Genomic DNA, 219,283 nt, shown 5'->3' with positions numbered 1-219,283 from the left:
AGCAGATCGACCGGCTCGCACTCGGAGCGAACGAATTGGTCCACCCAGTCGAGTTGGGCCGCCCATTCCGGATCGGTCGAAAAGTCCCATGCCACAAGCTGATCCTCTCTACCGCTGGGACCACTTCTGGCGAAGCGCCGCGGCCTCGTCGGTGGCGTGGCTCAGCACTTGGTTGCGGTTCTCCAGCTCGATCGCCGAGGCGAAGCCCGCGGCATCGGTATTCACTTGCAGCGCAGTCTTTGTCAGTCGGACGCCTAAGGGTGCGAGGTCGCTGATGCGCCCCGCCAGCTCGACTGCGTGGTCGAAAAGCCGGTCAGGCTCGACCACTTGACTCACCAGGCCCCGACGGTCGGCTTCGTCGGCGGATACGGTGCGTCCGGTGAGCATCCAGTCCGCGGCGACGCTGGTGCCCACGATGCGGGGCAGGTGGTAGCTCATGCCCATCTCCGCACCCGATAGACCGAGCAGAATCGCCGCATTGCCGAATGTTGCAGTGGCAGAACCGATCCGGATATCGGCGGCCAGGCATAAGGCCAATCCAGCACCGACGCACACGCCGTTGACGGCGGCGATCACCGGTTGCGGGAGGTTGCGGATCGCCTGGGGAATGGAGGCCATGGCTTCCTGAAAGCGCAACCTGTCGATGGCGGGATCGGTGGCCTCTGGGGCATTCCCCCCGAAGTCGCGTACGTCGATGCCCGAACAGAATCCGCGTCCCGTCCCGGTGATGACGACGGCGTTGACGGAAGCTTCGGCATCGGCGAGGCCGGCGAACGCCTGCATGAACTCCGCCAGCATCGCGTCGTTGATCGCGTTCAACCGCTCCGGGCGATTGAGCCGGAGCACCACGACACCGTCGCGCGGCGCCTCCTGAACCAGCGTCTCTGTCACATCAGTCCCGCTCGAAAGGTATCGTTCTGGCCCTGCCGAAGATGATAACGTAATTCTCGTATTCGCATAACGTGCCTACCATATTCGGCTGGGCCGTTCAGCCTGCGGAGGTGACGTGTCAGCAGCCCCGGGACGCCCGCTGCCCCAAATCACTGCTCAGAACGAGTTTTTCTGGACCGCCGGCGCCGACGGCTCGCTCCGGTTCCAGGAATGCAAAGCCTGTGAGTCGCTGATCCACCCGCCCGCTCCGGTATGCCGCTACTGCCGCTCGCGCGACATCGGTGTGCGGACCGTCTCGGGCAAGGCGACGCTGGCCGGATTCACCGTGAACCACCGATTCAGTGTCCCCGGCATGCCGGCGCCCTACGTCATCGCGCAGGTCGCGATCGTCGAGGACCCGCGGGTGCGGCTGACCACGAACATCGTGGACGCCGATCCCGAGCATTTGGAGCTGGGTCAGGCCGTCGAGGTGGTGTTCGAACAGATCGAGGACGTGTGGCTGCCGCTGTTTCGCCCGCTCCCCGACTCCGAGCCAGCCGCGCTGCCCGACGACGAGATCGCGCCGGAACGTTTCGGCGAATACGTCCGGCCGATGCTGACCAGCGAGAAGTTCGAAGACAAGGTCGCGCTCACCGGCATCGGCATGTCACCGATCGGGCGGCGGCAAATGGTCCCGCCGCTCTCGCTGACCGTACAAGCCTGCGAGGCCGCGATCGCCGACGCCGGGCTGACCTTCGATGACATCGACGGGCTGTCCACCTATCCGGGCGGCGGCAATATGGGTGGGTTCGGCGAGGGCGGGGTGACCGCGCTCGAAGCCGCGCTGGGCATCCGGCCCACCTGGCACAACGGCGGCATCGAGACATTCGGGCCGGGCGGTTCGGTGATCGCGGCCATGCTCGCCGTCTCGGCCGGACTGGCCCGCCACGTGCTCTGCTATCGGACGCTATGGGAAGCCACCTTCAACGAGCTGATGAAGCAGGGCAGGATCATCCCGTCCGGCGGCCGGACGGACAGTTGGCAGTGGCCATTCGGTGCCATGTCGGCCGCGCACACGCTGGCGATCAACGCGCAACGCCACTTTCACCGGTATGGCACCACCAAGGAGACCCTGGGCTGGATCGCAATGAACCAGCGCGCCAACGCCGAACTCAACGAGACGGCGATCTACCGCGACCCGATGACGATGGAGGACTATCTCAACGCCCGGCCCATCACCACGCCGTTCGGGCTCTACGACTGCGACGTGCCCTGCGACGGTGCGATCGCCGTCATCGTTTCGGCCGTCGACGCGGCCCGCGACCTGCCCAAGCCGCCGGTCCTGGTGGAGGCGGTCGGGACACAGATCATCGAGCGTATCGACTGGGACCAGAGCACGCTCACCCACGAACCCCAGGTCCTGGGCCAAGCCGCGCATCTGTGGACGCGCACGTCGCTGCGCCCCGCCGACGTCGATGTCGCCGAACTGTACGACGGGTTCACCATGAACTGCCTGTCCTGGATCGAAGCCCTGGGCTTTTGCGGAATAGGTGAAGCCCGGGAGTTCTTGGACGGCGGCAAGAACATCGCCCGCGACGGCCTGATTCCGCTCAACACCCACGGCGGCCAGCTCTCCCACGGCCGCACCCACGGGATGGGTCTGCTGCATGAGGCCGTCACCCAATTGCGCGGCGAGGCTGGCGCGCGCCAAGTCGCCGGTGCCCGCGTTGGCGTGGTGAGCAGCGGCGGCCTGACGCCCAGCGGGGTGATGCTGTTGAGGAGCGACGAATGAACCCACGCCCGCGGGTGGTCATCGTCGACGGCGTGCCCATGTCCGGCGTCATCGCAGAAGCACCGGAGCCCAAGGCCGTCGTCGTGGCTATTCATGGCGGCGGCACTACCGCCGTGTATTTCGACTGCCCCGGACACCCCGAATTGTCGTTGCTGCGACTGGGTCCCACCCTGGGCTTCACCGTGATCGCACTCGACCGACCGGGCCACGGCAGTTCGGCGCCGTACCCCGAGGCGGTGCAAACCCCGCAGCAGCGCGTCGACCTCGCTTATGGCGCGGTGGAACGCATTCTGGGCCCACAACCACGCGGCGCGGGCCTGTTCGTGCTGGGCCACTCGGGTGGCTGCGAGCTTGCGACGCGGATGGCAGCCGATGAACGCGGCACCGGCTTGCTGGGCATGGAACTGGGCGGCACCGGCCGTCGCTACCACGACGCCGCCAAGGAAATCATGAAGGCGGCCGTCGTCAAGGAGCGTCCACCCGGCACCCGCGAACTGCTGTGGGAACCTTTGCACCTGTACCCGCCGGACATCCTGCGCGGCGTCACAAACTCCGCTGCGTCCCCGCCTTACGAGCGGGACGTGGCGCAGAACTGGCCACACCGCTACTTCCCGGAACTGGCGCCGATGGTGCGGGTGCCGGTGCGGTTCACCCTCGGCGAGCACGACCGGGTTTATCGGGGCGACGACAGCAACCTCGCCGAAATCGCCGAAATGTTCTCGCAAGCAACACTTTTCACCAGCAATAGGCAGCCCGATGCCGGCCACAATCTCAGCCTCGGCCACTGCGCCGCCGAGTATCACCGCAAGGTGTTCGCGTTCGTGGACGAATGCATCGCCACCCGTTCGTCGGACAACTCGGTCGACCGAGAGGCCGGTTGATTGCCCCGCCCAGAAACAGCTACCGTTAGGTTTACAGTCAGGCGTTCAGCTGTAACGAATCCAGCCCGCAGTTCATCAGCAAGGAGCGTTCAATGACCACATCGACGGTCAGCTTCGACCCGTTCTCCGAGGACTTCTTCAACGGTGCCTGGGATACCTACCGGCGCATGCAAGAAGAGGCTCCGGTGTATTACAGCGAGGAGTACGACTTCTACGCGCTGACCCGGCATGCCGATGTGGCGGCGGGCCTGAAAAACTTCGAGACGTACTCCTCGGCCTTCGGTATCGACCTGTCGATGGTGCGCACCGGGAAGCCGCCGGAGCAGAAGTCGATCATCTTCATGGACCCACCCGACCACCGGCACATGCGCAGCCTGCTCAACAAGGTCTTCACTCCACGCGCCATTCAGGCCCAGCAGCCAATGGTCCGCGAAAAGATCGACAAGTATCTGAGCAACGTCGATCCCGTCCGCTTCGATGTGGTCCAAGACTTCTCCGGACCGTTCCCGGTCGAGGTGATCACCACCATGCTCGGGGTGCCCGAGGAAAATGCGCAGCGGATCCGCCACCTGATCGACGAGGGGCTGCACCGCGAACCCGGACAGGTCGAGGTCGGCGAGCGCGGCATGCAGGCCAACATCGAAACCGGGATGTTGTACTACGAGATCCTGCAGCAACGTCGCGTCGAGCCGCAGAACGATCTGTTCACCAAGCTGATCAACGCCGAAATCACGCGTGAAGACGGCCAGACCACCAGCCTGGACGACATCGAAATAGCCGGATTCGCAACCCTATTGGGGGGCGCCGGCGCGGAGACCGTGACCAAACTGGTCGGCAATGCCCCGGTCGTGTTCGCGCGGTTCCCCGGCGAGTGGCAAAAGCTGCTAGACGATCGCAGCAAGATCCCGGCTGCCGTCGAGGAGTTGCTCCGCTACGAGGCGCCGTCCCAGTACCAGGTCCGTTGCTCACTCAAAGATGTTGAGCTGCACGGCGTCACGATCCCGGCCATGAAACCGGTATTCCTGATCAACGGTGCGGCAAACCGGGATCCGCGGGCCTGGACCGACCCCGACACATTCAACATCGACCGCAACGGGCACGAAGCGCTCAACCTGAGCTTCGGCTACGGAATTCACAGTTGCCTGGGCGCGGCGCTGGCCCGCATGGAAAGCGCGATCGCGCTGGAAAAGCTGCTCGACTTCATGCCACGCTATGAGGTGGATTGGGACAACTGCAACCGCGTGCAAATGCAGAATGTCGCGGGCTGGAAGAACGTTCCGGTAAGGGTGATGCGATGAAGATCGAAGTCGACTGGGACCTGTGTGAGAGCAACGGCGTGTGCATGGGAATCATCCCCGAGGTATTCGAACTCGGGGACGACGACATGCTGACGGTGCACCAGACTGAGGTCACGCCGGACATCGAAGAGCCGGTGCGCGAAGCGGTCCGACAGTGTCCGCGACAAGCGATCTCGCTCACCGAATAGGCGCGGCTAAGTCTCCTTGATCGCCTGCTCGGGACAGCAAGCGATCGCCTCGCGGGTAGCTTCCTCGAATTCCGTTGGAACCTCAGAACTTATCGCTTCGGCATACCCATCGTCGGTGAGGCTGAACACCTCCGGGCACAGCGTCAGACACATGCCGTGTCCACGGCAACTCCCGTCGTCGACCCAGACTTTCATCCCGCAGTGAATTCCAGGTGCAGCTCGGTCAACCCACGCAGAATGTAGGTCGGGACATAGTGGTAGCGGCGATCATTCGCCGGACCGTGCACCTCTTCGTTGAGCCTGATGTCCGACGTCCGGTCGAGCAGCCGCTCGAGGGCCACCCGGGTTTCCGCGCGCGCTAGCGGAGCGCCGGGACAGCTGTGTATTCCGCGTCCGAACGAGATGTGCTGCCGGGCATTCTTGCGGGCCGGATCGAACGTGCTCGGGTCTTCGAACCGGCGCGGGTCACGGTTGGCGGCCGCCTGCACCACCATCACCGTCGTGCCGGCGGGCAGGTCCACCCCGCCGACGTTGACCGGCACCCGGTTCATCCGGAAGTCCCCCTTCACCGGGCTCTCGATACGCAGCGACTCCTCGATGAAGTTGGGGATCATGCTGCGGTCGCGACGCAGTTGCTGCTGAATCTCGGGACATTCGGCCAGGATCTGCAACGAGGCCCCGAGCAGACGCACGGTGGTTTCCTGCCCGGCTGAAAAGACGTTGCTGGCAACGCGGGCCACGTCCTCGACTTCGGGTATCGAGCCGTCCGGGTAGGTGGCCGTCGCCAGCCCGGTCAACACGTCGTCGCGGGGCTCGCGACGACGGTCCCGGACGTAATCGGAGAACAGACCGTAGAGGAATTCCAGCGGACTGTGCGCCAACGCTTCTTTGCCGGTGCCACCGACGCCGCCACCGGAGTGCTCGCGGATGCCTTTGACGAACTTGTCGCGATCTTCCATCGGCACACCCAACAAATCGGCGATGACCAATAGGGTGAACGGGCTCGCGAAGCCCTTGATGAACTCGCCCTGTCCAGGCGCCAGAAAATCGTCGAGCACCTGGTCGGCGAGGTCCCACATGGCATCCTCGTTTTCCTTGAGGCGCTTGGGGGTGATCAGCCGCATCAGCAGTGACCGGTGATTGGTGTGAGTGGGCGGATCCAGGGTCGGTAGCTGGTCGCTGAACGGCAACTCGTCACGATGCTGCTCGATGAGCTCGGTGATGTCGTCACCTTCGATCGGTACCGGAAATCCCGGGAACGGACCGGTCACCGAGTTGCAAGAGGACCAGGTCGCAGCGTCGTTGAGCACGGCGCAGGCTTCTTCCCAGCCGGTCACCATGGTGACGTCGTGGTGTTCCTCTTTGGTGACCGGGCACCGCTGGCGCAGCGCCTCGTAATAGGGGTAGGGATCTGCGACGAGCCGCTTATCGCGGAAGAAGTCCATCTCGGTGACGTCGGCCATTATGTCTTGAGCTCCATTCGAATCTCAGCTAGCGAGAATCCGCCTCTCACAGATGAGTATTACATTTCCATATGGTCAGCCCGACCGCAACGTCGTGCTCCGACCGCCGTACGGCGAGTGTGAATACCACGACGCGACACGCCGGTTCGGTGTCGCAGGACTCACGGTCGGCGGCGGGGGCAGGGGTCAGGCGGGCACCAGGTCGGCTGCCACGGAACGGCCGGCCATCAGACCACTGCGAAACGATTCGAGCGGGCCGATCTGGCCGAGCGGGGATCCCGCCGACGCCAGCGCCCGAGCCTTGAATATCTGCGCGGCGCTACTCAACCGGTGCTGCACGAGTCCGACGCTGGCATCCAGCTCAGCCGGCCAGGTGGTACCCCACAGGGTCACTTCGGTGACGCCGTGGTCGAGCGCCTGCAGCACCCCGGTGCGTACTCGCGGGTCTGAGCCGAGCAGGTCCGCGGCGGCCGCCAAAGCCTGTGGTCGAGGACGGGTGTCCAGCGACGCCAGTGCGCTTTCCAAGTCGAGGGTCTTGGCGCCGAGGATGTGCAGCGGCCGGTCGTCGGGGTGGTCGGTCAACAGCACCGTGACGTCCCAACCGGCCATCGCCCGGTCGAAGAGCCAACCGCCGGCGAACCTCACCACGTCGACGACGCTGGACGCCACCACGTCGAGCCGGTATCGCATGTCCGGTACCGGGTCTAGTTGGGTGGCGAGAAGTCGCGCGCCAGCGTCTCGGCGTACTCCTTGAACACCTCGGCCAGCGGTATCGAAGGATCCAGCAACCATGTCATTTCCATTCCGTGGATGAAGGCGAGAATTTCTACTGCCTTGACGGCGGGGTCTATGTCAGCGCGGTACCGACCAGCAGCCTGGCCGCGGCGGATGCCCTCGGCGACGATCTCGGTGGCATCCCGTTGGCGTCGCACCAGGCGGTCGTGCAGGGGCGCGTCGGCGGCGATGTTCTCCACTAGCAGCACGGTGAACGTGCCCACCAATTCTGGCGCACGGTTGAACCGGTCGGCGACCTGGGCGATCTCGCCGAGCAGATCGCCACCGCGATCGGAATGCTGCTCGTCGTCGGAGTCGCGCACGTCCAGAACCGCGTGCAGTAGCTGTTCTTTCGACTCGAAGTGGTGCAGCAGACCAGCGGGGCTAACCCCCGCTTCCCGGGCGATCTGGGCGAGCGTCGTAGTGCGCCAACCGTTGCGCGAGAGCAACCGGTGGGCCACTTCGAGGATCCGCTGCTTGCGGTCTTCGCCTTTGGCGAGGAGCGTCTCGTAGGGCCGTACGTCTGGCACCGCACTCCTCACGATCGGCCGGTTCGCAAAACCTACTGAACACACAGTAGGTTGGTTTACCCCGACCTGACAAGGGCCGGTTCGCGGTTGAGTTCAGCTCACCAATTCGACCAAGGTGGCGTTGGCCGTGCCGCCGCCCTCGCACATGGTCTGCAGCCCGAAGCGAATTCCGTTGGCACGCATGTGGTGCACCATGCGCGTCATCAATACCGCTCCGGATGCGCCCAACGGATGACCCAGCGCGATGGCACCACCCAGCGGATTCAACCGCTGCGGGTCGGCTCCGGTTTCGGCAAGCCAGGCCAGCGGCACCGGCGCGAATGCCTCGTTCACCTCGAACACACCGACGTCGTCGATGCGAACGCCGGACTTGCCCAGCACCTTTTCGGTGGCCGGGATGGGTCCGGTGAGCATCAGCACCGGATCCGCTCCGGTGACCGCACCGGCTCGGTAACGCACGATTGGAGTGAGACCCAGTTCCAGTGCCAACTCCGAGGTGGTGACCAACAGCGCGGCCGCTCCGTCGGAGATCTGCGACGAGTTGCCCGCGTGGATCACGCCGTCGTCGACGAACGCCGGCTTCAATCCGCCCAGCTTCTCGACAGTGGTGCCGCGCCTGATGCCCTCGTCCTGATGCACCAGCCCGGCCTCGTCATCGGTGAACACCGCAACGATCTGCTCGGTGAATGCGCCGCTGTCCTGTGCCGCGGCGGCCCGTTCGTGCGACAGCGCGGAGTATTCGTCGAGCCGGCCCCGAGACAACCCCCACTTCTTGGCGATCAGCTCCGCCGACAGTCCCTGGTTGAACGAGAAACCGTCATAGCGGGCAAGCACTTTCGGCCCGTACGGCATTCCGGTGGCCCGCGCCGAGCCGAGCGGCACTCGGCTCATCACCTCGACACCGCCGGCCACCACCACGTCCTGCTGGCCCGACATCACCGCCTGGACCGCGAAGTCGAGGGCCTGCTGGCTGGAGCCGCAGGCGCGGTTGACCGTGGTCCCCGGGATGCTTTCCGGCCAGCCCGCCGCGAGCACGGCGTAGCGGGCGATGTTGCTGGACTGGTCGCCCACCTGAGACACGCAGCCCCAGATCACGTCGTCGATGCGCTCCGGGCTGACGCCCGCGCGTTCCAGCAGTTCGTTGAGGACGACGGCGGACAGGTCCGCGGCATGCATGCCCGACAACCCACCGTTGCGCTTGCCGACCGCGGTGCGCACCGCCTCGACGATGACCGTCTCACGCATTTGTTCGCTCCGATCGTGGTTCGACGAACAACAAACTACCTAGTAGCTGCGCGGCAGTTTCAACACGTGTGAACCGAGGAAATTGAGGATCATTTCTTGGCTGACCGGAGCGATCTTCATCAGTCGGGCTTCGCGGAAGTACCGGGTGACGTGATACTCCTCCGCGTAACCCATGCCGCCGTGCGTCTGCAATGCACGGTCCGCGGCGGTGAATCCGGCGTCGGCACACAGGTACTTGGCCGTATTCGCTTCGCGCCCACAGGGTTTCCCGTTGTCGTAGAGCCAGGTAGCTTTGCGCAACATCAGCTCGGCGGCATCCAGGCGGGCCAATGAATCCGCGAGCGGGAACTGCAGTCCCTGGTTCATCCCGATGGGTCGCCCGAACACCTCGCGCTCGTTGCCGTATTTGACCGCCTTGTCCAGGGCCACCCGGCCGATGCCGAGCGCCTCGGCCGCAATCAGCATCCGTTCCGGATTCAGCCCGTCGAGGATGTATTGAAATCCCTTGCCTTCCTCGCCAACTCGGTCCTCGACGGGGACTTCGAGATTGTCGATGAAGAGCTCGTTGGAGCTGACGGCATTGCGACCCATCTTCTTGATCGGCCGGATGTCGACCCGGCTGCGGTCGAGGTCGGTCAAGAACAGCGTCATGCCGTCGGTTTTCTTGGTGACCTCTTCGTAGCTCTGCGTGCGGGTCAGCAGCAGTATCTTGTCGGACTCCAGCGCTTTGGAGATCCACACCTTGCGGCCGTTGACGACGTAGCGGTCACCGTCCCGCTTGGCGAATGTCGTGATCCGTGAAGTATCGAGGCCGGCGCCCGGTTCGGTGACCCCGAAACAGACGTGCGTCTCCCCCGTCGCCACCTGCGGCAGGGTGCGCTGCTTGAGCTCGTCGGAGCCGTGCACCACCACGGGCTGCATGCCGAAGATCGTCAGGTGGATCGAGCTGGCCGCGTTCATGGCGCCACCGGACTTGGCCACTTCCTCGAGGAGGATGGTCGCTTCGGTGATGCCCAGGCCGTGGCCGCCGTATTCGGTGGGGATCGTCATACCGAGCCAGCCGCCGTCGGCGATGGCGCGGTAGAACTCTGTGGGAAACTCGTGCGCCTGGTCTTTTTCCATCCAGTAGTGGTCGTCGAACTTCGACGCCAACTCGGCGACCGACCGGCGGATTAGTTCCTGATCTTCGGTGAGCTCAAACTCCATGCCCGGCCGTCCCCTTTCACCCGCGAGCAGACGCAGAATCGCACGTTCGCCGCCCGAACGATGCGATTCTGCGTCTGCTCGGCGGGACGGTGGTGCCGCCTAGTCCTTATTGCCGCTCAGCGCCTTCGCGTTGGCCGCGAAGTCCGCAAAGGACGAGCCGCTACGGCTGTCCTTGGCGTTGCCCGCCGCTTTGATGGACACGTCGTGACCCTCGGCGGCCTTGCGCAGCGCCCCGACCGTCGCCTGCTCCGGCGTGATGTGGGTGAACGGGTCAAAGGAGTACCACCGCATGGCGTTCTGGTAGGTCATCTTGTTGATCTCGTCGTCGGGAACGTTGTTGATGGACAACACGTCCCACAATTCTTCCGGCGCACCCGGCCACATCGAGTCGCTGTGCGGATAGTCCGCCTCCCAGGCGATGTTGTCGATGCCGATGTCGTGACGCAGCCTGACCCCGGTCTTGTCGCTGATGAAGCAGGTCAGGAAGTGCTCGCGGAACACCTCGCTGGGCAGCTTGCCGCCGAAGTTCTGGTGGGTCCAGGTGGAGTGCATCTCGAACGTGCGGTCCACCCGTTCCAGGAAGTAGGGAATCCAACCGGTCCCACCTTCTGAGAGCGCGATCTTGAGGTCCGGGTACTCCTTGATCGGCCGCGACCACAGCAGGTCCGCCGCGGCCTGCACGATGTTCATCGGCTGCAACGTGATCATCACGTCCATCGGCGCGTCCGGCGCGGTGATCGCCAGCCGACCCGAGGAGCCGATGTGCACATTCATCACGGTGTTGGTGTCGCACAACGCTTTCCACAGCGGGTTCCAGTATTCGTTGTGGAAGCTCGGATAGCCCATCGCGGCCGGGTTCTCGGTGAACGTGAGCGCGTGCACGCCCTTCTTGGCCACCCGGCGCACCTCGGCAGCGCACGCCTCGGCGTCCCAGATCACCGGAATCGCCATTGGGATGAACCGCGCCGGGTAGGCGCCGCACCACTCTTCGATGTGCCAGTCGTTGTAGGCCTGGACTAAGGCGATGGAGAAGTCGTGGTCGTCGGTCGCGAACAACCGCGCGGCAAACCCCGGGAAGGACGGAAAGCAGATCGAGGCCAGAATGCCGCCCGCATTCATGTCCTTGATGCGTTCGTCGACGTTGTAACAACCCGGCCGGATCTCGTCGAGGCCGGTCGGCTCGATCCCGTATTCCTCCTTGGGCCGGCCGGCTACCGCGTTGAGCGCCACGTTCGGGATGACCGTGTCGCGAAACTTCCACATGTCCGAACCGTCGGGGTTGTGTACCAGCCGCGGCGCGTCGTCCAGATACTTGGCCGGCAGGTGGTTCTTGAACATGTTCGGCGGTTCGACGGTGTGGTCGTCCACGCTGATCAGGATCATGTCCTCTTTGTTCACGGGTCTTCCCTTCTCATCCGAGCCAGCTGAATTCCCCGGCCCCAAGACAGCAGAGGCGAGCCGCAGTGCGCTGGCTCTCTATATGTTGAAAACTATCTTCTCGTGAAGCGAGAATCAACATCCAGCATAGGCTGCACGCTCGCTGCGGGTGCTTTCCTGCCTGCGACAACTAGGCAGTTTGGCGGTTTTGGCGGCCCACTACAAAGTGCGCACCGACACCGTCGCGGGCACCTCCGACGGAGCCCGTCGCGCCAGGATTGACCAGCCGACCGTTTCATGCAAGTCTGTTAGTTGGAAATGAGAATATGATTCTCTTTGACCGAGAGGACACCCGCGCGATGCGCTTGCCGCCGCTGCCCGCCGACCGGTGGGACGAGTCTGTCGAGCAGGCACTGGCCGTGATGCTGCCCCCGGAACGGCGCAACCCGCGCGACGCTTCCAACATCCTGTCGACGTTGGTAAACCACCCCGCCCTGACCAAGGCGTTCCTCAAGTTCAACGTGCACCTTCTCTTCAGCTCCACCCTGCCGCCACGCATCCGCGAACTGGCGATCCTGCGCGTCGCGCACCGGCGCAAGTGCGCCTACGAGTGGACGCACCACGTCGACCTGGCCAAGCGCGAGGGCGTCACCGACGCCGAAATCGAGGCGTCGCGCGCGCCCATCGTGGCCGGCGATTTCGACGAATTCGAGCGCGCGGTACTCGCCGGCGTCGACGAGCTTGACGAGCAGTCCGAGTTGTCCGACGAAACCTGGGCAGCACTTGGCGAGCGCTTCGACGACCGCCAGCGCATGGACTACGTGTTCACCGTCGGCTCCTACATGATGCTGGCGATGGCGCTCAACACTTTTGGCGTAGAGGTCGAGAATCACAAAGCACTTCAAGAGGAGAGGTAGCAGTGGCCCACTTCCCCAAGCCAGCCGCCGGAAGCTGGACAGAGAACTATCCCGAACTGGGCACCGATCCGGTCGACTACACCGACTCGATCGACCCGGCGTTCTTCGAAGCCGAACGCGAGGCTGTCTTCAGGAAGCAGTGGCTCAACGTCGGCCGGGTCAATCGCCTACCGCGCACCGGCAGCTACTTCACCCGAGAACTGCCGTCGGCCGGCAAGGGCACCTCGGTGATCATCACCAAGACCAAGGACGGGACCGTCAAGGCGTACCACAACGTCTGCCGCCACCGCGGAAACAAGTTGGTGTGGAACGACTTTCCGAACGAGGAAACGTCCGGCACCTGCCGGCAGTTCACTTGCAAATATCACGCCTGGCGCTACAGCCTCGACGGCGAACTGACCTTCGTCCAACAGCCGGACGAGTTCTTCGACCTCGACATGTCCAGCTACGGCCTGGCATCGGTGCGCTGCGAGGTGTGGGAAGGCTTCATCTTCATCAACTTCGACGACAACGCGGCGCCACTCACCGACTACCTCGGGCCGCTGGCCAAAAGCATCGAGGGCTACCCCTTCGGCGAAATGACCGAGACCTACTCCTACCGGGCCGAGGTCGGCAGCAACTGGAAGCTGTTCATCGACGCGTTCGTCGAGTTCTACCACGCGCCGATCCTGCACCAGGGGCAGTACACCAAAGAAGAAGCCGCCAAGATCCAGAAGTTCGGCTACGAGGCGCTGCACTACGAGTTGGCCGGCCCGCACAACCTGCAGTCGACGTGGGGCGGGCAGGCGCCGCCGTCGGACATGTCGATGGTCAAGCCGATGGACCAGGTGTTGCGCAGCGGATTGTTCGGCCCGTGGGACAAGCCGGAAATCATCGAAAACCTGGAATTGCCACCGGGTGTCAACGTCAAGCGCGTGCCGCAGTGGGGCATCGACTCGTGGCTGTTCTACCCGAACTTCATGCTGCTGATCTGGGAGCCGGGCTGGTACCTGACCTACCACTACTGGCCAACCGCGGTGGACAAGCACATCTTCGAGTGCTCCCTGTATTTCGTGCCGCCGCGCAATGCGCGCGAACGCCTGGCGCAGGAACTGGCCGCCGTGACGTTCAAGGAGTACGCGCTGCAGGACGCCAACACCCTGGAGGCCACCCAGACCATGATCGGCACCCGGGCCGTCAAGGAGTTCCTGTTGTGCGACCAGGAGGTGCTGATCCGGCACCTGCACAAGACGACGAGTGACTACGTGAAGGAGCACCAGCGCAATGTCGCTACCGTCTGAATTCGCAGCCCTGGAGCCATATTTGGGCTGGGCCCTGGCCACCGAGCCGGAACGCTACGCCAAGCGGCTGGCCTCGTCGATGGCCGAGATGCAGGAGTTCTACGACGCCGCGTTCCCGTTATTGAACGACGTCATCGCCTACTGCGACCAGTACCCGCTCGACGATCTGCCCGAAGACGCGCGCACACTGATGCACGTGATGCAGTCACTGGTGATGGTGTCGTTTCCGATCGAGGCGTGGAAACAACCGCGCGTCCCCGACAGCGGTGCGGCATGGGTGGAGTGCATCCGCGAGCCGGTGATTTAACAGGTGCTGACGCTCAAAGCGGCAGGACTGCTCGACGTCGACGCCGGGGAGATCGTCCGGCCCGGCATCTTGCGCATCGACGGTGACCGCATCGTCGGCGTCGGCGGCTCGGGCCCTCAGGGCCCAGAAGACACTGTGATCGACCTGGGCGACCAGATCCTGCTGCCCGGATTGATGGACATGGAGGTCAACCTGCTGATGGGCGGCCGAGGCGAGAAGCCGGGACTGTCCCAGGTGCAGGACGACCCGCCGACCCGGGTACTGCGTGCGGTAGGCAACGCCCGCCGCACCTTGCGCGCCGGCTTCACCACGGTGCGCAACCTCGGGCTGTTCGTCAAGACCGGCGGATACCTGCTCGACGTGGCCCTGGGCAAGGCAATTAACGCGGGTTGGATCGACGGCCCGCGCATTGTGCCTGCCGGGCATGCGATTACGCCCACCGGCGGGCACTTGGACCCCACGATGTTTGCCGCCTTCGCCCCGCATGCGCTCGAGTTGACCGTCGAGGAAGGCATCGCCAACGGTGTCGACGAGATCCGCAAGGCGGTGCGCTACCAGATCAAACACGGCGCCCAGCTGATCAAGGTCTGCTGCTCCGGTGGTGTGATGTCGCTAACCGGACCACCTGGCGCACAACACTATTCGGACGAGGAGCTGCGCGCGATAGTCGACGAGGCACACCGGCGCGGGCTGCGGGTCGCCGCCCACACGCACGGGGCCGAAGCGGTCAAACACGCGGTAGCGGCCGGCATCGACTGCATCGAACACGGCTTCCTGATCGACGACGAGGCGATCTCATCGATGGTCGAGCATCAGACATTTCTGGTCAGCACGCGGCGCCTGGCCGAGGGCATGGACGTCTCGCACGCGCCACCCGAACTGCAGGCCAAAGCGGCTGAGATGTTCCCGAAGTCGCGCACCTCGATACTGGCCGCGTACGAGGCCGGGGTGAAGATCGCCGTCGGCACCGACGCCCCCGCGATACCGCACGGCCGCAACGCCGATGAGCTTGTCACCCTGGTGGATTGGGGCCTTCCGCCATTGGCGGTGTTGCGGGCTGCCACCGTAACCGCCGCCGAGTTGATCAACTCTGATGACCTCGGCCGGCTTGCCGAGGGCAAGCTCGCCGATGTGATCGCGGTGCCCGGCAACCCGTTGGAAGACATCACCGTCACCCGCAACGTCAGCTTTGTCATGAAAGGCGGCAAGGTTTATGCCCACCAGAACTGACGACCTCGTCGAGATACAACAACTGCTGGCCCGGTACGCCGTCACCATCACCCAGGGCGACATCGACGGACTGGTCGGTGTTTTCACACCGGACGGCACCTACAGCGCGTTCGGCGACACCTACACCCTGGACCGGTTTCCCGAACTGGTAGACGCCGCCCCCAAGGGACTGTTCATGACCGGTACCGCGCTGGTCGACCTCGACGGCGACGCGGCCAGCGGCACCCAACCGCTGTGCTTCATCGAGCACTCCGCGCACGACATGCGGATCGGCTACTACCGCGACACCTACGTTCGGACCGCTGACGGTTGGCGACTGAAAACCCGTGCCATGACCTTCATTCGGCGCAGCGGGGTACACGACTCGGGGCGGCCGCACGCCGTGGGCCGTCCCGCGCCGTGAACGTCGAGGAGTTTCGGGCCGGGCTGCGCTCGTGGCTCGACGAGCACGACCTGAGCCCAGGCTCCGACCATTCTCTGCAAGGCCACATGCAACAGTTCGCACGGGTCAGCGAGGCGCTCTACGACGCGGGTTGGATGCGCTACGGGTGGCCGATCGAGGTCGGCGGATTGGGCGGACCCGCGCTGCTGCGCGCGATCGTCGGCGAAGAGGTGGTGGGGCGTCGGTTGGCCGAGCCCGGCCCCTATTCGATGGTCGAGGTGCTCGCCCCGACGATGATCGATTACGCACCACCAGAACTCGCCGCGGAGATGGTGCCGCGACTGCTCAGCGGACGTGAGCAATGGTGTCAAGGGTTTTCCGAGCCTGGCTCGGGAAGCGACCTCGCCTCGCTGTCCACCCGTGCGGTTGAAGACGGCGACAACTGGATTGTCAACGGGCAGAAGGTATGGACCAGCTTCGCGCAGTTCTCCACCCGGTGCGTCCTACTGACCCGCACCGCGCCGGGACATGACGGCATCACCGCGTTCTTCGTCGACATGGACACTCCGGGTATTACGGTCCGACCATTGCGCACCATGCACGGCGTCGACGAGTTTTGTGAGGTGTACTACGACGACGTGGTGATCCCGTCCAGCCGCATGCTCGGCCAACCCGGTGACGGTTGGCGCTTGGCGATGGACCTGTTGCCCTACGAGCGCTCGACCTGTTTCTGGCAGCGGATCGCCTATCTCTACGCGCGCTTCGACGCGCTCATCGCAGAGGCGGGCGACGAAACTGACGAATCCGGCTTGGGCACAGCTTATCTCGCGTTGCACACGCTCCGTTGTCGGTCTCGCGCCACCCAGCACCGATTGGCCGACGGCGCGAGGCTAGGCCCGGACACCTCGATCGACAAGGTGCTGCTGGCCGGTGCCGAACAACGTTTGTACGACACCGTCCGTGACCTGCTACCTGGCGCGCTCGAACTCGACGACACGCCTTGGCGATCCGAGTATCTGTACTCGCGCGCGGCGACCATCTACGGCGGAACCGCTGAGATCCAACGCAATATCATCGCGCGCCGGTTACTTGATCTGGGGAAAGAGCTATGACTTTCGACCCCGAGCTGCAACTGCTGGCTGATTCGCTGCGCACCACGATGACGGGAGCGTCCGGCGCCAAACTCGACGCGGCGTTGGCCGATCTTGGTTGGCTCGACATGCTCGACGAAATCCCCGATACCGCAATTCCTTTGGTGTTCCGGTTGCTCGGCGAGACGGGCGCGCAGGCACCGGTGCTCAACGACGTGGTGTTGCGGGAGGCCGGAGCACCGGGCGGCGGCACGGTGCCGCTCCCCTATGCGGGCGGGTCATGGGTGGTTTGGGAACGTACCGACGCCGAGACATCGGCATTGGACGACGATCTCCCGCTGCGGCGGGTGGCCGCTGGTGAACCCGTTGCGGTCGACGCGGCCCGCCAGGCGTTGGGTTGGTGGCTGGTCGGCACCAGTCGAGCGATGCTATCGCTGGCCCGCCAACACGCCTTGGACCGCGTTCAATTCGGCCGTCCCATCGCATCTTTCCAAGCGGTGCGACACCGGCTCGCCGAGACACTGGTTGCCATCGAAGGCGCCGAAGCCACGCTGCAGGCCGCCACGGATCAACCCGACGACCTGGCCAGCCTGCTGGCCAAAGCCGCGGCCGGCCAGGCGGCGTTGACCACGGCCCGGCACTGCCAGCAGGTGCTGGGCGGCATCGGGTTCACCGCTGAACACGAGCTGCATCGTCACGTCAAGCGTGCGCTGGTGCTGGACGGTCTCTTCGGCAGTGCGCGCGAATTGACCTGCGAGGCGGGCGCGCGCATTCGTGACGTGGGCTCGGCACCGCGGCTCGTCGATCTCTAAGGCCGAGTGTGCATTTCGCGACGGGACACGCCTGAATTCAAGGCCGGGGCGCCGTCGCCAATCTCACACTCGCGGGTGCAGTTCGAGACTCATGCTCATTAATTGCGCGGCAGCCCGAGTATTCGCTCGGCAATGATGTTGCGCTGGATTTCTGAGGTTCCGCCGGCAATGGTGCCGGCGAAGCTACGCGCGTACCGGTCGAACCAACTACCGAAGTGGCTGTCCAGGTTCAGCGGGGCATACGGCGCGGTGATGGCGGGGTGCACGAGTCCGTCCGCGCCCGCGCAATTGAGCGCGTCCTCGGATGCCCGCTGCACCGCCTCCGAACCGAAAAGCTTCAGCACCGACTGGGCCGGAACATCTTCTTCGCCTCGAGCCGCTTGGGCCAGCGTGGCAGAGCCCAACAGCCGCATCGCGTGAGCATCCATCACCAGGGTGGCGTAGCGATCCTTTTCGAGTGCTCCGGTTGGCTTGAAATCGATTGTCAGATGGTCCAACAGGGTCGCGTAGTCCATCCACAACATCGCGCGTTCGTGCCCAAGGGAACCGGTGGCTACTCGCCACCCCTGGTCGACTTGACCTACGAGATTCTCGGCCGGCACTCGCGCGTCGGTGAAGAACACCTCGTTGAAGTCGACATCGTCGTGGTCGCACACCGACGCGAATGGCCGCCGGACCACGCCGGGGGTATCAGTCGGAATCAGCAATGCGCTGATGCCCTTGTGTTTTGGCGCATCGGGGTTGGTGCGTACAAAGGTCAGCAACACGTCGGCATCGTGGGCGCCCGACGTCCACACCTTCTGCCCGTTGACGACGAAGTCGTCGCCGTCTCGTACCGCTCGCGTCTTCAGCGACGCCAGATCCGAACCCGCCCCGGGCTCGCTCATCCCCAGTGACGCCGTGATTTCGGCGCGCAGGATCGGTACCGCCCACCGCTGTTTCTGCTCGTCGGTTCCGAATGACAGCAACGATGCCGCGATGATGCCGACGCCCTGCGGGTTAAAGGTGCGATAGATCCGTCGCCGGGCCAATTCATCGGCGTGCACATATTGCTGCAGCAGCGAGGCGTTGCGGCCGCCGAATTCGGGTGGATTGCCAGGCAGCAGCCAGCCGTTGTCGAACAACAGCCGCTGCCACCGCGCGGCCCACGGGGGCACGTCCGAACACGACTGCGGTCGCGGCTTCATCTCTGCGGCGTCGGGCAGATGCTCGTCGAGAAACGCGATGAATTCGGTGCGGAATGCCTCGACGTCGGCGTCAAAAGTCAGCTGCACACAATCTCCTTGCGGCCCCAAAGCGCTCGGCGGGACTGCGCTCTCGCGGATGTTCTTCCCAAACACATGTCTAGGAGAATAGTATTCTCGCCGTGAGGAAGTTACAATCTCTAAGACATCGTCCCTGAGGAGGTCGAGCGCAGCGATGGCACGACGTTCTCCGGTACAGTCCAACCATGTTCTCTCCTCGCGGCAATCCGCTGAGCAGCCCGTGACCAGCCCGGGCGAAGAGCCAGCCTGGAAACAACGGGCCGTCGAACGATCCATCAAGACCGCGAAACTTCGTGCGGCGCAGCGTGTCCAGCGTTTCCTGGATGCGGCGCAGGCCATCATCATCGAGAAGGGCAGTACGGACTTTACCGTCCAGGAAGTCGTTGACCGGTCCCGGCAATCGCTGCGCAGCTTCTATCTGCAGTTCGACGGCAAGCACGAGCTGTTGCTCGCCCTGTTCGAGGACGCGCTGAGCCGGTCCGCCGATCAGATCCGCGCCGCTACGGAGAGTCACAGCGATCCGCTCGAGCGGCTCAAGGTTGCCGTGGAGCTGTTGTACGAGGCGTCCCGCCCCGACCCGACTGCCAAACGCCCGCTCTTCACTGACTTCGCCCCACGTTTGCTAGTAACGCATCCGGCCGAGGTCAAGATCGCTACTGCACCGCTGTTAGCGTTGCTGACCGAGTTGATGGAGGCCGCTGGCGCCGCCGGCAAGTTGCGCGAGGACGTCAATCCCAAGCGGATCGCAGCCATGACTATGCAGACGGTGATGTTCATCGCGCAATCCAGCGGCGGGTCCGACGACGCGACGATGCACCCGATCAGCGCCGACGAAGCGTGGGACTTCTGCTCACGGGGATTCGCGGGCGAATAGCTCCGGTCAGTGAAATTCGCGACGAGCGATTATCGCACTCCGTTTCAGTGATGAGAACGCTATTCTCTGATACTAAGAACCGTAAATAGCCAAAATGGATTCCACGTTGACACTCGTTGGTGGGTGATGACAGAGTTCTACAGGCGGCATGATCGCGCATGCCTCGGAATCGGGACGGCGCGTTACCGGCGAGAGGGCAATTACCCGTGACAATCAGCGCAGCCAACGACGTCTATTTCGACCCGTATGACATCGAACTCAACGCCGACCCGTATCCCATGTTTCGGCGGCTCCGCGAAGAGGCTCCGCTCTACTACAACGAGCAGCACGATTTCTACGCGCTGAGCCGGTTCGCTGACGTCAACAACGCGATCGTCGACTACCAGACCTTCAGCTCCGCCAGGGGCGCAATCCTCGAGCTGATCCGGGCCAACATCGAGATGCCGCCGGGCGTGCTGATCTTCGAGGACCCGCCCGTCCACGACATCCACCGCAAGTTGTTGTCCCGCATGTTCACTCCGCGCAAGATCAACGACTTGGAACCCAAGATCCGCGAATTCTGCGCGCGCAGTTTGGATCCGCTGATCGGCACCGGCCGCTTCGACTTCGTCGGCGACCTCGGAGCGCAGATGCCGATGCGGGTTATCGGCATGCTGCTGGGCGTGCCTGAGGAAGATCAGGAAGCCGCACGCGATTTCGCCAATGCGCAGATGCGCACCGAGGCCGGCAAGCCGATGGAGTTCTCGGCCGAAGCCATGCTCAGCGGCGAGTTCTTCGGGCAGTACATCGACTGGCGAGCCAAGCACCCCTCCGACGACCTGACGACCGAACTGCTCAACGCCGAATTCGAGGACGAGAACGGCGTAGTCCGACGGATGCGCCGCGACGAACTGCTGACGTACATCACCGTGGTGTCCGGCGCCGGCAACGAGACGACCACCCGGCTGATCGGCTGGGCGGGCAAGGTGCTCGCCGAGCATCCGGAACAACGCCGTGCGCTTGTCGAGAATCCGGCACTGATACCGGCCGCCATCGAGGAATTGCTGCGCTTCGAGCCCCCCGCTCCGCACGTGGCCCGCTACGTCACGCGGGACGTGGAGTACTACGGACAGCAGGTGCCCGAGGGCAGCGTGATGATGATGCTGATCGGCGCGGCCAACCGCGACCATCGCCAATTCCCGCCGGACGGAGACGTTTTCGATATCCGCCGCGAGATACGTCAGCATCTGACGTTCAGCGTGGGCACTCACTACTGTCTGGGGTCCGCGCTCGCTCGACTCGAGGGGCGGATCGCGCTGGAAGAGATTCTGAAGCGCTTCCCCGAATGGGACGTCGACCTTACCGACGCCAAGCTTTCCCCGACATCCACCGTCCGGGGTTGGGAATTTATGCCGGCTGTTGTCGGCTGAGCTGTCTGAGAAGGGAAATCATGACTGGACGCGTTGAAGGGAAGGTCGCTTTCGTCACCGGGGCGGCGCTTGGTCAGGGCCGCAGCCATGCGGTGCGATTGGCGCAGGAAGGTGCCGACATCATCGCCGTCGATGTCTGCAAGCGAGTCGTGAAGACCAGCCCAATCCCGGCGGCCACCCCCGAGGACCTGGCCGAGACCGCGGATCTGGTCAAGAGCCACAATCGGCAAATCTTCACCGCCGAGGTCGACGTTCGTGACTACGACGGGCTGAAGGCCGCGGTCGACGCCGGGGTCGAGCAGCTGGGCCGGTTGGACATCATCGTCGCCAACGCCGGCATCGGCAACGGCGGCGACACCTTGGATAAATGCAGCGAACACGACTGGCAAGAGATGATCGACGTCAACCTCTCCGGGGTGTGGAAGACGGTGAAAGCCGGTGTGCCGCACATACTTGCCGGCGGCAGGGGCGGATCGATCATCTTGACGAGTTCGGTCGGCGGAATGAAGGCATATCCGCATTGCGGCAACTACGTCGCGGCCAAACACGGTGTCGTCGGGCTGATGCGCTCGTTCGCAGTCGAGTTGGGGCAGAAGATGATTCGGGTCAATTCGGTGCATCCCACGCACGTAAGCACCGGCATGATCATGAACGAGGGCACGTGGAAGCTGTTTCGGCCGGACCTGGAGAACCCGGGCCCCGACGACATGGCGCCGATCTGTCAGATGTTCCACACGCTCCCGGTTCCGTGGGTGGACGCACAGGACATCAGCAATGCGGTGCTGTTCCTCGCCTCCGACGAGGCCCGCTACATCACCGGGGTCACCCTGCCCGTCGACGCGGGGAGCTGCCTCAAATAGGGTTTCGTCAGTATGGACGGAATTTCTAGTTTCTCAGGCCGCGGTGCGGTCATCACCGGCGGCGCGAGCGGAATCGGGTTGGCCACGGCGGCCGAACTGGCCCGCCGAGGGGCCCGACTGGTGCTTGCCGACGTCGACGGGCCAGGCTTGGAACAGGCCGTGATGCACTTGCAAAACGAGGGCTTCGAAGCGCACGGAGTGCTGTGCGACGTCCGGCACCTCGAAGAGGTTGTCAACCTGGCCGACGAGGCCTTTGGACTGCTCGGCAACGTCGATGTCCTGTTCAGCAACGCCGGCATTGTGGTAGCCGGTCCGATCGCGGAGATGACCCACGAGGACTGGCGCTGGGTAATAGACATCGACCTGTGGGGCAACATCCACGCTGTCGAGGCATTTCTGCCGAGGTTGATCGAACAGGGCAGCGGCAGCCACATCGCATTCACCGCGTCCTTCGCGGGCCTGGTACCCAACGCCGGGCTCGGCGCATATGGCGTGGCGAAGTACGGCGTCGTCGCCCTGGCGGAGACGCTGTCGCGTGAACTCAAGAGCAACGGCATCGGGGTCTCGGTGCTGTGCCCGATGGTGGTGGAAACCAAGCTGGTGTCCAACTCCGAACGCATCCGCGGCGCGGACTACGGCCTGGCGTCGGCACCGCAGGTGACGGGTTCGTTCGGCACGCTGCCCCAGCAGGACGACACGCTTGGTGTCGGCGACCTCGCCCGGCTGACGGTCGACGCGATTCTGGCCAACCGGCTCTACGTGCTTCCGCACGAGGCGGCCCGCGCATCGGTGCGGCGCCGCTTCGAACGCATCGACCGCACCTTCGACGACCAAGCCGCCGAAGGCTGGCGCCACTAGGGTTGCGCGAGAGGCGAGAACGATTGCGCTCGAGGCGATTTCATCTCGGCACTCGGCCGATCACGCCGTCGTCTTCCAGGTCGGCGATCTCGGCATCGCTCAGTCCCAACGCGGTCAGCACCTCATGGTTGTGTTGCCCCAGCATCGGGGCGGGCGCAGTGTGAAACCGGCACGGGCCGCCGGACAACCGCATTGGCACGGTGCTGAGCCGTGCCGAGCCACACACCGGATGATCGACGAGTTCGAAGAAGCCGCGCGCGCTCAGCTGGGCCAATTCGGTCTGCCGGTGGGGCTGCATGACCTTGGCCACCGGCACACCGGCATCCCACAAGGTGGCGACGATCTCATCACCGGTCCGCTGCGCACACCACCGTGCCAGCCGCTCATCGATGCGATCTTCGTGCGTACGCCGACCGGTCGCGGTCGCCAAGGCCGGTTCGGCAGGCCATGAAAGCGCGGTGCACAGCCGACTCCACTGGTCGTCGGTGGCCACCGCAATCGCGACCCAGCAGTCGAGGCGACCGAACTCGTCGATTTCGACAGTGCGGTAAAGGTTTTGCGGGACGGCCGCCGGACCGCGATTGCCGGCTCGTTCCAGCAGGGCACCGTACGCCGAGTACTCGATGAGCTGTTCGGCAGCGATGTTGAGGGCCGCGTCCACCATGGCCGCCTCCACCAGCACGCCTTGCCCGGTGCGGCGGCGGTGTTCCAGGGCCAGCAGCAGCGCGTTGAGCGCGTGCACGCCTGCGTTGGGGTCGCCGACTGAGTACGGCTCGAACGGCGTGCGGTCCGGATAGCCGGTCAGCCAACTCACCCCCGACGCGGACTCGATGACGTACGCAAACGCCGGGTTGTCCCGCCACGGCCCGTCCAGCCCGAAGCCGGGCATCCGCAGCATGACGGCATCGGACCGAAGCGCTTGCACCGCTTCGAAATCCAGGCCAATCTGATCGAGCACGCGGGGCGTGAAGTTCTCCGCAATCACGTCGCAGCTCACGATGAGCCGGTGCAGCACTTCCCTGCCCCGTGCACTCTGCAGGTCCAGCGTGATGCCCTTTTTGTTCGTGTTCAGGGCCGCGAAGATCGGCGACTTTTCCCACCATTGGTCCTCGGTGGCCGGGATGCCGGCAATCATCCGGGTGCCGTCCGGCCGCCGGGTCGACTCCACGTGAATCACCTCGGCGCCCAGCATGGCCAGAAAGTGCGTGCAACATGGCCCAGCCCAGAATGTCGTCAGATCCAGCACCCGAATCCCGTTGAGCGGCAGCTTGTTTTCCCGGGACTGCGGTGCGCGACGCGGGGCCGGTGCGGTGGCTCGGTACTGCGCGGTGTGCTCTCCGAGTCGGGGTGCGACTCCTGGCGCGCGTAACTGCGCCGGCCGCATCCGATAGGGGTGGCCCGGCTGCTGGAACCCGTCGCGGGGATTGCGCATGAACGAGCCCCGGTCCCGGAAGTGTTCCAGGTCAGTGACATTGGCGCCGTTGGCCACCGGCGCGTTCGGTATCCGGAAGGCAGTGGCCAACTCCCGGATCTCGTCGGCAGGCTGGTTGCTCACCCATTCATAGATCTGATCGGCATAGACGTTTGCCAGTTCGGTGATCGATAGCGGCGAGTTTTCGTCGATCCACTCCGGGTGCCCGACCATTGCGCACATATCGAACCACTGTTGCGCGGTGCCGCACCCGAGGTCCACCAGACCGTCACGTGCCGCGGCCACGCCCGGGACGGTCGGCCGGCGCGCGTCGCGCCACGGCCGGCCGAGCATCTCGAAGTACGTCACCGGATAGTAAGTGAGCCCGAGGATCTGGGTCTCCAGCATCGACAGGTCGATGAGTTCTCCACCGCCGCGGTACCGTGCGGCCAAGGTCGCGGCGCTGGCGTAGGCACCGGCCAGGTACTCGCCGACCTGCCCGCCGACGAAGACGGGCGCCCGATCGGCCACCCCGCGGCCCAGCCCGATAATTCCACCGGACCAGGCCTGCAAGGTGAACTCGGTCGCCGCCCGATCACGCCATGGCCCATGCCGGCCGAACGGGGTGATCGATGTGACGATCAAGTGCGGATGGCGAGCGTGCACCACCTCGGGTGAAAAGACCTCGGCCACCGCTGATCCCGCCGACCAAACCACCGCATCGGCGGCGCCCAGCAGTCGCTCGACCAACTCGAGGTCGTCATCGCTGGCCGGGTCGGCGACCACGCTGTGTTTAGACCCGCCCAGAAAGACGAACAGCGCGCCGTCCTCCCCCACGGCCGAGCCCGACGCCGACCACGTCCGCAACGAATCACCCTCGGGCGATTCAATTTTGACGACGTGCGCTCCGCCGTCGGCAAGCAACTTAGTGCAGTAGGCGCCCGCGATACCGCTGGACAGATCGACCACGGTGAAACCGGACAGCGGTGGTTGCGCCGCCAATGGACTAGCCCCGCCAGGCGGGACTGGTGGTCAGCACTTCGGGCCCGTCGGCGGTGATCAACACCGCTTCGCGACCGAACACCGCGCCGACCCCAGGTTCCCAGACGTAACCCGTAACGGCAAGAACCATACCCGGATTCAGTCGCTCCGCCCGGGCAGTTTCCGGTAGGCGGGCGGAGACGACCGGTGGGTCGAAGCCCATGCCCAACCCGCGGGCCACCGGCATCGGCGGCGCCGGTTCTCCCGACGCGTCGTAGGCGGCGAGCAGTTCTGCCGCCCCGGCCCCTGCACGACACACCGCAATCAGGTTCGCCCACAACCGATCCCAGCGATCAAAGAGCGCGGCAGCCCCAGGAGCGTCTCCCACTGGCCAGGTACGACCCACCTCCCCGGTATACCCACCGGCCACCACTCCAGAAGACAGCGCCACCAGGTCCCCGGCCTGAACACGTCCGTCTCCGCGCGGGCGACGCCACGGGTGCTCGCGCGAGGTTACCCACGCCACATCCTGATTCGCCGGCGTGCTCACCCCGCCGGCGGCGAGCGCTTCGAGCAGCACTCCGGCCAGTTCCTGTTCGCTCACCCCCACCCGCAATTCCGAAACCGCCGCGGTTAAGCCTGACTCGGCCACCGCGATCGACTCCCGCAGCGCGTCGATTTCGTCGTTCGTCTTGATCCTGCGGGCAGCCCGCATAGCGAGTTCCCCGTCGACCAATTCGGCGTTCGGGAACGCGGTCGGCAACAGTTGGGCGAAAACGGGTGACAACGCGTCGGTTCCGACCCGCCTGGCGGTAGCCGCACCCTCGATGCGCTTCAGCGCCGCGATGGTGTTGACCGGATTCCACGAGATCCCGTACAGGTTCTCGTGGGGAATGTCCTCAGGCACCCCCTCATCCCAGGTACTGAGCAGGTGGACGGCACCGGTCGAGCGCACCAGCACACAGGTGGGACCAAACGGGCGCGTCCCGGCCACCCAGAGTTGCGGTGCCCCAGTGACATACCGGACGTTGGCCTGTCGACCCAAGACGAGAACGTCAAGGTCGTGCTCGGCCATCTGTGCCAGCGCGCGCTCGCGCCGACCGCAGCGCAGCGCCTTTTCGTCGGGCAGGACTTCAGTCGACATAGGGGTCATAGGGGTAGTCGGTCAATCGAGTCGAACCTTCCTCGGTGATCACCAGCACCTCTTCACTGCGGTAGCCGCCCGTACCGTCTTCCCACACAACGGGTTCCAACACCAGCACCATGCCCGGTTGCAGCACAAAGCCCTCATCGAACTCGTTGCCGAGATCGGTTCCAATCATTGGCATTTCGGCGGCGTTGACGCCGATGCCGTGGCCCAGGTAGAAGTGCGGCAGCCACGGCCGGGTGCCGCCGTTTGCCGCGATGGCGGCCCGGCCCAGGTCGGCTGCGGTCGCGCCGGCGCGGGCCACCTCCAGCACGGCGTCCATAATCGAACGCCACTTGTGGAACTGGGCCTGCTGGCGCGGCGAAGGATCCTGCCCGACGATCCAGGTCCGCCCGAAGTCCGAACAATAGCCCTGATAGGTGATGCTGACGTCGGTCCACAGCACATCACCTCTACCGAGTTCACGTTCGGTACTCAGCAGGGGAAGGGCGAGGTCTCCGTGTGTGGTCCACACGCCGTCGGCCTTGCTGGGCGGCATCACCTGCCAGATCGGTTCCAACATGCTCGCCATCGCGCCCAGTTCGAAGGCACGGCGCAGAAACCTTGCCGAGAGGTCGGTTTGGCGGATCCCGGGGGCCAGCGACCGGTGCACTTCGACCATCGCCTCATCGGTGATTCGGACCGCAGTGCGTATGCAGGCCAGTTCGTCGGGGGTTTTGATCACCTTTGCCGCGCTGACCACCGCGGTTGCGTCTACGGGAACACCGTTGGGGAACAACACTTTCCGTGCCCGCGACATCGCCCCGGTGAATTCGTCGACAGCCACGGTGGACCCGGCCGGAACCAGCTCGGTCAGCAGGCGGGCGAAATCAGCTACGCCTTCGTCGAATTCGAGGTAGACCGGACCGTGCAGATGATCGGCCGGCAACTCCGACTCCTGGGATGCCCCTTCGCGAAACGGCAGGAACAGGTGTGGCCACTCGTCGTCGACCAGTACCACGGCAACTGGCCGTTCGACATAGGACAATCCCGCATCGCCAAGCGGCCAACTTGTCCCGGTGGCGTACACCACGGCGTTGTTGCCCAGCAGGACCAGCGCGTCCACGCCCCGCTCGGTCATCGCTGCGCGCAGCCGCGCCCCGGTTTCCCGTCGCATCCTGGACAGATCAGGTGCCTCCGGGATAGTCAGTCCGCCAGCCGCAAAGGTGGTCATAGCCCCAGGAATTCGCTGATGTTGCCGCTGACGACCCGGACCGCGTTCTCTGGACCGACCGCGTCGACAACGGCGGCCAGTGACTTCTCGGAATAGCCGTAGGTGCTTTCGTTGTGCGGGTAGTCACTGGACCACATGACCTTGTTGACACCGATCCGGTCGATCAGTTCCAAGCCCAACGGATCGACCATGAACGAAGCGCTCATGTGGGTGTCCCAGTAGTAGCGGATGTCGTGCTCCAGCGGCCGGTTGAACATGTGCTGATAGGACGCCACCAAGTGCTCCGCGTCTTGCAAAGCCCAAGGCACCCAGGCGATTCCGCCTTCAAACCAGCCGATCCGCAGACTGGGATGATCGTCGAGGATTCCGGAGAAGAGGTACTTCGCGAACTGCTCACGGAAGCCGTCGATATTGATCATCATTCCGACCACGACACTGTTGAACTGACACGGGGTTTTCGGCGGGGTCTCACCGATGTGATGCGTGACCGGCAGCCCGGCGGCTTCGATCTCGTCCCACACCGGCTTCATCGCGGTGCTGCCGTAATCGATGATGTTTCCGTCGTCGTCCTTGCCTGGGTTCAGCGGCAGCAGGAATGTCTTGAGCCCCAGCGACTTCAATTCGGCAAGCGTCCGGCGCGCGCCTTCAGGGTCCCACCAGTTAATCAGCCCGGCGCCGTAGAAATGGCCGTTGGAGCGTTCCTGCAACTCCGCGATGTACTCGTTGTAGATGCGGAAGGTGATCTCGCGGAGTTTCTTGTCCGGGTAGTGGAACAGTGCCAGCACGGCGTTGGGAAACGCGAGTTCCTTGTCGACACCGTCTTCACGCAACTCCTGGATGCGCGCTTCGATGTTGGTGCTGGCCGCCCCGGGCAAGTCGTCGTATTGCATCAGCACGGCACTGAAGTCACCGGGCAAAAACGACTGGCCCTTGCGACCCACTTGATACGCGCCGTCTTCGTACCAAATTCGGGGTGCCTTGTCCTTCAGGTCTTCCGGGAAGCGCTCGTAGAAGATGTCTGCGGCCAGCGAGATGTGGTTGTCGGCGGAGAAGACCTCGGTGCCGGCGGGCAGGCCGACATTGCTTCCGAGGGCATGGCCTTTGCGATCCTTCGGTGCGCCAAAGCCTTTCGGCGGGTAGAGCGTGCTTGTCATCATTGACCTCTCTTGGGCTGTGAAAGGGCTTACCAGGTGATCGGCAGTTCGTGCACGCCGTAGGTGAGCCGGTCGTGTTTGAACGGGATCTCCTCGAACGGGACGGCCAACGCCATGGTGGGAATCCGCTGGAACAGGCTGCGGAAGACGATCTGCAGTTCCGCGCGCGCCAACTGTTGTCCCACGCACTGGTGTCGGCCGTAACCGAAGGCCACATGGCGGTCCGCGTTCGAGCGGTGCAAGTACAGGCGATCCGGATCGGTGAACGCGTCGACATCCCAGTTGGCCGGAGCCAGATCGATGATGATGCCCTCGCCGGCGCGGATGACTTCGCCGGCGATCGGGATGTCCTCGACGGCGACGCGGCGCTGACCGTTTTGGATGATGCTGAGGTAGCGCAGCAATTCCTCTACCGCATTGGCGACGATCTTCGGGTCCTCGGCATCCCGGATGGCCGGCAGCTGGTCGGGATTTTCCAGCAGCGCAAGCACACCGATCCCAATCATGTTGGCGGTGGTCTCGTGGCCGGCCATCAGCAAGCCACTACTCAACTGCGTGGCCTCTTTGAGGCTGAGATCGCCGGCCTTGACCCGTTCGGCCAGATCGGAAACTGCGTCCTCAGCGGGGTTGTCCATCTTGGCCTCGACCAGTTTGGACAGGTACTTGTACAGGCTCATCGCACCCTTGACGGTGTCCTCGCTGGTCGCGTAGCGAGCAAGTCCGACGTTGGCGTGCTCCTGGAACATCTCGGCATCCTCGTAGGGCACCCCCAGCAACTGACTGATCACCAGCGACGGGATCGGCAGCGCGATCGCGGAGACGAGGTCGGCCGGCTGCGGTCCGGCCAGCATCTTGTCGATGTGGTCGTCAGTGATCTGCTGAATTGCCGTGCGAAGACCTTCTACCCGCCGAAAGGTGAAGGGCTTGGACAACATTCGCCGGAAGCGGGTGTGTTCTTCGCCGTCGGAGGTGAAGACCGACCGCGGCCGCTTGTGCACGGTGGACAGCATGCGTTCGTTCCAGTGCGGAAAGCCAGGCACCCGGTCGTCCACGCTGACACGCGAATCCGAGAAAAGCTCTCGGCACTGTTCGTAACCGGTGATGAGCCAAGGCGTGCTGCCATCCCAGATCCGCACCCGGGAAAGCGGTTTCGCGTCCGCCAACGACATCACATCCGGCGGCGGGGCGAACGGGCACCGGGCCGCGCGTGCCATCGGATATTCGGGGATACCGGTGTCAGTGCTGCTATTCGTGAGTGTGTCGGACACGGTCACTCCTCGATATGGATTGCCAGAGCCGGGCAGAACGCGGCGGCTTTGCGGACGCCCTCGGCCTGCTCGGCGGATGGATTGGGGTTGAGCAGGACGACGACGCCGTCCTCGTCGCGCTGGTCGAAAACCTCGGGTGAGTTCATCACGCAGTTACCCGATGATGCGCAGATGTCTTGATTGACAGTAACTTTCATATTCTTGGCTCTTCGCTGGCAGAGGTTACCGGAGCCAGCCACAACCCGACGATCGCGTCGATGAGCCCGGTCGCGGCGGCTCGCCAGGACGGGCGCGGCGCCGAGATGCCGTCGGCCAATGCCCGTTCCAGATCCGCGCAGGTATGCATCAACAGGTTGCGCGCCATGATGTTTCGCTCGAACCGGACGGCAACCGAAAGGTCGGGCAGGCAACTGCTGATCCCGTCGACAACCTGCACCAGCGATGAAGAGCTCAGGGCGTCCTTGACGACGATGTTCTGATAAGCGGGGTCGGTCATCGCTTGCGCGGCGAACCGCGCGTACCAGGTGGGATTGCCGAGGGCCTCTAGGTGTTCGGTCAGCGGACAGACCAGGCAGGCCACCCAGTCCCGCATCCCGGCCGAGTCGGGCAGGGCGGCCACCATCTGCTCGCGCAACTGCTCTATCGGCCCGCGATGTTTCTGCTCGATTGCGCGTACGAGGTCTGCCTTGGTGCCGAAGTGGTAGCCGACCGCGGCGTTGTTGCCCTGCCCGGCGGCCTCGCTCACCTGTCGGTTGGACACCGCGAACACCCCGTGCTCGGCAAACAACCGCTCGGCGGCAACCAGGATCGCCTCCTGGGTTGAGCTGGCCCGCTCGCTGCGGACGGCCCGACCGACTGTGGTCATACCGCCTAGTCAACCGCGCCCGGACGCATTAAGTCAAGCGACTGCTTTAATTCACGACCTGGGCTGCTGGACGTCATCCGTCGTGCTTGCGGGACCGGATAACCTTGCCCGCCGATGTGCCCCCGTCCACCGGGAGGATGGTGCCGGTGACGTATCGAGATCGGTCGGTGGCCAGATACAGCGCGGCTTCGGCGACGTCCTCGGGTGTGCCTTCGCGCTTGAGGGGCCGGTCGTCGCGCATCCCCTGCCGAATCCGCGCCTCGAACCGCTCGAGTTCCTCGGGCTCCATGCCTCGAGCAGACGACGCCAGGATCGGCGTGGGTATGTTGCCCGGCGCGATAGCGTTCACCCGAATGTCGTGGTAGGCCAACTCAATTGCGGCCGACTTGGTGAATTGAATGACTGCCGCTTTGGATGCGCGGTAGATCATCACCCCGCCGCCGGCCTGGATCCCACCGATGGAGGTCAGGTTGATGATCGACCCCCCGCCGTTGGCGGCCATGTGTCGCGCGGCATCGCGGGTACCAGCCATCACCCCCAGGACGTTGACCGCCATGACGCGATGGAAATCGTTGAAATCCTCGTCCAACAACCGGCGCAGCGGACCCGAGACCCCGGCATTGTTGACCATGACGTGCAAGCCGCCGAACTTCTCGACCGCCGTTGCCACCAGCGCGGTGACCTGTTCGGGGTCGGAGACATCGGTCCGCTGAAAGAAGGCGTTAGGGCCCAGGGCGGCCGACAGTGCTTCGCCGCCGTCGATCTCGACATCGCCGATGACCACCCTGGCGCCCTCAGCGACGAAACGCTGGACCAGTCCGCGACCAATACCGGAAGACCCCCCGGTAATCACGGCGACCTTGTCCGCTAATTCGTTGACCACCCGTCGAGTTAATCGGCGTAGCCCGGGTTAAGTCAAGCAGTTGATTTAACAAGGCGGTGAGGCGTGGCCGGTAAAGTCAACCGCCAAGTGATCAACTCCGATCGGGCACTGGAACTGCGGGGTCGGCGCGCGGAATGCGCGACCCTGGAACGTTTGACGTCCGTGGCCCGGTCCGGCCAAAGTCAGGTGCTCGTCCTTCGCGGCGAGGCTGGTATCGGCAAGACCGCGCTACTGCGATACCTGGCCACGCGCACTTCAGGGTTTCGCACGGCGCGTGTGTCGGGCGTGGAGTCCGAGATGGAACTCGCCTACGCAGCGTTGCACCAACTCTGTGTCCCATTGCTGGATTACGTTGACGCCCTGCCTATCCCGCAGCGCGACGCATTGGAGATCGCCTTCGGCCGCAAGGTCGGCCCACCTCCGGATCGTTTCCTGGTCGGCCTGGCGGTGCTGAGCCTGATCGGCACCGCGACCGAGCGACAGCCGCTCCTGCTGCTTGCCGATGACGCGCAATGGATCGACCGGGTTTCGGCCCAGACCCTGGCATTCGTCGCCCGACGCCTGGTCGCCGAACCCGTCGTCATGGTCTTCGCGGCCCGCGACTCCAGGAGCGAGGAACTGGCCGGGTTACCCGAACTGACGCTGCAAGGACTCAATGCCGGTGATGCGCGGGCGCTGCTCGACTCGGTCATCCTGGGCCGGATCGACGATCAGGTCCGCGACCGCATCGTGGCCGAAACCCGTGGCAACCCACTGGCCCTGCTGGAACTGCCCAAAGGCCTGACGGCCGAGGAATTGGCGGGTGGCTTCGGTCCGCCGGACGCTCGAGCGCTGATCGGGCAGATCGAGCAGACGTTCTTGCGCCGCATCGAGAAATTGTCGGGCCACACGCAGCAACTGCTGCTGACCGCCGCCGCCGAGCCGATCGGCGATGCGGCCTTGTTACTGCGCGCCGCCCAAAACTTGGGACTGCCACACGACGCCGCGGCCGGAGCGGAGGCTGCGGGGCTGATCGACGTCGGGACCCGGGTGCGGTTCCGGCATCCGCTGGTGCGTTCAGCCGCCTACCGGGCTGCGGGGCTGGTCGAGCGTCGGCGCGCGCACCGCGCGTTGGCGGAAGCCACCGACGGCAACGCCGATCCCGATCGTCGCGCCTGGCACCTTGCCATCGCCGCGACCGGCCCGGACGAAAGCGTTGCCGGTCAGCTGGAGCTGTCCGCCGAACGCGCCCAAGCCAGAGGCGGCATCGCGGCCGCCGCAGCATTTCTGGAGCGGGCAACCCAGTTGACCGCCGACCCGGCACGCCGGGCTGCTCGGGCGTTGGCCGCCGCCCAGGCCAAGCGTGATGCCGCCGCGTTCGACGCCGCCGACGAGTTGCTGAGGATCGCGGACTCCGGCGGTCCGGCGTCACTGGACCCTCTGCAGCGGGCCGGGCTCAGCCGACTCCGCGCCCAGATCGCGTTCGCCAGGAGCCGCAGTGGCGACAACGATGCCCCGACGGTCAGCGATGCCGCGGTCGGACTGCTCGAAGCCGCCCGCCAGCTGGCCACCCTTGACGTCACGCAATCCCGTGAGACGTATCTGGAAGCCGTGGGGGCGGCGCTGTTCGGTGGCCGACTGTGCCCGCACGGCGGTATACGCATGACGGCAGCCGCCGCGCGCCAGGCACCGCCCGGACCCCGTCCGGTGCGACCCGTCGACCTGCTTCTCGATGGCATCGCCATCCGGGCCACCGATGGTCATGCCGCCAGTCTCCCGACTCTGCGCGACGCGCTGACCTTGATCCACACCGAAGCCGAGCGCGGCAACGACGCCGTGATGCGTTGGTTCTGGCAGGCCTTCCCGATCGTGCAGGAATCGGCGGCACACGAACTCTGGGACGACGAAATCTGGCATCGGCTGGCCACTCATGCGGTGCGGCTGGCCCGCGACTCCGGCGCGCTCGCCGTCCTGCCACTTGCCCTGGTCTACCGCGCCGGCGTGCATGTTCAGGCGGGCGAATTTTCGGCGGCCTCGGCGTTGATCGAAGAAGCCGATGCCATCACGTCCGCCACCGGCTATGCGCCCGTGAAGTACCACTCGGTGTTGTTGGCTGCGCTGCGCGGCGACGAGTCCGAGGCGCTACGCCTCATCGAAGGGGCGCGTGCCGACGGCGTCGGCCGTGGCGAGGGTCGCGTGGTCGGCCTGACGAATTTCGCCACCGCCGTCCTGTACAACGGCCTGGGCCGCTACGAGGACGCGTGCACGGCCGCCCGCGAGGCCTGCCAGGACGAAGACCTCGGCTTGTTCGGCTGGTCCCTGATCGAACTCGTCGAGGCCGGCGCCCGTAGCGGCCGGCGAGAAACCGCGGCCGACGCACTGACCCAACTGGAAGAACGCACGACAAGCAGCGGAACCGATTGGGCCGCAGGAGTTTTGGCCCGATCCAGAGCGCTGCTCGTGGACGACGCCAAAGCCGAGACCTACTACCGCGAAGCGATTGACAAGCTCGGCAACACCAGGATCGCCGTCCATCTAGCCCGCGCGCATCTGCTGTACGGCGAATGGCTACGCCGCTGCAATCGGCGCGTCGACGCCCGCACCCAGCTGCACACCGCCCACGAGATGTTCGCCCGGATGGGAGCTGACGGGTTTGCCGAGCGCGCGCGGCGCGAGCTCCTTGTCACCGGTCGGAAGGTGGCAAAGCGCTCGGCCCCGGCCGGTGAGCTGACCGCGCAGGAGGCGCAGATCGCGAAGCTGGCCGGCGACGGCCTGACCAACCCCGAGATCGCCGCGCAGTTGTTCATCAGCACCCACACTGTCGAGTGGCATCTGCGCAAGGTGTTCGCCAAGCTCGGCATCAAGTCACGACGGCAACTGCGCGGGCAAGTCGACAGGCGTGGTGATGCCTGCGACTAAATACGCCGTGCCGTTCAATGGAGGGATCACGCGGTATTTAGGGGCGGTAGATTGCGCCTTTCGATGTGGCACCGACGCACGAGGGTGGTCACCGGCTACATCTACGGGAAAGCTGATTGATCGACGGGTGAACTGCCGACGAAGAATGTGCGTTGTGCGTGGCATATGCACCCACGTAGAATTGCGGCCACTGAGCTGGGTCCATTGCGCCGCCCCGGGGGGATCCTAATGAGCAACGCCACATCGGCCGCTCTGGATGGACGCTGCATATCAGAAGATCACCCATGGAGCATCATCGATTTCTCGGTGCCTAACGCGCAACTGGCGGGTGTTTTTGCAGGCTTTACAATACTAGCGATAACCACGATTTTGACCATGTCTATGCAGAATGGAGTGAGGAGCCGCATCAAAGAGGCGATTATCCTGCTCGGTTTGGCCATCGTCGTCCTTGGACAAGATGCTTATTTCTTCGGATTAGTTGCCGCTACGAAACCACCAGAATCTGACATAAATTTATCTACTTCTCCCGCCTCAGCGACAGGCAACGCTTTAACAACTGTTACGCCAGATGCGGCAATACATGCCCAACAGATTACGCAACAGGTTTGCGAAAGAGCGTGGTTGCAGTTTATGCCTGCAGCAGGAATGCTTGCGCTCGGCGTGGTAATTCTTGTCGCCGGCACTACTTGGATGATCGCTTGGCACCAACAGCCGGCAGACGGAACTCCACTTAGTGATCTGACGCGCTACGCCAATCGAGCCACCGCAGTTGTCATGCTCGGGGCGATGGCTTTTCTCATTTCCGACGCACTCAGTTTTATGGAGGAGATGAATGGCGAGCTGAATCAACTACATTCTTCAACACTGACCGAAGAACAGATAGCGGTCGCTGTCGCCGGGATTACTCTTTGCATTCTTGCTTTTTGGATAATCTACGATAAGAGTCGCAACAGGCAGCCTGGAGCCGTCGGTTCCAGCGATACTCGACACTGTCTCGAGCCCGAACCGGAATCAATATACAGAGCCGCGAAATGGACGATTATCTATCTTGCCTTGGCATTTATAATGGTCTTACTAGCGACTAGTCCACGGATACATACTTTCCCCAGTTATCTGATGTGGTGCGGAGTTGGCCTGTGCCTGCTGGGTCCAGGGATGGTTTTTACTATAATCGCGGTCTCAATGCCAGGCACGAATGGCAAATTGACCCAACGCATAATCGGTGCAGCGCGCCCAGGCGCCATCGTCCTCGCTATCGCACTCGGTGCGTTATTCTTTCTATCCGCAGATGAAACGTCCGGCCTCGTCTTTGACGATATCCAAAGCGTCTTAAGCAAATAACTTTCCGCCGGTCCTGAGTCATCGTTCGCGACCAGTATACCGTGCTACCCGAAACCGGGCATGAGCAATTCCTGAATTATTCTACGCAGAACATATACAACCGTCATACCGTCGCCGCTGTCACCGGGAAGGGACATGTGTCTAGATGCCCGCCTCTCAGCGACAGCGCTCTAACCGCCTCGCACCGACTTGACGCATCATTGCGCCGCCGCTGTGACCGGGAAGGGGCATATGTCTAGATGCCCGCCTCTCAGCGACAGCGCTCTGACCGCCTCGCACCGACTTGACGCATCATTGCGTCGCAGCTGTCACCGGGAAGGGGCATGTGCCTGTATGCCCGCCTCTCAGCGACACCGCCCCGACCGCCTCGCACCGACTTGACGCAGTCGCTGAGAGGCGGGCATACATACACATGATCTGACCCGAGTTGGGAGAACTTCGCGCGTTTCTCGAAGAGTGCTCAATGGACTGGATGCTCGCGCACATACCCGACACCGCTACGGACTGACTACGGACTCTCAAGGGTTCACCCCGACCATCGACCGGACCATGCTGAAGGTGCCAAGTAATCGGGAACTGGAAAGGCGTGCAATGAAGATTCTGGTCGTCGGCGGTACCGGGCTCATCGGATCGCAAGTGGTAGCCAACCTCACCGAGCAGGGACACGAGGCCGTTGCGGCGTCACCGAGTTCCGGTGTCAACAGCCTCACCGGCGAGGGCGTCGCCGACGCCATGGCCGGCGTCGACGCCGTCGTCGACGTGTCGAACTCGCCTTCCTGGTCCGACGAGGATGTGTTGAACTTCTTCACCACCTCTAGTCGCAACCTCCTGGAAGCGGAGCACGCAGCCGGTGTGCGCAACCACGTCGCGCTCTCGATCGTGGGCGCCGAGCGGGCCGGCGACAGCGGCTACATGCGGGGCAAGATCGCGCAGGAGAAGGTAATCGCGGAGTCGGGACGTCCGTACACGATCGTGCGAGCGACCCAGTTCTTCGAGTTCGTTGACGGCATCGCCGATTCGCTGGCCGACGGTGACACCGTCCGCGCGCCGAGCGGGGCGTTTCAGCCGATTGCCGCCGCGGATGTCGCCACAGCAGTGACCCGCGCGGCGACCAGCGAACCGGTCAACGGGGTCATCAACATAGCCGGCCCGGAGAAGGCCGGCATGGACGATTTCATCCGGAACCGGTTTGCCGCAACTGGTGACCCGCGGGAGGTAGTGACCGACCCGGCGGCGCAGTATTACGGCGCGGAGCTGGGCGAGGGCACCATCGTCCCGATCGAGGGCGAAGAAGTGACTATCTACGAGACCCGATTCGCCGACTGGATGGCCTCACAGGTGTCCAGCGGCGCTCGTTAGCCATGGAACTGAATCAGCCATGGAACTGATCGATCACACTGCCGTCGTCACCGGCGGAACGGCGGGCATCGGGCTGGAATCGGCCCGACTGCTCGCCAGCGAGGGCGCCGCCGTCATCATCTCGGGCCGTGACCCGGTCCGCGGCGAGCGGGCCGTCGAGGCCATTGGTGCAAACGCTCGGTTCGTCCAAACCGACATGGCCGACGCCGACTCGGTGACCGCGCTGGTTCAGCAGTGCGGCGAGGTAGACATCATCGTCAACAACGCCGCGAGTTTTCCCTCGGCGCTGACGGTCGATCAGGACCTGGGCTCATTCGAGACGATGTTCGACACGAACGTTCGGGGCGCATATTTCCTGGTAGCCGGGCTGGTGCCGGCCATGCTGCAGCGCGGCAAGGGCAGCATTGTCAACGTCACCACCATGGTCGCTTCCAAAGGAGTACCGGGGGCCTCCGGTTACAGCGCTTCCAAAGCGGCCCTGGAATCCCTCACCCGGACATGGGCCGCCGAGTTCGGAGCCAGTGGGGTGCGGGTGAACAGTGTGGCACCCGGCCCGACCCGTACGGCCGGCGTCGAAGCCGCATGGGGTGACGTCAACGAGGAACTGGGCAAGGCGCTGCCGCTGGGCCGAACCGCGTATGCGGCCGAGATTGCCGAAGCGGTGCTGTTCCTGAGTTCCCCTCGGGCCAGCTTCATCACCGGTTCGACATTGCACGTGGATGGCGGTGGCTCCGCGGTCTGATCAGGCTATGCAAGCTGTGCCGATTAAGCGATGGCGCGCACGACGCCCATCGCCACCGCACCCCAACTCGGTGGCACCACCAATCGGCCGACCACCACACCCTGGCCGACCGCCAGCTTCATGTCGGGCTGCGCCGGCAGCTTAGGCCGCGCCGAGGCACCGGAGGAGGTCATGCTCCGCGAGGAGCTGATCGCGGAGGCAAACAGACTCATCGGTGACACGAACTTGCACTGGCGTAGCAACCTGGTGATACCGGAGGTGACCGCGGCCGATCGGACCGGTCCCGCCAGGCTTCGTAGGGCCTGGGGCACCGCGGGCATTCCCGGGGCCAGCATCGCCGGCATGCCGTCGTCCTCGTCGGAACCCATCAGCGCGGGCATGTTGTAGCCCAGCGCTGGTGGGGCCAGCGTCGGCAGGGTGGCAGCCACAGCCGAGGCCGCCGCGTAGCGGTACATCGCCGCGGCGTCCTGTGCCCACATCTCGCCGTAGTCGGCTTCCAGCGCTGCGATCTCCGGGGTGGATTGCCCCGTGGAATTCGTGGCACTCAGCAGCGCCACGCGGGCCCGGTTGGCATCGATGACCGAGGGTGCCACCGTGGCCGCGAGCGCGTCGTCGAAGGCGCCGGCTGCGGCCCTGGCCTGCCCGGCGATCTCCTCAGCCTGGGTGGCGGTGCGGGTCAACCAGCGCAGATAGGGAGCGGCGGCATCCGACATCGCATCTGCCGCGCAGCCTTGCCAGCCGTCGGCGGCCAGTGCTGCGACGGTCGACCGGTAGGCGTTGACGGTGCCAAAGAGTTCGTCAGCCAGCCGGTCCCACGCGTGCGCGGCCTCGAGCATCGACCGCGATCGGGAGCCGGCGTGCATCCGGCCGGAATTGACCTCTGGGGGAAGCGCGCCGAAATCCATCCTGGGTCACCTCCCCCTGACCAGCCGTTCTAGACCTTGTTTACCTTCCGTTCACTTTAGGTTAATGCATTGTTGTGCCGATATCTCGAAAGCTGACGAAATTCACACCAAAGGCCTACCGAAACGTGACCTCACCGCTAGGGGGAGCGCCTCAAGCGAGCTGGTCTCGGCGCACCGCTTCCTGGGCCAGTTGCACGCGGGAGGTGTAGCCCAACTTGGTGTACATGTGCGTCAGGTGCGCTTGGACCGTGCGCGGCGAGATGAACAGACGTTCGGCGATGTCCTTGTTCGCCAGCCCCTCGCTCACCAGGCGCGCGACCTCGAGTTCGGTCGGAGTCAGTGCCGCCCATCCGGCGCCCGGCCGCTTGCGTTCACCACGCCCGCGCAGCGCATAGCTGATCGCCTCATCGCTCGACAGCTTCGCACCCTCCGACCATGCGACTTGAAAGTCGTTGTCTCCCATACTGTCACGACAGAAATCCACGGCAACCCGGTAGGCCTCGCGGTACATCGGGAAGCGGAATTCGCCGGTGCGGGCGCGGATCGCATCGGCGGCACCGAACAGCCGGGCCGCGTCCGCTTGGCTATTGCCGTCAGCCGCCAGCCTGCCGAGGATCTCCAAGGCAGTCGGCACCCCGAGCCGACCAGCGGCCTCCGACAGCGCGTGCCGGGCATCTCGGCGAGCTTGGTCGTAGTTACCGCGGTCCATCGCGACGTATGCGCGAATGATCAGCGCCCACATCCTGTGCCAGCCGGCCAGGGTGGCGACGCCTTCGTCCGCGAATTCCTGCGCCTTGGCCAGGTCACCGTAAAGATGCGCACACAGAGTCACAGCACTGATCGCCACCGTCCCACGGTGGACGCCAGGATGCGCCCAGACTTTCGTGGCGACTTCGTGGGCGGTGGCACGATCACTGTCGGCTACGGCAGCCATGGCCACCACGGTCGCCGCCGCGAGTTCCAACATGTCGTCGAGTTCTGCCCCAGCCGTCATCGCCGCGCGGCCGACGTCGTGCGCTTCGGCAATATCGCCGCGGTAGAACAGCGTGCAACCGAGGCTGACCAAGCACAACATCATGCCGACCATGTCGCCGTCGGATTCACAGTCGGTTACGACGGCGCGGAAGGTTTCGACGGCGCCGTCCAGATCCGCGCAAAACATCTGAGACATGCCTAGGCTCCAACGGCACAGGTGCTCGCTCAGCCAGTCGCCGAGAGCACCAGCCAACTCGGCCCCTTCGCCACCTAGTGCGTTGGCGGCTACCGGGTCACCGGCCATGGCCGCGAAATAGGCTTGCCGACCCAGGATTTGACACAGCCTCCAGTCGTCGCCCGCCAGGCGGACCAATTCGCTCGCTTCGGCCAGATAACCTGCGGCCGAATCGAAGTCGAGGATGGCGATGCATCCGCAGGCAGTCAGAATCCTGGCCAGTAGTGCCGAATCATCTAGCCCGCGGGCGATTTCGAGCGCATGATGCACCTGCTCGACGTTTTCCGCTGTTGCGGTCAATGATTTCAGCATCGCGTAGTCGGCTATCGCGCGTACTCGTATTGCCGGGTCAACTGCGTCAAGATCCGGTTGGGCGAGGATCGAATCGAACCAAGCCAGCCCCTCCCGCAGCCGTCCGCGACCTTCCCAGAGCGGTTGCAGCGACGATGCCAGCTGCAAAGCCTTTGTCACGTCCCGGTTTTCACTGCTGTAATTGAACGCGGCGCGCAGGTTGTCGATGTCGGCTTCGAGTCGCGCGGCGTGATGCCGAAAGTCGTTGCGCGTCGGCGCATCCAGCGCGGCGGCCAGACCGGTGTAATGGTCGCGATGCCTGGCGCGCACCACCTTGGCTTCACCGGACTCGTTCAGCTTCTCCAGCGCATAGGCGCGTATGGTTTCCAGCAAGCGGTAGCGGGTCCGGTCGGCGACGTCATCGGCCTGGACCAGTGATTTGTCTACCAACAGGGTCAACTGGTCGAGCACTTGATAGCGCTGCACACCCTCCCCACCGCATATCGTCACGGCGGAATCCAGGTCGAAGCTCCCGGCGAACACACCCAGCCGGCGGAACAGGGCGCACTCGGCGTCGGTGAGCATTGAGTGCGACCAGTCCACTGAGGCGCGCAAGGTCTGCTGGCGCCGTACGGCGGTCTGCGCGCCGCCGGTGAGCAGCAAGAAACGATCTTGCAGGCTGTCGCGGATGTCGGCCGCCGACATCGCGCGCATCCGGGCGGCAGCGAGTTCGATGGCTAGCGGCATGCCATCGAGGCGGCTACAGATCTCGGCAACCGCCTGCGCATTGCTCTCGCTGACGAGGAAGTCAGGGCGCACCAGTCGGGCCCGATCGCTGAACAGCTCGACGGCCTCGTCGGCCAGCGGTAGCGAGGGCACCTGCCAGTTCACCTCTGCGGCCGTGTGCAGCGGCTCGCGGCTGGTAGCCAACAGCCGCAGGGCGGGGCAACGGCTCAACAAGACGGCAACCAGCGTCGCGGCCGCCTCCAGGAGGTGCTCGCAGTTGTCCAGCACGATCAGCACGGCACGGTCGGCGATGCGTGCGGCCAGCACGTCGACGATCGCGCGGCCCGCCTGATCATGCAATCCCATTGCTTTGGCAACCGCCGCCTCGACGAGACCGGGGTCGGCTGTGGAGGCCAGGGGGGCCAGGTCGACGTAGTGGACCCCGGCGTCCGCCTCCTCGGCCATTCGCGCTGCCAGCTCAATGGCCAGGCGGGTCTTGCCCACGCCGCCCGCGCCGGTCAATGTGACCAACCGGTGCAGGCCGAAAAGTCGCCGTAGCTCCGCGATTTCGTCGCCACGCCCGACGAATCTCGTCAGCGGTGTCGGAAGCAGCGGTGTTACAGCGCTATTCGAGGACCGCAGCGGCGGGAAATCGGTGCGCAGGTCGGGGTGGCACAGCTGCAGGATGCGTTCGGGCCTGGTCAAGTCGCGCAGCTGATGGCTGCCCAGATCAGTAAGCCAGGCCCCAGGCGGTAGGTGGTCGACCACCAACTGCTCGGTGGCGGCGGTCAGCACCGTCTGCCCGCCGTGGGCCAGGTCGCGCACCCTGGCGGTCCGGTTGATGGTGGGCCCGACGTAGTTGGCATCATCACGCAGCTGAACCTCGCCGGAATGCAAGCCAATTCGCAGCCGAAGCGGCGCCAGCGGCGCGCGTTGCAACGCCAACGCACACGCTGCGGCGTCGCTGGCGCGGCTGAAGGCGATGACAAAGCTATCGCCCTCCCCTTGCTCCACCGGACGCACGCCGTCGTGAGCCCCCACCAGTCGCGACAACGTCGCGTCCAGGCGGGCCACCGCTGCCGTCATCTCGGTAGGGCGGCTCTGCCACAGACTGGTGGACCCTTCGACGTCAGCCAGCAGCAACGTCACGGTTCCGGTCGGCAGTTCGCTCACGCCCAGCTCGCTCCAGTCCATCGGCGGCGTGTCCGCGCGGGGATCAGATTCACCCATGCTAGCCAGACTGCCTACTGCCGGCCCCGTTCAACATCAGCGCAAATGCGTATAAATCCGCTAGCCGAGCGCGCCTGGCGAATTACGCGATCTGACCAATGCTCTTCGACCATTCCCGCCCGCATTCTCGGTTGACCGGACAAACAAAGGGAGACCGATGACTCAACAGTTTTGCGAAGCCGCGGTAGGCGCCGTCCTAGCCGGACACCACGACCCTCGCTTTACCGATCTGGCGGCCGCGCTTGCCGACGAGATCGAGACCGGCGGCGAACTCGGCGCGGCGATCGCGGTGGACATCGACGGCGAGCTGGTCGTCGACGTGTGGGGTGGATACGTCGACCGCGCCAAGACCCGCCAGTGGAACCACGACACCATCGTCAACGTCTTCTCCAGCACCAAAAACATCACCTCGCTCGCCGCGCTGCTGCTGATCGACCGCGGCGACCTCGACCCCTACGCTCCCGTCGCCGCCTACTGGCCCGAGTTCGCCGCGAACGGAAAGCACGATATCCAGGTGCGCCACGTGTTGAGCCACACCTCGGGAGTATCGGGTTGGGAACTGCCATTCACCATCGAGGAGGTCTACGACTGGGACAAGGCCGCCGCGCACCTGGCCGCGCAAGCGCCCTGGTGGGCACCGGGCACCGCTTCCGGTTACCACGTCATGACGAGCGGCCACCTCATCGGAGAGATCGTCCGCCGCATCACCGGCCAGACGTTGAAAGAATTCGTGCGGCAAGAGATTGCGGCACCACTGGGTGCCGACATTCAGATCGGAGCGCGGCCCGAGGACGATAGCCGTATCGCCGAGCTGATCCCCCCGCCTTCGTTGGACGTACCGCTGGACGCGGTGCCGGAAGACCATCCGATGCGCAAGACGTTCGGAATGCTGGCGCCGAATTCCGAAGCCGCACTGACGGCCCAGACCACCGCCTGGCGACGCGCGGACATCGGCGCGGCCAACGGCCACGGCAACGCCCGCTCACTGGTACGGGCCTTGTCGGCAATCTCGCTGAACGGCAGGGCAAATGGGGTTCAGCTGCTCAGACCCGAAACCGTCGAGTTGATTTTCGCCGAGCAGGCCGATGGCATCGATCTGGTACTGGGGATGCCTGCCCGATGGGGAATCGGCTTTGCGTTGCCCAAACCCGAAGCGGTACCCGACATTCCGAATGGGCGGATCTGCTACTGGGGCGGCTGGGGCGGCTCGGTGGTAGTCATGGACGTTGAGCGCCGGATGACGTTTGCCTATGTGATGAACAAGATGGGTCAGGTCACCTCTGCTGGATCGGAGCGGACCCAGAAGTACACCCGGCTGCTCTACCAAGCCCTCGCGCGGACCTGTCCAGCCGATGCAGACCCACGACGGTGACGATACCGACCAAAATCAAACCGTCCCAGACCAATCCGTCGACGTTCAAACGGTGCGCGAGACTCATCAAAGCACCGACGGCGAGGTTGCCGAGCAGTATTCCGACGCCGACGATCGTGCTGTAGAACCCGTAGTGCGTGGCCACCAGGCGGTTCTCCGAAAGGGTTACCACCGTTCGCATTTCGAAGGGAAACACCGCCGCCGAAGCGGCCGCGAGCAGGCTGGCCGATAGCAGCAACGCGGCTATCCCAGTTGCCGTGCCAGCCGCCACGCCGAACCGCTGTCCGTTCGAAACCAATGCCAGCGGCGCGAAGGAACACGTCAGAAGTACCGCTCCGACAACCAGGCTGCGTCCGGCTTCCCAGCGCTCGGCAAACCACCCGGTGATCCGCAGCTGGCCGGCAATCGCGACCAGTCCGGACACCGCGAACATCGCTGCCACCAGCACCGATTGCCGGCCCGGCACTAACCGCGCGGCCTGCAGCGGAAGTGCTAGATAGATCTGGAACGTCAGGACATAGGCACCGGTCATCGCCGCGGCGAAACCCAGGAACCGTCGGTTGCCCAGCACCGTGCGCCAGTCATGGGAGATGGAGCTGCGTTCGGCATCGGCGTCGATCTCGTGCTGCGGCAACGCCAACAGCTGCGCGACGGTCAGCACGGCGAACACCGCGGCCGCGCCCAGCACCGTCGCCCGGAAGTCCAGGGTCAATAGCGCCAGCCCGAGCATCGGACCCAACAGGATCCCGGCCTGATAGAAGATATTGAATACCGCGAACGCCTCGACTTCGCGGTCGCCGGCTTCCGCGGCCACGTAGGCGCGTACCGCGGGATTGAACAGCGCACCGGCGAAACCCGTTGCCGCCGAGGCGATTATCAGGCTGGGCAAGGACTGCGCGACCGCCAGCAGCACGAAGCCGCCGGTGCGCAACAGACATCCCGCCACGATCAGCGGTTTGTAGCCGAACCGATCCGCAAACGTGCCGCCGACAAAGAACATGCCCTGCTGAGCAAAGTTGCGCACCCCCAATACCAGGCCGACCGCCCACGCCGCCAAGCCAAGCGGGCCGGCGAGATAGTCGGCGAGGTAGGGCATCAGCATGTAGAAACCGACGTTGATGCCGAATTGGTTGACCATCAGCACCCGGCTGGGATGGTTGAAACTGCGGAACTGAGCCAGAAAGCTCATCACGCCACCGCCCGGATCGGGTTGACCACCGAGGTGGTGCGCGTCCAGTGGCTGACGACCGCATCGCTCGGCGAAGCGATCTCGTCGGGGTCGGTGGGCGGTGGCCCACCTAACAGGCCGTTTTCGTTGCAGTAATCGTCGTTGTAGATGGTGTCGAAGTACCGTTGCGGGCCGTCCGGGAACACCGCGGCAATGGTGGTGTCGACGGGTAGGGTGCGCGCCGCCCAGCCGGCAACGAGTGCCACTGCCCCGACACTCCACCCGCCACTGGCGTAGTGGGTGATCGCCATGTTGCGTGCCGCCCACACGGCCTCTTCCGGAGCCACCCAGTGCACTTCGTCAAACGCGTCGTAGTCGACGTTGCCGGGATAGATGCTCGAACCAAGTCCGCGCATCAGCCGACTCGACGCGGGCTGACCGAAGATGGTGGATCCGATGGTGTCCACGCCGATCAGCCGCATCTGCGGGTTGAATTCCCGCAGCACGCGCGCTACACCGGCCGAATGGCCGCCGGTACCCACCGAGCACACCAGGACGTCGACACGTCCGAGCTGGACCGCGAGCTCCAGCGCCAGCGAACCGTAGGCGTCAACATTGTCGGGATTGCCGTACTGGTTGGGGTTCCACGCGCCGGGCTCGGCGGCCAGTAACTGCGCGACCCGATCCTTGCGCGCCTGCTGCCAACCACCTACCGGATGTGGCTTGGTGACCACGTCGACGCGGGCACCGTAGGCGGTCAGCATGCGCGCAATAATCGGCTCCAACCCGGGGTCGGTAACCAGGGTGACGGGATGCCGATACACGTTGCCCGCCAGGGCCAACCCCAAACCCAGAGTGCCGCTAGTCGATTCGATGATCGCGGCACCGGGCGTGAGGTCGCCGCGGGCGCGGGCGCGTTCGACCATGTGCAGCCCGGGACGGTCTTTCATACCGCCGGGATTGAATCCTTCCAATTTCGCCCAGAATCCGCGATCGGCAGCGCCAACCGGGCTGGTACGTCCCGACACCCACAGCACCGGCGTATTGCCGACCATGGTGCCGGGATGGCGGTTTCGGCTGGGAACGAGTTGAAATGGCTCTTCGACGCCACGGTAACGGTTCCGGCGGGGACGCACCGAGGCGAGGTGTGATCGGCTGGGGACGGACAGGTCATAATTCATTTCTTCTCATCGCTTCTGCTTCGAGGCCGGCGCTGTGCGCGGCATGAAAGTGGGTCAGCGGTCACCGAACGCGTGGCGAATCGCCACTACGACCTGACGCTGACCAGTCAGCGACGAGCCAGGCAGTAACGCGTCAATAGATCCTGGCCGGAGCGCGGTAAGCCCAGCACACCCGGTGGGCCGCGCCCGGCCGCCGGCCCGGAACCGGTGTCGAGATGCGGGCCGGCGGGGACCGTGTCGACCGCGTTAGGAGCGAAAAGCGTTGCGTCCGAACGTGGCAGGGGCAGGGCCGCGATGTCCAGCGGGCACGAAGCTTTCAAGTCGTTGGCGAAGTGCGCGTGATCGGCGTTGACGGCGAACTCGCCACCTACCACCGCGGCCAGCGGATGATCCGGATGAGCGGTCTGCCGATGCGGTTGGTGGTGCCAGCATTGGTTCAGCACCAGGACGACCAGGAATGTCGCGGCGATCACGAACCGTAGCCAGGTCGCCCGCTGGTCAGTCATGCGGCCACTGTATACCCCCTATGGGTATCTGGCAACGGCTGCGGCGCTCGAAACGGCGCTCTTAGCCAAGTTGCGATATGCCCGATACCTGAGCAGTCTGGAAGACGGCTTTTGACCGATGGACTCGAGACAAGGAGCGATTTATGCCGGTAGGGCCGACGAGCGGTAACCACGCCGACGGGCCACTTCTGGACCGGCGCGGCTTCATCGCCGCCGGAGTTGCAGGTGCCTTCGCACTGGCCGCATGCGGTAAATCCAAGAACCCGTCATCGCCGATGTCCGCCGCGATCAACGCAGCAGAGGCCACCCGTCCACACAGTGGCCGCACCGTGACCGCCAGCTTGGCTCCACAGCCCGCAAAGGTCGATATCGGCGGGCCGATCGTGGACACGCTGGCTTACGGTGACACCATCCCGGGCCCGCTGATCAGGGCCACCATCGGCGACGAGGTCGTCGTCTCGGTTACCAACAAACTCGACCATCCGACGTCGGTGCACTGGCACGGAATCGCGCTGCGCAACAACATGGACGGTGCCGAACCAGCCACCCCCAATATTGCGGCCGGCCAAGACTTCACCTACCGGTTCTCGGTCCCGGACTCCGGCACCTACTGGGCCCATCCGCACACCGGCCTGGACGGCGACAAAGGCCTCTATCTTCCATTCATCGTCGACGATCCGACCGAGCGAGGTCACTATGATGCCGAATGGATTGTCGTCCTTGATGATTGGACCGACGGCGTGGGGAAATCCCCACAACAGCTTTACGACGCGCTGACCAACCCCAATAAGCCACCTATGCAAGCGCCGCCCAGCACCACTGCACCCCCGCCATCTTCTTCGCCGACCAGCACGAGCCGACCCTCCCCGAATGGCAGCACCACCACGACCACCACGACTACCGGGCCGAGTCCGATGCCCGGGATGCCCGGGATGTCGGGTGGTGCCGTCGGTACCAGCGATCTGCTGGGCGGGGACGCCGGAGACATCGCCTATCCCTACTACCTGATCAACGGACGAATTCCCGAGGCGGCCACCACCTTCAACGCAAAGCCGCGCCAGCGGATCCGCATCCGCATCATCAATACCGCTTCAGACACCGCGTTCCGCGTCGCGTTGGCGGGGCACTCGATGACCGTGACACACACCGACGGTTATCCGGTTGTTCCGACCCAGGTCGACGCGTTGCTGATCGGCATGGCCGAGCGTTACGACGTGATCGTGACCGCGGCCGACGGTGTCTTCCCGCTGGTCGCGTCGGCCGAAGGTAAGAACGCCGTGGCCCGCGCCTTGCTGTCGACCGGCAAGGGCAACCCGCCGGACCCGCAGTTCCGACCAAACGAACTCACCAAACGAGTCGGCACCGTCGATATGTTCACCGCCGTGACCACAGCCAATTTGGGTCGTCCCGATCCGAACCTCGACCTGCCGGTGGTGCTCGGCGGCACGATGGCGAAATACGACTGGACGATCAACGGCGAGCCCTACAGCAGAACCAAGCCGCTGCACGTGCGGGAGGGCCAGCACCCGACCCTGACCTTCGACAACGCCACCATGATGTGGCACCCAATTCACCTGCACGGCCACACGTTTCAGGTGATCAACTCCGACGGTGCACTCGGCGCCCGTAAGGACACCGTCATCGTGCTGCCCAAGAAGAAGCTACGCGCGGTGCTGCTCGCCGATAACCCGGGGACATGGGTTATGCACTGCCACAACACTTATCATCAGGAAGCCGGCATGATGACGCTACTTGACTACGTGTTCTGACCGCTGAAGAACTCCAACAGCAAGTCGTTGACCGTCGCTGACTGTTCGATCTGCGGGCAGTGACCCGCGTCGTCGACGACAACCGAGCGTGCGTCGCGGATTTGGCCGGCGATCTCGGCCGCCCACCCGGGCGGCAGCAATTTGTCACCACGGCCCTCGACGACCAGTGTCGGCACGCGGATCCGTTCGTAGGCCCGTGTACTCGACGGCACCGGCACCGATGGGGCGTTGGGGCGGCGAAAACGCGCCGCTGCCACCGCTTCCCACGCCCCCGGCGCGGTGCTCGACTTGTAGCGACGCCACACAAAGTCCTCGTCGGCGGGGTACCGGGGGTCGTGGAACAGCGCCGTGACGATGTTTCGCATCGCCGGCAGGGTGGCGTCGTACTGCTGCAGCGCGTCGAAGTGGTGATTCTGCTGGATCTCCCCGCCTCCGCAGATGATCGCAAGGCTACGTACCGGGAGCAGCGGCGCATCCGACGTCGCATCGGTGAGCAAGTTGATGGCGCCCATTGAGTTTCCGGCGAAGTGCGCCAACCCGACCCCGAGAGCCTCGCAGAATCGCGCCACGTGACGGATCCGCATCGCCCGGCTGTTGACGAAATCGATGACCTTGGCGGACTGGCCGAAGCCCAGTTGATCCGGTGCGAGCACCCGGTAGCGGGCAGCCAGTGCGGCGATGTTGCGCTCCCAGCCCAGTTCGGCGCTGGCTCCGAACTCGCCACCGTGCAGCAGCACCACCGCATCACCCTGGCCGGCTTCCAGATAACTCGTTACCAGACCGTCGATTTCGATGGTTCTGCGGTGCACCTCCATCACTTGATCGCGATCGGATTCACCGGGGACCCCACGGCGCCGGTAAATCTCAGCGGTGGCGCGATGAGCTGGAATTCGTAGACGCCGTCGGCGGCGCAGTCTTCGGCCAGGGCGGTGAGGTCCCAGTACTCACCCAGCATCAGGCCCATATCGCGCAGACAAAGTAGGTGAAACGGCAGGAACAGGCCCTCGACGCCGGACACCGGATCCTCGACCTGCAGGTTATCGGCAGCCACCGCGGCCACCTCGTTGTCGTGCAACCACTGCGCGCAGCGCCAGTCCAAGCCGGAGTACGGCTCGACCTTGTCGCCGGTCGCGAGAAACCTTGTCCACCAACCGGTCCGGACCAGCACGATATCGCCACGTTCGACCGTGACCCCCTGCGCCCGCGCCACATCGTCGAGTTCTGCTGGTGTGATCGGGTTTCCGTGCTCGAGGAACACTTCCGCGCCCCGGTGGCGCACCAGGTCGAGCAGCACGCCGCGGGAGGTGATCCCCTTGACGTCGACCTTGTCGATGCCGCAGTGGAAGGCACCCAGGCTGGTCACCGAGTCCGCCGGAAAACCGTTGTACAGCTGATCTTCGTAATACACGTGGGACAGCGCGTCCCACTGTGTTGCCGCCTGGAGCGGCATGATGACCATGTCGTCGTTGAAGCGGAACGGGTTGTCGGTGAGGTAACCGCTCAGTTGTGCCGCCGTCGGGTTCTTTTCCCACCCCGGTCCGTACCGCGTCAGCGAGCTGGCATCGCCACCGTCGACGGTCATCACATGAATGGGATTGTGCCGGAAACCGAAGGCGCCCTGCGGTCCTGACGAGCCGAAGTCGACCCCCAGCGGGAAGACCTTGCCGTGCCGGACCAAACCCGCGGCCTGCCGCACCTTCTGCGGGGTGATGAAGTTCAGGGTGCCGAGTTCGTCGTCGTCACCCCACCGGCCCCAATTGCTGAGATCTCGAGCGACCCGGCGAAAGTCGGTCATGTTGGCCATCAGGGCCGCCCTTCCTCAGTCAGGTCGAGGAGGTCACGGGCGATGGCAGCACCCACGTTTCCGCCGTCGACCCAAAGCACCTGGCCCGAAATATAGCTTGCTGCCTTGCTGTTCAGGAACAGCAGTACCGCGGCCTGCTCCGCGGGGTCGGAAACCCGGCCGAGTGGCTTGGAAATGCCTTCGAGGTACTCGGGTCCGTATGCGGTGCGCAACTGGTCAAGGATCGGGGTCTCCGTGACCCCGGGACCGGTGCAGTTGATCCGGATGCCGCGCGCGCCCAGCTCGATAGTGCTGCGCATCGTGTAGAGGATGATCGCTTCCTTGGCGAGTTGGTAGCCGGCTCCCAACGTATCCCGGTGCCGCTCACACCATTCGATGCCCTCGGCCATCGTCGTGGTGTGCAGCAACGGCGCGACCTCCCGCTGATGCTCGCGGTAGCCCGCGGCCGCGAGCGAGGAAACGCTCACGATCGACGATCCCGCAGGCATCGCCGGAATCAGCGCCTCGGTGAGGTGGCGTAGGCCCAGGAAGTTGATCGTGACGACCAGCAGCGGATCGCCGATTCCCGAGGAGACGCCCGCGACGTTGAACAGCACGTCGACGGGCCCGGCTATAGACGCGACGGCCTGATCGATCGATGCCGGATCGGCCAGGTCGACCTCGCGAAAGTCGTTGATATCCAGCGCTGGCCGGCGTTTGTCCAGCCCGATGACTTCGGCACCGAGTTCGGTGAGCTGGTGCACCACGTGTGCGCCGATGCCGGATGCGCATCCGGTCACCACCGCCCGGCGACCGTCGTAGCGCCACAGCTCGTCGATAAACGCCAATGCCTAGCCCTCGGCCTGATCTTTCAACCGTTGCGCCGCCTGGACACGGCCCTCGTTGATCTCGGCCATCGCTTCGGGAATCTCGCTTGCGGTGAACTTTCCGCCACGTCCGGTCGGCAGGCCGCCGAACGAGTAATGCTCGTCGAACGGCGGGATGGTCGATTCGGGCCGCCGCGCTTCCACCTTCTCGATCACCGGCGCCAACCGAACAGCCTTGTCGGCCACCGCCTTTGCGTCGCGTTCGATGAACTCCGGCAGCACCTCTTTGCCCATCAGCTCGATGGACTCCATGGTGCCCTCGTGGCTGCGCGGGTTGAGTAGCAGGATGATCTCGTCCACTCCGCTTTCCTCGTAGCCGCGCAAAAACTCCCGCACGGTGGCCGGCGAGCCGATCGCGCCGCGGCCGGGACCGTAAGCCAGGGTGGGATCCTTCTCGACCTCCTCCAGGTAGCGGTCCCAGACTCCGGTGCGCCCCGGCGTGTGCACCCCGGTCATGTAGTAGTGCATGATCCCGAACGAGAAGAACCCGCCGCCCTTACCAAGGCGTTCGAGCGCCAGATCGTCAGTCTTGGCGACCATCATCGACAGGTCACCGCCGATGGCCAGGATGTTCGGGTTGATCTGCGGAGTGACCGGGACCCCATTCTCCTCGAACTCTTTGTAGTAGCCGTTGACCCGTTCGGTCAGCGGGCCGGGGCCGGTATAGGCGAAACTCAAGGCGCCGATGCACTTTTGGGCCGCCATCTGCACGCTGGCGGGCCTGGTGCAGGCCACCCAGACCGGCGGGTGCGGCTTCTGCAGCGGCTTGGGAATGACGTTGCGGGCCGGCATCTCGATGTGTTCACCCTTGAAGCCGGAGAAGGGTTCCTCGACCATGCAGCGGATGGAGACCTCGAGGGCTTCCTCCCACTGCGCGCGCTTGTCGGCAGGGTCGATGTTGAAACCGCCGAGTTCACCGACGGAGGAGGACTCACCGGTGCCGAATTCGACTCTGCCATTGGACATCAGGTCCAGGGTGGCGATGCGCTCGGCAACTCGGGCGGGGTGGTTGACCGCGGGTGGCAGGTGCATGATGCCGAACCCCAACCGGATGTCCTTGGTGCGCTGGCTGGCTGCGGCCAGGAACATCTCCGGTGCGGTGGAGTGACAGTATTCCTCGAGGAAGTGGTGCTCGGTGAGCCACACGGTGGAAAACCCGGCCTTGTCGGCGGCCTCGACCTCGTCGAGGCAGTCCTGCAACATCTGTCGCTCGTCGTCGGGCACCCATGGTCGTGGCAGGGCGAACTCGTAGAACAGCGAAATCTTCATCTGCTACCTCCTATGGGAATTAAGGGTCTGGATGGCTTTTTGTTCGGCAATGGATTTCGCGGCGACGAAGCCGAAGGTCATGGCGGGACCGATGGTCGCACCGGCGCCGGCATAGCTGCGGCCCATCACCGGCGCCGATGTATTGCCCACCGCGTACAGGCCCGGCACCAGCGTGTCGTCCGGCCGCAGCACGCGGGCGAACTCGTCGGTGCGCAGACCTCCGGAGGTACCCAGGTCACCGAGCACGATGCGAAACGCGTAGTACGGCGGCTCCCCCAGCGGGTAGAGGTTGGGATTGGGCAGCGTCGGGTCACCGTAGTAGTTGTCGTAAACGCTGTCGCCCCGGTTGAAGTCGTCGTCGTGGCCGTTGCGGGCCAATTCGTTGAATCGGCCGGCGGTGGCCCGAAGGTGCTGCGCCGGTACGCCGATCTTGGTGGCCATCTCGTCCCACGTCTGGGCGGCCTTGACGACGCCGGATTCCAGCCAGGCCTTGGGAACCTTGCGCCCGGTGGGCACCGGCGCACCCGGGATCTTCGGTATCGGCAGATGCCCCCCGACGACATAGCGATTGAAGGACCGGTGGTCGGTGATCAGCCAGCACGGGATGTGCGTGACACCGGTCTTTTGGCCCTCGATCATGGCGTGACCGAAGTCCATGTAGGGCGCGGCTTCGTTGATGAACCGCTTGCCGTCGCCGTTGACGATGAACTGCGCCGGCATCATCCGTTCGTTGAGCATGAATTGCATTCGCCCGTCGGGCCATTGGATGGCCGGGAACCACCATGCCTCATCCAGGAGGTCGGCGGCGGCTCCCACTTGCTGGCCGGCCCGGATACCGTCCCCCATCGCGGCCGGGTTGCCGAAGCTCCAGTCCTGATCGATCGCCGGTTGAAACTCCTTGCGCCAGGTCATGTCATGGTCGAAGCCACCGGAGGCCAGAATTACCCCGTGCCGGGCGCCGACCCGTTGCTGTCTGCCACCTCGGTCGACGAGCGCGCCGCTGACCGATCCGTCGGCGTCGGTCAGCAATTCGACCATCGGCGTGTCCAGCCAGAGCGGAATCCCACAGTCTTTCACAGCAAGTCGCAGCCGTGCGGCCAGCGACTGACCGATCGCGGCCATCCGCTCGCCGAATACCCTGGCACGCACCATCCGCGAAACCAGTTTCACCAGTACGCCTTTGCCGGCCCAAGACTGCCGGATGCGGTAAAACGAGCGCAACTCCTTGGGGCCCAGCCAGCTTCCCTTCGGCGCCAGCGCCAGCGGTTGCAGCAGTTTCTGCTCGTCGTCGCCGAGCACGCGCAGGTCAATGGGCGGCACGTTGATCGTGCTGCCGAGCTCAGAACCGCCGGGCAGTTCCGGGTAGTAGTCGGCATACCCTGGCTTCCAAACGAATTCGAGCCACGGGCTGAGCCCTTCCAGGAACTCCAGCATCTGGGGCGCCGAGTCGACATATTGGCGCAGCCGTGCGTCGCTGACCAGACCGTCGGTGATCTGCCGCAGGTACTCGAACACGCCGTCGCTGGACGGCGCGTAGCCCGCTCTACGTTGCGCGGGCGCATTCGGGACCCAGATGCCCCCGCCGGACAGCGCGGTGGAACCACCATAGTGTGACGACTTTTCGATGATCAGCGTGTCCAAGTCGGACGCCTTCGCCGTCAACGCGGCGGTCATGCCGCCGCCGCCGGACCCAACCACGAGCACGTCAACCACGTGGTCGAAATCGCCAGTAGCCGAACTCATGCCGGCACCGCCGTACGGATGGCGAAGCCGGCGATCAGATCGGCGGCCTGCTTGTAGTAACGCACGGTGGTCCGGTACGGGCCCGCCGTCGCCATCGCCGCGAAAGCCGCTACCCAGGTACGGATTTCATGCGCGGAGCTGCCGCCTTCGTGCGTGATGAACGAATTCGACCACTGGTCGAGGTCGGTGAGGTGGCCGCCGTCGACGACGTCCAGGAAGCGCTGGTCCCAGGCCGGGTTCAGCGCCTGCAGGCCACTGCTGCCGTCGGCGAAGCTTTTGGCGGCCTCGATCACCTGGGTCTGACGGGCTTGGCGCTGTTCGGTGGTCATGGGTTGGCCGTGCACGATCCGGTCCAGCTGCGCCGGTGCGGCCGTCGCCAGGGTCGGCACCGGTGGGCTGTGCGAAAGTCCGCCCGATCCGAGCAGCAACACCCTGCGGTCCAGGGTGGCCACGAATTCACCCACGGCGGTACCCAATGCCCGGCAGCGGTGCAGCGGCCCCAGCGGCACCGCGACGGCGTTGACGAAGATCGGCAGCACCGGCCGATCGGTCGCGGAACCGAACAGTTTCTCCAGCGGTTGCACGGTGCCGTGGTCGACGTCCATGCTGGCCGAGACCGCGACGTCGACACCCGCGGCCAAGACGGCCTTCGCGCATTGCTCGGCGATCTCCGCGGCGACGTTGAGTGGACCGGCGTGGGTGCCGTAGTCGCCAACCCCGTTGGCCTGCATGCCGATACAGAACGGCGGCATGACCTTGTAAAAGAAGCCGTTGTAGTGGTCCGGGGCGAACGTAACGACGAGTTCCGGGTCGTAGTCGGTGACGAAGTCGCGCGCCTGCGCGATAGCGGCCTCGACCTGGTCAAGCAGATCCCGCGGCGGCCCCGGAAGATTCAGAAGCGGGCTGTGGGACATACAGCAAAGAGCCAGTGGCATCGACGAATTCACCCCCTCCCGGTGTGAGGGTAAGGGCCTCTATCAAAGCGGCGCTCAGCTCGGGTGACCGCTGGGCGATGCAGGCTCCGGCGATGCAACGGTCGGGGCGCAGGAACACCACCGATTCCTGATGCGTGTCGAACCAGGCTTTGAGGCCGCCGGTGCAGTCGCCGACGATGATGACGTCGGGGTCATCCTGCCCGCTCCAGTCGAGCTGGGTCGAGGGCCGCAACGCGACAAAGCGGGCGCCCAAGGCCTTCCAGGCCTGGAATGCCGTTTCACCGAGGATCTTTCGCGGGTTGTTGTTCCAGCACAGCACGGCAAACCAAGGGCCCAACACCTCGTCGAGCAGAATGTTGCGCTGAGTCCGGGTGTCGACTCGCGGTTGGACGAACAGCGTCCCGGCCGGCGCGGCGCCCCAATGGACCACCGCACCCTGCTCGTAGCGCGGCATCGGCTTGAACCGCATCTCCAACACATATCGCTTGAGCGAGGGCACAATTGACGCCGATCGGATCAGAGCATCCCGAGCACCGGCCACTCTACGGTTGGTGGGGGAAATCACCCGACCGACCATGGTGGACAGGTCGATCATCGCGCGGGCATGCTTGCGCCGCTCCATATCGTAAGTGTCCAGCAGCGCCTCGCCGGCCAGTCCGCGCACCACCGCGGCCAGCTTCCAACCGAGGTTGGCGGCATCTCGGATGCCGCTGTTGTAGCCCTGTCCCTGCCATACCGGCATCAGGTGCGCCGCGTCCCCGGCCAGCAGCATCCGGCCGCTGCGGAAGGCCCCCGCGATACGCGAGTGATGGGTGTAGACCCGACGCCGGATCACCTCCACCCGCTCGGGATAGGGAACCATCCGCGCCAGCATCCGGGTCAGGAATGCCGGATCCTCGGCCTGTTCGTCGGACTCGTGCGCGTGAATCATGAACTCGAACCGACGAATTCCGTGCGCGATCGATATCGAGGCGTACGGACGTTCCGGGTCGGCCCCGACCTCGCTATTGGGGTGGCCCAAGGGGTCGTTCGCGATGTCGACCACCAACCATCTGGTCGCCGACGTGGTGCCGTCAAAGGAGACGCCCATCATGGCGCGGGTCATGCTGCGGCCGCCGTCGCAACCGACAACGTAGCGGGCCCGCACTGACTGCGGCGTGTCCCCGCCGAGTTCGACCGTTACCCCGTCGGAGTTTTGTGCGCACGAGAGCATCGGACGGTTCCACCGGACCTGCACGTGGTCGAATCTGTCCAGCCCGCGCAGCAATTCGGCATCGACGAGCGGCTGCACAAAGCCGTTGCGCTTGGGCCAGCCGAATCGTGCGTCCGGAGGCGCCATTTCGGCCAGCACCCGGCGCTTGGCGTCGTAAAACCGCAGGATCTGGTTTGGAACGGTGTGCGGCAGCACGCGGTCCACCAGACCGATCGACTGAAAGGTACGCAGCGCCTCGTCGTCGAGTCCCACCCCGCGCGGATAGTCGATGAGCGACGACCGCTCCTCGGCGATCAATGTCCGCACACCTTGCAGGCCAAGGATATTGGCCAGGGTCAGTCCAACCGGACCGGCTCCGACCACCAGCACATCGACGGTGTCCGGCGCATCGCCGTCGGTGCTAGTCATCAGCGTCCCAGCAGGAAGTCGAGATGCAGACGGTTGAACGTCTTGGCGTCCTCGTACTGCGGCCAGTGACCACAACCCGGCATCACCTCGAAACGGGCGCCGGGAATCATCGACGCGATGCGACGACCCTCGGGCACGTCGGCGGTCGGGTCGTCGCTGGTCCACAACACCAATGTGGGTGCGGTGATAGACCCGTACTCGTTCGGCCCCAACAGGTTTCGGGACCGGATCTCCGGGTCCTGCAGCGCCATGATGTCGCGCATCGCCGCGACGAATCCCGGCTGCCGGTAGATGCGCTGGCGGCTGGCAACGAGGTCGTCGTAATCTCTCGTTTTGTCCGCCATCAACCACTTGATGCGCGCCTGCACGGTCTGCCAGGTCGGGTCTTCGGCAGCGGCCATCGACAGGGTGACGATCCGCTTCATCACCACGGGGTCGGCCTGAGAGCCGCCGGCAGTGTTGAGCACCAACCGGTCGATGACGTCGGGGTGGTCGATCGCGGCGCGCGCGGCGACCCAGCCACCGAGCGACTCCCCGCTCAGCTTGATGCGGTCGGCTCCGATGCTGCGCACCACGGCCATCAGATGTTCGACGTAGTGGCGGATCTCGAGGGGATGGCCCGGCTTGTCGGTGTAACCGTGCCCGAGCATGTCGATGGACCAGGTCCAAAAGTGTTCGGCATGCGCGGCCAGGTTGCGGACGTAGGCTTCGGCGTGACCGCCGGATCCGTGCAACAGGATCAGCACCGGCTGGGTCGAGTCCCCCGCCCGTAGGTAGCGGGTGCGCACCCCTTCGGCGTCGAGGTATCCCTGCTCGAAAGGCACGCCTTGCAGGTCACTCCAGACGCTTTCGAATTCGGCCACGGTCCCTTCCCGGGGAAATCTCGTTCTCGTTTTTCGACTATTCTGTGTGCTAATATCGCACACTGATGTGCGTTATATATAGAGCTTCGCTCTCGGTTGGGGGTCTGTCAAGAGCGTGACGGGTTCCCAGACGCTGGCCAGAGGACTGACCGCCCTGCAACTGGTGGCGGCTTCCACGGGCGGGCTCACCATGCAGGAGGTTGCCGATCAGGTCGGCGTGCACCGCACCATCGCGTACCGACTGCTGGCCACCTTGGCCCAGTTTCGCCTGGTTACCAAAGGGGAAGACGGGCGCTTCCGCCCGGCCGCCGGGCTGGCAACGCTGGGCGCCTCCTTCGACCACAACGTGCGCCAACTCTGCCTACCGACGCTGCGCTCGCTCGCCGACGAGTTGGGCACCACGGTTTCCCTGCTGGTTGCCGAGGGCGAGGAGCAGGTGGCGCTCGCCGTGATCGTGCCCACCGCGGTGGCATATCAACTCGCCTTCCGCGAGGGCAGCCGCTACCCACTGGACCGGGGTGCCGCCGGAATCGCGTTGCTGGCGTGCATGCCGCCCCGTCCGAGCGAACGCGAACTGGTCACCGCGGTACGTCAGCGCGGCTGGGTAACTACCCATGGGGAGATCGAACCCAACACCTACGGCCTGGCGGTGCCGGTCCACCGCCCAGCGCCGTCGCCGCCGACGTGTATCAATCTGATCTCGCACCGCGAGGACGTGGTGATGCGCGGCAAGGACGCCGTTGTCAGGGCCGCGGAACAGCTGTCTGCGCTGCTGAGCTGAAGGGACGCCGAAAATGGCACGGGGCAAGAAGGACGAATACGACCACGAATACGACCACGAATACGACCACGAATACGACGTCGTGGTGCTCGGCAGCGGGGGCGCCGGCCTAACCGCGGCGCTGTCGGCAGCCGCCGCCGGTGCCACGGTGCAGGTGTTCGAAAAGGCCGAAACCGTCGGTGGGACCACCGCCGTCTCCGGTGGAATTGCCTGGATTCCCGCCCACAACCGTTGTTCCGAAAGGGAATTGACGGTGGCCGACGCGATGCGGTACCTGCGCGCGCAGTCGTTCGGTTCGATGGACGACGAGCTGGTGGAAACGTTCGTGCGCACCGGTCCGTCGATGCTCGACTTCGTCGAAAAGCACAGCAGCCTGCGCTTCGAGATCGCGGCCGGCTTCCCCGACTACCAGCCCGAACTGCCCGGCGGACAACCCGCCGGTGGACGCTCGCTGAGCGCGGCGCCGTTCGATCTCAGCCAGATCGGCGACTGGGCCACCCGGATCACCGCCTTCCCGGCCGACTGGTCCAATGTCGGATTCGACGCCGAGACCCGAGCCCGACTGCACGCCGCGCATGCCGATGCGGAAAACCTTTGCGTGGCCGGTACCGCGTTGATCGCCGGACTACTCAAAGGTCTGCTGGACATCGGAGTCGCGCCGTGCACCAACGCCCGGGCCACCGAACTCATCGTCGATGCCGCCGGCGTCGCGGGCGTGCGGATCGCCGGACCAGAACGCAGCATCGACGTGCGGGCCCGTCGCGGCGTCATCTTGGGCACCGGCGGATTCGAGTGGGATCCGTTGCTGGTACAGGCTTTTCTGCGCGGACCCATGCACGGCGCCGTCTCACCACCGAACAACACCGGCGACGGGCTGCGCATGGCGATGGCGCTCGGCGCGGACCTGGCGAACATGGGCGAGGCATGGTGGGTACCAATCGTCCAGATACCCGACGACACCATCCGGGGCCACCAACGCAGCCGCAGCGTACGACTGGAACGCACCCGACCCCGCAGCATCATCGTCAACCAGGCGGGACGCCGATTCGTCAACGAGGCGGGCGAATACAACTCGATGGCCGGCGCGTTCCATTACCTCGCCCCGCGCGGGGGTTACGTCAACGATCGCGCGTGGATGGTCTTCGACTCAGATCACCTGAACCGCTACGGATTTCTCGGTATCGCACCGGGGGCGCCGGTGCCGGACTGGTTCTGCGAATCGGCCGACCTGACCGAACTCGGCGCCAAGACCGGCATCGACGCGGCGGGACTGGCCCGAACCATCGAGCAGTGGAACCGCAACGTCGCCGCGGGCGCCGACCCCGATTTCGGGCGCGGTTCCAGTGCCTACGACGGTTATTGGGGTGACGAGCGTGCTACCACGCTGGCCGGAAAGACGTTGGGGCCCATCGAGACTGCCCCCTACTACGCGGTGCCCATCTGCGTAGGTTCGATGGGCACCAAGGGCGGACCGCGAACCGACCAGGACGGCCGCGTCCTGCATGTCAACGGGCAGCCGATACCCGGGCTGTTCGCCGCCGGCAACGCGATGGGCGGGGTCACCGGACGCGCCTACGGCGGTGCGGGCGGAACCATCGGTCCGGCAATGGTTTTCGGGTATCGCGCCGGCTACGCGGCCGCGACGAAAAAATCGGTCAGGGTTTGAGGGGTACCTCTACGCGCACGTGCGTGCCGGTGGGGGCATCCAGAAAGACGAAGGTCCCACCGGCGGCGTCGACGCGGGCCCGGTGCGAAGCCAGCCCGATATGTCCTTCCCCCAACCGCCGCGCCATCGTGTCACCATTGACTCCCACACCGTCGTCGGACACATTCAGCGTGCACTTGCCATCGGCGACAGCCAGGGTGACTACGGCGTTCTCGGCCTGCGAATGGCGCACCACATTCGACAACAACTCCCGCACCACCCCGAACACGATCGGATCGATCTCGTTGCGCAGCGCATAGTCGACTTCGGTGGCCACCGTGATGGCGGACCGCTGGGCGGTGAACCCCGCCAGCTGCTGCACCGCAGCCCCCAGTCCGACCTCACCGAGCACCGCGGGGTGCAGCTCGAAAGTGGCTTGCCGCAACCGTTCCGATGCACTCTGCAACCCGAGCAGCGCGCGATTCACCCGATCGTCGTCGGGATCGTCGAGCTGCAACTCGATCAGTTCCTGGCGTGCGGCCAACACATCCTGCAACGCTCCGTCGTGAATGGACTCAGAGATGCGCCGCTGCAGCACCTCCGACGCCGTCATGGTCTGGGCCAACAACTCCTCCCGCAACGCGCTGAGTCCGGCAATGGAACGTGCGTGACGCTCCTCGATACGCACCACCACCAACGCCGTACCGCACAGGAACGCATACAGAGCAAACCGGAACACAGCTTCGGGCCAACCGATCGCCGCCACCATCACGGGGTCTTGCACGACGGCCAGCGCGAAACCGACCAGCGTGAAGGCCAACACCGCCGCGGCCCGTCGAGTCGACACGTCCAGGCCCACCAGCACCGGCAGCAGCGTCATGATCAGCAGCGGATAAATCCCGTCGCTGGACAGCAACTGATAACCGGTGAGCGCCACCACATCGATCGCGGTGAAGACGAACGGCTCCCACCGACGCATCCCGGTCAGCGCTCCCATGCCGACCCTGGCGCGTAAGGCCCCGTGCGCCAACACCAGTGCGCACACCGCGGTAACCGCGTAGAGGCCGATCAAGACGCTTTGCTGAGCCCACTCCGAACGCTTGGTGCCGATGAGCATCGCCGAGATCATCAGGACCACGACGCCCATTCGCAGCACCGAGGCGATTCGATAGGAGCGCATCCGGTGCACGCTGCGCACCCGTTCCAGTTCTACGTCGCTGATCGCCACCCGCCCACCGTACCCATGCCGGCCCGAAGAGACGGGCGCGTCGAATTGCCAAGGAGTTTGCGGACAGCCGCTACACTTTCGCCATGGTCGGCGCTGTGACGCCCGAGAAAGTGCGCGTGGTGGTCGCCGATGATCACCCGTTGTTCCGCGAAGGCGTGGTGCGCGCGCTCTCCTTAAGCGGCACGGTCAACGTCGTCGGCGAAGCAGACGACGGGGCGGCCGCCCTCGATCTGATCAAGGCGCACCGACCCGATGTCGCGTTGCTGGATTACCGGATGCCCGGGATGGACGGCGCGCAGGTCGCCGCGGCGGTTCGCGGCCAAGACCTGCCCACCCGGGTGCTGCTGATCTCCGCGCACGACGAACCGGCGATCGTGTATCAGGCGCTACAACAGGGCGCCGCCGGCTTCCTGCTCAAGGACTCGACGCGTACCGAGATCGTCAAAGCCGTGCTCGATTGCGCCAAGGGCCGTGATGTGGTGGCGCCGTCGTTGGCCGGCGGCCTGGCTGGGGAGATTCGTCAGCGCGCCGCCCCGAACGCGCCGGTGCTCAGTGCGCGCGAGCGCGAGGTGCTCAATCGCATCTCCCGCGGCCTGAGCATTCCAGCGATCGCGGCCGAACTGTATGTGGCGCCCTCGACCGTCAAAACGCACGTGCAGCGGCTGTACGAAAAGCTCGGCGTCAGCGATCGCGCTGCAGCCGTCGCCGAAGCCATGCGCCAGGGGCTGTTGGACTAATCGTCAGGTGGCTGTGGTGACAGCAGTCGTTCGGCGGCGCTATAAGGGTCGCCGTGTCCGTCGACGACCGACTCGGCAAGTCGATCCAGATCGGTTCGACCACGCAACCGGGATTGCGCCAGCGACAAGATCTGCGCCCGGGCCCGGGCCAATCGGCGGGCGCGATTGTCCGCGCGATGGTGCGCCTCGATCGCGTCGACCAGTTCCGTGAGGCCCTCGCCGCGGACCGCGACCAGGCTGACTATCGGGGCTTTGGTTTCCGCGCGCAGATCCCGCACAGTCTGTTCGGCGCCGTCCCGGTCGGCCTTGTTGACCGCCACGATGTCGGCGACCTCCAACAGACCCGCCTTTGCGGCCTGTACCGCGTCGCCCGCACCGGGGTTGAGGATGACGACGGTGGGATCGGCGACTGCGGCGATTTCGATCTCGGACTGCCCAACGCCGACTGTCTCCAGCAGCACTACGTCATAGCCGATGGCACCCAGCAGTCGGATGGCAGCAGGAACGGCGGCAGCCAGGCCGCCGAGATGGCCACGGCTGGCCACCGAACGGATCAGCACGTCGGAGTCGTTGATATGCGCGGTCATTCGAATTCGATCGCCCAACAGTGCACCACCGCTGAACGGCGAGGACGGGTCCACCGCCAACACCGCGACCCGCCGACCTTGCTTGCGATAGGCGCCCACGAGCGCTGCGACCGTCGTCGACTTGCCGGCACCGGGCGGGCCGGTGATACCGATGACGCGGACCGTGGCGCCAGGCCCGATTTCACTCAGTACCTCGTCGCGCCGATCGCTTTCGACCAGACTCAGCAGCCGGCCGGCCGCGCGCGGAGAACCGTTGCGCGCGTTGGTGATCAACTCGGCGACATCCATGACGGTGCTAGCGGTTGGTCATATCGACGGGCACGGCTCCATACTTTTCCAGTTTGCGCGAGCAGACGCAAAAGCACCCTTTTCGTGCCGAGAAGGGGTGCTTTTGCGCCTGCTCGCGCGGGGAGGGAAGGTAGCTAGATGGACAGGATCGAGGTTCCCGGTGGCACGGTGTGGTTCAAGCGCGTCGGCGGCGGCCCCGGGCTGCCGCTTGTTGTGGTGCACGGCGGCCCCGGATTGCCGCACTACTACCTCAGTTCGCTGCAGCGGCTGGCCGACGAGCGCGAAGTAATCTTCTGGGATCAGCTCGGCTGCGGAAATTCTGACCGCCCGTCCGACACCAATCTGTGGACCATGGAGCGCTCGGTGGCCGAAATGGCGGCCGTCATCCAGGCGTTGGGGCTCAACGCCTTCCACCTCTTCGGCAACTCCTGGGGCGCCATGCTGGCCCAGCAGTTCGTGCTTGACGTGCCATCGGGAGCCGTCACCTTCACCATCTCCAACAGCGCCGCATCCATACCCCTGTTCGCGCAAAACGTCATCCGGTTGAAGGCCGAGTTGGACCCGGCGACCCAGGACGCCATCGATCGACACGAAGCCGCCGGGACCACCAATTCCCCCGAGTACCAGGCCGCGATCACCACCTGGAACGAGACATACCTGTGTCGATCGCTGCCCTGGCCGCGAGATCTCTACGAGGCGTTCCAGAACATGGGCACGGAGATTTTCGAAACGATGTTCGGCCCCAGCGACTTTCATATCGTCGGGACCATCCGGGACTGGGATGTCGTCGACCGGTTGGACGAGATCACGTTGCCCACCCTGCTGCTCGCCGGCCGGTTCGACGAGTGCTCACCCGAGCACATGCGGGACATGCACGAACGCATCGCCGGATCGCGCTTCGAATTCTTCGAAAACAGCGCACATTTGCCGTTCATCGAAGAACCCGACCGTTTCGACGCGGTGATGCGCGACTTTCTGCGCCAACACGACCTCTGATGTCGCGAGCCGAACCGCACGGCGAGATTCCCAGCGATAACTCGCAGTGCGGTTCGATTCGCGGCCGGTTCAATTGTTGAGCTTGCGGACGATCGTGCGGAAGTCCTCGGTCACGAACGACTGACTCTCGGCCGACAAGGCGTAGTCCAGACTGGCCAGCACGGCACGTTCCAGATGGATATTGAGCACCCGCTTGGTGCTTTCCACAGCTTGCTGAGGCAACTCCATGATGCGCTTCGCGCAGTTCACCGCCTCGGCGAACGGGTCGTCGACCACATGGTTGGCCAGCCCGAGTTCGACTGCCCGCTGAGCCCGAATCCTGGTGCCGGTCAACGCATATTCCTTGGCCAGCAGCAGGCTGATGTGCAGCGGCCAGGTCAGCGGACCGCCGTCGGCCGCCACCAAACCCACCTGCACGTGCGGGTCGGCGAGGAAGGCGTCCGGCGCGATGTAGACGATGTCACTCAGCGCGACCAGACTGCATCCCAACCCGACCGCCGGGCCGTTCACGGCCGCTATCACCGGAATCCGGCAGCGGGCCATTCCCAGCACGATCTCACGGCCGTCGCGAATCGTCTTGGCGCGCAAGTCCGCATCTTCGGCCAATTCGGCCAGATACGCGAAATCCCCACCGGCGGAAAACGCTTTGCCGCTACCGGTGATCACCGCGGCCCGCGCGGACGCATCATCGGTCAGCCGCTGCCAGAGCCGCGCCAGGCCCACATGCAGATTGTCGTTGACCGCGTTGAGGTCATCGGGGCGATTCAACGTGATGATCCGCAACGGCCCTTCGGCGCGGACGTCGATTTCTCTTGGCATGTCGTACATGTCAGACTCCCAATCCCAGGATTCGCGAGGCAATGATGTTCTTCTGTATCTGCGACGTTCCACCCATCACGCTTTGCGCGCGGCTGTACAGATAGGCGCTGAGCAGATCCGAGTCACGTGTACCGCCGACGGCCAACGCGGCATGGCCGACGGACTGTTCCACCCACGTCATCAGCAATTTGTCCAACGAGCCTTCCGGACCGTGGGATACGCCGTCGAGTTGTTCGGACAACCGACGCCGCACATGGTGGGTCAACATCTCCGCCTGGACCGAAGCCCAGGCCAGGTCGTCGTGCACCGGGCCGTCGGTGCGGTCCACCAGTTCGGCGACGAGTTTGTTGTACCGGGCCGCGTAACCCAGTGTGGAGGGTTCGCGTTCGTGTCCGACGACAGTCATCGCTACCGCCCAGCCATCACCGGGAGCCCCGACCATCCGATCCGCCGGGACCGTCGCACCGTCGAAGAACACCTGGCCGAACTCGTTGGTGACTCCGTTGATCATCTGTAGCGGGCGCTGTTGCACGCCAGGCTGTTTCATCGACAGGACGAATGCCGACAGACCACGGTGCCGTTTGGCCTCGGGGTCGGTGCGGGCGAGCAACAGACACCAGTCCGCGACATCGGAGTAGCTGGTCCAGATCTTGTGACCGTGGATGACATAGTCGTCGCCATCACGGGTAGCGGTAGTGGTCAGCGACGCCAGGTCCGATCCAGCGCCGGGCTCACTGAAACCCTGACACCAGCGTTCGGTGCCGTTGATGATGCCGGGCAGAAAGCGCTGTCGCAGTTCGTCGCTGCCGTGACGGCCGATCCCCATCACCAGGTAACCGACGCTGGGGCGTGGCGGAGCGCCCGCGCGCGCGAGTTCCTCGTCGACGATGACGTCATACACCGGTGGCAGCTCCCAGCCGCCGTAGTCACGCGGCCAGGACAGCCCGAAGAATCCCTCTTGATAGAGGGCGCGATGCCAATCCGCCTGGCGCGCCCAATACTCGTCTCCGGATCCGCCGAACTCTTTGGCGTGCAATGCAAGCCAGCTACGCAGCCGGTTCCGGAACTCGGCCTCCGGCGCGGAGTCACGAAAGTCCACGGCCCACCTCCTTCAAGCTGACCGGCCACAGCTCGGTCGACGTCAAGGCCCGGCGCAGATACACGTGCACCAGACACTCCCAGGTGTTACCGATGCCGCCATGCACCTGTATGGCGGTTTCACACACGGTTCGGGTGGCTCTGGCGCAGTAGACTTTCGCGACCCGGGCGGCCCGGACGGCCTCGGCCGGATCGAGTTCGTCGACCCCCCAAGCGGCGTGACGCAGTATGCTCACCGAGCCCTCGATCAGTGCCAGGCTTTCGGCGAGCAGATGCGCGATGGCCTGATATGAACCGATCGGTTTGCCGTACTGCTCACGGATTTTCGCGTAGTCACAGGCGACGGCATGCGCGCCGCGTGCGGTACCCACCAGGTCTGCCGTGGTGACCACCAGTGCCAGCGCCCGCCATCGCTCGGCGACATCACCGCCCACCTCACCCAGCGGCGCCGGGGCTCCCTGGATCTGTGAGCACGATCTGGTCAGGTCCGCACCCGTGCTGGCATCCCCGACCTCGGCCGTGAGCACGCTTGTGCCCGAAAGCATAAGGGCGCGTTGATAACCGCGGACGTCGACGGCCAAGTCATCCACGGCGACTGTCGCTTTGCCGATCGGCGAGTCTGCTAGATGCCGACCAAGATCGTCGGCAAGCACGGGCCCGAGGAAAGGCGCGTCAACCAGTCGCCGTCCGAATTCCTCGGCGACTATTGCCACTTCGACACCCGAGGCGCCGTCCGAACGCAGCGACCGCCAGCCCGTCAGCTGAATCTGGCGGTCCAGGCGGGAAATTCGGCTCTGGTCACTCAGATCCTGGACCGCAGCCGGACCGAGGTCGTCGGCCATCTTGGCGGCGGCGTCACGTAGTTGCTGTTGTTCAGCTGTCAGACGTACATCCATAGCTCTCCTTGAGCACTCTACGCAGCACCTTGCCGGAAGGCAGGCGCGGAATTTCGGCCACGAACACGACTCGCCGCAAGCGCTTGTAGGACGCAAGTTTCGCGTCCACGCGGGTTTCCAATTCGCCGGCAAGATCGCTAGCGACGACCTCGGTGTGGGTCGCGACAGCGGCGACGATGGCCTCGCCGTTGGCGCCGTCGGGAACGCCGAAGACCGCGCAGTCGCGCACCGCAGGATGGCCGTGCAGCACGGTTTCGATTTCGGCAGGCGCGACCTGAAATCCGCGCACCTTGATCATTTCCTTGCGGCGGTCCGTGATGCGCAGCCAGCCGTCGGAATCCAGCCATCCGACGTCCCCGGTCCGATACCAGCCGTCGCACAACGCTTCTGGGGTTGCCTCGGCCGGCAGATAGCCCGCCATCAGCGACGCTGAACGCGCCTGGATCTCGCCGACCTCCCCCGGGCCGACCCGCTCGCCGGTTTGCAGCGAGACGACCCGCAGTTCTACGCCGGGTACCGCGCGCCCCACCGAATCCAGTCGCGCATCACCGGGCGGGTTGCACGCGATGACGGGCAACTCCGTGGTGCCGTAGGCCGGGACCCAGCCGATGCCGGTACGCCTGGTCACCGTCTCGGCGATGCTGGCCGTCACCGGTGTCGCACCCCACATGATGTAGCGCAACGACGTCAGGTCGTAGGACTCGAGGTCCGGATGAGAGGCGATGGCCAGCGCGATCGGCGCGACGGCCATTTCGATTGTGATGCGGTCGGTTTGGATGTGCTCGAGCATCCGGCCCACGTCGAAGCGGGGGTGCAGACGCAACCATGCGCCGGTGCGCAACGCGGTGAGGATGTTGAGCAGACCGAGAATGTGCGACGGCGGCGTGGCGACCTGGATGCGGTCGCGCTCGGTCAGCGCCAGTGCCTCACGCCACTGCCGGACGGCCGTGTCGAGCGAGGCGTGGGTGTGCCGAACCGCCTTCGGCAGACCGGTGGTCCCGGAACTGAACACCAGCACCGCATCGCGGTCCGGTGCCGGCTTTCCGGGCGTCGACCTACCGGCAGCGAACGGTTCGTCCAAGTGCAGCATCGGCATCAACCCGGCCAGCACCGGATGGTCGCCGACGGCGTCGGTCGGATCCGTCAGACCCAGCGCATGCTCCACTTCGTCGCGTTTCCAGGCCGGGCTGATCAGGACAGCGGTCGCCCCCAGCCACCAGAGCGCCTGCACGGCGGCGATGAATTCCGGTCGGTTGGACGCCATGACCGCGACCCGTTGTCCCGCGCGGACCCCGCGCGCACGCAGGGTCGTGGCCAACCCGCCGGTCAGCGCGTCGAGCTGAGGCCGGCTGAAGTGCCGATCCTCGAACACGAGCGCGGCCGGTTGGGTCACGTCTCGTCCTTCCACCATTCGTGAGAAGATCCTATCGTCTGGTGAGAATAGTATTCTCTATAGTGAAGAACGCAAAGTGCACGACTCAGTCTTGGATAGGCGGTCATGAGCGAGCCCGGCACGATAACCATTCACCTCGCCCGCAAAAAGGTCACGGTGCCGGTGGTGGCCGGTGAGACGCTGCTGCAGAGCGCGCGCCGGGCCGGACTGGACCCACCGTTCAACTGTGAAGCCGGCAACTGCGGCACCTGCATGGCCAGGCTCACCGAAGGCACCGCGACCATGCGGATCAATGACGCGCTGGACGACGACGAGGTGGCCGACGGCTACATTCTGACGTGCCAGGGCATACCGGACGCAACACCGATCACCGTGCAGTACGAGTAGCCACTGGAGGGGCAGCGAGCATGGCCAAAGGCATCATCTACGTCGAGACCTACCCCAGCTCGCCGGACCGCGAAGAGGAGTACAACACCTGGTACGACGGGGTCCACCTGGCGGAACTGGTGGCTTTGGACGGAATCGTCTCGGCACGCCGGTTGCGGCCAGTCAACGGTGAAGGACCCTACGTTGCGCTCTACGAAATCGAAGGAGACGACCTGCAGGCGGTATTGCAGGGCATGCGCGGCGCCAAGCTGACCATGTCCAGTGCGCTGCAACTCGATCCCCCGCCGATACCTCGGCTGCTCGAAGTGATCACCGACTACCACCCCGAGGACTAGAACGCCTGCTGCACAGGCACTTCCGATTGCCGGAAGTAATGACCTGCATCAAGGTCCTCGATCAGCCCGGGTCCTTGCGGGCTCCAATCAAGCTCCTTGCGCATCAACGCATTTGAAGTTGGGTTGTCGGCTGACACGAACGGGCCGAGGAAGCCGAAATGATCGGCCTGGTCGTCGGGCACCAGACGGTCCGTTCATCGAAGCGCTCGAGGACAAGTTCGAAGCCATTGCGGCAGGGCAGGCGGTCGCAATCTCGGTCGGTATTTCCGGGAACACACTGCGGCCCGACATCACCACTGTCCCCCTCGAAGGTGTGGAACCCAGCCATGTGGTCTTAGCCACCCGCGCCGGCGACCGGAGTCGATTGGTGTTGGCCTTCCGCAAGCTTGCCGAAGCACACCTGACCGGGGCGACGGTGGCTTGACCCGCACCCGCCGCGCCGCCAAACCTAGTGGCAAGCGCCTCGTCAGCGTGGGGAGGCGTCGTCCAAAGCGGGCGCGGGGCGGTAGTCAGGCTGGTAATCGCTGACCCTGATCGGGCTGCCTACAAGTCGCATATCCCCAGCGCTGACAACAACTTCCGGGGTCGCCTCCAGCGCTTCGGGCAGGCTTCGAACCGCCGCCGCCGGCACCCCCAATGGACGCAGCCGCTGCTCCCAGCTGACGGCGCTGTCGGTCGCCAGCATCGCCGTGACGATGGCCAGCACCTCGTCTCGCCTGGCCACCCGCTCGGCCATCGTCTCGAAGCCACCGATACCCGCTTCGGTGGCAAAGGATTTCCAGAACCCGTCGTGCGTGACGAACAACGCCAGGTAACCTTCAGCCGTTGGGAAGAGCTGCGCGGGAACGTAATACGAATGTGCGCCGTATGGCCGGCGTTGCGGTTCGATGCCGTCGTTGAGGTATGCGGCGGCGTGGTAGTTGAGCTGGGAGAACATCACGTCGCGTAGCGAAACGTCCACCTGCCCACCGGTACCTGAGACGATTTTGGCCAAAAGCCCTAGCGCGGCGCACATTCCGGTGGAGTTGTCGGCTGAGGAGTAGCCGGGCAGTGTCGGCGGGCCGTCCGGGTCACCGGTCAACGCGGCGATACCGACGCCGGCCTGCACGACGTAGTCGAACGCCGGATCGTCACCGCCGTCCAGCCCGAAGCCGGTGATGGCCACGCAGACGATCTTCTCGTTGTGCCGACGCAGTTCCTGGTAGGTCAGTCCGAGCCGGCGGATAGCCGACGGCTTCAGGTTCACCAGCAGCGCGTGCGACTCCGCGACAAGCTCACCCAGCCGTTGTTGTCCCGCTTGGCTTTTCAGGTCCAGACACAGGCTCGACTTGTTGCGGTTGAGGCTGCCGAAATAGCTATCGGAGACCTCGCGGGAGATTTCGCCGCCGGCCGGTTCGATCTTGGTGACCTCAGCGCCGAGATCGGCGAGCAGCATGGTGGCGTACGGACCGGCCAGCATGGTGCCGACTTCCAGGATCCGGATGCCGGCCAACGGCGCGCGTCTGCTCACCGCAACTCCGCGGCCAGCCCGGCGATCATCTCCCGCGTCCGGCGCTTGGAGGCGATCAGCTCATCGCGATTGTCGCCAATGGGCAACAGCCGCACCGAAAGATCCGTCACACCGGCGTCGGCGAAGCGTCGCATCCGGGCCAAAATCTGCTCCGGACTACCGGCGGCGCACAGATCGCCGACATCTCGGGCGTCACCGCGTTCCAGCAGGCGCTGGTAGTTGGGCGACACCTCAGCCTCACCCAGGATACGATTGGCCCGCTCTTTGGCCTGCTCGACTTCATCAGGCGCACAAAGGCATACCGGTATACCCGCGACGATGCGCGGGGCGGGACGGCCGGCGTCCGCGGCGGCTTTGGTGATCTTCGGTGCGATGTGATCACCGATCGCGCGTTCGTCGGCCATCCATAACACGGTGCCGTCGGCCAGCTCTCCCGCGAGTTGCAGCATCACCGGCCCTAGCGCGGCGACCAGCACTGGCATCGGCGTTTCGGCCCCGAGCACCGTCGGATTGTGCACCGTGAACGAATCGTTCTGCACGTCAACCGGTCCCGGCCCGGCGATGGCCGCGTTGAGCACCTCCAGGTAGTCGCGGGTGTATGCGGCGGGCTTCTCATACGGCAGGCCGAGCATGTCACGGATGATCCAGTGGTGCGACGGTCCGATGCCCAGCGCCAGCCTGCCACCGGCTACCGCATGAGTCGAAAGCGCTTGACGAGCAAGAGCAATCGGGTGCTGAGCCTGCAGCGGCACCACTGCGGTGCCCAGCTCGATACGTGAGCTGTGCGCCGCCATCAACGAAACCATGGTCAGGCAGTCGAAGTCGTCGGGCACCTGCGGCATCCACGCGGTATCCAGTCCCGCGGATTCGGCCCATTCGATATCAGCAGCGAGCTTGCTTACCTTGCGGGTCATATCGCCGCGCTCGGCGCCGATCATCACTCCGACGCGCACGGTTCCTCCACTACTGCTTGGGTGGGCTCGGGTGTGCCCGTGAGCGAACGGATTTCGCGCACCAGGACATCAAGCGCCGTCCCGGTAGGGAATACCGCCGCGGCACCGGCGGCGAGCAACTTGGGTACGTCGGCATGCGGGATGGTCCCGCCGACGACGACGGCAATATCGGCGGCGTCGGCGCGGCGCAGCGCCTCGATGGTGCGGGCGGTCAAGGTCAGGTGCGCTCCGGACAGGATGCTCAAGCCCACCACGGCGACGTCTTCCTGGACCGCGATGGAAGCGATGTCTTCGATGCGCTGCCGGATACCGGTGTAGATGACTTCGAAGCCGGCGTCGCGCAGCGTGCGCGCGACGATCTTGGCGCCGCGATCATGCCCGTCCAGACCCGGCTTGGCCACCAGAATTCGGGCGGCCATCTAGAACACCACCGGCTGCTGAAATTCGCCCCAGACGGCCTTGAGCGCCGAGACCATTTCGCCGACCGTGCAGTACGCGTTGGCGCAGTCGATCAGCTTGTGCATCAAGTTGTCGGTCCCCTCGGCGCTGCGCGACAATGCGGCCAAAGCGGATTCTACTGCGCCGCTGTCCCTTTCGGCCTTTACCTTTGCCAGCCGTTTGAGCTGCAGATCACGGCCCTCGGCGTCGAGTTCGTAGGTGACGACGTCTGGTTCGGGCTCTTGGGAGACAAACCTGTTGACCCCGACCACCGGACGCGTACCCCCTTCGATGTCCTGATGGATTCGATATGCCTCGTCGGCGATCAGACCCTGCAGGTAGCCATCCTCGATCGCGCTGACCATGCCGCCGTGCTGCTCGAGGTCGGCCATGATTTCGATGATGCGTTCTTCGGTGGCATCGGTGAGCGCCTCGACGAAGTAGGACCCGCCCAGCGGGTCCGCGACCTGGGTGACACCGGTTTCATAGGCCAGGATCTGCTGGGTGCGCAACGCCAGCGTGGTGGACTCCTCGCTGGGCAGCGCGAACGGCTCGTCCCAGGCCGCGGTGAACATCGACTGAACCCCACCGAGTACCGCCGCCATCGCTTCGTAAGCGACTCGCACCACGTTGTTCTGCGCCTGCGGCCCATACAGCGATGCGCCGCCACACACGCAACCGAACCGGAACATCGACGCCTTGTCTTTGCTGGACCCGTAGCGTTCCCGCACGATCGTGGCCCAACGGCGCCGTCCCGCACGGTATTTGGCGACCTCCTCGAAGAAGTCGCCGTGCGTGTAGAAGAAGAACGAGATCTGCGGCGCGAACTCGTCGATCGTCATCCGGCCACGTTCCACGACGGTGTCGCAATAGGTGACGCCGTCGGCCAGGGTGAACGCCATCTCCTGGACCGCGGTGGCTCCGGCATCCCGAAAGTGCGCTCCTGCCACCGAGATTGCGTTGAATCGCGGCACCTCGGCCGCGCAGAACTCGATGGTGTCGGCGATCAGTCGCAGCGACGGCTCCGGCGGCCAGATCCAGGTGCCGCGCGAGGCGTACTCCTTGAGGATGTCGTTCTGAATGGTCCCGGTGAGTTTGGCCCGCGGAATTCCTTTGCGTTCCGCCGCGGCAACGTAGAACGCCAGCAGGATGGCCGCCGTGCCGTTGATGGTCATGCTGGTGCTGAGTTTGTCCAGCGGGATGCCGTCGAACAGGATCTCGAAGTCGGCCAGCGTGTCGACCGCGACGCCGACCCGACCGACCTCTTCACCGAAGTCGGGATCGTCGGAGTCGTATCCGCACTGGGTGGGTAGGTCCAGGGCCACCGACAGCCCGGTGCCGCCCTGCTCGAGCAGGTAGCGGTAGCGACGATTGGACTCCTCGGCGGTGCCGAAGCCGGAGTACTGGCGGAAGGTCCACAGCTTGCCGCGGTATCCGGACGCGAAGTTACCCCGGGTGAAGGGGAACTCCCCCGGCGGCGGAGGCTCGGTGGGCCGATCCGTTGGGCCGTATACCGGCGCCAGCGGGATGCCCGATGGGGTCTGGGCTGCGTTATCCATCGGTGAATAACGTACTTGCAAAAAAAGAGAATGCCAATACCACTAAGTTGACCTGGCCAGATGCTTGGTTACGCCGGTAACTGCGGCCAGGCAGGACTTCGTTTACGGCGGCATTTGGCGCAGAATGCCGCTATGGCCGACGAGTCTGATCAGACCCACCGAACCTTGCCCGTGGTCGGCGGGTTGCTTCGCCGGCAGCGAAAGGAGGCCGAGCGGGCTCTGCACGGGCTCGTCGATGCCGTGGTGCGCGACGCCAAGAGCCTCGACAGATTGGTGCGGCGAATCAACATCGACGCCATCATGGCCAGGCTGGACATCGCTGCGATCGTCGCGCGCATCGATCTTGACGCCTTCCTGGCCCGCCTTGATATCAACGCCATTGTGGCGCAACTCGACATCGATGCCCTGGTGGCCAGGATCGACTTGAATGCGATCATTGCCCGCCTGGACGTGCAAGAGTTGGCGTCCCGGCTAGACCTCGCGCAGCTCGCCCAAGACGCGGACGTGCAGCACGTGCTGCAACAAACCGAGGCGCGTGGCGACTGATCCGCGAGCTGTGTTGCGCAGCAGCGGATTTACTCCGGTGCCGCAGCTGCAGCCATGTGACGATGAGCACAGCCTTGGTGGCGCGATAACCGGCTCATCCGCCGCGTACCGGCTCCGTTACCTGCACAAATACCGCAAGAACGCACTCGCGCGACCCCGTTCTCCCGCCCTGCGCCTGCGCCACAGTTGAATTACCCTCACTGCAGCAGCCGGCGAGAAGCTGGCGGGGAACAAACGGTCCCTGCCGCAGGTTCGTATCGGCGAAGTCCCCCTCGTCGACGAAAAGAGCCGACCTTGCGCACCATCGGATCCTGTTGCCTATCGAGCCTGCGCACGACGACCTGGCTGGTCGCGGTCGTCGCATCCATCGCCGCGTTGGCGGGATCGCCCGGCGCGCTAGCGCGTGCCGGCGCCGATCCGGGCTGTCCTGATGTCAATGTTGTCTTCGCCCGCGGGACCTTTGAGGCGCCCGGTGTCGGCGCGACCGGGCAGGCATTCATCGATGCGCTGAACGCCCGCCTACCCGGTAAGACGATCGCCGTGGATCCCGTCAACTACCCGGCATCACTGGACTTTGCGACGGCGGTGGACGGCGTCGCCGATGCCAGCACGAAGATCGAGGGCAGCGCCGCGAACTGCCCGAACACCAAAATCGTGCTCGGCGGCTACTCCCAAGGCGCGGCCGTGGCCGCCTACACCACCTCCGATTCCGTTCCAGACGGCGTTGCTCTGCCCCCGGGGGTAAGCGGGCCGATGCCCGCGACTGTTGCCCCCAAGGTCGCCGCGGTAGTGCTGTTCGCCGCCCCGTCGGAATGGTTCTTGCATCTGGTCGACCGCAGCGCGCCCCCGATCAACATCGGCCCGCTGTATGCCGCCAAGACCCTGCAACTGTGCGCTGATGGAGATCCCGTGTGCTTCCCGGGCGGGCGCGACCGCGCCGCGCACAGCACCTACCGGGACAACGGGATGGCCAACCAAGCCGCCGACTTCACCCGCAACGCCCTCAACTCCCGCTGACGCCCGGCAACTTTCAAGCGCGGCAAAGGATTTCACCGTTCGGGATGGCAAACCACCCGCCCGGGTCGGTCGCCCACTCTCGCCACGCCGCCGAGATCTCTTCAAGTTCGGCGCCGGTCGCCAAACCGGCGTCCAGCAACTGCCCTGCCAGTTTCGACTGCAGGATCCGGTCGGCCCACATGTCACCCCACCACGTTCGGTCTTCTTGAGTCGCGTAGCACCACAGGCTGCCCGTCGGCGTGATCTCGGTGACCCCGGCCTGCCGGGCCCACGACAGCAACCGTCGCCCAGCGTCCGGTTCGCCGCCGTTGGCGCGGGCCGCGCGCTGGTAGAGCTCTAGCCACCGGTCCAGTGGAGCGAGCCGCGGGTACCAGATGAACCCGCCGTAGTCGGCGTCGCGCACCGCGACGAGACCACCCGGCACACATACCCGTCGCATTTCGCGCAGCGCCTGTACCGGGTCGGCGACATGTTGCAGCACCTGATGGGCATGCACGACATCGAAACTGCCGTCTTGAAATTCGAGTGCGTGCACGTCGGAAGCGACGAACGAGACGTTGGTCGCATTGCGCCGGGTGGCTTCTTCGCGCGCAAGGTCCAAAGCATCTTCGGTGGGTTCGACGGCGGTCACCGACCCCGGCGCGATCCGCTCAGCCAGGTCGACGGTAATTGTCCCTGGGCCACAACCGATATCGAGCAGCCTGAACCCACTTTGCAGGTGCGGCAACAGATAGCCGGCCGAATCCTGTGCGGTGCGCCGGCGGTGGCCGCGCAGCACCGACTCGTGATGTCCGTGGGTGTAGACGGCTCGATGTTGCTGGCTCACCGGATCAGCATAGCTTGACCACTCACAATACGAGACCATCATCTCATATATTGAGATCAGTCAACCTTCACATTCAGGATGGGACGGCCGACACCGGCCCCGGGACCGTCGAAATGCCACCACTCGCCGGAATAGACGGTCAAGCCCCCGTAGCTCATCGCATCGCGCAGCCGCTTGCGGTTGGCCTGGGCGGCGGGGCTGACATCCTGTGTCGCGTAAGCGTTTGCACGCGAGGAGAACTCGTCGAAGTCGGTACCCATCTCGGCCGTGCAGATGCCGCTGACGAGTCGCTCCCACGGGCATGGCGCGGCGGCACCGGCATACGTCACGTCGACGGAGCGGCCCGCTTCGTGACTGGTGGCGTACTGGGTAGGGCGCGCCACCCAGTTGGGATCCGGCACCAGTTGGAACATCTTGACCTGAACGTCATGCGGGCGATAACAGTCCCAGAAGACCAATACCTGGCCCTGCGGCCGCAGCGCGTTCGCGGCGGCAACCAGGCCGGGCGCCATCGACTGGTGCACCAGGCACCGTGCGTCGGCGGGGTATAGCTGCACCTTGGTGAAGTTGTTCGTGGTCGCGTAGCGCAGGTCGATGAGGGCGTCCGGTACCACTGTGCGCACATCGACGAAGCCGGCGGCATGGGCCTCGTCGCTCAGAGGCGGCACGCCCGGGCCCGACGCAGTGGTGGTGTGGGCTGGCCGGACCGGCAGCGCCGCACCGGAATCGGCTCGACCAGCGGGGGAAGCCACATGTGCGGCTTGGCAGCCAGCGGAGATCACAACCAAACCCGCCGCCACCATCAGCCGAGAAGTTGCAAACCGCTTCCAATCACGCACCCTGCCATTGTCCGGTGCCGTCGCACTCGAAGTCGGTAGCGCCACGGCCTTTTTCAGTTTGGGACCAGGGATCCGATGGCTTGCCAGGCTGGGATGGAGACCAGCACGCAAAGCGGTAGGGACAAGCTGCCGAAGAACATTCCTCGACCGATCTGGGCAATCACGCCGGGCCCCTTGGCAATGACGGCGCAGATTGCCACGTAGAGCAGCCACAGCGGGACGGAGAAGACAACCAGGTAGAGGATCGCGGGCAGGTAGACGATCGTAAAGACTTCCAAGACAAGGATGTTCACCATTGCCACGACGAAGCTGACCGGCCCGTACCGCTCCGTTGTCATGCCACTCATCGCGCTACCACCGCAGCGAAAAACGCACCACCGATCAGAACGACCAGAGCCGACCCGGCCACGCTCAACGAAAGACCGCGCTAGCGCCAGGATTCCGACCTGGCCAACGCGGCGCTGACCGCCAACGACAGCAACACCGTGACAACCGTCGCACTCAACAACCACGCTCGCTCGCCCTGACCCGGACCGTGCGTGGCGAACGGCCACGTCCCCAACAGCCACATGACCAGAAACAAAAGCCCCACCACACCCTGCACCACTAAGGGTGCCCAGCGGGTGGCCGTGCGCCAAGCAGCGGTGTCCAGATGTCCCGGCTTGGCGAGGCTTCGCATCTGCCTAGCCGAGTCGATCCGACGCCGTCTGCAGAATCGTCTTGGCGATCTGGTCGGCCGGTTGCAGCCCCAACACACCGATGCTGATCAGAACCGAGGACTTTTCCCGGTACATGTGGCTCCACGCATCGGCGCTGATTCTGACTGTGGCTGGATCGGGCCGGTCGAGCGTGAAATCGTAACTGGGGTCGTGTAAATCGGCGCAGGCCTGCAACGACGACTCCAGCTGATGCAGGACACCACGCGCCGTACTCTCATCCGGGTAGATCGCCACCGCCTGACTGACCGTTTGAATCATGGCGGGACCGCCCGGTTTCAGGTCGTCGGTGATGCCGTGATAGCCCGCACTGCGAAATTCCGTCCAACCGGCTCCGAAGGTGACGTCGCTGATTCCGGCCGCCCGGCACGGAGCCGGAGCGTTCAAATCACCCGGCGGCGGCTTCCGCCGATCGGCGTGGGAATGCGCGGTCAGCTCCTCGTAGTTCGCGATGCGGCGGACGTCTTCGAGGCTGACGATCAATGCGTCAGCGCGCGACCCCGGCGCGGGGCTCGACTTGGCGGCCGAGTCGCCGTGCGAGCACGCGCTGGCCGCGACCATTGCCAGCGCAGCGCAGGCGAGGGGAAAACGTCGCCAAATTTTGCGGGTTGAGCCGTTCACGCTCATCGATAAAAAGCCATTTTCTGCGGACTGCCCCATCCGCGGTCGGTGACACCTCTGCGCACATCTTACGGGCGGGCGGGCGACGTATGCAGCACATATACCGGACGTCATAGAAACGTCAACGCCGCTGTTCGGCCAGCGGTCGCGTGCCGTCGCGTGAATCCGTAACTGGCGTCCGATGATTCGTCGACTTGCACCGGTGCACGGGGTTAGAGTCGCGACGTGCCCAAAATCAGCGCCGCGTCGGTGGAGGAGCATCGCGAGCAGGTCCAGCGGCGGGTCTTCGAAGCCTTCGCCATGCTGATGGCCGAGCACAGCTTCGATGCGATCACCATGGCGAAATTGGCAGCGGCGGCCGACATCGGGCGCACCGCGATCTACCACCACTTTGCCGACAAGGAGGCGGTGGTCGTCGCGTTCGCGTCGCACGAGACCAGCCGTTACATCGATGGGCTGCGGGCCGATCTGGCCGACGTCGACGATCCGGTCGAGCGCCTGGCCATTTACATCAGACATCAACTCAACGCCAGCGAGCAGTTTCACATGGGTTTGGGTCCGCAACTCTACGGCGCCCTGTCGCAGGACACGATGCGCGCAATCCGCGAGCACGTGGTCGCGATCGAGGACGTGCTACGGCAGATCCTGACCGACGGCGTGGCCGGCGGACAGTTCGTCATCGAAGATGAAGCCGCCACGATGTCGTTGATCCACGCCTGCCTCGGACCGCGCGAGTTACCGACGGCGGCGATCGAACGATTTGTGCTGCGCGCGCTGGGTGCACGTGTGTAAGGCACCTCTTGGCAAGACATCAGCGCGAGACTGTGCTACGTTTCCTGACAGATTGTCAGTATCGTTTTGACATGTTGTCAGTCTTGTTGACGCACTAGCTGATTGCAGGGAGTAGAGATGCCAGTGAGCACCGCCGAGGCGGTCCGACCCTTCTCCGTCGCGATGAAGGAGGGTTCGGCAGCCGAACACGATGCCGCCGAGCACTCGCCGTACGTTTCCGAACTCATGGGCGGACGGGTGAACCGTCAGGGGTACGCCGACTATCTGCTGCGGCTGCGCGTGGTCTACGACGCGTTGGAGACCACCGTGCGCGACCGTCGCGACGACCCGCTGGTGGCCGCGGTGTACGACCCGGCGCTGGAGCGGTTGGCGGCACTCGATGCCGACCTGGACTACTGGGCACCCGGCGCGTCGCGTGAGGTCGACTCCCCCGCGGCTGCCGCCTACCGCGACAGAATCGCCGGCAGCTCCTGGGGCGGCGCGCTGGTGGCCCATCACTACACCCGCTACCTCGGCGATCTATCCGGCGGCCAGGTCATCGGCAGGTTCCTCGAGCGCACGTTCGACCTCGACGGAGCCGGGCTGAAGTTCTACGAGTTCCCGATGCGGGCCAAGCCCTACAAGGACGCCTACCGAAGCCGACTGGACAACCTCGGCCTCGACGCCGACGAGGTCGACCGTGCGGTGGACGAGGTGCGGATCGCATTCAACCTGAACCAGGCTTTGTTCCAGGAGCTCGGCGAGAACCTGAGCGCCTACCAACGCTGACCGCGGAACCTGTTGTTGGACAGTGCTTTTCTCGCCTATCGCAGGTCGGCCGGGATGGGCATGGGCGTCATGAGACCGACCCAGGTGCGCCCGGTGTTGCCCTCGGGATAGCGTCCGGTCCAGGACCCCGGCGCGGCCAACATGATCCGCAGCACCTGCCCGAACGTTTCTCGCCGACCACGTTGGCGCACAGCCAATGTCAGCATCGCCGCATGGTTGCGGGTGTGCAGCCAAGCGGCGGGCTGAGCCGGTCATCCTCGGCCGCAGTCCTTTTGGGGTGGCCGGCACCTGCAAGAGGCGAGCCCGGCAAGTATATGCACACATACTAATATGACTATCCGCTTGGGATCGAGAGCTACGTCACGCGTTTAGACCCATACAGGTTGGGTAAATCGAGAGAAGCGTTCAACACACATCCAACACATGTTCACTGGGAGAGGGACCGTGACCACAAATGTCTGCCCTGCCTGCGGCTATCCCACGTTGAGTCCCGCCTTGTGCGCATACTGCCGCCCCGGCGAAGCGTTCAATTTCAACCAGACATTTTCAGCGATGCCCTCGACGATGGCACCCGGACCCGCGCCCGGGAGCACCTGGTCAGGTTCCCTGGCCAGCTGACGTGCGTGGCGGTGCGCCCCGCTGAGGTGAACTTAGCGAAGCACCGACTTTACGACGGGATCGTCGTCGTCCTCGTCGCCGGGGCCCGAATCCACTTCAATCGCAGGAGATGTGGGGCGCAGGCTGGCAATCGAGTTGTGGAGGAAGCTCAGCACCTCACGCGGTAATTCGTGCTTCCGCTCGTACTCGGCAAGGACGTCGGCGAGGCGCTCGATACGGTTATCAAACGCTCTGCCGCAAACCGTAGCGATGGCTTCGCCGAGTTGATCGGCGTCAATCCCGCTCAGCTTCGAATCAAGGGAGATCTCTCGAACGCGGCCTCTGCTGTCAATCCTGACCGTGACCAGGCCGCCGTCGGATTGCGCTTGCCCCTCCACTGCATCGAAAAGGTCCGCAAGCTCAAATCTGTCGAAGTAGTCGTTTGGATCCATCACATATTCCTGGCTAGAGAATCATTCAATAAGGTTCAACCGGCACAAAGCATTCGCAGGTACCGTGATCAGTCGTCGAGCAGCGAGCCGAAGGCTGTGCGGCGCCCAAACTTATCGTCGCCTCTTTTGGCCAATGATAATGGCGTGTTGCCATTGCTATTTGGAATATTCGGATCGGCCCCGTGATCGAGCAGGTAGCGGATGATTTCTGCACCACGCGTGCCGTGGTATCCCGGCGATGCCGTTGCAATGAACAACGGCGTTTGCCCCTTGCTGTTCGTTAGATTTACGTTAGCTCCGGCTTGCACGAGGGCTTTGACGACGTCTATGTTGTCGTCATTCTGCGCGGCGAACATCAGCGGGGTAAATTGCCCTGTATCTTCGCGGGCGTCGATCTCGGCGCCGGCGGCGATCAACGCGTTGACATCGTCGACCTTGTTGTCGACGGCGGCGTAATGAAGCGGAGTTCGCCCAGCTTGGTCACGTTGATGCACGTCCATGGCTACATATTTCCTTTATCAATCAATCCCGTTGTGTCACAGATCATCTCGCGCGGGGCACCTCGAAGCGGTGGCTTTGATTGCCCGGTGCATCTTCGATCTGGAAATGCTTTGGTTGGTTGAACTCGTCAATGAATTGTTTTCTTGTCCAGCCCTCTCCTATGGCTTGGTCGCGTAATCGCCAATATTCTTGGCCGGGGCGGTGGCCGAATTGTGCGGTTGGGTTCACGGGATACTTGAAGCCCGTTGCGGCATCAACGTAGTATTCTGGCTTGCCGCTCTTCGGGTTGCTTTGGATTGGCAGTTTAGATACCGATTCCGGATATGCCCCCGATACCGGTATGAGGACATTTTCGTCGGTGGCCGAGACGTAGTACTTGACGCCGCCGTGCTCCTCCACCCGTGTTGCGCCTCGGACTATCTGCTTGGTGGACTCACGAAGGGTCGGCCGCGTGTACTGATTTCTCGACGCCGCTGCCATTGCCTCGCGAATGGAGGCCATCTTTCCTTCGAAGGTCGCGAGCAGGACCGGTGCCTCCATGAGTGCGCGCATCCGAGTTCCGCCGGCTGCCACGCGCATCATCGCTGGACCAATCGTGCCCATGGATTCCACTGCTGCGGCTAGCGCGCGGATGATTTCCAGGATCCTGCTGGCCGTGGCTACGACGCGCGCGACTTCAATTACTTGGCCCGGAATTTCGGCGATCCCCACGGTGAAAAACGCGGCTATGCCGGCGACGGCTTCGATGGCGATTGTCCACGCCAACAGCTCTTTGAGGGCGTCGATGATCTGTTTGTGCGCGTCGTCGATCTTCTGCGCGTAGCTGTCGCACGCGTTGGCCAAATCGGTCATCGTGGCGCCGACGTCGGCCAACTGACCTTTCATTTCGCCGATCTTGTCGGCGGCAACAGCCAAATCCGGTGAAGTGTGCGCGCGGAACGCGCCAACGGCCGTGTCTACCAGTGACTGGCGCGAGTTGAACGCGTGCGCACAGCCGCGCAGCGCGGCTGCGGCCTGCCGCAACTTTCCTGGATTGCCGTTTGGCCACACCTCGCCCTCGAGGTAGTTGACGACCAGGCTCCACCCGGTCGGCGGATTGCTGTCGTCACCGCCGTACGCCTTCGGAACATTTGGGCACAGAAACGTCGCCTTACCCAATGGTCCGAAAGCGAGATCAGAATCTTGGGGTTCAAAAGCAGATTGGGCATCACCTTGTGCGTGGTTGACGACAGTCGCACTGATCAGGTCGATTATTGCTGCCGAGCCGTTGATGGTGTCGGTCGCGGACTCCATTCCGCCGTATTCGCCGCCGCGGCCGCCTAGCGCGGGGTCGAAGCCTTGTGAGAACTTGCGGCCGGGCTTGTCCGAGCCGGCCATGCCGCCCAAGCCCGACAGGACTCCGGCCAGTGCGTTGACGTCAGCGGCCAGCCCGTCATATAGCTGGATGAATGGCCCCGCGCCCGCGGCCTTGATCTCTTCGGGATCAACCGTGCGTGGCGCCACGAGCTACCAGTTCCACATCCGCTGGTTCGTCGCCACGATCGTCTCGTAGTTCTTATGCGCCCTCGCGGCCCGCTGTTGGATTTCAGCCACCGCCTCGCGCATGGTCTTGAGATCGGCTACCCACTGCTCATGGTTCTGCTGCTGGGCGATTGCTGCCTGCCCCTCCCAGTCGAGTTGCAGCTTGGCGACTAGCGCGTCCACGTCGGCGAGAACGTGTTCAGCTCTAGCGTCGAAATTCCTTAGCTGGTCAGCCCAGTCTGCGAGCTCTTCGGTGTCGACCGTGTATTTCATGCCTGATCCGATTCGATGAATGAGGTGTTGGCGTCGGAGATCAGCGCCGCGGCGGCTTTGAGTCGTTCGACGACATCATTGGCCCCCGTTTTCCACTCGTCGAAGGGTTCGACGAACGTCGGCCCGGCCCGCCCTTTCCACGTTTCAAGAAGCGCATCGCCCCGAGACGACAACTGCACAATTTCGTCATGGAAGGCATCCGCCGTCTGCTCGAGCGAACGGGCGACTTCCGTGAGCGTCGCGGGGACCACACGCAGCGGCGGCCTACCCCCCTGAGTTCCCACACCCATCACGTGATCCTCACAGAAAATACAGACGACGTGCAATACCGCGGTACGTCCAGCCGCAGCGTCACCATATGGCGGCGGTTATATGGTGAGTTCGGGTGCGCTAAGTCGTGGGGAAGCGGGTCCCGGATCAGGGGCGTCGGAGCCGGGAGGGGAGTCCGTTGAACATTTACGCTAATCCCGTGAGGTCGACGTAATGGGCAAGTACCGAATCGATCCGCGAAACATTGTTGCCGGTCTGGCCGATGACGCGGAATGCTTTGCCACAGACCGGATTACTGTCGACGGCCGACCGGTCGGATACATGTACCGCGACGACTCCGGCTGGAACTTCTTCGCCGGCGACGAAGACCAAGCCTACGTAGACAACCCAGACAACATCGGTCTGTTCACTCTCAACGACATCGCCAATTACGACCACACGGTCCGCCCCTACCTACACGCCCCGCCCGGCACCGCCTGGCTTCGCGAAGGCAACCAATTCGTCAAAGACTCCCAAGGCGCGCCAACCGAACCCGCGCAGCCAGCCACCGGATTGCAACCCGAATTCCCGGTAGCGCAGGGCGTTTTCAAGATCACTGACGACTGGTCCATTGACCTGCCCCAGCCCATGAACCGCCGCTTCGAAGACGACGCCCTCGTCCTGTGGCGCCCCGGCCTGACCGCATGGATCACCGTCTGGGGCAACCCCAAACTCGACTCGCCGACAATTCGGCTCAGCAAGATCAAACAGATGAGCTCACCACGCCGCTACGACGAAAAAGAGTGGACCAACGGCGGCCTCATCTACTACACCTACCGCCTTAACGAGAACCCCGACCAAAGCAAGCCTGCCGCGCTGTACGGCGACGTCATTGGCATCGCCGGCCACATCCAGATCGCCGCGTTCTTCGACCACGAAGCCAGCCTCGCCCCAGCAACCGTGCTTGTCGGCCGCATCTCGTCCCACGGGCCTTCGCGGCGCAGCGCGCTCACTAGCGACAACTGACCGATTTCACGGACGCTCCCCGAGGCATTGAGAGCGCATAGCTACACCCGCAGGCTGGGTGAAGTGACCGCAGCTTGCGCTTAGGACTTGCGGGTCGGCGGGGAGATGCGCCGGGTGTGACTGACGGGTCGAACCAACCACCGAAATGTCTACGCAGGTAGAGACGGTGGCCAGGGGCGGGATCGAACCGCCGACCTTCCGCTTTTCAGGCGGGCAGAATAGCCACTGACCTGCGGTTTATCTGAGTCTGTGCGTCTTATGCGCCGCGTTGAGCAGGGCTGACGCTTTCAGCCTGTCCGGCGAACGGACATAAACCGGACACGGTGCTTGCACTCCCAACCAGGAGCTTCCGCACTGCCGCTTGCGTTGTGGGCAGCGTCGTGGGCTCCGGGGAGCAGGCATCCCGATGCCCAACGTCGCATCATCAGTCACCGGGTCGACCCTATCGGCGACTGAGACGACATCCGCATTTGACCACCCGCCATTCCAGCTCGGTTCTGCCGGGGCCTCGGTTGACGGGAGGTCGCGAGCGCCCGAGGCCGCCAGGCCGCAGGGCGGGAGAGCGACAGCGGTCGGCCGGACGTCTTCCGAGGCATCCGGCCTCAACCGGGATACGGCCGGCGGGCTTGTTATATGTGCCGAAAATGTCCGCGACTGGCTTGACGACGGGATCGCGACCAATGAGCTGCGGGCCGTCGACGCGCTGGGGCTGCGCTTCCCGAGTCCCGAGATGGTCGCCGCCGCTGCAGCGCTGTTCGAACCGGCGGCACCATGGGCTTGCGGCCGTGGTCGTCGCGGCACCGAACCTGAATCCGGACGGTTTCGCATCACTGTGGGCCCCGGCGTAGTGCGGCTCGGGTGGACCAATCCCGTCCGCGCCAAGAAAGCCGCCGAGCGGGCCGTCGGTCATCACCAACGTGACGTCGAGGATGCCAAGCTGCAAATCAGAGACGACCTCACTCGCACAGGCTGGAACGATGATCAGGCCGTCGTGTCTTCGACACGACGGAGCGCTACGGCAACCGACCAGCGCTATACCGGTGGTGTCATCACCGAGTGGTCCCGCAAATCACGCTCGGCGATGTGCCGCACCTTCGCTGAACTCGACTACAGCCCCCTTGTGGAGTCCGGCCGTGTCCCGGCCATGGTCACTCTGACCTATCCCGGCGACTGGGAAGTCGTCGCCCCGGACGGCGCCAGCGTGAAGCGACATATGGTGTTATGGCGCAAACGCTTTCAGCGAGAGTATGGCGAACCGGCCCGCTACATCTGGAAGCTGGAGTTCCAACGGCGTGGCGCACCGCACGTTCATCTGTGGATGGCACCGCCCATGTCGCCGGGCCGCTCGGGTCGCACCTTCGCCCAATGGCTGTCCGAAACATGGGCTCAGATCGTCGACCATCCCGATGCGGAGCAGAAAGCGCGGCACCACCTGGCCGGCACCGCCATCAATGTCCGCGGCGGACTGAAGGCCTGCGACCCCAAACGGCTCGCCATCTACTTCACCAAGCACTCATCGCCAAACCTGCACAGCGACAAGGAATACCAACACATCGTGCCCGATCTGTGGCGGCAGGCCGGCCGCGGACCTGGCCGGTTCTGGGGCGTGTACGGACTTAAGAAGGCCATCGCGGTAGTCGAGATCGCGCAGGATGCATACCTGGCGGCTCGCCGAATCGTGCGGCGCTGGTCACGCAACCAAGCGATCTACGGCAATCCCGACAGCAGCTTCCCGACTGCCGTCGTGCCGCGAACGGCTACTCGGCTGGTCTCCCGTGTTGGTCAGAACACCGGTGCCATCACGCATCGGCGGGTACGACGACGGCGAGCCCTCTGCGATCAGGGCGGCCTCGCGGGCGGGTACGCGCTAGTGAATAACGGCCCAGCCTTCACCACCAAGCTAGCCGCAGCATTGTCGCTACGTAGCGCGCGGAGCGAGACGCATTCATCTTAAGCATGTTCCACCATCCGCAATTGCGGCTCGGTGGCCGATAAAATTTTTGGTTCGGATGTCGCGCCGGCCGATTTCGCCGCTTAGGGTCAGAACATGGTCACTCCTCCCGCTCTTCTCCGGACGTCTTCAGGGCGTCCATCTTTCTGGCACCGCTGGGTCCTCAACGCGTTGTACAACTTTGACCGATACACGATCGATGACTGGCTGGGTCTCATGAGACAGAATCTCCTCAGGCCAGAGGGTGTGACCCCGATGCAGACCGCTCGCTACACCGTTGATGTTTTGAGCCACGTTAGGACGCTCACATCGGCGACGGCGAGCCTTGCCTCACATGGTGATCGGGCAGCCCGCTCCCAATTGGCTGATGCCGCTGTCGACTTGAAGAGCGCGCTCGATCACCTTTGCGGAGCGCGCGATGAGCTACTGAAAGCAGCCGGTGCTGAACGTGTTACGGATACCGATTAGGGACGGTTCCATCCACAGACACACCCAATAATGCGGCCGCGAGGATTCGATCTCATTGAGGACTCGGTGTTGCTGTGCGGGCCACCCCAATGCAGGCAGCTCGGCACACCGCCTATGCACTGCTTTATGTGAGACAAACCCCTACGGCGACCACAGTTCTTGCTTCATACGGCAGCCGTGTAGCCGGCCATCAACTGGGCGACAACGCTCTCGACTTGAAGTGCGCTCTCAAAGGTCTACGTGAAGCACTAGACCATCGAACGAAAGCCGCTTGCGCCGAACGGGTTACCGAACGATTGGCGCCCGGGAAATTGCCCATCGCCGTGCAAGAGATTCTCGCCAAGGCGACTACCTGCTGAGCGAGACCCCAAAAGGTTTGGCTCTTTGATAACGAGGGGTTACGGCCCTGCCCACGTCTTGACCACCCAAGGCTTACCCTACTTTCGTAACTTTCGTAATTCTGCCAACATGGCTGCAGTTCCGACGGTGAGATAAGAGGAAGTGGGACCCATGAGCAACGCCTCCGCGGAGATTGTGAGCCCAGTTCCGGCCGATGCCGGCGGGCTTGCCGATGTCCTCAGCTTCATGGAAGCGCACGAGGCCCGTCAGGGGACCTCTCCTGAGCCTGCCTTCTTCTTGTCCGGCGCGGGCGAGCACGATCGTGTCGAACTGACCGAGCAGCTTTACGAAGTCCTAAAGCGTGTCGCCCACGCCCTCAGCCACGGCCAGTCCATAAGTATCTTGACTCGCGACCGAGAAATCTCCACCCAGCAGGCCGCCGAGATCCTCGGCCTGAGCCGCCCCACGGTAGTTCGCCTGATCGAGGACGGCGAGTTGCACGCGCACGTGCCCGGCGCTGTGCGTCGCAAGCTGCGGCTTGCCGATGTTCTTGCCTACCGCGAGGAGCTTCGCTCCCGACGCAACCGGTTCATCACCGAGAGCTCAGCGGAGTTCGCGGATGCCGACGCCGACGAGGTCGCCGAGTTGCTCGCCGAGGCGAAACGCACGCATTGACCGTCCGCGGCGCCTGAAAGACTCGTCTACGTGTATCGCGCCGTCCTCGACACCTGCGCACTTGTGCCGAGCCTTCAGCGTGACTTTCTGTTGCAGTTGGCCACCGAGGAGGCCTACGCGCCTGTTTGGGGTCTGGGATCCTCTTCGAGCGGGACTATGTCCTCGCCGGCTTGCACGACAGGCGCGGGATCACTGATAGCGCCAGTCGCCGTCAGCACCTTTTCGACCAGCTGAAGAAGGCGTTCCCTGGTTCAGAAGTTCACGCACCCAAAGACCGCGAATACAACTACGGGCTAAACGATCCCGATGACGGCCACGTCGCCCAAGGCGCGATCATCGGCAAAGCCGACGCCATCGTCACCGACGATCGCCGGGCCGGGTCCAGCACAGCACGCGTGCTCGTAGAGGCCGACATCGAGACCGTGCACCTATATCAGTTCACCGCCAACACGGTGTCAGCGCACCCGCACGCAGGAGTCCGTGCGTTGCGAGAGATGTCGAATCGTCGAGCCAACCCGCCGCAGACCCCAAAGCAGGTCCTCCAGCTGCTAGTGACACGGCACAACATGACCGAGGTCGCCGAAATCCTGCTCCAACTGTTGTCGGATACCGGAGACCCGGCTGACCAAGCGGGGTAAGCGCTCACCATTCAAGTTCTGGTCGGTGATCGACTAGCCGTACTTGCAGCGGTCGAGGCGGCGTGCGTAACCCCAACAACGCTAACGCACTTCCGTCATCAATGTCGGACCCCGCACTTACGCTGACCCCGAACCACACTGAGGAGGACCGGTATGAACAAGGCCGAGCGTCTGTGGAATCTGCGGGACGCAGTGCTGGCGTGGCTGTACGAGCTACGGGTCGAAGGGGCCACCATCGCCGAGGCAAAAACTGCGGCCTTCATGGAGGCGACTTCTTGGTCCGACACCGAGGTCACCCGCGAAGAGTTGAACGCCGCACTGGAGTGGCTCATGGAGGAGGGCTACGTCGACGGCACCGGCACCATGCAGAGGATCGTTCTCCGGCCACACTTGACCCCCTACGGCGAGAAGTACGCAGCGTCGGGCAAGTCGGTGCGTGACCTGCCCGGCGTCGCCGATGTGCAAAGCCCGTATCTGCACATCGAAAGCAGCAGCGGTATCGCCGTTGCATTCAACAGTCCCGGCGCTAAGCAGACTGTCAACGTCCAGCAGAAGGTAGAACAGGCGCGCACACTCGCCGATGCGATCGAACAGGCATTGCCCGCGATCGCTGATGTACAGGTCCGCGGCGCCGCTGAACAGCTGGTGTCGGAGATCCGCGGTGAGTCGCACTCGGATTCCCCGTCCCCGGGTCGACTCAAGACGTTGGCCACCGCGGCGATGACCTCAATCGCCACCGCGGCGGGCACCGAGGTGGGCAAAGTGATGATCGAGGCGGCGCTACCGCTGCTGTCGTGACCGGCGGCGTCACCGTGACCCAATGCGAATTGGGTGGGTAGGACGTCTAGGTCGGTCGTCTCGGTTGAATCTCATGGGCAGGGTCGACGCGCCCCGCCGTATTGGCTGCGGCACACTGACACCGTGCACGGAAGGAGGTGGCGGGCACCGTGGTAGTGCGCGTCAGTGTCGCCCCCAGCCTCCTGGAGTGGGCCGTTGAGCGCGCCGGCTGGGATGACGAGACAACACAGCGCCGCGCCCCGAAGCTCGACGAGTGGATCAGCGGCGAGCGACAGCCGACTCTCAAGCAATTGGAGAGCTTCGCGCAGGCGACACATACTCCATTCGGCTTGCTGTTCTTACCCGAGCCGCCGAACGAGCCTGTGCCGATCCCGGACATGCGCACCGTCGGCAACGCGGCGGTGCCTCGACCCTCTGTCGACTTGCTGGATACCATTTACATCTGCCAGATGAGACAGGACTGGTACCGCGAATACCTTCGAGACCACGGCGCTCCCGAGTTGGACTTCGTCGGCTCCGCTACGATCGACACTCCCGTGGTTCAGGCAGCTCAGGCGATCCGCCGAGAGCTCGGGTTCGATCTCACCGAACGGGCTGTGTTCGCCAACTCCGATGACGCCCTGCGCCGGCTGATCGACCGGATCGAGAACATCGGCGTACTGGTGATGGTGAGCGGCATCGTCGGCGGTGACACCCACCGCACGCTCGATCCCGAGGAGTTCCGCGGCTTCGCACTTTCCGACCCGATCGCGCCGCTGATCTTCGTCAACGGCGCTGACACCAAGGCCGCACAGATCTTCACCCTGATCCATGAACTCGCGCATGTCTGGCTCGGCGGCAGTGCCCTGTCCGATGCGGCGATGGTCGCGCGGGACGGCGTCGCAGACGAGCTGTGGTGCAACCGCGTCGCAGCCGAGGTCCTGGTACCCCTGGCTGCGCTTCGCCGCGACTACCAGGGCCAGGCGATACCCCAGGAGCTGACACGCCTGGCCAGGCGGTACCGGGTGAGCACACTGGTCATCCTCAAACGACTCTTCGATGGCGGATACCTCAGCTGGGACGACTACCGCGAGCGATACGAGGCAGAGCACCAAGCAGCGGTCGCCCTCGCCAAGCGTCGTCGCGGTGACCGTTCCGGCGGGGACTACTACAACACCCAGCCGCTGCGGTTGAGCCGTCAGTTCGCGAAAGCGGTGTTTGCCAGCACATACGAGGGCGATACGAGCTTCCGAGAGGCCTTCCAACTGCTGGGGACTCGCAAGCATGAGACCTTCACCCGTCTCGCCGACGAGATCGGGGTGAGCTGATGTACCTGGTTGACTCGAACGTGCTTATCGACGCGAAGAACCGCTATTACGCGTTCGACATTGCGCCCGGTTTCTGGGCCTGGCTCGAAATAGCGCATGCTGCCGGCGAGGTGGGCAGCATCGAGGCCGTCCACGAGGAGTTGATAGACGGTAACGATCAACTGGCGGAGTGGGCGAAGGCGAACAGATCCTTCTTTCAGCCGATCGACCAGGACACCACTTCACACTTCCCGGCGCTCACCGCTTGGGCGGTCACACGTCCATACACGCAAGCGGCGCTGGCGGACTTCACCGGCAACAACGCCGATTACCAGCTGGTGGCCCACGCGCGAGCGCACAACCACATCCTGGTGACACACGAACGGTCGAACCTCGACTCGCGCCGTCGAGTGATGATCCCCGACGCTTGCGCGGCGATCGGCGCAACGTGCCTGGGGCCATTCGAGATGATGCGCCGTACCGGGGCCACGCTAGAACTACGCAACTGACCTTGGGGTGTTCGCGCCACTCATGGCGATCGACCAGGGCGCCGGACCCAGGTGGCGACATGCAGCCAGAGCATCGCCTTGAATTCAAGTTGACACTGTCAGCCCGGCAGGGACTATGCCTTGGTCAACGATAGACCAGATTTTGCAAGGCAGCTCGCCCGTGCCGTCGCCAAACACATTGACTGCCACATGGAATTTCCTGCCATTCAACCCAGCCCGTGACATCGTCAGCGAGTTAGCAATCGACTCGGTCAATTAAGTTGGGAGGTGCCACAAAGTGATCCCAGTTTTATCGTGACCACGATGCGGCGACCAGCGAACGGCTTAGCTTAGGCATGCTGGGCCGTGGTGATTGGTACATCAATATGATCCCGCGCAACGACCACGCCATTCTTGATGGCGTAACACTCGACATAGTGCTCCCCACGGAACTTTGTGGATTCGCGGTGTGTTCGGGTGTCGTCGTTGATAATCTGACCCCGAATCTCGTTTCGTTTCTCCGCTTCCTCGCCGCGGTTCAAGACCTTCCACTTGAACTTGAATGGTTGCGGCACATCGCACTCCGCGACTGTGAAGTTCAAGGTTTTTTGCGGTCTGAGCCAGACATGTCGGGCAAGCATGCTGCGTAGGGTATCCGGGCGGAAGCCGTTTTGGGTGACGGTGCAGTCGATGGTCAGGGTGTACCGAACGTCCACTGGGAATTCATCTTCGATGAATTCTTCGGTGTGGTCGAACGTGTAGGCGCTCGCAGTCTTCGCGGTACTGTCGGCTGCAGGAACAGGCTTGCCGAAGACCTTCTTCCATTTAGCGTTGAGCGTCGTGTTGCCGTCAGCGTCAATCGCTTTGAGGCACAACTCGTACGCGGTCTTCGCCTTGCTCTGGAACCTCTTCTTGACCTTTACATCCTGCTTACTTCCCAGCGCCTGGTAATGGTCGTGATCGTCCTCTTCGGACAGAAACCTGAAGAAGTCTCGGACCATGAACGCATAAGTCGTCATGGTCGCGGAATGGTAGTCGGTGTCCTTCTGCAGGAAGTTGTACGCCAAGGTGTCCATCAACAGGCCACCCATGACTACGCCGTGCTTGTTCTTCCACGCTCGCGCCATCTTGCATAGTTTGCGAAAATTCCGATTGGTAATGCTGTCATAGTCTCGGGTCTCATTGATCTCCTCGCGCGGCTTGGTGACCTTCCAGGACTTCGATTTCGTATGCGGGTACTTGAACGAACCGTCCGCTTGCTCGAAGACGGGTTGTACCTCGAACATGAAATTTTGGAACGTCACGACGACCACCGGACTGTCAACCTTCACGCTGGATGTCGGGTAGCGCGCTTGAATAGCGGCGCGCGTGCGCGACAAGACATCCGAGGGTCCGTCCCCTCCTTCGTACTTGTCCCATAGCGACGACGGCAGAACGTAAAGCATGTCAAGGTCCGAAATGCCGCGAATTGCCGTGAAGCGCCCGTAGGAGCCCACCATGAGCTGATAATCCTTGGAGCTGTCGAGGTTCCGGAACTCCTTGTTCAGAACCTTGGTGATCTCATCGCGACGGGCACCGATGGTGCCGGCATTGTCGACCTGTAGGTTCGTGAGCAGACCCTCGAAAATCTCACTTGTCTTCATCTGCTGCTGGCTTTCCCTGTCGAAGCTGGGCTGGCAGCATCTGGTCAATCTCACTCTCCGAGAACGTCAAGTCTTCGCGGTTCTTCAAACCGTCCTGCGCAGCCTCGTAGGCTTTTGAGGTTGTGCGGGGAGCATCACCGAGGATGGCGAAGTACTGCTTCTGCAAATCGTTGCGTCGTTCGATTCCCTCCTGCATCGAACACGTTCCCGCTTGAAGGTCAACAATGAGCGACAGGTAGGACTCGCGGACATCCCACACCTTTGCCGCAGTGTCACGGTGCTGCTGCATCTCCTCGCCGTGATTGAAGTTCTTGCTGCCAAGATTCATCGCGGTGACGACCAACGCGATGAACGAGGTGACCAATGGCGCCCACTGCTCCGCGTTTGCCTGGCCGAGGAGCGACGCCACGAACGTGGTCGAGCTTATGGCTGTCATGGCCAGAAGCCCTCGGCGCTGCCACAAATATTTTCGGTAGCAGATGTCTGCCTGCTTCTCATGAGTTTTGTGCGTGTACGCAGCGCGTCCGTACAACTCACGGACTTGTGCGAGCAACAATTTAGGGCTGCCTTCCGCTGCTGCAGTCTCTTCCGTTGGCTCTGCCATACGGCCCCTCTCCTTTGAACACGCCGCCGGCGCGCAGGTGTCTTGGCTACCTTGGTCAACTGGCCAGACTAGGTTGTATTTGCTATATCACTATGCAAACATAACATACATGACGGAATCCTCGACCATCCCAACGCTCCTTCAAGTCATCCGTGCTGCGCTAGATCTGACCCAGGGTGAGTTGGCGGAGCGGCTCGACGTCTCGTTTGCCACGGTTAACAGGTGGGAAGCCGGCTCCAGCAAGCCGCAGAGGGTCCAGCTCGCCAAGATCAACGCTTTGGCCGAGGAAGCTGGCGTCGATCCCAGCGATGCCCCGGCTGCCGGTGGAGCAGTAGTCACCCGTCGCCGTGGCCGCCAAGCTAAGCCAGCGACTCCGACCACAAAGCCAATGGAGCAGATGCTGTGGGACGCCGCTTGCTCGATCCGAGGCGAGAAGGACGCGCCAAAGTTCAAGGACTACCTGCTGCCGCTGCTATTCCTTAAGCGCCTTTCCGATGTCTTTGACGACGAGATCGACCGACTCGCCGAGGAGTACGGCGACCGTGACGTCGCCCTGGAGATCGCGGACAACGACCACGACCTGCTCCGCTTCTATCTCCCGGCCGAGGCACGTTGGGCCGTCATCAGCGGACGCGTGCCGTACGACTGGCCTGACGACGAGCGCGGTCGGTCTACACGACCACGCGACATCGGTGAACATCTCACCAAGGCCGTGCGAGCCGTCGTCCGATTCAACCCGAGCCTCGCCGGAGTCATCGACGTCATCGACTTCGCGGCCGAGCGCAACGGTGAGCGAGACATCAACCCCGCCAAGCTCAATGGCGTCGTCGAGACATTTTCCGACCCGCGTTATCGCCTCGGCCTCGCCGACGTGCAGCCGGACTTCCTTGGCCGCGCGTACGAATATCTCCTCCGGAAGTTCGCAGAAGGCTCGGGCCAGAGTGCGGGCGAATTCTTCACTCCAACCGAGGTCGGATTCCTCATGGCGCGCATCCTGAGGCCGAAGCCAGGACAGACCTGCCATGACTACGCGTGCGGTTCCGCCGGTCTGCTCATCAAGCTCCAGCTCATCGCGCGCGAGCTCGACCCGACCGCAAAGATCCCACTCAAACTGTTTGGTCAGGAGCTACAGGCCGAGAGTTACGCCGTCGCCCGGATGAATGCAATCATCCACGACATGGACGTCGACCTACGCCGGGGCGACACCATGATCAATCCTAAGTTCCGGACATCGTCGGGATCACTCGACCATTTCGATCTTGTCGTCGCTAACCCGATGTGGAACCAGCCTTTTGACCCGAGCATTTTCGAGGACGACCCGTACGACCGGTTCATCAAACACGGTGGCGCAACGTCAGGCAAGGGTGACTGGGCCTGGCTCCAGCAGACGCTCTCGGCGCTCAAGGACACCGGCCGTGCGGCGGTCGTCCTCGACACCGGTGCCGTAACTCGTGGCTCGGGCTCGAAGAACGAAGACAAGGAACGCAACATCCGCAAGTGGTTCGTCGATCGCGACCTCGTCGAGGGCGTCATCCTGTTGCCCGACAACCTCTTCTACAACACGACGGCCGCTGGCGTCATCGTGGTGCTCAACAAGCGCAAGCCCGAGGCTAAGAAGGGCAAGATCACCCTGCTCAATGCGAGCAAACGGTTCTCCAAGGGTAAGCCGAAGAACCATCTTGTCGCTGAGGACGACCTCGCGAAGCTCTTCAATGCCGGTGAGGCCGTCGAGGGTGAGGTTGCAGTCATCGACCTCTCCCAGGCCGCTTCGGCGGACTACAACCTCAGTCCCAGTCGATGGGTTCAGCAGGCAAGGGCACTGGCCCACCGTTCAGTCCGAGACCTGTTGGCGGAACTTACCGAGCTGGACGGCGCTGCCCGGGAGACCGACGAGGCGCTGGCGAAGATGTTGGTGAAACTGTGAGCGGAACTTTCTGGCCGACGAAGTCGCTGGGCTACCTCTTTATCGTGGGTGCGGGCAAGACGATGTCGGCAGCGTCGCGCATCGGGGAGAACAAGGTTCCCTTCTTGCGCACGTCAAACGTTTTTTGGGATGAGATTGACCTCGCTCAGGTCGACGAGATGGCAATCCCTGACCGCGAACTGGCCGACAAGCTCGTCGAACCAGGAGATCTATTGGTGTGCGAAGGGGGCGAGATCGGCAGGGCTGCAATCTGGGAAGGCGGCCCTGCACCGATGTCCTTCCAAAACCACCTCCACCGACTTCGGCCGCAGGTGGCTGACGTCGACCCCCGGTTCTACGTTTACTTCCTCCAGTCGGCCTTCACCCAGCTCGGAATCTTCGAAGGAGCCGGCAACAAGACCACCATCCCCAATCTGTCTTCGGGCCGGCTCAAGGCTCTCGAAGTTCCTCACCCTCCGCTGGCAGAGCAAGTCGCCATCGCCGACGTCCTCAGGCACGTACAACGGGCCAGAAGGCTCAACAAGCGTGTGCTCTTAACGACCCAGGAGCTGAAGTCCGCCGTGATGGAGCAGTTGTTCACGCGGGGGCTGAGGGGCGAGGCGCAGAGGGAAACAGAGGTTGGCCCTGTTCCGGAGAGTTGGACGGTAGCCGCTATCGACGAACACTTCTCGGTCGTCTCAGGTGGAACACCCTCTCGAAGTAACGCTACGTACTGGTCGGGGGGCACGATCCCGTGGGTCAAGACGACTGAGGTGAACTACTCCGTGATCACCGAGACCGAGGAACACATCACCCAGGCTGGACTGAATGGATCGGCTGCGAAGCTGCTCCCCCCCGGCACGCTCCTGATGGCCATGTACGGGCAAGGCGTCACCCGCGGGAAAGTCGGGATTCTTGGCATCGAAGCTTCCTGCAATCAGGCGTGCGCGGCGATAACTCCGACGGATGACGTGGTCGCGCAGTACCTTTACCACTACCTGACATCGCGGTATGAGGCGATCCGCTCGCTCGCCCACGGCGGGCAACAACAGAACCTCAACCTCGACATCGTGCGCAAAATCGACGTCCCAGTACCGCCAACCATCGTCGAACAGCAAGAGATCATCGACGTACTGGATGCCCTCGACCGCAAAATCGACCTGCATCGTCGCAAGCGCGGCGTGCTTGATCAGCTCTTTAAGTCGTTGCTGCAAAAACTGATGACCGGCGAGATTTCGGTCGACGACCTCGACCTGAGCGCGTTGCCGTCAATCCGCGGGACTGCAGCATGAGCCAGATCAAAATTTCAGAGGCCAAGTCGGTGCAATTCCCGATGGTGAAGCACGCCTCAGCCGTTGGCTGGGAGGAACTCGCGCCAGAGGAAGCCGAACGCATGCGTCGCGGTCGGGCCAACATGCTGTTCCCCGAGGTACTGGAGAACAAACTGCGGCAGTTCAACCCGTGGCTGACTGAGGACCAGGCCCGCGCGATTGTCGAGAGCATTGAAGCGCTGCCCGCCACAATCGAGGGCAACCGAGAGGTGCTGCGTTGGATTCGAGGCGAACGTCAATGGCACGACGAGAACGAACGGCGCCAACGCCCGGTCCAGGTTGTCGAATTCGATCCCGATCGCCCCGACGAGAACGCTCTGCACGTCACGTGGGAGTGGAAGATCGAGCCGCCGGCCCGGGCAAAAGGGAACCGCGCCGACGTCATGTTCGTCGTCAACGGAATTCCGGTCACCATCGTCGAGCACAAGAACCCGAAAGACCGCGACGCGCTCACCAAAGCCGTGACCCAGCTTCGACGTTACGAGATGGAGACGCCAGAGCTTCTGGCTCAGGCGCAGCTTCACAACGAGACCCACCTGATCGAATACTGGTACGGCGTCACGTGGAACATCAATCGCCGCATGCTCTTTAGGTGGAAGCACACGAGCGACGAGTCCTACCGCGGTGCCGTACAGGCGTTCTTCGAGCCGCGTGACTTCCTGCGCACCTTGCGCGAGTGGGTGCTCTTCTATGTCGAAGACGGTGAAACGAAGAAATCGGTCCTTCGCGAGCACCAGCGCGGTGCAGTCGATGCGGTGGTCGCGCGGTGCGGCGACCAGGCGAAGAACCGGGGGCTGATCTGGCACACGCAGGGCTCCGGCAAGACCTTCACGTTGCTAACGGCGGCGCAGTTGATCCTCAGCCAGAAGGACCGCTTCAACAACGCAACCGTCATCCTCGTCGTTGACCGCACCGAGCTGGAGGGCCAGCTCAAGGAGTGGGTCGACAGACTGCTCGGCGAGATGCAGGCCAACGACATCCCGGTTCGGCGTGCCAACAGCAAGGATGACCTGCAAGATATCTTCGATTCCGACTTCCGTGGCCTGGTCGTCTCGATGATTTACAAGTTCGAGACAATCCGGAAGGACAGCTCCAACCGCGACAACGTCTTTGTCTTCATCGACGAGGCTCACCGATCGGTCGCTGCTGACCTCGGCTCATACCTCATGGCGGCGGTCCCAAACTCCACCATTATCGGCTTTACGGGCACCCCGGTCGGCGGGACACAAGGCGGTGGCACAAGTTCGTTCCAGATCTTCGGATCACAAGACGAAATGGGCTACCTGCACAAGTACTCGATCATTGAGTCGATCGAGGACGAGACCACTCTGCCGATCAAGTACATGCTTGCGCCGTCGTCGATGTCCATGGCACCAGAGGACTTAGACGAGCAGTTCTACGCCCTTGCGTCCGACGAGGCCGTCACCGACATCGATGAACTCAACAACGTACTGCGGCGAGCAGTCGGACTCCGCACCTTCCTCGGCTCTGAGAGCCGCGTCGCGCAGGTGGCTGAGTTCGTCGCGAACCACTTCAATGAGAACGTGGATCCGCTGGGGTACAAGGCCTTTCTCGTCGCGGTCGACCGTGAGACGTGTGCGAAATATAAGCGGGCGCTCGACAAGCTGCTACCGCCCGCGTGGTCCGAGGTGGTCTATAGCAAGAATGCGAGCGATGTCGTCGACCGTCCCGACGTACATGAGCTCCAGCTTTCCGATGACCGCGAGAAAGAGATGCGTCGGCAGTTTAAGAAGGCCAATCAACACCCCAAGATCCTGATCGTCACTGACAAGTTGCTCACCGGCTACGACGCGCCGATCTTATACGCGATGTATCTCGATAAGCCGATGCGTGACCACGTCCTCCTCCAGGCGCTTGCGCGCGTGAACCGACCATATGTCGACAGCGAGGGTGTGCAGAAGAAGGTGGGTCTCGTCGTAGACTTCGTTGGCATCTTGAAAGAACTTCACAAGGCGCTGCGGTTCGATTCCGCCGATGTCGAAGGCGCCCTGCAAGACCTCGATGTGCTGATGGCGGATCTACTGCTGAAGATCGACGCTGCTTCCACCGAGTACCTGCAGGTCACGCGCGGCCAAAGCGATGACGAGCAGTTAGAAGGCATCGTTTACGGCAAATTCGTATCGGAGGACGAGCGCAAGAAGTTTTTCGACGACTACCGCGATATCGAGGCGTTGTGGGAAATACTCTCGCCCTCAGCGGAGTTGCGCGACCACATCGCGACGTACAAGCGCCTATCTGTTCTGTACGCGGCCGTGCGAAACGCCTACTCCGAGGCGACCACCTTCACTGCCGATCTGGAGCACAAGACCAAGCGTCTGATCGAAGAGACCGCAACTCAGGAAGGTCTCGGTAGGTTTATAAAGGTTGCCACGTTCGATGTCCCAACATTGGAGGCCCTGGGTAGGGACGACGGACCACCCGAGGAGAAGGTCTACAACCTGTTGCGTGGCTTACGCAAGGAGATGGACGACAACCCGGCAGCCGCGGTGGCGCTCCGAAGCATAAAAGAAAGGGCCGACCGTGTCATCGAAAACCTCGAAGAGCGAAAGGTCAACGGCCTTGCCGCTTTAGATGAGCTCAAGGCAATTGCGGAGGAGAAGGACAAACTGCGCGAGTTCGCCCGGCAGAGCGGACTGTCGGATCGCGCCTTCGGCATTTACTCGGCGTTGAGAACCGAGCATTCGTTGCATGGGCTGAAGGTCGATATCCAGAGGGTTGCGGTGAGCATCGAGGTGGCGGTAGATCAGTTCCCGCACTGGCGCCAGAATCCCGACGAGCGGCGCCGCCTGCGCAGTGGACTCTACAAACCACTGCTGGATAGTCAGGTGCCTCCAAAGTCCTGCGCCGAGATTATCGACAACGTTATGACAGTGCTGGAGAAGGTCTGATGGCAAGGCCGAAGATGCCGCTGACCGCCGATCAAGCGCTAACCCGCAAGACGATGGCGTGGGCGACCAAGATTCGAGTGAATCCTTCCCGCATCCTGATCGCCGAGCTCACTACAAAGTGGGGCTCGTGCGCACCGGACGGTGTGATCATGCTTGCACAGGATCTTGTCGAAATGCCCCCGGCCTTCCAGGACTATGTCGTCGTCCATGAACTGCTCCACCTGCGATACCGCTCCCACGGGAAAGCCTTTACCGCGATGATGACTGCGTTCGTTCCCGGCTGGCGCGAGCTGGAGGCATCGAGCCCAGTGAGGGAGGTACGCGGATGATTTCCGCGGAATTGTCTTGGCTCCCCGCCAACGTGGGGTTAGGAGTTCAGGAAGGGGCAGGGTAGTGGAACTCCTGTACGTCGTTGAGGTCGACGTGCGTCCTAGCGAAGGTTCCGGCCTGACGCCGATGGGTGTTCGTGACCGCGTCAAACGCCACCTCGCCGAGTGGTTGAGCTTCGAACACACTCCGACACTGGATCCCGGAGCCTTCGATACCAACGGGACCACCACTCTCACCAGTAGCCACGAGGACAGAAACGACAGCCGTGTCTCTTGGTCAACCGAAGGCACAGCTGAGGTAATTGCTCTGGCCGTCACCGTGAGGACCGAGATCACTCGTAGTGGCCGAGCGGATTTCGTTTGCGTCGTAACGGTTTTCACGGAAGCCGACAAGACAGCGGTGCGGATTGAGCTGGGGCGTGAGTCCCTCGACGGCGTTCTTGCGCCCGCGGGCATCGACTTTTTCCGCCGGCCGCATCTCCTAGTCTTGCTCCTCCGAGATCAGGACCTACAGTACTGGTCTGGCCCCAGTCGGGTTGACGGACGGTTTAACTGGGTCAACCCGCAGCACGCGGATTTTGTGTGGGAGGCGCTGTCCGCAGAGGGGCGCCTCCTGCCGATCCTGCTCGTCGACGGGAGTGAGGACGCTGGCGAACGACTGGCGCGTAAGGCCGCCGGCGAACTGGTCGGGCTGGCACCCGTCCTTGCGGTCGATGCACGATCACAACGACTGCTCGCCGACAGGTTGGACCAGATCGAGGCATCCATCCCGGCGGGCGGCGCACGCCTCGTGTGGCCGGACCTATCACTGAGGCACCCGGCATTCGCAATGGATCAGACGCAGTTCGCGCCGGGCCGGCTATTCCGGATGCTCAGTTCGGTCTCGGTGACGGTTCGCGGCGTGAATCAGTTGCTACGCACGGCAGAGGCTGCTCGACGAACTGCGCGCAACAAACAGATCGCCGCAGATCTGGCCGCCGCAAAAGCGCAGGGCGACAATTCCAAGGAACTCGAGGCGCAGGATCGGATCATTGAGGAACTGCAGGAGGAGATCAGCCAATACGACTCGTGGTTTAAACAGGTTGAAGAGGAACGCGATCGATACAAGGCCCAGGCAGCACAGACTGCGTACTGGAAGCAAGAGGCCGAGCGTGCGCGTCAGTCCAGCCGGGTGCGCGTTATCGAATGGGCGGAAGCACCAGAACTTGACCCCATCAACCTTTCGGAACTGGCGTCATACCTTGAGAAACAGGGGCAAGGCGCCATTATTTTCACCCGTAATTCTTACCAATCGTGGAAGCGTGACGACTACCCGCATGTCGATGTGATGCGCGATGCCCTTATCGCACTGACAAAGGCAGCCATCGAGTACCGACGTCTCGGTTGCCAACTCGGCATGCTGCCTGACGATTGGTTCAAGCATGAGTGGGAGCTGAACCTTGCCTCGACGGATCAGTACATGGCCAAGCAAGGGCTTGATTCGTTCAGCCTTGACGGCAAGGTCTACAGTCGTCTGCCACACCTCAAGTTGGGCGACAACACATCGCCGAATGAAGTCGGCCGAGTGTACTTCGCCATGGATTCCGAAGGTGAGCGCTTCATCGTCGATCACGTCGGGTTGAAGCTCTACGGGCTCTGAGATTCAGAGCATGACGACTACATCAGATTGACCCCATCATGCGCACGCGACTGAGGCGCTTCGTCGAACGCATCCAGAACACGCACGCCGAACGCTGGTGTCATCGCACACTGTATTTCTTCCGTTGTCATCCAACGGATTTCACGTGCTTCGTCGGTCACGTGCGGTTCACCCGCCGCTGGCCGGCAGCGGTACACCAACGCAACGATGCCGTGCGTCAGGTTCTTGTAGACGCCCGTGAGCCGCTCCACGTTGACCTCAAGGCCGGTTTCTTCGAGCACCTCACGCCGAACGCCGGCCTCGAACGACTCGTCGAGTTCCAGGACTCCCCCCGGCGCCTCCCAGTGGCCGTTGTCATCGCGCTTGATGACGAGGACGCGTCCGTCGTCGCGGACCACAACGCCGGCGACGCTGACCGAGTGTTTTGGTGTGGCTGCCATGCGTGAGACTCCTCTGCGGCCGACTCCATTAGTGACAGGGGACGTGTCGTTTCCCTAGACTAGTCGTCTAGACGTGCATGGGAAGGCTCGCAGGTGCTGCAACTCGGTCAGATCGATCGCGCGGACGACAAGCCCCCGTATCGGCAGATCGCCGGCATGCTGCGTGAGGCGATTAACTCTGGCCAACTCACCGCCGGCGAACGTCTTCCGTCTGAGGCGGCGCTGATCGACCACTTCGGAGTCGCGCGAATGACGGTCCGCCAGGCAGTACAGGAGCTGCGTTCTGAAGGCCTGGCCGTTTCCGAGCACGGCCGAGGAGTGTTCGTTCGCCCCGCTCCTCAGATTCGCCGACTCGCGTCCGATCGTTTCGCACGGCGACATCGCGCGAGCGGCAAGGCTGCGTTCACCGTGGAGGCGGAAAAGTCGGGCTACACGCCGACGGTCGACAACATCACCGTGACGCGGCAGAGACCGAATTCCACTGTGGCCGAACGCCTTCGCTTGACCCCGGACGATGAGGTTCTGGTCCGATCACGGCGCTACCTCGCCGATGGTCGGCCGATTGAGACAGCGATCTCCTACATTCCTGCAGCATTCGCCCAGAACACCAAGATTGAACAAGTCGACACCGGGCCCGGCGGCATCTACGCGCGCCTCGAAGAAGCCGGCCACACCCTCGCCCGATTCACCGAGGAAGTAGGCGCACGGATGCCTACCCCAGAAGAGCGCCGAGCCCTGCAGCTCGCGACAGGAGCACCCGTCCTGACTGTCGTGCGGACCGCTTATGACAGCGACGGCGTGGCAGTCGAGGTGTGCGACACGGTGAAGGTCGCATCCGCTTACCTGCTCGAATACGACTTTTCAGCGCACTAAACGCTCAATCGTGAGCAACCCGCGCGAACTCCTTGACTTACTCCTCTAGACGACTAGATACTTAGTCATCTAGTACAGATGAGGCGAAAGGCGCAACCAAATGTCAATTCCCAAATGGCTTCAGGTCGGGCACGCGCAGGTGTTCTCCCTCGGCGCGTTCCTCGTGTCCGAGGTGACGCCGATGATCGACTTCGACAAGTCCTCCGGCGAGAACCGCGTGCAGGCGAGGGACCGCGACACTGGATTGCCGATGTGGCAGGTCGAAGCGCTCGACGGTGATCCCGCCGCGCCGAAGCGAAGCCGCACGGTGACCGTCAAGTTCGCCGCGCCGACGCAGCCGGCTGCACCGAGCAATTCAAGCGGAACACCTTTCACACCAGTGGTTTTCGAAGATCTGACGGCGCTGCCATATATCGAGCGGTCGGGTGATTTCTCACGGATCGCGTGGTCGTTCCGAGCATCCGGGATGACGGCGCCGGGCAAGGCGTCCGCCGCGTCGAACTCCGGTCGGGCGTCGGCATGAATCCCGACGCGTACGAACTGACCGATCCCGATACCCCGTTTCGGATCGACCACGTGCTGAATTTCCTCACCGCTTTCACCCTGTGCGTAGCGGTCATCGCGATCGTCATCGGCGCCGCTCTCATTTGTTGGCGACTGCACTCACCAGAGACGTACGAAGAGCGGTTTGCAACGCCTGCCCGGCTCCTGCGCTGGCGCCTCTGGGCGCACCTCTCATGGCAGAAGCTAAGCAAGCGCTGCGGCTTGTCCGCTGCGGAGCAGGTCACGCGCCGCGACAGCGAAGGCCGACAGGTCACGTCGACCCGTTGGCTTCATCCAAAGCTATTGGCAACAGACGTATCTCGCACCACCCTGCGTCTGACTGTCCGGGCCAGGATGGGACAGACCGTCGAAGACTTGGAGCGCGCCGTTCCAGCGATACGCGACGCTGCGGGCGCTCACTCGGCACGGTCGGTCGTCGTCTCCCCCGGCACGCTGCGGATCGAACTGGTCATGCGGGAACAGCTCTCGACCGTTGGCCACGCGGCGCCGCCGACAGCGTTAGCCACAGCGCGGGTCACGCTCGGGCGATGCGAGAACGGCTCAGCGTGGAGTCTGCAATTGAGCGGTCGACACACCCTCACGGTGGGCTGCTCAGGTGCAGGCAAAGGTTCCGTCTTCTGGGGTATCGCCTGTGGTCTCGGCCCTGCTGTCGCCTCCGGCGTGGTTCGTCTGGTGGGTATCGACCTGAAATACGGCATTGAATTGTCGGTCGGCTCTGACCTGTTCTCGAAGATCGCCATCACAGAAGCCGATGCCGTGGAAACCCTTGCCGCGCTGGAGAAGTTGATGGACCAGCGCGGGCACAATATGGCCGGACACTCACGTCAGCACAGCGCGAGTCGTGATACGCCGTTGGTGGTGCTGCTGATCGACGAACTCGCCGGTCTGACCAACTACCTGTCCGATCCGGCCATGTGCAAAGCGGCCAAAGCATCGTTGTCGCGGATCTTGTCCAAAGGCCGCGGCCTGGGGATTGTGGTGGCCGCATTCGTACAAGATCCCCGCAAGGAAGTCATCCCCATGCGGGAATTATTCACCCAAACCATCGCGCTGCGGCTGCGTTCACGCGACGAAGTCGCGATGGTGCTCGGCGACGGGATGGTCGACAAAGCGCCCGCGCACCGAATCAGCCCCAATCAACCGGGCACCGGCTACGTCATCGCCGAAGACGGACAGGTGGCCAAGGTCCGATCCGACTTTTGGAGCGATGACCAAATTCGCGTCACTGCAAAGCGATGCGGCCGAGCACGCACACCCGGAGGAAAGCGCGATGAGTGACGACTGCCCACTCTTCGAATCATCCGATGAGAATAAGCTGGCGAGGCACGCCGATCTCATCCACCGCGCCCATCTGGTCCGCAGAGACGGATGGGGCCAGTATCGGAATCTCTGGTCGTGCGGCGAAGTCATCGGAACCGCCCTCGTCCTGGGTGACGACGCCGAGCTCCAGCGCTGCGGCGAGACTACGATCTCCGCGCTGGAGCGCTGGGCATTCGGTCTATGGGGAATGACCGGCGGCCAAGCCGACGCCGACGCCGGATTGCTGCGCACCCGAGCCTGGTTCGACTCGATCCGTGCAGCGAGGTGAGAGGGTGGTCACTCACGGCCTCCGCGAGGCTCTCGTCAATACGGGCAACTTCCCAGAATTGCTTACTGCAGAACAGGTTTCAGCGCTATTAGGCGTTTCCGCTGCAACACTCAACCGCTGGGCCGCACTCCGCGAAACCACCGGCGAACAGATCGGCCCGCCCTGCTACACACTGTCAGAGCGGGTACGCCGCTGGGACTGCGCAGAAGTCCGGTCCTGGCTGAAGCAGGTACGCCGGTAATGGCGGGAAACACCCCTCGCGGCATCCGAAAGCGCCTCAACGCAGCCGGCCAACCCCGCTACCAAGTCCGGTACCTGATCCGAGATCCGGACGCGCCATCGGGTTGGGTCGAAACGTCCGCCACGTTTTCGACCCTGCGTGAGGCGAAGGCGTTCAAATCCGAACGTGACAACGAAGCCGCGCTCGGCGCACGTCGATTCGACCCACGCCTCGGACGCACGCCGCTAAACCGGATCTGGACGCAGTTCTCCGATTCCAAGAAACCCGCGGTGTCGCCGAAGACCTGGAGCGGATACGTCCAACACTGGGAACTGCGCATCGCGCCGCGGTTCGGCCATATCCCCGTCGACGAGATCACTCGCGCCGACGTTCAGGCGTTCGTTGACGGCCTGACGGTCGGCCCGTGGGCGAAAGTGTCCACGCTGCGTCTCGTGCGCTCGATTCTCGACATCGCCCACCAAGACGGCCGCATCCACCGCAACCCCGCTCTTGGTGTCTCAGCGGGCCGCATTCCCGAGCGGGATCGTCATCGCTACCTGACCGCACAGGAGGTCCAGAGATTGGCCAGCGCCTGCGGCGACCAGGGCGACGTCGTGACAATCCTCGCCTACACCGGCCTGCGCTGGTCCGAACTCGTCGGCCTCCGCGTCAAGGACGTCAACCTTGCCGCACGCCGCCTCTACGTCCGACGGGCCGCACCGGAGGTTGAGGGCCGAATTGTCATCGGGCCTCCGAAGACCCGCGCCGGCATCCGAACCATCCCGCTCCCCCAAGTCGTGGTCGACATCCTCGCCCGGCGCATCAACGGCCGCGCTCCGGACGAACCAGCGGTCACCTCATCCAACGGAACAATGCTGCGATCCAACAACTGGCGCCGCCATACGCACTGGAATCAAGCCCTTGAGAAGACCGACCTAGCTCCGCTAACTATCCACGACCTACGCCACACGTACGCGAGCCTGGCCCGTAAATCTGGGGCAGACCTGCGCTACGTCCAGAAAACCATGGGTCATTCCACGCCGACCGTCACCGCGAATATTTACAGCGATCTCTACGCCGACGAACTAGACCAAGTGGCAACCAACCTCGATCAGCTTCACGCAACTGAGATTCAACCACCGACGACCGGACAAGAACCGGACGAATCAAACCAACCACCGAGTGCATAACCCGTGTCTATGCAGGTCAGACGAGTGGCCAGGGACGGGATCGAACCGTCGACCTTCCGCTTTTCAGGCGGACGCTCGTACCGACTGAGCTACCTGGCCGGAAGCCGGCAGGCAGGATGTGCCTCGCCGTGCTGGCGACCCTGACGGGACTCGAACCCGCGACCTCCGCCGTGACAGGGCGGCGCGCTAACCAACTGCGCCACAGGGCCTTGCTGTACTGCTGCTCCGCGGTAGCCCGCGTCGCAAGTACCCCCTACGGGATTCGAACCCGCGCTACCGCCTTGAAAGGGCGGCGTCCTAGGCCGCTAGACGAAGGGGGCCAGAACCGAATCTCTCCGGGGCACTCGCAACATGATTACCGTTGGGAGCCAAGCCAGCTTAGGTCACCCCGGCCCTAATCCTCAAACGAGGCCCGTACCGGCACACAGTATCCTGAGTCTCCGCCGCCCCTATAGCTCAGTTGGTAGAGCTACGGACTTTTAATCCGCAGGTCGTAGGTTCGAGTCCTACTGGGGGCACCAAACGGGTACCGACCGGTGCCTTACCGGTGCCAACCGGTCGCTTACCAAACCGAAATAGGGCGCTCGTTTGAATGCCGCCCCGCATGGTTATGCTCGCGGCTATGCTTCCGGACGTGAATCCCGATCACCAACCAAACGCACCCGTAGCCCTGGTAACGCTGGAAATCCGTCACCCGGCAACAGACACCCTCACCGAATCGGCTAGCCGGGAACTCAAACAACAACTGCTCAGCGACCTGCCGATCGAGCGCCAGGCCCAGGACGTGCAGTGGGGCATGACCGCCCCCGGCCAGGCCCCGCAGCCGGTAGCCGACCGTTTCGTGCGTTACTCCAACCGGGAGAACACCACGGCGGCCTCGCTCAAGAACCAGGCGATCGTCGTCGAGACCAGCGCCTACACCAACTTCGACTCTTTCCTGGACATCGCGATGCGGGTGGTTGACGCCCGGTCGCAGGTCTCCTCGATCGTCGGCATCGAGCGCATCGGCCTGCGCTACGTGCTCGAGATCCGGGTCCCCGCCGGCGTCGACGGACGCATCGAGTGGACCAACTGGATCGACGAGAGCCTGCTGGGCCCCCAGCGTCTGGCCCCCGGCGGCCTGGCCCTGACCGAGTGGCAGGGCGCCGCGGTCTACCGCGAGGCACAGCCCGGTAAGTCGCTGATCGTTCGCTACGGTCCCGGTGTCGGCCAGGCACTCGACCAGAGCTACCACCTGCGCCGCGTCACACCGGCCGGGACGGGCCAGTTCTTCCTGATGGACATCGACAGTTTCTGGACGCCGCCGACCGGCGCGATTCCGGAGTACAGCCGCGAAGCGTTGGTCTCGACCTACCGCGACCTGTACGCGCCTGCGCAGACGGTGTTCCAGGACATGCTCACCGCCCGCCTGAAGGACGAGCTGCTGCGCACCACCACCAACAACGGCAGCAACTAGGGCTTTAACACCGCGCTGGTGTAGGTGACGTCGGCGAACGCTTCGGCGAGTTCGTCGTCAGGGTAGGAAAACCCGTTCACTTCGTGCAGTTCCTTGGTGGTGTGCGAGGTGGTCTGCCAGCCGTCCCGGGATAGATAGTCCAGGATGTGGCTGCGCTCGGCGTGGTAGACGAGGTCGTTGAAGTCGATCTCGAAGCCGAGTTCGGACATCCGGTCATGGTGTGCCCGCCACCGCTCGTCCTGGAAGATCCGGGTGTCGGGGACGAATTCGAAGGCCAACCGACTGCCGGGTGCGCTCAACGCGGTGATGTTGTCGAACAGCGCGTCCTGGGCGTCGTCCGGCAGGTAGACGAGTAGTCCCTCGGCACTCCACGCCGAGGGCGCCTCCGTATCGAAGCCGGCCGCGCGCAGCGCGGAGGCCCAGTCGTCGCGCAAATCCACCGAGACGGTCCGGCGTTCGGCGGTCGGTTCGGCACCCAGATCCTGCAAGGTCAGGGTCTTGAATTCGATTACTTCCGGCATGTCGACCTCATATACGACGGTGTCTGCGGGCCAGGGCAGCCGGTAGGCCCGGGCGTCCAGGCCGGAGGCGAGGATGACAGCTTGGCCGATGCCGCTGCGAGTGGCCTCGAGAAAGAAGTCGTCGTAGAACCTGGTCCGGCTGGCCATCCCCTGTGCCATCCGGTCGGGATCGAACTCGGAGTCCTCCCCGGTGGGAATTTCGCCGTTCACCAGGCGGGTGTAGACGTCGATACCTACGGCCCGCACCAGCGGCGCGGCGAACGGATCGTCGATCAGCGCGTGCTCGGGGTCGCTCGCCAGGGCGCGCTGCGCGGCGACCATGGTTGCCGTGGCGCCGACGCTTGTCGCAAGATCCCAGCGGTCCCGATCCGTACGCACGATTCGCACTCCTCATCCGAGTCAACAAATATAGATAACCTAGTTACTATCACAGACCCGGCAATGATTCTTCCGACTACCCTGAGCAGGCATGACTGACTTCGCCCAACGGGCCATCGACCTCGCTCGCCAGAACGTCGCCGAGGGCGGTCGGCCGTTTGCGACGGTGATCGTCAAGGACGGCGAAGTCCTGGCCGAGAGCGCCAACAAGGTGGCGCAGACCAATGATCCGACCGCCCACGCCGAGATCCTGGCAATCCGCGCAGCATGCACCAAGCTGGGTACCGAGCACCTGGTCGGAACCACCTTTTACGTTCTAGCCCACCCCTGTCCCATGTGCCTGGGCTCGCTCTACTATTGCTCGCCGGACCAGGTCGTGTTCCTGACCGCGCGCGATGCCTACGAACCGCACTACGTCGATGATCGCAAGTACTTCGAACTCGCCAACTTCTACGACGAGTTCGCCAAGGACTGGCAGGACCGTCGACTACCCATGCGGTACGAGCCCCGTGAGGCCGCGGTGGACGTCTACCGGTTTTGGCAGGAGCGCAACGGCGGAGACCGTCGGGCGACCGCTGTTCCGGCCGTGTGAGGCCGGGCGATGCGCGCCGAGTGTGCGGTCCACGACGCGCCACGCGAGCGGAGCGTCGTGGATTGCACAGTCGGCGCGGAGATCTAGACGACCGGGCAGAGATCTAGACGACGGGGCAATAGTGCTTTGGGTTGCCGCGCTCGGACACCGGCGGCAAGTTGCGCGCGGGTGTCTGGGGCAGCGGCGCGTCTACCGGGATGCGCCCGCTCACGCGGTCGAGACCGGCGCGGGCCCGCGGATGCTTGCGGTACCTGGGTGGCACGAACGCGAAGACCGCCCGCACCAGGTTGCCGAAGCGTCGGTGCAACCACTCGTCGCGGACCGACCACGTGAAGCCCAGCCGCTCTCGCACCGCCGGGTGATAGAAGCCGACCGTCAACCAGAGGAAGAACGGCCGCGATAGCTTGGTCAGGCCTCCCCACAGCCAGTCCGGCAACCACGGCGCGATTGGCAGCTTGTTGTATTTCGTCAGATCGAGGACGGTCCGCGTCGCGAAGTTGTCCTCTAATATGTTGCGGCACATGTGGTCCCAGTACACCTGGAAGTCCTCCCAGGTCTCGGGCACCGGCCGCATGCTCATCCCGTACATCCGATACCACTGGATGTGTTCGTCGAACAGTTGGCGCTTGTCGGCTTCGGTCAGGCCGTCGCCGAATCGCTCGGCCACCAGGATGGTGCCCATGAAGAACGTGGAGTGCGCCCAGTAGAAGACGTCGGGGTTCAGCGCGTGGTAGCGACGGCCCTGGTCGTCGACGCCCTTGATGTCGGTGTGGTAGTCCCGCACCTCGGCACCGGTGGTCGGGGCACGGTCACCGTCGAAGACCACCCCGCCGATCGGGTACAGCGACCGCATCACCCGCGGCAGCGGCTCCTGCAGAAACGTCGAGTGCTGCTCGACCGCCGCGCCCAACTGGGGGTGCATGTTCTGCATGGAGCCCGCGAACGGGCCCTGCAGCATGCCGCGCCAATCGCCGAAGTACTTCCACGTCAGGGAATCCGGCCCGAGCGGCGTCGGTGGCGTCTCGTAACCCGACGGCGAGACCGGGCACCCGGCGGCCACGCGGTCATCTTCGGAAGCGCTGGTCACCGGGCAGGTAGCGGACGTATCTTGGGTCACTGGCGGTTTCCTCAATTGTCAGCATTTCTGACTACATGCGTTGTCAAAATCGATTTTAGGAGTGAAGTGCAGGCGGGTCAACGACGGGGTCGCTGGTCTGGCGTCCCCCTGCAGGACCGCCATGCCCTGCGCCGCGACAATCTGGTCGCCGCCGGCGTGGAACTACTGGGCAGCGAAGGCGGGCCCGCGCTGACCGTGCGCGCGGTCTGCCGGCAGGCCGATCTGACCGAACGCTACTTCTACGAGAGCTTCACCGACCGCGACCACTTCGTTCGCTCGGTCTATGACGACGTCTGCACGCGGGCCATGTCGGCGCTGACTTCCGCGAGAACGCCCAGAGAGGCCGTCGAGCAGTTCGTGGCGCTGATGGTCGATGACCCGGTGCGGGGCCGGGTGCTGCTGCTGGCGCCGGCGGTGGAACCGGTGTTGACGCGCTCGGGCGCGGAATGGATGCCGAACTTCATCGAGTTGCTGCAGCGCAAATTGTCGCGGATTGTCGACCCGGTGGTCCAGAAGCTGGTCGCCACCAGCTTGATCGGGGCCCTGACCGGCTTGTTCACCGCTTATTTGAACGGTCAGCTGAGCGCCAGCCGTCAGCAGTTCATCGACTACTGCGTCGACATGCTGCTGAGCACGGCCGCCACCTACGTGCCTGTGGAACGCGGTTAGCCGACAGCGCCTTCGGGCACCCAAAGTCCGTAACCGCAACGTGACTCGCCACACCCGAAGCAAACTTGATGCTACTGACAGACACAGATATTCTGACTGCAACCAACAGACACAGATAACTGGAGATGCCATGTCAGCGGAGCTGACCAACCTGCAGCTATTGCAAGAACTCGAACCGGTCGTGGAGAAGTACCTCAACCGGCACGAGAAGATGCACAAGAACTGGAATCCGCACGACTACATCCCGTGGTCGGACGGCAAGAACTTCTACGCGCTGGGCGGTCAGGACTGGGAGCCCGAGCAGTCCCAACTGTCCGAACTCGCCCAAGTGGCCATGGTGCAGAACCTGATGACGGAAGACAATCTGCCGTCCTACCACCGCGAGATCGCCATGAATTTCGGCCTGGACGGTCCGTGGGGCCAGTGGGTCAACCGATGGACGGCCGAAGAGAACCGGCACGGGATCGCGCTGCGCGACTACCTGGTGGTGACCCGCGCGGTAGACCCCTATGAATTGGAGAAGCTGCGCCTGGAGGTGGTGAATCGCGGCTTTAGCCCCGGCCAGAACCACCAGGTTCGCGACGACCTATTCGCCGAGAGCCTGTTCGACTCGGTCATCTACGTCACGTTCCAGGAACTGGCAACCCGGATCTCGCACCGCAACACCGGCAAAGCTTGCAACGAGACGATCGCCGACCAGCTGTTGGCCAAGATCTCGGCCGACGAGAACCTGCACATGATCTTCTACCGCGACGTCTCCGAGGCCGGCTTCGAAGCTGCCCCGAACCAGGCGATGAAGTCGCTGCACAAGATCCTGCGCAACTTCCAGATGCCCGGCTTCCAGGTGCCCGAATTCCGCCGCAAGGCCGTCTTCATTGCCGTCGGCGGGGTGTACGACCCCCGCATTCACCTCGACGAGGTGGTCATGCCGGTGCTGAAGAAGTGGCGCATCTTCGAACGCGAGGACTTCACCGGCGAGGCGGCCGCGCTTCGCGACGACCTGGCCGTACTGGTCAAAGAGCTCGAAGCATCTTGCGACAAGTTCGAGGTGTCCAAGCAACGCCAACTCGATCGCGAAGAGCGCACGGGCAAGAAGACCACCGCGTTCGAGCTGCATCAGACGGCGGGCAAGTTGACGATGAGCGGGCGGTAGCCGCCCGGTGCGCATTGGTCCCATCGAGCTCGCCAGCCCGGTGGTGCTGGCGCCGATGGCAGGTGTGACGAACGTCGCATTCCGCACACTGTGCCGTGAACTCGAGCAGGCCAAAGCCGGCACGGTCAGCGGACTCTACGTCTGCGAGATGGTGACCGCGCGGGCGCTCGTGGAGCGCCACCCGGTCACCATGCACATGACGACGTTCGCGCCGGAAGAGTCGCCGCGCTCGCTGCAGCTCTACACCGTCGACCCGGACACCACCTACGAGGCGGCCAAGATGGTCGCCGAGGAGGGGTTGGCCGATCACATCGACATGAACTTCGGCTGCCCGGTGCCCAAGGTGACCAAACGCGGCGGCGGCGCGGCCCTGCCGTACAAGCGGCGGCTGTTCGGCCAGATCGTCGCGGCGGCCGTGCGCGCCACCGAAGGCACCGGCATACCGGTGACCGTCAAGTTCCGCATCGGTATCGACGACGAGCACCACACCCATCTGGACGCCGGACGGATCGCCGAGGCCGAGGGCGCCGCCGCGGTGGCACTGCACGCGCGCACCGCCGCACAGCGATATTCCGGAACCGCCGACTGGGACCAGATTGCGCTGCTCAAGCAGCAGGTACGCACTATCCCGGTGCTGGGCAACGGCGACATTTACGACGCCAGCGACGCACTGGCCATGATGGCCGCCACCGGTTGCGACGGTGTGGTCATCGGCCGCGGCTGCCTGGGCCGACCATGGCTTTTTGCCGAATTGTCGGCCGCTTTCACCGGCACCCCGGCACCGACGCCACCGAACCTCGGTGAGGTCGCCGACATCATTCGCCGGCACGGTGCATTGCTGACCGAGCATTTCGGCGAAGACAAGGGCATGCGCGATATCCGCAAGCACGTCGCCTGGTATTTGCACGGCTTCCCCGCCGGATCGGACTTGCGACGGGCGCTGGCGCTGGTCAAGACGCTCGATGAACTCGACGAGCTGCTGACCCGGTTGGATGGTGGCGTGCCCTTCCCGGCGGCGGGCAACGGCCCGCGCGGTCGGCAGGGCTCACCAGCGCGGGTGGCACTACCCGATGGCTGGCTCAACGATCCAGACGACTGCGTGGTGCCCGAGGGCGCTGACATGATGCATTCGGGCGGTTGATCCGCAAGTGAGGGTGGCTGAACCGAGATCCTCTTGAAATCGCGTCTCAGCCGATAAATCAGTACGATGTGAGCCTTAATGCAATTCTGCGGCGCCGACCACGTCGGTGCTGCAGTGATGTTTGCGAAGTTATGCACCGAACACACGTCTCGACCGAGGACGTACGCATCGCGACATTCGGAGGCCGGTAGGACATGAGTGACGGCGATAATGACGCCACTCCTAGCCGTCGGCGCGCGCGAAAAATTGGCGACGGTGATGACTTCCTTACCGCAAATCAGCATCCATTGCCAGGCGCCGCGCCGTGGGAGCGGTTTTCCGTCCCGCCGCTCGATGACGACCTGTGTCGATGGTCGACCGGTACGTCCCCGGAGCCCGCGGACCGCGAGGAGCCCTCAGCACCCGGGGAGAACCCGAAGCACCCGGCGGCCCGGGAACCCGAAGCCGGTGGCCACAACGACGGCGTCCTGAGCGTCGCCGATCTGATCGCCAAGCTCGGCGCCAAGCTCCCGGACCGTCCAACTCCGCATCATGTCGCCGACGAACCGGACGCCGCACCGGAAGCCGAACCGGAACCGCCGGCCGCCCCCGAAGGTGACGACCTGCTGGACACCCAGGTCATGCCCATCCCGGCATACTCGCTGCAACTGTTCTCCGAGCTGCCCGACCTCAGCGCGGACTATCCGCGGGATGCGGAGGAGGACGAGTCCGCGCCGCGGCGCAAGCGACTCCGCAAGTCGGCCAAACCCAGCGCCAAAACCAGCCGCAAAACCAGCCCCAAAACCAGCACAGCGCCCAAGAACCCTGACAAGAAACGACGCCGCCGACCGGTGCTGATCGCAGGCCGTTCCCTGCTGACCCTGGTCGCGCTGCTGTCGATGGTGCTGACCGGCGGCGCCTGGCAGTGGAGTTCGTCGAAGAACAACTCGCTGAACACCGTAAGCGCGCTTGACCCGCAGTCCGCCGACATCGTGGACCCCAACGGCCAGTACGGAGACGAGAACTTCCTCATCGTCGGGATGGACTCGCGCTTGGGCGCCAACGCCAACGTCGGCGCGGGCGACACCGAAGATGCCGGGGGTGCCCGGTCAGACACGGTGATGCTGGTCAATATTCCGGCCGACCGCAAACGGGTGGTCGCGGTGTCGTTCCCGCGCGATCTGGCGATCAACCCGATCCAATGCGAGGCGTGGAATCCCGAGAACGGCAAGTACGGACCCATCTACGACCCGAAGACCGGCAAGACCGGCCCCCGCATGGTCTACACCGAGACCAAGCTCAACTCGGCGTTCTCCTTCGGCGGCCCCAAGTGCCTGGTCAAGGTCGTTCAGAAGCTGTCCGGCCTGAGCGTCAACAGGTTCATCGCGATTGACTTCGTCGGTTTCGGACGGATGGTCGAGGCGCTCGGCGGCGTCGAAGTGTGCAGCACTACGGCACTCAAGGACTACGAGTTGGGCACGGTGCTCGACCACGCCGGTCGCCAGATCATCGATGGGCCTACCGCACTGAACTATGTGCGCGCGCGACAGGTCACCACCGAGAGCAACGGCGACTACGGCCGCATCAAGCGCCAGCAGCTGTTCTTGTCCTCGTTGCTGCGGGCGATGATTTCCGAAGACACGTTGATGAACCTGAACAAGCTCAACAACGTCGTCAACATGTTCATCAGCAACAGCTACGTCGACAACGTCAAGACCAAGGACCTGGTCGAACTCGGCCGATCGCTGCAGCACATGGCGGCCGGGCACGTCACGTTCGTGACCGTGCCCACCGGTGTGACGGACCAGGACGGCAACGAACCACCCCGCACGGCCGACATGAAGGCGCTGTTCACCGCCATCATCAACGACGACCCACTGCCCAAGGAGAACGACCACAACGCGCAGAGCCTGGGCGCGTCCCCAAGCTCGGGGTCGACCACCTCACCTAGCACCACCAAGAAGTCGCCCCCGGCAGCGCCAGGCAACGAGGTCCGTCACGAGCAGGTGACGACGACCTCCCCGCAAGAGGTCACCGTGCAGGTGTCCAACGGCACCAGCACCTCAGGCCTGGCCGCCACCGCCGCCAGTCAGCTCAAGCGCAACGGGTTCAACGTGATGACGCCCGACGACTACCCGAGTTCGTTGAAGACCACGACGGTGTTCTTCTCGCCCGGAAACGAGCAGGCCGCCGCTACGGTAGCCGCGGCGTTCGGCAATTCGAAGGTCGAGCGGGTCACCGGTATCGGCTCGGTGGTGCAGGTGGTGCTCGGTCCGGACTTCAGCGCGGTCACCGCTCCCCCGCCCAGCGGATCCTCGGTCAGCATGCAGATCAGCCGCAACACCAGCAACACGCCGACCAGGCTGCCCGAGGACCTGACGGTCACCAATGCCGCCGACACTACTTGCGAATAGCGGAAAGACGCGCCCGCCTCACGCCATCCGCTAGGTCCAGAACGTAGGCTTTACCTATGAGAACCGCCTACCACGAGCAGCTCGCGGAATTGTCCGAGCGACTCGGCGACATGTGCGGCCTGGCCGGGGTTGCGATGGAGCGGGCCACACAGGCCCTGTTGCAGGCCGATCTGGTGCTCGCCGAGCAGGTAATCACCGACCACGAACGCATTTCGGCGCTCAGCACTCAGGCTGAGGAAAGTGCCTTCGTGCTCCTGGCTTTGCAGGCACCGGTCGCCGGTGACCTGAGGTCTATCGTCAGCGCGATCCAGATCGTGGCCGACATCGACAGGATGGGCGCGCTGGCGCTGCATGTCGCCAAGATTGCCCGCCGCCGGCATCCCCAGCACGCATTACCCGAAGAGGTCAACGGTTACTTCGCCGAAATGGGCAGCATCGCAGTCGAATTGGGGAACAGCGCGCAGGAGGTGCTGATCTCCCGCGACCCGGAGAAGGCCGCGCGGATCCGCGAAGAAGACGACGCAATGGACGACCTGCATCGGCACCTGTTCAGCGTGCTGATGGACCGGGACTGGAAGCACGGGGTGGCGGCGGCCGTCGACGTGACGTTGCTGGGACGGTTCTACGAACGCTTCGCCGACCACGCGGTCGAGGTGGCGCGCCGGGTCATCTTCCAGGCCACCGGCAAGTTCACCGAGGGCGAGACGACCCCCACCACGCACTGAACGCCCTAGAGACGTTCGGCCTCGATCACGTTCATCAGCGAGTGCGTGGGTACCACGCGTAACAGCCGAAATCCCGTTGCCGCGAACAGCTTCTCTACCGCCGCCAACGTTCGCTCCCGGCCGCCGTCATAGAAGACCAGCATTTCGAGGTCGAGCAGTTTGGCGAATCCGGCCGTATTGCCCGGCTCGACCACCGCGTCGATCACGAACAACCGGGCACCCGGTCGCGCCGCACGCTGGATCGTGGACAGAATTTTGATCGCCAGGTCGTCCCTCCAGTCGTGCAGGATGTGCTTAAGCACGTAGCCGTCTCCGGCAGGAACCTCGACGAAGAAGTCGCCGGACACCAACGAGCAGCGGGTCGCGGCCGGAGAACTGTCGAGCGCGGCCTGAGCGTGTCGGATCACGTCCGGCTGGTCGAACAGGATCCCACGCTGATCCGGGTTGCGCTCCAGCACGCTGAGCAGGAACGCGCCATGTCCGCCGGCGACGTCGACCAGCGTCGGCACCTGCGAAAAGTCGAACGCGGCGTGAATGGCGCTCAACTCCTGCGCGGAGAACGCCGTCATCGCCTCACCGAAGATTCGGCCGAACTTCGGATCACCCTTCATATAGTCGAATGCGTGCGCACCGTTGACGGCCTTGAACGCGGATTCGCCGGTGCGGATGCTCTCCCGGAGCTCACCCCACGCGTCCCAGGCCGGCCGACCGCCGAACATCAGCGCCATCGACCGCATGGACCCGGGCACGTCGGAACGCAGGCTCTCCGACATCCCAGTGTTGGCGAACCTTCCCGCTGTGTCCTCCGCGAAGACCCCGACGCTCGCCAGCGCCCGCAGCAAGCGATGCAGCGAGTCGGGGTGAGCACCGCAAGCCGCCGCAAGATCTTCGACCGCCCTGGGGCCGGCGGCGAGTTCATCGGCGATGCTGAGCTCGGCTGCGACCGAAATCGCTTGTGACACCCACTTTCCCGCTAACAGGTCGAGCACGCTGACACTCGGTTCCATTGCTGCACTCCTCATTTGACGGGCAGTTGCTTGACGCCGTTGAACCAGTTCGACCGGATACGCGGTGTGGGTCCCGCGACGGCGAGCTCGGGCAGTCGCCGCACGCATTCCCCGATCGCGGTCCGCGCCTCCATCCGTGCCAGCGCGTTACCGAGACAAAAGTGCGGGCCGTGACTGAAACTAAGGTGGTCGTTGGGAGTTCGCGTGACATCAAGTGTGTCTGGATCACAGAAGATGTCTTCGTCACGGTTCGTCGATGCGAAGAACACCGCCACCTTGTCTCCCGCGGCGATGCGTTGGCCCCCGACATGGGTGTCGCGGGTCGCGGTGCGCCGAAAGTGTTGGATTGGCGGGTCGTAACGCAGGAACTCCTCGACCGCGCTGGGAACCAGTGCGGGGTTGTCCAGCAGCTTTTGGCGCTGCTGCGGGTGCCTCATCAAAGCCAGCATTCCGTTGCCGATCAACAGCCGGGTGCTGTGCGTTCCGGCCGCCAGTAGGAGCAGGAAGAACATTCCGAACTCGGAGTAACTCAGTTTGTGTCCGTCAATCTCCGCTGCCATCAGCCGACTCAACAGATCGTCGCGGGGGGCGTGGCGCCGCTCGACGGCCAAAGCGTGTGCGTACTCCATGAACTCGCGGGTGGTCTGGGCGCGTTGCGCCTCGGACGTTTGGTATTCGACGTCGTCGGGAGTCAGTAGTTCATGGACCCAACGATTCATCACCGGACCATCCTGGTCGGGCACCCCAACCATGTGCAGGATCGTGGCGACGGGCAGCTGCGCGGCGAAATCCGTTATCAGGTCTACGTTTTCGCCTGCGGCGAGTCTGTCGAACAGGGTCTCGATCAAGGTGCTGACGTGAGCATGAACCCAGGCTTGCACCCTGCGCAACCCTTGCGGCGTGAACGCCTGGCCGATGATTGCCCGACGGCGAGTGTGCCGCGGCGGATCCATGTTGGCCAGGTGGTCGGGTGAGACCCGCATGTCCTCGCGCGGCAGGTCCGCGATCTGCGTCCCGCCGCGCTCCGACGAGAACGAGTCGGCGTCGCGCAGCACCCGGTGGGCGTCGCGATGCTTGGTGACGGCCCAGAAACCGCGACCCCCGGGCTCGGCGTGAAAGTACACCGGGGCCTCGCGACGCAGCAGGGCGAACTGCTCGTGCGGCACGCCTTCGAGATAGACATCCGGACTCAGGATGTCCACCCCGTGGCCGAAGTCGCCCGTTATGGCCGGATTCATCGCTAGCCGGCTATGCGGCCCGGGTGAGTTCGACGAGCCGATTCGTCATCGCGCCGATCATGGCCCAGGCCTCGCCGAGGACTTGCTGAAGTCGTTGATAAGTACGCGGACCCGCTCTGCGAATCAGCTCCTCCCCGATTGCCGCGTGTTCGTCGTCGGCCTCCACGTGTAGCTCAAAGTAGTTGTTGTTCAAGTACTTTGCCAACACCGGCATCGCCTTGCGGTGATACACCGAACTTGCGTTCTCGATGACCAGGTGGACGATGGCAGCCTTCTCGACATCGTCGAGCACGAACATCTGATGCGCGAACCAGTCGGTGACCGCTTCTATGATCGGGTCCCGGAATTGCTCCTGGTCCGCTGCGTTCTCCTCGTCGGGGTCGGCACGGTCCGCGTGCAGGACGTCGTGGCCGAGTTCCTCTGTCATGTGACCGAAGAAGGCTTTCTCGAAGATCGGGTCGCGGACCGAGGCCTGCCTCGAGAACAGCAGCGTCTGATTCCCGTCGACCCAGATCTGCAGGGCGTCCTGGTAAACCTTTCGCTTGGTCGGGTCTTCCAGCGTGCCATCGGCAAGCAGGTCGAACACCGGAAGCCGACCGAATTCCTCGATGCGGTCCCGATTCCAGGCCAACAGTTGCGCGTGCGCGCCCGCTTCGGCAGCGGGGTCGGCGAACAGTACCCGCGGCTGTTCGGGTTCGGTGTACAGACCAGCGCCGAATTGAATCGAGATACCCGAAAGTCCTTGGCGCCCAGCAGTAAACCCGTGGTGGCAGCCGGGCGGCACCACGACGACATTCCCGGCGCCCACCTGCCGGGTGAGGTCGCCGTTGAGCGTGCCCGACCCGGCGAAGAAGATCATCATCGATTGGATGGGGTGGACGTGAACGTCGAGCGTCTCTCCCGCCTGCAGCCGCACCCAACTGATCCCGAATTCGGAGCCCGGCGGCAAGAACTCCGCAAGACCCTGGTGCCAGCGGAAGTCGCGCAACTCACCGAGCACGTGGGTGACACCGTCCTGCTCTACGGTGCGGATGGCGGGAATGGAATCCCTTGGTACCACGTCCCATAACGTTCCGGCTGCTTCGTTCAGTTCGTCGGCCAGGGCCGTCATCATTGCTCCTCTCGGGTCAAACCAGCGTTATCCACTTGTGTGCCTGTGCCGCGCAACCGCGGACGGTGGCGGCATAGAACTCGGCGAGTTGGCGTGTCACCGGGCCGATCTCGCAGCCACCGATGCTGCGGCCGTCGATCTCGCGGATCGGGGTCACTTCCGATGCGGTACCGGTGAAGAACACCTCATCGGCGCTGTAGAGGTCGTCGCGCGTGAAGCGCTCCTCGCGGATCTCCAAGCCCATCCCCCTGGCAAATCCCAGAATCGTCTCGCGAGTTATTCCTTCGAGCACCGAAGTCACCGGCGGCGTCCACACTTCGGCATCCCGGACGCTGAAGACGTTGGCGGCCGTGCCTTCGGTGACGCAGCCGTCCTGATCGAGCAGGATCGCGTCGTCGGCTCCGGACGACTTCGCCTCCGCCAGCGCGAGCATCGCAGTCATGTAGTTCGCATTGGCCTTGGCGCGCAACAGGTGTGAGTTCGGATGATTGTGGGTGTAGGTCGAGGTGCGCACCGAGATTCCGCGCCGCTCTTCGGGACGTGCGGTGTCCGTCACCCAGGGCAGCGCCACGACGGCAACGCGCAGGGTCAGCTGGTCGGTGTGCGGGGTCAGGCCACGCACCCCGTCGTAGAAGACGAATGGTCTCAGATATGCGTCGCCGAGTTCGTTCTCCCGGATGACGTCCACCTGTGCCTGCACGATGTCCGTGGGTCGCCAGCTTTGGCGTAACGGCATCCCCAGGATGTGGGCGGAGCGAAACAGCCGCGCCGTGTGGTCTTTTACGCGGAAGATGGCGGCGCGCTTGCCGGTGCGGTAGGCGCGGACACCCTCGAACACCCCGAATCCGTAGTGATTGCTCCAGATCGGTGTGTGCGCGTCTTCGTGCCGAATGAGCTCACCGTCGAGCCAGACGAGCAGACCGGGCGACGGCGAGGTGATCACGCCGCACCGTGAACCTCGGCTCGAACCAATTCGGCAAGGCGATTACTCATCGCGTCGAACATGTCCCAGCCGTCCTCGAGCATGCGGTGCAGCCGGCGGTAGGTCAGGGGATGCAGGCCGGTGAGCAGCTGCGCGCCGAGGTCTTTATGTGCCTCGTCCTCGAGGTGGGCATGGAAATAGTCGAGTGCTCCGGCCGATGCAAACGCCGCCTTGGTGGTCGGTTTGGTGAAGAAAGCCTCCGCGGCTGCCTCAAGAACGAGGTGCACCAGCACCGCCTTCTCCGCATTGTCACGCACCAGCATCTGATGGGTGAACCAGGACAGCGTCGCGTTCATCACCGGGTCGGGCGTGGCCGGCCGATCCGGCGGCAGTAGGGAGTTGTGGCCGAACTCGTCGGCCAGGTGCGCCAGGAATATCGATTCATACGCCTGGTCCGAGCAGGTGGCTTGGCGAGCGACGATGATCTTCTGGAAGGTGTCCGAAAGAGGCCGGATGCGGCGCAGAAACTCCTCGCGGCCGGCGGGGTCGTCCAGGGTGCCGTCGTCGACCAGCGCAAACATCGAACCTTGGCTGGTGTTTCGGACGCGCTGTTCGTTGCGTTCCAGAAGCGTGGCCAACGAGCAGGCGTCTTCGTCCGGGGTCTCGGCGGCGGTGTCGGCGCGGAATGTGATGGCCAGTGCCGCCAAACCGTCGGCTGCTGTGACGGCAAGCCGGTAGCTGCTGCCCGCCGGCACCGTCACGACGTCGCCCACTTGCAGGTCCCGCTCGTCGGAAAGCCGCGCCTGGCCGCCCAGCACCAGCAGCATCGTGTCGAATTCGGCGCTACGCGTGAGGATTTGGTGCTGGTCGCCGTCAATCCATCCCAGCGCTATCTGACCTTCGCCGGGCAACATCTCGCCGAGTTCCGGGTGTGCGGAAAAATCGTGGAGACGTGGTCCGCTCACGCCGTGTCGGGTGGGAATCTCGCGGTATCCGAAGACCTGAACAGATTTGTCGACGCGCACCGGTTGCCTGCCCTTCAACGTTTGATGGTTGACAGGCGAAACTTTGCCGAGCGGCTGCTGCGCGATTATTGCTTAATTGTTGAATTTGCTGGTCAGCAACACTTTGCTCATCCGAAGCGGCCGGAGATGTAGTCCTCGGTGGCTTTCTCAGTCGGATTGGAGAAGATTTTCTCGGTGTTGTCGATCTCGATCAGCCGCCCGGGCCGGCCCACCGCCTCGAGGTTGAAAAACGCTGTCTGATCGCTCACCCGAGCGGCCTGCTGCATGTTGTGGGTGACGATGACGATCGTGTAATCCTGCTTCAGTTCGCTGATCAATTCTTCGATCGCCATCGTGGAGATGGGGTCCAGAGCCGAGCAGGGCTCGTCCATCAGCAACACATCTGGCTGCACCGCGATGGCCCGCGCGATACACAACCGTTGCTGCTGCCCACCGGATAATCCGCCGCCGGGCTTGTCCATCCTGTCCTTGACCTCGTCCCACAGGTTCGCGCCGCGCAGTGAGTGTTCGGCGGTCTCGTCGAGCAACTGACGCTTGCGCACACCCTGCAGCTTCAGTCCGGCCACCACATTGTCGCGAATCGACATGGCGGGAAAGGGGTTAGGCCGCTGGAACACCATCCCGATCGCCCGCCGTACCCCAACGGGGTCGATGCGGGCGCCGTAGATGTCCTCGTCGTCGAGCATGACGCTGCCTTGGACCCGGGCACCGGGGATCACCTCGTGCATCCGATTCAGCGTGCGCAACACGGTTGTCTTGCCGCAGCCCGACGGGCCGATGAACGCCGTCACGCTGCGGGGCAGCACCGACAACGTTACGTCGGCGACCGCATGGAAGGCCCCGTAGTAGATGTTGAGCTCTTTGAGGTCCAACCGTTTAGCCACGTATCACAGCTCCTGCCTCGTTACTGCCTTCACATTCCTTCACAACTACCTTCACAGGTCACGTCTTCTTCGGCGCCAAGATCTTCGCGAGCACCCTCGCCCCGACATTGATCATGGCAATCAGGAAGATCAGGGTCAGCGCAGCACCCCACAGGCGGCCCGCGGGAACCGGGTTGCTGCCGGCCCCGGCGGTCGTCTGGTCATACATCATGCCGGGCAATGACCCCATGAACCCACCGAACATGTCGAAGTTCATCGCGTGCGAGTAGCCGACCAGGATGAGCAGCGGCGATGTCTCGCCGAGCACCCGGGCCAGTGCGAGCAGGATTCCGGTCATGATGCCGGACATGGCGGTCGGCAACACCACCCTGACGATGGTCTTCCATTTCGGTATGCCCAGCGCGTAGCTGGCCTCGCGAAGATCCAGCGGAACTATTCGCAGCATCTCCTCGGTAGACCGCGCGATCACCGGGAGCATCAAGATGACCAGCGCCAAGGCAACCGCGAACTGCGAACGGGACTGGCCCAGCGCAAGAATCCACACCGCGTAGATGAACAGCGCCGCGATGATCGAGGGCACGCCGGCCAAGATGTCGACCGTGAAAGTGACCAGCCGCGCCAGCGATCCGCGACCTCCGTATTCCGCCAGGTAAATCCCGACCAGGACACCGAGCGGAATGGAGATCGCCGCACACGCCACTCCCAGCAGCAGGGTGCCGATGATCGCGTGGTAGGCGCCACCGCCTGGGTCCAGCGTCGTCGTACCGGCTTGCGAATGCGTCCACCACACACTGGTGGTGACCAGCCGGAAGCCCTTGACGACCACCGAACCCAACACCCACACCAGCGGCGCCAGGGCAACCCCCATCGACGCCGTCACCAGGACGGCGGCAAGGCCGTTGGCGAGCCGACGGCGCCAGCTCAGCCCCGAGATCGTCCGCCACTTCAACGGGCGGTCCAGGATCGAGGTCATGGCCGCGCCGTCCCGTTCGCGCCGGCTCGGCTGCCGGTCACCGCGCTGCGGGCCAGCGCGTTCACCAAAAACGTCAGTAAGAACAGCACCAGGCCGGCGGCGATGTAGGCACCGGCCTTGTACTGGTTGTCGAATTCGGCCGCGGTGGCTGCGATCTTGGTGGCAAAGGTGGAACCGCCGTCGAATAGCGACCACCCGAACGCCTGCGCAGTGCCGCGCAAGATGACCAGCAGCGCCACCGTCTCGCCGAGCGCGCGGCCCAGCCCCAATATCGCGCCGCTGAGGTAACCGGACCGGCCGAACGGGAGCACCGTCGTCTTCACCACTTCCCAGCGGGTGGCGCCCAGCGCCAGTGCGGCCTCGATCTGTTCGTGCGGAGTCTGGACGAACACCTCACGAGTCACAGCGGTGATGATCGGCAGGATCATCGCCGCCAAGACGATCCCTCCGGTGAAGATGGTCCCGCCGCCGGAAACGTTGCCGGTGGCGAACAGGAACCAATTCCCGAGGTGCGCGTTGAGCCAGCCGGCCAGCGGCTGCAGCCGCGGTGCCAACACGTGCAGACCCCAGACGCCGTAGATGATCGACGGCACCGCGGCGAGCAGGTCGACCAGGTAGGAGAGCGGCGCCGCGAGCCGGCGTGGGGCGTACTGGGTGAGATAAATCGAAACACCCAAAGCCACCGGCATTGCCAGCGCCAGCGCGAACAGCGAGACGAAGACCGTCACCTGCAGCAGGTCCAGGATGCCGATGCGCATCGCCGAGGTGTCGGTGGTTACCCAGGTACCGCCGTAAGTGAAGAAGTTCTCCTGGTCGCGCTCCAACGCTGGGACGGCACGCCAAAGCAGAAATCCCCCGATGGCAGCGATCAGCACCACGAGCAGCAGACCGGAACCCTCCGCGAGCCGACGAAAGATCCGGTCCCCCAACTGCGGCTTGCCGTACCCCCACGGGCTGATGGGCTGGCCCGGCGGTTTTGGGATAGGCGCGGCAACGACCTCGCCCGAACCCGCATCGGCTGGGTTTGGCGTCGTCACTGTGGTCCCGTCGCTCCGCTTACCGCTGGCTCGGCCGAGCCCCGGTGGCTCCTCTCACTGCGTGCGCAGGTCATCCGTCGGGCTACTGCAGTGCGTTGATCGCGGCGACCAGGCGCTCCTTGACCTTATCCGGCAAGGGGACGTACCCGGCGGACGTGAGGCCGGATTGCCCCTCGTTGACCGCGGTGGTGAGAAAGGCCTTGACCCCCGCTGCGGTGTCCGGCTGGTATCCCTTCGAGCACACGATCTCGTAGGTGGCAAGCACCAACGGATACGACTTTGGCTCCGCGACGGCATAGATCGAACTCAGATCCAGGACAAGGTCGTTGCCGCTGGCCGCGAACGTGACAGCGTTGACGGCGTTGCGGGCAGTTTCGTCGGTAAGCGCGACCACTCCGGCACCGGTATCGATCTGTGCGAACGGGACCCGGGCCTGATCGGCGAGGCCTTTCTCGACGTAACCGATGGCTCCGGTAGTTGCCAGCACTGCCTGGGTCACGCCCCCCGATCGCTGGACACCCTCACCGACTCCGCCTTGAAACTCGGTGCCCACCCCCCGTGTCCAACTCTGCGGCGCGGCGGTGGACAGGTACTTCTGGAAGTTGTCGGTGGTTCCTGACGAGTCCTTGCGGTAGATCGGCGTGATCTTGGTCTTCGGCAACGGCACTCCGGGATTGAGGCCCACCAGGACCGGATCGTCCCACATCCGGATCCCGCCGCTGAAGATCTGCGCCAGCGCATCGGCATCCACCACCAGCCGCGGAATACCGGGCAGGTTGTAGACCAAAGCAATCGATCCGAAGACCAACGGCAGGTCCCATGCCGGGTTGCCATCGCAGCGCTCGGCCGCCGGCCCGATCTGCGTGGCGACCAACGGAGAATCCGACCCGGCGAAGTCGACGTGCCCGGCGATGAACTGTTCACGCCCGGCTCCGGATCCGGTTGCGTTGTAGGACACTGTCTTGCCTGGGCACAGCCGGCCCCAGACCTGGTTGAACAACGCGATCGCGTTCTGCTGGGCCGTCGAACCTTCTGCGGTCACGTCGTTCTTGCCGCCGCAGGATCCCGCACCAGAGGGTGCGCCCGAGATGTTCGACGGGCCGCGGTTGTCGTCGCTGCCGCAGGACACGACTGTGCCGCAGACAAGGATCGTCGTCGTCACCGCAACGGCTGCGGCCTTGACCCCCACGAGTTTCACCGATCCGCTTCCTGCATGACGAGGCACATCCACTGAAACATTGCCAAGTCGGCCGGAAAGTATGCTCCGAATCAGGAAGCAGCCTCGGATTGCGCCGGCGCATAAGCGGTGTCGACGCTGTAGACCGAAAAGCCCGTTTTCTCATAGGTTCGCACGGCAGCCACATTGTCTTTTTCGACGTAAAGCATCGCGGCGGGTTCGGACATTTCGCTGAGCCGCCGCGCCAGCGACGCCAGACCGATCGAGGTCAGGAGCTGTCCCAGGCCGCTGCCTTGCGCCGTCGGGTCAACGCCCAACACGTACACCTCGCCCAGGCCCGCGGGATCGGGATGCACCTTGGTCCAGTGGAAGCCCAGCAGGTTGTCCTCGTCCCCATCCTTGAACGCCAGGAACAATCCGGCGGGATCGAACCACGCCTCGCCGCGCCGCTCATCCAATTCGCGGTCGGTCCAGCCGCCCTGTTCGGGGTGGTAGGAGAACGCGGCATTGTTGACCCTCAGCAGCTCGGCGTCGTCGGACGGCCCCGCGTACGTGCGGATCCGCACGTCACGCAACCGATCCGGCACCTCGGGTTCGGTGGGCGCGTCGATAAGGTCGCGCAGCGAGCGACGCATCTGTACCAGCTCCCGTACCGCAACCAGGTCCAGTGCCGAAGCGGTCGCCTGAGCGGCCTTCAGCGTGCCGTGCGCCCAGAACCGGTTACGCCCGCCGGTCTTGGCCAACGCCGCGCGCGCCAGTGCGGCGCCGACGCCGCGGCGACGCGCCTGGGGATGCACCACCAGTTCCGCCATTGCGTCGGCTTCGTCCCGCGCCGGGCTCAGGTTGAGGTAACCGATGATCCCGGCCTGCGCATCGCTGGCCAGGAGATGATCGGTCCGGTCATGTGTCAACTCGCGCAGCACCTGCTCGCCTACCGGCGCAACGCCATCGAATTCTGTTGCCGCCGTGACTATTTCACGAATGCTCTGTTGATCTGCGGCGGTCAGAGCCGAACGCCACTGCGGCGAAGTCACTGACTGCGCAGCGGGTCGGCAAGCGGATCTGGCAAACCCGCCAAGCCGGCCCCTTCGTCGTCCGCGCCACCCGCGCGCAGGTCCGACTCGGCATCCTCGGATTCCGCGGCCGGCGTCCGGCCCCGTGCGGGGCGAACCGCCTTGTAGCCGACGTTACGAACGGTGCCGATCAGTGCTTCATGCTCAGGGCCGAGCTTGGCCCGCAGCCGACGCACGTGCACATCCACGGTTCGGGTGCCGCCGAAGAAGTCGTAGCCCCACACTTCGTGCAGCAACTGTGCACGCGTGAACACCCGGCCCGCGTGCTGCGCCAAATACTTGAGCAGCTCGAATTCCTTGTAGGTGAGGTCGAGCGGACGACCACGCAACCGGGCCGTGTAGGTGCCCTCGTCGATCACCAATTCACCCAGGCTCACCTTCCCGGCGCTTTCCTGGTCGGCCAGACCGCCGCGGCGGCCCACGACGAGCCGCAGCCGGGCGTCGACCTCGGCAGGTCCGGTACTGGGCAACAGAATCTCGTCCAGGCCCCAGTCGGCGCTGACGGCCACCAACCCGCCCTCGCTGACTACCGCCAATACCGGCGTCGAGCGTCCCGCCGTACTCAGCAAACGGCACAGACCGCGCGCCGCCGAAAGATCGTTGCGAGCGTCAACCAGCACCGCATCCGCATTGCCCGCCTCCAACAGTGAGGACGCCTCGGCCGGCGCCGTCCGCACACTGTGAGGCAGCAGCGACAGCGAAGGTAGGACCGGGTCGGGATACAGCTCCGAGGTCAGCAGTAACAGCTCCAACAAGCCCCTCCAGCGTCGTGGGCAAGGCCTCCCAGACTTTTCGCGACATATGACGTTAGCGGCAAGATCATCTAACGATAACGCCCCAGGGCCTATTCGGCCTGGCGACGAGCCCTTTCCGGCCGGAACACGCGGCGGTCGACCCCGCGACTGTGACCAACCCAACAAGCTCGAGCGGCGATGTCACAATGTCCCGGTGCGCAAAGTCCTGCTCGGTGCAACCGCCGCGGCGATAACGGTTGGCGTCGTCGCGCTCGGTGGCATCGCCGTCGACTACGGCGTCAGCATCTACGCCGAATATCGGCTGTCGAGCAACGTCCGCAAGGCGGCAAACCTCGGGTCTGACCCGTTCGTGGCCATCCTGGCCTTTCCGTTCATCCCGCAGGCCATGCGCCACCACTACAACGAGCTGGAGATCAAGGCCGGCGCCGTCGACCACGCAACGGTCGGAAAAGCCACGCTCGAAGCCACCATGCACTCGGTCGGTTTGTCCGAAGCCTCCTGGTTGATCAGACCCGACGCCAGGCTGCCCGTCGGCGAACTGGAAAGCCGCATCATCATCGATTCGGTGCACCTGGGGCGCTACCTGGGCATCGTCGACCTGATGGTGGAGGCGCCGCCGCAGGAATCCAACGACGCCACCGGCGGCACCACAGAATCGGGAATATCCGGCAGCCACGGACTGGTGTTCAGCGGCACGCCGAAAACGGCCGATTTCGATCACCGGGTCAGCATCTCGGTCGACCTCTCCATTGCGCCGGACGACCCGGCGACCCTGGTGATAACCCCCACCGGCGTGCTTACCGGCCCGGATACCGCCGATCAGACCGTCCCCGACGACAAACGGGATGCTGTGCTCAAGGCGTTCAGCAGCAGGTTGGCGAACCAGAAGCTGCCCTTCGGAGTCGCACCGAACACCGTCGGAGCGCGCGGTTCCGACGTCATCATCGAGGGCATCACCCGCGACGTCACCGTGAAGCTGCAAGACTTCAAACAGTCGTGACGGCGGGGCGTTGGATGGCGTTTTGGCCACTGTTGGCTTCATCACTACGTCATTGGGTAAGCTGACCGACGTGTCAGGCCGCATCGAGCTTCTGCTCACCAACCGCCGCGCAGTACAGCTGCGCCGCGTCGCGGGCTGTTGTTGTTGCTGTAGCTGCTGAGTAGCCGCGCCGATTTGCGCAGCACTCGGAGCATTCCCGGGCCTACCGTGGCATGTCTTCCTTTGCGCAAGAGGCGTACCTAGGAGTACATCCGTGTCGACCATCACCACCACCCGGGTGCGTGGGCGCCCTCGGACGTGCCAGGTAGTGCAGCCCTCCGACCACGCTTTTCACCAGAAATAATCGAAAGGATCCCCACCATGGCACGCTCTGACGTCCTGGTCTCTGCCGACTGGGCTGAGAGCAATCTGGATGCCGCAGACGTCGTTTTCGTCGAAGTCGACGAGGACACCAGCGCATACGACGGCGGCCACATCGCCGGCGCAGTCCGGCTTGACTGGCGAGACGACCTGCAGGACCCGGTCAAGCGCGACTTCGTCGACGCCGAGCAGTTCTCCAAGCTGCTGTCCGATCGCGGCATCGCCAATGACGACACCGTGATCCTCTACGGCGGCAACAACAACTGGTTCGCGGCCTACGCGTACTGGTACTTCAAGCTGTACGGCCACGACAAGGTCAAGCTGCTTGACGGTGGCCGCAAGAAGTGGGAACTCGACGGCCGTCCGCTTTCCGCCGATCCGGTCACTCGGCCCGCCACCTCCTACTCCGCGGCCGTGCCGGACAACACCATCCGCGCCTTCCGGGACGAGGTCATCGCGGCCATCGGCACCAAGAACCTGGTCGACGTGCGGTCGCCCGACGAGTTCTCCGGAAAGATCTTGGCGCCCGCCCACCTGCCTCAGGAGCAAAGCCAGCGTCCCGGCCACGTTCCCAGCGCGATCAACGTGCCGTGGAGCAAGGCCGCCAACGAGGACGGCACCTTCAAGTCGGACGAGGAGTTGGCCAAGCTCTACGCCGACGCCGGCTTGGACGGCACGAAGGAAACGATTGCCTACTGTCGAATCGGGGAACGTTCGTCCCACACCTGGTTCGTTTTGCAGGAATTGCTCGGACACAAGAACGTCAAGAACTACGACGGCAGTTGGACCGAATACGGCTCCCTGGTGGGCGCCCCGATCGAGTTGGGAAGCTGAAATGTGCTCTGCACCTAAGCAAGGACTGACGTTGCCGGCCAGCGTGGACCTGGAGAAGGAGACGGTCATCACCGGTCGCGTCGTTGACCGGGACGGTCAAGCGGTGGGCGGCGCATTCGTGCGCCTGCTGGACTCCTCAGACGAGTTCACCGCCGAGGTCGTCGCGTCGGCCACCGGGGACTTCCGGTTCTTTGCCGCGCCGGGCTTCTGGACGCTGCGCGCGTTGTCGAAGATCGGCAATGGCGACGCCGTCGTGGAACCGTCGGGCGCGGGCGTCCACGACGTGGACATAAAGATCGCCTGACCGGCACGTCCGTTCGCGACTTGAATTGCGGTCGCTACCCGACGGCTGTTCTGACAGCAGACGGGTCGTGAACCTGGTCTGGGGGACGTGATCATCGCATCGGCTTGAGCGACGGCACGACCATCGCCGGCCACTGCACGCATCGCGGCCCAAACCGCTGCGCCGGGCGTATATTTGTGTTCCGCATGGAGGCCATTTGAACCATTGCGACGTCGCGGCGCGACATCACCGTGACGGCTGGGGACGGTGCCTGAAGGGAGCGGCTTGTGGCGCGGGTTGTCGGTGTGCACGGGATCGGACACCAGTGGGATGCCTCGGAGACGCTGACCAAAGTGTGGGCGCCGGCCATGGCGGGCGGCGTCGGGGAGGCCGGCGGAGCGTTGTCGGAGGCCGACGTCACGGTCGCGTTCTACGGCGTCGTTTTCCGCCCGCCCGGACGCATGTTGGGCGACGACCCCCCGATAGATCCAGAAGAGCTCGACGACTTCGAGCAAGACCTGCTGCTCCAGTGGTGGTATGCCGCGGCCGCACGCGACCCCTATGTTGACAGCCCCGACGCCCGAACCCTAGGCACGCCGAAAGTGGTACAGGCAGCGCTGCTGGCGTTGTCGAATTCACGGTTCTTCGCCGGCGTGACGTGCAAGGCGATGTGCGGCAATCTGCGCCAGGTGCGTGACTACCTGCATAACGACAAGATCCGCCAGGAAGTCCGTCAGCGAGTGTTCGAGGCCATCGGCGCCGACACCAAAGTGTTGGTGGGTCATTCGCTGGGCTCGGTGGTCGCCTATGAAGTGCTGTGCAACCACCCGGAGTTGCCGGTCACCACTTTGGTCACGCTGGGCTCGCCGCTGGGAATACCCAACCTCATCTTCGACAGCCTCGACCCCAAGCCGAACGCCAAACCCAAAGGGAAGAAAAAGGATTCAGCTCAACCCCGAGGACAATGGCCGGCCGGTGTCACAGCATGGACCAACATCTCCGACTCCCAAGATGTCGTGGCCCTGCAGCCGGACCTTCGGCCACTGTTCGGATCTAAAGTCGCCAACTGGGTCGTTCACAACGGCGAAGAAGAGCACGGCATCAAGCCCTACTTGACCGCCCGGGAAACCGGCGCGGCCATCGCCGCGGGTCTGTAACGATGGGTGCCTGGCAGGGCGAATTGCCAAGGGCGCCATGCGGTTCCTGCTGACGTGTGCCCTGTCGAAAATCACCCAGCATCCGGACATAAACCGGCCGGAGCTCGCCGAGGACGTCGCACGGATGGCCGCCCTGTTTTGCGGTGCGACGGACGAGAATCCCGAGGCATACCACCATGTCCGGATCACTGCGGCGGGACGAAGCCCTGCCGCCCAGACATTGCTGCACGGCCTGCGCAAGTTTGCCCGGGAACGGACGAAGCAGGATTACGTCGTCGTCTACCTGACCGGACACGGTTACATCCGTGTTGATGACCACGTACATGTGCTGCTGACCAACGACAGCGATACCAGCGACCTGCACATTCGCACCGTCAAGTTGTCCGACATTGTCGAGCTTCTTCTGGCCGGTACCGAAATACGCCGACTACTGCTGATCCTGGATACCTGCTACGCCGGTGAGGGCGGCGAAAGCGCCGTCGCGGACGCAATCCGGCGACTCGACGGCCCGAAGTACCGCGATGACACCGGTGTGGTCGTCATCGAGTCGGCGCGGCCCACCGAGCGGGCGCACCCGGGCCTATTCACCCAATGTCTGCAGCGCGCAATGGAATCGGAGGCCTTGGCCGGTTCGGCGGTGCCATGGCTGGATCTGCCGACGGTGATGGAAGCGATCAAAGCCGATCCGCTCCGAAAGCTCAGCCAGTCCCCCCGGTGGCATCTGTTGGCGTCACCGGGCCGGTTGCCCGACTTCCTGCCCAACCCGCGGTTCCGCGCAGCACTGGTCGACTCCGATCTGCTAGACCAAGACCGACTGCTTACAGCCGAACGTCGCGGCGATGCCGTGGTCCGCTTCAGTCCCGCTGCCCGCTGGTTCACCGGCCGCCACGCGGCTCTGGAAGCCATTTCCGGCTGGCTCCCCGACGGCAGCCAACCCCAGTGTCTGGTCGTCACCGGAAACGCAGGCTCCGGCAAGTCTGCGCTGCTGGCCGTGATCGCACTGCTCGACGATCCGCTGTGCGCCGCCAGTGTCCCGCAAGGCGGCCTGCCCGCGAAGATTCCCGTTGGCCGACAGCTTATTTCGTACGTGATCGACGTCGCCACGTTGACCACCGGCAAGGTTCTCGACCAGTTCTGTCAGCGCTTTGGATCCCGGTCGACAGCACTGTCGGATCTTCTCGCTGCCATTCGCGTGGGCGAGGCGGTCACCGTCCTGATCGACTCGCTCGACGAGGCTGCCGACCCGCCAGACTTGGTGCAGCGCGTGCTGCTGCCGCTGATTGCCGGTACGGGCGGCAGTATGCGGTTTCTACTCGGGACGCGCCCTGCCGTCCTCAGCGACATCCTGCGGCCCGCCATCACACCCGAAGCACGTGCCGAAGTTGACCTCGATGACGAGCGGTACGCCGATCCGGACAGCATTCGCAGCCACGTCTTTCGAATTCTGCGCAGCGACGACGCGATGGACTCCAGCTACAAACCGTCTGGGGTGTACCGCACGGCGCCGGCCAGTCAGGTCCAAGGTGTCGCGGCGGCAATCGCCGATGCCGCCGGCACGTCGTTTCTCATCGCGCGGATCATCGCGACCACCGAGTCGACCCGCACGTACGTGGCCGATCCCAATGACGAAACGTGGCGGGCAACATTGCCCAGGCGCGCGGCCGATGCGATGCAGCGTGACCTGGAGGTTCGACTCGGCCCAGACGCCGCACTGGCTCGCCGGCTGCTGCTTCCCCTGGCCTATGCACAAGCATCGGGCCTTCCGTGGGAGGACATTTGGCCGCAACTTGCTCAGCGCCTGACCCCCGGCGAGCCCGTGACAATCGAAGAAATGATCTGGATGAGACGCGCGGCCGGCTCCTACGTCGTTGAAGGCGACAACGGCGGGCGGTCCGTTTACCGGCTCTATCACCGGTCTCTGGCCGATTACCTGCTTGAGCAGCGCGATACGCGTGCGGACCACCGCACGATCGCCAAAACGCTGCTGGCCGCGGTGCCGTACACATTCGGAGCCGGCCGCGACTGGACGTCGGTGCACCCCTACCTCACCGACCATCTCCCCACCCATGCCGCGCGAGGTGGCGTGCTCGATGACCTGCTAACCGATCCCGGGTTCCTTCAGGTCGCCAATGTCATCTCGCTGCTCGACGTCGCCTCTTCGGCAAAATCCGACGAGGCCAAGTTGGCGGCCAGGGCCTACGAGCGAGCCGCGATCCGCCAACCGAACGAACCCGAAGCGCTGCACATCGCTGCCCTACAGGTCGGGGCCGAACCCCTGGCGCAGCTACTACGCCAGTCACACACTGCTCAGCGTCGCCGGTGGTGCCCGAAATGGGGATTTTGGGCGCAAGGCCGGGATGCGGGCCGCAGCGTTGGCGAACCCGGCGAACCCGCGCGCTGGGTCCTCGCCGTACCCAGCGTCGATGAGCCCGCGGTGGTCGTCGTGGGGGTCCATCGCGTCGAGTACTGGACACTTCATCCGCCGGGGTGCCAGGCGGTCAAGGTTTTCGACGAGGCCGTCAGCTGTGCGGGGATGTGTTCGTGGGACGGTCGACCGGCCGTAGCGGTGGGCCGCCACACCGGGCAGGTGGACTTTTATGCCCTGCCCGACCTCCACCCGGTTACGGGGTGGCCGGCGCATCAGGGTTGCGTACAGGCCATTGCCGGCGCTGACGACCAGCCCTGGCTCATCACCGGCGACGACCACGGCACCATCAGGGTGTGGTCGGTTCCGGGTTTAGTCCAGCTCTGCGAGAAGGTCAACGCGCACAACAACATTCGCCGCATGCAGATCCTCACGCTAGACCGCGGGCCCATCCTCATCAGCTGCGGGGACGCGTTGCCGCTGTCCGGTCACCGGGATGATCTGCCGACTGTGGCGGCATGGGAACTGCCGTCGCTGAAGGCGCTTGCCTCCCACCGACGTGACGACAACAACCGTTTCATCGTCGGCGTTGACGCCGTGATCAGTGGTGAGATTGTCCGGATCCTGGCCCACTACACCGGCCGCACCGACGTTTTGACTCTGCAGCACACCGATGCCGCCGCCATCACCGTCGAAGATGAAATAGCCGACATAGCAACCGCTCGTGGTTACATCTCGCTGCGCGACGGCGCTGGAATCCTTTGCCGCAACTACGATCTGCTGCCGATTCAGTTCGCGCATGAATCGGGAGAACGCATTGTCGTCGACCCAGCGGTCGAGATGGACCCGCAATGGTGGTGCGGGCCGTTCCTGATCAACGGTGAAGAGTTCCTCGCCGGTTGTGACCGCACGCTGCGACTGTGGCGCACATCCCGAATCGTGACAACGCCTTCGGATGCCGACGGTGCGCAACTACCCGGACGCGCAACGGTATTCGGAGCCGTCTGCCACGGTCCAGGTGCGCTCTACGCGGGATCGGAAAGCGGTGACGTGACAACGTTTCATGCCGAGTCCGGACAACTCCTGAACCGACGAGCAATCCAAGACAGCGCCGTAATGGATTTGGGCACCGTAATCCTCCCGTCAGGCCGAATGGTCGTGGTGCAGGTCAGCGCCGGCGGGCTAGTCGCCGCGACCGATCCCACGACAGGCAACGACATGTGGTCGCGACAGCTAACCCCCTTCACCACGTGGGCGCTGGCCACCGCGCAATTCGACGGTGGCCCGGTAATCATCGTCCCGACGCACGTTTCCGGCCCCGGCGCATCCGGCAAGTGGTGGGGGTGCGTCCTGCTGGACGCCCGGACCGGAGCGGCACTGCAGGTCAAAAGACAGGGCGGCCTACGCGACTTGCAATTGCAGACCTTCCAGGACAAGGCCCTCACCTGTGTGGCATCGACGGACATCCGGGAATCGACGGTCGTCGCGGCCGGCGGGCAAGCCAAGCGCGTATCCCTGTGGTCGCTGAGCGACCTACCCGGGTCCATCGAACTGCCATCGACCACCGACAGCGCGGTAGCTGCGGTTACCTTCGGGGCTGGTGTCCTTCTCGGCGGCAACCTTGACGGGACGCTGGACTGCTGGGACACCTCAGGATGGGATCCCAGCACGTTGGACTACTGGGTTTCAAGTAAGCGGCGTCCCGCGTGGACGGTCAAACACGCCCACCCGCTGCTGACCTGTCTCACCACGACGGTCGCCGAGGGTCGACCAATGGTCGTCACCGCCGGACGCGATCGCGCCATCCGCACCTGGGAAATCGACGGCACGTCAATCGGTGCGATCAACATCGACGAGGAGATTTTGTCGCTGGACATCACCGTGGATGGCCGATGCGCGGTGGGAACCTACCGCGGCGTCCTCGAACTGTCCTTGTGACGAAAGGATCCCCGGCTCCGGCTCAATGGTCGCGACCCGCTGCGCCCGGCTGCCGCTCCAATGGTCGCGACCCGCTGCGCCCGGCTCCGCCGCGCTTGCGGTCGCTTCCACCCCAATGGTCGCGACCCGCTGCGCCCGGCTCCGCCGCGCTTGCGGTCGCTCCGCCGCGCTTGCGGTCGCTCCGCGCGCTTGCGGTCGCTCCAACCCAATGGTCGCGACCCCCTGCGCCCGGCTCCGCCGGGCTTGCGGTCGCTCGGGGGAATAGACTCATCGTCGTGGTGCTGTTCTTCGAGATCATGCTGGTCCTGGCGACCGTGGTCATCTCTTGGTTTGCGCTGTATGCGCTGTATCGGCTGATCACCGACGAGTCGTGACCGCCACCGAGGGCGACGACGGCTCCGGCGACGGACTGTCCCAGGCGGCGGAACGTTCGAAACTGACTGCAAGCCGCAACATTCCGGCGTTCGACGACTTGCCGGTTCCGGCCGATACCGCGAACCTGCGCGAAGGTGCGAACCTGAACGACGCACTGTTGGCGCTGCTGCCGCTGGTGGGCGTGTGGCGTGGCGAAGGCGAAGGCCGCGGAGCCGATGGCGACTACCGCTTCGGCCAGCAGATCGTCGTCTCCCACGACGGCGGTGACTACCTGAACTGGGAAGCCCGATCCTGGCGGCTCGACGACGCGGGCGAATATGACCAGCCGGGGCTGCGGGAGACCGGCTTCTGGCGGTTCGTCACCGATCCCGACGATCCGAGCGAATCCCAGGCGATCGAGCTGCTGTTGGCGCACTCGGCCGGTTACGTCGAACTGTTCTACGGACGGCCGCGCAACCAGTCGTCGTGGGAGCTGGTGACCGATGCGCTGGCCCGCAGCCGGTCCGGTGTGCTGGTCGGGGGTGCCAAGCGGCTCTACGGCATTGTCGAGGGCGGTGATCTCGCCTACGTCGAAGAGCGGGTGGACGCCGACGGCGGCCTGGTCCCGCACCTGTCGGCGCGACTGTCGCGCTTCGTCGGCTGAGCCCCGCCGCCGCGACGCAACCGGTACTGTTCGCTTCCTAACAGCGGAAGGGAGGTCGGCCGGATGCGTCGGAAGTGGACGCCCCCGCCGCCGGTGCGTTGGGCCCTGTCGATCCTGGCCGTTGTGCTGATCGGCTATCTGGCCGCGGTGGCCTTCCATCCCCCCATCCTCGATCTGCTGCCGGAGGGGCTGACCTGGTTCGGCCGGCCTGGATCGATGGCCACGACCGCGATCGTCGTTGGCGTGTTGGTCGCGGTTTCGGTGACGACGTTCCGGTCCAAAAGCAGCCATCGCCTGGTGGGCGTTTCGTTCACCGTGATCGCTCTGCTCATCACGATGAGCGCCATTCTGGGCCTCAGCGCCTATTGGAACTGCCACGACGAAAACCATCCGGCGGTCTTCACCCCGCTGATGCTGACCGCGCAGTTGATCAAGGGCAGCAGCGGCGACTACTCGCTGGGCGGCCGCGTCTGCCCGAGCCCGACCCCGGTTGGCCTGGAATTGGCCCGAATGGCCGCTGTCTCAGCGATTTTCACCGGGTTCGGCGGTGTGGTGTTCGGCGTATTCCGGTCTCAGGTCGACCGATTGCGCGCCAACTTCGCTGATTCGGTCACGGCCATCGTGGGGGTCGACGCCGACACCGAGTCGCTGGTCAGTGCGGTAGCTCGGACGCTGGACCGGCGCAGCACGCTGGTCGTCATCACCAGCGCCGGGGACGAACGCGTGCAACGGGTCCGTCGCCTCGGTGCGCGGGTGGTGCTGGTGGACTTCAATACGCCGGCCACGCTGGTCTCGCTGCGGCTGTGGCGCCACCTCAGCCGGCTCTATCTGATGGCGCCTGACCCGGCGATCAACCTGTCGTGGCTGGACCTGATCAGTCGTCGGCTCGCCGAGGTCGCCGACAAGCGGCGGCTTCCGCTAATCGTGCGGATCGACGACCCGTGGCTGGCCGAAGCGTGGCGTGCCCAACAGTTCGGCGGGTCTGACACCCGCTGGGCCGCCGATGTGGTGGGCAAGTATGAGGTGACCGCCAGCCGGCTCCTCGACGGCATCATTGCAACCGGTCGAACCAAACGGGTATTCGTCTGCGGCACTTCGCAATTGACGCTGGCCCTGTGTGCGGACCTGACCCGGCGGGCATTGGAACGCGACTTCTACACACCGCCCGACGCGGTGCCACTGCCGGCACTGACTCTGGTCGAGAAAGACGCCGAGGAATACCTCGAAGATCACGAGTTCTACCGGCAGCAAGCAGGATTCGTCTCGGCCGGGCCGGAGATCGACGGCGTGTCGGAGACACCGACGATACCCACCATGCTGCGTCTGGTCGGCGAAACCGACCCGAGCACCAGCGCGGTGATCCTGGTGGACACCCACACCTCGACCACCGGCACCAGGCTTGCCGCCCGTTTCCCCGACATGCCGGTCTTCACTTCGGATCTCAACACGAGCATCGCCGACGACTCGATCCAGGTGGTCGGGCTGCTGCAGTCCTACTCGCTGGTGCTGGACAGCCGCGAAGGCCAGGTGCAAGACGCCTGGGAAAGAGCGGCGCGACTCATTCACGAGCGGTATGTCGCAACCATCGATCCCAGTTGGCCCAAGGGACCCGCCTCGGTGCCATGGGCCCAACTCGACGAGTTCTACCGCGGATCCAACCGGCGCCAGGTGCGCAACGCGCTGTGGATGGTCGAACAGATCGCCGGGCATACCTGGAACACCTGGGGCAGCCCGCCCGCGCAGTTGTCCGGGCAGGACATGGCCGACGCTCCGCCATTCGAACAGCTCGCGCTGATGGGCTTTGACCACGACGCGGCGCTGGCCATGGCGCGGGCGGAGCACGAGGACTGGTGCCGTTACTACCGTCGCAACGGCTGGAAATACGGCAAACCCCGCGATGACGCGCGCAAGGTCCACGACAAATTGGTCGACTGGTCGGTGGTCGAGGGCAATCAAGACCTACTCAACGCCGCGGTACGCAGTCTGGCGGCCACGTTGTGGAGTCTGCGCCAACTGGGCTATCGGTCACGCCCGCTGTGGCGAACCTTCACTCGGGTCGGCACGGTGGCCGCCGCGCAACGCGACGCACCGTGGACGTGGAAGTCAGACTCCGGTCACACCATGCAAGCCGACGCCGGCGATTGGGAAGTTCGCTCGGACGGCAAGTCCTGGTCGGTGCGCGACGACATCTTCCACGCCACCTACGAGGCAGCCGGGGACGGGCTGTGGCGCCGCAAGGGATATGTGCAGGCCCGTCCGGCCCAACCGGGCGAGACGATCAACACCCTGGAAGGCCCGACGACTGCCGCAGAAGGTGACTGGGTGGTGCGCGGCTCCGAAGGGGAGCAGTGGCCGGTGCCAGGGCACGAGTTCGCCGAGCGTTATGCCGAACTTCACCCGGTGGCGGAGGCCGCTGTTCGGCACGGAGATTGACCGGTCGGCGGGTTTGCCGTCGCGATTGCTGCGGCTAATACCATGCGCTACCGTCGCATTGCGGATTTGCCGTATCAGCTTCCCATGCCCTCAATTGAGGAGATCGCTTTGGCCATATTTATCAGCTACTCGAGCCAAGACAGGACGTCGCTCGAAGCGCTGACGACCGCCCTGAAGCGCGCTCAACAGAAGGTGTGGTTCGACCAGGAGCTCGGTGGTGGCGACGCGTGGTGGAACGCGATCCTGGAGCAGATCCGCTCCAGCGACGTGTTCATCGTCGCGCTATCCAACAATTGGCTGCAGTCCAAGCCAAGCCAAGCCGAATTGCGTTACGCGCAGGCGCTGAATCGTCCGATTTTGCCGGTCCAGGTCGGTCCGGTGGACAGCGTGCGGGTCAATCCCGTGTCCACGCTGCAGATCATCGACTACCAGAACCCGACCGTTGACGCGGGCATCCAGTTGGTCACCGCCATTCACGCGTTGGCCACCAAGGACGCACCGCTGCCTTCTCCGCTGCCCGAGGAGCCACCGCTGCCATTCGGCTACATCATGCGGTTGGGCAACACGCTGTCAGAAAAGGAACTCACCCCCGCGCAACAACTGCAGCTGCTGGTCGAGTTGCGCTCCGGACTCGACGAGGACGGCAGCGATCCCAGCGCCCGCAGCGACATTGCCCAGCTGCTGCGCATGCTGCGGATGCGACACGACGTCACCTATCGGACCCGGACCGAGATCGACAACGTGCTGGCCGAGATCGAGGCCAAGGACGGTCCGCCGGGAGGGGCACCGGCCGCCAAGACGCCCTCGGCCCCCGTGGCCAGCGCACCCCCGCCCGCTTCGGTGTCGACGCAATCCCGCCCATCGACGGGGCACGCGACGCCCAGCGCCGGCGGGCAGTCCAACAAGAAGCTGCTCATCCTCGGTGGTGCCGCGCTGGCCGCAGTCGTCGCGATCGTGCTGATCGTGGTGTTTGCCACCGGCGGGGGCACCAAAAAACCGACGGCCAAGCCCAGCGCCGGCGCGACCGCTGCGGCCTCACCCGCGGCCGCTCCTACCGAATCGTTGCTGCTGAGCGCCTCAGATATCGGCAACGTCTTGGGCGACCCGAACATGGAAGCCGGGGCACACAGCGACGGGCTGCGCGCCCCGCAAGGCACGCTGTCGGATCCGGAGTGCCTGTCGGCCTTCGAGCCGTTCCAGGAGTCGGTGTATCGGCCACACGAACCCACCGCAACGCACAACCAGGTGGTGCACTCGGCCGGTGACACGCACCGCGTCGTCGAGGCCACCGCGAGGTTCCCCTCAGCCGAAAAGGCTCATGCCTTCGTCGAGGCATCGGCCCAAAACTGGCGGGGGTGCGCGGCCAAAACGGTCAAGTTCACCAGTGCGGGCAAGGGCACGGACTGGACATTCGGAGACGTGACCGGCGGAGAGGGCAAGATCTCCCAGGTGCGCACCGAGAACAACGGCAGCGCGCGGAGCTGCCAACACGCGCTGAGTGCGGTCGGGGACCTGGTTATCGAGATCCAAGCGTGCGGCAACGACATCACCGACGGCGGCACCCGGCTGGCCGAACAGATAGCGGCCAAGGCGAAGTAATCCCTGGAGATGGAGCGGCCCCCGAGCCATGCTCCGGTTGGACAGACCGGAAGCTCGGGGGCCGGGTGGCTGCGGGAAATTCGCCAGCGCGCGTTGATCGCTGACTCTTCCGAGCCAATGCAGCTAGCGCGCAGCCACCTCACATGTCCATGAAGCTATCAATTTCGCGGACCACCTCCTTCCTTGTGTAAGGCCGACGCTACCGCGACTTCAACCCGGCGACAACACAATTAAGCGCTCAGCGATCACAGACGATGGCGGCGTCGACCAATTCGGCGAACGTGTCGGCGAAGGGGGCACGCGGCAGGTGCCGACCGTCCAGGGTGTGGACGCGAGCGGCCAACGTCATGCTGGATATAAGCCAAATGCCTTGTGCGGCAGCTAGATCCGCCACTCGCAGCGCGCGGTAGTCGCAGTCGTATCCCCTGGCCCGGGCGATTTCGAAGAGTGCCTGCTGCGTGGTGCCCCGCAAGATGGGATACCAGGGCGGCGGCGTGAGCAAGCACGGTTTGTCGCCCTGGCCGTCGGTGGCTATCACGACAGTCGAGCGCGGACCTTCCAGCACATACCCGTCCGTGCTGACGAAGATCACGTCCCCGGCCCCCTGACCGGCGGCGTGGCGCAGGGCCGCCATGTTGACCGCGTAGGAGAGCGTCTTGGCGCCGGCCAACAGCCATGGCATGGCGTCGATCCCCTTGGCGGGTAATCCCCGGTCCAAGGTGATCGCCGAGATGCCGTCGCGGCGAACGGCCTGCACCCGATCGGGGACGGGGTTGACCATGACGTACGCGGTTGGGGGTGAGCCGCCTTCGCGGCCGCGGCTGTAGATCAGCCGCATCGCGGCCTCGTCGTCAGCGCCCGTCAACCACTGTCGGGTCGCGATGTCGATCGCCCGCCGCCAGCTGGTCAGGTCCGGGACCGGCAGGTCCAGGAATTTTGCGGACTGGGTGAGCCGCTGCAGGTGTGACTCGATCAGACATGCCCTGCCGTCTCGTACCAGCAGCGTCTCGAATACTCCGTCGCCACGCACCGCAGCCAGGTCGTCGGCGTGCAGTAGGGGCTTGCCCGTTTCGACGATCTCGCCGTCCAACGTGACGACCACACCCATCTCAGTCACGCCTGAGCAGCCTAGTGGCGATTGTCTCGCGCCGAACGTGAAGCTGGTCGCACGCTCGGCGCCGAACGTGAAGCTGGTCGCACGCTCGGCGCGCAAGGCTCCGTAGAGTTGACGTGTGAATCCAGTCCCTGCTCCCGAGTCCGGACCCGACGCCGGAGCGATCTGGCACTACGGCGATCCGCTGGGCGAACAGCGCGCGGGCGAAACCGAGGCCATCGTGGTCGACCGCTCACACCGCGCGGTGCTCACTTTGACCGGCGCCGACCGTCAGTCCTGGCTGCACAACCTTTCCACCCAATACGTCATCGAGCTGCCCGACGGCGCCAGCACGCAGAATCTCAGTCTCGACGGCCAGGGGCGTGTCGAGGACCACTGGTTGCAGACCGAACTGGGCGGCACCACTTATCTGGATACCGAACCGTGGCGCGGTGAGCCGCTGCTGGCCTATCTACGCAAGATGGTTTTCTGGTCGGACGTCGCACCGGGCACAGCCGATTTGGCGGTGCTGTCGCTCCTCGGGCCCCGGCTGGCCGACCGGGCGGTCCTCGACGCGCTTGGAGTGGACGAACTCCCCGCGGACTGGACGGCCGTCTCGTTGTCCGGGGGCGCATTCGTCCGTCGCCTGCCCAGCACCGCGAACGGTTCGGTCGAGTTGGACCTGCTGGTCCCCCGTGCCGAGTCCGCTTCCTGGCAACAGCGCCTGACCGGCGCCGGCGTACGCCCGGCCGGGGTCTGGGCCTTTGAAGCCCATCGAGTAGTCCACCGGGTGGCCGCCCTGCGTCCGAGGCTGGGTGTCGACACCGACGAACGCACCATCCCCCACGAGGTCCGGTGGATCGGTGGTCCGGGCGAGGGCGCGGTGCACCTGAATAAGGGCTGCTATCGCGGCCAAGAAACCGTCGCTCGGGTGCACAACCTGGGTAAGCCACCGCGAATGCTGGTGCTGTTGCACCTTGACGGCTCGGCTGACCGGCCAGCCACTGGCGACGCGGTTCTCGCCGCTGGTCGTAGCGTGGGACGGCTCGGGACGGTAGTCGAGCACGTCGACCTCGGACCGGTGGCGTTGGCCTTGCTGAAACGAGGCATACCCGCCGACACCGAGTTGGTGACGGGCGCCGACGGCACGGTCGCAGCGGTGATCGACGCCGACTCGTTGCCGGCCGCAGATGAGGTGGGTGCCGGGCGCCTGGCAGTGGACCGGTTGCGCAGCGGCAGCCGATGAGCGACTGTGACATCCGCCATTGGCCACCTGGCAGGGCGCGCCTACCTTCGGCGGCTCGGCACGGTAAGCTGTCGCCAGGACAATAACGACACTAAGAGATCGGAGCCGCCTAACTTAGGCCGCTCCGTTATTTCGCGAGGGGGTTCCCCCATGGGCCGCGGCCGGGCTAAGGCAAAGCAGACCAAGGTTGCTCGAGAACTGAAGTACAGCTCCCCGCAGACGGACTTCACTCGGCTTCAGCGCGAGCTGTCCGGGACGAGTACCGATGAATCGGACCAGGGGGATGGCGATTCATGGGACAACGACGACGACTGGCGCCGTTAGATCCGACAGCCCAAACGTGCCGGTGCGCTTCGCACCGGCACGCGGTCTGAGTAGGTCTGATTCTTTAGAATCGCGGGTGCTGCCCGACGAGCTTGGCCCGCGGGCCGTCCTTCCCGCCCTTGCAAACGGTGCCTAGCACCCAGCAGTCCAGGTGCCGTGCGTAGAGCATCGCCTGGGCCCGGTCGGTGTCCTCCGGAGCGACGATGGCGATCATGCCAACGCCCATGTTGAAGGTCTTCTCCATCTCGGCTCGGCTAACCCGGCCGCGCTGCGCGATCATGCCGAACACCGGGGCGGGGGTCCAGGTGCCCCGGTCGACTTCGGCGACCAAGCCCTGCGGGATGACGCGAGCCAGGTTTCCGGCCAGCCCTCCCCCGGTCACGTGGCAGAACGTCCGGACGTGGGTCTCAGCAGTCAACGCCAGACAGTCCTTGGCGTAGATGCGGGTGGGCTCGAGAAGTTCCTCGCCCAGGGTGCGGCCGAACTCCTCGACATAGCCGGCCAGGTTCATTCGGTCGATCTCGAGCAGGACGGTGCGGGCCAGCGAGTACCCGTTGGAATGCAGACCGGAGGACCCCATGCCGATAATCACGTCGCCGGGTTTGACACGGTCCGGACCCAATACGTCGTCGGCCTCGACCACGCCGATCCCGGTAGCCGAGATGTCGTAGTCGTCCGGTTCCATCAGCCCGGGATGTTCGGCCGTCTCGCCGCCCAACAGTGCACAGCCGGCGAGTACACAGCCCTCAGCGATGCCGCTGACGATCGCTGCGACCCGCTCCGGGACGGTGCGGCCGACCGCGATGTAGTCCTGCAGGAACAACGGTTCGGCGCCACACACCACGAGGTCGTCGACCACCATCGCGACCAGGTCAAGACCGACGGTGTCGTGCTTGTCCATTGCCTGCGCGACAGCCAGTTTGGTGCCCACGCCGTCGGTGGAGGCGGCAAGCACCGGTTCGCGGTAGTCACCACGTAGCGCGAACAGCCCGGCGAAGCCACCTAGACCACCGCGCACCTCGGGTCGGGTGGCCTTGGTCGCCAGCGGCTTGAACAGGTCGACAGCGCGGTCACCGGCTTCTATGTCCACTCCGGCCGATGCGTAGGTGATGCCCTGGTTGCCCAACCCTCGTTTGGAACTCTGTTCGGGATCCGTCATCGCGATAAAGGCTACCGGTCGACACGCGCCGCGGGGTATTGGTTATGCGCGTCGCCGGGAACGGATTCCGTCAGCGCCCTACCGGAACTTCGGGAACATCCTGACCGGCAAGCTCGCTGAGCCCGGCACCGCGGGCCGCGTTGGCCAACATGTGCTCGACAACGTTCTTGCCCAGCGCGCTCTCACTCGGCAGCTCGATGGGGTACGTGCCGTCGAAGCAGGCGGTGCACAACCGCGATGCGGGCTGCTCGGTGGCGGCGATCAGACCGCGCAACGAGATGTAGCCGAGCGTGTCGGCGTTGATCGCGTGCCGGACCGCCTCGAGCATTTCCCCTTCGTCCTCGACGGCGTTGGCGATCAGCTCGGCCGGCGACGGGAAATCGATGCCGTAGAAACAGGGCCACTTCACTGGCGGCGAGGCGATGCGCACGTGCACCTCGACCGCGCCCGCCTCGCGCAGCATGCGCACCAGCGCGCGTTGAGTGTTGCCGCGCACGATTGAGTCGTCGACGACGATGAGCCGCTTGCCGCGGATCACCTCTTTGAGCGGGTTCAGCTTGAGCCGGATGCCCAGCTGGCGGATCGTTTGCGACGGTTGGATGAAGGTGCGCCCGACGTAGGCGTTCTTCATCAGGCCCTGCCCGTACGGGATTCCGGATTCTTGGGCGTATCCCACCGCTGCCGGGGTTCCGGACTCCGGCACGCCGATCACCAGGTCGGCGTCGACCGCGCATTCGCGAGCCAGCTGGCGGCCGATATCCAGCCGTGCGCCGTGTATCGACCGGCCGCCGATAGTGCTGTCCGGCCGGGCGAGGTAGACGTACTCGAAAATGCAGCCCTTTGGGGTGGGGTTGGCGAAGCGGGTGGAGCGCACTCCGTCGGCGTCGATTGCCAACAATTCGCCCGGTTCGATGTCGCGGACGAACGAGGCGCCGACGATGTCGAGCGCGGCGGTTTCCGACGCCACTACCCAGCCGCGGTCCAGGCGTCCCAGCGAGAGAGGTCGCACTCCGTGTGGGTCGCGGCATGCATACAGGGTGTTCTCGTCCATGAAGGTCAGGCAGAACGCTCCGCGCACGGTCGGTAGCAGTTCCAGCGCCGCCTGCTCCAGACTGGAATCGGCCGCGCCGTGAGCAAGTAGCGCTCCGAGGATGTCGGAGTCCGTGGTGGCCGGGGCGGGTGCGCGTTTGGCGATCAATCCCGCGTCGCGGGCCCGCGCGGCGAGTTCAGCGGCGTTGACCAGATTCCCGTTGTGCCCCAACGCAACCCCGGTGCCTGCGGCGGTATTACGGAACACCGGCTGGGCGTTTTCCCAGGTGGTGTCGCCAGTCGTGGAGTACCGGCAGTGCCCGATAGCGACGTGGCCCTCCATGGCGGCCAACGTCTGCTCGTCGAACACCTGACTAACCAAGCCGAGGTCTTTGAAGACAAGTACCTGCGAACCGTCGGCGACGGCGATCCCGGCGGCCTCCTGGCCGCGGTGTTGGAGTGCGTAGAGGCCGTAGTAAGTGAGTTTGGCCACATCTTCACCCGGGGCCCAGACCCCGAATACGCCACACTCTTCACGAGGGGAACTGAAGTCCTGATCGGGCTGCTCAGCGGTCACGGTTTGGCGGCTCCCTAGGGGGCGGTTAGTGACGTTGGAAGTCTACGGGTTTGCCGTCGTGTGCGCCGAATTCGCTGGGCGTGTTCTTAAGGTTCATTTCCGGCGTGTCGCAATAAATGTGCAGGTCAAGTCACAGATGCACCACCGGTAACAAGTGTCGAATATCACTGGCGCGGGCACCAGAGAGCGTAAGCGAGCCGGCAGCTTGCGCGTCCTCGAATCCCGTCAGCCCCGTAGCCACCATTAACCACGTCCGAGGATCTGTCTCCACCACGTTGGGCGGCGTGCCGCGGGTGTGCCGGGGCCCCGCGACACATTGCACGGCAACGAAAGGCGGAATTCGGAGTTCGACGCTGGCACCGGGCGCCAGGGCCGCAAGGGTGCGCGCCGTGAGCCGCACCGCCGACGCGAGGGTGTCCCGATCGGGCTCGGGGCTAGACGCATCCCGTAGCCAATGCTCCAAAGACAACACGGCCTGCCGTGTCTTTGCCGGATTGGGCGTTTGCCGGGCGGTCATACTTTAGGGTCTCAGAATCATGGAGCGTCGTCGTTCGGGCGCGCGGCCACCATATCGGACCATCGGCCTGGTAGCGCTGATGGTGCTGACGCTTGTCCTCGGAGCCCTGTACTGGCAGTTCCGCGGAAACTTCACCGCGAAAACCAAATTGACGATGGTTGCTCCACGGGCGGGCCTGGTGATGAATCCGGGTGCCAAAGTCACCTACAACGGCGTGCAGATCGGCCGGGTGTCAGCCATCTCGGAGATGCCCGACAGCGACGTCCCGGCGGCACAATTCGTGCTGGACATCAACCCGAAGTACATTCCCCAGATCCCGGCCAACGTCGCTGCCGAGATCAAGGCCACCACCGTCTTCGGTAACAAGTACGTAGCGCTCGGCTCCCCGAAAGATCCAGCGCCACAACACATCACCCCGGACATAGTGATCAGTGCGACACACGTGACCACCGAGTTCAACTCGTTGTTTGAGACCCTGACGGCGATTTCGGAAAAGGTCGATCCCGTCAAGCTGAACCTCACGCTGAGCGCGGCCGCTGCAGCACTGACCGGCCTGGGCGACAAGTTCGGGGTCTCCCTGACCAACGGTAACGCGATCCTGGACGACCTCAATCCGCAACTGCCCCAAGCCCGCATCGACCTCCAGCGGCTTGCGACCCTCGGCGATGTCTACGCTGCCGCCGCACCAGACCTTCTGGAGGCGCTCAACCAGGCGACGAGGACGGCACACTCCGTCAACCAGCAGCGCAGCGAGTTGGACGCGGCATTGCTGGCGGCAGCGGGATTCGGCGACACCACGACCCCGGTTTTCGAACGCAGCGGACCATATCTCGCCCGCGGCGCCGCGGATCTGGCTCCCACCGCTGAACTGCTCGACGAGTACAGCCCGGAAATTTTCTGCACGCTCCGTAACTACGACCAGGTCGCGCCGAAGATCTTCAACGCACTCGGCTACAACGGTTACGCGCTGGGGGCCAATTCCTCGGGCGCCATCGCGGGAGCCCCGGCCCCGTACTTCTACCCGGACAATCTGCCCCGGGTCAATGCCAGGGGCGGCCCGGGCGGGAAACCGGGGTGCTGGCAGCCGATCACTCGAAACCTGTGGCCGGCACCGCTACTGGTGATGGATGCCGGCGCCAGCCTGGCACCGTACAACCACTTCGAACTGGGTACACCGCTGATGCTCGACTACGTGTGGGGGCGTCAGATCGGGGACTACACCATCAACCCGTAGGCTTCGTCCGCCGTTCAGGCGAAGAAACGGGGCAGCACCGCCTCGGAGGTCTCGCGCAATTCTGCCAACGACACGGTGAATAGGCCTTGAACCTCGATCGCCTCTGACTCCTGGTCAACGACACCGATGCGGACGGCGGGCAGTCCACGCGCCTCGCACATGGACCGGAACCGGCTCTCCTCGGTGCGCGGCACCGCAACCAGCACGCGGCCGGCCGACTCGGAGAACAACCACACGAAGGGATCGGTTTCCTCGGGAAGTACGATGCGGCAACCGGTTTCGCCCGCAATGGCCGACTCGACCAGGGCCTGCGCTAATCCGCCTTCGGACAGGTCGTGCGCCGCGCTGATCAGTCCGTCGCGCGAGCCTGCGGTCAACACCTCGGCCAATAGTTGCTCGCGGGCCAGGTCGACCGTGGGGGGCAAACCACCCAGATGGTCGCCTGTCACCTGCGCCCAGATGGAACCGTCGAATTCGTCGCGTGTGTCGCCGAGCAGCAGCAGGCTCTCGCCGGGTTCGGTGCCAAGCGCCGTCGGGATGCGGCGTCGAACGTCGTCGATGACGCCGAGCACGCCGACCACCGGAGTCGGGAGTATCGCCGACGACCCGGTTTGGTTATAGAAACTGACATTGCCGCCGGTGACCGGAATGCCGAGCGCCGCACAACCATCCGCGAGTCCACGTACGGCCTGGGAGAACTGCCACATTACGCCGGGGTCCTCGGGCGAGCCGAAGTTGAGGCAGTTGGTCACCGCCACCGGGGTGGCACCGGTGACCGCCACGTTGCGGTACGCCTCCGCCAAGGCCAGCTGCGCACCGGTGTAGGGGTCCAATTGCGTGTAACGTCCCGACGCGTCGGTCGACAACGCGATACCGCGGCCGGTCGTCTCGTCGATGCGCAGCACGCCGCCGTCGGCGTATTCGGCCAGCACCGTGTTGCCGCGCACGTACCGGTCGTACTGCTCGGTGATGAACGCACGGCTGCACAGATGTGGACTGCCAAGCAGCGCAAGCAAAGTCGCGCGCAGCTCGGGTCCGGTGGCCGGGCGCGGCAGCTGCGCCGACGTGTCGGCGTTGAGGTCGTCCTGTGTGTCGGGGCGGGCGACCGGGCGCTGATAAATCGGGCCCTCGTGGGCCACCGTGCGGGGCGGAACGTCGACTACCGTTTCACCGCGCCAAGTGATGCGCAGTCGGTCACCGTCGGTGACCTCACCGATCACGGTGGCCAGTACTTCCCACTTACGGCAAACCGCGAGAAACGCGTCCACGTTCGCCGGAGCGACCACTGCGCACATCCGCTCCTGCGACTCGCTGCACAAGATCTCGGCCGGGGTCATATGTTTGGCACGCAGCGGCACTGCGTCTAAGTCGACCGCCATGCCGCCATCACCGGCGGACGCTAATTCCGATGTCGCACAGGATAATCCGGCACCGCCGAGGTCCTGGATGCCGATCACGAGTCCGGCTGCGTATAGCTCCAGGCAGCACTCGATGAGCACCTTTTCCATGAAGGGGTCGCCGACCTGAACCGACGGCAGCTTCTTGCGACTGTTTTCGGCGTCGAACGTGTCCGAGGCCAGCACCGACACCCCGCCTATGCCGTCCAAGCCGGTGCGCGCTCCGAACAGGATGATCTTGTTCCCGGTGCCGGAGGCAAAGGCCAGATGCAAATCCTCTTGCCGTAATACCCCGACGCACAATGCGTTTACCAATGGGTTGCCGGCGTAGCTGGCGTCGAAGATTGTCTCGCCGCCGATATTGGGCAATCCCAGCGAGTTGCCGTAGCCACCGATACCGCGAACCACACCGTCGACTACGCGGCGAGTATCGGGGGCGTCCGCAGCACCGAACCGGAGTTGGTCCATCACCGCGATGGGCCGCGCGCCCATGGCCATGATGTCGCGGACGATGCCGCCTACGCCGGTGGCCGCGCCCTGGTAGGGCTCCACGTACGACGGGTGGTTGTGCGATTCCACTTTGAAGGTCACCGCCCAGCCGTCGCCGATGTCGACGACGCCGGCATTCTCGCCGATGCCGGCCAGCATGCCGGTGCGCATCTCCTCGGTGGTGGTCTCACCGAAGTAGCGCAGGTGGACCTTGGAGGACTTGTAGGAGCAGTGTTCGCTCCACATCACCGAGTACATCGCCAACTCGGTGTCGGTGGGACGACGGCCGAGGATTTCGCGGATCCGCTGGTACTCGTCGTCCTTGAGACCCAGTTCGTGAAACGGTTGGGGCTGGTCGGGAGTGGTTGCGGCGTGCTCGACGGTGTCAGTCACGTGGCTCGTCACGCAGACAGTCTAGGTTCCTGTCGACATCGGGGTGTGGCCCTGGCTGGGCTGGGGCTGGGGGCTCTGGCTGGGGCTGGGGAGAGTGCACTCACTTTGCCCGCCTCTGCGCGACAAATGTTCCCGCCCGCGCAGCCCGCCAGACTGGAGTCGCTCGGAGCCGGGCAAACAGACACATGCCTCCGGACGCCGGCCGAAGCCACACCGCGGAAGGTCCCCCCGGCGGGCCGGCCGATCATGCGCCCGGCCGGCGCCTACCCAAAGAGCCCGTCGACGAGCGCGCGGAGGCTCACGAGTCCTGGCCTACCACGCAGAACGCGTTGCCGTCCGGATCGGTCAGCACTACCCACCGGAAGTTGTCACCAATACTGTGGCGCTCCACTTCGGTCGCGCCGGCGTCTTTCAGCCGGGACACTTCGGCGTCAACGTCTGCGGCAACGTAATCGAGATGCACGCGGTTCTTCCCAGGAGTGGGATCGGGCACCTTCTGAAATCCCAACCGCGGTCCCTCGGCTGTGGCCACGGCGATGAATTCACCGGGCATGAGTTCGTGTGTCGTGCCACCGAATTGCGCGGCCCACCAACCCGACAACGTCGCAGGATCGGTGCAGTCGAAAGTGACCATCTCCAACTTGAGTGCCATACCGACGACCCTATGCCTCGGGTGCCAGAAACGCTTCCAGTGCGGCCGCGTACGAGCAGACGTCGTGCGCGCCCATCAACTCCCGCGCCGAGTGCATGGCCAGTTGCGCGGCGCCGACGTCCACGGTCGGAATCCCGGTACGCGCCGAGGCCATCGGACCAATCGTCGATCCGCACGGCAGGTCTGCTCGATGTTCGTAGCGCTGCAACGGCACCCCGGCCTGCCGGCATGCCAACGCGAACGCGGCGGCGGTCCGACCGTCGGTGGCGTAGCGCAGATTCGGATGCACCTTGAGCACCGGTCCCCCGTTGATCGCGATCGGGTGACTCGGCTCGTGCCGCTCCGGGTAGTTGGGATGGGTGGCGTGGGCCATGTCGGCCGACGCCAGTAATGAGTCCGGCAGCACTCGCAGGAAGTCTTCGCGGTTCCCGCCACCGGCCAGCACAATTCGTTCCAGCACCGTGCCCAGCAGGTTGGACTGCGCTCCATGGTCCGAGGTCGAGCCGACCTCCTCATGGTCGAAAAGCGCCAGCACCGGCACGAACTCGGCGGGCGCACATGCGAGTAGGGCCTCCAACCCGGCGTAACAACTGGCCAGATTGTCCAATCGGGGCGCGCTCAGCAGACTGGCGTCGGCACCGATGACCGCTGACGGGGTCAGGTCGTGGGTCATCAGATCGGCGGACAGCACGTCAGCCTCGGCCACCCCGGCGCGCTCGGCGACGTATCCGACAAACGACTCGACCGCCGCACCGACACCCCAGACCGCATTGACGTGTCGCTGCGGATCCAGCGCCACGGCCTTGCGGTCCTCGGCGAGGTGAATAGCCAGTTGCGGCACCCGCAGAATCGGCTCGTCGATCCGGACGAGGCAGTGGCTGATGCCGCTAGCGTCTCGCACCGACAAACGTCCGCTGATGCCCAGATCGCGGTCCAGCCAGGAGTTCAGCCAGGCGCCGCCATACGGTTCCAGGGCCACCACCTGCCAACCGGCCACCAACCGATCCGGGTGCTGTTTGACGCGCAGATTCGGACTGTCGGTGTGCGCGCCGACGATCCGAAACGGGGCCAGGCCGTCGCGGCTGACCCAGGCGACCAGCGACCCGGCGCGAACGGTGAAGTAGCGGCCAGGCACCTCCGGCCAGCGGTCGCCCTCGCTCAGGTTGACGTATCCGGCCTCGAGCAGACGCTCGGCGACCGTCGCGCAGGCGTGAAACGGCGAGGGTGACGCGTCGATGAATTCACCCAGGCCAAGCGCGGTGGCGACCATACAGGCATGTTTAGCATCACGGCATTGACGGGGACTAGGGTCTTGCCTGTGCCCGCTGTTCAGCCACAGCCCATCCTGGCGCCCCTGACGCCCGCCGCAATTTTTCTGGTTATGACCATCGACAGCGGCGGCGAAGAGACAGTTCACGATGCTCTCACCGAGATATCCGGCCTGGTCCGGGCGATCGGCTTCCGTGATCCGACCAAACGGCTTTCGGTGATCGCCTCGATTGGATCCGACGCCTGGGACCGATTGTTCTCCGGCCCGCGTCCCGCCGAGTTGCATCCGTTCATTGCGTTGGACGGTCCGCGCCACACGGCGCCGGCAACCCCGGGTGACCTGCTGTTCCACATTCGCGCCGAGACCATGGATGTGTGCTTCGAACTCGCCGGTCGCATCCTTAAGGCGATGGCGGGTGCGGTGACGGTGGTCGACGAGGTGCACGGATTCCGCTTCTTCGACAACCGCGACCTCCTCGGTTTCGTCGACGGCACCGAGAACCCGGACGGCCCGCTCGCTGTCAGTGCCACCTCGATCGGAGACGAGGACCCAGACTTCGCCGGTTCGTGCTATGTGCACGTGCAGAAGTACGTCCACGACATGACGTCGTGGGATGCGATTTCGGTCACCGAACAAGAACGGGTGATCGGGCGAACCAAATTGGAAGACATTGAACTCGGTGACGACGTCAAGCCGGCCAACTCCCATGTCGCCCTCAACGTCATCACCGACGAGGACGGCACCGAATTGAAGATCATTCGGCACAACATGCCGTTCGGGGAGGTCGGCAAGGGCGAGTACGGTACCTACTTCATCGGCTACTCGCGCACGCCAGAGGTCACAGATCGGTTGCTGCGCAACATGTTTCTTGGTGATCCACCCGGCAACACCGACCGGATCCTGGACTTCTCCACCGCCGTCACGGGCACGCTCTTCTTCTCCCCCACCGTCGACTTCCTCGACGATCCGCCGCCGCTGCCGCAACCTCCGGCAGCCGCCGCAGCCGTAACCAAGCCCTCCCATGACGGTTCACTCTCGATCGGCAGCCTGAAAGGAACTTCCCGATGAACAATCTGTACCGCGAACTGGCACCGGTCACCGAATCCGCCTGGGCGGAAATCGAACTGGAGGCGGCGCGTACGTTTAAGCGGCACATCGCCGGTCGCCGCGTGGTCGACGTCAGCAAACCCGGAGGCCCAACCACCGCCGCGGTCAGCACCGGTAGGTTGATCGACCTGGAGTCGCCCACCGACGGCGTCATCGCGCACCTTCGCGACAGTAGGCCACTGGTCCGGCTGCGAGTCCCGTTTACCTTGTCCCGCAATGAGATCGACCACGTAGAACGCGGCTCGAACGATTCGGACTGGGAACCGGTCAAGGTTGCCGCCAAAAAGCTGGCGTTCGTGGAGGACCGCGGAATCTTCGAAGGCTACGCCCCAGCGTCGATCCAGGGCATCCGCGGCGCCAGCTCCAATCCACCCCTGACATTGCCGGAAGATCCGCGCGATATCACCGACGTGATCACCCAGGCCCTGAGCGAGTTGCGGCTCGCAGGCGTCGACGGCCCCTACTCGGTGCTGCTTTCGGCAGACGCCTACACAAAGGTGAGTGAGACCACCGCGCACGGCTATCCGATTCTCGAGCACCTGAACCGGCTGGTGGACGGCGACATCATCTGGGCCCCCGCAATCGACGGCGCTTTCGTGGTGACCACCCGAGGCGGTGACTTCGATCTGCAATTGGGGACCGATGTTTCGATCGGCTACCTCAGCCATGACGCGGACACCGTGCAGCTCTATCTGCAGGAGACCCTGACGTTCCTGTGCTACACCGCCGAGGCGTCGGTCGCGTTGAGCAGCCCGCAAAGCTAGCCGAGGCGGGAGGCGAAATTCGCCGCCATGATGCATAATGGGTCACGCAACCCATTATCGGTCCGGGAGGGCTCTCATGGCCGCCATTCACCATCGCTACACCACCGTCGACGGCCACCGATTGTTCTTTCGTGAGGCCGGCAATCCGGATTCGCCCACAATCGTTCTCCTGCACGGCTTTCCGACCAGCTCATACATGTTCCGCCATCTCGTTCCGGCCCTCGCCGACCGCTATCACGTAATCGCCCCCGACCACCTGGGTTTCGGGCTGTCCGACGCGCCGCCGGTCGAGGACTTCGACTACACGTTCGATGCGCTCACCAATTTGACCGCCGGTGTGCTGCGCAGTCTCGGCATCGACCGGTATGCCATCTACGTGCAGGACTACGGCGCCCCAATCGGATGGCGGCTCGCACTGAGTCACCCGGCGGCGATCACCGCGATCATCACCCAGAACGGCAACGGTTATGACGCCGGCTTTGTGGAGGACTTCTGGAAAGTGGTGTGGGCCTACCAAGATGACCCCAGCCCCGACAACGAGGCTGCGGTTCGGCAGTTCCTGACCTTGGACGCCACTCGGTGGCAGTACCTTACCGGCGTGTCGGACGAGACACTGGTGGACCCCGAGTGCTGGCATCATGACTACGCGCTGCTCTCGCGACCCGGCAACGACTTGGTGCAGCTGAAGCTGTTTCGCGATTATGCGACCAACGCGCCGATGTATCCCCGCCTGCACGAGTACTTCCGCACCACCGGCGTTCCGCTACTGGCGGTTTGGGGCCGCGGCGACGAGATCTTCGGTCCGGCCGGTGCGGAAGCGTTCACCCAGGACCTGGCCGAGGCCGAGGTTCACCTACTCGACGGAGGGCATTTCCTGCTCGAGTCGGCGCTCGACGAAGTGGCCGGCTTGATCCGCGATTTTCTGGGCAGGCATCTCCTAACGGCCTGATCACCACCGGTCGCGTTAGCCTTACGCGGTGAATCCGGACGTGGAATCCGCGGCGGGCGCCGGACGTCGGTTGACCGCGAAGGGGCGCGCTACACGCGACCGGATCGTGCTGGCCACCGCCGAGCTGATCGTCACCGACGGCTTGGCGGCTTTCAACCTGGACAACGTGCGTCGGGCTGCTTCCGTCAGCGGTTCACAACTGGCGCATTACTTCACCGACAAGCGTGCATTGATCCATGCGGTGATCAACCGGCAGATCGGTGTGGTGCTCGACTTTCACCGCCAGCCCAAGCTGGGCCAGTTGGCCACTTTCGACGATTTCGAGCGCTGGATCGATTTCAACATGCGCTACCTCAGACGCATCACGTACACCGGCACGCCCACCTACCATGCGCTGGCCGCCCAACTGGTCAAGTCCGACAACGACACTCGCGACACGCTGGCGGCCGGCTACTGGCAATGGATTGAGCTGCTCGAGCTAGCGATACAACGGATGAAGGACAGCGACGTCCTGGTCGCCGAAGCCGATCCACGCGCGCTGGCTCTGGTGATTGTCAGCGCGCATCAGGGCGGTGGCACGTTGGCGTTCACCTACCGGGCCGAATGGCCGCACGCCGACGCGATTCGGTTTGCGGTCAACTATCTGCGCACTTTCGCCGCCGATCCCGCCGAACGCATTCCGCGGCCACCGCGGCGTCCGCGCGGCCCGCGCATCTCGGTCCAACCACGCCATCAGGATGCCGATTCGCGGTTGACTCGCAAGGGTCTGGCCACCCGTGCGCGCATCGTCGACACCGCTGCCCGCCTCATGTTCGAACGGGGCGTGGCCAACACCAGCATTGACGACGTCCGCAATTCGGCGGCGGTCAGCGGATCGCAAATCGCACACTACTTTCGGGACAAGCGCGAACTGACCCGCCAGGTTATCACCATGCGACACAACGATGTTCAATCTTTTCATACCGGGGACAAGTTCGGCGGACTGGACACTTTCGATGCCCTGCAGACCTGGGCGGTTGCTTGCATGGCCGACTTGGACACCGTGTACCGACGCGGCGGTTGCGTCTACGGTTCGCTGGCCGGCGAACTGATCGACGCCGACGACGAAGTCCGCGGCGACCTGTCCAACGGCTACGACGATTGGATAGCGCTGTTTCGTGCCGGCTTGACCAAGATGCGAAAGCGTGGAGACCTGCGCCCCGAAGCGGATCCGCGGCACCTGGCGGTTTCACTGGTGACCGCGCACCAAGGCGGCGCGATGATCACCCACACGACCGGCGATCCAGCTCCTCTGACCGCGGCGTTGCACGCTGCCGTCGGCTACGTTCGCTCCTTCGTCTAGACAAATATGGGTTGGCCCGCCCATAATATTGGGATGCATATCCCATATTCCCTAGATCGGGCAGGCGAGACCCTATGAACGTGATCGAACAGGACCGCGATGTGCTCCCGACGGCACCAGCGGTGGTACGCGACAACCATGACGGCGAAACCATGCGGGCGATCGTCCTGGAGAGCTTCGGCGGTCTCGAAAGCCTGGTGTACACCGACATTCCCAAGCCGCTGCCCAAGGACGGTGAGGTGGTGATCGAGGTAAAGGGGTTCGGCATCAACCACGCCGAAATGCACATGCGGCGCGGCGAATGGGCCGAAGCGGCCGAGGTGAGCGGGATCGAGTGCGTCGGCATCGTCGAATCCTGCCCGGGTGGAGAATTTCCGGTGGGCGCCAAGGTGGCAGCTCTGATGGGCGGTCTGGGCCGGACCATCAACGGCAGCTACGCCCAATACACCCGGGTACGTGCGGCCAACGTCGCCCTCATCGAATCTGACCTGCCCTGGTCGCAATTGGCAGCACTACCCGAGACGTATGCGACAGCATGGACCTGTCTGTTCCGAAACCTCAAAGTTAAGGCGGGCCAGACACTGCTAATCCGTGGTGCGACATCATCTTTCGGCCAAGCCGCCCTGAAGATGGCGGTCGCCGCCGACGCGCACGTCATCGCCACCACGCGCAGCCGCGACCGGTTCCCGATGCTGGAGAACCTCGGTGCTGAGCGCGTCGAATTGGAGAGAACCGATCTTGCCGCCCACCTCGCCGAGGCCGGACAACTGCATGCCGTTCTCGACCTGGTCGGCAACAGCACCATCCTCGACTCCCTCGACATGTTGAGGCGCGACGGTTCGGCCTGCCTGGCGGGATGGCTCGGCGGACTTGACCCAATTGGTGACTTCAACCCCCTGCTCCGGATGGCCAGCGGGGTGAATTTGAACTTCTTCGGCAGCTTCGTGTTCGGGTCACCGGGGTTTCCGCTGTCCGATGTGCCGCTGCAACAGATCGCCCAGCAGGTTGCCGAAGGCAAACTCGACGCCAAACCGACGCGTGTGTTCACTTTCGAGCAGATTCACGAAGCGCATCGGGTGATGGAGGCCGGTGCGGCCGGCGGAAAGATGGTCGTGGTCATCGAGTGACAGCGGCATACCGCGGCAGAATGTCGGCATGACATCTTCCGGGCGGGAGGCGCCGTCGGTCCTGGTGTTCGACGTGAACGAGACGCTCATCGACATCCAAGCACTGGCACCGCTTTTCGAAGAGTTGTTCGGCGATAGCAGAGCGTTACGCGAATGGTTCAACCAACTCGTCTTGTATTCGATGGCGGTGAGCCAGACCGACTACTACGTCGACTTCACCACCCTCGGCCAGGGTGTCGTGCGCATGCTGGCTGACGTCTACCGGGTGGAGGTCACCGATGAAGACGTCAGCAGGATCATTGCTCAGATGCGCAACATGCCTGCCCATCCCGACGCCGTTGAGGCGTTAACACATCTGCGCGACAACGGCTTTCGACTGGCAACGCTGACCAATTCTCCGCCGCCCAGCGACGGACCGACACCGCTGGAAAGCGCGGGATTGGCCGAGTTGTTCGAATGCCAGCTCAGCGTCGATGCCTGCCGGACCTTCAAGCCGGCACCCGCGGTCTATCACTACGCCTGCCGGGAACTCGGGGTGACACCCGCGGACTGCATGATGGTGGCCTCGCACGTGTGGGACCTGCTCGGCGCACACCGGGTCGGATTGGGCTCGGCGTTGGTCACTCGGCCGGGCAACGCGCCGCTACCCGCCGACGGTCTGCCGCAGCCCGATCTGGTGGTCGGTGATCTGAACGAGCTCGCGCGACTACTCGCCAAGGGGACCGCAGAAGACCGACCGCGGCGCGAGTAGCTTCGTGTGTGCAGCCAAGCGCGAAAGGACTATCGACATGCCTGCAGGCGAGCCAGACCAGGAATACGACGTGGTGGTGCTCGGCGCCGGCCCGGTCGGCCAGAACGCCGCGGACCGGGCCCGGGCCGCGGGTCTGAGCGTGGCGATCGTCGAGCGCGAGTTGGTCGGTGGCGAATGCTCGTACTGGGCCTGCGTACCGAGCAAAGCGTTACTGCGTCCGGTCCTCGCCGTCTCCGAGGCCCGCCACGTCGACGGTGCGCGCGAGGCGGTGATCGGTCCCATCAATCCGGGCGGGGTATTTCGTCGCCGTGATCGCTACGTGAGCGACTGGGACGACACCGGCCAGACCGAATGGGTGGAGGGCATCGGTGCGACGCTGATCCGCGGTCACGGACGGCTGGACGGTCCGCGACGAGTAGTCGTCACAACCCCCCGCGGCAAGGAGACGGCGCTGGCGGTCAAACATGCGGTCGTCGTCTGCACCGGAAGCCGGCCCGCATTGCCCGACTTGCCTGGGCTCTACGAAGCCCGGCCGTGGACCAACCGCGAAGCCACCGACAGCAGTGAGGTCCCCGACCGGCTCGCCGTCGTCGGGGCCGGTGGTGTAGGGGTCGAAATGGCCACGGCCTGGCAGGGATTGGGCTCGAAGGTGACCTTGCTGGCCCGCGGATCACAACTGTTGCCACGCATGGAACCCTTTGTAGGCGAGTACGTCGGCCGTGGACTTGTCGACGCCGGCGTTGACGTGCGCATGGGTGTACACGTCCGCGAGCTCCGCCGTGCCTACCCCTACTGCCCGGTCTCCATCGTCTTGAGCGACGACACCGCACTTGACGTCGACGAGATTCTTTTTGCCACCGGCCGAAAACCCCTCACCGACCACATCGGTTTGGAGACAGTGGGATTGAACCCGGGCAGTTGGCTTGAGGTGGATGACACCTGCCGCGTCACCGCGGTCGAAGAGGGTTGGCTTTACGCGGCCGGCGATGTCAATCACCGTGCGCTGCTGACTCATCAGGGCAAGTACCAGGCACGAATTGCCGGTGCCGCCATCGGCGCCCGCGCCGCGGGTCGACCGCTGGACACCGAGCCGTGGGGCGTGCACGCGACCACCGCGGATCATCACGCGGTCCCGCAGGCGTTCTTCACCGATCCCGAGGTCGCCGCGGTGGGGCTGACCGCCGAGCAGGCCGCGCAAAATGGTCATCGCGCCAAGATCATCGACGTCGAGATCGGCGACGTCGTCACCGGCGCGAAGCTCTTCGCCGACGGGTACGACGGGCGCGCCCGCATGGTCGTCGATGTCGACTCGCGTCGCGTACTGGGCGTGACATTGGTAGGCCCCGGCGTCACCGAGTTACTGCACGCGGCGACCATCGCGGTCGCCGGCGAGGTGCCCATCGAGCGGCTATGGCACGCGGTGCCTTGCTTCCCCACCATCAGCGAACTGTGGCTGAGACTGCTTGAGTCGTACCGGGATTCATTCATCACCATGGTTTAACAGCAGGAGGACCGCTGGACACCGCGCACGAATTCCATCCCGATACTCAAATCGGCCTGATCCTGGCTCTGACGATCAACGGGCTGGCGGTGAGCGCATACCCGGACATGGCGGCGGTCGCCCAGAAAGCCGAACGGTTCGGCTTCGATTCGGTGTGGCTGTGCGATCACTTCCTGACCATCAGTCCAGACGACTACGTCAAAGACGCCGGAATCCTGGACGGGTCGGAGCAGGCGACCGACGCCACGGTGGTGCCCACATCGCTGCCATTGTTGGAGTGCTGGACGGCGCTGAGCGCACTGGCGCGCGACACCACCCGAGTGCGCCTGGGCACCAGCGTGTTGTGCAACTCTTACCGGCACCCTTCGGTCCTGGCGAAGATGGCGGCAACGTTGGACGTCATTTCCGAAGGGCGCTTGTTGCTGGGCATGGGAGCCGGCTGGTTTCAACGCGAATTCGACGCCTACGGAATTCCGTTCCCGCCGGTGCGTGACCGGGTGTCCGCGCTCGCCGAGTCGCTGGAGGTGATGAAAGCGGTATGGACACAACACAACCCGACGTACTCCGGCCAGTTCTACACTCTCAACGGCGCGATCTGCGATCCGCCGCCGGTCCAGCGACCCCATCCGCCGCTGTGGATCGGCGGCGAAGGTGATCGCGTGCACCGGATTGCGGCCCGACACGCGCAGGGCCTGAACGTGCGGTGGTGGTCACCCGAGCAGGTGTCCGAGCGTCGCGAGTTTCTCGACCGAGCATGCGAAGCCGCCGGGCGCGACCCGGAAACGCTGCGCCTGTCGGTCACCGTCCTGCTCGCCCCAACCGGATCCGCCGAGCAGGAGGCCCGACTCCGGACCGAGTTCGCTTCGATTCCGGACTCCGGGTTGATCATCGGATCACCCGAGAGGTGCATCGAGCGGGTGCGCGAGTACCAGAGCCGTGGCGTCAACCAGTTCCTCTTCACGGTCCCGCACGTGGTGCAGTCCGACTATCTGGATATCGTTGGGCGCGAGGTCATCCCGTCGATCAAGTCCGGATGATGCCCGCTCAGCGAATTCTCAACTGATTCTTGGCAATCCCTGGCTTTGAGGCCAGGTTTCGCATAGTCGCGCACCGGAGCATTGGCATCATGTCTGAGCCGTTGGGCGAGCCGCTGAGCACGCACCTCATCGAACGTTACCTGCGCACCCGCGGGCGGCGGTATTTCCGCGGCCGGCACGACGCCGAGTTCTTCTTCGTGCTCAACACCGACCAGCGTCTGCACGTCCACCTCGAGATCCCGCCGCTGCATCCCGACGTGTTCACCATCCGCGTCACGCCCGCATGCTTCTTTCCCGCCGCAGATCACACCCGCTTGCTGGAATTCGCCGAGACCTGGAACGAGCAGAACCGCGACGTCACCGCGCTCGTGCACGGTTCGTCAGATCCGCAACGCATCGGCATCACCGCCGAGCGATCCTGCACGATCGGCGAGCAAGTCCACTTCGGCGACTTCGCGGCCTTCGCCGACCGCGTCAGCGCCGCGGCGATCGATTTGTTCAGCAGCTTGAGCCCGGCCACCGAACGGGCGTCGCGGCCACTGCTGCTCGATGCTGGTTAGATCAGCCGGTTAGGTCAGCCGACCAACCAGCACCCGGTCCGGTCGCGGCTCACCGAGCTTCGCGCGAATGGCGGCCCACGGGTCGGCGTAGCGTCCGGGCGCATCGCGGTAGGCGGCACGCCGCTTGAGCAGCCACCGAGCCAGCGGCGCGACCAGCGCCATCGGGTAGCGCTGCCACCCAGCAGCGGCGCGCATCTCCGCGAGCATGTCCGGCCAGGAATGGTGCTGGAAACACAGCACTTGCTGGGCCCGCCTGGTGTCCATCCAGTCGGTCACAAACCAGTCCTCGTCGCTGTCGGGATTGCCGGGGCGCCCACCGGGCAGCACGTCGTTCAGACCGCGGGCGGCGGCCAGGGCCGCGCCGACCTCCCCCTGCCGCAGCATGTGCGATTTGTCGCCGGCGACCAGCAGGATCTCGCCCGCTACATCGTGTGAAGGGGCCGTCGTCGCCGCGGCAAAGGCGGCCGCGACATCGCGGACATCGACGCTGTGCATTCGTCCGTCGGTCGGCAGGGCGCTTTCAAAGAAGAGCGCGTCGAACGTGAAGGGCATGGCGCCGGGCTCGACCGTCATCACCCCACCGAGTCGCAAGATCACCCATTCCAGGCCGGAGTGCCGAACATGGTGCTCGGCCTCGGCCTTGTGCGCGCCATAGAGGTCCGAGGGAGCCACCGGACTGTCCTCGGTGAGCAAATCGGGGTGGCGGTGCGGGTTCCGGGACCCATGCACGGCGTTACTCGAGGCCTGAATGAAGCGCGGCGGCCGTGAGCAGGCTTCAGCGGCGCGCAGCAGTGAGACTGTGGCGTCGACGTTGACCAGGCGCGCCAGTTCCGCCTGCCCATAGATCGCCGGCGGGATCACCGCGGCCAGGTGGATGATGACGGTCGGTTCAATGGCCGCAACCAGGTCCGCCACCGCTTCGGGATCGGTCAGGTCTGCCCACCGCGCCTCCGCGCCCGCGGGCAGCGACTTCGCCTCCCTGCGCTGCGCGGTGGTGCCGAGGTCGGTGGCGACCACCTGATGTCCATCGGCGGCCAGGCGGTGCACCGTCTGCGATCCGACCAGCCCAAAACCCCCTGTGACCAATACTTTTTCGGCAACTTTTTCAGGCATGTTCACTCCTGCACTTCGCAACATGTGCGGTATGCCACATCAAATGATAATGACATTCTCCTAAAACGAGATTAACATATTCTCTACGGATGTAGAGCGGCCTGAACGGGTAATCCTCATCACAGACTTGCCGGAAAACAATCGGAGAAAACCATGCCGGGTGCTGCCAATCAGGACCGCGAGATCGCCAAGTGGGATCCCGCGTTTGCAAAACAAGTCGTCGACACCATCTCCCCTGTCATCAGACAGTGGCATCGCGCGGAGGTGCGGAATGTCGACAACATCCCTGCCGCCGGCGGCGCGCTGGTGGTGTCCAACCACTCCGGTGGCATGTTCACCCCGGACGTGTTCATCCTGTCCCCCGAGTTCTACGACACCTTCGGTTACGACCGGCCGATCTACACCCTTGGCCATTACGGCCTGTTCATGGGTCCGCTGGACGGCTGGTTGCGCCGACTCGGGGTGATCGAGGCGAGCCGGGACAACGCGGCGGCCGCGCTGCATTCGGGTGCGGTAGTGCTGGTGTTTCCGGGCGGGGACTACGACTCCTACCGGCCCACATTCGGCGCCAACACCATCGACTTCAACGGACGTACCGGCTACGTCAGGACCGCGATCGAAGCCGGCGTTCCGATTGTCCCGACGGTTTCGATCGGAGCCCAGGAGACGCAGTTGTTCCTCACCCGGGGCAACTGGCTGGCCCGCAAGCTGGGCTTGACCAAAGCGCGGCTGGACATTTTGCCGATCAGCTTCGGGTTCCCGTTCGGCCTGAGCGTGTTCTTCCCGCCCAACCTGCCGCTACCGGCGAAAGTCGTCATGGAGGTGCTCGAGCCGATCGACGTTGTCGCCCAGTTCGGTACGGATCCCGACGTTGCCGAGGTCGACGCCCACGTCCGCTCGGTCATGCAGGATGCGCTCGATCGGCTGGCCGGTCAGCGTCGGCTGCCCATCCTGGGTTGAGGGTTGGTGTGACATGAAACGACTCAACGGCATGGACGCAATGCTGCTCTATAGCGAGACGCCGAACCTGCACACGCACACCTTGAAGGTCACCGTCGTCGAACCCACCGACGACGGGTTTGATTTCGACGCGTTCCGACGGCATCTGCGTAGTCGGCTACACCGACTGGAACCGTTGCGCTACAAGCTCATTGAGATTCCTTGGGGGCTGAATCACCCGGTATGGCGGGAAGATTGCGACGTCGACCTGGACTACCACCTACGACGGGTTCAGGTCCCGGCACCGGGTGGGCGGCGGGAACTGGACCAGGTAATCGGCGAAATTGCTTCCACCCCGCTGGACCGCAGCCGACCGCTGTGGGAGTTCCACTTCGCCGAGGGACTGGCGGGCAACCGATTTGCCGTCATCGGCAAGGTCCACCATTCGCTTGCCGACGGTATCGCATCGGCAAACCTGTTGGCGCGCATGATGGATCTCACCGACGTTGGTCCGTCGCACGATCGAGCCGAGGCTGCGCAACCCACCCGCGCCGGACTGGTGCGGATCGCGGCGATGGGCCAGGCACGACAGCTCGTCGAACTACCGCGACTGATCAGAGATGGCGCCGTCGGGTTGGCCAGGGTGCGACGCCGCAACCGGGACCGAGGCAGCCATCCCGATCTGGCCGCTTCGTTCGACGCGCCACCGACTTTCCTCAACCACGTTGTCTCTCCGGTTCGCCGGTTCGCCAGTGCCGCACTGCCTTTGGCAGAGGTGAAGGCAACCGCCGCGGAGTTGGATGTCAAGATCAACGATCTGATTCTGGCGGTCGCCGCCGGAGGATTGCGGCGGTTGTTGCTCAGTTACGACGGCGTCGCCGACCGTCCGATCATCGCCTCGGTGCCCACGGCCACGGACAAGTCGGACCGGGTCAGCGGCAACGAGATCAGCGGCCTGTCGATCTCGCTACCGGTGCACGTCGCCGATCCCGTCGAACGGGTGCGACTGGTAGCGCTGGCGACCCGGATCGCCAAGGAAAACCACGAAATCCTTGGTCCGAGCCTCTACGGCCGCATGATGAACTACCTGCCACCGCGCCTAGCCCCGGCCCTGTTCAACTGGCTGGGTCGGCGTGAGGCGCCGAATAAGATCATGAATGTGGCGGTTTCCAGCGTGATCGGCCCGCGCAGCCGCGGCCACTTTGGCGGCGCCCCGGTCAGCGAAATCTACTCCACGGGAGTGCTCTCGCCGGGCGCGCCGGTCAACATCACCGTGTGGAGTTACGCAGACCAGCTGGGCATCGCGGTGCTGACCGATGACCGGACTTTCACCGACGCCCACGACGCCACCGATGCGCTGCGCTCCGCGTTCGACGAACTACGCAGCGCCGCAACACCATACGCGCGGCTTACGGCCTGATCAAACAGCCAGCACCGCGTCCAGCGCCGAATAGAACAGTCCGAGTCCGTCGTCGGAGGGACCGGTGAGTGCTTCGATGGCGTGCTCAGGGTGCGGCATCAGGCCCACGACACGGCCATTTGCCGAGCTGATTCCAGCGATGTCGTGCAGCGAGCCATTCAGGTTGTCGCGGTAGCGGAACACCACGCGTCCGTCGCCTTCGAGTTCCTCGATCACCTGCTTGGGGGCGACGTAGCGGCCCTCACCGGATTTCAGCGGTATCAACAGGTCGGCGTCGGACTCGAAACGCGACGTCCACGCGGTCGAATTCGACGAAACCTGCAGCCATACATCGCGACAGATGAAATGCAGACCGGCATTGCGGGTCAGCGCGCCCGGCAGTAGGCCCGCCTCGCAGAGCACCTGAAAACCGTTGCAGATTCCCAACACCGGCATGCCCCGGTTGGCTGCGGCCACCACCTCCCCCATCACTGGGGCGAACCTGGCGATCGCGCCGGCGCGCAGATAGTCACCGTAGGAGAACCCACCCGGCACCACCACCGCGTCGACACCCTTGAGGTCGGCGTCGGCGTGCCACAGGTTGACCGCCTCGGCGCCCACCAGTCGTGCTGCGCGCACGGCATCGACGTCGTCAAGGGTCCCTGGAAAGGTGATGACGCCGATCCGTGCCGTCACTGCGGGTCCCGGCTGATCGTCCAGTCCTCGATCACGGTATTCGCCAGCAGTGACTCCGCAATCTCGGCGAGCTGGCTGTCGTCGACCGTCTCGTCCACTTCCAGCTCAAACCTCTTGCCCTGACGGACATCTGAGATTCCGGGATGACCCAGCCGCCCCAGAGCGCCCACAATCGCCTGACCCTGCGGGTCAAGAATCTCCGCTTTGGGCATCACATGCACGACCACCCGGGCCACCGCGTTCCTCCTCAGATCTGCGCGTCCGCGCCAACTCTACCGGGCGACCAGGATCAGCCCGTCGCCGTCCAACTCGCCGATGCGCTGCTGGGCCCACCCGCCCGGATCCAACGAGGCGTCGGTCATGGCGGTCCAGGCGTTGAGGACCAGCGGACTTCCCGCCCGCGCGGACTGCGCGCGGGCGGCGCGGGCCGCCGCGAACAACTCGGCGATGCGGGGATGTTCGAGCCGCACATTAAGGGCGTCGCAACGTTGGCCGGCGATGGTAGCCAACGCGACGCTGTTGACCCCGAGCAGCACCGGCGGACGGGGCACAGGCAGCGGAAAACCCGTCCATTTTGCGTCGCGATCTGGATCCCACTGGGCATCGCACAAATCGAGGACGTCGATCAAGCGCTGGTGTCGTACTCGCATCGACTCGCTTAGTGCAATGCCGACCAGTTCGTGTTCCCGCGACCAATCGCTGCCGGGGGCGGCACCGGCGCCGAGACCGAAGACGAATCGTCCGTCGCTGATTTCTTGCACCGAGGCGGCCGCGGCCACCGTTACCCCGGCGGGCCGATTGGCAGCGTTCACCACCAGAGTGCCGATGCCGATCGAGGATGTGACGCCCGCCAGTGCGCCCGCCAGGGTGAAGCATTCCAACATCCGGGTGCCCGACAGCGTCGTCCCGGAGAGGTGGTCGAAGATCCACGCCGTTCCGAACCCTTCGGCTTCGGCTCGCAACACGTTTTCTCGCAGCGTCGGCCACGGGTGGGTGGCCGCGCTGTACAGAACGTCAACTTTGACCATTAACATATTGTGTCCCAATCCTTTTCGGGCAATTCATGGGCATGAGGCGAGGTACGCCTCGCAAAGCGGGGCGGTGATGGCGTCCAGTACGGCCGCATCCGAGATCACCGGCCAGGTGACTTCTGCGGTACCTACCGCCCACAGGGTTAGTTCGCTGATCGTGCTGCTGGCCACGTGCGCAACCAGGTAGGTGTGCACGATCACCGGTCCGCTGATCACCGCGGCCATTCGGGTCGGTTCGTCGTCGGTTACCGACGGCGCCTGTGCCGGCGCCCCCAACTGACAGCCGCGCAGCGCGTCGACGGCGGTGCCGAACACCGCTGCCGCGGCCGCACCACCACGCGCGGTATCGCCACGCCAATGCAGGATCTGAGCCTGCAGCTGCCACTGACCGTCCGGGTGCGCCACCGTTGCGCGGGCCGACACCGCGGCCCTGCGGCTGTCCTGCGGGAGGGCGTTGCATACCTGCTCGAACCGGAACTGTGGCGTAGTGCCAGTGACCGGGGTCGCGACGGCGGCCAGCGCGGGCCACCTGTACACCGAGTGCAGCGGCACCGCCCCCGGCGCGATCCAGGCGGTATTCGGGATCTGGTCGCATACCGGCGGGCAGGTCTCCGGCTCGGCGGATGCGGAGGTAGGCACGACCACGACCAGCGCGATCACCAAGCTGCCGGCGACCATCATCGTCGCCAGAAACATCCGCAGCTGCACGGCCCCCATCGAGGCACAATCGTAGACATGGAACTGACGCATTTCGGGCATTCCTGCCTACTCGCCGAGTTCGGTCCAACCAAAATCCTGTTCGATCCCGGGAGCTTCGCCCACGGCTTCGAGGGGATCACCGGCCTGTCCGCGATCCTGATCACCCACCAGCACCCCGACCACGTCGACGTCTCGCGGTTGCCCGCCCTGCTCGACGGCAACCCGGACGCCACGCTCTATGCCGACCCGCAGACCACCGCCCAGCTCAGCGCGCCGGCTACGGAGGTGCACGTCGGCGACGAACTTGCGGTCGGGTCGCTGACCATCAGGGCCCTCGGCGGGGTGCACGCCGTCATACACCCGGAAATCCCTGTGATAGAGAACATTTCGTTTCTGGTCGACGACGGCGAACACCGCGCCAGGCTGATGCATCCCGGCGACGCGTTGTTCGTTCCCGACGAACCGGTGGACGTATTGGCCACGCCTGCCGCAGCGCCGTGGATGAAGATCTCGGAGGCGGTCGACTATCTGCGCGCGGTGGCACCTACCCGGGCAGTGCCGATCCACCAGGGGATCGTCGCTCCCGACGCGCGCGGTATTTACTACGGTCGCCTCACTGAGATGACCAGCACCGACTTCCAGGTGCTACCCGAGGAAAGCGCGGTCACCTTCTAGCTCCCGGTCTCCCGCGAGCTAGGACAGGTCGGCCGCGGCGCCGCGGCCGGCGGCGCGGCCAGAGAAGATGCAGCCGCCCAGGAAAGTGCCCTCCAGGGCCCGATAACCGTGCACCCCGCCGCCGCCGAAGCCCGCGACTTCACCGGCCGCATAGAGTCCGGTGACCGGGGTGCCGTCGGACCTAAGCACCCGCGAATCCAGATCAGTCTCGATGCCGCCCAATGTCTTTCGGGTGAGGATGTGCAACTTGACACCGATCAGCGGACCGGCCTTCGGATCGATCAACCGGTGCGGAGCCACCACTCGTCCCAGCCGGTCGCCCAGATAGCCTCGCGCCGCGCGGATCGCGGTGATCTGGCCATCCTTGGTGAACTTGTTGGCCACCTCCCGGTCGCGGGCCGTGACCGCGGCCTCCACTGTCTCGTAGTCGAGCGGTGTCACGTGCGGAAGTTCGTTCATGGCGTCGACCAACTCGGGCAACGAGTCGGCGGTAACGAAGTCCACGCCTTGGTCGATGAAGGCCTGCACTGGTGCCGGTGGCCCAGACCGCGCCCTGGCCCGCACCAATTTGCGCAGACTCTGCCCGGTCAGGTCGGGATTCTGCTCCTGACCCGAAAGCGCGAACTCCTTCTCAATAATCTTGGCGTTCAACACAAACCAGGTGTAGTCGTAACCTGACTGGGCGATGTACTCCAACGTGCCCAACGTGTCGAAGCCGGGGTAGAGCGGCACCGGCAACCGGTTGCCGGCTCCGTCCAGCCACAGCGACGACGGGCCCGGGATGATCCGGATGCCATGGTGCGGCCAGATCGGGTCGTAGTTGGTAATGCCCTCGGTGTAGTGCCACATTCGGTCGGGATTGATCACCCGCGCACCGGCTTTTTGCGCGATGCCAATCATTCTGCCGTCGACGTGTGCCGGTACCCCGCTGAGCAACTGCTTCGGCGCGCGGCCCATGCTCCGTGGCCAGTTCTTGCGCACCAGATCATGGTTGCCACCGATGCCGCCACTGGTCACGATGACCGCCGAGGCACGGAACTCAAACTTTCCCACTGCTTTTCGGGACGATGCGACACCGCGCGGCGCATCGGAGGGCTCCAGCACGGTGCCCCGAACGCCGGTCACCGCGTCGCCCTCGACGATCAACCGGTCGACCTGATGACGATGCACGAACCGCACGTTCGGCCGGTTGCGTAATTGGCGCGCAAAGATTTCCACCAGCGCCGGCCCGGTCCCCCAGCTGATGTGGAACCGCGGCACCGAATTACCGTGTCCCTGAGCGTCGTAACCGCCGCGCTCGGCCCAGCCCACCATCGGGAAGATTTTGAGTCCGCGGGCGCGCAGCCAACTACGCTTCTCCCCCGCGGCGAAATCGACGTAGGCGTGCGCCCACTGCTCCGGCCAATAGTCCTCGGGGCGGTCGAACGCCGCGGTCCCCAGCCAGTCCTGCAGCGCGAGTTCGTGGCTGTCGCGGATGCCCAGGCGGCGTTGCTCGGGGCTGTCGACGAAGAAGAGGCCGCCGAACGACCAGTAAGCCTGCCCTCCGACATTGGCGCTGTTCTCCTGATCCACGATCAGGACCCGCAGCCCACGGTCTACCAATTCGCAGGCTGCCACCAACCCCGCGAGGCCGGCCCCGACGATGATCGCGTCAGCCGTGAAATCGTCCGCTTCACCGCTCATGTCGCTACAGGTTAGTGCCACACATCAGGTGCCAGACGTGGAGCGTCAGGCGGCGTCCAGAACCGCCTTGTCAGAGCGCCAGCGGTACACGGCCGGTGTGCATTCCTGCAGTAGAGCGAGGTCGACGGCATCCAGCATGGCCTGCCGGGGCCCGGACTTGCGCAGGTGACGCGCGGCTACCGCGACCCGCACCACCCCGCCGCGCCGGGCGATCCGGTCAGCGGACATCACCACCATCCGGCACCACCACGGTTCGGCCAGATATCCCTCACCGATGCCCAGCACGCGAGCCCGCACCGTGTGGTTACGGACCAGGTCGGTCACCCCGTAGGCGTCGGCGACCAACCGAAAGCCGTTGATCGGCAACGCCTTGACCACGCCGGGTGAAACGAGCCAGCCCGGAGCCGCGAACAGCCGGGTACGCAGGCCGAGATGCTCAAGCACCCGGTCAGCAGCTTTGATTCGCAGGTTGGCCTCATGTGCGTGCAATGTCGCGAATTCGCCGCGTCGCTTCTTGGTGGCCGCTTCGTCATAGCCGTGCAGTACCAGCGCATCTCCCCCGACACGGCGATCGGTGAGCCACTGCACCGTGCGCGGGTCGTGGTCGAGTCGGTAGTGATTGCCCAGGCGCGGCGCCACGAGTAGCGATACCGGCACCGAGCGGGCGTCCATCTGTGCGCAAAATTCGGCGACGTCGCCCAGAGTGTGTTCGCCGATCCCCGAGATCGAGACGATTAATTTTCCAGACACGTTTGTAGTTTGCCGACGCGAAGTGTCCAAACGGTGAAGGACACGAGGCCGGGAGACGGCCATTCGGCCGTCCTGATCAGGTCTGACGGTCATCCCCGAGGGTCGTTACCGGCGATCGGTTAGATATGCTCAGCAACGCCATGGACAAGGCTTCTTCCGCGCCGGCCGACGCTGCGCTGCCCTCCACCGCCTCGGGAGAGTCGGTCGCGCACGAGTACCCGGACAAGCTCGATTTCGCGACGCTGCGGATCGCCGGGGTGTGCATTCTGGCCTCGGTGATGATGTCGGTGGACGCCACAGTGGTCAGCGTCGCGCAGCGCACCTTCATCCTGGAGTTCGAGTCCACCCAAACGGTCGTCGGCTGGACGATGACCGGTTACACGCTTGCACTGGCCACCGTGATCCCGATCGCCGGTTGGGCGGCCGACCGATTCGGCACCAAACGACTGTGGATGGGGTCGGTGCTGGCGTTCATGGCGGGATCGTTGCTGTGTGCCATAGCGCCAAGCATTTTGCTGCTCAACGTGTCTCGGGTGATTCAGGGGATGTGCGGCGGCATGCTGATGCCGTTGGGATTCATGATCTTGACGCACGTGGCGGGTCCGAAGCGCCTCGGCCGCATGATGTCGGTGCTGGGAATTCCGATGCTGCTGGGCCCGATTGGCGGGCCGATCCTGGGTGGCTGGCTGATGGGCACCTACAGCTGGCCTTGGATCTTTCTGATCAACCTGCCAATCGGCTTGTGCGCGTTCATCCTCGGTTTCTACTTGTTCCCGCGGGACGAACCGACACCATCGGAGACCTTCGACCGCATCGGGGTACTCCTGTTATCCCCCGGCCTGGCGACCTTTCTGTTCGGGGTGTCGTCCATCCCCGCCCGCGGCACCGTCGCCGATCGCCACGTGCTGATTCCCGTCACGGTCGGCTTGGCCCTGATCATCGCCTTCGTCGGGCACGCGTTGGTGCGCGCCGATCATCCGCTCATCGATCTGCGACTGTTCAAGATCCCAGCGGTCAGCCAAGCGAACGTCACGGCGTTTCTCTTCGCGGCGGCATTCTTCGGCTCCATGCTGCTGCTGCCCAGCTACCTGCAGCAGGTCATGCAGCAGACGCCGATGCAGTCCGGGTTGCACCTGATCCCGCAAGGGATCGGCGCCATGCTGACCATGCCGTGGGCCGGGATGTTCATGGACAGAAAAGGTCCCGGCAAATGCGTCCTTGCGGGCATCTCGCTGATCACCGTGGGTCTGGGCATCTTCACGGTGGCTGTGGCGCGGCAATCCGCGTACCTGCCGTTGCCGTTGGTGGGGCTGGCGATCTTGGGCATGGGCATGGGGTGCACCATGATGCCGCTGTCCGGTGCGGCGGTGCAGGCGTTGGCTCCGCACGAGATTGCCCGCGGTTCAACGCTGATCAGCGTCAACCTGCAAGTGGGTGGTTCGATCGGCACCGCGCTGATGTCGATGGTGCTGACCAGCCAGTTCAACCGCAGCGAAACCATCTCCGCGGCAAATCAACTCGCGCGCCTGAAGCAGGACGCCGCTAAACGTGGGACGCCGGTGGATCCGGCAGCGATACCCCAGCGGACCCTGAGCCCCGACTTCGCCGCGAGCTTGTCGCACGACCTTTCGCACTCCTATACAACGGTTTTGACGATCGCCGCTGCGGTGGTGGCTCTGACGTTGATCCCTGCGGCTTTCCTGCCCAAGGAACCGCCCGCCGGTTAGCCGAGGGCTGACCTACTGCGTGCTATCCCCGCCGTCTGCGGTGGCCAGTAACCAGGCGTACTGGAATGCGGTTTCCTTCCACCGCTCATAGCGGCCGCTGATGCCCCCGTGGCCGGCGTGCATCTGGGTCTTCAACAACACGGGACTACCGTCAGCGTTGTTGTGCCGCAACGCCGCAACCCACTTAGCCGGCTCCACGTAATAGACCCTGGTGTCGTTCAGCGACGTCATCGCCAGGATGGCCGGATACCGCTTGGCCTCGACGTTCTCGTACGGCGAATAGGACTTCATGTATGCGTAGACATCGCTGTCGCTCAACGGGTTTCCCCACTCGTCCCACTCGGTGACGGTCAGCGGCAGCGAGGGGTCCAGGATCGTGGTCAACGGGTCGACGAACGGCACCTGGGCCAAGATCCCTGCGAAGAGATCCGGCGCCAGGTTGGCCACCGCCCCCATCAACAGACCACCCGCACTGCCGCCGAGAGCCACCAGTTGCTGGGGGCGGGTAACCTCGCTGTCGACGAGATGGCTTGCCACGGCGATGAAGTCGGTGAAGGTGTTTCGCTTCTCCAGCAGCTTCCCGTGCTCGTACCACAGCCGGCCCATTTCACCGCCGCCTCGCACGTGTGCGATGGCGAACACCATGCCGCGGTCCAGCAGGGACAACCGGGCTATGGAAAACCGCGGATCTTCGCAGATCTCGTAAGCACCGTAACCGTAAACCAGGGTGGGAGCTGGGAATTCGATACCGGCTTTGTGCACGATAGAGATCGGGATTCGGGTGCCGTCGGTGGCCTGCGCCCAGTCACGCCGCTCCACATAGTCCTCGCGACGATACCCGCCCAGCACCGGCTGTTCCTTGAGCAACGTGCGCTCACCGGTAACCAGATCCAGGTCATAGATCCGGACCGGCGTGACGAAGGAGCCGGCGCCCACCCGCAGCTTGGGTGACTGCCAGTTCGGATTGGCACCCAGCCCGGCCGACATCAGCTCGGAGTCGAATGAGATTTCCTCGGGCTCACCGTAGGAACCGTCAGAATCGAACGGCCACAATTGGATTCGTGGCAGCGCCGCACTGCGATAACTGACTACCAGGTGGTCGGCAAACGCATCCACCCCGTCCAGGCGAACGTCGTCCCGGTGCGGGATGAGGGTGCGCTGTCGGGTCGGATCGTCGACTGGGGCCTCGACGAGGGTGAAGTTCACCGCGCCGTCGTTGTGCAGGATCAGGAACCGTTGCCGGCTGCCGATCCGCGCGTGCTCCACCGAGTACTCCACGCCTTCGCGGCGCGGCAGTACGACGGTGAATTCCGCGGCCGGATCGGCGGCGTCGGCGTAGCGGACCTCGGAGGTGATCGAGGATCCCGCCGCGATCAACACGTAGTCGTTGCTGCGAGTGCGACCGACGCCAACCCAGAACCGCTCATCGGCTTCGTGATAGACCTGTTCGGATGGTTCGTCGGAGCCTAATCGGTAGCGCCACACCGTATCCGGGCGCCAGGCCTCGTCCACGGTGCTGTAGTAGACGGTGCGGTTATCGGCTGCCCACGTCGCTCCGGCGCCGATGCCGGTGATTTCGTCGGGATAGAGTTCGCCGGTGCGTAAATCCTTGAACCGCAACGTGTAACGCTCGTCGCCTTTGACGTCGACGGAGTAGGCCAACAAATTGGCGTCCAGGCTGACACTGGCCGCGCCTAACGCGAAGAAGTCGTGGCCGTCGGCTTCGATGTTCTCGTCGAGCAGGACTTGCTCACCGGGTATTTCGGTGTGCTCGTCGAATTGCGGCGGGTGCCAGTCGTCGGGTTGGGTGACTGGGCACCGACAGTGCACGCCGTATTGCTTGCCTTCGAAGGTGCGGGCGTAATACCACCAGTCGCCACGGCGGGTCGGCACCGACAGGTCGGTTTCTTTAGTGCGCGACTTGATTTCGTCGAATATCTGCTGCCGCAGGGCCTCGAGGTGCGCGGTGCTCTGGTCGGCATACTCGTTCTCGGCCTCGAGGTAGCCGAGAACCTCGGGGCTGTCTTTGTCCCGCAACCACTCGTAGGGATCGACGAACACGTCGCCGTGAAATTCCCGCCGCGTCTCCACTCGTTTGGCGATGGGCGGCTGGATCATGCGCCGGGTCCGATCCAGTTGTCGAAACTCAAGCCCGAAATCCGTTCGTAGGCATTGATGTAACGTCCGCGGGTGGCGTCGACGATGTCGTCCGGTAGCGGGGGCGGCGGTTCGGTGCCGTGCCGGTCCCAGCCGGATTCGCTGCTGGTAAGCCAGTTTCGGACGAACTGCTTGTCGAAACTGTTCTGCACCACACCGGGCTGATATTCGTCGGCCGGCCAGTACCGCGACGAGTCGGGTGTGAAGATCTCGTCGGCAAGCAGCAGGTTGCCGTCTCGGTCAGTGCCGAATTCAAACTTGGTGTCGGCGATGATGATTCCTTTTCGCAAGGCATGGTCGGCGGCTTGCACATAGATCTGTAGGGTGCGGTCGCGCAATTGGTTGGCGCGCACACCCCCGACCATCTCTATCACCCGGTCGAACGAGATGTTTTCGTCGTGGTCGCCCAACTCCGCTTTGGTCGCCGGCGTGAACAGTGGTGTCTCGAACTTGCTGGCTTCCACCAAACCCGGCGGCAACGTGATGCCGCAAACCTTTCCGGTGGCCTGGTAGTCCAGCAGTCCGGAGCCGGTGAGGTAGCCGCGAGCCACACATTCGACCGGCATCATCTCCAGCCGACGCACCAGCAGCGCCCGACCAAGCACCTCGTCGGGTATGCGCGGGTCATCCGGTGCCCCGGCCAGGTGATTGGGTGCTTCGACCAAACCGAAGAAGAAGACGCTCATCGCGGTCAGAATGCGGCCCTTGTCCGGGATCGTGCTGTCCAGGATGAAGTCGTACGCGGAGATGCGGTCGGTCGCGACCAGCAACAGATGGTCGTCGTCGACGCGGTAGATCTCACGCACCTTGCCGCTGGCCAGATGCTGGTAATCGGACAATGCGGGTCGCATCGCGTCAGCCTATCGGGCGAGCCAACCCCATTTCGGGGCCAGCTGTGCTGGTATCGGTGTTATGACGCGGTACTTGCCTTATTCAACCCGACCCTTCCGCCTTTTCGGCCAACTGATCAGCGATATCACCATTTCAGTGTGGACGGTGATATGGGTGTTCATCGGCCTGGCCGTGCACGATGCGATCGCGACCATCGCCGAGGCCGGTCGGCAGGTGGAGACCGGGGCCAGAGGTGTGGCCGGCAATCTGGCGTCGGCGGGAAATGGGGCGCACAACGTCCCGTTGCTCGGTGACGCGTTGGGTAAGCCACTGGACGCCGCCAGTCAGGCGGCGCTGGATATCGCGGGCGCGGGCCACAGCCTGGATACCACCGCGAGCTGGCTGGCGTGGGTGCTGGGGTTGGCGGTGGCGACGCCGCCGATCCTTGCGGTGACGGCGCCATGGTTGTTCCTGCGGCTGCGGTTCTTTCGACGCAAATGGACGGTCACCGCATTGGCCCGCACGGCGGCCGGTCAGCAGCTGCTGGCACTGCGGGCGTTGGCCAATCGGTCGCCGGCCAAACTGGCCGCCGTCAGCGCGGACCCGGTCGGTGGCTGGCGCTATGAGGACCCGATGGTGATCCGCGGATTGGCCGCACTGGAACTGCGAGCCGCTGGGATCAGGCTGCGCATGGACTGACCACCGGCTCAGGCGCTGTTGACCAGGATGGCGTACTGGGCGGCGGCGCGCTGGCGGACGTCGTTTTCCTCACCGCTTGTCACCGAGGAGATGTAGCGGCCGAATGAGACATAGCAGGCAAACCGGGCATTCGGGGTATCGGCCGCAATTGCCGGTTTCTCCTCGAAGCACTTCGCTGCTGGCAAGCCCGCGGGCGACGGAATATCGCGTTCGATGTATTCGTCCCGCTCGGACTCGACCAGCTTGGGAAAGATGGCCGTCGCCGCCTTTTCGTCTCGCGCGCGCACCAGCGTTGCGTCCAAATCGAAGGCGCACCGGTCGATACCGGCCTGGTTGAACAGCCCGTCCTTGCGAGCCTGGCTGTCCGCGCAGAACACGGCCGCATGCGGACCTACGCTGCCGAATTGCTCGGATATCTTCGGTTGGTCTCCCGACACGAACAGTCGACTGAGCATGTGATCGGGGTCGGGCGGCAGGGTGGTCAGTCCGGCAACCAGAGCCGGAATCTGCCGCGCTATCAGCGGGGCCTGCAGTTCGAGTGTCCGTTTGATTCGCTGCGTCAGGTCGGAAACGTCGGGATGGGCGTCGCTGCGAACCAAGACCGATTGCACCAAACTGCCCGAGGCCATCGTCGCCGCAAGCGAGGGGGAACCCGGTCGGTAGTGGGCCTTGGCTTGCGCAAAGCCAGGAATCGAAACGCTGCGGTTCTCGGCGTTGACGGCGAAATCGACCGACTCCATCTCGGTGGCCGCCCGCGCGGCCGCGTCCGGGTTGGGGAAGCTGGTGACCATGACCAACGACATGTCGCCGTTGCCTTCGCGGGCAAAGTCGTTGATGCGCTTGGAAACTCCTTCGACGATGTACGCGGTGATCATCCCGTACTTTTCCAGCACCGGCTGGGTCAGCGGGGTTCCGGTCCCCGAGATGGTCGTGGCCGCGCGCTGCGGCTCCGGGACGGCGCTGCCGTAGACGTGATCCAGCACTGGGTCCACGGCGTACGGATCCGCTATGGCTTCGGCGAGGCGATACGCCTCGAGGTATCGGCCCTCCTCCGCGGTGACGGGGCCGGATACGGGGCGCGGTTTGGTGCCGTAGTGGCCGACGTCGAGTTTGCTGATATCCACCGCATTCTTGGCTCCGGGATTGTTGCCGGCCAGCTGCCAAATCCCGACTCCGGCCGCCACCGCGACGACGGCGACAATCGCCGCCGCGATCAGGATCCACTTGGTGCGTTTTCCCTTACTCGGCGGTGACGCGGGATAACTCATCGGAGGGCCCGCCGTGGGCGGGTATCCGTACTGGGCGGGAGGGGGCGTCCACTGTTGCGGCGGCTGCGCAGGCTCTGGCCTGCTTTGCGCTGTTGGCGCCGGTGCGGGCGGTATGGCGAAGGCCGTCGTTGCCGAACCCAGGCTCGCCAGGGCCGCCTCAGCCGCTTGGGCGAACTCACCGCTGGTCGCGTAACGGTCCCCCGGGTGCTTGGCCATGCCGCGCGCGATCACCGCGTCCAGCGCCGGGGGCAACCCTAGGCGCGAACTCACCCGCGGCGGCGCTTCGCTCAAATGCGCACCGACCAGACTCGCGGTGTCTCCGGTGAACGGCGGTGTGCCCGTGAGGGATTCGAACAACACGCACGCCAACGCGTAGATGTCCGCCCGGGGTGTCACCTGACTTTCGTCGCCCTTGAACCTTTCCGGCGCCATGTAGGTCCAGGTTCCGAGCACGTCGCCCATTTGAGTCAACTTCGTCTCGGTGGCCGCGTTGGCGATCCCGAAATCCACCAGATACGCGAAGTCGTCCGAGGTGACGAGGATGTTTGCCGGTTTGACGTCGCGGTGCAACACCCCGGCGGTGTGCGCGGCGTCCAACGCCGAGGCGACCTGACGCACGATCGCCACCGCTCTGGCAGGTGGCAGCGGCCCGGACTGCCGCAACAACGCTTCCAAATCGGTGGCGTTGATCAGGCGCATGTCGACGTAAAGCTGCCCGTCGATCTCGCCCGTCGAGTGGACCGGCACCACGTGGGGGTCCTGCAGGCGCCCGGCGATCCGCGCTTCGCGCTGCAAGCGCTGTCGGTAGGCCGCGTCCTGCGCGTAGGGCCCCGAGATAAGTTTCAACGCGACGACGCGGTCCATCACGGTGTCCTGGGCTTCGTACACGGTTCCCATACCGCCGCTGCCGAGCTTGCGCTTCAACAGATAAGGCCCAAGACGCGTCCCGATCTCCGGCTGAGGCTCACTCATCGCGCACTCCTGTGGCTGGGCACCCGCTGGCCTGCTTTTGCGCAGACGCTACTGCGGAATCCTAAGCCGTTGTCCCCTTTGCAGACGTAGCCAACCGCAGCAATCCGGCAATGGCGACGATCACCCAAGTGGTCAGTGCCACCCAGAAGAACACCAGCGAAACGGTGGTCAGCGCCGGCCGACCGAGTTCGGCGGCCGTGGCGGCGGTGGCCGCCGAGTACATACCCAACGGGAAGACCATGGCCCACCACACCCCGGCGAATTGCAGCATCGCGGGACGCCGCTTGATTCGTCGCAGGCCGTAGTAGATCAGCGGTGGTATCCACAGCGTCGCCACCACCCAGGTCACCACGGTGACGGTCCGCGCCACCGGTGTCAGCCAACCTGGTGCCAGGGCGTGGATATCGTCGCCGGCCAGCGTCGCAATGGCCAAGCCGCCCATCAGAATCCAGGAGTCGGGCTCGAACCCGGCACGGTGCTGTCGCTCGTGGACAGCCCGCCACAGGATCAGCCACGTCATCAAACCGTAGATGCACAGCGCACCCACCCAGACCGGCACGGCGACCGTCAGCGCCCAGCGCTGGGAGGTGTGCCGGGCAATCTGAGCGGCCACAATGGCCAGCCCCGCGGTACCGACGCTGCCCAATTCCCACGCGCCGTGCGCGCGGTCGCGCAACTGCGTCCACGAGTGGGCCGCCATGTTGCGTGCGGTCAGCCCGACCAGCACCAGCCATGCCGATAACGCAATAGCGCCGAGTGTGAGCACCGCCGGGGTCACCGATGCCAGCCGGCTGTCCAGCACGGCGCACGCGGCGACAAAGGTGAACAGCCGCAGCGTCACGTCGGGATCGGTGCGATCCCATGACGTGATGCCGCCGGTCACGAGCACCAGGGCGACCAGCACGATCAGGCCGAAAGTGGCTAGCACACCCAGAGTTTCGCTGATCTTGGGGTAATGATGTTTGTCCGCGGCGACGGAGAGGATCCCCGTCGCCATCACCGCGGCGAACGCATCGGGCGCCGGCGCGAGCCGGGTTCTCACTCGTGCAGTTCCACGACCAGATGGCGGATGCCGGTGTGACGGTTGCTGCGGGTCCATTCGACCGGCTCGACCAGACGTACCGAACCAAAGCGCGAGAGCAGTTCCTCGAACAGCACCCGCAACTCCAGCCGGGCCAGGTTGGCTCCCAGGCAGTAGTGCACCCCCTGGCCGAAGCCCAAGTGCGGATTAGGTTTACGGGTGATATCGAATTCGTCGGCACGTTCGAACACGTCGGAGTCGCGGTTGGCCGAGCCTTCCCATATCTGCACTTTCTGGCCCGCTTCGATCGCCTGTCCACCGAGCGTGACGTCTTTGGTGGCGGTACGCCGCTTGGACGGTGACGGCGAGGTCCACCGGACGATCTCTTCGATCGCGGTGGGCAGCAGATCCAAATCCGTTCGCAGCGCTTGCAATTGCTCGGGGTGCTGCGCCAGCACCAGCAGTCCCCCGGCGACCGCATTGCGCGTTGTCTCCGCACCGGCACTGAACAGCAGACTGAAGAACAGATACAACTCCAGATCCGACATGGCTTCGGCCTCATCGACCTTCGCGTTGGCCACCACCGACAGCATGTCGTCGGTCGGCTGTGCCCGCTTGGCGGCGATCAGTTCCTGGCCGTAGCTGTACATCCGCGACCCGGCCTCTTCCAGCGACAGTTGCGACAGCGCGGCCTTGCGGGAACCGCCGAAGTCGAACTGCGGCTCGATGGCCTCGAACAGCCAATGTCGTTCGGACTCAGGCACTCCCAACAGGATGCAGATCATCTGCATCGGCAGTTCGGCGGAGATGTCGACCAGGAAGTCGAACGGCTCGCCCGGCACCACCGCGTCCAGCAGTCCGCGCGCCCGGGCGCGCAGATCGTCCTCCACGCGTCGGATCATCCGCGGTGTCAACCCCGAACTGACCAGCCGCCGAATCTGGGAATGCCGCGGATCGTCCATCATGTTGAGCACCTGCCCGGCGATGGCCAGATCCTGCAGCAGGGTGCCGCCATAAGGCCGCTGACCGCCGGTGACCGAGGAGAATGTCAGCGGATCACGCAGCACCGCAAGGGTTTCCGGGTAGGTGGCGACCGACCAGAAGCCTTCGCCGTCGGGCGTGTTGTCGGTGGGCTCGTGCCAGTAGACGGGCGCCTCGCGCCGATGGACGGCGAACAACTCGTGCGGAAAGCCGTTGGCGAAGTTGTCCAGATCGGTGAAGTCGATATCGGCGGCGGCTAGTGTCACAAAATCGCCCCCGGCGCGTACTTGGCCGCATCCGGGTAGCGCGACACCAGTTCGTTCACCGCCGCGACCACCTCGTCGACCTGGTCACCGGCGGCGCCGGTGAAAGCATTCTTGTCGGCCAGCGCGGCATCGAGTGCAGCCCGGTCCAGTGGCAGCCGGTCATCGGCGGCCAGCCGGTCCAGCAGGTCGGGCTCCGCTCCGCGCTCACGCATCGCCAGCGCGGTGGCGACCGCGTGCTCGCGGATCACATGGTGGGCCGACTCGCGGCCCACGCCGGCGCGCACCGCCGCGATCAGCACCTTGGTGGTGGCCAAAAACGGCAGGTACCGGGTCAGTTCGCGCTGGATCACCGCGGGGTAGGCACCGAACTCGTCGAGCACCGTCAGGAACGTCTCGATCTGACCGTCAATGGCAAAGAAACTGTCCGGCAACGCAACTCGGCGCACTACCGAACAGAACACATCCCCTTCGTTCCACTGCGCACCGGCCAGTTCGGCGGCCATCGAGGCGTAGCCGCGCAGCACCACCTGCAGGCCGTTGACCCGTTCGCAGCTACGGGTGTTCATCTTGTGCGGCATCGCCGACGAGCCGACCTGGCCCTCGGCGAAGCCCTCGGTAACCAGTTCGTGCCCGGCCATCAACCGGATGGTGTGTGCCAGCGAAGAGGGGCCCGCGCCCAGCTGCACCAGCGCGGAAATGACATCGTGGTCCAGTGACCGCGGATACACCTGACCGACGCTGTGCAAAACGGTTGAGAAACCTAGGAATCCGGCGGTTTGACGTTCCAGCGCGGCAAGTTTGGCGGTGTCGCCGTCGAGCAGGTCAAGCATGTCCTGCGCGGTGCCCATGGGGCCCTTGATACCCCGCAAAGGGTAACGGTCGATCAGTTCGCGCAGCCTGGTCAACGCGATCAGCGTTTCCTGGGCGGCGGAGGCGAATCGCTTGCCCAGGGTGGTGGCCTGCGCGGCGACGTTGTGACTGCGTCCGGCCATGACCAGGTCGCGATAGGACACCGCGCGCTCGGCCAACCGGGCCACCACCGCGACGCCGTGGGCGAAGACCAGCTCGAGGGACTGCCGGATTTGCAACTGCTCGACGTTCTCGGTCAGGTCGCGGCTGGTCATGCCTTTGTGCACGTGCTCGTGACCGGCGAGGGCGTTGAATTCCTCGATGCGGGCCTTGACGTCGTGTCGCAGGACCCGCTCGCGCGCCGCGATGGAAACCAGGTCCACGTTGTCCAGCACCCGCTCGTAGTCGGCGATCGCCGCCGCGGGAACCGGTACACCAAGTTGCGCCTGAGCCCGCAGCACCGCCAGCCACAGCCGCCGCTCGGCGACCACCTTGGCCTCGGGCGACCAGATCGCCACCATCTCCGCGCTGGCGTATCGCCCGGCCAATACGTTCGGAATGCTCACAGACAGTTAGCTTACGGTCGGTCGCCGTAGCCTGGTCCGATGTACTTCGCCGGTGTGGACCTGGCGTGGGCGGGCCGCAACCCGACCGGTGTCGCGGTGGTCGACGATGACGGCGTTCTCATCAGTGTCTGCGCCGTCCGCGACGACGCCGACGTGCTGGCCGCGTTGCGTCCCTACGTGCAGGGTGACTGCCTGGTGGGTTTCGACGCACCCTTGGTGGTGGTCAACCCCAGCGGGCAGCGGCCGGCGGAGACCGCGCTCAACCGCGATTTCCGCAGATTCGAGGCCGGTGCTCATCCGGCGAACACCGGCAAGCCGGAATTCGCCGACGGACCGCGCGCCGGACGGCTGGCCCAGGCGCTGAATCTGGACCTGGATCCGTTCTCAGGCGCTTCCAGACGCGCGATCGAGGTCTATCCGCATGCCGCGATGGTCGCTCTGTTTCGGTTGCCACGGACGCTGAAGTACAAGGCCAAGCCCGGACGCGACATCGAACGGCTCAGATCAGAACTATTGCGGCTCATGGACGGCCTTGAAGCACTGGCGCACGCCCCGGTGCCTATGCGCGTCGCGGATCACGCCGGTTGGTCGAGGTTGCGCCAGCAGGTGCGCGCCGCCCGACGCAAGAGCGACCTGCGTCGTGTCGAAGACCCCGTTGACGCCGTCGTTTGCGCCTATGTGGCCCTCTACGCGCAGCGTTGCCCCGACAAGGTCACCGGCTACGGCGATGCGGCCACCGGCTACATCGTCACACCGGCGCTACCCGCGGACCTCACTCCGCAAGGCTGATCCGCACCGGCCCCTGGTCCACTGGCGCCAGCACGTCGATCAGGTCGATCACCGTCGTCAACGCGGCGGTGCGCGGATCACGCCCCTCCACCAGCGCGGACACCACCGAGCCGTCGACCGCGCAGATCAGCGTGCACACCAGTTCGATTTGTACGGACCGTCCTGATCTCTCGATGGCCTCGGCGACCGCCTCCGCCCGCTGACGCAAGCTGCGCCGCATGCTTTCGCGCAACGCCGGTAGCCGCGTGCACGCGATATGACGCTCATATCGCGATATCAGCTGCTCGGCGAGCCCGGGCCCGGAGACGTCACCCACCAGCAGGTCGACCAGGACTTCGGCGGTCGTCTCCGGCCCACGGCGCCGCCGGGACAGGCCGTTGACTCTGGCACGTAGCTGAGCAACCTCGATCATCCCGATGTGTTCGACCGCGCGGGCGATCAAATCGTCGAGCGACGAGAAGTAGTAGGTGGTGGACGCCAATGGGAGGCCGGCCCGTCGGGCAACCGCCCGATGGCGCACCGCTTCGAACCCGCCCTCGCCGAGCAGCTCGGCGGCAGCGCTCACCAGCGCGTACCGCCGACGTTCCCCTTTGGGAGTAACTGCTGCTGTCACGCCCACTTATGCTGCCAGTCAAAGTGGTACTGCATTGCCATTTTCGCGAAACGAACATGGCATGATGGCGCGCATGCCTGACATCAGCCGCCGCTCCGTGCTTGGCCTCGGAGCCGCCGCGGTAGGTGGTGCGGTCGGCGCATATGCGTTCGACGTGCTGTTTCAGCCCCGGCCATCGGGTGCCGCGCCGATTTCTGGGACTGGGACAAACGTTCCATTGGCGCCGGCACGGCCACTCGATCCGGCCCCACCCGCTCAGGCCGCTCCGACCATGGTGACAGGCTCCTTCGCCTCGGCAGCCCGGGGCGGAATATCGACCGGGTGGGCGATTGCACGGCCGCCCGGCCAGACCAAACCGCTGCGTCCGGTCATCGCGCTGCACGGCAAAGGCAACGATGCGGCCACAGTGATGGCCGGCGGTGTCGAACAGGGCTTGGCGCAGGCCGTCAACGCAGGGTTGCCGCCGTTTGCGGTGGTTGCTGTCGACGGCGGCGGCGGTTACTGGCATCGGCGCGCCTCCGGCGACGACTCCGGGGCGATGGTCCTCAACGAGCTGATTCCAGTGCTGGACAGCCACGGTTTGGACACCTCGCGGGTTGCCTTTCTGGGCTGGTCGATGGGCGGCTACGGCGCCTTGCTGCTGGGCGGTCGGCTCGGCCCGGGCCGCACGGCGGCGATCTGCGCGGTGAGCCCGGCACTGTGGACGTCTCCGGGGGCGGCCGCGCCGGGGGCATTCGACGGACCCGAGGACTACGCGGCCAACTCGGTGTGGGGAATGCCCGCTTTGGGCTCCATTCCGATCCGCATCGACTGCGGGGACAGCGACCCGTTTTATTCGGCGACCAAGCAGTTCATCGCCCAGCTGCCCAACCCGCCGGCGGGCGGGTTCTCCCCGGGGGGTCACGACGGCGGTTTCTGGAGCTCGCAGCTGCCGGCCGAGCTGACCTGGATTGCGCCGCTACTGACGGCCTAGTTGGCTCTCTGGCTGTCTGGCGCTTTGGCGCGAACCGAACGTGGCTGCGAAAAAACTCCTTCGAATTCGCAGAGGGGTTCGGTTCGCGGTGGGGTTGCCCTCGCCGCGTGGGGTTACGCTCGCCAAGTGGCGTTTCCTTCGCCGCGTGGGGTTACCCTCGCCAGGTGGGCGCACCGTTTGATTGGGATTTCCCCTACGCGTGGCCGCGCACCCCGATCCTGGCCACCAACGTGGTCTGCACGTCCCAACCGCTGGCCGCCCAGGCCGGGTTGCGGATGCTCGCCGAGGGCGGAAACGCGGTGGACGCGGCAATAGCCACCGCGATCGCGCTGACCGTAGTCGAACCCGTCTCCAATGGCATCGGATCGGATGCCTTCGCCATCGTCTGGGACGGCGAACGGTTGCACGGGCTCAACGCTTCGGGCCGCTCGCCGGCCGCCTGGACACCGGAATACTTTGGCACTCAGGGTGTTCCGGCGTTCGGCTGGAATGCCGTGACGGTGCCCGGGGCAGTGTCGGCGTGGGCCGAATTGCACGCCCGGTTCGGCAAGCTCCCGTTCGAGAAACTATTCACACCCGCAATCTCCTATAGCCGCAACGGTTTTCTGGTTTCGCCGATGGTGGCCGCGCAATGGCGGGCGCAGGTTCCGGTTTTCGCGACCCAGCCTGGGTTCGCGGCGGCTTTCATGCCAGACGGACGTGCGCCCGGGCCTGGGCAGCTGTTCAGGTTTCCCGAACAGGCTGCGACGCTGGAAAAGATCGCGGCTACGCGCGGCGAGATCTTCTATCGGGGCGAAGTGGCCGAAGCGCTCGTCGCACACTCCACGGCCAACGGCGGGGTCATGGCTGCCGACGACCTGGGCGCCCATCGTGCGGAGTGGGTAGGCACCATCGGCGCAGACTATCGCGGGTACACGGTGCACGAGATACCGCCGAACGGCCAGGGCATCGTTGCACTGATCGCGCTGGGAATTCTGAAACACTTCGACATGTCTGCGCTGGCAGTCGATTCCGCCGACAGCGTGCACCTACAGATCGAAGCGCTGAAGTTGGCATTCGCCGATGCACACGCGTATGTGGCCGATGCCGAGCACATGACGGTGTCCGTCGAGCGTCTCCTCGATCGCGAATATCTGAAAGCGCGTGCGGCACTGATCGATCCGCAGCGGGCGAAGCCCGTGTCAGCCGGAACACCCAGGGGTGGCACGGTTTACCTCACCGCGGCCGACGCCGCCGGGATGATGGTGTCGATGATCCAATCGAACTACATGGGTTTTGGTTCCGGCGTCGTGGTGCCCGGCACCGGAGTTGCGTTGCAGAACCGAGGCGCGGACTTTGTTGTGACACAAGGACACCCGAACCGCATCGGCCCCCGGAAACGTCCGTTCCACACAATCATCCCGGGTTTTGTCACCAAGGACGCTGCCCCGGTGATGAGCTTCGGCGTGATGGGTGGTCCGATGCAACCTCAGGGACACGTGCAGGTGTTGGTTCGCATCGCCGACTATCACCAGAACGCGCAAGCGGCCTGCGACGGTCCGCGGTTCCGCTGGGTGCAAGGTTTGCAAGTCGCCTGCGAGCAGGGCTTTTCCCCGGCCACCCTGGACGAGTTGCGTCAGCGCGGCCATGAACTTCTGATCGTCGACGACTACAACGCGTTCGGCAGCTGCCAGGCCATTTGGCGCCTTGATGACGGCTATCTGGCGGCTAGCGATCCGCGTCGGGACGGCCAAGCCGTAGCTTTCTAACCTTGCTTAGGTACGCCGACACCCTACCTGCGTTCCGGCCTCCTGGTGTTCCCACAGGATGCCGTCCAGGATGAACAATGTCGTGTCGCCGGGCCTTTTCGGATCGGAGACGACGACGTCGTCACTGACTGTTCCCGTCGAGCTCGAACGGTCGATCTTCACATCGACGCCTAGCTCTTTGGCAAGCTCTTTCACCTTGTCGGGATTGCCGAGCTGGTGGCCGTGCCACCGGACCGTTTGCCTGAAGCGTGGCTCAATGTCCCTTACGCAGCGTGCGTTTGACTCAGCAATCGCCTTGCGCTGCTCCGCGGCGACGTTGTCGCGATGATCAATCGAAATTATCCAGATGCCGACGCAAACCGATGCCACTGCCATCATCACGCAGTAGACCGCATTGGCCGCTGCGTACCTCTCGGACGGCTCGTGGCGATCCTTGAATTTCCATCCTTCTTCCGCATAGAACGCTTGATTGGGATGGAACGCGAAATAGAGAAACACTGGAGCTGCGAAGAACAATATGATCGCCAACGTCAGCACGTGCGGGCCCTTTCCTCATCTCAATCGACGATCCGAGATTACTGAATCTTCCGACTACCGCCAGTCAGTCGCCGAAGATCAGAATCTGATCGACCCCGCCGCCGCGCGCGATCCGATAACGGTGCGAAAATGACTGCCCGGCAAATGGATTGAATCTGCTCATCATCCGACCACCCTGGCGGCGCCAACGCGCCGAAGTTTAAGCAATGGGTATGTCTTGGTTAACAACAGGTAGCGTAAGAGTGAACTGCAGGCGTACGCTCAATCCCGGTCTGGCGACGATGCTGTGCCGGGGTTCGCTGTATTGGACGGTGCAATGACTGAGTTGGTAGGCGCAAGCCGCTGCAAGGAGTTGACGGTCGGCGAGGTGTTCGCCGGCTACAAGATTGTTCGGTTTCTGGGAGCGGGCGGAATGGGCGAGGTCTACCTCGCCGAGCATCCGCGGTTACCCAGACGCGAAGCGCTGAAGATTCTGGGCGGTATTCAGGGCGGCAACGTATCGGCGGACGACGCCTATCGCCAACGGTTCATCAGAGAAGCCGATCTAGCGGCCACGCTGTGGCATCCGAACATCGTGCGCGTCAACGACCGAGGCGAGTTCAACGGTCAGCTGTGGATCTCGATGGACTTCGTCGACGGAACCGATGCGGCGAGCCTGCTGCGGGACCACTACCCCGGCGGTATGCCGGCCGATCAAGTCTCCGCGATCGTCACGGCGATAGCCGGTGCGCTCGACTACGCGCATCAGCAACACAAGCTGATGCACCGCGACGTCAGCCCCGCCAATATCCTGCTCAGCGAGTCCGGGGACGGTGAGCAGCGAATCCTGCTGGGCGACTTCGGCATAGCCCGCACCATTGGCGATAGCGGTGGTCTTACCGCCACCAACATGACTATCGGCACGTTCCCCTACGCCGCACCCGAGCAGCTCACCGACGACCCCATTGACGGTCGCGCGGACCAGTACGCGCTGGCGGCAACCGTCTACCACCTGCTGACCGGATCACCGCTGTTCCCGCATGAAAACCCGGCCGTTGTCATCAGCCGTCACCTCAGCGCGCCGCCGCCGACGCTTGCGCAAACCCATCCCATGCTTCGGGTCTTCGACCCGGTGCTTGCGACAGCTCTCGCCAAAGACCCCGGCGAGCGCTACCCGACGTGCGGCGAGTTCGCCCACGCATTCACTCAGGCCGCCCAAGCTCGTCGTCACCCGACCGCTTCGGCGCTGACCATGCCCCGACCTATGGCAGTCAGATCCCACGAACACACGGCCGCGCCCGTGGACAAAGCGCGGCAACGCAGCAGGCGGCGGATGTTCGCGTCGGTGTCGGCGGTGGTAGCGCTCACCGCTGTGGGTGCAAGCGGCTACCCGATCGGGGACCCCGCACCGCCTGTTGCGGCCCCGGCTTTGGGGGCCCCGGCTTTGGCCGAACCACAACCGGCGGCGCAATACGCGCCACCCCAAGCACCGGTCCCCCAGCCAGTGGTCCCGGCTCCGAACAACGCTCCGCCAGCCGCCGTGCCCGTGCCCGTTCAGGCTCCGGCGCCCGTCCGGCCACCTGCGCCCACGCGGGTCCTGGATGCAGCGCCACCAGTCCCGCCGCAACCGGCGGCCAATCCGGACCAGACCTTCCTCAATCTCATGTCGGGCATTCCCGGTGTCACGGTCACCGATCCCGCCACTGCGGTCAGCACTGGCCAGGCGCTGTGTTCGGGCCTGCAAAACGGCGGCAGCCCCCGGGATGCCGCCGAGGCGACCGTGCGCGGCAACGAAGGCATCACCCCCGCGCAGGCCGCTGCCGGCGTCAACGCGGCGATCACCGCGTACTGCCCGCAGTACTCGCATTAGGACCGCACCCGCGGGCGCTAGCGGCTCAATTGCTCCTCGGCTGCCCGCAGCGCGATATCGGTACGAAAGTGCCCGCCGGGCAAGCGAATTGAATCGAGGATTTCGTATGCCCGGGTGCGTGCGGCGGTCAGGTCGTCGCCGGTACCCACCACCGACAGCACCCGCCCACCGGAGGAGACGATCGCACCGTCCTCCCGCCGTGCGGTGCCCGCGTGCAGCACACCGTCGGCCTCCGATCCGGAGATGACGTCGCCGACCCGGGGGAAGCCAGGATAATTCTCGGCCGCCAGCACCACCGTCACCGCCGCGCCGTCGCGCCAGCGCAACTCGTCGAACTCGGCCAATTTCCCGCTGCCGGCGGCGTGCAGTAGCTGGCCCAGCGGCGATTCCAGTAACGCGAGCACCGCTTGCGTCTCCGGATCGCCGAAACGACAGTTGAATTCGACGACCGCCGGCCCGTTCGAGGTGATCGCCAGACCCGCGTAGAGCAGACCGTTGAAGGCGTTGCCGCGTCGAACCAACTCGGCCGCAACGGGTTCCACGATGCCGGTGACTATCTCTCGGTACGCCGTATCCGTCAGCCACGGCAGCGGCGCGTAGGCGCCCATGCCGCCGGTGTTGGGGCCGACATCTCCGTCGCCAACGCGCTTGAAATCCTGTGCGGGCAGCAGCGGCACCACAGTGGCGCCGTCGACCACGCAGAACAACGACACCTCGGGTCCGTCGAGGAACGATTCCAACAGCACCGGGTGACCGGCATCGAGCAGGCCGGCGGCATGAGCGCGGGCAACCTCGCGCTCGGGTGTCACCACCACGCCCTTGCCTGCAGCCAGCGAATCGTCCTTGACCACCCACGCCGGGTCACCGGCCGCGGGTCCGAAGTGGTCGAGCGCGGCGTCCAAATGAGCGGGGTTGTCCACGATTTCGCTGGAGGCGGTGCGCACGCCGACCGCGGCCATGACCTCCTTGGCGAACGCTTTGGAGCCTTCGATGCGCGCCGCGTCCTTACCCGGGCCGAAGCACACGATGCCGGCGGCGCGCAACGCGTCGGCCACGCCCAGCACCAACGGCACCTCCGGACCGATCACCACCAGATCCGCCTCGACCTTGCGGGCCAGGGCGATGACGTCGTCTCCGGAGGTGATGTCGACGTCGTGCTGCTCGGCCAACCGCGCCGTGCCGGCGTTGCCGGGCGCCACAATCAACCCCGTGACCTTCGGATCTCTACTGAGCGCCAGCAGCAGGGCATGCTCACGGGCACCGGAACCGATCACCAGAACGCGCACGACAGGTCACACTAGCGGGCCGGCGAGAAGACGGCCTACTTGCCGCCAGAGTGCATCTTCAACGCGCCGCCGACGTTGGCCTTCTTGTCCTCGCCGGCACCTTTGGCCGCGGCCTTGCGGCGCCTGGCTACCACGGTGTCGACCGCGCCGTTGAGCGCCGAACCAAGTGGGAACCCGAGATAGTGGGTGAGGAAGACGGCCATCTCCTTCAGCTCGGTCTCGGTGAGTTCCTCGTTGAGCAGTGCTGCATTGATCTGAATCTCAGCCAGGTCCCGATTTCCGATGGCGGTCACCGCCGTAAGCGTCATAATCCGCTTGTCCCTCATCGACAACCCGGGCCGATTCCAGATGGTGCCGAACAGGTGGTCGACGGTCAGATCGAAGTATGCGTCGCCCTCGATATTCGGCATCTCCCAGCCGTAGACCTCGTTCATCTTCTCAAGGCCCGTGCGGCGCAGTTCGTCCATCATGTCTCTTTCTGTGTATGCGGCACCCCAAGATTGGGCGCCAGCCGCTCCAGAGCCAGCTTAGCCAGCGGCAGGTCGACCGAAACCGACTCGGCCAACCCAAGCGCCAGACTCAGATCCTTTTCGCCGAGACCACGGGTATGGGTGAACCCGTCATAGAGAAAGTGGCCGGGCTCAAGGTCTTTCGTGTCCTCGCGGAACATGATCGAACCCGCTCCGCCGGTCAGCTTGTCGGTGTGGCGCACGACGTTGCCCAGGTCCTGCAGGTTCAACCCGGCCGCTTCGGCCAGCTGCCACGCCTCGCCCACCGCCGCGTACGAAGTGAAGGTAAGCATGTTGCGGGCCAACTTCATTCGGGTGCCCGCACCGGGTGGGCCGGCGTGCACCACCAACTCCGCCCAATGCGAGAACGGCTCTTTGACGCGTGCGAAGACTTCGTCGCTCGCACCCACCATGGTCGCGAGCTGACCGAACCGCGCGGCCCGTCCACCCCCGCTGACCGGCGCATCGATGACGTGGATGTCCTGGGGTTCCAGTTCCCGTGCGAGTTCCTCGGCAGTGGTGTCGTTGATCGTGGAGTGGATCGCAATGACGGTGCCGGGCTTGGCATGTGGCGCCAGGTCGCCGACGACGCTACGCACCTGCTCATCGTTGAGCACGGTGACGCTGATGATGTTGGCGGCGGCGACGTCGGCTAGGTTCTCGGCCAGCCGTGCGCCCCGGTCGCCCAACGGAGTCATGGCCTCGGTCCGTATGTCGTAAACCGTTACCCCGCCCGGCCATTCGATCATCCTCTTGGCCATCGGGGTGCCCATGTTGCCCAGGCCGATGTAGCCCAGTTTCACTGCGTCTCCGCCGTCGGTCATGACCGGATGATCTGTCCGCCGTCGACGTTGAAGATCTGCCCGGTGATCCAGGACGCCTGGTCACTGAGCAGGAACAGGCACATGCCCACCAGATCCTCGGGCGTGCCCATCCGCGCCAGCGGCAGGCCCTTGACGATGTCGTCGACGATCTCCTTGGGCGTGGTGGTTCGGTTGGCCTCGGTGTCGGTAGGCCCCGGTGCGATGGCGTTCACCCGGATGTTCTGACCGCCGAGTTCGCGCGAAAGTTGTTGTGTCAGGCCGTTGATCCCGGCCTTGGCCAGACCGTAGTAGTTCGCGTAAATCCACGCCGCGGTGGACGACTGGTTGACGATCGCTCCGCCGCCCCGCTTGGCCATCTTCTTGTACACCGCACGTGTGCACCACAGTGCACCGTCGAGGTTTACGCTCATGAACCTCTTGTAGTACTCGGGGTCCACGGTGAGCAGGAAGTCGATCTTCATGCCGCCGAAGATCGCGGCGTTGTTGACGAGGTAGTCGATTCCGCCGAATTCGGCCAGGGTGCGATCAGCCATGGCCTTGGCCGACGCCGGGTCTGAGACGTCTACCGGGACGCTGATGGCGGTGCCGCCGTCGGCGACGATCTGCTTGGCTACGGCCTCGGCCGCTTCGACGTTGATGTCAGCGACGACGACGGCCGCGCCCTCCCGAGCCAGCGCCTCGACATAGGCCTGACCGATGCCGCCACCGGATCCGGTGACGATGGCCACCTTGTTTTCGAACTGCACGCTGGGCTCCCTCAATTCGCGTTAACCGGCAGATGTCGCAATGGTTTTGACTTCCAGATACTCTTCAAATCCGGCCAGACCCATCTCGCGGCCGTTGCCCGACTGCTTGTATCCGCCGAACGGTGCGTCGGCGGAGTACCAGACGCCACCGTTGACGTTGATGGTTCCCGCGCGGATCCGGGCGGCGACCGCCGCAGCCCGGTCGGGATCGGCGCCGTACACCGTGCCGGACAGCCCATAGGGCGAGTCGTTGGCGATGCGGACGGCGTCGTCGTCGCCGTCGTGCGCAATCACCGTCAACACCGGCCCGAAAATCTCCTCCCGCGCGACCCGGGCGTCGTTGCCCAAGCCCGCGATCACCGTCGGCTCGATGTAGAAGCCGACCGGCCGGTCGGCGGGACGCCCGCCGCCGGCGGCGAAGGTGCCGCCCTCAGCGGTGGCGGAGTCGAGGTAGCTCTGCACCCGGTCGCGCTGGCGCGCCGAGATCAGCGGGCCGCAAATCGTTTTCGGATTGGTGGGATCACCGGCCTTGATGCCGCCCACAGTGGCGGCCGCGATGGCGACGGCCTCGTCGTACCGAGCCCGCGGCACCACCAACCGGGTGGTGATGGCACAGCCCTGCCCGGCGTGCATGCACACCGAGAATGCCGAAACCCCGGCCGCCGCACCCAGATCGGCGTCATCGAGCACGACGAACGCCGACTTGCCACCCAATTCCAGGAAGACCCTTTTGATGGTGGCGGCGGAGTCACTCATGACGCTGCGACCGGTCGCAGTCGACCCGGTAAACGAAATCATGTCCACCCGTGGGTCTTTGGCCAGTAGTGCACCGACGCTGTGGTCGCTGGAGGTGACGATGTTGACCACCCCCGCCGGGAAGTCGGTGTGCTCGGCGATGAGCTTCCCGAGTACCGCTGCGCACCAAGGCGTGTCGGGTGCGGGTTTGAGCACGACGGTGTTTCCGGCGGCCAGTGCGGGGCCCAGCTTGGCGAGATTGATCTGATGCGGGAAGTTCCACGGCGTGATGGCACCGACGACGCCGACGGCTTCGCGCGCGATGGTGCGCCGGGTGGGGATGCCCATGGGTGCGGCTTGACCCAGGTCCTGGTTCCACTGGTAGGACTCGGCGGTGTCCGCGGCGAAAGCCAGGTCGTTGACCGGGCCTTCCAACTGGGCCATCGAGGTGAGCATGCGCGGTGCGCCGACCTCGGAGATGGTCAAATCGCGCAGTTCTTCGGTGTGCTTTTGCATCGCTTCGCGTAGTTGCCTGATACACCGCACCCGCAGATCGGTGTTGCGCGACCAGTCGGTGTCGTCGAAGGCGCGCCGGGCGGCTTCGATGGCGCGGCCCATGTCCTGCGCGTCGGCGTCCGCCGCCATCCCGAGCACTTCCTCGGTGGCCGGGTTGACCGTCGGGAAGGTCCCCGAGCCGCCTTCGGCAAACTTGCCGTCGATGAACAATGCGCTGACGCCGTTGGCCAACAGAGCCATGTAGTACTCCCACCAGGTGCGCTCGGCCTCGGAAGGCGAGAATCCATCCGAATGGACAAGTGTCCGATATTGCTCCTCCGAACCATAGCCTCACCGTTGGTGGCGGTGCAAGAGCCCACCCCCGCCGAGCGTGACGCTCTGACCTGATCATCCTAGTTAACCCGCGTTTTTGGCCCCTAGGCTTGCTTCTCGTCGTGACTATCCTCTAGTTTGGACATGTGTCCAGCGATGCACTGGTTTCGAATACCGACCCGGCCGAGCAGCAAGCCCAGCGAATGCCGCGGAATCGCCGCCAGGAAGAAACCTTCCGCAAAGTGCTCGCCGCCGGCATGGAGACGATGCGGGAGAACGCTTACGCGGATCTGACCGTGCGCATGGTTGCGGCTCGCGCCAAAGTCGCGCCGGCGACCGCCTACACGTACTTCTCCTCGAAGAACCACCTGATTGCCGAGATCTACCTGGATCTGGTCCGGCAGGTTCCCTACTTCACCGACGTCAACGAGCCCATGCATGCCCGGGTCGATCAGGCGCTGCGGCACCTGGCCCTGGTGGTCGCCGATGAGCCCGAGGTCGGCACCGCCTGCACGGCGGCGCTGATGGGCGGTGGCACCGACCCGGCGGTACGCGCGGTGCGCGACCGGATCGGCGCGGAGATCCATCGTCGTGTCGCCTCCGCGATGGGGCCGGGCGCCCAACCCGGGACTGTGTCCGCTCTGCAAATGGCGTTCTTCGGCGCTCTGGTTCAGGCCGGCAGCGGGGAGTTCACCTATCACGAGATCGCCGACCGGTTGGCCGATGTGGTGAGCCTCATTCTGGCTGGAGCCGAAAAGGGCGGTGATGCATGACTATTCATGTCGGAGATCCCGTGATCATGGATCCCTACGACTACGACTTCCACGAGGATCCGTACCCGTATTACCGGCGGCTGCGCGACGAGGCGCCGCTGTATCACAATGAAACGCTGGGGTTCTGGGCTTTGTCCCGGCACAGCGACGTGCATCAGGGCTTCCGCAACAGCACCACGTTGTCCAACCGCGACGGCGTGGCCCTGGATCCCATTTCCCGTGGCCCGCACGCGTCGAAAACGATGTCGTTCCTGGCGATGGACGACCCGGCGCACCTGCGGCTGCGAACGCTGGTGTCAAAGGGGTTCACGCCCAGACGGATTCGCGAACTCGAACCGCGGGTGACCGAACTCGCCGTGCAGCACCTAGACGTGATGATGGACAAGGCCGGTTCAGGCACCGTCGACTATGTCGCCGAGTTTGCCGGCAAGCTGCCGATGGACGTGATCTCGGAACTGATGGGTGTGCCGGAGCCAGACCGAGACAGCATCCGCGCCATGGCCGACGGCGTGATGCACCGTGAAGACGGTGTCAACGACGTGCCGGCGTCGGCGATCGAGGCGTCGATCAACCTGATCGTCTACTACCAGGGCATGATCGCCGAGCGGCGCAAGAAGCTGACCGACGACCTGACTTCGGCGTTGCTGGAAGCCGAGATCGACGGCGACCGGCTCACCGACGAGGAAGTCCTCGGCTTCATGTTCCTGATGGTGATCGCCGGCAACGAGACGACCACCAAACTCCTTGCCAATGCCGCATTCTGGGGGCACAAGAATCCGGACCAGCTGACTCCCGTGTACGCGGACCTGACCCGCATACCGCTATGGGTCGAGGAGACTCTGCGCTACGACACATCGAGCCAGATCCTGGCCCGAGTCGTCTCCGGCGAGCTCACCCTCTACGACACCACCATTCCCGAAGGTGATGTGCTGCTGCTGCTTCCGGGCTCGGCCCACCGTGACGAGCGGGTGTTCGAAAATCCTGACGATTACCTGATCGGCCGTGATATCGGTTCCAAGTTACTGAGTTTCGGCAGCGGGGCACACTTTTGCCTTGGAGCCCACCTGGCCCGGATGGAAGCCCGGGTGGCGCTCACCGAACTATTCAAGCGAATCCGTGGATACGAAGTGGACGAGGCCAACGCCGTCCGCGTCCACTCCAGCAATGTCCGCGGGTTCGCCCACCTACCCATGACAGTGGAGGTTTCCTAGATGCCCCGCTTCGACCCACACCCCGCGCGCAGGCCCGCGATCGTGGCCGGCGCGTCCTCGGGCATCGGAGCCGCCACCGCGACCGAGCTTGCGGCGCACGGCTTTCCGGTTGCGCTGGGTGCCCGACGAGTGGAGAAGTGCCAGGAGATCGTCGACAAGATCCGGGCCGATGGAGGCGAGGCGGTGGCCCTGCCGCTCGACGTCACCGAGCCGGAATCGGTCAAAAGCTTTGTGCGGCAAGCCACCGAGCAGCTCGGCGACATCGAAGTTCTGGTCACCGGCGCCGGTGACACCCACTTCGGGAAGCTACACGAGATCGACACGGACAGTTTCGAGTCGCAACTGCAGATCCACCTGATCGGCGCCAACCGGTTGGCCACCGCGGTACTGCCCGGAATGCTGGAAAGGCAGCGCGGTGACCTGATTTTCGTCGGTTCCGACGTGGCCTTGCGTCAGCGTCCGCACATGGGTGCCTACGGTGCGGCCAAGGCTGCCTTGGTCGCCATGGTGACCAACCTGCAGATGGAACTCGAGGGCACCGGCGTGCGTGCATCGATCGTGCACCCGGGCCCGACGAAGACCGCGATGGGTTGGAGCTTGCCCGCCGAACTGATCGCGCCCGCGCTTGAGGACTGGGCCAAGTGGGGGCAAGCCCGCCACGACTACTTCCTGCGGGCGGCCGATCTGGCCCGGGCCATCACCTTCGTCGCGGAGACGCCCCGGGGCGGTTTCGTCGTCAACATGGAGCTGCAGCCCGAAGCCCCCTTGAGTGCGACGAAAGAACGTCAGCAGCTGAAAGTCGATGAGGAAGCGCTGAATACATGACTATTACAACCGTCGTGCCGCGGGTATCCGGCGGCGAAGAAGAACACGGCCACCTCGAGGAGTTTCGCACCGACCCGATCGGGCTGATGCAGCGGGTGCGCGACGAATGCGGCGATGTCGGCTGGTTCCAGCTCGCCGACAAGCACGTCACGCTGCTCTCCGGTGCGGGCGCCAACGAGTTCTTCTTCCGTTCTGCCGACGAGGATCTCGACCAGGCTGCGGCCTATCCGTTCATGGCGCCGATCTTCGGTAAGGGTGTGGTGTTCGATGCCAGCCCGGAGCGGCGCAAGGAGATGCTGCACAACTCGGCGCTGCGTGGTGAGCAGATGAAGGGACACGCGGTCACCATCGAGGGCGAAGTCAAGCGGATGGTCGCCGAGTGGGGTGACGAGGGCGAGATCGACCTGCTGGACTTCTTCGCCGAGTTGACCATATACACCTCGACGGCCTGCCTGATCGGCCTGAAGTTCCGCAACCAGTTGGACTCTCGCTTCGCGCACTACTACCACGAGCTCGAGCGCGGCACCGACCCGCTGTGCTACGTCGACCCCTACCTGCCGATCGAAAGCTTCCAACGCCGCGACCAAGCACGCAAAGACCTGGTGGCACTGGTGCAGGAGATCATGAACCAACGCCTGGCCAACCCGCCCAAGGACAAGAGCGACCGCGACATGCTCGACGTGCTGGTGTCGATCCGCGACGAGGAGGGCAATCCCCGCTTTTCGGCTGACGAGGTCACCGGGATGTTCATCTCACTGATGTTCGCCGGGCACCACACCAGTTCCGGCACGTCGGCGTGGACGTTGATCGAACTGATCCGCCATCCCGAGGTGTACGCCGAGGTGCTCGACGAGCTCGAGGAGCTTTACGCCGACGGCCAGGAGGTGAGTTTCCATGCGCTGCGCCAGATTCCGAAGCTGGACAACGTGGTCAAGGAAACCCTGCGCCTGCACCCACCGCTGATCATCCTGATGCGAGTGGCCCAAGGCGAGTTTGAGGTCGAGGGCTACCCGATCCACGAAGGCGATTTCGTGGCCGCCTCCCCGGCCATCTCCAACCGGATCCCGGAGGACTTTCCCGACCCGGATGCGTTCAACCCGGACCGTTACAACAAGCCCGAGCAGGCCGATATCGCCAACCGGTGGACCTGGATTCCGTTCGGGGCGGGACGGCACCGCTGCGTCGGCGCGGCGTTTGCAACCATGCAGATCAAGGCGATCTTCTCGGTTCTGTTGCGCGAGTATGAATTCGAGATGGCCCAGCCCGCCGACAGCTACCGTAACGACCACTCCAAGATGGTGGTGCAATTGGCCAGGCCGGCCAAGGTCCGCTATCGCAAGCGCGGGTAGGCATCTCGTGGGATTCCGTATAGAAGTCGACCTGGATCTGTGCCAGGGCCACGCCATGTGCGAACTGGAGGCACCCGACTACTTTCGGGTGCCCAAGCGCGGCAAAGTCGAAATCCTCGATTCCGAACCGCCCGAAGACGCCCGCGACGAGGTCGAGCGCGCGGTCGAAATGTGCCCAACGCAAGCATTATTGATCAAAGAAACGGGAGACTGATCATGCCGTCACTGCCCCGCGAGGACCTAGAGGCCTGGGTGGAACGCTGGCTGGAAGCCAACCGGACGGCCGAGCGCGAAGGCGACTGGACGAATCTAGCCGACTTCTACGCCGACGACGCCACTTACGGCTGGAACATCGGGCCCAAGGAAGACGTGATGTGCGTCGGCATCGAGGAGATCCGCGAGATCGCGCTCGGGCTGGAGATGGCGGGCCTGGAAAATTGGCAGTACCCGTATCAACGGGTGCTCATCGACGACAAGCTGGGCGAGATCGTCGGTTTCTGGAAGCAGATTGCGAAGACGGGAGAAGCCGCCGACGACGAATACGAGATCTACGGCATCGGCGGCAGTTGGTTCCGTCTCAACGCCGACGCCAAGATCGAGTGGCAGCGCGACTTCTTCGACTTCGGCCACGTCCAGGCGCTGTATCTGAAGCTGATGAAGGCCGGGAAGTTGTCTGCGGGCATGCAGCAGCGGATCGAACGTAGCCTGGCCGGCGAGAAGCTGCCGGGCTACTACCCGCTGGGTGAAGCGCCCGCCCCGATCTGGTGAGCCGCTTACCGAACTCGTAGCGCGCACCCAACCAAGCATTTGTTTGCCTCACTGCGCTATGCTGACCGAAAAGAGTGCCCTGTGGCACTCGTCACCACCGTGCCGGGCATGATTAGGCCAGGCATTACTCAATTCAAAGGCGAAATGGGGTCTGGTCCACCGTGAAGACAAAAGGCGCACTGATCTGGGAATTCAACCAGCCGTGGTCCATCGAGGAAATCGAGATCGGCGACCCCGTAAAAGACGAGGTCAAGATCCAGATGGAAGCGGCGGGCATGTGCCATTCCGACCACCATCTGGTGACCGGCGGCATCCCGATGGGCGGCTTCCCGGTGCTCGGTGGGCACGAGGGCGCCGGCATCGTCACCGAGGTCGGCCCCGGCGTGGAGGACATCGCTCCCGGCGACCACGTGGTGCTGTCGTTCATCCCGTCCTGTGGGCAGTGCCCGACCTGTCAGGCGGGCATGCGCAACCTGTGTGACCTAGGCGCCGGCCTGCTGGGCGGCGCCGCGGTATCCGACGGCACCTTCCGCATCCAGGCCCGCGGGGAGAACGTTTTCCCGATGACGCTGCTGGGGACCTTCTCGCCGTACATGGTCGTGCACCGCAGCTCGGTGGTGAAGATCGACCCGTCGGTCCCGTTCGAGGTGGCCGCGCTGGTGGGCTGCGGCGTCACCACCGGCTACGGCTCGGCGGTCCGTACCGCCGACATCCGGCCGGGCCAGGACGTCGCGATCGTCGGCGTCGGCGGGGTCGGCATGGCCGCCCTGCAGGGCGCGGTCGCCGCGGGTGCCCGCTACATCTTCGCGATCGACCCGGTCGAGTGGAAGCGCGACCAGGCACTGAAGTTCGGGGCCACGCATGTCTACCCGGACATCAACGCCGCCTTGATGGGCATCATGGAAGTGACGTACGGCCTGATGGCGCACAAGGTGATCGTCACCGTCGGTGAGCTGCAGGGCGCCGACATCGACAACTACCTCAACATCACCCAGAAGGGCGGCACCTGTGTGGTGACCGCCATCGGCAGCCTGCTGGACACCAACGTCAATCTGAACCTGGCAATGCTGACCCTGATGCAGAAGAATTTGCAGGGCACCATCTTTGGTGGCGGCAACCCGCAGTACGACATCCCGCAGCTGCTGGCGATGTACAAGGCCGGCAAGCTCAACCTGGACGACATGGTCACCACCCAGTACCGCCTGGAGCAGATCAACGAGGGTTACCAGGACATGCTGGAGGGCAAGAACATTCGCGGCGTCATCCGGTTCACCGACGCCGACCGGTAACCACGCGGTCCCGGGTGGCCGGCTTTCCGCACCTGTTGGCGCCGGGGCGAATCGGCGCCATGCGGGTGCGCAACCGGGTGGTGATGTCTCCGATGGAGACGATGTACGGCACCCCCGACGGTCTGCCGTCGGAGCGCACCCGTGACTACTTCGCCGCCCGGGCCAAGGGTGGCGTCGGGCTGATCACGGTGGGCGCCACCGGAATCGATCCGCGGCATCCGGAAACCCCGGGCGGGCTCCACCTGGGCACTGACGCTGCGGTCGACGCACACCGGGCTCTGGCGGAGGCAGTGCACGAACACGGCGCCAAGATTCAGCCGCAGCTCGTGCACGCCGGGCCCGACGGTCTGGGACCGGAGATGTTCGGCGCCACATCGCTTGGGCCGTCGGTGATTCCGTCGTATCTGACCGGCCGTCCCTCGGTGGAGATCAGTGCGGCGCAGTTCGCCGAGGTGCTCGACCTGTTTAAAGCGGCGGCACGCCGCGCGGTGCAAGCCGGCTACGACGGTATCGAACTGCACGCCGCACACGGCTATATGTTGCTGGGTTCTTTCCTTGCCCCGCAACGTAATCGACGCACCGACGAGTACAGCGGCCACTCCGCCCGCGGCCGGACCCGAGCTGTGTTGGAGGCCCTCGCCGCGATTCGCAGCGAGATCGGGGATGCGCTGCCGATCACGCTGCGCATCTCGGGCTACGAACGTGTCGCGGGCGGCCGGCCAATCTACGAAACAGCGCGCGTGGCACCAGACCTCGTCGCCGCGGGGGTCAATGCGTTTCACGTAAGCGGCGGTGTCATCGACCGGCTGGTCACCGGCATGGTCAATGGCGCCGACGACGGCGACGAGCTCAATGTCGGTGCGGCCAGTGCGGTCAAGCAGGTGGTCGATGTGCCGGTGATCGCGGTCGGGCGCATCCACGACCCTTTCCGCGCAGAACAGATCCTGGCCGACGGGCGCGCCGACTTCATCGCGATGGGCCGCCCGCTGCTCGCCGACGCAGAACTGGCTGTCAAGGTCGGCTCCGGCCAGGCGCACCGGGTGCGCAAGTGCATCTCGTGCGAGAACTGCATCGACGCAATGGAACAACGCTTCGCGGTGGACTGCGCGGTCAATCCCCGCACGGGCAGGGAACGCACGCTGGCCGCGCCTCGCACCACTCGCGCCAAGCGTGTCGTGGTGATCGGCGGCGGCCCGGCCGGGCTCGAGGCAGCCCGGGTAGCGTCCGCGCGCGGGCACCGGGTCACGCTCTACGAGCGGGGTGGGCAGCTGGGTGGCGCACTGCGCTGGGCGAGCGTGCTGCACCCGGAGAACCAGCCGTTCCTGCAGTACCTGTGCGACGAAATCCGTTACAGCACAGCTGAAGTACGCCTCGGTCATGCGGTCTCAGTTGACGATGTGGTGTCGTTGTCCCCCGATGCCGTGGTGGTGGCTACCGGCGGTCGCGTCGCGGTGCCGACCATTCCGGGTGCCGAATTGCCGCACGTGCGCACCGGCCCGGGATTAAGGGAGTTGGTCGACGGGAGGCTGTTGGGCGGCTGGCGGCAGCGTCTGATGCGTCCGGCCGCGGTCAGGCTCGCCACCCGGGCGTGGATGCCGGTCGGCCGTCGGGTCGTCATCATCGGCGGCGATCTGGTCGCACTCGAGTTGGCCGAGTTCCTCGCGCAGCGGGGTCGTTTCGTGTCAATTTTGGAGGGCGGCAAGGACATCGCGCCGGAAGTCGGCAACAAGCGAAAGACCGAACACATGGATCGGCTGGATCGTCTTGGGGTCGCCGTACATGTGCGGGCCGACGTCGAGCGGATCACCGCTGGCGCGGTTGTGTTCAGCCCGTCCGGAGGGGCATCCCGCGAGTTAGCCGCCGACAGCGTGGTAATCGCCGGAACCGTGGAGCCCGACACCGTTCTGTTCGATGCCCTGCTAGATGCGTTGCCGCACAGCGAGGTTCACGCTGCCGGTGACTGCACCGGCTTGGGACTCATCCGCAAGGCCACCGAAGACGGCGCCCGCGCCGCGTGTGCAATCCAGTGAAGGAGTAATCGCCATGACCCAGACGACTCAAACCCCCGCCCTGACCGCGTCGCAGTCATCGTGGCGGTGCGTGCAAGCTCACGACCGCGAGGGTTGGCTGGCGCTGATGGCCGAGGACGTCGTCATCGAAGACCCGATCGGCAAGTCCGTCACCAATCCGGACGGTAACGGGGTTCGGGGCAAAGAGGCGGTGGCGGGCTTCTACGACAACAACATTGCAGCGAACCAGTTGTCGGTCACCTGCGAGGAGACGTTCCCGTCCAGCTCGCCGAACGAGGTCGCTCATATCCTGGTGCTGCGCAGCAAGTTTGAGGGTGGCTTCACCAGTGAGGTGCGCGGCGTGTTCACCTACCGGGTGAACGACGAGGGTCTGATCGACAATATGCGCGGTTACTGGAACCTGGACATGATGAAGTTCGGTCAGGAGTGACCTGCGCGAGCAGGGTCAGCCGATGCGGCCGATACCGGTGATATTGCCCTGCATGATCTTGCTGCCCATCAGGACCATCGACGCGGTTTGAATCGGGTCGCTGAGGATGGTGGCCGACTTCGGTTGCTGGTGCAGCAAGTTGCCGTTGTTGGGGTCGATGACGGAGTAGGCGAACAGATCTGCCGGTGTCGTCTGGTCGAGACCGATGCGGGTGATGGTGTAGATCAGTCCGTCGCCGGTGGACAGATGTGGCAGCGCAGCGCTACGAACCTTGCTCTCCCACACCGTATGACAGCCCGGACCAGGATTGTTCATATCCACCCGGGTCATGCCGCCGACGAACGGCGCCGTCGCAGGCACCGCGGGGCCGGCCCCCGCCGGAACGGCAGGATAGGGGTAGCCATAGGTGCTGGCGATGAACATCGAATTGCCCGCGCCGATAGGCGAATTCTCGCTGCCCGGCCCACCCAGAGTAAGGACGGTCTGCTGACACAGCAGGGTGCCGGTGCCAGCTTGGTACACCAGCGCGTGCACCTGCGGTTCGGCGTTGTCGACAATGGTCAGGTAGTCAGCCCCGGTGGGACCGAAATAGGTTGGGGTAGAACCGGTCCCCCAGCTCAACTGCCCCGGTTTGCGGGCCGGCCCACGATCATAGTTTTGGGACCAAACGACCTGCGGGTTGCCCATGCCGTTGAGGTTGATTTCGTAAAGTGCGAAAGTGGTTGCCACCGCGACGCGGTTCTGCGGTGAGGCCGAAATGCTGTTGGCCACTTGCTGACCCAGCGTCAAACTCGCCACGCCGCCACCGGCTTTCGCCACGCCCACCACACCGTTGCCGGTGGCGAACCAGACGTTGCCCTGGTAGTCGGGTACCACGCCCACCGAACTGTCGCCCGGCGGTATCGCGCTAGACAGGTCGGTGGACTCGGTGACGACCAGTTGCCAACGGCCACGCTCGTCCTTGGTGTGCGCGATACGCAACAGGTGGTTGGTGCCGTCGATCAGCACCATCTGATTCTTGTTGTCCAGGTAGGCATAGACCCCGCCGAGCAGACCTCCCTTGGCGATGTCCATGCTGGCCAGCGGGATGACTTGGGGCAGGATGCCGCCGGGATCGATCAGATGCAGCACCGGGGCCTGAGCGGTGATCGTCGTGCACAGCGCCAGCACCAGGCCGTCGGTGCCCTGGGTGATCGTCGGACAGGCGGCCAGCAGCGGGAAGGCGAAGATCGGGACCAGCTTCGCACCGGGGCCGGGCAGCGGTCCGGCATCGGCCGACCCCGCGTCGTTGTGCATCGAGGCAAGGCCATTGGGTGCCATGAACGGATTCGGGGTGCCCAGCGGTCCGAAAGCGTCCGCGGCCCGGGCCGGTGTGAGCGCGGGGATCAGGGTCACAGCACATGCGATCAGCACCGCCAACGGAACTGCCAGCAGTGCCTTACGACATCGCGCCAAGGTGCCCTCCAGTGAAGTGGGTATTTGGGAGTGTGGCGACCATTGAGAACGACACCGCAACGGAGCGTTAACGATTCGGCATCAGCGCCACATCGCTCCGACATCGGCGCCCAGCCCTGGTGGCGACCTTTTCTAGCGTGTCGCTACATCGGGCTTCGGGAAGCGTTGGGGCGGAGAAGGTTTCGCTGAGGTGGTATGGCGCCTCAGCGGCCGCGAGCGCCAGCATCGTACGTCCGCCGACGGCTGCATCGATGCTGATGGCCGTAGTGCGCGATGCGCACCTATGCTGGGGCAATGGCAACGATCTTCACCAAGATCATCAACCGTGAAATCCCCGGCCGCTTCGTCTACGAGGACGACGACATCGTCGCGTTCCTGACGATCGAGCCCATGACGCAAGGCCACACCCTGGTGGTACCGCGCGCGGAGATCGATCAGTGGCAGGGCGTGGACGCCCCGGTGTTCGCCCGCGTCATGGAAGTGAGTCAGCTGATCGGCAGGGCCGTCACCAAGGCCTTCTCGGCTGACCGCGCCGGACTGATCATCGCCGGGCTGGAGGTGCCCCACCTGCACGTCCACGTGTTCCCGGCGCGCAACCTCAGCGACTTCGGCTTTGCCAACGTCGAGCGCAACCCCTCGCAAGAGTCGCTGGATGAAGCGCAGGAAAAGATCAAGGCGGCGCTGGCCGAGTTGACGTGAGGGTGCCTATAGGTGTCGCGCAGAGGCGGGCAAACCATGTGTCACCTGAGACGGCCGCGCCAGCCTGGACCATGTGAATAAATGCCCGGCTATCAGCGACTCAGCCGTCGTGGGCCGGCAGTTCGACGCGTGGCAGCGTGACGCGAAAGCAGCACCCTTCACCGACTGCGGTGGTCACCGTGACATTGCCGCCGTGGGCCCGCACCAGTGAGTCGACAATCGAAAGGCCGAGTCCGGTGCCTCCGCTGGCCCGCGCGCGGGACGAGTCGGTGCGATAGAAGCGCTCGAAGATTCGATCCGCATCTTCCTGACTCATCCCCGGCCCGCGGTCGGCGACTTCGAGCACCGCGTCGTCCCCGCGGGTGCCGACCCGGACGGTGACATCAGCGGCCTGCGGCGTGTGCTGGATCGCGTTCGCCACCAAATTGCTCAGCACCTGACGCAGTCGCGCCTCATCGCCAAGCACTTCCGGGGTGCCCGGCCCGTCGAGCACCTCCATGGTGATGGTGCGTTGTGGGTCGATCGCACGCCCGTCGTGCACCGCGTCGCTGGCCAGGGCCAGCAGGTCGACCCGGGTTTTTTCCAGCGGCCGCTGCACATCCAGCCGCGCCAACAGCAGCAAGTCGTCGACCAGCAGGCCCATCCGGCTGGCCTCGCTCTCGATCCGGGAGAGCAGCATCGAGACGTCCCGCGCCGCGCCCTGCCGGTACAACTCCGCGAACCCGCGAATCGTCGTCAACGGCGTGCGCAGTTCGTGACTGGCGTCGGTGATGAACCGTCGCATCCGCTCCTCGGAGCCGCGGGCAGTCTCGGCCGACGACTCCGATGCGGCCAGCGCCTTTTGGATCTGGGCGAGCATTCCATTGAGCGCCAACGAAAGTCGGCCAACCTCGGTCCGCGGATCGCGCTGCGCGATGCGTCGGTCGAGCTGGCCGTCGGCGATCGCGGCGGCGGTGTGCTCGACTTCGGACAGCGGTCGCAGACTTCGATACACCACCGCAAAACTCGCGAGTCCAACCACCGCCAACACCGCCGCCCCGATGCCGGCCTGCAACCAGACCAGCGACCGGACGGTGTGGTCGACGTCGGTCAGGTCGGCGGCCACTGTGGTGAGCCCGCCGTTCGGTCCGCGGACCGTGACGACGCGCCACTGAGTGTCGGAATCGCCGACGGACGGCAGCGTCGTCGGGTTGGGACCCACATCGTTGCTGGCGGGCAGTGCCGGTTCGGCGTTGCGGTCGTTGATCGCCGTCATGATGCGGCCATCGGGGCTGACGGCGCGCACGTAGAACTTCGACGGTGGCCGCGCCGGGTCCGGTCCTTCCCCGGTGGCCACCGCGTGCCGGAACGGCGCCTGCGCCCACGTGCGGGTGGCGTCCATCAACGTCGAGTCGATGCGCCTGATCAAGTTCTGCCGCAGGATCGAGGTGACGGCGACACCCGAGGCCAACAAACCACACAGCACCAGCGCCAGGGTGGCCGTCACCAGACCTACCCGCAGCGGCACTCCCCGTCGGTACCGGTCCGGCATCTCAGCGCGGTTCGCGCAACACGTAGCCCACGCCGCGCAGCGTGTGCAACAACCGCTTCTCCCCGGTGTCGATCTTGCGGCGCAGGTAAGACACGTAGGACTCGACGACATTCACGTCGCCGCCGAAGTCGTAGCGCCAGACGTGATCCAGAATTTTCGGCTTGCTCAGCACCGTGCCCGCGTTGATCACGAAATAGCGCAGCAGCGTGAACTCGGTGGGAGACAACGAAACTGGCTGGCCAGCCTTCCAGACTTCGTGGGTTTCCTCGTCGAGTTCGATGTCGGCAAACGACAGCCGGGAGTTGCGCGGTTCATTAGCGCTGCCCTTGCCGGCGCGCCGCAGGATGACCCGCAACCGGGCGACGACCTCTTCCAGGCTGAACGGCTTGGTCACGTAGTCATCGCCGCCCAGGGTCAGGCCGGCGATCTTGTCCTGCAACGAGTCTCGCGCGGTCAGGAACAGCGCGGGGGCGTCGATACCGTCGGCGCGCAACCGACGAAGGACGCCGAAACCGTCCATGCCGGGCATCATCACGTCGAGGATCACTGCATCGGGTCGCGCTTCCCGCGCCCGGTCGAGCGCCTGGGCTCCGTTGGTCGCGGTGATGACTTCGAAGCCCTGGAATTTCAGGCTGACAGAGAGCAATTCGACGATGTTGGCCTCGTCGTCGACGACGAGGATGCGCGCCTCCGGCTTTGTGTTCTCGCCCGGGCTGCCCAGTGTCATGAGTCAGTCCCCTGCCCGAACTTGAGTACTAGCTGCACAATCATTGGAAACTTCCTGAAGGGGTGTTGCAAGTTATCTGTTAGCAGTGTGCCAGGAGTCGTTCGAAACGAAGCGATTGGCTTGAACCCGCGCGGTGTTGTCGCCGGATGCGACGCGAATAGACTCACGGGATGAATCTCGGCAAAACCCTTATGGACATCGCGACCGCGCCAGCGCGGACCGGGCTTGCCGCGGCGGAGGCGAGCCTGAACCTCGCCGGCGCCGCAATCGGCCTGGCCAAGCAGGCGCTGGGCGACCCCAGTGGCCCCAAAGGGTCCAATGCGATGGCCAACATGCTGGGAATCGACGACGCGCTCGCTAGGGCCAACCGGTTGGCCCGGCTGCTGGACGACGACATGCCGCTGGGCCGGGCGGTAGCCCCCAACGGGCCGATGGACCGGATGCTGCGTCCCGGCGGCGTGGTTGACCTGCTGACCGCCGAAGGCGGACTGATCGACCGGCTGACCACCGAAGGCGGCGGGTTACATCGTGCCCTACAACCCGGCGGGCTGGCCGACCAGTTACTGGGCGCCGACGGGATGATCGAGCGGGTGCTGGCCGAGGACGGGCTGGCCGACAAACTGCTTGCCGAAGGTGGCCTGATCGACACGTTGACGTCGAAGAACGGCCCCCTCGAACAGCTCGCCGACGTGGCCGACACCCTGGCGCGCCTCGCGCCGGGAATGGAGGCGCTAGAGCCGGCCATCGCCACGCTGCAGGAAGCGGTGATCTCGCTGACCATGGTGGTCAACCCGCTGAGCAGCATCGCCGACCGCATTCCGCTACCCGGCCGGCGCCCGCGCTCGTCGTCACGGTCGGTGCGCTCGCAACGCATCGTCGAGGGCGAGCAGTAACCAGTTAGGCTTGCAGCGGCTTTACCGGCCTCCTTAGCTCAGTGGTAGAGCACTCGCCTTGTAAGCGAGCGGTCGTCAGTTCAATCCTGACAGGGGGCTCTACCTGGCTCACCCCCGTTTCGGGATGTTCTCGTAGTACGGCACGACGATCTCGTCGGGGGCGTCGAGATCGCCCAGCATAGCTGTGGTCATCGGGTGCACGACCGAAGCCGCGACGACGACGTTGATACACGCGGGAAGGCCCGAGGCGAAGGCCCGCTCGACAGCCGGTCTGACATCGGCGAGATCGGTGACCCGCTCGCCGTAACCACCGAAGGCGCGCGCGATTTCGTGGTAGTCGGTGTCGGCCAGGCGAGTGATTACGTCGTTACCTTCGCCATAGACGGCGTCCTGACCGTGGATGGACATTCCCCAGCACGCGTTGTTGAGCACCACGGTGACGACGGGCAGTCCATGCCGGACCATGGTGTCGAGTTCCTGGATGTGGAACCCGTACGCACCGTCACCGGTGATCTGCAAGACGCGCCGGTTCGGCTGGGCGATCTGGGCGCCGACGGCGAAACCCTGGCCTATTCCGAGGAATCCCATGTAGCCCAGGTTGAGCACGCGATGTGGTGCGACGGCGGGCAGGTTCATCGCGGCCCACAGCGGCGCCTCACCACCATCGAGAACGATGACCGCGTCCTCACCGGCTCCCAGCAACGCCTCGCGGCTTGCGTGGTAGGGGTGCAGCCCATCGTCCTGGACAGCCGGCGTGGCGCCGAACAACTGGTCCGCGAGCGCATGTGCGGCAGTGCACTGAGCTAGCCACTCGTCGCGGTCGGGCCACGACACATCCGCACTTGTGAACGCTTGCAACGTTTCTCGGCAGTCGGCGGCAATCGGAACATCCACCGGTCGCAGACGCCCGATCTCGGCCGCGTCCAGGTCGACCTGAATAACCGCCGCACTCGCGGGCACCATTGACGCGGCACGGCCGCCGGTCAGCAAGCCCATGCGGGCACCGAGCGGCAACACGACATCGGGTGTGGGCTGACCCGTCATGGCCATCAAGGACAGATTGTCGATGGCCCAGGCATTGCACCGGTGCTTGGCCGGCAGGACACCGATGGCGCGGTTGTTGGCGAAAACGGGAATGCTTGCGCGATCGGCGAATTCGGACAGTTCCTCGCCGCACTGTGACCACAGCGCACCGCCTCCGACGATAATCGCCGGCCGCTGCGCGGTCTGCAGCAGCTCGAGTGCGGCCTGCAGGGCATTGCCCGACGGCGCGGGTCGATCGCTGATCGTGGCGCGGCCGGTGTCGGGGAGATCGTCCTCCTCGACGGGGGTGACGAGGATGTCGATCGGGATTTCGAGGAAGACGGGTCCGGGCCGGCCCGCCAACGCTTTTCGGATTGCCAGCGCGACCAAGTCGGGGATCCGGTCCGTGGTGACTACGCGGTGTGCCCATTTGGTGACCGGCGCCGCGACGGCGACTTGGTCCAGCCCGCCCTGCATCTCGTTTGTTTCCAACTCCCGCAGCGGCGGGCTGCTGGCAATCATCAGCATCGGCACACCGTCGCTCATGGCGTTAGGCAGCGCGGCAAAGCCGTTAGCGAAACCGGGGCCAGAGGTGACCACCGCAACCCCGAGCCGTCCGGTAGTGCGGGCGTAACCGTCGGCGGCGTGTCCGGCTGAGGCCTCGTGACGGGTGTCAATCAATTGGAGATCGTGGCGGCGGCACGCCATCCAGAACGAGTCCAAGTGTCCGCCGTGGAGCGCGAAAACATCGCGTACGCCCGCGTCTAGCAGAGCGCGAGCCAGCAATTCGCCGCCGTCGACCGTCGTCATCGCTTCTTCTCCTCGTTTGCCCGAGATACCGACCCGCCCAGCCTGAGATCACAGTATCTTTTGATACTAGGGTATCAGCTTTGATATAGTTAAGCACCATGCCAACGGGCACAACCCTCGACGACGGTCTCCCGCTCCGCGAGCGCAAGCGGCGACGCACCCGCGCTGCTCTGTATGAGGCGGCGATGGAACTGTTCGACGAGCGCCCATACGCAGACGTGACCGTCGACGAAATCTGCGAGCGCGCCGAAGTCGGCCGCGCCACGTTCTTTCGGTTCTATGGAACGAAAGCCGCGCTGCTGCTCGAGTTCAACCGGCGCCTCACTGAACGCGCCCGCCAAGTCGTCGACGAAAGTGCGCAACGGGACGCACCCGCCAAGCTCCGCATCCTGGCCCGGGTCATCGCCGACGCATGGGCGCCCGCCAGCCCATCCGTTCGCGCCATGGCCGTCGAGATGATGCACCGCCCGGAAACCACCGTCGGCGGCGAAAGTCTGCACCCCGAGCTCATCGAGCTCGTCACCGAGATCGTTCGCGACGGCACCCAACGACACGAGCTGCGCGGGGAAACCCTGCCCCCGCAATTCGTCGCGGCGATAGTCGTCACTGCCCTGGCCAGCTGCGTCTCGACGTGGTTCGAAAGCCCGCTGGGCGACCTCCATGAAACCTTGCAGCACACCGTCGAGCTGCTCCTCGCGGGCATGCAGCGCGACGCGCGCTGAACCTCGATCGCAGCACAGTGTGCAACGATCCGTTGCGTGGCCAACCAGTACGCCTGGGGCGAAACCGACCGGGAACGCCAACGCCTGGCAATCCAAGGTGACGCGCTGCGACCCGCGACCGAACGACTGTTCCGCGCCGCCGGCATCGGGCCGGGAATGCGGGTACTCGACTGCGGATCGGGCGGCGGCGACGTCTCGATCATTGCCGGTGAGCTCGTGGGTCCGTCGGGCGCAGTGCTCGGCATCGACAGAGACGAGCGCAATGTCGAAGCCGCTAACCGCCGAGTTGACCAGATCGGCTGGACGCACGTCCGGTTCGAAACCGGCGATATCGCCGCCCCACCCAACCAGACATTCGACGCGGTCGTCGGCCGGCTGGTCCTGATGTATCAGCCCGACGTCGAGGCGGTCCTGCGCGCCCTTGCCGATCGCCTCGAGCCGGGCGGGGTGATGGCCTTCATGGAATACGAACACAATCCGCCCAACCGTCCGGTCATGTGGCCGCGCAGCCCCGCGGTAGAGAAGCTGGTGCGCTGGATGGATGCCGCTTTCGAAGTGCTCGGGATTCAACAACACCTGGGGACCCGCCTGCCGTCGCTGATGCGATCGGTCGGCCTGGAACCGCAACTCCCCCACGAATCGACCGCCGCGGTCTACACCGGCGCCACCGCGACCGAACACCAGATCACCCTGGTCGCGAACCTCTCGCCGGTGCTGATCGCGCACGGTATCGCCACCGAGGAAGAACTCGACCTGGGCGCCTTCGCCGAATCCGTCACCAAAGATCTGGGCCCAGACCCGGTAGTGGTGGCGGGCCCGAACGTCGCGGTCTGGGCCAGCAAGCACTGACGCGCTCAGGGCATTTAGACGGCCTTTAGAACGTTGCAAGAATGTCGCAAGGCCGGCCCCACAAACTCACTTCACCAGGATTTATCCCCTCACACCGAAGTGACTAGCAGGCCAAAATGAGCAACCTCCGAACCATCGACATACACGGCGACCGTGTCGCGTACCGCGACGAAGGTGCCGGCGAGGTGCTGCTGCTGATCCACGGCATGGGCGGCAGTTCCAAGAACTGGGACGCGATCATCCCCACGTTGTCCAAGAAGTACCGGGTCATCGCGCCAGATCTGCTGGGCCACGGCCAGACCGCCAAGCCGCGCGGCGACTACTCGCTGGGCGCCTTCGCCGTGTTCTTGCGTGACCTGCTTGACGCCTTAGGCATCCCGCGGGCCACGGTCGTCGGTCACTCGCTGGGTGGCGGCATCGCAATGCAGTTCACCCACCAGCACCGCGACTACTGCGAGCGCCTGATCCTGATCAGCAGCGGCGGCCTCGGCGACGAGGTGAGCCGCACCTTGCGCCTAGTTTCCCTGCCCGGCTCCAGCGCCGTCTTGCAGGTTGTCTCGTCGAAACCGGCCATCAAGGTTCGCAAGGCGATTTCGGCACTGAAATCCGACGACCGCAATGCGATGCGGCTCAGCCAGCACTGGGAAGCCCACGCGGCGCTGTCGAACCGGGAAAACCGCCAAGCGTTCCTGCGCACCCTGCGGGCCGTCGTCGACGGTCGCGGCCAGGCGGTCTGCGCACTGAATCGGTTGCACTCCAACGCCGGACGGCCGGTCATGATCATCACCGGCGACCAGGACCGGGTGATTCCCGTTGAGCACGCGTACGCCGCCCATGCTGCGATGCCGCACAGCCGGCTGCACATCATTCCCGGTGTCTCGCACCACCCCCAGACCGAGCAGACCGACACCGTGGCAAGCCTGATCGACGGCTTCATCGACGCCAACGACGAACCCACACACACCACGATCAGCGCGGCGGCCACCTCGCTGGCCGACTGGTCGGCGGCGGACTCCCGGCGCTCCGGCCAACGGTCCCGAGCCGTCGTTCAGCGCATCAGCCGCAAGCGCGCCCGTCGCCACCTGAGCGTCGTGGCACCGGCGGCCGACGAATACCGCTGCGGCTGAGCATGATCCGGGGGCGCGGGCGCACTGCACCCCGCGCGACCAGTCGGAGCCGCAGACGCCGGACTTGACGTGTTCGACAAGCCCTGCCACGCTCAGCGGAGCAATTGCTCCGGCGGGTGAGCGAAAGGTTGGCGATGTCGTTTGTGTCAGCGGCTCCTGAGGTGTTGGTCTCGGCCGCAACAGCTTTGGAACAGGTAAGTGCGACCCTCAAAGCCGCTAACCTCGCCGCGGCCGCCCCCACCAGCCACCTGCTGGCCCAAGGCGCCGACGAAGTATCGGCCGCAGTGGCCACGCTATTCGCCACACACGCCCACGACTACCAACAGATCAGCACCCGACTCGGCGCATACCACCAACACTTCGTGCACACACTGACCACCACCGCGGCAACCTACGCCGGCGCCGAGGCGGCCAACGCCACCCCGCTGGAGGCGATACTGGCCGCAATCAACGCACCCACCGAAGCATTGCTGGACCGTCCACTCATCGGCGACGGCGCCAACGGAACCGCAACCCACCCCGACGGACAAGCCGGCGGCCTACTGTTCGGCAACGGCGGCAACGGCTACTCCCAAACCCCCAACAGCAACCACCCCGGCGGCGCCGGCGGCGCAGCCGGACTGATCGGACACGGCGGCGCCGGCGGAACCGGCGGTACCGGCGCAGCAGGCGGCGTCGGCGGCACCGGCGGCTTCCTCTACGGCAACGGCGGAAACGGCGGCACCGGCGGGGACGGGCTGGCAGGCGCGTCCGGGTTAAACGGAGGCAACGGCGGTATCGGCGGAAACGGCGGGGCGCCAAAGCTATTCGGCAACGGCGGACTCGGCGGCAGCGGGGGCGCCGGTGGGGCAGCCCCAACCGCTGCCCCAGGCGAACCGATGGGCTTTGCCGGTAACGGCGGCAACGGTGGCGGCGGTGGCGCGGGCGGCCTGTTCAACGGGGTGGCGGGCGCGGGCGGTCAAGGTGGTGTCGGCGGGTTCGGTGGCGATCACTACGGCGGTACCGGTGGCGCCGGCGGAACTGGTGGTGCGGCGGGTGTATTCGGCGCCGGTGGCGGCGGTGGGGCCGGTGGAGATGGCGGCCTCGGGCAGTTCGGCGGCAGCGGCGGTGGCGGCGGTACCGGTGGGATGTCGGGAGCGCTATACGGATCCGGCGGCGCCGGCGGTGTGGGCGGCACCGGGGCCATCGGCACGGCACAGGGCGGCCGCGGCGGGGACGGCGGCCAGGGCGGGATGACGGGCATGCTCGCCATCGGCGGCGCCGGCGGGGCCGGCGGCGCGGGAGGTTCGGGCGACTTATTCGGCGGGCAGGGTGGCGACGGCGGTCACGGCGGTTTCGGGGGCTGGCTGGTGGGTGACGGCGGGGCCGGTGGCGTCGGCGGCCCCGGCGGTAGCTCGCTGAATGCCGGGATACCCGTCAACGGGGCCAATGGCGGCAACGGTGGTATCGGCGGATCGGCTCCGTTTGTCGGTGTCGGCGGCAACGGCGGGGCACCCGGCGCCGGTGGTGGCGGAAGCAACGGCGGCAACGACGGGCGCGACGGTGTCGGCGGACCGGGCGGTCTCGGCGGCGTGATCAACGGCCATCCAGGGCAATCGGGTTAACCCGACGGACAACCAAGCGAAAGGTTGGCGATGTCGTTTGTGTCAGCGGCTCCTGAGATGTTGGTCTCGGCCGCAACAGCTTTGGAACAGGTAAGTGCGACCCTCAAAGCCGCCAACCTCGCCGCGGCCGCCCCCACCAGCCACCTGCTGGCCCAAGGCGCCGACGAGGTATCAGCCGCAGTGGCCACGCTATTCGCCACACACGCCCACGACTACCAACAGATCAGCACCCGACTCGGCGCATACCACCAACACTTCGTGCACACACTGACCACCACCGCGGCAACCTACGCCGGCGCCGAGGCGGCCAACGCCACCCCGCTGGAGGCGATACTGGCCGCAATCAACGCACCCACCGAAGCATTACTGGACCGTCCACTCATCGGCGACGGCGCCAACGGAACCGCAACCCACCCCGACGGACAAGCCGGCGGCCTACTGTTCGGCAACGGCGGCAACGGCTACTCCCAAACTCCCAACAGCAACCACCCCGGCGGCGCCGGCGGCGCAGCCGGACTGATCGGACACGGCGGCGCCGGCGGAACCGGCGGTACCGGCGCAGCAGGCGGCGTCGGCGGCACCGGCGGCTTCCTCTACGGCAACGGCGGAAACGGCGGCACCGGCGGACTCGGCGCGGCCGGCGGCGACGGTGGGGCCGGTGGCATGGTCTTCGGCAACGGTGGGGCGGGCGGTGACGGCGGCGACGGCGTTGCCGGAGCGTCGGGTTTGAACGGCGGCAACGGCGGCATCGGCGGGAACGGCGGATCACCCACGTTGTTCGGCAACGGCGGGCTCGGCGGCAGCGGGGGCGCCGGTGGGGCAGCCCCAACCGCTGCCCCAGGCGAACCGGTGGGCTTCGCCGGCAGCGGCGGACACGGTGGCGGCGGTGGTGCTGGCGGCTTGTTCAACGGTACGGCGGGTGCTGGCGGCCAGGGCGGGGCCGGCGGATCAGGCGGGCCCAATGGCATCGGCGGGACCGGAGGCATCGGCGGAATCGGCGGCACCCAGGGCGGGGTCGGCATCGGCGGCGTCGGTGGCGCCGGCGGGGACGGGGGCACCGGCAAAGTCGGCGGCACCGGCGGCGTTGGCGGCACCGGTGGCGTCGGTGGCTGGTTCTACGGGACGGGTGGCGTTGGCGGAACCGGCGGCACAGGGGCCACCGGAAGTTCGGAAGGCGGCCACGGCGGGGCAGGCGGCATGGGCGGGATGGCCACCTGGACCGGCGCGGGCGGGGCCGGCGGGACTGGCGGTGCCGGGGGCTCGGGCGCCGATAGCGCCGGGCACGGCGGCAACGGTGGTCACGGCGGATTGGGTGGCTTGTTTGCCGGTAGTGGCGGCGCGGGCGGAACCGGCGGCGTCGGCGGCTACAGCCTTACCGGAGGGGTGCCGGTGAACGGCGGCAATGGCGGCAACGGTGGCCTCGGCGGGTCGGCGCAATTCATCGGCGGCGGCGGTAACGGCGGGATGCCCGGAGCGGGCGGGACCGGCACAGACGGAGGCAACGACGGCCGCGATGGCCTGGCCGGCACCGCCGGTCTTGGTGGAATCTTCTACGGCCGGCCGGGCCGCCCGGGATAGCTCAGAAGACCGGCTCGGGGAAGCCCGTCACGTTGTAGAAGGTGGGGTTGGACAACGTGTCGATCACGTCCTCGGCCACCGCACCGGGGAAGTTGATCGCCGCGGTGCCGACGCTTTCGATACCGTCGCGCACCGTGCTCACAAAGGTCGTCGGGTCGCCGGAGAGCAGACCTTCCCACATGTTCCAGATGGCAAGCTGTGGCGGCACGATCAGGTTTCGCACGTCGACGAACAGCTTGGTCGGCAACGACGCCGGACCCACGGGCACGCCGTCCCAGCTGACCAGGTTCCAACCCCCCTTGGGGTCGCCCTCCACCACCACAACACTGGTGTTGTTCAGCTGATGGGTAAGCAGCAGGAACGGATTGGGATTGTTGACGTTCATCAGCGTCCCCACCTCGATGGTGAATGCGCTGGAGTACGCGACCGCGGTGATATTGCCGTCGCCGGCCACGATAGGAACCGGATGCCCGGTGGCGGCACCGTAGATCGTGTTGACCGCCCCGGTGAAGTTGCGGTTGAACACGATGCCGTTGAAGTCGGTGGAGCCGGGTGCCAGCATCGGGAACAACGGGAATCCGAGCACCCACGCCGCCGGCCCGAAGAGATACGGGATGCCCCAAGGGATCTGCTGCAGTCCTTCTAACCAGCCGGCGTTGATCTCGTTGAGACCCGGCAGCACCTGCGGGCTGAGACCGGTCAGGCCGGCGAGCGGTGCGGCAGTTTGCTGAGTGCGGAGCAGCTCCGACATGAAGAGATTGGCGAAGGGGCCCTGCGGATTCAGCACGTTAGCGACATTCGCCGCCTGCTGCATGCCGTACGGCGTGAGCGCGACTCCGGGCACCGCCGTGTCGATCCAGCCCGCCGCGTTGGCTATCGACTGCCCATGGCGCACGAAGTCGATTTCGATCATCGTGCCGGGTCCGCCAACCATTGCCCCGGCCCCGGCCACGCCGATGAACAGCCCGCCGCGACCTCCTACCCCGCCGGCACCGGCAGCACCGCCGTTGCCGAAGAACAACGCTTGGCCGCCCGCACCGCCGGTCCCGCCGGCACCGCCCATGCCGCCATTACCCATGAGCCAGCCGCCAGCGCCGCCCGCTCCGCCGATTGCGCCACCGAAGCCGGCCCCACCGGCGCCGCCGTCACCGATCAGGCCCGCGTGGCCACCACGGCCTCCGGCCGCGACGCCCGCGGTCTGGTTGTAGCCGGCTCCGCCGTCACCGAACAAAATCCCGCCCGCCCCGCCGTTGGGATTGGACATGGTCCCCGCGGCACCGTGACCGATCAGGGGTCGGCCGAACAGTAAGTCGGTGGGCGCGTTGATGATCGGGTCGACGGCTTGGCCTACCGGGCTGGCAATCCAGGCGTCACCGGCCAGGTGAATCTGTCCGTAGAAGGTCTGGAACCCTTCTGCCACAGCGACATTCAGGTCTGTCAGCGCCGCCGCGGCCGCGGCCTCGGTACCCGCGTAGGACGCCGCAGCGGCCCCCAGCGTCCGCACGAACTGTGCGTGGTAGCCCGCTGCCTGGACCGCCGCCGCTTGATACTGCTGGGCGTGCGTCCCGAACACCGCGGCGATGGCCACCGACACCTCATCGGCGGCGGCCACTGCCAACTCGGTGGTCGGGATGGCGGCACTGAGATTGCCCGCGCGTAGTGCGGCACCGAGTTGGCCCAGATCCGTCGCCGCCGTCTCCAACACATCCGGCGCCAAGAGCACAAAAGACATCGCCTACTCCCGCTGTTCAGGTACTGGTCATCATCTCGCTAGACGACCGAAAAAGCGGGCGTATCGGTAGAAATCCGCGGGCAAACGGTTAGATTTTTCCGTTCTTGCGGGACAGGAACGCCCGCATGTGTTGTTGCGGCTCCCCGGTCAGGAACGCCCGACCGAACTGCTCGACGCTGTCTTCGATCGCGCCGTGAACCGACATGTCGAACCACTTGTTGAGTAGGTGCTTTTGTTGTCGCACCGCGTGGGGTCCGAACCCGCTCAGTCTTGCCGTGAGTTCGCCGATGCGGTTGTCCAGCACTTCGGGCGCGGTCACCTCATGCACCAAACCCCAGGCCGCGGCCTTCTCGGCATCGATCGTTTCGCCGGTAATCAGCAGCCACGCCGCGTGCGAGGCCCCGATCAGGGCCGGCATCAGCGCCGCGTGGATTACCGAGGGTATTCCGACGGCCACCTCCGGCATGCCGAACTTGGCGCCGGACTCGGCGATGCGCAGATCGCAAGACATGGCGACTTCCAAACCACCGCCCAGGCACCAACCCGCGAGCCGCGCGATGACGGGCACGGGGCATTGACGAATCGCCTCGCACAGTCCCGCCAGGCGCCGGATGAAGACCTCGCCGGTGGACTGGTCGAGAGTGACCATCTCGTTGATGTCGGCTCCGCCGATGAACGCCTTCTCACCGGCCCCGCGCAAGACCACGGCCCTTAGGTCACTGTCTTGACTGACAGTGTGGAACGCCTCTGTCAGATCTATAATCGCTTTACTGCCAATGATATTCAGCGTTTTACAATCGGTGAGTTCGAGGGTCGCCACGCCGCCGTCGCGACTGATAAGTGTCGTCATTGCGACTAGGAAACGCTCTCCAACTCGTCGAGTGCCTCGCCGGTGTACACCGCCAAGCGCTGCAGGTGCGGCAGGGTGTCACGACAGCCGATGAAGCCGAAATTCAGTGTGCTGGCATAACTTTGCAGCGTGACGTTGAGCGCCTGGCTGTGCGCAACCAGCGACACCGGATAGGACGCTTCCATCCGAGACCCGCGCAGGTACAACACATCCTGGGGCCCGGGCACATTGCTGACACAGAGGTTGAACGTATAGGGCCACGGCGTCTTCACCCCGGTGAGCGTGCTGGCCAACTGCGCACCGAACGGCGCCATCAGCGCTCCGCTGTAGGCCAGGATCGCGTCCTTGCCCATGGTTTTCAACTGCGCCTTGGCCATTCGTGTAGTGGCAGTGACGGCTTGCAGACGTTCGACCGGGTCGGCGATGTCGGTGCCCAGCGAACTGAGGATCGTAGCGACCGCGTTGCCGCCACCTTCGTCGTCCTTGGGTCGCACGTTGACCGGCAGCATCGCGATCAGCGGCTTGTCGGGCAACTCGCCCAACTCGTCGAGGAAACGCCGCAAGCTGCCGCCGACGATCGCCAACGCGACATCGTTGACCGTCGAATCATTGCTCACACCAATCTTTTTCAACCGGTCCAGCTCGTACTGCTGGGTGGCGAAGCGACGGTTGCGGCTGATCCGGGTGTTGAGGACGGAGCGCGGCGCCTGCAGTGAGCCGATGAGGTCGCGGTACTCGTTGCCGCTGCGCAACTGGGTGTTGACGATCGCCTTGGTGAGGTCCAGGGACGATCGGCCCGCGCCCGCCACCGAGCCGATCACGCTGCTCACCCCGCTGACCGCGCCACCCAGATTGCTCACCACACCACCGAGGCTGCTGAGCACGCTGCTTGTCACGCTGCCGCCGGAATCCTGCTTCTCCGCCGTGACCCGGCGCGGGGTGGGGATGTTGAAGAACAGCGGATGCGTGGTGTCGTGCGGGTCGGTGGACAGGCTGCGGGCCAGCATCTTCTGCCCGGAGTAACCATCGATCAGGGCGTGGTGCATCTTGACGTAGATCGCGAAACGTCCACCCTCGAGGCCCTCGATGAAATGCATTTCCCAGGGCGGGCGGCGTAGGTCCAGAGCGTTACTGTGCAAGCGGGACACCAGGATTCCGAGTTCACGCTCGTCGCCGGGGCTGGCCAGCGCCGAGCGCCGGACGTGGTAGTCGAGGTCGAATTTGTCGTCGTAGACCCAGGATTGGATCGGGCTGAACAACAAGTCGGGGTGGCTGAGTTTCAGGTTCCACGGTTCGACGACGTCGTTGGCTTTGCTCTCGTCGACGAGTTGACGCAGGAAGTCCCGGGGCGCGTCCGGCGGCGGCGTGAACGGCATCAGCCCACCGACATGCATCATCGTGCTCGACGACTCGCCGTAAAGGAAAAGCATGTCTTGCGGACCGAGCCGCCTTGCCGTCTTGCTCACGGGACCACTCCTTAGCACTAGGGGGTGATTGTGACCTTGATGTGACGGTAGTCCAAAGCAGGGCCCGTGAACCCCGCGCATCTTTCAGCCGGGCTGCTCCCTGCCGCGCTACGGCGCTGAGTGGGCGACGAGCACGAAAACTTGCGGGTTTGCGAATTTTCGATTTCGGGTACCTGTTGCAAACTTTATGAAGTGTCTATGACCTTGTCGCAAATAGCGGTAAGTTTGCCCGTATCGCGGTGCCGCGACGAGCAGGCACCCGCGGCACGGAGGAGAACAGCGTGAAGCGTGGGATTGTCCTCGGCACAGCCGGACTGGCCATCGTAGTCGCGAGTTGCGCAGGGTGTTCTAGCAACAAATCCAACACGGGTCAGCCAAGCCAGGCGCCGGCAGCCCCGGCGGGACCGCAGGTGATCGTCGACGGCCAGAACCAGAACGTCAGCGGTCCGGTCACCTGCAACCCGGTCGGCGACAACATCAGCATCGGGATCGGCGACGCGGCAAACGGCGTCGGCGCAGTGGTCAGCAAGGGCAATCCGCCCATTGTTCACGCGGTGGGGTTGGGCGCCGTCAACGGCGTGACCCTTGGCTATTCCGATGCCGCGCCCGGTCAGGACAGTAACGCCGGAGCGGCGGTAAGCGGCAAGTATTACCAGATCAAGGGCACTGCGACCGGTACTGACGTCAGCAATCCGGCGCAGCCGAAGACACTGACGAAGCCGTTCGTGATGAACGTGACCTGCCCGTAGGTGCGGGGACCTACCCAGAGATCAGTCGGGTCGAAGCCCGAGAGGGGACGGAGCTAATGTCCATCAAACGTGTGGCCGCAGCCGCGGCGGTTGCGACGACAATCGGCATGGCCGCCACGGTGTTCCATGCGGGTCTCGCGAGTTCCGCACCGCAGGACCCATGCCCGAACTGGAACAAGGCTTGTAGTGGCGGTACCACCGCCAACCCCAGCCCCAACCCCAACCGCCGTACTGCCAGTTGAAGACAGGCAGGACGGTGTAGTTGTTGTAGTTGAACGGCGG

General features: G+C 64.7%; 203 protein-coding genes, 6 tRNA genes and 3 pseudogenes. 105 read left to right on the top strand and 107 right to left on the bottom strand.

Annotated features, from left to right (window positions below; all coding sequences use genetic code 11):
* Positions 1–108: 108 nt before the first annotated feature.
* Positions 109–891: an enoyl-CoA hydratase/isomerase family protein gene (locus A5634_RS17325; protein ID WP_065145248.1), complete on the bottom strand. Its 783-nt coding sequence runs from the start codon at positions 889–891 to the stop codon at positions 109–111.
* 115 nt (positions 892–1,006) lie between these two features.
* Between A5634_RS17325 and A5634_RS17320 the strand changes: the two genes are divergently transcribed.
* The 4 genes from A5634_RS17320 (at position 1,007) to A5634_RS17305 (ending at position 5,029) form a co-directional block, all read left to right on the top strand.
* On the top strand, positions 1,007–2,662 hold the full coding sequence (locus A5634_RS17320; RefSeq protein WP_065145247.1) for a thiolase C-terminal domain-containing protein: 1,656 nt from the start codon (positions 1,007–1,009) through the stop codon (positions 2,660–2,662).
* Entirely contained in the window at positions 2,659–3,543 is an 885-nt protein-coding gene (locus tag A5634_RS17315; RefSeq protein WP_065145246.1) for an alpha/beta hydrolase, read from the top strand. Before A5634_RS17320 ends, A5634_RS17315 begins: the two co-directional genes overlap by 4 nt.
* A gap of 92 nt (positions 3,544–3,635) precedes the next feature.
* Positions 3,636–4,841 carry a cytochrome P450 gene (locus A5634_RS17310; protein WP_065145245.1) on the top strand — a complete coding sequence of 402 codons (1,206 nt, stop codon included), beginning with the start codon at positions 3,636–3,638 and terminating at the stop codon, positions 4,839–4,841.
* Positions 4,838–5,029: a ferredoxin gene (locus A5634_RS17305; protein ID WP_065145244.1), complete on the top strand. Its 192-nt coding sequence runs from the start codon at positions 4,838–4,840 to the stop codon at positions 5,027–5,029. The genes A5634_RS17310 and A5634_RS17305 overlap by 4 nt, the downstream gene beginning before the upstream one ends.
* Before the next feature lie 6 nt (positions 5,030–5,035).
* Here A5634_RS17305 and A5634_RS17300 read toward each other — a convergent pair whose 3' ends face one another.
* From A5634_RS17300 to A5634_RS17270, 7 genes are all read right to left on the bottom strand, one after another.
* On the bottom strand, positions 5,036–5,224 hold the full coding sequence (locus A5634_RS17300) for a ferredoxin (RefSeq protein WP_065145243.1): 189 nt from the start codon (positions 5,222–5,224) through the stop codon (positions 5,036–5,038).
* Positions 5,221–6,492 (bottom strand): cytochrome P450, encoded by a 1,272-nt coding sequence (locus A5634_RS17295; RefSeq protein WP_065145242.1) that lies wholly within the window; start codon positions 6,490–6,492, stop codon positions 5,221–5,223. Before A5634_RS17295 ends, A5634_RS17300 begins: the two co-directional genes overlap by 4 nt.
* A gap of 186 nt (positions 6,493–6,678) precedes the next feature.
* Positions 6,679–7,182: a hypothetical protein gene (locus A5634_RS17290; protein ID WP_065145241.1), complete on the bottom strand. Its 504-nt coding sequence runs from the start codon at positions 7,180–7,182 to the stop codon at positions 6,679–6,681.
* 14 nt (positions 7,183–7,196) lie between these two features.
* Positions 7,197–7,796: a TetR/AcrR family transcriptional regulator gene (locus A5634_RS17285; RefSeq protein WP_065145240.1), complete on the bottom strand. Its 600-nt coding sequence runs from the start codon at positions 7,794–7,796 to the stop codon at positions 7,197–7,199.
* 93 nt (positions 7,797–7,889) lie between these two features.
* The gene (locus tag A5634_RS17280) at positions 7,890–9,041 is read right to left on the bottom strand and encodes a thiolase family protein (RefSeq protein WP_065145239.1); all 1,152 of its coding nucleotides are present in this window, start codon (positions 9,039–9,041) and stop codon (positions 7,890–7,892) included.
* Between the two features lie 39 nt (positions 9,042–9,080).
* Complete coding sequence (locus A5634_RS17275; RefSeq protein WP_065145238.1) at positions 9,081–10,247, bottom strand: acyl-CoA dehydrogenase family protein; 1,167 nt, start codon at positions 10,245–10,247, stop codon at positions 9,081–9,083.
* Between the two features lie 99 nt (positions 10,248–10,346).
* Positions 10,347–11,645, bottom strand: a complete 1,299-nt coding sequence (locus A5634_RS17270) for an amidohydrolase family protein (RefSeq protein WP_065145237.1) — start codon at positions 11,643–11,645, stop codon at positions 10,347–10,349.
* 338 nt (positions 11,646–11,983) lie between these two features.
* Between A5634_RS17270 and A5634_RS17265 the strand changes: the two genes are divergently transcribed.
* Genes A5634_RS17265 through A5634_RS17235 form a run of 7 tightly spaced genes read left to right on the top strand, consistent with a single transcriptional unit; the run spans position 11,984 to position 17,643 of the window.
* Positions 11,984–12,541, top strand: a complete 558-nt coding sequence (locus A5634_RS17265; RefSeq protein WP_065145236.1) for a carboxymuconolactone decarboxylase family protein — start codon at positions 11,984–11,986, stop codon at positions 12,539–12,541.
* Between the two features lie 2 nt (positions 12,542–12,543).
* Positions 12,544–13,821, top strand: a complete 1,278-nt coding sequence (locus A5634_RS17260) for an aromatic ring-hydroxylating oxygenase subunit alpha (protein WP_065145235.1) — start codon at positions 12,544–12,546, stop codon at positions 13,819–13,821.
* Positions 13,805–14,128, top strand: coding sequence for a hypothetical protein (locus A5634_RS17255; protein WP_065145234.1), 324 nt, complete (start codon positions 13,805–13,807; stop codon positions 14,126–14,128). The genes A5634_RS17260 and A5634_RS17255 overlap by 17 nt, the downstream gene beginning before the upstream one ends.
* 3 nt (positions 14,129–14,131) lie before the next feature.
* Positions 14,132–15,358: a metal-dependent hydrolase family protein gene (locus tag A5634_RS17250; RefSeq protein ID WP_065145233.1), complete on the top strand. Its 1,227-nt coding sequence runs from the start codon at positions 14,132–14,134 to the stop codon at positions 15,356–15,358.
* Positions 15,342–15,761: a nuclear transport factor 2 family protein gene (locus A5634_RS17245; protein ID WP_065145232.1), complete on the top strand. Its 420-nt coding sequence runs from the start codon at positions 15,342–15,344 to the stop codon at positions 15,759–15,761. The genes A5634_RS17250 and A5634_RS17245 overlap by 17 nt, the downstream gene beginning before the upstream one ends.
* The gene (locus A5634_RS17240; protein WP_065145231.1) at positions 15,758–16,852 is read left to right on the top strand and encodes an acyl-CoA dehydrogenase family protein; all 1,095 of its coding nucleotides are present in this window, start codon (positions 15,758–15,760) and stop codon (positions 16,850–16,852) included. The genes A5634_RS17245 and A5634_RS17240 overlap by 4 nt, the downstream gene beginning before the upstream one ends.
* Positions 16,849–17,643 (top strand): acyl-CoA dehydrogenase family protein, encoded by a 795-nt coding sequence (locus A5634_RS17235; protein ID WP_065145230.1) that lies wholly within the window; start codon positions 16,849–16,851, stop codon positions 17,641–17,643. Before A5634_RS17240 ends, A5634_RS17235 begins: the two co-directional genes overlap by 4 nt.
* A 98-nt stretch (positions 17,644–17,741) precedes the next feature.
* Here the strand turns inward: A5634_RS17235 and A5634_RS17230 are convergent, their stop codons facing one another.
* Positions 17,742–18,917: an acyl-CoA dehydrogenase family protein gene (locus A5634_RS17230; protein WP_065145229.1), complete on the bottom strand. Its 1,176-nt coding sequence runs from the start codon at positions 18,915–18,917 to the stop codon at positions 17,742–17,744.
* A gap of 211 nt (positions 18,918–19,128) precedes the next feature.
* On the opposite strand from A5634_RS17230, the gene A5634_RS17225 reads away from it, so the two are divergent.
* From A5634_RS17225 to A5634_RS17210, 4 genes are all read left to right on the top strand, one after another.
* Complete coding sequence (locus A5634_RS17225) at positions 19,129–19,782, top strand: TetR/AcrR family transcriptional regulator (protein ID WP_065145228.1); 654 nt, start codon at positions 19,129–19,131, stop codon at positions 19,780–19,782.
* Between the two features lie 206 nt (positions 19,783–19,988).
* The gene (locus A5634_RS17220) at positions 19,989–21,191 is read left to right on the top strand and encodes a cytochrome P450 (protein ID WP_065145227.1); all 1,203 of its coding nucleotides are present in this window, start codon (positions 19,989–19,991) and stop codon (positions 21,189–21,191) included.
* Positions 21,192–21,211: 20 nt separating this feature from the next.
* The gene (locus A5634_RS17215) at positions 21,212–22,051 is read left to right on the top strand and encodes a mycofactocin-coupled SDR family oxidoreductase (protein ID WP_065145226.1); all 840 of its coding nucleotides are present in this window, start codon (positions 21,212–21,214) and stop codon (positions 22,049–22,051) included.
* 21 nt (positions 22,052–22,072) lie between these two features.
* Positions 22,073–22,909, top strand: coding sequence for an SDR family NAD(P)-dependent oxidoreductase (locus A5634_RS17210; RefSeq protein ID WP_437339985.1), 837 nt, complete (start codon positions 22,073–22,075; stop codon positions 22,907–22,909).
* 40 nt (positions 22,910–22,949) lie between these two features.
* Here A5634_RS17210 and A5634_RS17205 read toward each other — a convergent pair whose 3' ends face one another.
* From A5634_RS17205 to A5634_RS17170, 8 genes are all read right to left on the bottom strand, one after another.
* Positions 22,950–25,322: a CaiB/BaiF CoA-transferase family protein gene (locus A5634_RS17205; protein ID WP_253861686.1), complete on the bottom strand. Its 2,373-nt coding sequence runs from the start codon at positions 25,320–25,322 to the stop codon at positions 22,950–22,952.
* A 4-nt stretch (positions 25,323–25,326) separates the two neighbouring features.
* The gene (locus A5634_RS17200; RefSeq protein ID WP_065145224.1) at positions 25,327–26,445 is read right to left on the bottom strand and encodes a M24 family metallopeptidase; all 1,119 of its coding nucleotides are present in this window, start codon (positions 26,443–26,445) and stop codon (positions 25,327–25,329) included.
* A complete protein-coding gene (locus tag A5634_RS17195) occupies positions 26,435–27,661 on the bottom strand; it encodes a M24 family metallopeptidase (RefSeq protein ID WP_065145223.1) in 1,227 nt (408 codons plus the stop codon). Before A5634_RS17195 ends, A5634_RS17200 begins: the two co-directional genes overlap by 11 nt.
* Complete coding sequence (locus A5634_RS17190; protein ID WP_437339982.1) at positions 27,658–28,815, bottom strand: amidohydrolase family protein; 1,158 nt, start codon at positions 28,813–28,815, stop codon at positions 27,658–27,660. The genes A5634_RS17195 and A5634_RS17190 overlap by 4 nt, the downstream gene beginning before the upstream one ends.
* Before the next feature lie 29 nt (positions 28,816–28,844).
* Positions 28,845–30,083 carry a cytochrome P450 gene (locus A5634_RS17185; protein WP_065145267.1) on the bottom strand — a complete coding sequence of 413 codons (1,239 nt, stop codon included), beginning with the start codon at positions 30,081–30,083 and terminating at the stop codon, positions 28,845–28,847.
* A 2-nt stretch (positions 30,084–30,085) separates the two neighbouring features.
* Positions 30,086–30,280: a ferredoxin gene (locus A5634_RS17180; protein WP_065145221.1), complete on the bottom strand. Its 195-nt coding sequence runs from the start codon at positions 30,278–30,280 to the stop codon at positions 30,086–30,088.
* On the bottom strand, positions 30,277–30,948 hold the full coding sequence (locus A5634_RS17175) for a TetR/AcrR family transcriptional regulator (RefSeq protein WP_065145220.1): 672 nt from the start codon (positions 30,946–30,948) through the stop codon (positions 30,277–30,279). Before A5634_RS17175 ends, A5634_RS17180 begins: the two co-directional genes overlap by 4 nt.
* A 73-nt stretch (positions 30,949–31,021) precedes the next feature.
* On the bottom strand, positions 31,022–31,831 hold the full coding sequence (locus A5634_RS17170; protein ID WP_065145219.1) for an SDR family NAD(P)-dependent oxidoreductase: 810 nt from the start codon (positions 31,829–31,831) through the stop codon (positions 31,022–31,024).
* Positions 31,832–31,894: 63 nt separating this feature from the next.
* Between A5634_RS17170 and A5634_RS17165 the strand changes: the two genes are divergently transcribed.
* The 4 genes from A5634_RS17165 (at position 31,895) to A5634_RS17150 (ending at position 38,171) form a co-directional block, all read left to right on the top strand.
* Entirely contained in the window at positions 31,895–34,729 is a 2,835-nt protein-coding gene (locus tag A5634_RS17165; protein WP_253861684.1) for a helix-turn-helix transcriptional regulator, read from the top strand.
* Positions 34,730–34,957: 228 nt separating this feature from the next.
* A complete protein-coding gene (locus A5634_RS28310; protein ID WP_155769583.1) occupies positions 34,958–36,070 on the top strand; it encodes a hypothetical protein in 1,113 nt (370 codons plus the stop codon).
* A 591-nt stretch (positions 36,071–36,661) separates the two neighbouring features.
* Entirely contained in the window at positions 36,662–37,429 is a 768-nt protein-coding gene (locus A5634_RS17155) for an SDR family oxidoreductase (RefSeq protein WP_065145217.1), read from the top strand.
* Between the two features lie 19 nt (positions 37,430–37,448).
* On the top strand, positions 37,449–38,171 hold the full coding sequence (locus A5634_RS17150; RefSeq protein ID WP_065145216.1) for an SDR family NAD(P)-dependent oxidoreductase: 723 nt from the start codon (positions 37,449–37,451) through the stop codon (positions 38,169–38,171).
* A gap of 23 nt (positions 38,172–38,194) precedes the next feature.
* On the opposite strand, the gene A5634_RS17145 is transcribed toward A5634_RS17150, so the two are convergent.
* Together A5634_RS17145 and A5634_RS17140 are read right to left on the bottom strand one after the other, a co-directional pair.
* Positions 38,195–39,076 (bottom strand): PPE family protein, encoded by an 882-nt coding sequence (locus A5634_RS17145; RefSeq protein ID WP_081290488.1) that lies wholly within the window; start codon positions 39,074–39,076, stop codon positions 38,195–38,197.
* 151 nt (positions 39,077–39,227) lie between these two features.
* Positions 39,228–42,497, bottom strand: coding sequence for a LuxR family transcriptional regulator (locus A5634_RS17140; protein WP_155769588.1), 3,270 nt, complete (start codon positions 42,495–42,497; stop codon positions 39,228–39,230).
* A 193-nt stretch (positions 42,498–42,690) separates the two neighbouring features.
* On the opposite strand from A5634_RS17140, the gene A5634_RS17135 reads away from it, so the two are divergent.
* Positions 42,691–43,905, top strand: coding sequence for a serine hydrolase domain-containing protein (locus A5634_RS17135; RefSeq protein WP_065145214.1), 1,215 nt, complete (start codon positions 42,691–42,693; stop codon positions 43,903–43,905).
* Here A5634_RS17135 and A5634_RS17130 read toward each other — a convergent pair.
* The 3 genes from A5634_RS17130 to A5634_RS17120 form a co-directional block, all read right to left on the bottom strand.
* A complete protein-coding gene (locus A5634_RS17130; protein WP_065145213.1) occupies positions 43,808–45,094 on the bottom strand; it encodes an MFS transporter in 1,287 nt (428 codons plus the stop codon). The genes A5634_RS17135 and A5634_RS17130 overlap by 98 nt on opposite strands.
* Complete coding sequence (locus A5634_RS17125) at positions 45,094–46,254, bottom strand: PLP-dependent cysteine synthase family protein (RefSeq protein WP_065145212.1); 1,161 nt, start codon at positions 46,252–46,254, stop codon at positions 45,094–45,096. Before A5634_RS17125 ends, A5634_RS17130 begins: the two co-directional genes overlap by 1 nt.
* A gap of 107 nt (positions 46,255–46,361) precedes the next feature.
* The gene (locus A5634_RS17120; protein WP_065145211.1) at positions 46,362–46,760 is read right to left on the bottom strand and encodes a hypothetical protein; all 399 of its coding nucleotides are present in this window, start codon (positions 46,758–46,760) and stop codon (positions 46,362–46,364) included.
* Positions 46,761–46,903: 143 nt separating this feature from the next.
* On the opposite strand from A5634_RS17120, the gene A5634_RS17115 reads away from it, so the two are divergent.
* Complete coding sequence (locus tag A5634_RS17115; RefSeq protein WP_065145210.1) at positions 46,904–48,529, top strand: multicopper oxidase family protein; 1,626 nt, start codon at positions 46,904–46,906, stop codon at positions 48,527–48,529.
* Here A5634_RS17115 and A5634_RS17110 read toward each other — a convergent pair.
* Genes A5634_RS17110 through A5634_RS17075 form a run of 8 tightly spaced genes read right to left on the bottom strand, consistent with a single transcriptional unit; the run spans position 48,517 to position 57,630 of the window.
* Complete coding sequence (locus A5634_RS17110) at positions 48,517–49,344, bottom strand: alpha/beta fold hydrolase (protein ID WP_065145209.1); 828 nt, start codon at positions 49,342–49,344, stop codon at positions 48,517–48,519. The genes A5634_RS17115 and A5634_RS17110 overlap by 13 nt on opposite strands.
* Positions 49,344–50,333, bottom strand: a complete 990-nt coding sequence (locus A5634_RS17105; RefSeq protein WP_065145208.1) for a cyclase family protein — start codon at positions 50,331–50,333, stop codon at positions 49,344–49,346. Before A5634_RS17105 ends, A5634_RS17110 begins: the two co-directional genes overlap by 1 nt.
* Positions 50,333–51,160, bottom strand: coding sequence for a coniferyl-alcohol dehydrogenase (locus A5634_RS17100; RefSeq protein ID WP_065145207.1), 828 nt, complete (start codon positions 51,158–51,160; stop codon positions 50,333–50,335). Before A5634_RS17100 ends, A5634_RS17105 begins: the two co-directional genes overlap by 1 nt.
* 3 nt (positions 51,161–51,163) lie before the next feature.
* On the bottom strand, positions 51,164–52,468 hold the full coding sequence (locus tag A5634_RS17095) for an LLM class flavin-dependent oxidoreductase (RefSeq protein ID WP_065145206.1): 1,305 nt from the start codon (positions 52,466–52,468) through the stop codon (positions 51,164–51,166).
* Between the two features lie 3 nt (positions 52,469–52,471).
* Positions 52,472–54,211 (bottom strand): FAD-binding protein, encoded by a 1,740-nt coding sequence (locus A5634_RS17090; protein ID WP_065145205.1) that lies wholly within the window; start codon positions 54,209–54,211, stop codon positions 52,472–52,474.
* Positions 54,208–55,125, bottom strand: coding sequence for a 3-carboxyethylcatechol 2,3-dioxygenase (locus tag A5634_RS17085; RefSeq protein ID WP_065145204.1), 918 nt, complete (start codon positions 55,123–55,125; stop codon positions 54,208–54,210). Before A5634_RS17085 ends, A5634_RS17090 begins: the two co-directional genes overlap by 4 nt.
* The gene (locus A5634_RS17080) at positions 55,073–56,767 is read right to left on the bottom strand and encodes a bifunctional 3-(3-hydroxy-phenyl)propionate/3-hydroxycinnamic acid hydroxylase (protein ID WP_065145203.1); all 1,695 of its coding nucleotides are present in this window, start codon (positions 56,765–56,767) and stop codon (positions 55,073–55,075) included. Before A5634_RS17080 ends, A5634_RS17085 begins: the two co-directional genes overlap by 53 nt.
* Positions 56,767–57,630 (bottom strand): alpha/beta fold hydrolase, encoded by an 864-nt coding sequence (locus A5634_RS17075; protein ID WP_065145202.1) that lies wholly within the window; start codon positions 57,628–57,630, stop codon positions 56,767–56,769. Before A5634_RS17075 ends, A5634_RS17080 begins: the two co-directional genes overlap by 1 nt.
* A gap of 115 nt (positions 57,631–57,745) precedes the next feature.
* Between A5634_RS17075 and A5634_RS17070 the strand changes: the two genes are divergently transcribed.
* Positions 57,746–58,411: an IclR family transcriptional regulator gene (locus A5634_RS17070; RefSeq protein WP_065145201.1), complete on the top strand. Its 666-nt coding sequence runs from the start codon at positions 57,746–57,748 to the stop codon at positions 58,409–58,411.
* 13 nt (positions 58,412–58,424) lie between these two features.
* Entirely contained in the window at positions 58,425–60,077 is a 1,653-nt protein-coding gene (locus tag A5634_RS17065) for an FAD-dependent oxidoreductase (protein WP_065145200.1), read from the top strand.
* Here A5634_RS17065 and A5634_RS17060 read toward each other — a convergent pair.
* Entirely contained in the window at positions 60,067–61,236 is a 1,170-nt protein-coding gene (locus A5634_RS17060; RefSeq protein ID WP_065145264.1) for a sensor histidine kinase, read from the bottom strand. The two genes, A5634_RS17065 and A5634_RS17060, sit on opposite strands and share 11 nt — an antisense overlap.
* 131 nt (positions 61,237–61,367) lie before the next feature.
* Here A5634_RS17060 and A5634_RS17055 point away from each other — a divergent pair, with 131 nt between their 5' ends.
* Positions 61,368–62,021: a response regulator gene (locus tag A5634_RS17055; RefSeq protein WP_065145199.1), complete on the top strand. Its 654-nt coding sequence runs from the start codon at positions 61,368–61,370 to the stop codon at positions 62,019–62,021.
* Here A5634_RS17055 and meaB read toward each other — a convergent pair.
* Positions 62,018–62,896 (bottom strand): methylmalonyl Co-A mutase-associated GTPase MeaB, encoded by an 879-nt coding sequence (meaB, locus tag A5634_RS17050; RefSeq protein ID WP_065145198.1) that lies wholly within the window; start codon positions 62,894–62,896, stop codon positions 62,018–62,020. The genes A5634_RS17055 and meaB overlap by 4 nt on opposite strands.
* 138 nt (positions 62,897–63,034) lie before the next feature.
* Here meaB and A5634_RS17045 point away from each other — a divergent pair, with 138 nt between their 5' ends.
* Entirely contained in the window at positions 63,035–63,892 is an 858-nt protein-coding gene (locus A5634_RS17045) for a proline iminopeptidase-family hydrolase (protein WP_065145197.1), read from the top strand.
* A 69-nt stretch (positions 63,893–63,961) separates the two neighbouring features.
* Here A5634_RS17045 and A5634_RS17040 read toward each other — a convergent pair whose 3' ends face one another.
* The 4 genes from A5634_RS17040 to A5634_RS17025 are packed head-to-tail and all read right to left on the bottom strand — an operon-like array spanning position 63,962 to position 68,098.
* Positions 63,962–64,720 (bottom strand): enoyl-CoA hydratase/isomerase family protein, encoded by a 759-nt coding sequence (locus A5634_RS17040; RefSeq protein ID WP_065145196.1) that lies wholly within the window; start codon positions 64,718–64,720, stop codon positions 63,962–63,964.
* A 1-nt stretch (position 64,721) separates the two neighbouring features.
* A complete protein-coding gene (locus A5634_RS17035; protein WP_065145195.1) occupies positions 64,722–65,810 on the bottom strand; it encodes an acyl-CoA dehydrogenase family protein in 1,089 nt (362 codons plus the stop codon).
* Positions 65,797–66,705: an acyl-CoA dehydrogenase family protein gene (locus A5634_RS17030; RefSeq protein ID WP_065145194.1), complete on the bottom strand. Its 909-nt coding sequence runs from the start codon at positions 66,703–66,705 to the stop codon at positions 65,797–65,799. The genes A5634_RS17035 and A5634_RS17030 overlap by 14 nt, the downstream gene beginning before the upstream one ends.
* Positions 66,683–68,098: a class I adenylate-forming enzyme family protein gene (locus A5634_RS17025; protein ID WP_065145263.1), complete on the bottom strand. Its 1,416-nt coding sequence runs from the start codon at positions 68,096–68,098 to the stop codon at positions 66,683–66,685. Before A5634_RS17025 ends, A5634_RS17030 begins: the two co-directional genes overlap by 23 nt.
* Positions 68,099–68,203: 105 nt before the next feature.
* Between A5634_RS17025 and A5634_RS17020 the strand changes: the two genes are divergently transcribed.
* Both A5634_RS17020 and A5634_RS17015 read left to right on the top strand, forming a co-directional pair.
* Positions 68,204–68,485 (top strand): 2Fe-2S iron-sulfur cluster-binding protein, encoded by a 282-nt coding sequence (locus A5634_RS17020; protein ID WP_065145193.1) that lies wholly within the window; start codon positions 68,204–68,206, stop codon positions 68,483–68,485.
* A gap of 20 nt (positions 68,486–68,505) precedes the next feature.
* A complete protein-coding gene (locus A5634_RS17015) occupies positions 68,506–68,820 on the top strand; it encodes a DUF4286 family protein (protein ID WP_065145192.1) in 315 nt (104 codons plus the stop codon).
* Here the strand turns inward: A5634_RS17015 and A5634_RS28305 are convergent.
* Positions 68,817–69,002, bottom strand: coding sequence for a hypothetical protein (locus A5634_RS28305; RefSeq protein ID WP_065145191.1), 186 nt, complete (start codon positions 69,000–69,002; stop codon positions 68,817–68,819). The genes A5634_RS17015 and A5634_RS28305 overlap by 4 nt on opposite strands.
* On the opposite strand from A5634_RS28305, the pseudogene A5634_RS29545 reads away from it, so the two are divergent.
* Positions 68,990–69,244, top strand: a pseudogene (locus A5634_RS29545) (LysR family transcriptional regulator); the annotation flags it as partial. The gene A5634_RS28305 and the pseudogene A5634_RS29545 sit on opposite strands and share 13 nt — an antisense overlap.
* A gap of 42 nt (positions 69,245–69,286) precedes the next feature.
* On the opposite strand, the gene A5634_RS17005 reads toward A5634_RS29545, so the two are convergent.
* From A5634_RS17005 to A5634_RS16990, 4 genes are read right to left on the bottom strand one after another with little or no spacing between them, the layout of a single operon-like run.
* Complete coding sequence (locus tag A5634_RS17005; protein ID WP_065145190.1) at positions 69,287–70,330, bottom strand: CaiB/BaiF CoA transferase family protein; 1,044 nt, start codon at positions 70,328–70,330, stop codon at positions 69,287–69,289.
* Entirely contained in the window at positions 70,327–71,283 is a 957-nt protein-coding gene (locus tag A5634_RS17000) for an LLM class F420-dependent oxidoreductase (RefSeq protein ID WP_065145189.1), read from the bottom strand. The genes A5634_RS17005 and A5634_RS17000 overlap by 4 nt, the downstream gene beginning before the upstream one ends.
* A complete protein-coding gene (locus tag A5634_RS16995) occupies positions 71,268–71,702 on the bottom strand; it encodes a cobalamin B12-binding domain-containing protein (protein WP_065145188.1) in 435 nt (144 codons plus the stop codon). The genes A5634_RS17000 and A5634_RS16995 overlap by 16 nt, the downstream gene beginning before the upstream one ends.
* Positions 71,703–73,280: a methylmalonyl-CoA mutase family protein gene (locus A5634_RS16990; protein WP_065145187.1), complete on the bottom strand. Its 1,578-nt coding sequence runs from the start codon at positions 73,278–73,280 to the stop codon at positions 71,703–71,705.
* A gap of 132 nt (positions 73,281–73,412) precedes the next feature.
* Between A5634_RS16990 and A5634_RS16985 the strand changes: the two genes are divergently transcribed.
* Positions 73,413–73,826, top strand: a complete 414-nt coding sequence (locus A5634_RS16985; protein WP_065145186.1) for a hypothetical protein — start codon at positions 73,413–73,415, stop codon at positions 73,824–73,826.
* A gap of 303 nt (positions 73,827–74,129) precedes the next feature.
* A complete protein-coding gene (locus A5634_RS16980; RefSeq protein WP_437339984.1) occupies positions 74,130–74,843 on the top strand; it encodes a cutinase family protein in 714 nt (237 codons plus the stop codon).
* Between the two features lie 13 nt (positions 74,844–74,856).
* Here the strand turns inward: A5634_RS16980 and A5634_RS16975 are convergent, their stop codons facing one another.
* From A5634_RS16975 to A5634_RS16955, 5 genes are all read right to left on the bottom strand, one after another.
* Complete coding sequence (locus A5634_RS16975; RefSeq protein WP_437339983.1) at positions 74,857–75,708, bottom strand: class I SAM-dependent methyltransferase; 852 nt, start codon at positions 75,706–75,708, stop codon at positions 74,857–74,859.
* Between the two features lie 17 nt (positions 75,709–75,725).
* A complete protein-coding gene (locus A5634_RS16970) occupies positions 75,726–76,472 on the bottom strand; it encodes a M15 family metallopeptidase (protein ID WP_081290486.1) in 747 nt (248 codons plus the stop codon).
* A gap of 89 nt (positions 76,473–76,561) precedes the next feature.
* A complete protein-coding gene (locus A5634_RS16965) occupies positions 76,562–76,846 on the bottom strand; it encodes a hypothetical protein (protein WP_253861680.1) in 285 nt (94 codons plus the stop codon).
* An 89-nt stretch (positions 76,847–76,935) separates the two neighbouring features.
* Positions 76,936–77,187, bottom strand: a complete 252-nt coding sequence (locus A5634_RS29540; RefSeq protein WP_253861678.1) for a hypothetical protein — start codon at positions 77,185–77,187, stop codon at positions 76,936–76,938.
* 4 nt (positions 77,188–77,191) lie between these two features.
* Complete coding sequence (locus A5634_RS16955; RefSeq protein ID WP_081290485.1) at positions 77,192–77,851, bottom strand: sensor domain-containing protein; 660 nt, start codon at positions 77,849–77,851, stop codon at positions 77,192–77,194.
* A 219-nt stretch (positions 77,852–78,070) separates the two neighbouring features.
* Between A5634_RS16955 and A5634_RS16950 the strand changes: the two genes are divergently transcribed.
* Both A5634_RS16950 and A5634_RS16945 read left to right on the top strand, forming a co-directional pair.
* On the top strand, positions 78,071–78,637 hold the full coding sequence (locus A5634_RS16950; RefSeq protein ID WP_065145182.1) for a TetR/AcrR family transcriptional regulator: 567 nt from the start codon (positions 78,071–78,073) through the stop codon (positions 78,635–78,637).
* Positions 78,638–78,754: 117 nt separating this feature from the next.
* Complete coding sequence (locus A5634_RS16945; protein ID WP_065145181.1) at positions 78,755–79,405, top strand: heme oxygenase (biliverdin-producing); 651 nt, start codon at positions 78,755–78,757, stop codon at positions 79,403–79,405.
* 35 nt (positions 79,406–79,440) lie between these two features.
* On the opposite strand, the pseudogene A5634_RS16940 reads toward A5634_RS16945, so the two are convergent.
* From A5634_RS16940 to A5634_RS16915, 6 genes and pseudogenes are all read right to left on the bottom strand, one after another.
* A pseudogene (locus A5634_RS16940) lies at positions 79,441–79,653 on the bottom strand (DUF3703 domain-containing protein); the annotation flags it as partial.
* A gap of 402 nt (positions 79,654–80,055) precedes the next feature.
* On the bottom strand, positions 80,056–80,454 hold the full coding sequence (locus A5634_RS16935; RefSeq protein WP_065145180.1) for a YbaB/EbfC family nucleoid-associated protein: 399 nt from the start codon (positions 80,452–80,454) through the stop codon (positions 80,056–80,058).
* 68 nt (positions 80,455–80,522) lie between these two features.
* Entirely contained in the window at positions 80,523–80,954 is a 432-nt protein-coding gene (locus A5634_RS16930) for an ankyrin repeat domain-containing protein (RefSeq protein ID WP_065145179.1), read from the bottom strand.
* Between the two features lie 43 nt (positions 80,955–80,997).
* Complete coding sequence (locus A5634_RS16925) at positions 80,998–82,332, bottom strand: HNH/ENDO VII family nuclease (protein ID WP_155769582.1); 1,335 nt, start codon at positions 82,330–82,332, stop codon at positions 80,998–81,000.
* A 129-nt stretch (positions 82,333–82,461) separates the two neighbouring features.
* Positions 82,462–82,749: a WXG100 family type VII secretion target gene (locus A5634_RS16920; RefSeq protein ID WP_065145177.1), complete on the bottom strand. Its 288-nt coding sequence runs from the start codon at positions 82,747–82,749 to the stop codon at positions 82,462–82,464.
* Entirely contained in the window at positions 82,746–83,039 is a 294-nt protein-coding gene (locus tag A5634_RS16915) for a WXG100 family type VII secretion target (protein ID WP_065145176.1), read from the bottom strand. The genes A5634_RS16920 and A5634_RS16915 overlap by 4 nt, the downstream gene beginning before the upstream one ends.
* 193 nt (positions 83,040–83,232) lie before the next feature.
* Between A5634_RS16915 and A5634_RS16910 the strand changes: the two genes are divergently transcribed.
* Complete coding sequence (locus tag A5634_RS16910) at positions 83,233–84,024, top strand: DUF2185 domain-containing protein (protein ID WP_065145175.1); 792 nt, start codon at positions 83,233–83,235, stop codon at positions 84,022–84,024.
* Positions 84,025–84,191: 167 nt separating this feature from the next.
* Here A5634_RS16910 and A5634_RS16905 read toward each other — a convergent pair.
* Positions 84,192–84,256: transfer RNA gene (locus A5634_RS16905), tRNA-Phe, on the bottom strand.
* A gap of 174 nt (positions 84,257–84,430) precedes the next feature.
* On the opposite strand from A5634_RS16905, the gene A5634_RS16900 reads away from it, so the two are divergent.
* The 6 genes from A5634_RS16900 (at position 84,431) to A5634_RS16875 (ending at position 90,688) form a co-directional block, all read left to right on the top strand.
* A complete protein-coding gene (locus A5634_RS16900; RefSeq protein WP_065145174.1) occupies positions 84,431–85,978 on the top strand; it encodes a rolling circle replication-associated protein in 1,548 nt (515 codons plus the stop codon).
* 975 nt (positions 85,979–86,953) lie between these two features.
* Positions 86,954–87,457, top strand: a complete 504-nt coding sequence (locus tag A5634_RS16895) for a helix-turn-helix domain-containing protein (protein ID WP_065145173.1) — start codon at positions 86,954–86,956, stop codon at positions 87,455–87,457.
* Positions 87,458–87,582: 125 nt separating this feature from the next.
* Positions 87,583–88,095 (top strand): PIN domain-containing protein, encoded by a 513-nt coding sequence (locus tag A5634_RS16890; protein ID WP_253861677.1) that lies wholly within the window; start codon positions 87,583–87,585, stop codon positions 88,093–88,095.
* A 153-nt stretch (positions 88,096–88,248) separates the two neighbouring features.
* On the top strand, positions 88,249–88,893 hold the full coding sequence (locus A5634_RS16885; RefSeq protein ID WP_065145172.1) for a hypothetical protein: 645 nt from the start codon (positions 88,249–88,251) through the stop codon (positions 88,891–88,893).
* Positions 88,894–89,030: 137 nt separating this feature from the next.
* The gene (locus A5634_RS16880) at positions 89,031–90,200 is read left to right on the top strand and encodes an ImmA/IrrE family metallo-endopeptidase (protein WP_253861675.1); all 1,170 of its coding nucleotides are present in this window, start codon (positions 89,031–89,033) and stop codon (positions 90,198–90,200) included.
* Positions 90,200–90,688, top strand: a complete 489-nt coding sequence (locus A5634_RS16875) for a DUF4411 family protein (protein ID WP_065145171.1) — start codon at positions 90,200–90,202, stop codon at positions 90,686–90,688. The genes A5634_RS16880 and A5634_RS16875 overlap by 1 nt, the downstream gene beginning before the upstream one ends.
* A gap of 329 nt (positions 90,689–91,017) precedes the next feature.
* Here A5634_RS16875 and A5634_RS16870 read toward each other — a convergent pair whose 3' ends face one another.
* Complete coding sequence (locus A5634_RS16870) at positions 91,018–92,310, bottom strand: nucleotide-binding domain-containing protein (RefSeq protein WP_065145170.1); 1,293 nt, start codon at positions 92,308–92,310, stop codon at positions 91,018–91,020.
* On the bottom strand, positions 92,297–92,914 hold the full coding sequence (locus A5634_RS16865) for an SLATT domain-containing protein (protein WP_065145169.1): 618 nt from the start codon (positions 92,912–92,914) through the stop codon (positions 92,297–92,299). The genes A5634_RS16870 and A5634_RS16865 overlap by 14 nt, the downstream gene beginning before the upstream one ends.
* A gap of 109 nt (positions 92,915–93,023) precedes the next feature.
* On the opposite strand from A5634_RS16865, the gene A5634_RS16860 reads away from it, so the two are divergent.
* The 5 genes from A5634_RS16860 to A5634_RS16840 all read left to right on the top strand — a co-directional run bounded on the left by A5634_RS16860 (position 93,024) and on the right by A5634_RS16840 (position 101,025).
* Entirely contained in the window at positions 93,024–94,838 is a 1,815-nt protein-coding gene (locus A5634_RS16860; protein ID WP_065145168.1) for an N-6 DNA methylase, read from the top strand.
* Positions 94,835–96,109 carry a restriction endonuclease subunit S gene (locus A5634_RS16855; RefSeq protein WP_216638746.1) on the top strand — a complete coding sequence of 425 codons (1,275 nt, stop codon included), beginning with the start codon at positions 94,835–94,837 and terminating at the stop codon, positions 96,107–96,109. Before A5634_RS16860 ends, A5634_RS16855 begins: the two co-directional genes overlap by 4 nt.
* Entirely contained in the window at positions 96,106–99,057 is a 2,952-nt protein-coding gene (locus tag A5634_RS16850) for a type I restriction endonuclease subunit R (protein ID WP_065145167.1), read from the top strand. Before A5634_RS16855 ends, A5634_RS16850 begins: the two co-directional genes overlap by 4 nt.
* Positions 99,057–99,386 carry a M48 metallopeptidase family protein gene (locus A5634_RS16845; RefSeq protein WP_065145166.1) on the top strand — a complete coding sequence of 110 codons (330 nt, stop codon included), beginning with the start codon at positions 99,057–99,059 and terminating at the stop codon, positions 99,384–99,386. Before A5634_RS16850 ends, A5634_RS16845 begins: the two co-directional genes overlap by 1 nt.
* Before the next feature lie 64 nt (positions 99,387–99,450).
* Positions 99,451–101,025: a hypothetical protein gene (locus A5634_RS16840; protein WP_065145165.1), complete on the top strand. Its 1,575-nt coding sequence runs from the start codon at positions 99,451–99,453 to the stop codon at positions 101,023–101,025.
* A gap of 17 nt (positions 101,026–101,042) precedes the next feature.
* Here the strand turns inward: A5634_RS16840 and A5634_RS16835 are convergent, their stop codons facing one another.
* A complete protein-coding gene (locus A5634_RS16835) occupies positions 101,043–101,465 on the bottom strand; it encodes an NUDIX hydrolase (RefSeq protein WP_065145164.1) in 423 nt (140 codons plus the stop codon).
* 93 nt (positions 101,466–101,558) lie between these two features.
* On the opposite strand from A5634_RS16835, the gene A5634_RS16830 reads away from it, so the two are divergent.
* From A5634_RS16830 to A5634_RS16810, 6 genes are all read left to right on the top strand, one after another.
* Positions 101,559–102,338 carry a GntR family transcriptional regulator gene (locus A5634_RS16830; RefSeq protein ID WP_065145163.1) on the top strand — a complete coding sequence of 260 codons (780 nt, stop codon included), beginning with the start codon at positions 101,559–101,561 and terminating at the stop codon, positions 102,336–102,338.
* 100 nt (positions 102,339–102,438) lie between these two features.
* Positions 102,439–102,861, top strand: coding sequence for a plasmid replication, integration and excision activator (locus A5634_RS16825; protein WP_065145162.1), 423 nt, complete (start codon positions 102,439–102,441; stop codon positions 102,859–102,861).
* Entirely contained in the window at positions 102,858–104,180 is a 1,323-nt protein-coding gene (locus A5634_RS16820; RefSeq protein WP_065145161.1) for an FtsK/SpoIIIE domain-containing protein, read from the top strand. The genes A5634_RS16825 and A5634_RS16820 overlap by 4 nt, the downstream gene beginning before the upstream one ends.
* The gene (locus tag A5634_RS16815) at positions 104,173–104,490 is read left to right on the top strand and encodes a hypothetical protein (protein ID WP_065145160.1); all 318 of its coding nucleotides are present in this window, start codon (positions 104,173–104,175) and stop codon (positions 104,488–104,490) included. Before A5634_RS16820 ends, A5634_RS16815 begins: the two co-directional genes overlap by 8 nt.
* 4 nt (positions 104,491–104,494) lie before the next feature.
* Complete coding sequence (locus A5634_RS27480) at positions 104,495–104,731, top strand: helix-turn-helix transcriptional regulator (RefSeq protein ID WP_081290483.1); 237 nt, start codon at positions 104,495–104,497, stop codon at positions 104,729–104,731.
* Positions 104,731–105,900, top strand: coding sequence for a tyrosine-type recombinase/integrase (locus A5634_RS16810; RefSeq protein WP_065145159.1), 1,170 nt, complete (start codon positions 104,731–104,733; stop codon positions 105,898–105,900). Before A5634_RS27480 ends, A5634_RS16810 begins: the two co-directional genes overlap by 1 nt.
* A 25-nt stretch (positions 105,901–105,925) precedes the next feature.
* Here the strand turns inward: A5634_RS16810 and A5634_RS16805 are convergent.
* From A5634_RS16805 to A5634_RS16795, 3 genes are all read right to left on the bottom strand, one after another.
* Positions 105,926–105,999 (bottom strand) — tRNA-Phe (locus A5634_RS16805).
* 33 nt (positions 106,000–106,032) lie between these two features.
* Positions 106,033–106,109 (bottom strand) — tRNA-Asp (locus tag A5634_RS16800).
* 38 nt (positions 106,110–106,147) lie between these two features.
* Positions 106,148–106,220 (bottom strand) — tRNA-Glu (locus tag A5634_RS16795).
* Between the two features lie 125 nt (positions 106,221–106,345).
* Here A5634_RS16795 and A5634_RS16790 point away from each other — a divergent pair.
* Positions 106,346–106,421, top strand: a tRNA-Lys gene (locus A5634_RS16790).
* 101 nt (positions 106,422–106,522) lie between these two features.
* Positions 106,523–107,356, top strand: coding sequence for a TIGR04255 family protein (locus A5634_RS16785; protein ID WP_065145258.1), 834 nt, complete (start codon positions 106,523–106,525; stop codon positions 107,354–107,356).
* Here the strand turns inward: A5634_RS16785 and A5634_RS16780 are convergent.
* Positions 107,353–108,258 (bottom strand): class I SAM-dependent methyltransferase, encoded by a 906-nt coding sequence (locus A5634_RS16780; protein WP_065145257.1) that lies wholly within the window; start codon positions 108,256–108,258, stop codon positions 107,353–107,355. The two genes, A5634_RS16785 and A5634_RS16780, sit on opposite strands and share 4 nt — an antisense overlap.
* Positions 108,259–108,346: 88 nt before the next feature.
* Here A5634_RS16780 and A5634_RS16775 point away from each other — a divergent pair, with 88 nt between their 5' ends.
* Positions 108,347–108,847 (top strand): nucleoside deaminase, encoded by a 501-nt coding sequence (locus tag A5634_RS16775; RefSeq protein ID WP_065145158.1) that lies wholly within the window; start codon positions 108,347–108,349, stop codon positions 108,845–108,847.
* Positions 108,848–108,950: 103 nt separating this feature from the next.
* Here A5634_RS16775 and A5634_RS16770 read toward each other — a convergent pair whose 3' ends face one another.
* Positions 108,951–109,964: an oxygenase MpaB family protein gene (locus A5634_RS16770; protein ID WP_065145157.1), complete on the bottom strand. Its 1,014-nt coding sequence runs from the start codon at positions 109,962–109,964 to the stop codon at positions 108,951–108,953.
* Positions 109,965–110,030: 66 nt separating this feature from the next.
* Between A5634_RS16770 and A5634_RS16765 the strand changes: the two genes are divergently transcribed.
* From A5634_RS16765 to phoU, 5 genes are all read left to right on the top strand, one after another.
* On the top strand, positions 110,031–110,633 hold the full coding sequence (locus A5634_RS16765) for a TetR/AcrR family transcriptional regulator (protein WP_065145156.1): 603 nt from the start codon (positions 110,031–110,033) through the stop codon (positions 110,631–110,633).
* A 130-nt stretch (positions 110,634–110,763) separates the two neighbouring features.
* Positions 110,764–111,786 (top strand): acyl-ACP desaturase, encoded by a 1,023-nt coding sequence (locus A5634_RS16760; protein ID WP_065145155.1) that lies wholly within the window; start codon positions 110,764–110,766, stop codon positions 111,784–111,786.
* Positions 111,787–111,793: 7 nt separating this feature from the next.
* Entirely contained in the window at positions 111,794–112,927 is a 1,134-nt protein-coding gene (gene dusB / locus A5634_RS16755; RefSeq protein WP_065145154.1) for a tRNA dihydrouridine synthase DusB, read from the top strand.
* 194 nt (positions 112,928–113,121) lie between these two features.
* Positions 113,122–115,320, top strand: a complete 2,199-nt coding sequence (locus tag A5634_RS16750; RefSeq protein WP_081290482.1) for an LCP family protein — start codon at positions 113,122–113,124, stop codon at positions 115,318–115,320.
* A 56-nt stretch (positions 115,321–115,376) separates the two neighbouring features.
* Positions 115,377–116,045, top strand: coding sequence for a phosphate signaling complex protein PhoU (gene phoU / locus A5634_RS16745; RefSeq protein ID WP_065145153.1), 669 nt, complete (start codon positions 115,377–115,379; stop codon positions 116,043–116,045).
* Positions 116,046–116,050: 5 nt separating this feature from the next.
* Here the strand turns inward: phoU and A5634_RS16740 are convergent, their stop codons facing one another.
* From A5634_RS16740 to A5634_RS16690, 11 genes are all read right to left on the bottom strand, one after another.
* The gene (locus A5634_RS16740; protein ID WP_172831721.1) at positions 116,051–117,052 is read right to left on the bottom strand and encodes a methyltransferase; all 1,002 of its coding nucleotides are present in this window, start codon (positions 117,050–117,052) and stop codon (positions 116,051–116,053) included.
* A gap of 11 nt (positions 117,053–117,063) precedes the next feature.
* Positions 117,064–118,290, bottom strand: coding sequence for a cytochrome P450 (locus tag A5634_RS16735; protein ID WP_065145151.1), 1,227 nt, complete (start codon positions 118,288–118,290; stop codon positions 117,064–117,066).
* Positions 118,291–118,300: 10 nt separating this feature from the next.
* Positions 118,301–119,401, bottom strand: coding sequence for a hypothetical protein (locus A5634_RS16730; RefSeq protein ID WP_155769581.1), 1,101 nt, complete (start codon positions 119,399–119,401; stop codon positions 118,301–118,303).
* A gap of 16 nt (positions 119,402–119,417) precedes the next feature.
* On the bottom strand, positions 119,418–120,344 hold the full coding sequence (locus A5634_RS16725; protein WP_065145149.1) for a branched-chain amino acid transaminase: 927 nt from the start codon (positions 120,342–120,344) through the stop codon (positions 119,418–119,420).
* The gene (locus tag A5634_RS16720) at positions 120,341–121,366 is read right to left on the bottom strand and encodes a hypothetical protein (RefSeq protein ID WP_155769580.1); all 1,026 of its coding nucleotides are present in this window, start codon (positions 121,364–121,366) and stop codon (positions 120,341–120,343) included. The genes A5634_RS16725 and A5634_RS16720 overlap by 4 nt, the downstream gene beginning before the upstream one ends.
* 89 nt (positions 121,367–121,455) lie before the next feature.
* On the bottom strand, positions 121,456–122,232 hold the full coding sequence (gene pstB / locus A5634_RS16715; protein WP_065145147.1) for a phosphate ABC transporter ATP-binding protein PstB: 777 nt from the start codon (positions 122,230–122,232) through the stop codon (positions 121,456–121,458).
* Between the two features lie 58 nt (positions 122,233–122,290).
* Positions 122,291–123,205 (bottom strand): phosphate ABC transporter permease PstA, encoded by a 915-nt coding sequence (pstA, locus tag A5634_RS16710; protein ID WP_065145146.1) that lies wholly within the window; start codon positions 123,203–123,205, stop codon positions 122,291–122,293.
* Positions 123,202–124,242 (bottom strand): phosphate ABC transporter permease subunit PstC, encoded by a 1,041-nt coding sequence (gene pstC / locus A5634_RS16705; RefSeq protein ID WP_065145145.1) that lies wholly within the window; start codon positions 124,240–124,242, stop codon positions 123,202–123,204. Before pstC ends, pstA begins: the two co-directional genes overlap by 4 nt.
* 82 nt (positions 124,243–124,324) lie before the next feature.
* On the bottom strand, positions 124,325–125,440 hold the full coding sequence (gene pstS / locus A5634_RS16700) for a phosphate ABC transporter substrate-binding protein PstS (protein ID WP_065145144.1): 1,116 nt from the start codon (positions 125,438–125,440) through the stop codon (positions 124,325–124,327).
* Between the two features lie 71 nt (positions 125,441–125,511).
* Positions 125,512–126,453 carry a mycothiol synthase gene (gene mshD, locus A5634_RS16695; protein WP_065145143.1) on the bottom strand — a complete coding sequence of 314 codons (942 nt, stop codon included), beginning with the start codon at positions 126,451–126,453 and terminating at the stop codon, positions 125,512–125,514.
* Positions 126,450–127,247: a winged helix-turn-helix transcriptional regulator gene (locus A5634_RS16690; RefSeq protein ID WP_253861673.1), complete on the bottom strand. Its 798-nt coding sequence runs from the start codon at positions 127,245–127,247 to the stop codon at positions 126,450–126,452. Before A5634_RS16690 ends, mshD begins: the two co-directional genes overlap by 4 nt.
* Positions 127,248–127,440: 193 nt before the next feature.
* Between A5634_RS16690 and lmeA the strand changes: the two genes are divergently transcribed.
* The 8 genes from lmeA (at position 127,441) to A5634_RS16650 (ending at position 140,234) form a co-directional block, all read left to right on the top strand.
* On the top strand, positions 127,441–128,247 hold the full coding sequence (gene lmeA, locus A5634_RS16685) for a mannan chain length control protein LmeA (protein ID WP_065145142.1): 807 nt from the start codon (positions 127,441–127,443) through the stop codon (positions 128,245–128,247).
* 360 nt (positions 128,248–128,607) lie between these two features.
* Positions 128,608–129,441 (top strand): sulfurtransferase, encoded by an 834-nt coding sequence (locus A5634_RS16680; protein ID WP_065145141.1) that lies wholly within the window; start codon positions 128,608–128,610, stop codon positions 129,439–129,441.
* Between the two features lies 1 nt (position 129,442).
* The gene (locus A5634_RS16675) at positions 129,443–129,745 is read left to right on the top strand and encodes a DUF1416 domain-containing protein (protein ID WP_065145140.1); all 303 of its coding nucleotides are present in this window, start codon (positions 129,443–129,445) and stop codon (positions 129,743–129,745) included.
* Between the two features lie 266 nt (positions 129,746–130,011).
* Positions 130,012–130,881 (top strand): hypothetical protein, encoded by an 870-nt coding sequence (locus tag A5634_RS16670; RefSeq protein WP_065145139.1) that lies wholly within the window; start codon positions 130,012–130,014, stop codon positions 130,879–130,881.
* A 37-nt stretch (positions 130,882–130,918) separates the two neighbouring features.
* Entirely contained in the window at positions 130,919–135,184 is a 4,266-nt protein-coding gene (locus A5634_RS16665; protein ID WP_065145138.1) for a caspase family protein, read from the top strand.
* Between the two features lie 370 nt (positions 135,185–135,554).
* Positions 135,555–136,202, top strand: a complete 648-nt coding sequence (locus A5634_RS16660; RefSeq protein WP_065145137.1) for an FABP family protein — start codon at positions 135,555–135,557, stop codon at positions 136,200–136,202.
* 63 nt (positions 136,203–136,265) lie between these two features.
* The gene (locus tag A5634_RS16655) at positions 136,266–138,635 is read left to right on the top strand and encodes a RyR domain-containing protein (protein WP_065145136.1); all 2,370 of its coding nucleotides are present in this window, start codon (positions 136,266–136,268) and stop codon (positions 138,633–138,635) included.
* 84 nt (positions 138,636–138,719) lie between these two features.
* Positions 138,720–140,234, top strand: coding sequence for a sensor domain-containing protein (locus tag A5634_RS16650; RefSeq protein ID WP_172831720.1), 1,515 nt, complete (start codon positions 138,720–138,722; stop codon positions 140,232–140,234).
* A 238-nt stretch (positions 140,235–140,472) separates the two neighbouring features.
* Here A5634_RS16650 and A5634_RS16645 read toward each other — a convergent pair whose 3' ends face one another.
* Positions 140,473–141,336 carry an aminodeoxychorismate lyase gene (locus A5634_RS16645; RefSeq protein ID WP_081290492.1) on the bottom strand — a complete coding sequence of 288 codons (864 nt, stop codon included), beginning with the start codon at positions 141,334–141,336 and terminating at the stop codon, positions 140,473–140,475.
* A gap of 130 nt (positions 141,337–141,466) precedes the next feature.
* Here A5634_RS16645 and ygfZ point away from each other — a divergent pair, with 130 nt between their 5' ends.
* Both ygfZ and A5634_RS27475 read left to right on the top strand, forming a co-directional pair.
* Positions 141,467–142,573, top strand: coding sequence for a CAF17-like 4Fe-4S cluster assembly/insertion protein YgfZ (gene ygfZ / locus A5634_RS16640; RefSeq protein ID WP_065145133.1), 1,107 nt, complete (start codon positions 141,467–141,469; stop codon positions 142,571–142,573).
* Positions 142,574–142,723: 150 nt separating this feature from the next.
* On the top strand, positions 142,724–142,897 hold the full coding sequence (locus A5634_RS27475) for a DUF3073 domain-containing protein (protein ID WP_081290479.1): 174 nt from the start codon (positions 142,724–142,726) through the stop codon (positions 142,895–142,897).
* Positions 142,898–142,961: 64 nt separating this feature from the next.
* On the opposite strand, the gene purM is transcribed toward A5634_RS27475, so the two are convergent.
* The 3 genes from purM to A5634_RS27470 form a co-directional block, all read right to left on the bottom strand.
* Positions 142,962–144,056: a phosphoribosylformylglycinamidine cyclo-ligase gene (purM, locus tag A5634_RS16635; RefSeq protein WP_065145132.1), complete on the bottom strand. Its 1,095-nt coding sequence runs from the start codon at positions 144,054–144,056 to the stop codon at positions 142,962–142,964.
* 70 nt (positions 144,057–144,126) lie between these two features.
* Positions 144,127–145,662: an amidophosphoribosyltransferase gene (gene purF, locus A5634_RS16630; protein WP_065145131.1), complete on the bottom strand. Its 1,536-nt coding sequence runs from the start codon at positions 145,660–145,662 to the stop codon at positions 144,127–144,129.
* A 130-nt stretch (positions 145,663–145,792) separates the two neighbouring features.
* Positions 145,793–146,179, bottom strand: a complete 387-nt coding sequence (locus tag A5634_RS27470) for a sterol carrier family protein (RefSeq protein WP_081290478.1) — start codon at positions 146,177–146,179, stop codon at positions 145,793–145,795.
* 19 nt (positions 146,180–146,198) lie between these two features.
* Between A5634_RS27470 and A5634_RS16625 the strand changes: the two genes are divergently transcribed.
* Positions 146,199–147,413, top strand: a complete 1,215-nt coding sequence (locus A5634_RS16625; RefSeq protein ID WP_065145130.1) for an MCE family protein — start codon at positions 146,199–146,201, stop codon at positions 147,411–147,413.
* Between the two features lie 14 nt (positions 147,414–147,427).
* On the opposite strand, the gene purL is transcribed toward A5634_RS16625, so the two are convergent.
* The 3 genes from purL to A5634_RS16610 form a co-directional block, all read right to left on the bottom strand.
* Entirely contained in the window at positions 147,428–149,692 is a 2,265-nt protein-coding gene (gene purL, locus A5634_RS16620; protein ID WP_065145129.1) for a phosphoribosylformylglycinamidine synthase subunit PurL, read from the bottom strand.
* Positions 149,693–149,990: 298 nt separating this feature from the next.
* Positions 149,991–150,344 carry a VOC family protein gene (locus A5634_RS16615; RefSeq protein WP_065145128.1) on the bottom strand — a complete coding sequence of 118 codons (354 nt, stop codon included), beginning with the start codon at positions 150,342–150,344 and terminating at the stop codon, positions 149,991–149,993.
* Between the two features lie 10 nt (positions 150,345–150,354).
* Positions 150,355–151,614, bottom strand: coding sequence for a M18 family aminopeptidase (locus A5634_RS16610; protein ID WP_065145127.1), 1,260 nt, complete (start codon positions 151,612–151,614; stop codon positions 150,355–150,357).
* A gap of 42 nt (positions 151,615–151,656) precedes the next feature.
* Between A5634_RS16610 and A5634_RS16605 the strand changes: the two genes are divergently transcribed.
* From A5634_RS16605 to A5634_RS16565, 9 genes are all read left to right on the top strand, one after another.
* Positions 151,657–152,682, top strand: a complete 1,026-nt coding sequence (locus A5634_RS16605; protein ID WP_172831724.1) for a Dyp-type peroxidase — start codon at positions 151,657–151,659, stop codon at positions 152,680–152,682.
* Positions 152,679–153,485: a family 1 encapsulin nanocompartment shell protein gene (locus A5634_RS16600; protein WP_065145125.1), complete on the top strand. Its 807-nt coding sequence runs from the start codon at positions 152,679–152,681 to the stop codon at positions 153,483–153,485. The genes A5634_RS16605 and A5634_RS16600 overlap by 4 nt, the downstream gene beginning before the upstream one ends.
* A gap of 76 nt (positions 153,486–153,561) precedes the next feature.
* Complete coding sequence (locus A5634_RS16595; RefSeq protein ID WP_065145124.1) at positions 153,562–154,434, top strand: alpha/beta fold hydrolase; 873 nt, start codon at positions 153,562–153,564, stop codon at positions 154,432–154,434.
* Between the two features lie 28 nt (positions 154,435–154,462).
* A complete protein-coding gene (locus A5634_RS16590) occupies positions 154,463–155,776 on the top strand; it encodes a TetR/AcrR family transcriptional regulator (protein ID WP_253861671.1) in 1,314 nt (437 codons plus the stop codon).
* A 74-nt stretch (positions 155,777–155,850) separates the two neighbouring features.
* On the top strand, positions 155,851–156,903 hold the full coding sequence (locus A5634_RS16585) for a zinc-binding alcohol dehydrogenase family protein (RefSeq protein WP_065145123.1): 1,053 nt from the start codon (positions 155,851–155,853) through the stop codon (positions 156,901–156,903).
* A gap of 28 nt (positions 156,904–156,931) precedes the next feature.
* On the top strand, positions 156,932–157,654 hold the full coding sequence (locus tag A5634_RS16580; protein WP_065145122.1) for a haloacid dehalogenase type II: 723 nt from the start codon (positions 156,932–156,934) through the stop codon (positions 157,652–157,654).
* Positions 157,655–157,691: 37 nt separating this feature from the next.
* Positions 157,692–159,155, top strand: a complete 1,464-nt coding sequence (locus tag A5634_RS16575; RefSeq protein WP_065145121.1) for a dihydrolipoyl dehydrogenase family protein — start codon at positions 157,692–157,694, stop codon at positions 159,153–159,155.
* A 14-nt stretch (positions 159,156–159,169) separates the two neighbouring features.
* A complete protein-coding gene (locus A5634_RS16570; RefSeq protein ID WP_065145120.1) occupies positions 159,170–160,192 on the top strand; it encodes a TIGR03619 family F420-dependent LLM class oxidoreductase in 1,023 nt (340 codons plus the stop codon).
* 89 nt (positions 160,193–160,281) lie between these two features.
* Positions 160,282–160,752, top strand: a complete 471-nt coding sequence (locus tag A5634_RS16565; RefSeq protein WP_065145119.1) for a hypothetical protein — start codon at positions 160,282–160,284, stop codon at positions 160,750–160,752.
* 9 nt (positions 160,753–160,761) lie between these two features.
* Here the strand turns inward: A5634_RS16565 and A5634_RS16560 are convergent, their stop codons facing one another.
* Positions 160,762–161,865, bottom strand: a complete 1,104-nt coding sequence (locus A5634_RS16560; protein WP_065145253.1) for an NAD-dependent epimerase/dehydratase family protein — start codon at positions 161,863–161,865, stop codon at positions 160,762–160,764.
* A 153-nt stretch (positions 161,866–162,018) separates the two neighbouring features.
* Here A5634_RS16560 and A5634_RS16555 point away from each other — a divergent pair, with 153 nt between their 5' ends.
* Together A5634_RS16555 and A5634_RS16550 are read left to right on the top strand one after the other, a co-directional pair.
* On the top strand, positions 162,019–162,825 hold the full coding sequence (locus A5634_RS16555; protein WP_065145118.1) for a lysophospholipid acyltransferase family protein: 807 nt from the start codon (positions 162,019–162,021) through the stop codon (positions 162,823–162,825).
* Positions 162,826–162,838: 13 nt separating this feature from the next.
* A complete protein-coding gene (locus A5634_RS16550; protein WP_065145252.1) occupies positions 162,839–164,224 on the top strand; it encodes a WS/DGAT/MGAT family O-acyltransferase in 1,386 nt (461 codons plus the stop codon).
* Here the strand turns inward: A5634_RS16550 and purQ are convergent, their stop codons facing one another.
* The 4 genes from purQ to A5634_RS16530 are packed head-to-tail and all read right to left on the bottom strand — an operon-like array spanning position 164,225 to position 166,689.
* On the bottom strand, positions 164,225–164,899 hold the full coding sequence (gene purQ / locus A5634_RS16545; protein WP_065145117.1) for a phosphoribosylformylglycinamidine synthase subunit PurQ: 675 nt from the start codon (positions 164,897–164,899) through the stop codon (positions 164,225–164,227).
* Positions 164,896–165,135 carry a phosphoribosylformylglycinamidine synthase subunit PurS gene (purS, locus tag A5634_RS16540; RefSeq protein WP_065145116.1) on the bottom strand — a complete coding sequence of 80 codons (240 nt, stop codon included), beginning with the start codon at positions 165,133–165,135 and terminating at the stop codon, positions 164,896–164,898. Before purS ends, purQ begins: the two co-directional genes overlap by 4 nt.
* A 36-nt stretch (positions 165,136–165,171) precedes the next feature.
* Positions 165,172–165,927, bottom strand: coding sequence for an LLM class flavin-dependent oxidoreductase (locus tag A5634_RS16535; RefSeq protein ID WP_065145115.1), 756 nt, complete (start codon positions 165,925–165,927; stop codon positions 165,172–165,174).
* Between the two features lie 33 nt (positions 165,928–165,960).
* Entirely contained in the window at positions 165,961–166,689 is a 729-nt protein-coding gene (locus tag A5634_RS16530) for an ATPase (RefSeq protein ID WP_172831719.1), read from the bottom strand.
* Between A5634_RS16530 and A5634_RS16525 the strand changes: the two genes are divergently transcribed.
* Positions 166,666–167,304, top strand: coding sequence for an MBL fold metallo-hydrolase (locus tag A5634_RS16525; RefSeq protein WP_065145113.1), 639 nt, complete (start codon positions 166,666–166,668; stop codon positions 167,302–167,304). The genes A5634_RS16530 and A5634_RS16525 overlap by 24 nt on opposite strands.
* An 18-nt stretch (positions 167,305–167,322) precedes the next feature.
* Here A5634_RS16525 and A5634_RS16520 read toward each other — a convergent pair whose 3' ends face one another.
* Positions 167,323–169,008, bottom strand: coding sequence for an FAD-binding dehydrogenase (locus A5634_RS16520; RefSeq protein ID WP_155769579.1), 1,686 nt, complete (start codon positions 169,006–169,008; stop codon positions 167,323–167,325).
* A 24-nt stretch (positions 169,009–169,032) separates the two neighbouring features.
* Positions 169,033–169,737, bottom strand: a complete 705-nt coding sequence (locus A5634_RS16515; RefSeq protein WP_065145111.1) for a DUF2334 domain-containing protein — start codon at positions 169,735–169,737, stop codon at positions 169,033–169,035.
* A 125-nt stretch (positions 169,738–169,862) separates the two neighbouring features.
* Between A5634_RS16515 and A5634_RS16510 the strand changes: the two genes are divergently transcribed.
* Complete coding sequence (locus A5634_RS16510; RefSeq protein WP_065145110.1) at positions 169,863–171,464, top strand: DHA2 family efflux MFS transporter permease subunit; 1,602 nt, start codon at positions 169,863–169,865, stop codon at positions 171,462–171,464.
* Between the two features lie 12 nt (positions 171,465–171,476).
* On the opposite strand, the gene A5634_RS16505 is transcribed toward A5634_RS16510, so the two are convergent.
* Both A5634_RS16505 and A5634_RS16500 read right to left on the bottom strand, forming a co-directional pair.
* Positions 171,477–173,582 (bottom strand): S9 family peptidase, encoded by a 2,106-nt coding sequence (locus A5634_RS16505; protein ID WP_065145109.1) that lies wholly within the window; start codon positions 173,580–173,582, stop codon positions 171,477–171,479.
* The gene (locus A5634_RS16500) at positions 173,579–174,472 is read right to left on the bottom strand and encodes a phosphoribosylaminoimidazolesuccinocarboxamide synthase (protein WP_065145108.1); all 894 of its coding nucleotides are present in this window, start codon (positions 174,470–174,472) and stop codon (positions 173,579–173,581) included. Before A5634_RS16500 ends, A5634_RS16505 begins: the two co-directional genes overlap by 4 nt.
* A gap of 61 nt (positions 174,473–174,533) precedes the next feature.
* On the opposite strand from A5634_RS16500, the gene A5634_RS16495 reads away from it, so the two are divergent.
* The gene (locus A5634_RS16495; RefSeq protein WP_065145107.1) at positions 174,534–175,151 is read left to right on the top strand and encodes a hypothetical protein; all 618 of its coding nucleotides are present in this window, start codon (positions 174,534–174,536) and stop codon (positions 175,149–175,151) included.
* 8 nt (positions 175,152–175,159) lie between these two features.
* Here A5634_RS16495 and A5634_RS16490 read toward each other — a convergent pair whose 3' ends face one another.
* The 4 genes from A5634_RS16490 to purB all read right to left on the bottom strand — a co-directional run bounded on the left by A5634_RS16490 (position 175,160) and on the right by purB (position 181,074).
* The gene (locus A5634_RS16490; RefSeq protein ID WP_081290475.1) at positions 175,160–177,391 is read right to left on the bottom strand and encodes a serine/threonine-protein kinase; all 2,232 of its coding nucleotides are present in this window, start codon (positions 177,389–177,391) and stop codon (positions 175,160–175,162) included.
* A 61-nt stretch (positions 177,392–177,452) separates the two neighbouring features.
* Positions 177,453–178,433 carry a tellurite resistance/C4-dicarboxylate transporter family protein gene (locus A5634_RS16485; RefSeq protein WP_301337115.1) on the bottom strand — a complete coding sequence of 327 codons (981 nt, stop codon included), beginning with the start codon at positions 178,431–178,433 and terminating at the stop codon, positions 177,453–177,455.
* Positions 178,430–179,659 (bottom strand): cytochrome P450, encoded by a 1,230-nt coding sequence (locus tag A5634_RS16480; protein WP_065145105.1) that lies wholly within the window; start codon positions 179,657–179,659, stop codon positions 178,430–178,432. Before A5634_RS16480 ends, A5634_RS16485 begins: the two co-directional genes overlap by 4 nt.
* Entirely contained in the window at positions 179,656–181,074 is a 1,419-nt protein-coding gene (gene purB, locus A5634_RS16475) for an adenylosuccinate lyase (RefSeq protein WP_065145104.1), read from the bottom strand. The genes A5634_RS16480 and purB overlap by 4 nt, the downstream gene beginning before the upstream one ends.
* Before the next feature lie 39 nt (positions 181,075–181,113).
* Here purB and A5634_RS16470 point away from each other — a divergent pair, with 39 nt between their 5' ends.
* The gene (locus A5634_RS16470) at positions 181,114–181,863 is read left to right on the top strand and encodes a DUF429 domain-containing protein (protein ID WP_065145103.1); all 750 of its coding nucleotides are present in this window, start codon (positions 181,114–181,116) and stop codon (positions 181,861–181,863) included.
* On the opposite strand, the gene A5634_RS16465 is transcribed toward A5634_RS16470, so the two are convergent.
* On the bottom strand, positions 181,847–182,482 hold the full coding sequence (locus tag A5634_RS16465) for a TetR/AcrR family transcriptional regulator (protein WP_155769578.1): 636 nt from the start codon (positions 182,480–182,482) through the stop codon (positions 181,847–181,849). The genes A5634_RS16470 and A5634_RS16465 overlap by 17 nt on opposite strands.
* Positions 182,483–182,537: 55 nt before the next feature.
* On the opposite strand from A5634_RS16465, the gene A5634_RS16460 reads away from it, so the two are divergent.
* Positions 182,538–183,449: an alpha/beta hydrolase-fold protein gene (locus tag A5634_RS16460; protein WP_065145101.1), complete on the top strand. Its 912-nt coding sequence runs from the start codon at positions 182,538–182,540 to the stop codon at positions 183,447–183,449.
* A 164-nt stretch (positions 183,450–183,613) separates the two neighbouring features.
* Entirely contained in the window at positions 183,614–185,197 is a 1,584-nt protein-coding gene (ggt, locus tag A5634_RS16455; protein WP_065145100.1) for a gamma-glutamyltransferase, read from the top strand.
* Positions 185,198–185,203: 6 nt separating this feature from the next.
* Here the strand turns inward: ggt and A5634_RS16450 are convergent, their stop codons facing one another.
* On the bottom strand, positions 185,204–185,734 hold the full coding sequence (locus A5634_RS16450) for a hypothetical protein (protein WP_065145099.1): 531 nt from the start codon (positions 185,732–185,734) through the stop codon (positions 185,204–185,206).
* 316 nt (positions 185,735–186,050) lie between these two features.
* Here A5634_RS16450 and A5634_RS16445 point away from each other — a divergent pair, with 316 nt between their 5' ends.
* Entirely contained in the window at positions 186,051–187,583 is a 1,533-nt protein-coding gene (locus tag A5634_RS16445; protein WP_065145098.1) for a serine/threonine-protein kinase, read from the top strand.
* A 17-nt stretch (positions 187,584–187,600) separates the two neighbouring features.
* Here A5634_RS16445 and purD read toward each other — a convergent pair whose 3' ends face one another.
* The 5 genes from purD to A5634_RS16420 are packed head-to-tail and all read right to left on the bottom strand — an operon-like array spanning position 187,601 to position 192,439.
* Positions 187,601–188,869: a phosphoribosylamine--glycine ligase gene (purD, locus tag A5634_RS16440; RefSeq protein WP_065145097.1), complete on the bottom strand. Its 1,269-nt coding sequence runs from the start codon at positions 188,867–188,869 to the stop codon at positions 187,601–187,603.
* 35 nt (positions 188,870–188,904) lie between these two features.
* Positions 188,905–189,336, bottom strand: coding sequence for a carboxymuconolactone decarboxylase family protein (locus A5634_RS16435; RefSeq protein ID WP_065145096.1), 432 nt, complete (start codon positions 189,334–189,336; stop codon positions 188,905–188,907).
* Positions 189,336–190,202 (bottom strand): NAD(P)-dependent oxidoreductase, encoded by an 867-nt coding sequence (locus A5634_RS16430; protein ID WP_065145095.1) that lies wholly within the window; start codon positions 190,200–190,202, stop codon positions 189,336–189,338. Before A5634_RS16430 ends, A5634_RS16435 begins: the two co-directional genes overlap by 1 nt.
* Entirely contained in the window at positions 190,199–190,948 is a 750-nt protein-coding gene (locus A5634_RS16425; RefSeq protein WP_065145094.1) for an SDR family oxidoreductase, read from the bottom strand. Before A5634_RS16425 ends, A5634_RS16430 begins: the two co-directional genes overlap by 4 nt.
* A gap of 21 nt (positions 190,949–190,969) precedes the next feature.
* On the bottom strand, positions 190,970–192,439 hold the full coding sequence (locus A5634_RS16420; protein WP_065145093.1) for an aldehyde dehydrogenase: 1,470 nt from the start codon (positions 192,437–192,439) through the stop codon (positions 190,970–190,972).
* A 218-nt stretch (positions 192,440–192,657) separates the two neighbouring features.
* On the opposite strand from A5634_RS16420, the gene A5634_RS16415 reads away from it, so the two are divergent.
* From A5634_RS16415 to A5634_RS16375, 9 genes are all read left to right on the top strand, one after another.
* A complete protein-coding gene (locus A5634_RS16415) occupies positions 192,658–193,284 on the top strand; it encodes a TetR/AcrR family transcriptional regulator (RefSeq protein WP_065145092.1) in 627 nt (208 codons plus the stop codon).
* Positions 193,281–194,495 (top strand): cytochrome P450, encoded by a 1,215-nt coding sequence (locus A5634_RS16410; protein WP_065145091.1) that lies wholly within the window; start codon positions 193,281–193,283, stop codon positions 194,493–194,495. The genes A5634_RS16415 and A5634_RS16410 overlap by 4 nt, the downstream gene beginning before the upstream one ends.
* The gene (locus A5634_RS16405; protein ID WP_065145090.1) at positions 194,496–195,320 is read left to right on the top strand and encodes an SDR family oxidoreductase; all 825 of its coding nucleotides are present in this window, start codon (positions 194,496–194,498) and stop codon (positions 195,318–195,320) included. It abuts the gene before it with no gap.
* Positions 195,317–196,669 carry a cytochrome P450 gene (locus A5634_RS16400; protein WP_065145089.1) on the top strand — a complete coding sequence of 451 codons (1,353 nt, stop codon included), beginning with the start codon at positions 195,317–195,319 and terminating at the stop codon, positions 196,667–196,669. Before A5634_RS16405 ends, A5634_RS16400 begins: the two co-directional genes overlap by 4 nt.
* A gap of 7 nt (positions 196,670–196,676) precedes the next feature.
* Entirely contained in the window at positions 196,677–196,883 is a 207-nt protein-coding gene (locus A5634_RS29535; RefSeq protein WP_081290473.1) for a ferredoxin, read from the top strand.
* 2 nt (positions 196,884–196,885) lie between these two features.
* A complete protein-coding gene (locus A5634_RS16390) occupies positions 196,886–197,437 on the top strand; it encodes a nuclear transport factor 2 family protein (protein WP_065145087.1) in 552 nt (183 codons plus the stop codon).
* Positions 197,438–197,598: 161 nt separating this feature from the next.
* Positions 197,599–198,726: an NDMA-dependent alcohol dehydrogenase gene (locus A5634_RS16385; RefSeq protein ID WP_065145086.1), complete on the top strand. Its 1,128-nt coding sequence runs from the start codon at positions 197,599–197,601 to the stop codon at positions 198,724–198,726.
* Positions 198,727–198,740: 14 nt separating this feature from the next.
* A complete protein-coding gene (locus tag A5634_RS16380) occupies positions 198,741–200,756 on the top strand; it encodes an FAD-dependent oxidoreductase (protein WP_065145085.1) in 2,016 nt (671 codons plus the stop codon).
* Positions 200,757–200,769: 13 nt separating this feature from the next.
* Entirely contained in the window at positions 200,770–201,186 is a 417-nt protein-coding gene (locus A5634_RS16375) for a ketosteroid isomerase family protein (RefSeq protein WP_065145084.1), read from the top strand.
* Positions 201,187–201,201: 15 nt separating this feature from the next.
* On the opposite strand, the gene A5634_RS16370 is transcribed toward A5634_RS16375, so the two are convergent.
* Entirely contained in the window at positions 201,202–202,641 is a 1,440-nt protein-coding gene (locus A5634_RS16370; protein ID WP_065145083.1) for a hypothetical protein, read from the bottom strand.
* A 294-nt stretch (positions 202,642–202,935) separates the two neighbouring features.
* On the opposite strand from A5634_RS16370, the gene A5634_RS16365 reads away from it, so the two are divergent.
* Positions 202,936–203,340 (top strand): HIT family protein, encoded by a 405-nt coding sequence (locus A5634_RS16365; RefSeq protein WP_065145250.1) that lies wholly within the window; start codon positions 202,936–202,938, stop codon positions 203,338–203,340.
* 100 nt (positions 203,341–203,440) lie between these two features.
* Here the strand turns inward: A5634_RS16365 and A5634_RS16360 are convergent, their stop codons facing one another.
* Positions 203,441–204,871, bottom strand: coding sequence for a sensor histidine kinase (locus A5634_RS16360; RefSeq protein WP_065145082.1), 1,431 nt, complete (start codon positions 204,869–204,871; stop codon positions 203,441–203,443).
* Position 204,872: 1 nt separating this feature from the next.
* A complete protein-coding gene (gene phoP / locus A5634_RS16355) occupies positions 204,873–205,598 on the bottom strand; it encodes a two-component system response regulator PhoP (RefSeq protein WP_065145081.1) in 726 nt (241 codons plus the stop codon).
* Between the two features lie 170 nt (positions 205,599–205,768).
* Here phoP and A5634_RS16350 point away from each other — a divergent pair, with 170 nt between their 5' ends.
* Positions 205,769–206,491, top strand: coding sequence for a hypothetical protein (locus tag A5634_RS16350; protein ID WP_065145080.1), 723 nt, complete (start codon positions 205,769–205,771; stop codon positions 206,489–206,491).
* A gap of 27 nt (positions 206,492–206,518) precedes the next feature.
* A tRNA-Thr gene (locus A5634_RS16345) sits at positions 206,519–206,590 on the top strand.
* Between the two features lie 9 nt (positions 206,591–206,599).
* Here A5634_RS16345 and A5634_RS16340 read toward each other — a convergent pair.
* Positions 206,600–208,324, bottom strand: coding sequence for a thiamine pyrophosphate-binding protein (locus tag A5634_RS16340; protein ID WP_065145079.1), 1,725 nt, complete (start codon positions 208,322–208,324; stop codon positions 206,600–206,602).
* Positions 208,325–208,422: 98 nt separating this feature from the next.
* On the opposite strand from A5634_RS16340, the gene A5634_RS16335 reads away from it, so the two are divergent.
* The 5 genes from A5634_RS16335 (at position 208,423) to A5634_RS16315 (ending at position 214,204) form a co-directional block, all read left to right on the top strand.
* Positions 208,423–209,046: a TetR/AcrR family transcriptional regulator gene (locus A5634_RS16335; RefSeq protein WP_065145078.1), complete on the top strand. Its 624-nt coding sequence runs from the start codon at positions 208,423–208,425 to the stop codon at positions 209,044–209,046.
* 36 nt (positions 209,047–209,082) lie between these two features.
* Positions 209,083–209,895 carry a class I SAM-dependent methyltransferase gene (locus tag A5634_RS16330; RefSeq protein ID WP_065145077.1) on the top strand — a complete coding sequence of 271 codons (813 nt, stop codon included), beginning with the start codon at positions 209,083–209,085 and terminating at the stop codon, positions 209,893–209,895.
* A 116-nt stretch (positions 209,896–210,011) separates the two neighbouring features.
* Positions 210,012–211,022, top strand: a complete 1,011-nt coding sequence (locus A5634_RS16325; protein ID WP_065145076.1) for an alpha/beta fold hydrolase — start codon at positions 210,012–210,014, stop codon at positions 211,020–211,022.
* A 134-nt stretch (positions 211,023–211,156) separates the two neighbouring features.
* Complete coding sequence (locus A5634_RS16320; protein ID WP_065145075.1) at positions 211,157–212,626, top strand: PE family protein; 1,470 nt, start codon at positions 211,157–211,159, stop codon at positions 212,624–212,626.
* 30 nt (positions 212,627–212,656) lie between these two features.
* Positions 212,657–214,204 carry a PE family protein gene (locus tag A5634_RS16315; protein ID WP_065145074.1) on the top strand — a complete coding sequence of 516 codons (1,548 nt, stop codon included), beginning with the start codon at positions 212,657–212,659 and terminating at the stop codon, positions 214,202–214,204.
* Position 214,205: 1 nt separating this feature from the next.
* Here the strand turns inward: A5634_RS16315 and A5634_RS16310 are convergent, their stop codons facing one another.
* From A5634_RS16310 to A5634_RS16300, 3 genes are all read right to left on the bottom strand, one after another.
* Positions 214,206–215,936, bottom strand: a complete 1,731-nt coding sequence (locus A5634_RS16310; protein ID WP_065145073.1) for a PE domain-containing protein — start codon at positions 215,934–215,936, stop codon at positions 214,206–214,208.
* 88 nt (positions 215,937–216,024) lie between these two features.
* Positions 216,025–216,786, bottom strand: a complete 762-nt coding sequence (locus A5634_RS16305) for an enoyl-CoA hydratase (RefSeq protein WP_065145072.1) — start codon at positions 216,784–216,786, stop codon at positions 216,025–216,027.
* A gap of 5 nt (positions 216,787–216,791) precedes the next feature.
* Positions 216,792–218,252 (bottom strand): WS/DGAT/MGAT family O-acyltransferase, encoded by a 1,461-nt coding sequence (locus A5634_RS16300; protein WP_065145071.1) that lies wholly within the window; start codon positions 218,250–218,252, stop codon positions 216,792–216,794.
* A gap of 281 nt (positions 218,253–218,533) precedes the next feature.
* Here A5634_RS16300 and A5634_RS16295 point away from each other — a divergent pair, with 281 nt between their 5' ends.
* Positions 218,534–219,001: a lipoprotein LpqH gene (locus A5634_RS16295; protein WP_065145249.1), complete on the top strand. Its 468-nt coding sequence runs from the start codon at positions 218,534–218,536 to the stop codon at positions 218,999–219,001.
* 63 nt (positions 219,002–219,064) lie between these two features.
* Here A5634_RS16295 and A5634_RS28970 read toward each other — a convergent pair.
* A pseudogene (locus tag A5634_RS28970) lies at positions 219,065–219,283 on the bottom strand (hypothetical protein); the annotation flags it as partial.

The sequence above is a fragment of the Mycobacterium asiaticum genome, from assembly GCF_001673365.1.
Classification (GTDB): Bacteria; Actinomycetota; Actinomycetes; order Mycobacteriales; family Mycobacteriaceae; genus Mycobacterium; species Mycobacterium asiaticum_A.
Note: the sequence above shows the minus strand (reverse complement) of the source record. Positions and strands in the feature narration are given on the sequence as shown.

Excerpts from the sequence above, each read along its gene's own strand:
- A5634_RS17315 (WP_065145246.1), top strand. The coding sequence starts at position 2,659 with ATGAACCCACGCCCGCGGGTGGTCATCGTCGACGGCGTGCCCATGTCC.
- A5634_RS17310 (WP_065145245.1), top strand. The coding sequence starts at position 3,636 with ATGACCACATCGACGGTCAGCTTCGACCCGTTCTCCGAGGACTTCTTC.
- A5634_RS17305 (WP_065145244.1), top strand. The coding sequence starts at position 4,838 with ATGAAGATCGAAGTCGACTGGGACCTGTGTGAGAGCAACGGCGTGTGC.
- A5634_RS17300 (WP_065145243.1), bottom strand. The coding sequence starts at position 5,224 with ATGAAAGTCTGGGTCGACGACGGGAGTTGCCGTGGACACGGCATGTGT.
- A5634_RS17295 (WP_065145242.1), bottom strand. The coding sequence starts at position 6,492 with ATGGCCGACGTCACCGAGATGGACTTCTTCCGCGATAAGCGGCTCGTC.
- A5634_RS17290 (WP_065145241.1), bottom strand. The coding sequence starts at position 7,182 with ATGCGATACCGGCTCGACGTGGTGGCGTCCAGCGTCGTCGACGTGGTG.
- A5634_RS17280 (WP_065145239.1), bottom strand. The coding sequence starts at position 9,041 with ATGCGTGAGACGGTCATCGTCGAGGCGGTGCGCACCGCGGTCGGCAAG.
- A5634_RS17275 (WP_065145238.1), bottom strand. The coding sequence starts at position 10,247 with ATGGAGTTTGAGCTCACCGAAGATCAGGAACTAATCCGCCGGTCGGTC.
- A5634_RS17265 (WP_065145236.1), top strand. The coding sequence starts at position 11,984 with ATGCGCTTGCCGCCGCTGCCCGCCGACCGGTGGGACGAGTCTGTCGAG.
- A5634_RS17255 (WP_065145234.1), top strand. The coding sequence starts at position 13,805 with ATGTCGCTACCGTCTGAATTCGCAGCCCTGGAGCCATATTTGGGCTGG.
- A5634_RS17245 (WP_065145232.1), top strand. The coding sequence starts at position 15,342 with ATGCCCACCAGAACTGACGACCTCGTCGAGATACAACAACTGCTGGCC.
- A5634_RS17235 (WP_065145230.1), top strand. The coding sequence starts at position 16,849 with ATGACTTTCGACCCCGAGCTGCAACTGCTGGCTGATTCGCTGCGCACC.
- A5634_RS17215 (WP_065145226.1), top strand. The coding sequence starts at position 21,212 with ATGACTGGACGCGTTGAAGGGAAGGTCGCTTTCGTCACCGGGGCGGCG.
- A5634_RS17200 (WP_065145224.1), bottom strand. The coding sequence starts at position 26,445 with ATGTCGACTGAAGTCCTGCCCGACGAAAAGGCGCTGCGCTGCGGTCGG.
- A5634_RS17195 (WP_065145223.1), bottom strand. The coding sequence starts at position 27,661 with ATGACCACCTTTGCGGCTGGCGGACTGACTATCCCGGAGGCACCTGAT.
- A5634_RS17190 (WP_437339982.1), bottom strand. The coding sequence starts at position 28,815 with ATGACAAGCACGCTCTACCCGCCGAAAGGCTTTGGCGCACCGAAGGAT.
- A5634_RS17180 (WP_065145221.1), bottom strand. The coding sequence starts at position 30,280 with ATGAAAGTTACTGTCAATCAAGACATCTGCGCATCATCGGGTAACTGC.
- A5634_RS17175 (WP_065145220.1), bottom strand. The coding sequence starts at position 30,948 with ATGACCACAGTCGGTCGGGCCGTCCGCAGCGAGCGGGCCAGCTCAACC.
- A5634_RS28310 (WP_155769583.1), top strand. The coding sequence starts at position 34,958 with ATGAGCAACGCCACATCGGCCGCTCTGGATGGACGCTGCATATCAGAA.
- A5634_RS17155 (WP_065145217.1), top strand. The coding sequence starts at position 36,662 with ATGAAGATTCTGGTCGTCGGCGGTACCGGGCTCATCGGATCGCAAGTG.
- A5634_RS17150 (WP_065145216.1), top strand. The coding sequence starts at position 37,449 with ATGGAACTGATCGATCACACTGCCGTCGTCACCGGCGGAACGGCGGGC.
- A5634_RS17145 (WP_081290488.1), bottom strand. The coding sequence starts at position 39,076 with ATGGATTTCGGCGCGCTTCCCCCAGAGGTCAATTCCGGCCGGATGCAC.
- A5634_RS17140 (WP_155769588.1), bottom strand. The coding sequence starts at position 42,497 with ATGGACTGGAGCGAGCTGGGCGTGAGCGAACTGCCGACCGGAACCGTG.
- A5634_RS17135 (WP_065145214.1), top strand. The coding sequence starts at position 42,691 with ATGACTCAACAGTTTTGCGAAGCCGCGGTAGGCGCCGTCCTAGCCGGA.
- A5634_RS17130 (WP_065145213.1), bottom strand. The coding sequence starts at position 45,094 with ATGAGCTTTCTGGCTCAGTTCCGCAGTTTCAACCATCCCAGCCGGGTG.
- A5634_RS17125 (WP_065145212.1), bottom strand. The coding sequence starts at position 46,254 with ATGAATTATGACCTGTCCGTCCCCAGCCGATCACACCTCGCCTCGGTG.
- A5634_RS17120 (WP_065145211.1), bottom strand. The coding sequence starts at position 46,760 with ATGACTGACCAGCGGGCGACCTGGCTACGGTTCGTGATCGCCGCGACA.
- A5634_RS17115 (WP_065145210.1), top strand. The coding sequence starts at position 46,904 with ATGCCGGTAGGGCCGACGAGCGGTAACCACGCCGACGGGCCACTTCTG.
- A5634_RS17110 (WP_065145209.1), bottom strand. The coding sequence starts at position 49,344 with ATGGAGGTGCACCGCAGAACCATCGAAATCGACGGTCTGGTAACGAGT.
- A5634_RS17105 (WP_065145208.1), bottom strand. The coding sequence starts at position 50,333 with ATGGCCAACATGACCGACTTTCGCCGGGTCGCTCGAGATCTCAGCAAT.
- A5634_RS17095 (WP_065145206.1), bottom strand. The coding sequence starts at position 52,468 with ATGAAGATTTCGCTGTTCTACGAGTTCGCCCTGCCACGACCATGGGTG.
- A5634_RS17090 (WP_065145205.1), bottom strand. The coding sequence starts at position 54,211 with ATGAGTTCGGCTACTGGCGATTTCGACCACGTGGTTGACGTGCTCGTG.
- A5634_RS17085 (WP_065145204.1), bottom strand. The coding sequence starts at position 55,125 with ATGTCCCACAGCCCGCTTCTGAATCTTCCGGGGCCGCCGCGGGATCTG.
- A5634_RS17080 (WP_065145203.1), bottom strand. The coding sequence starts at position 56,767 with ATGACTAGCACCGACGGCGATGCGCCGGACACCGTCGATGTGCTGGTG.
- A5634_RS17065 (WP_065145200.1), top strand. The coding sequence starts at position 58,425 with ATGGCACGGGGCAAGAAGGACGAATACGACCACGAATACGACCACGAA.
- A5634_RS17060 (WP_065145264.1), bottom strand. The coding sequence starts at position 61,236 with ATGCGCTCCTATCGAATCGCCTCGGTGCTGCGAATGGGCGTCGTGGTC.
- A5634_RS17055 (WP_065145199.1), top strand. The coding sequence starts at position 61,368 with ATGGTCGGCGCTGTGACGCCCGAGAAAGTGCGCGTGGTGGTCGCCGAT.
- meaB (WP_065145198.1), bottom strand. The coding sequence starts at position 62,896 with ATGGATGTCGCCGAGTTGATCACCAACGCGCGCAACGGTTCTCCGCGC.
- A5634_RS17045 (WP_065145197.1), top strand. The coding sequence starts at position 63,035 with ATGGACAGGATCGAGGTTCCCGGTGGCACGGTGTGGTTCAAGCGCGTC.
- A5634_RS17040 (WP_065145196.1), bottom strand. The coding sequence starts at position 64,720 with ATGTACGACATGCCAAGAGAAATCGACGTCCGCGCCGAAGGGCCGTTG.
- A5634_RS17030 (WP_065145194.1), bottom strand. The coding sequence starts at position 66,705 with ATGGATGTACGTCTGACAGCTGAACAACAGCAACTACGTGACGCCGCC.
- A5634_RS17020 (WP_065145193.1), top strand. The coding sequence starts at position 68,204 with ATGAGCGAGCCCGGCACGATAACCATTCACCTCGCCCGCAAAAAGGTC.
- A5634_RS17015 (WP_065145192.1), top strand. The coding sequence starts at position 68,506 with ATGGCCAAAGGCATCATCTACGTCGAGACCTACCCCAGCTCGCCGGAC.
- A5634_RS16995 (WP_065145188.1), bottom strand. The coding sequence starts at position 71,702 with ATGGCCGCCCGAATTCTGGTGGCCAAGCCGGGTCTGGACGGGCATGAT.
- A5634_RS16990 (WP_065145187.1), bottom strand. The coding sequence starts at position 73,280 with ATGGATAACGCAGCCCAGACCCCATCGGGCATCCCGCTGGCGCCGGTA.
- A5634_RS16985 (WP_065145186.1), top strand. The coding sequence starts at position 73,413 with ATGGCCGACGAGTCTGATCAGACCCACCGAACCTTGCCCGTGGTCGGC.
- A5634_RS16975 (WP_437339983.1), bottom strand. The coding sequence starts at position 75,708 with ATGGTCTCGTATTGTGAGTGGTCAAGCTATGCTGATCCGGTGAGCCAG.
- A5634_RS16970 (WP_081290486.1), bottom strand. The coding sequence starts at position 76,472 with ATGGTGGCGGCGGGTTTGGTTGTGATCTCCGCTGGCTGCCAAGCCGCA.
- A5634_RS16965 (WP_253861680.1), bottom strand. The coding sequence starts at position 76,846 with ATGACAACGGAGCGGTACGGGCCGGTCAGCTTCGTCGTGGCAATGGTG.
- A5634_RS29540 (WP_253861678.1), bottom strand. The coding sequence starts at position 77,187 with ATGCGAAGCCTCGCCAAGCCGGGACATCTGGACACCGCTGCTTGGCGC.
- A5634_RS16955 (WP_081290485.1), bottom strand. The coding sequence starts at position 77,851 with ATGAGCGTGAACGGCTCAACCCGCAAAATTTGGCGACGTTTTCCCCTC.
- A5634_RS16945 (WP_065145181.1), top strand. The coding sequence starts at position 78,755 with ATGCCAGTGAGCACCGCCGAGGCGGTCCGACCCTTCTCCGTCGCGATG.
- A5634_RS16935 (WP_065145180.1), bottom strand. The coding sequence starts at position 80,454 with ATGGATCCAAACGACTACTTCGACAGATTTGAGCTTGCGGACCTTTTC.
- A5634_RS16930 (WP_065145179.1), bottom strand. The coding sequence starts at position 80,954 with ATGGACGTGCATCAACGTGACCAAGCTGGGCGAACTCCGCTTCATTAC.
- A5634_RS16925 (WP_155769582.1), bottom strand. The coding sequence starts at position 82,332 with ATGGCCGGCTCGGACAAGCCCGGCCGCAAGTTCTCACAAGGCTTCGAC.
- A5634_RS16920 (WP_065145177.1), bottom strand. The coding sequence starts at position 82,749 with ATGAAATACACGGTCGACACCGAAGAGCTCGCAGACTGGGCTGACCAG.
- A5634_RS16915 (WP_065145176.1), bottom strand. The coding sequence starts at position 83,039 with ATGGGTGTGGGAACTCAGGGGGGTAGGCCGCCGCTGCGTGTGGTCCCC.
- A5634_RS16910 (WP_065145175.1), top strand. The coding sequence starts at position 83,233 with ATGGGCAAGTACCGAATCGATCCGCGAAACATTGTTGCCGGTCTGGCC.
- A5634_RS16900 (WP_065145174.1), top strand. The coding sequence starts at position 84,431 with ATGCCCAACGTCGCATCATCAGTCACCGGGTCGACCCTATCGGCGACT.
- A5634_RS16895 (WP_065145173.1), top strand. The coding sequence starts at position 86,954 with ATGAGCAACGCCTCCGCGGAGATTGTGAGCCCAGTTCCGGCCGATGCC.
- A5634_RS16885 (WP_065145172.1), top strand. The coding sequence starts at position 88,249 with ATGAACAAGGCCGAGCGTCTGTGGAATCTGCGGGACGCAGTGCTGGCG.
- A5634_RS16875 (WP_065145171.1), top strand. The coding sequence starts at position 90,200 with ATGTACCTGGTTGACTCGAACGTGCTTATCGACGCGAAGAACCGCTAT.
- A5634_RS16870 (WP_065145170.1), bottom strand. The coding sequence starts at position 92,310 with ATGAAGACAAGTGAGATTTTCGAGGGTCTGCTCACGAACCTACAGGTC.
- A5634_RS16865 (WP_065145169.1), bottom strand. The coding sequence starts at position 92,914 with ATGGCAGAGCCAACGGAAGAGACTGCAGCAGCGGAAGGCAGCCCTAAA.
- A5634_RS16860 (WP_065145168.1), top strand. The coding sequence starts at position 93,024 with ATGACGGAATCCTCGACCATCCCAACGCTCCTTCAAGTCATCCGTGCT.
- A5634_RS16850 (WP_065145167.1), top strand. The coding sequence starts at position 96,106 with ATGAGCCAGATCAAAATTTCAGAGGCCAAGTCGGTGCAATTCCCGATG.
- A5634_RS16845 (WP_065145166.1), top strand. The coding sequence starts at position 99,057 with ATGGCAAGGCCGAAGATGCCGCTGACCGCCGATCAAGCGCTAACCCGC.
- A5634_RS16835 (WP_065145164.1), bottom strand. The coding sequence starts at position 101,465 with ATGGCAGCCACACCAAAACACTCGGTCAGCGTCGCCGGCGTTGTGGTC.
- A5634_RS16825 (WP_065145162.1), top strand. The coding sequence starts at position 102,439 with ATGTCAATTCCCAAATGGCTTCAGGTCGGGCACGCGCAGGTGTTCTCC.
- A5634_RS16820 (WP_065145161.1), top strand. The coding sequence starts at position 102,858 with ATGAATCCCGACGCGTACGAACTGACCGATCCCGATACCCCGTTTCGG.
- A5634_RS16815 (WP_065145160.1), top strand. The coding sequence starts at position 104,173 with ATGAGTGACGACTGCCCACTCTTCGAATCATCCGATGAGAATAAGCTG.
- A5634_RS16810 (WP_065145159.1), top strand. The coding sequence starts at position 104,731 with ATGGCGGGAAACACCCCTCGCGGCATCCGAAAGCGCCTCAACGCAGCC.
- A5634_RS16785 (WP_065145258.1), top strand. The coding sequence starts at position 106,523 with ATGCTTCCGGACGTGAATCCCGATCACCAACCAAACGCACCCGTAGCC.
- A5634_RS16775 (WP_065145158.1), top strand. The coding sequence starts at position 108,347 with ATGACTGACTTCGCCCAACGGGCCATCGACCTCGCTCGCCAGAACGTC.
- A5634_RS16760 (WP_065145155.1), top strand. The coding sequence starts at position 110,764 with ATGTCAGCGGAGCTGACCAACCTGCAGCTATTGCAAGAACTCGAACCG.
- A5634_RS16750 (WP_081290482.1), top strand. The coding sequence starts at position 113,122 with ATGAGTGACGGCGATAATGACGCCACTCCTAGCCGTCGGCGCGCGCGA.
- phoU (WP_065145153.1), top strand. The coding sequence starts at position 115,377 with ATGAGAACCGCCTACCACGAGCAGCTCGCGGAATTGTCCGAGCGACTC.
- A5634_RS16740 (WP_172831721.1), bottom strand. The coding sequence starts at position 117,052 with ATGGAACCGAGTGTCAGCGTGCTCGACCTGTTAGCGGGAAAGTGGGTG.
- A5634_RS16735 (WP_065145151.1), bottom strand. The coding sequence starts at position 118,290 with ATGAATCCGGCCATAACGGGCGACTTCGGCCACGGGGTGGACATCCTG.
- A5634_RS16730 (WP_155769581.1), bottom strand. The coding sequence starts at position 119,401 with ATGACGGCCCTGGCCGACGAACTGAACGAAGCAGCCGGAACGTTATGG.
- pstA (WP_065145146.1), bottom strand. The coding sequence starts at position 123,205 with ATGACCTCGATCCTGGACCGCCCGTTGAAGTGGCGGACGATCTCGGGG.
- A5634_RS16680 (WP_065145141.1), top strand. The coding sequence starts at position 128,608 with ATGGCACGCTCTGACGTCCTGGTCTCTGCCGACTGGGCTGAGAGCAAT.
- A5634_RS16675 (WP_065145140.1), top strand. The coding sequence starts at position 129,443 with ATGTGCTCTGCACCTAAGCAAGGACTGACGTTGCCGGCCAGCGTGGAC.
- A5634_RS16665 (WP_065145138.1), top strand. The coding sequence starts at position 130,919 with ATGCGGTTCCTGCTGACGTGTGCCCTGTCGAAAATCACCCAGCATCCG.
- A5634_RS16655 (WP_065145136.1), top strand. The coding sequence starts at position 136,266 with ATGCGTCGGAAGTGGACGCCCCCGCCGCCGGTGCGTTGGGCCCTGTCG.
- A5634_RS16650 (WP_172831720.1), top strand. The coding sequence starts at position 138,720 with ATGCCCTCAATTGAGGAGATCGCTTTGGCCATATTTATCAGCTACTCG.
- A5634_RS27475 (WP_081290479.1), top strand. The coding sequence starts at position 142,724 with ATGGGCCGCGGCCGGGCTAAGGCAAAGCAGACCAAGGTTGCTCGAGAA.
- purM (WP_065145132.1), bottom strand. The coding sequence starts at position 144,056 with ATGACGGATCCCGAACAGAGTTCCAAACGAGGGTTGGGCAACCAGGGC.
- A5634_RS27470 (WP_081290478.1), bottom strand. The coding sequence starts at position 146,179 with ATGACCGCCCGGCAAACGCCCAATCCGGCAAAGACACGGCAGGCCGTG.
- A5634_RS16625 (WP_065145130.1), top strand. The coding sequence starts at position 146,199 with ATGGAGCGTCGTCGTTCGGGCGCGCGGCCACCATATCGGACCATCGGC.
- A5634_RS16615 (WP_065145128.1), bottom strand. The coding sequence starts at position 150,344 with ATGGCACTCAAGTTGGAGATGGTCACTTTCGACTGCACCGATCCTGCG.
- A5634_RS16610 (WP_065145127.1), bottom strand. The coding sequence starts at position 151,614 with ATGGTCGCCACCGCGCTTGGCCTGGGTGAATTCATCGACGCGTCACCC.
- A5634_RS16600 (WP_065145125.1), top strand. The coding sequence starts at position 152,679 with ATGAACAATCTGTACCGCGAACTGGCACCGGTCACCGAATCCGCCTGG.
- A5634_RS16595 (WP_065145124.1), top strand. The coding sequence starts at position 153,562 with ATGGCCGCCATTCACCATCGCTACACCACCGTCGACGGCCACCGATTG.
- A5634_RS16585 (WP_065145123.1), top strand. The coding sequence starts at position 155,851 with ATGAACGTGATCGAACAGGACCGCGATGTGCTCCCGACGGCACCAGCG.
- A5634_RS16580 (WP_065145122.1), top strand. The coding sequence starts at position 156,932 with ATGACATCTTCCGGGCGGGAGGCGCCGTCGGTCCTGGTGTTCGACGTG.
- A5634_RS16575 (WP_065145121.1), top strand. The coding sequence starts at position 157,692 with ATGCCTGCAGGCGAGCCAGACCAGGAATACGACGTGGTGGTGCTCGGC.
- A5634_RS16565 (WP_065145119.1), top strand. The coding sequence starts at position 160,282 with ATGTCTGAGCCGTTGGGCGAGCCGCTGAGCACGCACCTCATCGAACGT.
- A5634_RS16560 (WP_065145253.1), bottom strand. The coding sequence starts at position 161,865 with ATGCCTGAAAAAGTTGCCGAAAAAGTATTGGTCACAGGGGGTTTTGGG.
- A5634_RS16555 (WP_065145118.1), top strand. The coding sequence starts at position 162,019 with ATGCCGGGTGCTGCCAATCAGGACCGCGAGATCGCCAAGTGGGATCCC.
- A5634_RS16550 (WP_065145252.1), top strand. The coding sequence starts at position 162,839 with ATGAAACGACTCAACGGCATGGACGCAATGCTGCTCTATAGCGAGACG.
- A5634_RS16535 (WP_065145115.1), bottom strand. The coding sequence starts at position 165,927 with ATGGTCAAAGTTGACGTTCTGTACAGCGCGGCCACCCACCCGTGGCCG.
- A5634_RS16525 (WP_065145113.1), top strand. The coding sequence starts at position 166,666 with ATGGAACTGACGCATTTCGGGCATTCCTGCCTACTCGCCGAGTTCGGT.
- A5634_RS16530 (WP_172831719.1), bottom strand. The coding sequence starts at position 166,689 with ATGCCCGAAATGCGTCAGTTCCATGTCTACGATTGTGCCTCGATGGGG.
- A5634_RS16510 (WP_065145110.1), top strand. The coding sequence starts at position 169,863 with ATGCTCAGCAACGCCATGGACAAGGCTTCTTCCGCGCCGGCCGACGCT.
- A5634_RS16505 (WP_065145109.1), bottom strand. The coding sequence starts at position 173,582 with ATGATCCAGCCGCCCATCGCCAAACGAGTGGAGACGCGGCGGGAATTT.
- A5634_RS16500 (WP_065145108.1), bottom strand. The coding sequence starts at position 174,472 with ATGCGACCCGCATTGTCCGATTACCAGCATCTGGCCAGCGGCAAGGTG.
- A5634_RS16495 (WP_065145107.1), top strand. The coding sequence starts at position 174,534 with ATGACGCGGTACTTGCCTTATTCAACCCGACCCTTCCGCCTTTTCGGC.
- A5634_RS16490 (WP_081290475.1), bottom strand. The coding sequence starts at position 177,391 with ATGAGTGAGCCTCAGCCGGAGATCGGGACGCGTCTTGGGCCTTATCTG.
- A5634_RS16470 (WP_065145103.1), top strand. The coding sequence starts at position 181,114 with ATGTACTTCGCCGGTGTGGACCTGGCGTGGGCGGGCCGCAACCCGACC.
- A5634_RS16460 (WP_065145101.1), top strand. The coding sequence starts at position 182,538 with ATGATGGCGCGCATGCCTGACATCAGCCGCCGCTCCGTGCTTGGCCTC.
- A5634_RS16445 (WP_065145098.1), top strand. The coding sequence starts at position 186,051 with ATGACTGAGTTGGTAGGCGCAAGCCGCTGCAAGGAGTTGACGGTCGGC.
- A5634_RS16435 (WP_065145096.1), bottom strand. The coding sequence starts at position 189,336 with ATGGACGAACTGCGCCGCACGGGCCTTGAGAAGATGAACGAGGTCTAC.
- A5634_RS16430 (WP_065145095.1), bottom strand. The coding sequence starts at position 190,202 with ATGACCGACGGCGGAGACGCAGTGAAACTGGGCTACATCGGCCTGGGC.
- A5634_RS16420 (WP_065145093.1), bottom strand. The coding sequence starts at position 192,439 with ATGGCTCTGTTGGCCAACGGCGTCAGCGCATTGTTCATCGACGGCAAG.
- A5634_RS16410 (WP_065145091.1), top strand. The coding sequence starts at position 193,281 with ATGACTATTCATGTCGGAGATCCCGTGATCATGGATCCCTACGACTAC.
- A5634_RS16405 (WP_065145090.1), top strand. The coding sequence starts at position 194,496 with ATGCCCCGCTTCGACCCACACCCCGCGCGCAGGCCCGCGATCGTGGCC.
- A5634_RS16400 (WP_065145089.1), top strand. The coding sequence starts at position 195,317 with ATGACTATTACAACCGTCGTGCCGCGGGTATCCGGCGGCGAAGAAGAA.
- A5634_RS16390 (WP_065145087.1), top strand. The coding sequence starts at position 196,886 with ATGCCGTCACTGCCCCGCGAGGACCTAGAGGCCTGGGTGGAACGCTGG.
- A5634_RS16375 (WP_065145084.1), top strand. The coding sequence starts at position 200,770 with ATGACCCAGACGACTCAAACCCCCGCCCTGACCGCGTCGCAGTCATCG.
- A5634_RS16365 (WP_065145250.1), top strand. The coding sequence starts at position 202,936 with ATGGCAACGATCTTCACCAAGATCATCAACCGTGAAATCCCCGGCCGC.
- A5634_RS16360 (WP_065145082.1), bottom strand. The coding sequence starts at position 204,871 with ATGCCGGACCGGTACCGACGGGGAGTGCCGCTGCGGGTAGGTCTGGTG.
- phoP (WP_065145081.1), bottom strand. The coding sequence starts at position 205,598 with ATGACACTGGGCAGCCCGGGCGAGAACACAAAGCCGGAGGCGCGCATC.
- A5634_RS16350 (WP_065145080.1), top strand. The coding sequence starts at position 205,769 with ATGAATCTCGGCAAAACCCTTATGGACATCGCGACCGCGCCAGCGCGG.
- A5634_RS16340 (WP_065145079.1), bottom strand. The coding sequence starts at position 208,324 with ATGACGACGGTCGACGGCGGCGAATTGCTGGCTCGCGCTCTGCTAGAC.
- A5634_RS16335 (WP_065145078.1), top strand. The coding sequence starts at position 208,423 with ATGCCAACGGGCACAACCCTCGACGACGGTCTCCCGCTCCGCGAGCGC.
- A5634_RS16325 (WP_065145076.1), top strand. The coding sequence starts at position 210,012 with ATGAGCAACCTCCGAACCATCGACATACACGGCGACCGTGTCGCGTAC.
- A5634_RS16320 (WP_065145075.1), top strand. The coding sequence starts at position 211,157 with ATGTCGTTTGTGTCAGCGGCTCCTGAGGTGTTGGTCTCGGCCGCAACA.
- A5634_RS16315 (WP_065145074.1), top strand. The coding sequence starts at position 212,657 with ATGTCGTTTGTGTCAGCGGCTCCTGAGATGTTGGTCTCGGCCGCAACA.
- A5634_RS16310 (WP_065145073.1), bottom strand. The coding sequence starts at position 215,936 with ATGTCTTTTGTGCTCTTGGCGCCGGATGTGTTGGAGACGGCGGCGACG.
- A5634_RS16305 (WP_065145072.1), bottom strand. The coding sequence starts at position 216,786 with ATGACGACACTTATCAGTCGCGACGGCGGCGTGGCGACCCTCGAACTC.